Source organism: Chryseobacterium soli (genome assembly GCF_000737705.1).
GTDB classification, from domain to species: domain Bacteria; phylum Bacteroidota; class Bacteroidia; order Flavobacteriales; family Weeksellaceae; genus Chryseobacterium; species Chryseobacterium soli.
The window spans coordinates 1-230,686 of sequence record NZ_JPRH01000008.1; the positions used below are offsets into that span (position 1 = coordinate 1).

Genomic DNA, 230,686 nt, shown 5'->3' on the forward strand with positions numbered 1-230,686 from the left:
TATCATTCTATCTAAAGCCATTCAACGAGATTCAAGGAGAAAGCAGAGGACTAATGCGGCAGAAAAGTCTCAAACTTAGCACGATTCTTAGTTCACCTCTGTTTTCCTTTTAATAAATTTAGATTGTTTTTATCAATACAAAGTAAAGGCACGAATCCTTTCGTGTGGTTTTTAGCATTATAAATCAAACATCGAAAAAACATCCAAAGACTATCAAAGCCCCACCACAAAGCCTGTAGGCCCTTCCAAAGGGTCTGCAGGTACTTCCCTAACCCTCTGGAGGGTCTTCCCAACGGCCCAGACCCCCTTGAGGAACGGGCGACGCCCCCTTACCCAAGGGTGCAGAACCGGTTATGTAAGGGGGTGTAGGGGCTTCCGAACGGTCTGCGGACCGTTATCCAAGGGGTTGCAGCCCATTATCATACTCCCTGAAGGGGGTTATGAACGGGGTAAAGGGATATAGGATGTAATAACGTGATATAAAAACAATAGATATCAAACAAAAAAACAGGATCTTTCAAAAGAAACTCTTAAATTTTCCGTTTAATTCTTAAATTTGGCTCATGCGAAAGAATTTTTATCTCATCATTATATTATGTTCCCTTACCAGCTGTTATACCTATCAGGTAAAAAAGCCAGTGGATCCGGCGGTCAACAATAAGAATGCAGTTGCTGCTGCTCCTAATTCCATGAAAATGAAAGGCGCACCCGCTGAGTCCCAAAACATGAACGTACAACAGGCGCCTGCTCCGGTGAATATTCAGGAGAAACTTGCGCCTAATAAAAATGTTAAAATTAATGTTGATGGCAGATCCTATAAAGTCATAGTGGACCGATGGGAAAGCGACAGTCTGGTGGTTCACCCGGTTCATAATCCTAAAAAAATTCTGAAATTCCACAAGAACCAGATCAATGCCGAGAAAATTGCAGAAAAACGCTTTTCACAACCGATCGCTGATATTATTACGGTTACGGTGTATGCCGGAATTGGTGCTTTAATCTATTTTCTTGTTCGCTAATTTTTTTAAGCTTTTCCGATACACTAATTTAGGGAGACCTCCAGACCAAAGACCTGAATATGCAGTTCAAACAACTATAAAAACATCACCATGAAGCAAAATACCGCTAAAAAACCGGCCAAAACCTGCTACAACCATATTGGCGGGAAACTGGGAACCCTCCTTTTGGAAGAATTTGTAAACAAAGGATGGATTGCAAAAGAACAACCTGATGCCAAGCATTTTTATATTACTGATGAGGGCATAAAGGGCTTTACAACGCTTGGAATTGATCTTTCGCAGATACAATCAGAAGCGCTATAAAAGGAATTACCATAGTTAATAATAACAAAATCCCCACCTCATCGTGGGGATTATTTATTTCGAAAAGAACAGGTCTGCTTCAGCTTTTCTTCGCCTGATGAGGCCATTTAACGTTTTTCCGCCAGCGGTAATGTATTTGGTAGTGAACCAATTTCTGATCTCTGACTCACCTGCTTTTTTATTGATTAAAGAAAACAGCGTGTCGGATCCTCCCGTATTGTAAGTGTGCGATACCAGCGCATCAAACTGGTTTTGGGTAAGCGCAGCTTTTACTTTAGCGTTAACGATTTTTTCGTAAGTCGGTAAAACGGATGAAAATAGTTCTGCACCTTTTTCTTTGCTGATGGCAGGGTCATTCATCGTTACTTTCTTCCCGCCCGGATAATACGTGTTCCCATATCCAATGGTGGGAATTCCTGCAGAATCCAGGTAAGGTTTGCCACTGAAACCTTCGAATGAGATAATCAGCTGTATTCCTTTTTGTGATGTTTTCATTGCTTAAAATATTTATAGGTGAAAAAGAGGAGTATTAAAGTGATTCCCATGATGGTAATGAAAATCCAGGCTGCGACATCCAAACCATTCAGCTGTATTTTTTTTGTTTCTTCAGATATTTTTGAATCCACTTCTCTGATCGTTTCTTTTGAAGCCGTTTCCTGTGTTACGTCCTGAATGGTATGGGTAGATTGTTCTTTTTTACCTTCTGATTTTTGATGGTCAGCCTTGGCATAATGGTTACTGATGATGTATTCCGCAGTTCCCATGATGGAAATACTTTGAAGGGTATCGCTTCCCACCACATTATGGAAAACAAGGGGATTGGATGCATCAGATGTTCCTTTGATCAGCAGATCTCCGGACATTTCACTTTTCTTTTCCTCAAGTATGGCATCAGCAGATGTACTTTGGCCTGTTTTTAAGTTCTGTGCACTAAAAGAATCCGTTTTTACGTTTTCTGTTTCTGTTGTATTTTCTTTATAAGTGGTTGTAATTTTGTGTTTACTTCGGCAGCCCAAGAGGAGGCTGCTCCAAATGATCAGCAGCATAATTTTTACTTTCATGAGTTTTGTTTTTTTTAATTAAATGAATTTATTAAGTGGTGAAGCCGGGAGCTGGAAGACGGAAGTTATGAAGGCCATAAGGAACAGCTTCTCCCGACTTTTATCTTTTTAAGCACTAATTCCATTAAGTTGATGGATGCCTTCACGAATTATGAGAATACCAAACCTCTCTCCCAGCCTTTTCCCACTTCATTTTTTTGTCCCAAATTCAGGGTTGCGTTATTCGGAGGAAAGTTGAGTCGCTTATTGATATTCAATTTTTACATGAATATTTTATCTTCTTTCACGTACTCTTTTTTGATGCTTTCCAATAACAGGTCTATACTTACTTTGTAGCCGGGCTCTTTCAATGCAATTGCTTTTAAGCTTACATCCTGTATGATGTTCATGATATTGGAACCGGTGAGCTCGTACCGCTGGGCGATTTTATCCAGATCAATGTCTTCCAATTGTAATTGTTCGGGTAAATTTTGCTGCCAGATACGCAGACGCTCTTCATGCTTTGGATTGTTGAATTGTATGCAGCTATGAAAGCGTCGCGTAAAGGCTGTATCCATATTATTTTTAAAGTTGGACGCCAGAATAATAAGTCCGGAAAACGTTTCTATCCGCTGTAACAAATAAGAAACTTCCTGATTGGCGTATTTATCATGAGCGTCCCGTACACTGGTTCGTTTTCCGAAAATAGCATCTGCCTCATCAAAAAATAAGATCCAGTTTTTGTTTTCCGCTCTGTCAAATAATTTTGAGAGCTGCTTTTCGGTTTCTCCGATGTATTTCGAGACTAACATAGAAATATCGACTCTGAAAACGGGGCGTTGCGTGTATTTTCCCAAAAGGCTTGCAGCAAGGGTTTTTCCGGTTCCCGGTTCTCCATAAAACAACACGCGTAAGCCTGGCTTAAGTTTTTTCTGCATGTCCCAGTCTTCCATAAGAATCCGGCTGCTGTGATACCAGGATTCAATACTTTGCAGCTCATCCAGTGTGGTTTGAGGAAGGATCAAATCTGTCCATGACCGGCGGGTGTGCAGCTGTTCTGCCGGGAAATCATTGCTCATTTTCGGCAACACTTCCACTCCAAAAATGATTGCATTGAAAGCTTCCTGATGAATATTTATCTGGCTATTTATGGAGGTATGATCGAGAGCTGACCCTGAAAAAACAATGAGCTCTTCTTTCATCAACACCGAATTTGGACCGAAATACTCCAACACATTCAGCCGCTCCGAAATGCTGTCTCCTCCCAAAATATATTGAACGGCCTGAATAGTCGGGTAAAAGAGCCTACCACTGTCATTGGTTGAGCAGAAGTCAAACAGCACGCTGTGGGGAAACTCCAAATATATGCGTTTCAGCAATGATGGATCCAATCGTGGCAATAAAGCTATTAATAGAATAACAACTTCCTGATGGGTAAGCTCTTTCCCTGAAATATAATCTCCTAATTGAAAGTCTTCATGGTTATTAGTATTAAATTCAGGTGCACCTATAGTAAAATCTTCTGAAGAATTGTTGATACGCCATGTAATAACCTCTTCTAAGTGAGTAAATAATTTTTGTATCTGTTTTTGTTCCATTGGTTTTTTAGTCTTTTTTATTTTTTAAAATTCAAAATTTACTCTTCTTTATCTTCCTGAATACATTTTGCTCCGTTTTCCCGCATGCAGCAAGAATCCTTTTTTTGAAGTATGAAATTGCTGAAAACACCTGTTAATTCGTCACTAACAATAACCCTCAACCGAAAGTTGCTCCCATTGGAGAGTCTTACCGAAACTGCCGGAGCAGTTCCTTTTTAGAAAGTCTCTCACTTATTGGAATTCCTACTTTTTAAAGAAATCAATCTTACCTTTGAAAGAAAACAATAGATCTTATCCAGTATTTCAAGAGTAAAAGGCTTCCCATTAAAGGGTATCCTACTCGATTGAGGTTTTTTAGTGTTTGGGGTTTGGTTTTTAGGGGTGTATGGATGATCCGGTAAGCGGTTGAGGTTATGTTTTATTTGATTTGGTAATCGTATTTAACTGCTTTCCGAATGCAATTAGTATTGATGATTGAAAGTTCAAAATTCAGCTATTTTTTGTTCTTATAAAAGTTTTTCGGGCTTACCGTCCTGTAGTTGCAGTAACTCTTATTTTTCTAATCATAGACATAAATTTCAATAATTCCGAATTCCCCGCCCATGTCCACAGGGGCATACACTTCGCTGGGGCTATGAATATTCAGCTTTATGACGTTATCATCCAATCGTACGGCCATACAGTCTACCGGAGAGGATTTGCTAAACGGCATATTTATTTTGCTGTTAATCCAAACTTTGCCTTTGGGGAAAGCTTTATCTAATTTCCCAGTATAGAATCCAACATCATTACGTCCCCAGCTAATATCTCCAATCGTATTTTCCAATACCATAAATGCAGGATCAAAGGAATTTTCATCCGCCTGTAACAGGGCTCTGTAGATTTTATACTTAGGTTTTATTTTTTCATCAACCCATCTTTTCTGTACAAATGAGTGGTCTTCATAATTATCTCCGTAATATTCAGAGGAAACTATACCAGGGCCATAGGTAGGTGCTTTTACCTCAATTCTATCCGACCATTTGTTTAGGTTTACAGATTTTCCATTTACGCCTATATCCTGAGATAAAACAATTTGAGAGGGGTTAATCAGCAATTGGCTTTTATCTCCGCTTGAGGGATCTCCCGAAATAATCGTTGTATACCCGTCAGTAATAGATAGTGAAGCTGAACCACTTTTTATTGATGCTGATTCTTCCGTAGAAAACTCGATGATTCCTGTCACCGGTTTTCCTGATTTGGTTCCGGATAACGGGATATGTTCCTGCTTATCTTTCAGACCAAATGTTCCATCTGGTTTGGCTACTACATCTTTTGTAAATAAAGCATCTGCCACAGGAAGTCTGAGAACCTGCAAACTTGTATCAAACCTTAGCCAGCGGTCAGCAAAATTCCCTTCAATGAAATGAGTCTTATAATAATTATTGTCTTTTGCTAAAAAATTATTGATAATGAACTTATTACTCTGAAGGCCAATTAATTCCAGATTGGAACCGATAATGACATTGTTCTCCCCCCAAATTCCGTTAGAATGTCCTGAGGAGCCTGCTCCAATGACAATATTTGAAGACCAGAGACCTGAACCGCCCCGGCCCCAAAACTGACCGGCCTGATACCCTAAAAATGTATTGTTATTACCGGCAATAAAACATCCAGTCCATTTTCCAAGCATGGAGTTTCCTGTTCCGCCTTTAAGTCCGTACCCTGATGAAACCCCTATCAACGTGTTATCATTTCCTGTAGTAAGTCCTGTGGCAGACTCTAATCCCATTACCACATTAGCGGATCCTGCTGTAACATCTTTCCCTGCATAATGTCCTACAACCGTATTGGCCTGTCCTGAGGTTATCGATGGCAAACTGTTGTATCCTAAGGCTATATTATAAGTTCCCGTGTGAGCGGTATTCATATTTCCGAAGAAAAAAGAATAGGTAGATTTGTTTACCCCTAAAACTGCATTTTTACCGGGTAATCCTGATCCGGAAACATCTTCAGTAAAAGCAATGCTGTTGGGAGAATAATTATTTCTGTTAACTACTGTGGCAAGGGTTTCGTCCGGTAAAGGTTGTGTGGTGGTAACTCCGGATTGTCTGTTTATGTAAAATTTCCCATCTGATGAGGGTTTGTCGACTTTTGCATTCAGTGCTCCCTGCAAACCTTCTACCATTCCTATGGTAACGTTTGAAATTCCTGTAGGGAGATAGTTATATTTATTTGTCTTTTCACCTCCTTTGAACATGTAAAGAGTATAATTCTCTCCATTCACCGGAATAGCAATGAAATCGTTATCTTCAAAAACATAGGCAACCGAATGATCAGCAAACTCTGAAATTGTAGTTTCAACAGCTTCTATTAAATTCGTTATACCTAAAGCTTCAATTTTTTCTGCCAGAATTTTCTGATCATCATTCACAAAGTCGCCCAGCATCATATATTTTGAGTCACTCTGGATTTTGGTATAGACGCTCCCAATATGGTCTGTATTATCAACAGTTCCTATATTTTCAGGCAATTCTCCAACTCCTAACGCTGCTTTCCATGCCTGAACATTGTTACTGTCTAAGTTTGATGCATCTTTTTTAGCTAAATAATGAACATGAGCATCCGGACTTGAAATATGGGCTTCAAAACTCGTTTTGTCGGCTTTATTTTGCAGTTCACTTTCTAATCCCATCACTTTATTGGTAGGAATAGTCTCGTCTTTGTGCCAAAAAGAGGACCATGAAGCCTGAAACTGTTCCTGAGTAGGAGAATCACCGGTTTCGAAGTAGCTGTATATTGTATTTAATGGTATTGACATTTCGTTTATTGATTTTTATTTTTTTTTAGAATGATAGAATGCCTGAGCAGGCTTGTACATTTATATCTAATTTATAGATGTAAAGAATACATTTGCGGTATTGTTAAAGTTGTATTTCAGCAATACCAAACCGGTATTGAAGTAGCCGTACTATACTACCACCAAAGGATGTGGAGCCGGCTGTTTTGGTACTGTAATCCACAGTTTCATTGGTCATCCAATCGCAGAAATCGGCATATTGGTATGCGTAGAACAGGGGTTTTGTAACCTTACGTATATCTGCTGCTACTTTTCTTAAGGTATTCTTACCATATCTGTTTCCCTTATTTCAAAAGAGTGTACAGTTTTTTAAACTCCTTATGTCCAATTATTTCCAGGGTCTTGTGGTATTATATCTCCATAATCACATTCGATTCTTATGTTTCTGATCTTATTTATTACACCACCACCCCAACTATTCTGATTATTTTGTCCGGCATTCAGGTAACCTGTCATTAAAAGACCTTCATTATCTGTATCATACACTTTGCATACTATGGACTGCTCGGTTTTTCTAAGGTCTACATTGTAGTACAGATAGAGAAAATCCCCTATATCGTAATGATCGGTAACGGTATCTTCACTTCTGTATATATCCCCCCAGCTGCCTGCTTCTGCCCTATACTGGATAAGTACTCCCGTTTTATTAATAAACCTGATACTTGTGTTGACAATGTTTACTTTTCTTCCTAAATTTTGCTTTACAATTTGTATGGATAATCTTTTCCCTTCAAGTGTTCCCAATTCGAACCCATCAGGAATCGCAGGCAGATTATTTCCAAAAAATTTATTAATTGTAAAGTTCTGATTGATTTGATAAATCAAGCTATAGTATTCGTTTTCGCCTAATTCTTCTCCAGAGATTTTTTTTACTTTAATGGTGTAAGGTTCACTGCCTAAGAAGTACCGTTTTTCCATGCGATAAGAAGTATTCCCTATTGTGATCTCCTGATCTTCTTCATCACGGGAGCTTATCGCAATGGGGAATTGTAAGGTTCCCACCTGGCTGCTTGAGTAGTCAATGTATCCGTTGTCAAGAGATGCAAGGATATTGGCAAGGATTGCTGTTTCTTTATTGGTCATGACATCTTCTTTAAGTGTTAAAGAATCTATCAAATCTGAAAATTGACTTTGTGTAGGATATTTACCTTTTTCAAAATAAGTTTTTAACTGATCTCTTGTACTTAGTTTATTTTTTTCCATATTATTTACTATTTTTTACTGCTGATGCTTTTTTAATAGTCCCGGGTATCTTGTGAGACTGTCATTTGGAATTCTTTCATCTGGTCTCATTACCAAAAAGTGTAAGTTTTTAAGGTGCTGATTGCTGCTTAACTATTTTCTACTTAATCTTCGAAAGTTATATAGTCACACTCAATTCTTACGTTTCTGATTTTCAGTACCTGACCGCCAGTATAAACATCCTGATTGTTTTGCCCGGCATATAAGTAGCCTGTCGTTAAAAGATTACCATTATCTTCATCATAGACCCTGCATTCTATGGACTGAGCGATGTTGCCAAGGTCAGCTCTATAGAATATGGACAGATCATCCCACAGATCATAATGACTGGTGACCATATCTTCAGTGGTGTAGTCATCACTCCAGTTAATTGTAGACACCCTGTATTGAATAGATTCTTTAGTTTTATTGACAAGTTTAATACTTGTATTTATCACACTTATTTTTTGTCCGAATTCCTGTTTATTTATTTGCATCTGAAAGTTTTTAGCATCCCCCGCCAGCGTTCCAAATTTAAATCCGTCAGGAATCGCAGGCAGATTATTCCCGAACATTCTTGCAATAGGATATTGTGATGGTATATAGGAACTCATAACATAGTACTCGTTTTCTTCCAATCCTTCTGCTGAGAATTCTTTTGCCTGAATGGTATACGGCCTATTTCCAAAGAAGTATCTTTTTTCTTCCGGATAGTTGTCTCTTCTGCCCAATGTAATCACCTGATCTTCTCTGTCTTTTGAACTTATAACAATCGGGAATTCTTGATCTTTAATATTACCCGATAGATTATAGGAAATGAATCCGTTTTCAATAGATGCCAAATTATTGGCAAGAGCTACCATTTCGTCATTGGTCAGAATATCTGCTTTATGTCTTAGAGAATCTACCAAATCCGAAAATTGGCTTTGTGTGGGATATTTACCTTTTTCAAAATATGTTTTTAACTTCTCTCTTGTAGCTAATTTATTTTCTTCCATAGTACTTTATTATTCTTTACGACTTATATTCTTAGTATCATTAATTGCTTTTGGGAATTATGATGTAAAGCCAAAATTCCTCTTTTTATTGTTTCTGTAAAAGTTTTGTGATCTCTTTATTCTGTAGTTGCAGGAGCCTTTATTTTTTGAGAACAGGATGGTTAGCTCTTTTATTTCGAAGCCCAAAATTCATTCTTTTTTCATTCCTGTGAAAGTTTTTGGTATGCTCGGTTCTGTAGTTGCAGTAACCTTCATTTCAGAATGAGATGATTTTTCACTGAAAAGCAGCTTCTATAAGACAGCAAAAATGAAGTATCAAAATGAATTTGGTTTTTTATAACCGAATTGGGGTATCTGTAGCCTTAGTATATTCCAGGATGATATGAAGTGACCAGTCAGCCTTTTGACCATTGATTTGTACAAAATCTAATAAAGAATCAGCATGGTTAAAATTAACAGATAAAGTTTCAGCATTTGCTATATTATAACTGTGAGTACCAATTCTTGCTGTACCATTTATAAAAACATGTTCTATATTTAATGTTTCTAATTCTATTGATTTACCGGGTTCCGTTTCTGAAATATTATCTATGATTAAACTTCTGTAAATTGGCTTTTTATACTCACTATCAATCTGAAAATAATTACCTGTTAAAGTTTCATTACAATAAATATTAGAATTTGTTTTTTCCTCCAGCCCGAATGTTCCGTCCGGTTTAGCAACGATGCTTTTGGTAAACGTAGAATCAGCCTGTGGAAGTCTGTGAACTTTTAGTGAAGAGTCAAAGTCTAAAGTTCTTTCTACAAAATCTCCGCCTATAAGAGGAAGTGTGGTGTTATGGTTTAATACTGCTTCTGATGAATGGATAACTAATTTATTATTTGTTTCACCGCCTATGGGAGCATTTGCCCCAATGGTAACATTATTATGGCCTTTTAGATTATTCGGTAAATCTGTGGTGTAGCCTGATCTGAATCCTAAAAAAGTATTATAATTGTAGTCCTGGGTATGCAGAGTTCCACCATCCACAAATCCGGAATGGCTACCTAAGGCCGTGTTACCATACCCGCCTATAAAGTTACTCATCGCAACCCGACCGACAGCGGTATTATTAGTACCTGAAACAAAATAATACATACTGGCCTGGCCTACTACAACATTCCAATACCCTTCTTTCAAAGCATTCATTGAAGCAGATCCTACCACGGTATTTCTGATACCGGTCGTAAGTTTCCATAATGCATGATTTCCCAAGGCTACATTTTCACTTCCGGTAGTAATTTCCTGCAAAGCTCCGAAACCCAATGACTGATTATAAATTCCTGTATGATCCGGATTCATATTTCCAAACCACTGAGACCAGGTTTTTGGGTTGAACCTTAATTCAACTCTAGTAGAAGGCGTTGTTCCGCTTTGAAAAAATTTAATCCCTTGTTCAGGAATCTTATTATCTCTATTAACAACAGTTGCCAATGTTTCCTGTGACTCTATATTTTCTTCTTTATGCCAATAGGAATCTATAAAATCTGAAAATTGACTTTGGGTAGGATATTTTCCTGTTTCAAAATAGGTTTTCAACTCATCTTTTGTGGTTATTTCTTTTTTTTCCATACTACTTTACTATTTGTAACTGCTTATATTTTTAACGTAATTGATTTTTAAATCCTATTTTATTTTAAAGTCCAAAATTCATTATTTTTTCATTCTTATTAAAGTTTTTTACCCCCTATAGTCTGTAGTTGCAGTTAATTAGCATAGCTTAATGAAATGAATGATATCTATTTAATATGGGATAGTATACTCAGAACTTTATGCTTATAAAAAAGGTAAGGCTCGGATTATAAAATCCAAGCCTTACCCTTTTAACCTATATCCTCAATGGGATTATTTATTCTATATAGAACTGATAATTATTCTACTTTAAAGAAGAAGAAAGCCACCGCTGCCCATTCTTTTTTAATTCCGCTCGCATACCCAATAGTACCGTGACTGCTGTTTTCTACCGTTCCATTGTCTTTGATATACCCGATAGTGCCGTGACTGCTGTTTTCTACGGTACCGTCTTTTTTTACATACCCTACCGTGGAACTGCTTTTGTTTTCTATCGTACCATCGCTCTTGATATAACCAATAGTGCCATGGCTTTTATTTTCAATAGTTCCATCGTTTTTAATGTAGCCTACTGTTGCATGGCTCTTGTTTTCTATGGTACCATCACTCTTGATATACCCTACGGTACTGTGACTTCCAGATTCAATGGTTTGTGCACTTACAAGGGAAAGACTGAAGAGGAAGGAGCAAATGAATAGTGTTTTTTTCATGGGATAGATTTTTGATGGGTTATTGTTTTTGGTTTATTTATTTTTGCCAAAATATAGCGAGTTTTTTGGAAATAAAAAAGCGAAACTTCTAATAGAAATTTCGCTTTAAAAGCTTTTTAATTATTTATCTTTCGAATACTATTGTAAACAAAGATTATTCAAAAATATCTCTGGGGCCACGATATAACGTTGTAGGATAACGATAGTCTTTGTTATAATTAATCTTAACATTTTTTGGTGCTATAGCTTCAATCTTGTCAAGATCCTTAATACCACGTATGTATATCTGGCATTCTGAAACCAAATTATTAAAAAATGTAGTATCAAAATAGCTAACATCTCTACTAGGTTCCAACAATAAAAGCTCAAGATGTATAAGGCTGTCCAAATTCTCAACTTTATTTACTTGATTTTCATTAAGACTCAACCATTTTAAATTGGTTAAATTGTCTAATCCTTCTATTTTTGAAATTTGATTAAAATTTAAATCTAGAACTTCTAACCCAGTCATGTTTTCCAAGCCCTCAATCCGTTTTATACGACCTGTAGAGATGAAAAATTCTTTAAGATTTTTTAATGATTCCAATCCTTCAATTTTTTCTACAAAAGTTCCATCCAATTTAAGGCTTTCCAAATTTGGGAATTGCTCCAAATGTTCTATTTTTTCTATTTTAATTCCTTCTATATTCAATGAACTAATATTTTTATTTGCACTGACTTTTTTAATACTATCAATTTGACTATAAGATGCATCTAAGTGATACAAGGATGTTAGACCTTCTAAATTTTTCACCTCATAAAGACGGTCACTTCCACCAATCAGTAACATCTCCAAATTAGTAAGGTAACCAAGAAATGAAGTATCTTTAAGATTTGTACCTCTTAAATCCAGTTTTTTTAGATTTTTCAAATAGCTCAAATATCCCAATGTTGATCCATGTAAATTATTAAGACGTAAACTTAGTTTTTCTAATCGAGTAAATGATTTTAATGCCCTCAAGTTTTTGACATGGCAGCCTATGACAGCTAAATTAACTACACTTTCGGCTATGGGCAATAAGACATCAAGTTCTTTTAAATTGACTTGTCGTAAAAATAATGTTTTAACATTTCCATCTTCATCAACATCATAATAATTTTTTGCTTTGATGTGTTTATTAGAAAGGATGATTTGAGTATCAAACTCTTTTTCTATTTTTTTTATAAAATCTGTCATAATCTTATTTTCTTTTTCTACCTTTTGTAATTGAACCTCTTCCTTGTTGATATTTTATTAAATCTACAAATTTGTCTTCGTTCTCTGCTCCTTCAGGTTTATGTTTTATATCTGACATTAATTTCTCTTTTAAAATAAACATTGCAAATGAAAAACAATCTACAACCCCGTAAGAATATTCCAATACTTCCCAATCTTCTTTGTAACTAAGTAGCTTTGAGTCTGCAAAATCAACAATATTTGCAATATTTTTTGGATTAGCGTTTAGAATTATATAATTATTCACAAAATCTTTACCTATCATTCCTGCAGCTTCTACATTAACAATTCCATTATCCGGATACAATGCTCGTACCTCTACATCAGTACCAGTTCCTCTAAGATCAAACATTACTCCTTTTGGTAAGACTGCTCTAAAATGATGTGGATTGGTTTCTCTAATCATAGCTACTTGGTTGGATTTTAGCGGAATTTCTTCACCATCTTTTATTCTTAATACTGTGCTTTTCCCCCTTGGGTTAATCTCACCAAATATATAAACCCATTTTCCAGTTTTGTCTATTTTTTCTGTAACAATTTTTAATTCTTTTAGTTCATAAGTCTGTTTTATATTTTCTAAACGCTTCTCTCTCTCTTTTGAAGTTAAACTATCATCTTTTAACAGTTGTACACCTTCTCTTATCCCTTCATCTAAATCCCTTTTCTTTTCTTCAGTAGTACGAAGGTCTTCTCCCTTTTTCTCCTTCTTATCTTTCTTGTCGCCAATACCAATCTTCCCAAGCAATCCTTTAGCCTTACCTTTCACAAAGTTCCAGAACTTGACAATTGCATTTTTGATACGCTGACGTATCTTTTGGATTACGCCAACCACTTTGTCTGCCAATCCGCCAAGACCTGCTAATGATGCTAAAAAGCCAATCACTACAGGAATTGCTCTTCCTAATGCATTTTCTATCGCTTTCGCTACTGCCCCTACATTTCCGCTGGCAATAGCTTTGATACCTTCCGTAAAGGCTTTCACCAGTTCCATGATCTGGGCTGCCTTCTGAACAAAGAATTTCACCAAATCGATAATCATCATTGCCGCTTTTACAAACGCTCCTGCCGGAGTAAGTAAGCCCATGATAAATTTGATTCCTGCCTGTATCGCCTGCGTTTTGATGATATCGATAATGGTATCCATTACCGTAGCTTTAATATCAGCAAACTGTTCTTTTACATGTTCCCAAAGTCCGGCAAAACCTTCTTTCTGAACCATCTTCACCATCGCAAAACTTTCTTCAAGGGTCTTCATCGCAGGTTCTCCCAGTACGTTAGCTCCGATATCCCTGATGTCATTCCAGGTTAAACCAAGCATCTGTGAACTGATGGAGAAAATCCCTTTTAGTGAGAATATATCTTCCGGCATCGTGAAAGAAATATTTTTCATCGCTCCGGTCAGCCATCCGAAGAAACCTGTTTTAAGATGTGTCCAAATGTTGGTTCCGAAATTAGTAAATCCTTGCGAAACTCCAGCAATAAGATTAGATAAAAATCCAATCGGGTCTGCAACAATTGCCATTACCGCACTTGCTGCTCCGGAAAGTAACTCGGTAAGCGTTTTGCGGATCTCCTGTATTGTTTTCCAGACTCCTGCTGTTGCTTCTTCTAAAGATGATAAGAATCCACTATTCCGTTTTTTAATATCAACAATCAGTTCATCAACTTCCTTCAATGCGGTATTGTACTTAACGGTCAATGAGTCGATCAATGAAGATTCTTTATCACTGATAGAACTTTCAAGCTCTTTAAACTGTCCCTGAATAGCATCAATATCTCCTTTGATGGCTTTTCTGACATCGGCAGGAAGATTTTTAATAAAAGAAACTACTTTCTGACGTCCGGAAGTAATGGTGGCTTTCGCATTATTCAATCGTTTAGTTACAAGATCTGCAATTACCACAATAACACTCTCCATTGCTTTCGTGAAATTAACCCTTCCCTGCTTATAATATATATCTACTTCATCCGGTAATTTTCTGTTTACAGCATCTTTTATACGTTTACCATAGCCACGTACGTCATACCATTCCCCGTAACGTTTTGCTTTGTATGCTTCTAATTTTCGGGTTACTTCTTTTTCAAAAGCATCTTTGGCTTTTTTAGCTCCATCATCAAATAACTGGGTCACTTTAGTTTCCAGATCATTCAGCTCGCCATCTACAGATTTTTTCGTATCTGTATAAATCTGGTTCAACTGACTGACCACTTCCTGATGTTTACCTGTATTTTTCTCACCGGCTTTTTGTTGTTTACCGGTTACACCATCGAGCATTTCTTTTCTGCTGTGGTGCATTCCTTCCATCGTGCTGTTGGTTTTGCTTTGCGCTGCCTGCTTAGAAGCTTCCAGCTTTTTGCTTTCTGCAGTTTTAAATTCTTTAGGCGCATTTTCCGCATTTGCTTTGGCTGCTTTTTTAGCATTAAGGGCATTGATGAAATCAGGCTCGTTTGAGTTGGCCAGCTGCTCATCGGTGATATTATTTTTAGCAAATTGCTGTTCAACCGCTTTATAACTTTTAGTAATCGGTTCACTCAGCTCAGAATCACCTCGTTTAGGAGGCATTGCATCCGCAGCTTTTATATTGACTTTTGAACCTATTTTCGGATCAGGGAGTGCTGTTGCCATACGCTGTGCAATTTTAGCCTCATTCGGTTCCTGCTTAGCAACGGCTTCAATACCGCCTGTTACATTATTTTTGGATACCACCACATCTCCTTTAATAGATTTGTTGACTGCATCAATATTATTACGGCTTTCAAAATTATCAGCGTCTCTTTCGCTTACCGGTAATCTCACGCTGTTGATTCTAGTCATCAATTTAGCCTTGAAATCAGCAGCTTTGAAAGGACTTGCTTTTTGCTGATCTAGCTGCTCTACCTTCTGACCTCTTGCTTTGGATTTTCGTTCTCCGGCAGGGACAGCTGCCGCTGCATTGGCATGAGATTCGGCTTTTTCTTTAGTAGTATGGGTTCGCTTTGCTTTAGCCGTACTTTTAACCAGACCAACAATTTGATTAAATTGAGGATCACTATTCGCACTGGCTGGTGTAGTTCTCGCTCCGGCATCTTCCTGCTCACCGGGTAAAACAAATTCTGCACTCATATCAGATGCTACAACAGATTCCTGAATAGCCTGCCCTTCTACAGAAGCAACAGATTCTGCTATTTCCGGAGTTGCCGTTTCAGAATTATCTTTGCTACTCTGAGCCATAACAGCTTGTTCCTGCACGGTCTTAGGCACATAAGTTCCGGATTTAAGATCATGGTAGTCACGTACCTGATCAACATTCAAGGTGGTCATATACCCTTTCTCTACCTCTTTGGTCTCGGGATGATTAATATCTCCGGTTTGCGACAAACTCTCTTGAAGTTTGCCATACATGATTTCAGAGCCCTGCCCGTAAAGGGTTTGCGGACTATGAACGGCTGCAGTGGTATTATTAAGATTAAGCCGGTTGCTGTTTGGATTGGCTAATCCAGCATTAACGATAGAGTCTCCAGACTTTTGTGTACTGACAATTTCTACCTCGGATAGAGGTACCACCACCGACTCTTTCTGCCTTTGATTTTTGCTCTGGCCGTGGTTGGATTTGCTGTCTTTTTCTACAGGATTTGCTGTTTTCATTGACTTAGTTTTTTATTTGATATTGAGTTAGAAGGCATATAAAAACGCAATTGATACCATTGCGCCTTATATCCCTGTAGGATCTGGAAAATCAGATCGTGTATGGTGGATTTTTCAAGAATGTAAATAACCCAGAAGTGATGTCCGGTTTTGTGATGAGAAACAGGTAATACCGGTTCACTTCCAGGTTTTACTCTCTTGTTTTTTGAGTTTTCAGGGTTATAGGTTCAAAATTCACTCTTTTCCGGGAGAATTATCTGTTTTTTAAGTGATGGATTCTGTAGCTGCAGTAAAGAATTGTCCTTACTTGATTTTCTATTGAATCACATCATCTTTTTTCTCTTCTTCCGCATCAGGTTGTCTGTCTGTCTTAACGCCGTATCGATTTTCGATAAAAAGGTTCACTGCTTTATCAATCCAGTTCGGCAGATTGGTCGTGATCATTTTCAGGAATTTATCGTAGCCATACCCAAGTACAAACAATACTCCTGTTGAATACCATTTGTCGTGCAGTTCAGCCCTGTTCATTAAATAGCTCATTGTAAAGCCAACAATGACTACGATGGCTAAGGTGATAAAGTGTTCCCACGGCTGTTTTTTCTCTTTATTTTGTATTGAGACCAGCACCCTTAATAATCCGCCTGAAAATGCTATTGCAGTTCCGATCAAGAGTGCTTTTATACTATCAAAATTCATTATTTTTCTATCTATTATTTATTAAAATATTTCATCTTCCTACTACTTTTATATGTCTTATTATTCTTGATCAAGCATATACATGTCATCTAAAAACCTTTTGCTTTTCCGAATATTTTCGTTTTCATTTGCATAAGCCCACTCGTCAATAAGAGCATTGATGTCTTTTCCAGGTTTTTTCAGTTTTTCTTTATCTTTCTTCTTTTTTTTCTTATCCTTTTTTTTCATGGTTTCTAATTTTTTAATGAACATTGATTTTTTCAGTCTTTTGAAATTGATTTTCTAACAATCCAAGGTCAAAAACGGTTTCTTTTTTTCAGGTACATGCTTCACCTGAAACAATAGATCTAAAAAGTAAAAACCGTTTTTTACCTTAGTATTTTACCTACACATTTAAATTTTGGGAAAGACGCCAGGACAGCCCTTTAATTCATCTACTTATGAGATTGTATGGGACGGTGTAATACCTTTGAATCCTTTTCTCTTTTTAGAATATATAATTTCAAAATCTGCTTCATGGATCACTGTAAGCTCTAAAAAATCATTGTAATGAGGTTTAATACAATATCCATATCATGCAAGACTGAGCTTTGTTTTACTCCCTGCAAGCTAACTTTGAAGAATAATGTTATATATGGTCCTTTCGGACAAAAACAACATTTCTGTTAACTCGGTAACAATGACTTTCATCTGTTTGTTTTGATTACGTTTTACATACTCAATGACGAAATCTTTTCTTTTCTCTACTAATTCTTTACTGCGTTTCATGTTTTTTTGGTTAAAAGTTTTTGTTTTTTTTAAATTAGACAGGCTTTCATATTTCTTAAATTTTACCGTTTAATTGAGTCCATAAGAACCCTAAAAGGCATATTTCAAGCCTTTGAACGGATGTCTGATTACATTATTTAATGTTGGTTTTTTTAGAAGTCGATACCGGTATTTTTTCAATGGAAATAATACTCCAACTTCTTTATTTTAAATTTTGCTTTTTGTAAATAACTCTATTGATGCTTATAAGGAATTGATGTCTTATAATCAGGTGAATAACCGGAATTTACTTCTTGTATTTGTTGTAAAAGAGCGCAATATTCTATTTGTCTTCCTATGATCTTAAAAAAAGATTGAGCTTATCTCACAAGTTTTGTTCTGCTCTACAGGATGTATTAACAATTATACTGGCAGCTATAATTAATCGATGTCTTATATACTGAACAGTAGTGTCGGACTACATTTTTTGATGTGTTTTTTATTTCAAAAAAACAACGAGCTAAACGGTTGTTTTATTTTAAATCAATCAAAAATAAACGCAATTTTGTCATTATTGAAAACACACAAAACAAACAAAACTACCATTACAATAAAAAACATGCACTTTTATCACTTTATTTAAGGTTGTAAAAATCATTTTGTTCTAATTAGCGCTGAACAAAATAAAAAAAATAAAATACGACCATAAGATGCATTAAGTACAAAACATTTATTTAACTTTTTGATTACAAGGACTTACACAGCGTAAGCAAAGCTTTTAAATATTAAAATAACATTATATTATCAATATAATTTTGTATATTTGTGCGGTTCCGTTATAACAACGAAACAAATATACGAACATTGTTCGTTTTTCAAAATAAAAAATAAACTTTTTGCTTATTTTTTTTTAAAATAAACTATAAACATATCAAAATGACCTATTTAGAATTCAAAGAGATCAGAAAGAAACTAAACATGAAGCAGGCTGATATAGCAAAATCAATAGGAGTGGGTACCAGAGCTGTACAATATTGGGAAAAAGGCGAACGGAAAATACCGGAAACAACCGCTTATTTTGTCACCAACTTACTGTTAGACCAACAAAAGAAGCTCAATGAAGATAGTGCATCTCCTGTTGTTTTTTCAAATCTAACAATCATGAACGTTCCGCTTGCGAATCAATATGCACAAGCTGGCTACCTAAGCAGGTTTGCAGATGAAGAATACATTGAAAGCCTGCCCACAATCCCTTTTACTGATGATGTAGAGCACCGGGGCGAATACATGTGTTTTGAAGTAAAAGGAGACAGCATGGACAACGGATCGTACGAAAGCTATCTGGAAGGCGACATTATTTTATGCAGAAATATCAGACAGGATTATTGGATGAGTAAGCTGCATTATGATAAGTGGGATTTTGTAATCGTTCACAAAGAAAAAGGAATTCTGGTAAAGCGAATCATCAACCATGATGTTGAGAGAGGCATTATCACCCTCCATTCTCTGAATGAATATTATGAGGATTTCGAAATCCACCTGAAGGATGTTGCAAAGCTTTTCAATATCATCAGTACCAGACGTAAAAACAATAGAAGATAACTGAAAAAACTACTTGACTGAATAAAATCCTCAAAATTGAGGATTTTATTGATTCTTTTTAGATAACCTTAATGAGGATAATCAAATTAAACGAAGATGAATGGTTACGACACCAGTTGATGAATTTACATCATCAATTTCACCTTCGTTATAACTTGAGAATCTCACTGTTTGATTTCATATTGACTGAATCAACAGAGCAAAAACACATAAATTTTGATACTGTTGAAATTATGTTTTATAAATAAAAGACAACAGAACAAAAAACGATCTAGCTGTACCAATCAATTATCTATTGAATGTAATCTGTTCCCAACGCATAATTTACTTTTGAATCTACTATAAAAGCAAAAATTCTTTTTACATTAGTATTTGGTCCAATATCCTGCGAATTCAACGATAATGCGTCAATGGCTGAAGGATTCGGCGTATTTACAGTACCTGTCGTACCTGTCGTGCTGTAGGTGAACATATTCCCTGTTGTTTTACCCTGTGATCCGCTTTTTATGAGATCTGTTGAAAACTCTATCCGATCTCCAACTCTTGCTTCAAATGATTTCCATTGCTCTATCGGATTATTATACTCCGTATTGACATCTTTAGTATCCACAACGACCTGTCCATTCTTTTTAATTAAAAAGTCGACTACAGTATTGGAATTATACGACTCAGGCCTCTTAGCATGATTATAAAATATGGTCCTGATCTCACCGTTATTACAGTCTCCAATTTGAAATGAGCTTGTACTTGTAGCAAAAGCTCCGCCTACAGATAGCTTTACTGTCAAATCGTATTTTTCAGGAACTTGAATTTGCGGAAGAATTGTCAAACCATTGGGATCTATATTACCTAAATCAACTGGATTTCCTGATCCCTGGATTTCATAGGATGCAGTTGTAATTGCATTCGCACTTGTTACCGGTATGGAAGATGTATAATCTATCTCAAATGAAATCTCGCATTGTGCTGCTTCCATTATATTATTTTTTTATTGTTATTATTATTTTATGAATATAGGAGGGTGTTTTATTTCTTACAATGGTTAAAACACCCTTTTGCGTTATACATGATCTTTGACTGTAGATAAATCTCAATCTATTTTCATGTATGACCAGATACAAGATTATTATTTACCTGGATATATTTACTTTTACCGTTTTGGCATCAAATACACCAGTATCAGCATCAATAACCATAAATTGGAATTCATATGATCCCGTGTATAAACCTGTGACTTTTACAATTTCTTCATTACTTACATCAAGTACTAATGTCTTACCGTTATCACTATACGTCTGGAACCATGAATAGTCAAGATTTAAAGCTCCGCTACCCTTACCTTGTAATGTAAAAGACCCTTGAGATGCAGAAACATTTTTATCACCCTCTACTTCAGCTAGAACCGCACTAGGGATATCTTCGCAACAATTTCCTTTTGGGAATTTAATGCTATTTATAACAACCGTCGGAACGGATGGAGGATCATACCAGTTGCTTAACGAAATGGTCTGATTACAATCACCGTTACTTACCATCACCTTTATCACCGGAATATTTTTTGGATTCACGTTGTACAGTTTACAAATGACATTCCCATCAGAATCTGGATTTACTGGAGACTGATTACCATAATCTCCAAAATTCCAACTGTAATCATAATTCATGAAATCTTGTCCAATTTGTTGGGAAACCTTAAAGTGTATTACTGTTTCATTTGAACTACCACTTGGATAATCAACAGATTTAACAACTACAGTAACTGCCGGCTGCGTAATAACTTTAATACTGCAGTTGGTTGATTGCCCGTTTACCGTAAAATGAATAACCTGACCATGTAAACTCTTATCTACCTTTTTCGGATTAAAGAAATATTTTCCATTGAGCATTTCTACACCTCCGTTTAAACTTGTATTCACAACAGCTTTTACTTCTCCATCTGCAGGAGATACTTCAAAAGGAGTGAGAGCTGATTCAGAACAAATAACATCTTTTTCTTTTGGCAAACTTAATTGAACCTGAGCTTCATACCAATCACTGATAGCGATATCCTGAGAACATCCCCCGCCGTCTACCTGTACTCTTATCGTTGGGATTCTTGTTGGGATAAGATTGTGGAAAGTATAGCTCACAAATCCTCTTGCATTTGGTTTTAATGTAACCCAGCCTCCATTATCCCAGAAGTCCCAGCTGTAATTGTAATCTGTAAAGTTTTGCCCGCTAACAGTAAAGTTTACCGTTACCTCTCCAGAGTTACCGTCTGGATAAACAACAGAAGCAGCAACTATATTTACTTTCGGTTCCGAAATAACTTTGATACTGCAGTTGGTAGGTTTTCCGTTTACTGTAAAAGTAATTTCCTTATCATGTAAACTCTTATCTACCTTTTGCGGATTAAAGAAATATTTTCCATTGAACATTTCTACGCCTCCGTTTAAGACTGTATCAACAACAGCTTTTACTTCTCCATTTACAGGAATTACCGTAAAAGGTAGATGATCTGCTTCAGCACAAATAACAGTACCTGGCAAACTTAATTTAATATCAATTTTTGGGGTACAGCAGATGTATGGAAGCGAAAAATCTGCGATCACTCTGGCATCTCTTCCAATAGTTTCATACACCATGATAAAAGTACCTCCACGTTCTACTCCACGTTTATGTTCAAGCCCCGAATGTTCCGCTACATAGTCATTAAAATAAGCTTTAAACAAATCTTTATTATCTACCAATTCGCCTAAAGACAAAACCATCACATCAAATCCCAGCTGTTGTTTATCCTTAATCTCCTTTATTTGTTGAAAAGCTTCTTCGTAAAGCATTCCCTGGTGGCCCTCGATGTTATAAAATGAATTTTTATCTATATTAAAATGTAAAGGATCATCTGATATCTGCGTATTTGGTGAAAAGAAATCAATACCATATCCTAAATTATCTTGATAAGATCGATTGCCTGTTTTATCAAAATTCCATGTTTTCAATAGGTCTTTTGTACTCTGATAATAAAAAGGAATTGCTTTATTACTCAGCGGATTTAATTTTTGCGAAGGAATAATTTTAATTTTTGCCGCTTCTTCAAAACTGGTTGAATATCTAAAATTCTGTGTTTGTAGAACAAAACGGTTAACTAATACCTTGACTCTTTGTGCTGCTTTCTGATCATCTAAAACAGGCGAATTATAAAACTGATGTCTAAAAGAATCTAGCAGGATACCGGATGCTAATTTTCCAAGCATGATGTGTTTAGGAAAAGAACTCAAATCCGGAAAATCTTTGGTAAATGATTTAGGAAGGAGCTTTATAATTTCTGAATATGTCTCCATCAAATCTTTTACCACGTCATAAGCATACTGAAAACCAAATTGCTGATCCAGGCACTGCTGCAAAACATTTTTAAACATGGCATGGTTTACCCCCTGACCTCCAATTATTTCTGAGATTTTATTAATTTTCTCAAAAACAAACTCGCCATAATTATTTTTTTCTAAAGCAGTTATGTATAAGTCTTTTAAATCAGCAGAAGAAATTTTTTTTTCAACGCCATTGTTTACAATAAGATGGTCTACAATAACCCGCTCTTGCTTGTCAGGTCTCAATACATCCTCAATAAACAAGGGATGGGGCTGAATGAGATCTTTTATTTTTGGGGGAATTGTACCATCTACAGGATCAGGCATCGGTAAAAAATCATCGCCAAGAATATTAGCGATTCCTTTTGTTGTAGTAACTAATACTTTAAGGTTTCGAATTTGTTGAACTCCGTGATTATCACAATCTACTCCCTTGCAGGGCTTAACTTCTTTTTCATAATTCTCTAAATACAGCAATAAGTATTTCTCTTCTATATTTGAAAGATTACGAATGGGCTGAAAATCTGAATGGGCTTCCTGAGCTGTTGCCAATTCCCAAAGCTCGACCTGTTCTCCTCTGCCGTTGTTCTCATAAAATGCGGGATATCCTACTTTGAAATTATCATATGCTTTGAAATGTGTGTAATTTTTACTTTCTATGTTAATGGTTTTTAAATCACTTACATACAAATCTTTACTTACCTCGCTTGTCGTATTTAAGGTGAGCAAATCTCCGTCCGTTGTTAATGCTGCTCCCTGCGAAAGCTGTATACTGCTCAACAGTTTATTGGCATACGTAAGATTGGGCTTGAGGCCACATACGATACCTACTCCCTGCAGCATCACTCTGGACAAACGGTCCTGATCTTCAAAAAAATCCAAAAATTCGTTGAACTGAGTATGTTCTATATATTGGCCTTTACTGAATTTGCGATATTGAGTTGATATACTGCTCAGAGCAGATATACCACTTAATTGTTTATTCATTATTTTTAATTTTTTAATGATGTATTAAGATCTTTTAATAAACTTCATAGACAGCAGAACTATCTATGAAGCTATTATACTTATTCCTTAGCATTATCTTTTCTCTCCTGTACAAGGATTGATTTCTAAGAAATTGCCAATTGGATAACCGGAATAAATTGGCGTAGGATCATTGGCCAGGAACAACTGAGTATATGCTACACCAGTGTGGCAATAACCTCCTACCAATGCACATTCAAGGGAGAATGTTACAAAACCATCAGAAGCTCCTGCTGCTAATTGTACTGCTTCGTCTGTAGTGATAACAATTTCATTGTATCTGCTAAGTGAATTTGTACCCGGAAAGATATTGTGCCTATCCTGATCTCCGTTTGTATTACTTAAATGAACATTTCCTTTTCTCAGTCCCCTTGGATCTGGTGGCGGCGGGGTGGAACCTGTTATTAAATGTTGATTTCCTAACAAATTAAAACTGGCATCATTACATTCATGATAATCATCTATACCATGTCTGTACTGAATTACCACTCTCATTCCATCCAAACATACCACTGTCATTTGTCCGGTTATTGTTAACGGAGCGACAGCAAGGTTTATACTACAACCGTTTTTATTAGTTACGGTAAGCGTTGGATTAAAGGTATCTTCTTTGCCTGCAATAAGAGCATAGGTATGCTGAACAATTCCATTGCCCGGTAATGTGGTTAATGTCAATAGAGGCGTACCATCTCCAAAGTTGAATGTATAAGTAAGTCCAGTGTTGTTCCCTGTAACGCTAACATGGAAGTCAACAGTAGCATTTGGGTCTGATGTGTCTGCACCATAAGTAACAGCGCCTGTAACCACGGATGCAACGGGTTGTTCGTACACGATCAACTGTACATCCACAGGATCATCATTAACCGTGAAAGTAATTTTTTGTCCTAAATAAGTTGCATTAACCAAACTCGGATCGAAGAAGCTTTGACCTCCGGATTGTGTAATTGCAGGGATTTGAGTATTGTTTACAAATGCTTTTACTTCACCATTTACCGGAACGATTGTCATTGCAATTGGAGCATCTTTTTGACATAATGCAGTTGCCGGTAATATTAGGGATACAGGATCTTTTTTAGAACAACATAAGTATGGCAGTGAGAAATCAGCCAAAACCTGATTTTTTGTTTCTGAATCGTAAATCAAAACAAAGGTTCCACCCGGTTCTACACCGGCAACATGTTCCAAGCCAGATTTTCTCTCTAAAAATTCACTTAACAGTTCGCTTACCACATCACCTTTTTTAGGATCCTGTTTTACAACAGTAATACCGTCTGATGTAGTTTCTTTTGAGAATTCAGCCTGGTTTAATAATCTTAGCTTTTCATCTAATTTGGAGATGTTCAGTAACGTATTCTGAGAGTTTCCTTTCTGATTGCTGATATCGCTTGAAATTGTTACCAGCTGCTTTCTGAGATCATCTATTGATACTGTTTTTTCTTTAACCGGTACTTCAGCATCAGGTTTTTCGCCTTTTTGTAAAACGAGTGCAATGACATCAAAAGCCAATCCGTATTTTGTTTTCAGATCGTTGATATTTTGTAATGCGGTTTTGTACGGCAATCCCAAATGACCTTCAATTCTATAGAAGTCATTGTTATCAATGTTATAATTTAATGGATTCTGAACAAAGTCTTCTCCGGCCAAATTGGTTGTATGATAGCTTAAATTGTACGTTTCTCTATCGGTTTTTGTTTTTTCAAAGTTCCATTGGGCCAGTAATGGTTTATTTACATCATAATAATAAGGGATTGCTTTATCACCCAATCTTACATACATATTAGAAGGAGTAATTTTAATCGCTCCGACATACGATTGAAATCCATTGATTTTCTGTACGAAACGGTTGGCAAGCATGATCACTCTTTCGTAATTCTCATCTTCAGTGGTGGTTACAGGTGAATTATAAAAACCATGACGGAAACGGGTATGATCTCCTAATTCTAGTTTTGCTCCCACAGGACCTAACAGAAGGTGTTTAGGGAAAGAAGCGATGCCCGGGCAACATTCAGCATCAAGATGCAAAATCAATCCTTTTATTTCATTGTAGGTATCAATGAGGTCTTTTAGTAAATCGTACCGATACTGATAATCGTCTACACCTTGTCCTGTAAAGGACAATAAAGAATTCAATTTATCAAAAAGTGTTTGTCCGCCCAGGTTCATACTTACTTTAAAAGTATCTGCAATTGCATTAAAGCCATCACTTAATTCTGCAACAGCACTAATGGCAGTTTGAAATCTTTTTTTCAATTCCTGTGCTTCTGTGACTTCAGGGTCCAGAATTACCCTTTTGGCTTCTATTTTAGGTAAATGATCAAAGAGTTCTTCATATGCATTGTGAAGTTTATAAATGGTGTCTTTTGCATCACCTTTAGCCATAAGATCTGAAACAGCTTGTGAATCTGCTAAAAGTACTTTAAGATTAGACACTTGCTCTGCTCCGGTATTGTCACAATCAGCATCTTCACATGGTGACTCTTCATTAGAGTAACTTTCTAAATACAGAATTACAATTTTGTCATATACATTAGTGATTTCTTGTGTATGTTTGAAATCGGCAACATTGGCACCCTGGTTTTTCAATTGATCATACTCAGCCTGCGTAATCAACTCTAAAAGAGGAATCTGCTTACCTGCAATGCAAAAATGTTCATATCTGACTTTATCGGTATAATCTCTATAGTACTTATAACTATTACTATTAAAGTCTATTCCAACCTCTGACGGATTATTTCCTTGTTTACGCAGCGTTATTAAGTCTCCATCTGTGGTAACTCCCACACCTTGTGTAATTCCAATCGTATTAAAGTCCAGATCCAAATCTCCAGGCTTAGACTCTTTTTTTACCAAAGCAGGCTGGAAGATAAAATCTGAGTACGCTGATTTAAATCCACATACTACTCCTACACCACTCAAACGGGTTCTTGATAATCTGTCCTGATCTTCGAAATAGTCTATAAATTCATTTAATTGCCCTTCTGTTAACGCTTGATTTTCGTTGAACTTTCTATATTGGGTTGTTATATTATCTAATTTAGTATTCATTGTTTTTCAATTTTTATAAGTTTGATTGTCCTAATATGATTTTTCCGTCTAAGTCGTCATTATCATCCATTGCACAGTCCAGAAGTCTTCCCGGCCGGTAAATATTATTTAAATGGGTAAGAGCGGTTAATAAATCCGTAATGCTGTTTCCAAGATTAACGATATTATTTTTCGCTTTATCGGAAAGGTATTTTTTAAAGGCCACTTCAAATTCAGCCAAATCGTTTTGAGCGGTTTCTTTTTCGCTCAACCGATCTCCCACCCAGCAGATTTTTGCTAAAACATGGGCCGGAATTTCCTGTCTGATCACTGTTTCGGCATAGCGTCTGAAATCAGGATTCTGGAAACGGTACGCAAACCCCGGAAGCACGACGCTTACACGGTACGAGTAAGGATCAAAAACATCGGTTTCACAATCTTCTTCACAAGACGACATGAAGGCTTCCGAATATTTGATTGGAGCTATGGTAGGATTATCTTCTTCAAGGTCATACATTACTTTAAAAGTACCTTCTATAGACATGCATCCAATACCTCCCATGAGTTTATAATCTTTACTTGTAGGCTTCAGCAATAAATGCTCAACAAGGAAAATACCCTCTTCTGTAAAATCATATTTAAAATACTTTACAGTCTCTCTAATTCCTATGATCAGGCTGTCTATAGACGAATAAGGATTGGTTCTTTTATGGGTAGCCATTACATTTTGTTCTTCTGTATCATCTACAATGTCAAAATAATAATTGCCTCCTCCCGAAAGACGAATTTTTATATTTCCGATCAAGTCATTCTTAACCTGCCCTTTTGCTAATTCTTTCAATGCATTTTCAAGGTCTTCCTGATCAATCTGAATCGTCTGATAAATCGCTTCATTCAAATTTTTGGTTGCTGCGTATTCAATCTGGTAGGTATTGACAGACGATAAGATAATATTGCCGGTTGCATCTTTTATTTTCCAGGTGTAGCTTGGCTTATTATTATTTAATGTTTTAATAATTGAAACCGGAGACTGAGATAAATTTCTCTGAGAATAATTTTTAATCCCTAATAAACGGGCTATTCTTTTCTGTGCACCGGAAATATTATGGGTATTCCAAATATCCGCATCTGAAAATGAGGTGTAATTGTAGGCTAGACCACGGTCTTTACTCAATGATGTATATTCGTTTAAGAAGTTCTCTTTATTACTTAAAACAATTTCATCGGCAGATTTCCCATACAGGGATTTCATTAGGAAAGTATAGTCGCTAAAAGTTTCGGCAAAACGGGAAATCAAATGGTCCAACACTTCATTTCTGCGCTCCACACTGTTGTCCAGCTCTTCATACAGTGAGTCCGTAAGCTCATCATCAGAATCGGTAGTATAATCAGAAACCAATTCATCAAAGCCTTTGATATTTTTGAGAGCTTGTGTGAAAAAGGTTCTTTTTAAATGACTATTAACGCTTAATACTTCTTTTACTTTTTCAAGGTGTTTGAAATAACTGGCCAGGATCTGATCAAAAAACAATAGATATCCTTTTAATTGTTTTGCCAGGGCTTCTCTCTCCGGAGTTTGATTTCCTATAATCCCTGAGGTTCCCACTCCGTAGGTATCCGGAAATTCATTTAAAATAGTAGCATAGTTTGCGATATCGTATGAAGTTCCCTGCGGTAAAGTCAATTCTTTATTCTGTCTGGCATCTTCTCTCAATACTTCTTCTTCTCTTTTAAGAGTTGTCAGATACTCCTGCACTTTTTTGTCATTGATATTTAACGGAAGAGCACCTTTACTGTAGCTGAATGAACTCAGCTCGCACAGTTCCGGTTTTCTGCCTTTTTCAATGCAGATCAGCCAATCGTTTGTCTGCTTGATCACACTATCGCAGCCTGCAATAGAAATTTCATGAATTTCTTTAATACCATCAATTTTCATGACTTCACTGATGATATCGGAAAGGCGAACTTCTCTTCTTAACTGGCTATTGCTGAGTTCTTCAGTATCAATAAAACCATTGTCCAAGAGCGGTCCTTCAAAAATCTGATCTGTAGTCAGACCTTTATCGAGCATCTGTTTTAATGAATAGAAATGAACCTCCGGAGATAAGTAATTGTTAATTGTTTTTAATACTTTAGCATGCACCAGCTCTTCATCAGCTTTGTTTACAAGTCCAATACGGGCACATACAGCAACTTTCTGGGTTTCAATTTCTTTAATTTCAGCCAAATCTTCACAAAGACTTCTATTGGCGTGGTAGCGGTCTAATATTTGGGTGTTGACAGTAGATTTTCCGCATCCGTTACCTTCTTCATTAATGTCTTCTGCGTAATCAACATACAGGTTATATAGTCCTTTTACATTAAAGTTCTGTGTTTTTTCTCCCACAGGTTTAAAGTCTAGCTGCCCTGTTTTACAATCAACGTATAAGGTTTCATTGTTCGGAACCAGCCAACAGTTACGAATCGGTCTTTTATGACCTGATGCAAAGTTGATATCTATAAACAGTTTTCTATAGTCAAGCTCGGTTAAAGGTCTTGAAGGCAGAATCTCTGTAGCTTTCAAAAACTGGGTATGAATGTCTTTATCTGCATCTTTTGAGGCCAGAATGTCTTCCATATTCAGGTTCATTCTCATGCCAAGATCTGTGATGGCATAGCTTAAAACCTCCAGAGTGGTAATACCAGGATCGTGAGAGTTATAATCGGTCCAAAGTTTTCCTCCCAACTCTTCTATGTACTCAATACCTGTTTTGCGTAGAAAATGAAAATCGGTCTGATCCCCGGTTTCTATATTTTTTGATATACTAATGTGCTTATTTTCTGACATGGTTATGTTCTCTTCTTTTTATTATTAAATACATACTTGATCTGTAATAGTAACCTGGTGTTGCTTGGCAGATACCAAAATTGATTTCGGATCTACTTCGATTAAAGATTGCCTTTGTATAACATTATTCACCAATATGCTGATCTCATCAATGTAATCCACATAATACAGCTGCTCGAGGTAGTTAATAAGTTGATTAACGTTTAGTTTTATATTAAAATCAATATCCTTAGAGTCTGTAAAAGCCCACGGAGAGATGTATTTCTTAATATCTTCATCCAATTGCTTGAGGTAAAAGGTTTCATCGTACTGTTCGAAAAATTTGACTTTTGTTTCTACTTTCGCTTCTTTATAATTCGGATTAACCACCTGAGCGTTAACATGCATCGTATTTAATTGATTGACATAATTTTGAATTTTATTCAGGCTGGCTCTGCTTACTCTGGGCTGATAGATATCAAAAGCATTTTTATTTTTAATATTCGGCACTACCATAAGGGTTACATGCCCGGGAGCCATATATGAATTTTCAGAAGTATGATTTAAACATTTTACCTTAAAGACTTCCGGAAATTCCTGTAATACCAGATTTTCATAGTCCCATTGTGTAATGGCTCTGTGCTTATGTCTCAACCGTTCACTCACGCGTCTGTAAAACTCTGCATCTGATTCTTTATATTTCCCATCGAACGAATTATAAGGCTGGCTCACCGATTTTACCTGAGGAACTCTGGTAATAAGCTTGGTAATGGTTTTTGCCGCCAATCCGTTATTGAGATGAGAAAGATCATTATCCTGATTCTGGAATGTTGCCAAAACAGCCTGAGTGTATATTCCCTGAATTTTACATACTGCATCATAACTTCTCTTCGACTTCGCTCTGATCCAAACCAATCCGTCTGTAAATCGTGTATGGCTCGTATTGATATCTTTAGGAATTTTAAACTTCACAATTCCTGATTCCAGGAATCTTCTGGTCTCATTTTTCAGTAGTCCACCCGACAGATCAATCCATGTATTATTTGAAAGGATGTGCCATTCTATAAACTCTTTCTCCTGAAACGTTTCAACCAAAGGATTTTCACTGCCTTCCAGCATTTGGATCAATAATGAAACTGTTGTTTGTGGTGCCGCTTCCAGACCGATGTATAATTCACCTCCATTTTCGTGTACAGGTACAATAGTCTTCGCTTCCACTTCTTTTTCGTATTGTCCGAATGCATCTTCATGATACAGCTGTACTCCTTTACTTTTGGAAGCCTCCCCGCTGGCATCTCTGCTTAAGTATGAATATGCAGTTTCTTTCGCACTGTAATTCAATTCTATATCTTCAGCAAAAGGAATATAAGGTTCGTTTGGAATGAGTTTTCCACTTTCCGGTTTACTGGATAACGCCAGTGTGTACAGTTTAGGATATACATCCTGTAATGAGGATTGGTTTAATGTTAATCGGATCGCCTCACCCGTACCTGATTCATTACTTGTATTGTAGATAGAAAACTGGGTTATATAGCCCTCTTCTGCTTTTTTAAACACCTCAATATCATTAGCTTTGGCATACCATATTTCTTTTTCCAGCAATGCGGTATCTGCTTTAAAATAAGCATCAGAGCTTACAATTGATGAATTTTTCAATCCTTCAAAATCTGTTAAGCTGACGTTTTGATTAGGCTTAATGACATATCCGTTATATAAATCTTTTATAGAATCAGGCGTATTTTTCCAGTTGATGGTAATGTCTGCATTTTGCCATTTTTTGGAAAACATTTCAGGACATTTGATATAAAAATTAGATCCTTTAATGGGTTGTGCCGTGAATGGATAGTAAGGTTTTTCTGAGTTTAATGCACCATTATCATTTTCTATCTGAATCGATTTTACTCCTTTTACATCAACTGCTATTTCTATGTTTTTTATCAGTTTTTCTGAAAGAGCTTCGTAAATATCATAGTATTTTTCTCCTTCGATCATAAACCTTACTACAGGGAAATCGGTTTGGAATGTTTCTAGCAGTACTTCCTTATAATATTTTACAACTGCAGGAAAATCTTTGGTTAGCGTAAAAGAAAGTTCTAACCTTTCCTCTTCATTTCTAATACATTGTAAAACGATTCCTGATAACCATTCATTCTCCCCACTACAAAGCACTTTGATATTATTTTCAATATCTTTTTTTGAAATATTCTGTAATTTTTGAGTCGAATTTTTATTAAAATCTATTCTTAAAGTAACGGTTCGTTCCCCTTCTTTTAAATCAAATAATGATGATGCCACTGAAAAGCCCAGTTTAGCTCTTGGAAGTTCTTTGTAAACAGATTTTCCTGAAATGGTTTCGTCAGAGTTATATCCAAACGGCCACCAATAATTGCTGTCTTCCGGTAATTTATCCCCAACACCATCAGTGGAATTGGCTACCGGAGCCATTTTCAGCTCTCTTTTTTCGACATCGTTTAAAAAACTTTTAATCTCGACTACTTTTGCCTGATTGGCAATAAGTTCTTCTCCTGTTTTATAAATACGCTTTTTCCCATTACCGTCTTTATCGCCATCCAGCAATGTCCCGGTCGGAATTTTTTCCTGAATTGCTTTTTTTGCCAATTCAAAAATCACATAAACTTTGTCTGATTTGGCATCATTTTTCTCAATTTGGAGTATTTCATTATAATAAAAATCCAAATGCCTTTTCGTTAAATTATTGAAGGCTTTTTTTGAGAAATCCAGTAATTTTAAAAAGCAAACAAATAATGTTAAATGAGGGGTCAGGTTGCTGTCCTGTTCAAACTGGGACATAAGATCTGTAACCTGTTTTTTCATACTTTTATATTCAACGCTTTCTCTGCGCGGAACTGTACCGTTATCATCACCCAGGAAGAAGTTTCCCCATTTTTTTTGTGATGTTGTATTATCATCTTTGTCAAAATAGTTTACATGCCTAGCAAAATTATTTGCAAATAATAGCCAATCAAATAAATCGAAATCGTGTAATTCAAGATTGCCAGGATCTAATTCTGCTAAAAAGCGCTGCATTTGTGATTTTCCTTCACGATAATGTGAAAATGTATCTGTTTTTTTCATTTGTTTATATTTATCTTTCTATGGTCAGATGCAATACTTATGTAATGTTTGGTAGTATTCAAAATGGCTACAGACATCCCGTAATTCATTATATTTCAGTAGCTTCTCCTTTATAAAAAGGAAAAACAATATTGCTTCTTGTATTCGTATTTCTTACTTCGTAGTCAATTTGTATTAAAACTTCTCCCTGAAGTTCTTCCTGAGTATCAATTTCAATACTCAGAATGTTTATTCTGGGTTCATGATATAAAATAGCACGCTCAATGATCCCTTTCATTTGAGTGATCAGCGTTAAGTCCAGAGGTTTAAAGAGCATTTCCTGCAAATCACATCCGTAGTCAGGGAACATGATGCGTTCACCCGGGCGTGTTGACAATAAGATGATAAGACTGTTATTGATGTCTTCTACATCTGTGGTCATTGCCAGCTTTCCTTCAGTCTCATTAAACTCAGGCGGGAAACTCCAGCCTATTCCTAAAAAATCTGTATTTATTTTCATACGTTATTTTGTATTATATTTAGTTGTAACATTTTGCATCTGTAGCATAGAGTTATGGTTATTCTAATCGTTTTTGTTGTGGATATTTTGCATTTTTACTTTTAGTCGGACGATGTTTAAATAGTATTATCCGCCTATTAAAACAGTTGCTTCACCTGCGGTTATGATTCCGCCATGGGCTGTAGAATCTCCCATTCTTGCAGCTGGCTTCCCGCCTATTAAAACGCTTGAGGATCCTGATGCAATGGTATCTAACGGCCCGGTGCATACTGCTTTGTCTCCCACTCTTGCTGCAGGCTTTCCTCCAATAAGTACGGTAGGTTCTCCTGCCGGAATGATGGGACCTCCAACGTGTGGAACATTTCCCGTTACCATAGGACAGGTATGCATGTCTGTAATTCTTGCTGCCGGTTTCATGATTTAATTAATTTTAACTTGAGATCCTTTTACTACTGTTACCGCTCCTGATTTAAGTTCAGAACCCGAGCTGCCTTCTGCTTTGAATTGTGCAGATGCTTTCAAATCGATATTGGTTCCTTCAATTTTGACATCGCCTTTTGCCTTGATTTTGATGTCTTTCCCGCTTTCCATACTAATCCCATCTTTATTAAGTGTAAGGACATTAGAATGCTCATCTTCTATTTTAATGATGTCTGCATCTTCATCTAAAATCAATTTTTTGCCTTTTGGTGTTTCGAGGGTGTATGAAATTTTGTCGTCATTAAAAATCATTTTCATTTCGCTTCGGGTAACGAATCCTTTTTCGTTATTATCGTCAGAAGCTACAATCGGAGCCGGCTTTGCGCTGCTGTTTAACATTCCCAGTACGACTGCGTCATTGGGGTCGTCATTAATGAATCCGATGATGACTTCATCGCCGATTTCCGGTCTGAAAAATGATCCTCTGTTTTCTCCTGCATCAAGGGTGGCTATCCTTGCCCAAATTCCTTCTTCCTCGTTATTGATAATGGGAATTTGCACTAAAATTCTATCTTCTCCATCGGGGTCTGATTCTAACTGTGATACTACCCCGATGTGCAATCCGCTTATGGAAGGAATAATTCCTGAACCGGGCATTTCGCTTACATCATAGGTTTCTGAAAACCATGTTGGAGAAAGTCCGAATTGCGCATCAACCAGCCAATTTCCTTCGGCTATTTCGTGACGGACACCGGTAACATATATTTTCCCGTTGAATCGGTTTCCTACTCCTTGCAGCGTTAATGAAACTCCCGGTTTAACAGATGGAATTCCTTGGAATTTTACTCTTCCTCTTGTTTTCGCTAACTGTTGGAAAGTTGCTTTAGCGTCGCCCCATTCCTGTAGTTCACCCTGGGTGAGATTTCCGCCGTGCTTAAGCTGCAGGTCTTCAATTCCAAAAACATCTGCTAAATCGCCGGCTGAAAGGTTTCCATTGAGCTTAATTGCCGGATCCTGAGCTTCAACTTCTGTTAATTCCTGATCGGTATAACTCCATGTTTTAGCGGTAATTTTGTTGAATTGATCTCTGGCGTCTATCTCGCCGTCAAATTCATGTACCGATGATCCGTAAACAACAGTTTCTACAGTTTCACCACTAAAATCGGGCTTAGCAATTTTGATAGTTCCATCTTCAACAAAACACAGTTTACCGTTTGCTTGTGCTCTGGTTAGCATAAAATCCCAATCCGAAGCCCGGTACTGGACCAATTCTTTATGGGAGTTTGAAGTAGCTTCAACATCGGCAGTAAGTCCGTTATTGCCAATAAGCTCTTCCATGACATCGCTGTCTGTGCTTTCGTAGAAATATTTACTTTTTCTTCCTAACGTCATTTTTACAGCTTTATCTCTGCATTCTACGATCAGGTAAGAAGAACCGTTTCTGATTTTTATGTTATGCTTTATCACAACTCCTTTAAAAATGGTTTCTTCTTCAGAGTGGTATCCGGCAGTGATCTCAATTTCTTTCCCGGGGATCAGTAAGTCTTCATTACTTAATTTAAAGTCCTGTTCCGGTACACTTCCGTCTAAAATAACGATGCGGGCATAAGGAATTCTGTTGACTTCTTTTTCCACCACAATACTTTTCACACCGTACCTGCCCGGTAATTCTGTGCCTCCAGACATTACCTTATAGGTTATTAAATCTGGGTTTTTTGCCGTTTTTATGTATCCGCTATTATTCATGTTATGATGTTTTTTCTAGAGGTGGAAAGTATAGTTCCTGTCCGGGCATTAACTGTCTGAAATTGATTAGATTGTTTACTTTAGCAACTTCCAGATAGTATTTGGAATCTCCATAAATTCTTTCGGTCATTAAAGGCAGTGTATCTCCTGCTTGTGCCGTTCTTTTGTGGGTAAGATCCGGGGAAGTTGGTTTTACTTTCAGAGCTCCAAGTTCATTGGATACAGAACCATTAAATGTTGCTTTCCCTATAGCTCTTAACGGTTTGCCTTTATTATCAAACAGTTTATAATCTATTGTAAATTCAGAAAGCATTCCTCTATATTGAAATTCTCCCCAGGTAAGTTCTACATTATAAGGTTTATGAATAGATCCATTATAGTCACCGGTAGCTGAATAAAAATCCTTTAACTGCTTTGTTACAGCATTTTTTGTAAAAACATCCTTTTTTATTCCTACTTTTTCGGCAATCTTATTTACTAGTTTATTACCAGAATTTGCTTGTGTTACACCAGTACCATCAAATAAAAATTCCAACTTTAGTTCTGAAGGGAGAGTTCTAACATACTTTAAATTACTATCACTCACTCCCATCGCCGAATCCGGATTCAATTCATTTTTACGAGTGAAAGAATAACCTGTAGGATTAATTAAAATTGAAAAAGGCTCACCACCTTTACCGTTATAACTTGAGTCTTTATAACTGACTATTGTTAATTTTTCCATCATCTTTCTTTTTTACGTTGTCTTATATTTACTACTTGCTCTACACTTTCGCTAATGGCCCGCATGATTTTTGCTTCATCTACCGATGTGGTAGTAGTCGTTGCTGCTGCTTTTTCGTCCACATTTATTTTAATGTGAAGCTCTTTTATTTCTATTGGCATTTCGTTTGTTTTTAATCAATTATTAATATTCAAAACACTAATAACCAATGATTTAACATATTTATTTTTAAAAATCTAAGCACATAAAGAGTGTGTTCAGTCTTGCTATAGACCAATCTTTTGTTTTTTATCTGAAAAATTTTGCTGAATGTTATCTGAAAACTAACACACTTTCCCGTGCTTAGATTAGATTTAGAAATTACAAGCCTAAGCTTGCTAACGATGAAGGTATTGTGAAATATCTATATTTCAGTTCTATAGTTTCAATAGCAAGGCTGCTTTCTTCTGCATTGAATTCCGAAACTTCCCATTTTACAGGATATGCCCCAACTACATTCCATACCATTAAAGGTGCTGTAGATTGAAGTCCTCCTGAAAGCGTAATAAGCAGGTCTCTGGGTTCAAACTCGAAGTTCTCCATTGCATTTCTGCACCAGCTTATCAATCCGGAACTTACAATTAATCCGCGCTTAAGAACTAAATTAGTATATTTTGGTCTCAAAGGAAGCTGATGAAGAAATCTGTTTTCGCCTCCTTCGGCATATTCTTCAGTTACAATTTCTGTTGATAAACCAGAGATAGACTGAAATCTGGAATCAATACCCTCTGTTGTTGAAATCCCGTTAACAATAAAAGAGAAACTGGTTGGAGGATATAAAAGAGCCATGATTAGTTATTATTTTCAATAGTTAATCCTTCATGTGCAAGTTCTAAAGTTTCAATAGCAACCTCATTACCTTCAGCTTTCAGGTCTGTAGACTGTAATTTAAGCGGGAATGCATTTTTCACTTTCCAGGTTACTGCAGGAGCTCCTGTTTCGTCTAAAAGCGAAATCGTGATGGTTCTGCGCTCTACTGTATTTAACTGAATGGTTTGAAACCATGCAAAAAACTCATTATCAGACTTGAACATTCCTCTTTTCAACGTAATGTTACTGAAAGTTTTCATACCGGCCATCTTGATTTTACTAAAGTCCGGACTGGCACCATGTCTGTATTCAATTAAAGCAACTTCAGCATTTAAGCCACTCACTTCCTGAAAACCTACTTTCGTTCCGCCCCAATCTACTTCAAAGGCAAACTTTACTAATGGATATGTACTCATAATTATGTATATTTATTTGTTGTTTATTTATTTTATGATTCTTGTAATTTGTGTGAAAAACGCAATACAATAAATTCTGCCGGACGCACTGCCGCCATCCCAATCTCAATGTTCATTTTTCCTTCTAAAATATCCTGAGCAGACATTGTTTTATTCAAACCAACACTCACGTAATACGCTTCTTCCGGTTTGCTTCCCGCCAATGCACCGTCTTGCCATTGCTGATTAAGGAAATTCTCGATCATTGTCTGTACACGGATCCATGTATTAGCTGTATTGGGTTCAAAAACGAAACGCTCGGTAGCTTTCTTCACCGATTCTTCCACCATGTTGAAGAAACGACGTACAGATACATATTTCCATTCGTTACTGTTTCCATCCAGCGTTCTTGCTCCCCACACTAATGTTCCTTTTCCTGTAAAGGTTCTGATCGCGTTAATTGATTTTCCGGCTTCAGGATCGATGTTAAGAGCTTTCTGATCTTCATGAGAGATTTTCACTGTAGGGGCTACTACATAATTAAGTCCAACGTTAGCCGGTGCTTTCCATACTCCGGAAGTACTGTCTACTTTAGCATACACTCCAGCCATTGCTGATGATGGAACCAATACTACCCGTTTAGATTCAATTACTTTTTTAGCCTGGTTATACAAATCTGAATTGTTTAATTTTAAATCAGACAGATAGGTTGCATCTTCATCTCCTGCAGCAAATGATGCCTGAACAATAGTAACTTTTACCTGCTTTTCATCATAATTATAACTTAAAACTGTTTCTAATTTTGGATAGTAAGCCGCTCCATATTTTAGTCTTTCACCACTTGGTCCAGCTCCCACATTTCTTCTAAAATCAGCAATTGCGGTAGCATTGTCACCAACAACGTCCATGATCACAAATCTGTCTTTTAATAATTCTGCCTGATTTAAAGCAAATCCGTATATACCGTACACATCACTACCTAAAGCTTCAGCATCCGGGAAAACAATAAGGGTTGGTTCGTCCTCTTTTTCCAAAGTATCAAGACCTTTTTTCAACTCAGCAATATCTACTTGAAGGGGAAATCCAATTACCTTTTCTCCTACAGAAACGATATAACATGGGCCACCGCCGTTAGCAAAGTACATTTGCATAGCATAGTACATTTTGAAAGGACTTAGCACTACATCTGCTTCTACAGAACCATCATTAATGGTAATATTGAAAGCTTCAGACTTTGCTTTTCCGAAAACTGTTTCGTATTCCAACATAGAAGAGATTCTTGTCGGTTCATTTTTTGGGCCTTTATCTGAATATCCGATAAAAGCAGGAATAGCTGTTTCTACTTGCGCTACAGAAGGTGGGAATTTTGCAATTTCCTCTACGTAGACTCCTGGTGTTTTGTAATTCATTTTTTTAAAATTTTAAATTAATATTAGTTATTTTCAATAGTTAATCCTTCGTGTGCAAGTTCTAAAGTTTCAATAGCAACCTCATTACCTTCAGCTTTCAGATCTGTGGACTGTAATTTAAGCGGGAATGCATTTTTCACTTTCCAGGTCACTGCAGGAGCTCCTGTTTCATCTAAAAGCGAAATCGTAATGGTTCTGCGCTCTACTGTATTTAACTGAATGGTCTGGAACCAGGCAAAGAACTCATTATCAGACTTGAACATTCCTCTTTTCAACGTGATGTTACTGAAAGTTTTCATACCGGCCATCTTGATTTTGCTAAAGTCCGGACTTGCGCCATGTCTGTATTCAATTAAAGCAACTTCAGCATTTAAACCGCTCACTTCCTGAAAACCTACTTTTGTTCCGCCCCAATCTACTTCAAAGGCAAACTTTACTAATGGATATGTACTCATAATTTATTTATATTTAATTGTTATTTAGTTTAATTTATTTTATGATTCTTGTAATTTGTGTGAAAAACGCAATACAATAAATTCTGCCGGGCGCACCGCAGCCATCCCAATCTCAACGATCATTGTTCCCTCTAAAATATCCTGAGCAGACATTGTTTTATTCAGACCAATACTTACGTAATACGCTTCTTCCGGTTTGCTTCCGGCCAATGCACCTTCTTGCCATTGCTGATTAAGGAAATTTTCGATCATGGTCTGTACGCGGATCCATGTATTAGCTGTATTGGGTTCAAAAACGAAACGTTCGGTAGCTTTCTTCACGGATTCTTCCACCATGTTGAAGAAACGACGTACGGATACATATCTCCATTCGTTGCTGTTTCCGTCCAGGGTTCTTGCTCCCCAAACTAAGGTTCCTTTTCCTGTAAAAGTTCTGATGGCATTAATGGATTTTCCTGATGCCAGATCTACATTAAGCAAATCCTGCTCTTTAGTAGAAATTTTTACTGTGGGAGCATCTACGAAATTAAGACCTAAGTTCGCTGGTGATTTCCATACTCCGGAAGTACTGTCTACTTTAGCATACGCTCCTGCCATTGCTGATGAAGGTGCAAGAATAACCTGCTTGGCTTCAATTGCTTGCTTGGCCTGGTTGTATAACTCTGAATTTTTTGATTTTAAATCAGCTAAATTTCTGCTGTTATATACTCCTGTCACTACAACCTCAACATCTGTAAAATCATAGCTTAACACTGTTTTCAATTTCGGATAGTAAGCAGCACCGTACTGTAACCCTGTAGACACTACCTTGTTTCTAAAAGCCTCATCATCTCCAAGAACATCCATAATGACGAATCTGTCTTTTAATAATTCTGCCTGATCCAGCGCTGCGCCGTATAAAGAATATACTTTGCTAATAGCAACATCGTTACCTGCTCTGGCAATAACTTGAGATTTAACGGCAGCGGCATCTGTAGCAACAGTGGTAGCATTTTCAAAATTTGTCTCATAAATAAAAGCAGCAGATGAAACAGCAATCTTAATATCACCAACAGTAGCATATATAGGAGCCGCAGCAACTTTAGCAATATTTAAGACAGTTTGAGCAGCCTGAGCCATAGCCACCTCTTCAGAATTGTCTGGATCATTAACAACATACGTTTTTGCCTTAGCAACTACAGCATCCATAACATCCTTTACAGTAGTAGGAGCGGTAAGGTCAGCAGCATCTGCCACAGCTTGCGCCACAGTTTTTGCAGCTTCTGCTAGCTCCTTATTGGTTTCTGCAGCCTGAGCACCAGCTGTAGCAGCAGCAATATCAGTTTCAGCAGGAACTAAACCTTGAAGATCCGGGAAAACGATAAGAGTTGGTTCGTCTTCTTTTTTTAACAATTCAAGACCATATGATAAAGTTCCTTCTTCCGTAGCAGATCCTACTTTTACCTGACCAATATTATAATCTCCTACAGAAACAATATAACAAGGGCCGCCGCCATTGGCAAAATACATTTGCATAGCATAGTACATCTTAAAATCGTTTACCTTAGTTTGCATTGCCGTTGCAACACCTTCTTTGAAAGTAACAGCGAAGGTTTCGGGATTTGCTTTTCCAAAAAGTTGCTCGTACTCCAACATAGAAGTGATTCTCGTCGGTTTATTTGTCTGGCCTTCTGCAGTATATCCAATAAAAGCAGGAATAGCCGTTTCAACTTGCGCTACGGAAGGTGGAAATTTCGCCTCTTCCTCCACGTAAACTCCAGGGGTTTTGTAATTCATTTGTTAAAATTTTTAAGTTAATATTAAGTATTGTACGAAGTAAAACTTCGAATATTTATTCGTGATTGATTGTAATTTCTAGTATTCTTGTAATTTGTGCGAAAAGCTTAATACGATAAACTCCGCAGGACGTGCCACTGCTATTTTGACTGTTGCAGTCATCGTTTTTGTTTTTGTTTCATCCTCATCCGGACCTACTTCAACATGGTAAGCTTCTTTTGGTGTACTGCCCGCTAATGCCCCATCCATCCATTGCTGGTGGAGAAAATTTTCTATGGTAGCTTTTGCCTGTAACCATGTCGGACGTATATTGGGTTTATTAATGAATTTCCCGAGTGCTTCACTTATCGATTGTTTCATCATATTATAATAGCGACGTACATGCACATACTTCCATTCATTATCTTGCCCATTCTCTTTTTTATCTTTCCCATCCAGGGTTCTTGCGCCCCAGACCAAGGTTCCTTTTCCGGTAAAAGTTCGAATCGCATTGATTGATTTTCCTGCAGCATCTATGTTTAGAGTTGACTGTTCCTGATCGGAAACTTTTTCTGTCGGACCCACTACATAATTAAGGCTTACATTGGCCGGAGCTTTCCACACTCCTCTTGTACTGTCTACCCTACCGTATACTCCTGCTATTGCTGATGATGGTGGCAATACGACTGTTAACGAATGTATTTCATTTTTCACCTGATTATATAATGCTGAATTAGATGATTCTAAATTTTTAAGCGTTAGTCCGTCTGCATCTCCTTTTTCGTCTTTTACATTAAGAATTGCATCTTTCAATGCATCAAACTCGCCACTAAAAACAGGTGCATTTTCTTCTAGATCATCAGGGATCATAAAATTGTCTATTGTTCCATCATATATGGCCTCTAACACAGCTTTTGCCTCATTAATGACGCCTGTTAAACCAAGTTTTGTATCAGCAGCTTCATTAACTTCTTCCGCAATGGCAATAGCTTGACCTAATAAATCGGCAAGTACAAAAGCATTTGGTGATCCACCCGAGATTTCATTACTTGCCAGGCTTTTTAATTCATCTAAAGCAGCAATCTCACCGGCATAAAAAATAGCGCTATCCTGTCCTGCTTCTTGTAAACCAGTATGGGTTATAGGGGTCGTATTCTCATCAAAAGTATAATTCAAAATGGTCTTTAAGTGCGGAAAATACGCAGCGGCATAGCTGGTTGAATTTATTTCGTTTCTAAAGGAGTCAATAGTGGTAAGATTGTTGGATGTGGCTGTAGAATTTCCGTAATAGGTATCCAAGATCGCAAATCTATTTTTCGTCTCTACCTCTGCTTTAACAATTGCCTGCGTGTAAAGGGTATAAAAATCGGCTTCATCGGATAACGAGATCGCATCCGGAAGGATGATAAGGATGGGTTCGTTAATCTTTTCTACCATATCTAACCCCGTTTTCAGTGAATATAATTGTACTTCTCCTTCCAAAGGATACTTTCCTACAGAAATAATATAACATGGGCCGCCGCCATTCGCAAAATACATTTGAAGCGAATAATACATTAAAAACTGTACCGGAGGAACTTCCAGCGTTACGCCTTTGCCTTCTACATCTTTTAGCCGGATGCTTTCTTTTTTTGCTGCTCCAAACTTTTGTTCATATTCGAAAAGAGAGCTGATTTTTAACGGCTTATTATAGTCAGCAGGGATTTCCTCGGTATACCCAATAAATGTCGGTATAGCTGTTTCTATTAATGCAATTGAATAGGGAAGTTTTGTAATTTCTTCAACTGAAACACCCGGTGTTGTTAGATTTAACATGTTTTAAAAGTTTAAATAAGGTTATTAGTTTTTGTTTTTTATGGTTAATTAACTTTTATACTTTGTATATTAACATCATTAATTAATTCAATAGGGGTTGTCTGGTTAGCGGTAATTTTTATAACACTGATTTTATATAAGACAGAAGGCATTATCTTCCCCCCTAATAATCCCCAAATGTAACTGAGCTGATCAAAGGGAACAGAGTGCAATTCGATTCTGAACTTAAAATTGTCTTTCGGATCAGTGGCAGCATATTCCAATACATTGTTTGTTTGAAATATTTCAATAACTTTTGAGATGTTCAGGAGGGCTTTACTGTACACACTTCTATTAGCAGCTATCATTACGTACAGATTCAGGTAAGCCGGGGTACTCTCTTTATCATATCGCACCGGTTTATCATCTACTACTACCTGCTGGTATCTTGGCATATTTTTCAATGTTGATTCTTCCTCAGCACTTAAGAGGCTAATGATTACCTTGTCGTTAAGACGCTGGGTATCGTCATCATGTTTTGCAATGTCGCCAACAACAGCAATTTCGAGATCGTTAGGAAAATTTGAGTTATACAGCCCGTTTGGACCATTCAGCTTATCTTGTAAAATTGTCAGTACATTATTAATCATAATTTCTGTTCTTAATTATTATGGTGCAAACATACAATCAGACCTCCTCAAAAGACAAATATTTTGGGGGCACAAACCTGTCTTTGCAGTAAATAGGAATTTTCTATTTATAAAAAAAAACAAAAAAAACAATACGCAAAATATTATAAATCAATTACTTGAAAATCACTTTATAAAATAAAAATTTAGGTCTGAAGATTCCCTCTTCCCATTATGGTGAATTTGGGCTTGTGATTTAAGACTGATTTTGTGATTAAAAATCATTGTTTTCCCACAGACAATTGACCGTTAAATTGCCATTTTCATTGATTTTGATTTTTTTTCTTTACCCCGACAGGTATTGCAAATGATTGATCCGGTAATGAACTGCCGAAACATGAGTTTTAAAAAAATATTAAAATGATGCCTCATTTTCGTACTTAAAAACGTCACTTTCTGCACCAGAGAATTTCTGAAAATTGTAAACCTGCATGATCAGGGAATGATTTTGTCTTTTACTGCAAAGACTGAATAGAGCAGCCTTATAGTTAGCAAAATGACTTTTCTTCTTCTAATTTTGACCCCAATAATTTTAAAACTTTATTCACATGAATATTAAAAAACTTTTTGGCAAGCGCAATGAAATCATTGGCGGCCACTTCAATGAATTACGCTCAAAAATAGGCATGGCTAATCAAAACGAAGAACTTATTTTCTCTCTAAGGGAAGAAATTTGCAACGCATGCCCATTAAAAAACGGCAACAACTGTAACGCTATGAAATGGCTAAATCCTGAGACCCTGGAAGTTTCAGATGCTCCAAAAGAAGGATTTATCAGAGGGTGCGGTTGCAGATTAAGCGCAAAGCAAAGATCAACATTAAGCCTTTGTCCTGCAGGATTCTGGGGAGGAGAGTTCAATCAAAAATAGACTCCAATATTGTATAATTAAAATCGTATTTAATGTGAAGCAAGATCATATAATTCAGAAAGTTTTTGTTGAAATTACCATCAACAACAAAGAAAAGGCATTGAGCATACAAGAGGATATTAACAGTTTTTTGTCTACCGATGTTTTTCCTGCCATAGAAAAGCATATCAATGCTTTAGAATATAAACTGGCTGATCATACCTTACAAATTCCTCAGTTAGAATTGAATCTGGATGTAACAAACAGCTCATTAAATACTGAATTACAAGATAAAATTGCTCAACTCTTCAAAGAAGAACTGTCAGAAATTATTACCCCCATTCTCCATTCAATTCAAAAAACAGAAACTGAATCTGGCTCTGATGCCTATTTAATTGACAATCAGGAAAAGATGGTTCAGGCTTTTATCTATTTTTTAGAAAATGGATCTATGCCATGGTGGAATTCGGATAAAAAAAGCACTTGTTTAGAACCAACGGTATTTGACAGCCTGATTTTGGTCCGAAACTTCCAAAAAAGTATCATCCCTATCCTGCCCAAAAAAAATGTTCAGGAGCGGATAATCAATCAGCTTTCAAATGAGCAAATTGCACAATTATGTCTGGCGATTTTAAAAAATAAGGAATTTAAAATCAATGTAGAGGCTGATACCATACGCCTTATATCAAAACTGAATCATACTGACCGAATCACGGTATGGCGCCTGGTCCTCAATGTAGTATCAGAGTATTTGGGCCCATCAAATAGTAGTCTTCGGGAGTATCTTCTACAACAAATAGCAACCTTAGAAACAGCTGGTCTAACACAGACAAAAAACGGCAGTCAGAACTGGAAAACAGTAGTTAAGATATTCCCTTTTATTAAAGAAAATGAAATTTTTGAGCGCATCAAAGACAATGCAGCATATACTGATGAAAACACAGGAACTTCGATGGAAACAATTCATCAGGAACAGCCAACAGTCTACGAAGATGTAAGCCAGAACAATGGACAATATGTTCAAAATGCAGGGTTAATTCTGATACACCCATTCATCAAAACCTTTTTTGAAGACTGCGGTCTTCTGCATCCGAAAACTCAGCAACTTCTTGATCCTGAACTGTGTGCCCATATATTACATTATATTGCTACCGGAAAGACAAACGCTCCTGAACACGACATGGTTTTTGAAAAATTCTTATGTAATATTCCGGTGAATCAAACCATTAACAGGCATATTAAACTGTCGCGCAAGCATAAATCACAGGCTAAAAAAGTGATAGAAAGTGTACAGCACAACTGGCCTCCGATGAAAACATCATCTGTAGCATTATTGCAAAATGAGTTTTTCCAACGTTCGGGTAAATTAGTAGCCACCGATTATGATTACAACCTTACGATAGAACGAAAAACACAAGATATTTTACTTGACAGGCTTGCCTGGGGAATTGGCCTTATTAAACTCCCGTGGCAGGAAAAATTCATATTTGTAAACTGGTAATCAACTAACTGATAAAATATACTGAAGATATTGAGATAGAAATAATATTGTCTGAAATACTTCACTGCTAACGTCATATGGAACCATATGACGTTAGTTTTTTACCTATCAGTTATTCAATGAAAATTCAAAAACAGGTTGAGAGCCCTATTCTATTCACTCTTTTTACTCAAAATGATATATTTAAGCTTTGCAGAAGGCCTTTCAATAACAAAACGAAAGAATAATCCCCCTGCAATACATGCCACTAAGCACACACAAAGACTAATCCCGCCAGAAGTTTCAACATTAAAATAATGCAAGGTTCCCTGAACTATATGGATAATTCCTTTATGGGAAAGATAAACCGCATAAGACAGCCCAGCCAGCTGAGCCGTAACATAAGATTTCGATTTGAAAAGAAAGGAAGATCCGGAAACAGCCGACATCAGGATAATCCCGTAACTCAATGCAACACAGGTAAACCCGAAGACGGAAGCTTCCTGAGAAGCCTGGTCATTACAGACCCAGAATGAAATTCCCAACAGAACCACGCCTGCAATAAAAAGTGTATTTCCGTTGGTATGAACCATTTTTTGAAATTTTAATGAATACTGCATCAAAAAACTAATCATACCCCCTACTGCCAAACCATCTAAACGGGTATGAGTGGGATAATATATTTTCATATACCACACCTTCCAAAAATTATCGGTCTCCATCACAGGTACCACAGAAATATTCCAGGTTATATATCTGATCGTTAAAGAAAACAGGATCAGGAAAATGGTAAACAGAAAAGTATATCTGTACATTTTTGTTTGTATTCCCACCAAAAGGAGCAAGGGAAGAACAAGATAAAACTGCTCTTCTATGCATAAAGACCATGCGTGTGAAAATGTTCCGCGGTTAATGACATCCAGCCCATAATTCTGAGTAAAAGTGATGAATTTCCAAAAGGAAGATAAGGCTTCCCGTTCTCTGAAAAACGGAAAACTAAAGTACAGAAACAACGTAAACAGATACGGGGGAATGATCCTGAAAAAACGTTTGATGAAAAATGTTTTCAGACTGATCCTTTTACTCCTTTCTATTTCTTTAAACAGCTGTCCGGATATTAAAAATCCGCTCAGGACAAAGAATAAATCCACTCCGGTCCATCCGAATTTCCCCACCGTATCAATCCAGCCGGGATGCTTAAATGCACGGTAATGGTACATCAGCACTAATACAATAGCCAAAGCTCGTAAATGATCCAATCCGTAAAGTTTCACAGAAGAATAAGGGTTTGCAGACATGCTTTTTTCTGCAAATATTGTAAAACAGACTGTTCTTCTTTACGGATGATGACAGAAAACACTAATCATGATGCCAACAGTAATAACTGCTGTCTGAACTGCAATAACTGCTTTTCATCATTAATTTGTTTCATTGTATAAAAAAACGATGCACCATGGCTCAGGATTTTTTACTTTTGGGGGCTATGAAATTCGGGTCAGAAAATAATTTAAAACAGCATGTCTATTTTCAGCTGTTTTTTTGGACAGCACTATTTATATTCGGATCCGTAAGAAGTTACGGAGAATATTACGATGAAATATCCCCGGAAATCATCATCTATAACTTCTGTCACTGGATATTCCAGATTGCGGGAGCCAATTTCATTTATTATGTGCTTATCCGCCATTTTTTTGACCGGAAAAAATATGTTTTATTCTGCCTGTATCTTATCCTGTCTCTCTATTTCATTTCCGTGATCAACAGGATATTTATCGTTTATATTGCTGAACCTCTTTTCACTCATGAATTGAAAGACAGCTTTTTTGATATTTTCACCGATATCGGTTATCTGCTGTTTCATTATACATTTATGATCATTAGCGGCGCTTTTATTTTCATATCAGTGATGTTCGTTCTCCGCTATAAAGATGAAAAAGAAAATACTACGCAACTGCAGAAAGAAAAAGCAGAGTTGGAGTTAAAATCCCTGAAATCCCAGCTGAAACCGCACTTTCTGTTCAATACCCTTAATAATATTTATTCTCTTTCAGTAAGTAACTCGGAAAAAACTTCGGAATCCATCAGCCGGCTTTCGGATATTCTGGATTATATCTTATACAAAGGTCCTAAAAATGAAGTTCCGATAGCAGAGGAAGTTGCCGTCATTGATGATTACATTGCGCTGGAAAGCCTCCGGTACAGTGAAGGAAGGCTCAGGATTAACAAAGCAACAGCTTTACATCCTGCCGCTACCATTCCACCCTTGCTCTACCTCACCCTGGTTGAAAATGCTTTTAAACATGGGGTGGCAAAGACCACCATTGGCGCAGAAATAACCATCAATATTTCCTGTGATCATCAGTACTCTGTTTTCAGAATCGAAAATACCTGTGAAGAGGATGACCATACAAATTCAGAAGGAATCGGACTGAAAAATGTAGAAAGACAGCTGCTGCATCATTATAAAGAGGATTTTATCTTCAAAGCATCCAGGGAAAACAATATCTTTAAAGTTGAAATAAAAACACCCGCAACCTCATGATCCACTGTATTATTGTTGATGACGAACCCCTGGCGGCTTCATTGCTGGAAAAACATATTGCCCGGATCGACCATTTAAAACTGATCGGAAAAGCTGAAAATGCCCTTGAAGCGTATGGACTTTTGCAGACAAAATCTGTGGATCTCCTATTTTTGGATATACAAATGCCTCATTTAACGGGAATTGATTTTTTAAAATCACTTTCCCATAAACCGCCCACTATTTTCACGACGGCTTACCGTGATTTTGCCATAGAAGGTTTTGAACTGGAAGCTGTGGATTATCTCCTGAAACCCATTACTTTTGAACGATTCTTTACCTCGGTAGACCGGGTATTAAGAAACAGAAATAATACTCAGGAAGATTTTATCATCGTTAAAACGGAAGGAATGAACAGGAAGATCTTCATCCGGGAGATTGTGTATTTTGAAAGTCAAAGGAATGATATCAAAATAGTGCTGGCAAACAGTGAAAGTATGATGGCAAAAAGTACTATCACAGAGCTGGAATTCCTTTTATCAAGAAGAGGTTTTATAAGAATTCACCGTTCGTTTATGATTAATGCTCAATTCGTTACTGCTTTCAATAATAATGAAGTCATGTTAGGCACCTATCCTATTCCTGTGGGAAGAAGCTATAAAAGTGAATTTGATGCTTTCGTGGCAACAGTTTCTAAGGGTTCCATTAATCAATAACAAGAAAGAAATATCGATTTATATTACCGCCTCACTACGTTCCACTTTATAATATGCTAATTCACGATCTGTTCTCCGGAGATTGTCCAACCGCCTAAAACCAGCCTTTTCCAATACCTTTTGTGAACCTATATTATCCAGATCAGTTACGGCTACTACCTCATTTCCCCCGGTAGCAGAAAAGCAATATTTTACCAATGCACGGCTTACTTTCGTAGCAATACCTTTACCCCAATATTCTTTACCCAAAGTATACCCGATCTCCATCTGTCCGGGTATATCTGCAAAAGCCCTTACGAGACACATTCCAATAAAATCATTGGTTTCGGAATTGAATATCCCAAATCGGCCAAAGGGGCCCTTACTGTAATCCTCTAAAGCTATTTCAAACATTTCCATATACTGTTCAGGCGAACGGTATGGAAGGTATTTCGTTACTTCCGTATCTTCAAAAAGAGCACAAAACAAGTTCTGTTCCTCCGAGGAAAATTCACGGATGATAAAGCTTTGATCCTGATGTAGGTTACGCATATGCAAATTATAATGATGAAAAGATAAAATTACCAATTTATATTTTGCCAGCCACAATGCAGTCAGGACTTAATAAGATGGAAAATTTCAGGAGTAATAAGATATTGAAGATTCAGCTGCAGTTCAAGTTTTTTTGGGAAATAAAAAACTTTATTCCTTGTATATGAATACATTACAGATTAAAAAGTATAAATCTATCCGGAATAAATTTTAAAAACATTCGATACTTCCAAGTTTGCAAATCATGCAATATTATGATTTACAAACCATTGCACATACAATGATATGCATAATATCCAATGTCTATCGCTTATGGATATTAAAAAAAAGTATTACTTTTGCTTGAAAGAATAAAATTATTTAAAAAAATTTTATTAGTAATTTTAAAACACAAATTTATAAAACATTAAAATCCCTCCACATGAGAAAAATAATTCTACTCATTACATGCATGTTCGGTATTTCAGTTTTTTCGCAGATTAAAGTGCTGAAAAACGAAAGCTTGGTGGAAATTGGCAAAGATAATTCCGTAGGCCTATATAAAAAAGAAGATAAATATACCATCAACTATCAGGATCTGAACACCAGCAATCTGAATACCATCAGATCTTTCTCTTTCCAGAACCTTACCGGAGATGTTTCAGATTTATATAACTTAATTGTAGACGGCTTTATTACAACACCGGTTGAAAATGTTATTCTGGAGCTTCCTAATGACATTATCGAGCTTCATTACGAGAAAAACTACGGGCAGCCGACTGTTCAGTTTATTCAGTACATCAATAAAAACCGTAAATATGTTGGAAAATCACAGTTTTTAAACAGAAAACAGGTTGATAAGGTTTTCGGAAAAACCAATGGAAAATCTGCTATGTACGAGAAACCTGCTACCATGCACCAGATTAACGGAGCAAAATCCACTTCAAATCAGGGAGCTTCTGCTGCACCTGCTTCCAACAGCAGCAATAAAAATAAGAAATCAAGAAAATAATCCTATTATTTTTCAATATTACTAAACTCATTCATCCGAATGAGTTTTTTTATTTTTACTTTTGCAAAAAGACATTTTAAATTATGCCGCTTCAAATTATCAATCTGACCAAAAAATTTGGCGAACAAACTGCCCTTGACAATATCAACATTTCTATTGACCAAAATGAGATCATTGGTCTTCTCGGTCCGAACGGAGCAGGGAAATCCACTTTAATGAAATCTATCGTCGGAGCCTTAAAGATTGATCAGGGAGAAATAATTTTTAATGGAAAAAACATCACTGAACACGAGATCGAAAGCAAAAAAAACATTGGTTTCCTTCCCGAAAACAATCCTCTGTATCTGGAAATGTTCGTGAAAGAATATCTTCAGTTTGTGGCTAATATTCATAAAATATCTGAAGCCCGTGTAGATGAGGTTATTGAATTGGTAGGCATTACACCGGAAAAATCAAAAAAAATAGGACAGCTTTCCAAAGGATACAAACAGAGAGTCGGTTTGGCACAGGCGATCATTCATCAGCCGGATCTGTTGATTTTGGATGAACCGACAAACGGATTAGATCCTAATCAAATCATAGAAATCCGAAATGTGGTGAAAGAAATAGGCCAGCAGAAAACCGTGTTGCTTTCTACCCACATCATGCAAGAAGTTGAGGCACTTTGTTCAAGAGTGATTCTGATCCATAAAGGAAATATTCTTCAGGACTGCCCGATTGATGAGTTTAAAGGTAGATTCAACAGCCTGGAAGAGGCTTTTGCAAGTTATACTGCCGTTTCTTAAGATGTGAATTAAGTTTCTAAGGATCAGCAATAAAATTGAATCTGAATCTTGACTCACTGCAAATGGCGTTATATTTGATTAAAAGTAATTTCAACCAGTAACCGCTATAAAAATGATCAAAAAGATTCTATTAGGAGCCTTCTGTATGGCCCAGTTTTCTTTAGTATATGCTAACGAAAATCCAGTTGAAACAGTACATAACCATCCTTTAACCAGCTATTCCGGTAACTTTCAAAAAGTACCGAAAACAGTTATCATTAAAACGAAAAAATTTAAGGTAAGAATTGACAAACAGCCTAACGGCAAATATCTTTACCAATCCTGGGGCGCGAATTCAAAACTGACCTCAAAACCCAGCATGATCATCAGCAATGGCGAACTGATCCCTGATGGTACCGGAGGTAACTACTATTATGAATTTAAAAATAATGGATATACCTACCAGGTTTGGCGCAATTACATTACAAGTTCAGATCCTGTTCCACCGTATTCACTGATTGTGAATGACACCAACGGGAATGAAATCTCCAATGAACCCGCCAACGTAGTTAAAAATTAATAGTATTAAATCCTGCTTTGAAGCAGGATTTATTTTTTAAACCGATCCGGAGCCAAGGATGATTGATAAGAAATACTAGTCAGCCTTATCAAATTTTTGTAACTTCGATCGTAAATAGAATACCAAAATAAAATCTACGTTGGCACTTACTCTTATATCCAATTTAATCGATCTCGTTTCGAAAGAAACCTACCCCGTTCAAATAACCGTTACAGATGGTAAAATCACAGCTATAGAAAGAACATCCGAATCTCCGGACACGTATATCTTACCGGGTTTTATTGATGCTCATGTTCATATTGAAAGCAGTATGCTTGTTCCGTCGGAATTTGCACGTATTGCCGTACAGCACGGAACCATAGGAACGATATCGGATCCTCATGAAATCGCCAATGTATTGGGTATTCCGGGAGTGGAATTCATGATTGATAATGCCAGACAGGTTCCTTTTCATTTTTATTTCGGAGCACCTTCCTGTGTACCTGCCACTAATTTTGAAACTGCGGGAGCAAGGATCGATGCTGATGATATCGATACATTATTAAGCAGAAAAGAAATTATATACCTCGCAGAAATGATGAATTTTCCGGGAGTGATTTATAACGACGACGAAGTTCTGAAAAAGTTAGCTTCTGCAAAAAAACATCAAAAACCCATCGACGGCCATGCACCAGGTTTAATGGGAGAAGAAATGAAAACCTATTTTAATGCGGGAATCACAACCGACCACGAATGTTTCGGATATCAGGAAGCATTGGAAAAGCTTCAGCATGGAGTGAAAATAATGATCAGAGAAGGAAGTGCCGCTAAAAATTTTGAAACCCTAATTCCTTTACTAAAAGACTATCCGGAGCAAATTATGTTTTGCTGTGATGACAAGCATCCCGACAATTTACTTGAATCCCACATCAACGATCATGTAAAACGTGCACTAGCAAAAGGATATGACCTTTATGATGTATTACGGGCATCTTCCTATAATGTTATCAAGCATTATAATTTACCGATCGGATTATTACAAATCGGTGATAATGCAGATTTCATTGAAATTGATACGATACAGGATTTCAACATTTTAAAAACCTATATTAATGGCGAACTGGTGGCAGAGAAAGGGACTTCTTACATCACATCCGTTGAATCGCCAATTGTTAATAATTTTCATTGTAGTGTAAAACAGCCTTCTGATTTTAAGGTTAAAAGTGAAAGTGATACCATTCGGGTGATAGAAGCCCTGGACGGACAATTAATCAGCAACGAAATCGTAACAAGTTCATTAACCTTCAACGGGTATGCCGAATCCAATACGGAAGAAGATATCTTAAAAATTGCTGTGGTAAACCGGTACAATGATGCTCCCGTTGCCACTGCATTTATTAAAAATGTAGGGTTAAAAACCGGAGCAATAGCCTCCTGTGTTGCCCATGACTGCCATAATATAGTAGTAGTGGGTACCAACGATGAGGATATGTGTAAAGCGGTCAATGCTATTATTAAAGCTAAGGGAGGAATTTCATTAGCGACAGCAACCGAAGAATTGGTCCTTGAGCTGCCTATTGCCGGGATTATGACCAATCTTTCTGCAGAAGAAGCCGCTGCAGCATATATTACACTGGATAAACGGGCAAAAGAGCTGGGAAGTCAGTTAAAATCACCTTATATGACTTTATCTTTTATGGCGCTTTTAGTGATTCCTGAATTAAAGCTAAGTGATAAAGGCTTATTCAATGGGAGAAAATTTGAGTTTACAGAGGTTTTTATCTGATCGATTGTTTTTGTACTGCGCCGGAAATAATTAATAATCTATTTTTTTAATTCTGAATAAAAACAGCTTTCTGCAAAACTTTCTTTAGCGGCTTTGTATCCGATCATAAACATTTCTTCCATGCGGTCACTTCTTCTTTCAAAAGTTCCGTACGTAGCCAGCTGCTGAGAAGATATAAACCAGTCGCAGTAGTCAAATTTAATTTTTTCTATCCGGTAGGACAGCAAGTCATAAGATCGCGAAACAATGGCTTTAATGGTCTTTAAATCTTTAATGTCAATATTGTTGGGCGGCGATACAAAAACTCCGATTAACCTGTCGCATTCATCTCTGATAATGTCTGCCGGGAAATTGTTGAGTACACCTCCATCGCAGTACATTTCATCTCCAATAATGTAAGGAGTAGTAATCCCCGGGATAGAACATGATGCGATAATCGCGTCCACCACTTGAAAATTTTCGTCAAATATCTTCTGGGTTCCGGCTACCAGTTCTGTCGCAACAATTTTCACCTCTTTGTTCAGGTCCTTTAATTTCATGTCATGAAAAATAGGTTTCAGGTAATTCCTGAAAATAACCGAAGAAACAAGTCCGGGCTGATTGAAAGCGAAATGCTTCCAGTTAAAAAAATAGACTGAGTTAAAGAATTCCAGAATTTCTTCAGGGGTTTTTCCTATGGCGTACAGGCAGCCCACTATAGATCCTGCACTGCAGCAAGACAGAACATCTACATCGATGTCTTTTTCTATCAAGAATTTTAAAACTCCTGCATGAGCGATTCCTTTGGTTCCGCCACCTGATAAAACAAGCCCTACTTTGTCAAAATTCATAGACTAAAATTAAGAAAACAGAGTGAGAAAACGGAACTATTTCTCCCGAAATATGCTGATTTTAAAATTATTTTAATAATTAATAATATAAACAAAAAAAGCCCGGACAAAATCCGGGCTCTATGATAAGTATCTGGGATACGTTATTGTATAAAATTAAATGTGAATCACTTCACCATAAGCAGCAGCAGCAGCTTCCATAATTGCCTCAGAAACTGTTGGATGCGGGTGAATAGATTTGATAATTTCGTGACCTGTAGTTTCCAGTTTTCTGGCAACTACAGCTTCAGCAACCATATCCGTTACTCCTTCACCAATCATGTGGCAACCTAACCACTCACCATATTTAGCATCGAAGATTACTTTGATGAAACCGTCTGTATTTCCGTTTGCGGTAGCTTTTCCACTAGCAGAAAGAGGGAATTTACCAACTTTGATCTCATATCCTTTTTCTTTAGCCTGCTTTTCGGTAAGACCTACAGAAGCTACCTCAGGGTGACAGTATGTACATCCCGGGATATTGCCATAGTCGATTTTCTCAACGTGCATTCCTTTGATTTTCTCTACACAAGTGATCCCTTCAGCAGAAGCAACGTGAGCCAAAGCCTGAGTCGGGATAATATCTCCGATTGCATAGTAACCAGGAACAGAAGTTTCGTACCATTCGTTTACTAATACTCTTCCTTTATCTGTCTGGATTCCTACTTCTTCCAATCCGATGTTTTCGATATTGGCAGCGATACCCACAGCAGACAGTAAAATATCAGCTTCCAGCGTAATATTTCCATTAGCCGTTTTTACCGTAGCTTTTACGCCTTCTCCGCTTGTATCTACACTTTCTACAGAAGCATTGGTCATGATTTCAATTCCGGTCTTCTTTAAAGATTTTTCTAAGTGTTTAGAGATATCTTCATCTTCTACAGGAACGATGGTTGGCATAAATTCAACAACAGTTACTTTAGTTCCCATTGTGTTATAGAAATCAGCAAATTCTACCCCGATCGCTCCAGAACCTACAACGATCATAGATTTTGGCTGCTCAGCAAGGGATAATGCCTGTCTGTATCCGATTACTTTTTTACCATCCTGTGGCAAGTTCGGTAATTCTCTTGAACGTGCTCCGGTTGCAATAATGATGTGACCTCCGGCATATTCAGTTGTTTTACCTTCTTTATCAGTAACAGAAACTTTTTTATCTTTTAAAACTTTAGCAGTCCCTAGAATTACATCAATTTTATTCTTTTTCATTAAGAACTCAATCCCTTTGCTCATTTTACCGGCAACTCCACGGCTTCTTTGAATAACGTTCGGAAATTCGAAACTTCCTTCCACTTTATTCAAACCATAATCTTCCGCGTGATTGATATAATGAAAAACCTGAGCAGATTTCAACAAAGCTTTCGTTGGAATACAGCCCCAGTTAAGACAGATTCCTCCTAAATTTTCTTTCTCGATAATTGCGGTTTTAAAACCTAATTGTGCTGCTCTAATAGCTGTAACATATCCACCAGGACCACTTCCGATGACAATAATATCGTAGTTCATTAGCTTAAAAATTTTATGCGAATTTAAGGAAAAATATTGGATGTATAACGTTTCTGCTTCTTCATATTTCACGGATCGCCGTTCGCATTTTTTCACCTTTTACTTCGAATCATAGAAATTGTGCTAAAGTTTTTATTTTAATTAAACGAGTAATGGAACATATATTTAAAAATATGACAGATACCACATCTCACAATGAAGAGATTTATGTTAAAAAAACACAAAATAACCTATTGTATATTAATATTTTAGAATAAAATTAATAGTTTTGCAGAAATATCAGAATATGAAAACAAAAAATTATCTATCGATTATTTTATTTTGCAGCTTGTCTCTAAGTGCACAAGTTGGCATTAGAACAGTCACTCCCAACAGTACGCTGGATGTGAATGGCTCTCTGGGTGCTGATTATAAGGAAATCACCACTACTGCTTATACAGTAACCGCTACAGATCATTATTTAACTTATAACGGAGCGGCCAATACTGTAATTACCCTTCCTGTCATAGGAACCGGAACAACCAGTTTCAAAGGAAGGATTTATAAAATAAAAAACATTTCTGCCTCAAGCATCACCATCCAGGCATCGAGTGGCAATACGTTGAGGGTAGACAATACTCCGGTTGCTACATTCGTGGTTCCTACAGGAGCTTATGCAGAGGTAGTGAATAACAGCAATACAACAGGAGGAACATGGGATCTTTCTTTTTCTGCATTACCCAAGCCCGGAAACGTTGAAGTATATGGTACCCAATTATCTATCCCACCTCACGGAGGCGGATCTCCGGGAGTTACAGACTGGACCAATCACGCCAACACTGCATATGATACAGGAACAGGAACTGATGCCTGGTGGGTTATAAGTAAAGCATCAACGGCTTATGCTCATACAGCTTCTTATTCCAATACCAGCAGAATGACGATTGTATATGAATATCAGGGAACTCCTTTCAACATTACAAGTATGTATCCTATTTTAACGGCAGGGAACAATTCCAGTTTTCCTGATGTTTTCACCGCTTCTTTCGTAAGTCTTGCCAATAACGGAACTTCGGGAAAAACGAGACTTACAGTATCTGTAGCCCGTATTGATTTTATAGGTGCCAATGGAACCAACAACAGTAACTGGACGGGTATATTCATGCTGAACCTGCTATTAGCAAGAAAAGTTTTCTAAAAATATAAAACCTATATACCAAAATAAAAAGAGCAGGAATTTCCTGCTCTTTTGGATTAATCCAATATTATTAATTCAATTACATTTTTTTAAGTAATTTTTTCTGGCTTCGGTATTTCTGATTTAAAGCTCTCATCTGATCCTGCTTCATTTTTTTAGTTGCCAGCGGATGGTTCATAATCAATTTCTTTTCCTGATTATATCTTTTGTCCAGCTCACGCGATTTAGCATTAATTAATTCAGTTTTTGACGGGTGAGGCGGAACCGGAGGATGTTTCTGGCCATACACATTCATTGATAATCCTAATAACACGAGTGTTGATATAAAAAACTTTTTCATGACATTTACTTTTATTGAATGTAATAATCAATACATCATTATTATTAATTAAAATCATTCAGGTTCAGACTCAATATTACATATATCATACCAACCATAAAAAACAAGAATTTATTCAATTATCATATGCTTTTTAAAGAAAAATTTGCTATTGGATCATGTACTGATTATTCTTTTATCATTATGTTCTTCTTGGTTCTTACTTCAATATTGGAACCTTCAGCCAGCATTACGGAAATAGGTTTTTCAGCAATTAAAAATTCAAAATCATTTCCATACATAGCTTTAAAATCAATTTCAAGGGCATATTGTTCCCATTGCGGATGGCAGACTTCATATTCCGAAGTTCTGTTTCCTATTTTGGTAAAGCCGAAATAATGTTCGGTGATGAATTCAAATTCAGAATCAGCCTGCATGGGTAAGGCTTTATTTTCTGCTGTAATTTCTATATAATGCCAGTTTTTATCTTTCCATGAATATTTTACTCGTACTTCACCATCTTTTTCATGGATTTCATTTTTCATTGGCATCGTGATGTAGTTTTCTTTATAAAAAGTATTGGCCACAAAGCTCAATGCTGATTTAGGGACAATTTCTTTAATAAAAACAACGCCTCTTTTCCATCTGTCATTTTCCTTTTTCTTTACATAAAACCTGAGGTTTACTTCTTCAAAATTTCTATGAAAGGGCACTGAAACGCCTAATAATCTGGTATTTAAAAACATAAATCCTACCAGACTTACATAGCATTTTTCGTTATAAAAATCCAGTTCTGTCCCTTTTGGAAGATATTTGGCGAGTATCTTTGGATCAACTTCGTAGTTAATGATAGCCAGTTTACGCCATTCGGCTTTTAAAAAATTCATAAGGGAGATTTCATTATTTTAGAATCAGAACAGCTGATGAATAAAGACTGAAAAATAAGAACCGGTGAAAGAATCATCCAGGTGATGACCATCAATTCAAAGATATCTCTCAATCCATCAATAGAAATAGGATTAAAAACAACAAGAATGAAAAAACCTGTAACTACATAGGTGGAAAGAAACATATATACCTTTCTTGAATCGGTCTTCAGATATGTTTTGCTGAAAAATTTAATCACATTTAATGAGTACTGTACTGCAGCAATGAGAAAGAACTCGATGAGCAGAATAGTGATAATAAAATTTCCATCAGAAAATATTGTTGCAAAAAGTGTCAGGACAAATAATATAATCAATACTAGTTGAATTTTTGAATCATATTTTAGAATAGTTTTCATGATTATTAATTTTAAAGGTTTAGAAAGTCGCCTCTGGTTCTTTTATTCTGAAATCTGAAGGTAAAATACATCCAGATTTTAAACAGGAGTGTTTTCATTTTGTATTGGATTTACTTTATTGGAAGCATGTTTACGGCCTTTTAAGAAAAGCAGCAGGTTCAGAAGCATCATCACTCCAAGATAGATGGAAAAACCACCGATTTTCTTGCTTAAACTCACGACCAGTCTTTCCACTGTTTCAATCTGAAGGAATTCAATAATACAAAGTGCAAACCCTATATTTAAAAGATAAAAGCCTATTTTAAATAATGAATTGGTAGCCATTGCAATATCTTCTTTCTGATGAAAAATATCCATCATAAATGTTTTTGAGTTTTTAAATAGAAACTGTGAAACAAATACAGTAAGGGTAATCACAATTGGTAAATAGATCATGTACGCTGAGAAATTGTACGTCTGGGTTAAAATAGTTGTCATCATTGTAATTTTATTTTATTGTTAATTTTTTTCTTACAACATAAAGCATCATAATATTGGTAAAATGCAGAACACACAGGAGTAAAACAATGTATCCAATGCGGACAGATACAACTGCGATCAATTCTTCCATACTTCTAATGGTCTCCCAGAAACTAAGGTTTACTGCAATGTAACCCAGGTTCAGTAAATAATAACATCCTAAAAGAATTCTGTTGATGGTTAAACAAAAATCTTTATCACCAATCAGATATTCTAAATATACTTTTCCTGAATTAAAGCATCTTCTGCCCACATCAACGGTAATGTAAAAACTGATGCTAAGAAAAATACTGTATGAAATGATATTAAATATCTTATAAATATTATATTTTCAGTAATTTTTGAAAGTTTATCTGAAATAAAAAAGGAGCAACTCCTCTTCTATTTTAACAGGTTGGTGATCTTACCTACCAGCCAGTGATCATCGCTTTTAATCGCCAGATCCATAATATTATTGATTTTTCCGGTTACCGAGCTGAAATCTTCCATAAGTTTTATGAACTCTTTGGCATCTTCGGAATCATTATCTTCGATATTTTTAAGCTCTTCTAGAAAAGAAATAACCGGTTCTATTTCTCTTTTTCTGCGTTCTTTTGTAATCTGTTTAAAAAGATACCAGACATCTTTTTCAGCGATAAAATATTCCTTGCGGTCTCCTTTTACAAATTCTTTTTTTACAATTCCCCAATCGATCAGGGCCCGTAAATTCATGTTGGCGTTTCCTCTTGAAACTTCCAGCTGCTCCATCACATCATCCGTAGACAAAGGTTTACCTGAAGCCAAAAGCAACGCATGAACCTGTGCCATGGTTCTGTTGATCCCCCAATTGGTAGCAAACGTTCCCCAGGTTTGAATGTACTTTTCTTTAGCCTCTTCCAGTTTCATTTTGTCTGTCTTTTAAATTGTATTACAAATGTAATTATATTTTTTGAATTTTCAATAATATTTGAAAGTTTATTTTAATTGAACTTCTCCTCTAAATAGTATTTATAGAAATTTTGGATGTTGGGTTGCTTACTTTGACCATTTTATTATGCAATAGTATTGATACATTATAGTATTCTTATCAATATGATTACCCAATTTAAAGAAGAGAGAATTATCTACTTATCTCACTCTGCTTCGAAAGTATGAGAGTCACTGCTGAAGATGGGCGCAGCGATATTCTTATCTATGCCAATCTTATTTTGACATTGTTAATTTAGTTTATATATATTGTATTTTCGGTGATAATTTACCAGAATCACTCTCTATTTTTTGAATAATATGAAGCAACCTGGAAGCTGCAATAATTCCCATCTGATAACCATCATTAATCTCATATTCATAAGATTCATCAAGATATTTCGGAAGCTTTCCTTCACTGATGGCCACTACTTTGATATTGGTGTTATTGAGATTTCTTTTGATAAGAGAGCTGTGGAGCCCGGTCAGTGTTTCATCACTCATGGCAAAAAACCCGTCAAAACTCTCCTGTTCCAAAATAATTTCAAGCTGTTCTTTCACAATTTCCGGAGATTCACAAAATATTGTCTTGTATTGAATTTCAGGGGAAGTATTTATCTTTTTTAAGAAAGATATTTTCCTTGTCTGGGTAATTTCAAGGCTCTCATCTCCAAAAATGGCCAGTATTTTTTTACAACCCTGCTGAATAAGCTTTTCTGCAGACAATTCAGCATTTTTTTCATTGTCAAAGACCACAGAATCATAAATATCCTGCGGAATGATCTTATCAAAAATAACTACGGGAATTTCCATTTCATCAATTTTCTGAAAATGCTTAAAATCCTTGGTTTCCTTCGTTAGAGAAATAAGAATCCCGTCCACTCTAGAATTGATACAGGTCTGGATATTTTCCTGTTCCATTTCATAGGAATCATCAGAGGATAAAATAAAAAAATGATATCCTTCTTTATTCAGTACAGAAGAAATCCCTTTAATAATAGAAGGTATAAAAAACATGGATATATCCGGAACAATCAACCCGATTACTTTAGAGGATTTTTTTCTGAAGTTAATCGCAAAATCATTCGGAACATAATTAAAGGTCTCTGCGGCCTCTCTTACCTTCAGTTTTACAGCACTGCTGATATCGGGATGATCTTTTAAAGCTCGTGAAACCGTTGAAGTACTTATTTGAAGCATTTCAGCAAGGTCTTTTATGGTTGTTCGTTTCATTTTGAGAGGTGAGGTAAATTATTGGGAGAAATTATGAATATTTCTTCTTTATTTTTTTGTTAAAGAAAGTTAAATAAAATACATTAAAAAGTTAACAAAACGTTAAAATAAAAATAACTTACTAACCGCAACCGTTTGCACAATCGTTTGCCATTCACATTATATTAACACGCTGTTTAAAATCCTTTTTTGATAGGGTAAAAAAAATACTTTTAACCCATAAACAAAAACTCATAAAAATTATGGAATCAAATGTACTTAAAAAACTGCTGATTTTCGGGACAATGAATGTTGCCGCATTCATGTTCTCTCAAAATACCACCACCGATTCTACTTCTGTCAAGGACAAAATGATTGATGAAGTAGTCATTACAGGTAACTCTAACCCAAAAGCTTCTATTAAAACGAGTACATCTATTTCAACCTTAAAGCCTGCAGATATCATCAATGCAGCACCAAGGAGTACCGCTGAAATTTTCAGAACCATTCCTGGCATACGCGCAGAATCTTCCGGCGGAGAAGGTAATTCTAATATTACGGTAAGAGGAGTTCCTGTGTCTGCAGGGGGATCAAGATACTTACTAATACAGGAAGACGGGCTTCCGGTGATGCAATTCGGAGACATTGCTTTTGGCACACAAGATCAGTTTACCAGATTTGATTCTTTTGTTTCGAGAATTGAAGCATTAAGAGGAGGCTCTGCATCTGTTTTTGCGTCCAACTCACCGGCAGGGATCATCAATTTCATTACCAAAACCGGAGAAAAGCAAGGGGGAAGTATTACCCAGCAGGTAGGTCTTAATTATAAAAACTTCAGAACTGATGTGGATTATGGAACTCCCCTGGGAAATAATTATTTCATAGGAGTGGGCGGCTTTTACAGAGGAGGAGACGGGCCAAGAAAAACAGGGTATATCTCTAATAACGGAGGGCAGTTCCGACTTTCTCTGCTCAAAAAATTTGACAAAGGAAGCATCAGAATTTATGGTAAATACCTGGATGACCGTACTGCAGCCTACATGCCAATGCCGCTAGCTGTCTCCGGCACAGATGCCAGCCCTGACTACTCTTCTCTGAGCAATTATAATATTTTGACCGGTGCCCTACAGTCTTCGAATTTTAAAAATGATATAACCATCGGCGGAAACGGACAAGTCTTGAAAAGTGACATTCGGGATGGTATGCATTCGGTTTCTAAAGCAGTGGGTCTAGAATTCAATTATGATTTAGGTTCCGGATGGAAACTGGATGAAAAAGCCAGATATTCCGCCAATGACGGACAGTTTTTAGCTCCATTTCCAGCTTCAGTCGGAAGTAAAGCAGAGATTCTGGAATCCGTTGCAGGATATGGAAGTGCAGTATATGCGGGAACGAATACCCCGGTAGACGGTAATGCAAAATATATGAAAACGGTATTGTTCAATACCAAACTGAATAACCTGAATAATTTTTTCAGCGACCTGAATATCTCTAAAAAATGGGATAAAATAAAACTGAATGCCGGAGTCTATAACAGCAGTCAGAAGATCAATCTTTCCTGGAACTGGAATACCTATCTTATGGAAGTTTCTGACAACAACGCCAGATTGGTAGATGTGATCAGCACTACAGGAACGAAAATTACAGATAACGGACTGCTTCATTATGGGGTTCCGGATTGGGGTGGCGTGAACAGGAATTACGATACCAAATATTCAGTTATTGCTCCTCACGCTCAGGTAGAAATCAATGTTATTCAAAACCTTACCTTGGATTTAGGAGCAAGGTATGATTTCGGAAAAGTATCCGGAAGTTTTGCCGGGACTCAAAATACCATGCGTACTATAGATGTCAATCAAAACGGAACGATTGAAACTCCTGAACAGTCAGTAGCTGTAGTGGACGGAACAGTTCCTGTAGATTACCGGTACGGGATTTTTGGATATTCTTTTGGAGCCAATTATACCATCAACTCTCATAATGCATTTTTTGCAAGAGTCAGCCAGGGAGGAAGTGCTTCTGCGGACAGGATTTTGTTTGCAGGATACAACTACACAAACAGTGATGATCCTGCTCTGGATGCTGTAAAAGTAAACAAAGTCAACCAGGTTGAGGGTGGGTACAAATTAAGATCAGCGAATTATTTTCTTAATACCACTCTTTTCTATGCTAAAACCATTGAAGCCAACTATGAAGCCACTACCCAAAGGAGAACCGAAAACAGATACCAGTCAATGGGAGTAGAATTTGACGGGTATTACAAAATCAACAAATACTTTGATATCAAAGCCGGTCTTACCTATACTCATGCTGAAATTAAAGATGCTATTGATAAAACCATCGTAGGAAATACACCTAGAAGAACGCCAAAATTCATGTACTCTATCAACCCGAATGTGAATATTGACAAATTGAGCCTTGGATTCTTTGTGGTAGGTTCTACAAAAGCATACACTCAGGACGTTAACAAACTGGTGATGCCAGGCTATGCTTTAGTGAATCCATACATTACCTACAGACTGTTGAAAAATCTGACACTGAACGTCAACGCCAATAATATTTTTAATGCATTGGCCATTACAGAAGCAGAAGAAGGTTCTATGGTGGGAACTAACGGAATTATCAGAGCCAGAACTTTACCGGGAAGAACTTTCGCCGCAAGTGTAAAATTCGATTTTTAAATAAGTAATTTCATTATTAAAAAGATCTTACTCACGAGAATTTGATCTTTCATAAAAATTAATGGAGATACTCCACTTTACAAAAATGATATGTTGAAACAACAAGCCTTAGAAGTTATATACCAATCGATCTCTGAACAGGGGATTTTAGCATCATCCGAAAAGCGGGACAATTATGCCAGAGTTTGGTCCAGAGACTCTATGATGACCGGAATTACAGGCATACTGATTCAAAACCAAACCATTATAGATGGTTTAGAAAAATCTATTCTTACCCTGGCGCAACATCAGGCAGAAAACGGACAGATTCCGTCCAATGTTTACGGTGATAAAGCGAGTTATGGAACGCTCGTAGGAAGAACAGATGCTACGATATGGTGGATTATTGCAGCTTGTGAATATATTGAGCATTGTAAAAATAATCTTTTAAAAGACACAATACAGCATAACATTTACAATGCTCTCTCCTGTCTCAAAACCTGGGAGTTTAACCAAAGAGGACTTTTATACAGCCCATTGGGAGGGAACTGGGCAGATGAATACGTCACTTCCGGATATGTTCTTTATGATAACGTCCTCCGATACTGGGCACTGAAGAATACCGCAAAAGTGTATGATGACTCTGATCTGGCCATGCAGGCTGCTGCAACAAAGAAACTCATCGAAAACAATTTCAGAAAAAACAGTTCTCTTGAAACAAAATACCATGAGACTGCTTATCAAAAGGCATCTAAAAAGCCTTATTTATGGGCTTCTCTTAATGCAAACGGATATGATGAACGTTTCGACCTTGCCGGAAATGCCCTCGCAGTTCTTCTGGGTTTTGATTTTAATATGGAAGCTTTTACTCATTTTTTAGAACAGCTAAATTCAGAGTTTAAGCACTGGATGCTTCCTGTTTTTTATCCCATTATCTTTCCACAGGATCCGGATTGGAAGTTATTGGAAAACAACTACAGTTATCAATTTAAAAATGAACCGTACCATTTCCATAACGGCGGATCGTGGCCTATTTATCTCGGCTGGCTTTGTCTGGGTTTAAAAAAGAGAGGATTCGATGAAATTCCCCTTAAAATTTTAAACCAATACGAAAACCTTCTGAAAGAAAAAGGGGCAAGCTTTAAAGAATATTATTCGACGAATCAATTGCAGCCTTTGGGAACTGACAAATTATGTTTTTCAGCATCAGGATACTTATTGATGACGATTTAAAATATTGTATCAACCCCTTATTATCAAAATATCATAGAGAATTAAATCACTGACTAAAAGAAAATAAAAATGATTGGAGATGTCATAGAGCTGCAGGAAAAGCATTTGCATACGGCGGAAAATATTTATAAGACGATAGAACAAAAGCTAAGTTTAGATGCTGATCATAAATGGGCGGTTGGAATTTGTGGTGAGAGCGGAAGCGGAAAATCAGTTACGGCTTTTGCACTGCAGAAAGTGATGGAGCAAAATGGAGTCAGCAGTATGGTGCTTCAGATGGATGATTACTTTACCCTTCCTCCCAAAAAAAATCATGAAAACCGCCAGAAGAGTCTGGATAATGTGGGAATTCACGAAGTTCAGCTCAATAGTATTCTCGAAAACCTGAAACAATTTAAAGCCGGAAAAAAAAGTATTGAAAAACCTTTGGTTGATTATCAGGCGAATTCTATTTCTAAAGAAACTGTAAAGACAGATAATATTCAGGTACTGATCATAGAAGGTACGTATATACTGGATATTGATGATTTTGACTTCAGTATCTTTATTGACCGTAATTATAAAGACACCTATGAAAATAGAATGAAAAGAAACCGTGATGAACAAAGTGATTTCATAGAAAAGGTACTTGATATTGAACATCAGATTATCAGCAACTTCAAGGATAAGGCGAACTTAATCCTTGACAAAAACTATCAAATTACAATGCCGTAAACCATGACAAAAAAAATAATACCCAAACTTAGTTTTTGGCAGATTTGGAATATGAATGTAGGTTTTTTCGGCATTCAATATAGTTTCGGGCTTCAGCAGACTGCGGTAAATCCACTGTATTCTTTTTTGGGTGCGCACGCCGAGCAGTTACCTATTCTTAATCTGGCAGGACCTGTTACCGGATTGCTTATTCAGCCTCTGATCGGGGCTATCAGTGATAAGACATGGAGCCCAAAATGGGGACGCAGAAAACCGTTCTTCTTACTGGGAGCTGTATTTTGCAGTCTGGCACTGTTCATTTTTCCTTTCAGTTCTACGATATGGATGGCCGTCGGATTGCTGTGGATTTTGGACGCAGCCAACAATACAGCAATGGAACCATACAGAGCTTTTATCGGGGACAAACTTCCTGAGGAACAGCAGACATACGGTTTTCAGATGCAGAGTCTTTTTGTAGGAGCCGGAATTACACTGGCAAACTTATCATTATTTGTATTTCAGAAGTATTTGGGAGGCACTTCCGAATCGGGAGGAATTCCGAAATGGGTGTATTATTCCTTCTTTCTGGGATCTTTCTGCTCCATCGCTTCAGTAGTATGGTCCGTCTATAAAACCCCGGAAATTCCGCCTACTGATGAAGAGCTTGCGCAGCTTAAAGCTGAACGGGAAAACAGCACCCTGCTCACTCCATTCACTGATATTTTTACAGCCATTGTGAATATGCCCAAAATACTTTGGCAGCTGGCTTTGGTGTATCTTTTTCAATGGTACGCACTATTCTGCTACTGGCAGTTTGTAACGCCTATGATCAAACAGACGCTTTACGGAATTTCAGAAAATGATGAAGAAAAGGCAGCTCATATCCTGGAGCTGTCAAAAAATGGATCAGCGATTCTGAACAGTGATCTGTCGTGGGCTAAAAACATTGTTCATCTGGCAGAAACAGCCGTGGGACAGACAGGTCTTATGAATGGTTTCTACAATTTTATCACCATGATTTCAGCGCTTATCCTGATTCCTTTTGCTGTAAAATTTTCTTCAAAAAAAGTATATTCTTTTTGCCTTTTTGCAACCGGATTATCATTATTGGTATTACCTTTTATCAAAAGTGAAATTTTAATATTATTACCCATGGTTCTGTTTGGAATAGGATGGGCATCTATGATGGGACTTCCCTATTCTATGGTATCTCCTTCTATCCCTTCGGAGAAAAGAGGTGTTTACATGGGCGTTATCAATATGATGATTGTCGTTCCGATGCTGATACAGACCATTTCGTTCGGTTTTATCTATAAAAACATTCTTCATAACAATCCTTCTTATGCTATTCTTACAGCAGGGATACTATTTCTACTGGCAGCTATATCCGTAATGTACATAAAGATGAAAAAATAGCTGGGTATTATATACTTCACTGGTACAAACAAAAGTAATGGCCGATTAGAATTATTTAATTCAGTGTTGTCATTCTATTGAGCCTTTGAAGTATATAATTCCTATCCTCATTAAGAACTAAAATCTTTTATCACTTAGGATAATAATCTTTTTATCAATTCATAATACTATTGAAAAACTTTACTTAATAATCAATTTTTGCAGCTACTCCCTGATTCCAGAATTTGGCTTCCGGCATATAATACAGGTACACATTACTTGATTTCCCGGTATATTCTCCTGAAAATTCCACCTTAAGATCCAAATTGATCACTTTCTTTTCGTTGGCATCCATATGTTCCCAGTACAGAACCAGATAATTATCAAAGATCTCATAATAAGAAATTTCTTTTTTGTTGGGTTATTTTTGAATCGTTTTGTAGCTCTCTACCAGTCGGATAAATTCTGAACGGTAGCCTTCTTCATCTTTGCTTTTCCCTTGCTTGGCAAGATTTTCAATTTCAGAAAGATCTTTTTTCTTAATCAGATGAGAGTCTCTTGCCACCAGGCCGAACCAGGCTACGGAAGAAGCAAATTTAAAATCAGGACTGGCACCGTAGATCTTCGCATTCGAATTGGTAACCGTCTGACTGATTTCCCTGCTACTGTCTCCATCCGGTTTTTTATACCGGAATTTTATCGTTGCCAGTTCACCTGCAAAATTTTCAGAGCTTTCGGAGCGGCTATACTTCAGGTCACTTTCTTTAGGGAGAAATTCTGACTTTACCTGTACAGGAATCACTTCGTATAAGGCGGTAACAGTATGTCCGCTTCCCAATTCTCCGGCATCGATGGTATCATTGGCGAAATCTTCATTTTTCAACCTTCTGTTTTCGTAACCGATCAGACGGTAAGACTGTACATATTTGGGATTAAATTCAATCTGGATCTTAACATCTTTTGCAATTGCGTACATGCTTCCTGCGAATTCTTTTCCTAAAAATTTATTAGCTTCCTGCAGGTTATCAATGTATGCATAATTTCCGTTTCCTTTATCTGCAATCGTTTCCAGCATATTATCTTTATAATTTCCCATTCCAAATCCCAGACAGGTAAGGAAAACACCAGATTTTCTTTTTTCTTCAATCAATGTCTGCATATCGGAAGTAGACGATGCACCGACATTAAAATCTCCATCAGTAGCGATAATGATACGGTTATTTCCGTTTTTTACAAAATTTTCCTGTGCGAGTTTATAAGCCAGCTCAATTCCCTCACCTCCGGCTGTACTTCCTCCGGCCTGTAAATGATCCAATGCTTGAATTATTTTCTCTTTTTCTTTAGCAGAAGTCGGAGCCAGTACCATTCCGGCACTTCCGGCATACACTACAATGCCTACTTTATCCTGAGGTCTCAACTGATCCAGCAATACTTTAAAAGAGGACTTCAGCAGTGGAAGCTTATTCTGTTCATTCATAGAACCCGATACATCGATAAGAAATACAAGATTCGAAGCCGGTAGTTGATTTGTTGGAACATTTTTCCCCTGTAATCCTATTTTCAGCAACTTGTGATCCGGATTCCACGGTGCTTCATTGTATTCTGTATTGATTGAAAACGGCTGATCATTTTTAGGCTGTGGATAGTCATATGTAAAATAATTGACCATTTCTTCAATTCGTACTGCATTTTTATCCACCGTCTGTCCATTATTGATCATTCTTCTGACATTGGAATAAGAAGCGTTATCGACATCAATCGAAAAAGTAGACAAGGGTTGATTTTTAGTCAGTTCAAAAGGGTTTTCCACAAAGGTATCGTAACTTTCATTAGTGACCACAGGAATGTCTTGCTGTACTTGTTTATTTTCTTCCTGGAGTTGTTTCATCCTCATTTTTTCTTTTTTTGAAAGCCTTTTCGTTTTCACTACCACTACTCCATTAGCTCCCTGAGTTCCAAATAATGAGGTGGCATCAGCACCTTTTAATATCTGTACATTTTTTATTTTTTTTGGATCCAAACTGCTGAAATAAGTACGGTCAACCACTTCACCATTCACAATAAATAATGGATTATCAGTATTATTTAATGTACTCATTCCTCTAACTGAAATTTCACCCTCATTCAGATATCCACGATTAATATTATCAAAGGTGGTTGCAATCTGGTCAGATTTTTGTCTTCTGCTTCCCTCCTGAGCAATCTGCACCCCTGCAACTCTACCCTGAAGTGCATTAGAAACTGAGTTTTGCTGCATAATACTCTCTGACCGGACTGTAGTAACACTTCCTGTAACCTTTTGCACACTTTTTTTCAGCCCGTATCCAGTCATGACTACTTCTTCAATATTCGTTGTACGCTCATTTGAAACTTCCGGATAATTAGAAACCAGATGAGGTATTTCATTGTAAAGCGAGGCAACAACAGGCGGCTGCATCATTTCTACCGGCGGTATATCATAAGCTATAATCGACTGGTTGGGTTTCTTTTGAACACTAGTTTCTTTTCTGATTTCAGAAGCGACGGTACTATCAATTTTCTGAATCGTATTTTTAGACTGATCTCCTGCTCTGTTGTTTACAATAAGAGGTTTTTCCGGTGCTGTATTTTCTTTTTTATCTAAAAAGTAAAAAGCTCCCAACCCAATGATCAAACTGGTTGCAATTCCGTATGGAATCCAGGCCGGGATGATTCGTTTCTGATCTTCTTTTTTATCCAGTCTTTCTTCAACAGTTCTCCAAACTTTTTCAAAAGCAGGAAAAGTCTCTGGTTCTTCTAACATTTTAGAAGCTTCATTGAATTTTTTATCGATGTCGTGATTATTTTCCATTGTCTTAAAAGTTTAAATGTTTTGATTGCCCAAGAGTTCCTGTAATTTTTTCCTTGCAAAATTGAGCTGGGATTTTGAAGTTCCTTCACTGATGGAAAGCATTGAAGCTATTTCTTTATGAGGATATCCCTCAATGGCAAAAAGATTGAAAATAGCTCTGCAGCCTTCTGGAAGGAAGCTCAGCAGGCTCAGCATATCTTTTTCGAAAGAGATATTCTCCGCAGAAGCATCTGAAGAACCCGAAAATTCGTCATCTAAAGAAATATGCAGTGCCTTACTGCTTCTTAATTTCTGCAAGCATTCATTCACTGCAATTTTTCTGGCCCACCCCTCAAAAATATCAGGATTCTGCAGCTGGCTGATCTTTGTGAAGATTTTGTAGAAGGTATCGGCTAATACTTCTTCAATATCTTCATCATTTTTCAAGTAGCGTCTGCATACCGAATACAGCCTGCCGGCCATCTTCTCGTAGATTTTCCGCTGCGCATTCCGGTTATTACGCTGGCACTCTAATAATAATTCTCTTTCCATAGTCAGGCTTTATATCTGTATAGATGCATAAACTTTCGGTTGGGTTGGAAACATGGTCTGTTTTTTTTCAATAAAAAAATTAGGTAAGCCAATGGATGAAGAAGCTCCCTATCTTTTTTTAATTCAAATTTAACTTTTACCTTTGTAACTTATCTTTAATAGTACCGACTATTCATATAATAATCTTTTTATAGTAATGAAAAATAACAAATTTGCATCATTACTTTTTGTTTTGTCTGCAGGAAGTATGATGTTTGCACAGGATGACTTAATCAATAAGTTAAAAAACAATCAATCACAAAATGCCAATTTTAAGTTTGAAACCTTAAAAGATGTTGGCGCCACTTCAGTAAAAAACCAAGGTTCATCAGGAACTTGCTGGAGTTATTCTGGAAATTCATTCCTTGAATCTGAAATGCAACGTATGGGTAAAAAGCCTGTAGATTTGGCTGAAATCTTTACCGCAAGGAATTCTTATCACGATAAAGCAAAATTATATGTTCTTAACGGCGGAGCAATCAGCTGGGGTGATGGAGGAGAATTACATGATGTAATTAATATGTACAAAAAGTACGGTGCTGTGCCTCAGGAGGCGTATACAGGATTAACACACGGACAGACTACCAATAACTTCAAAGAAATGCAGGGGAAAATAAAGCCTGTTCTTGACAGTTTGGTAGCAGCTTCTTCAAAAGGAAAACTTTCTGACGACTGGATGTCTTCTGTAGATGCTATTTTAGATGAATATTTAGGAAAAGTTCCTGCTAACTTTACGTACGGAGGAAAATCTTATACTCCTATAACTTTCGCTAAGGAAGTAGTAGGTATTAATCCTGAAGATTATGTAGAATTGTCTTCTTATAAAGATTATGCATATTATCAAAAATTTGTAGTTCCGATTCCTGATAACTGGAGCCATGATTCTGACTGGAATGTTCCAATGAAAGATCTTACTGCTATTATTGATAATGCAGTAGCGAAAGGATATTCTGTAGGTTGGGCAACGGACGTATCTGAGCCTTATTTCTCTTATAAAAATGGAGTTGCCTATGTTCCGGATGTAGATTTGGACCAGATCAATGCTGATAATAAAAAAGATCTGTTTACGGAGCCTAAAAAAGACAAAACGATCACTGAGGATATGCGTCAGAAAGCTCTTAACAACTTTTCTACAACGGATGATCACGGTATGCACATCGTAGGATTGGCAAAAGATCAGTCTGGAAAAGAATATTATATGGTGAAAAATTCCTGGGGAGTAACCAACGATTTTGAAGGATATATTTATGTAACAAGACCGTATGTTGAGTATAAATCAACGGCAATTCTTTTTCATAAAAATGCCATTCCAAAAAACATTTTAAAACAATTAAAACCAACTCAAAATATTGGTTTATAAGACATCACTATTGTCATTCATCTGACAATTTTAGATATTTAAATCTGTTAATAAACCGTTCTCATTTTTTGGGAACGGTTTTATTTTTTAGACTCTAAGCGATTAAAACTAAAAACCGGCTTCAGAAATTCTGAAGCCGGTTTTGTTTAAAAAGATAAACAGGTAGAAAATTTAATATAAATAAGTGAATTGCCAATTGGATTACTGCACTGATATCATCAGCAAAGTACATTCACAACTCATGCTTGCTTTTTAGTAAAGAACGCCTAAACTTTCCGCAGAAAAGTTTAAAAGCTCATCGGTATTTCCTTCTTTTACTTTTTTTACCCATTCAGGGTCCTGTAAAAGTGCTCTTCCGACAGCGACCAAGTCAAAATCACCTCTTTCAAGTCTTCTGATTAATTCTGACAAATCTGCTTTTTCAGTTCCCTGACCGGCAAATGCACCCATAAAGTCACCTTCAAGACCTACAGATCCTACTGTTATAGTGGGTTGTCCGGTAATTTTTTTAGCCCAGCCTGCAAAATTCAGATCAGAACCTTCGAATTCAGGTTCCCAGAAACGACGTTGTGAACAGTGGAAAATATCTACTCCGGCTTCTTTCAAAGGGAGTAACCATTCTTCCATTTCAGCAGGTGTGGATGCCAGTCTGGATTTGTAATCCTGTTGTTTCCATTGGGAAAGACGGATGATAATGGTGAAATCTTCACCCACTGCTGCTCTGATCGCTTTCACAATATCAACAGCAAATTTGCTTCTCTCTTTCAGTGTCTTACCACCGTATTCATCGGTTCTGGTATTGGTGACTTCCCAGAAAAACTGGTCAATCAAATATCCATGCGCTCCGTGGATTTCCAGCACATCAAATCCTAAATCTTTAGCAGATTTCGCAGATGCTGCAAACTGAGCAATGGTATCCTGAATATCTTCCAATGTCATCGTTGAAGCTTTCTCCATATCCACTAACGGATAATCTGCGGATGATCTTGTATCACCTACATGCCAGATCTGAGGCCCCATTTTACCGCCATTGGCATGAACCGCATCAATCACGTTTTTCCAGCCCTGTAATGCTTCTGTACCGTAGAAATCAGGGATATTCTGCATGTTTTTGGATCCTGGACGGTTGATCACTGTTCCTTCGGAAAGAATCAATCCTACATCAGAAGCTGCTCTTCTTGCGTAATAATCTACGATTTGCTGAGTGGGTACTCCGTTATCAGATTGAGCCCTTGTCATCGGAGCCATTACCACTCTATTTTTAAGTTGAAGATTTTTATAACTAAATGGACTAAATAATGCGTCTGTATTCATTTTTGCAATTATTTTATTTAACATTTTTAAATTGTTACACAAAGTAACTAATAATAGTTCGCATTTGTATCTTTTAAAGAAAAAAAAGTGGTAACTTCGCAGTAACTTACATTAGTAACTTAGAAGTAACGCATATGGTAAAGAATGAACTGATGAAATACAGCTGCCCTTTAGGCAAAGCAATGTCAGCCTTAGGAAGCAAATGGAAGCCTATTATTGTACTGGTGATCAAAGACCGTAAACTTCGGTTCGGAGAGCTTGCTGTACGCATTAATGTGATTTCCAGAAAAGTTCTGACCGACCAGTTAAGAGAAATGCAAACCGACGGACTGATCATCAGAGAAGAATTTAAAGAACTTCCCCCAAGGGTTGAATATTCTTTGACAGAGAAAGGACTGGCATTGTTGCCGATTTTGTATTTGCTGGAGGAATGGGAAGCAAAATTTGCTACTGAAGATTTTAATGGCCAGAAAAGTTGTTCTTTATCCAGCAAAGAAACTAAAAAGGAGATCGTATAAGAATTTATTTTTCAAATCTACTTTTTATAATCTATACAATCAATATTCTAAATAAAAAAACCGCTTCCCAAAGAAAGCGGTTTCGTTTTATCTAAAATCCCCATTAAAATATCGCAGGATATTTCTGAGGGTTTGTTTCGTTAAATAGTGCGTAGATCTTTTCAACCATATCGTCTGCAGACGGTTTGCTGAAATAATCACCATCACTTGCATATGCAGGTCTGTGATCATTCGCTGCAATCGTTAACGGATCTGAATCCAGGTATCTGAATGCTTTCTGCTTTTCCAGGATCTGCTGTAAGATAAATGCTGAGGTACCTCCTTCTACATCTTCGTCGATCACTACCAAACGGTTTGTCTTCTTAACGCTTTCTGCAATTTCGTGAGATAAATCGAAAGGAATCAGAGACTGAACATCAATAACTTCTGCATTGATTCCTAATTTCGCCAGTTCTTCTGCTGCTTCCATTACGATTCTCCAGGTTGAACCATAGGTAACCAGTGTTACGTCCTTCCCTTCTTTAGTTACTTCAATTTTTCCTACAGGAACTGTAAATTCTCCTAAGTTATCCGGCTGTTTTTCTTTTAATCTGTATCCGTTCAGACACTCAACAATTACGGCGGGATCATCACTCTTCAACATCGTGTTATAGAATCCGGCTGCTTTAGTCAGGTTTCTCGGTACCAACACCAAAATTCCTTTTGAAAGGTTCAGAATTCCTGCCATTGGAGAGCCTGAATGCCATACTCCTTCTAATCTGTGTCCTCTTGTTCTGATGATCACCGGAGCCTTTTGGCCTCCTTTGGTTCTGTATTGTACGGTTGCCAGATCATCGCTCATTCCCTGTAAACAGTAAAGGATGTAATCCAGATATTGGATTTCAGCGATAGGTCTTAGTCCTCTCATCGCCATACCAATTCCCTGTCCCAGGATCGTAGCTTCCCGAATTCCGGTATCTGCGACACGAATATCACCGTATTTTTCCTGCATTCCTTCCAATCCCTGGTTGACGTCACCGATATTTCCGGCATCTTCACCAAAGACTAAGGTTTGAGGATATTTTTCAAAAATTTTATCAAAATTATTTCTTACCACGACTCTTCCGTCCACGTCTTCAGAGCTGTCTGAATATACCGGTTTGATCTCCTGTACATTTTCAGCTTTCCATTGAGACTGAGAATATAAATGGGAAGAATAGTTGTCTTTTTCTATTTCGAAAACCTCATTGTATTTCTGCATCAATTGGTTTCTTTCTGCAGAATTAGTTCCTCTTGTAGCCAGTAAAGCTTTTCTTACCAAATGGAAAGCATCTTTTTTAGCTTTGGAAACTAATTTATTGAAATGAGCGATATAATTTTCAATCTCAGCATTTTGTCCTTTAAGGTTTTCCACTAAAGGCAATACGGACTGAATAAGATCTGTAATGGTTTTCTGGTAACTTTCCCAAGCCTTTTTCTGACCGGCTTTTACCATTTTTTTGGCTTCCTCATCAATAGCATCCAGTTCTTCTGTTGCTGCAATGATTTCTTCTTTTCCTTCAATTTCAATGGAATAGTTTAAAATCCACTCTCTGAATTTCACAATTCCGTCAAAATCCGTTTCCCAGGCAAGACGTTCTTCATTTTTATATCTCTCATGAGATCCTGAAGTAGAATGTCCCTGAGGCTGTGTAACTTCAATTACGTGAACCACTACCGGAACACTTTCTGTTCTTGCAAAATGTTCAGCTTTGGCATACGCATCCAGTAATGCCGGGTAATCCCATGCTTTTACCTGAATGATCTCACATCCCTGGTTTTCGCCTTCTTTTCTCTGGAAACCGCTTAACATTTCAGAAATGTCCGCTTTTGCTCTCTGATTTTTAGTAGGAACCGAAATTCCATAGCCATCATCCCAAATAGAAACAATCATAGGAACCTGAAGAGCACATGCGGCATTCAGGGTTTCCCAGAAATGACCTTCTGCAGTAGAAGCATCTCCAATGGTACCGAAAGCGATTTCATTTCCGTTTTTCGAAAATTTTTCAGATCCTTCAAATTGTACTGATTTATATATTTTGGAAGCCTGAGCCAATCCCAGCAATCTTGGCATCTGCCCTGCTGTAGGAGAAATATCAGAAGATATGTTTTTCTGTGCCGTTAAATCTTTCCAACTTCCGTCTTCGTTTAAACTTCTTGTTGCAAAGTGTCCGTTCATCTGTCTTCCGGCTGATGCAGGTTCTCTTTCTACGCTGGTATCAGCATATAGCTGAGCGAAGAAACTTTCAACCGTTAAGGCGTTGATTGCTAATGAAAACGTCTGATCTCTGTAGTATCCTGAACGGAAGTCTCCATTTCTGAACACTTTCGCCATAGCAAGCTGTGGAAGCTCTTTTCCATCCCCGAAAATTCCGAATTTAGCTTTTCCTGTAAGTACTTCTCTTCTTCCTAAATAAGACATTTCACGAGAAATTCTCCCTAACTTATAGTCTTCAAGTATTTGATTTTTAAAATCTTGAAAGGAAATCTGCTGTGTTTCAATATAGGTTGTCTGCATAGCCAAATGTAAAAGTTTTTTTATTCTTCAAGTATTTTGCTAATATACAATTTTTAAATTAATTTTAATTTTTAATAATCTTTTTTAAAAATTTGATAATAAGAAAAATTGTGTTTTACTTTGGTAAAAATATATGTTATGGATAAGAAATCACCTCATATCTTAAACGCTTCCAGCAATCTATTAGGGTTTTCGCTGTTGATCATAACTTCTTTAAAGATCAGTAAAATGAGCCAGGCTACCTATCTGGACGAATTTGCCGCTATTGCATGTATTTTTTTTGCGTGCAGCTGTTTTTTCTCATTTTTATCAATAAGGACCTCAAATACAAAGCAGGAAACCAAATTTGAGACTATTGCGGATTATTTATTTTTAACCGCCTTATTTTGTATAGTTTTAGCCGTTATTATTGTAACACTGAAACTATTTTAGTTTAAAATTTTCTTTCAATTACATAATCCAGCATACTATGTAACGATTTTTTCGGTTCAGAATCAGGAAATTCGTTGAGGATATTTTTTGCTTTCTGTTGAAAATCTTTCATCACACCAATCGCATATTCCAAACCACCGGAATCTTTCACGAAAGTAATAAGCTCTTTTACTCTTTTTTGGTCGTTGTTATATCGTTTTATCGTAGTAAGATAATATTTTCTGTCAGCTTCACTGGCGATCTTTAATGTGTGAATCAAAGGCAGTGTCATTTTCTGTTCTTTAATATCAATTCCAACCGGTTTGCCAATCACATTGGAACTTAAGTAATCAAAAAGGTCATCTTTGATCTGAAAAGCCATTCCGGTGTAGGTTCCAAAATCCTGCATTTTTTTGGCCAATACTTCATCCGCATTGTTAGATAATACTCCGATTTCACAGCACGCAGCAATTAAAGTTGCTGTTTTCTGGCGGATAATTTCATAATACACATCTTCTGTAATGTCCAGTTTTCTGGCTTTTTCCAATTGAAGAAGCTCGCCTTCAGACATTTCACGGATGGTTCTTGAAATTACGCCAAGAAGGTCGTAATCTTTATGATCAGTAGAAAGAAGTACAGATTTTGATAATAAGTAATCTCCTACCAGTACCGCAATTTTATTCTTCCATAACGCATTAATAGAGAAAAAATTACGTCTTTTAAAACTTTCATCCACCACATCATCATGAACCAGCGTCGCCGTGTGGATCAATTCGATCATTGATGCTCCGCGGTAGGTTTTTTCGTTCACGTCACCTATTAATTTTGCACAAAGAAATACAAACATAGGACGCATCTGTTTTCCTTTCGTAGTAACGATAAAACGAGTAACTTTATCTAATAAAGCGACTTTACTCTGCATCGATTCATAAAACTTCTGCTCGAAAAGTTTCATTTCTTCATTGATCGGTTGCTTGATTTCTTCTACAATGTTAGCCAAAATTCTAAATGATAGATAAATAGTTAATTAATTTAACAAAGATAATTTTTTTCGGGCAATTTTAGGTTGTTTTTCAATCTTTGAATCTTTCTTTTGGAATAAAATACAGACTGGGCTTTGCACTTCCCAGCGGAGATTTGAATTTTTCCCCGGAAATATAGATTCCTGATTCATCTACTGCAATTCCTTCGATTTGCCCAATAGCCAAAGCCGTTCCCAGGTAATAATGCTTAGGTTTTTCTTTAAAAAAGATACCTGGTTCCTTTTCTTTGAAAACATCCAAAAATACTTCTGTTTTCTTGGTGTATCCCACCAGATACAGCTTACCGTCAAAATAGGCAGCGTCTGTAACAAGATAATTGGTTGTATAGGATTCTACCTTCTCCGCTTTCTGATTTTCAGTAATTTCAGGGTCTATAATGTAGTGGGTTACTTTTTTTGACACCCATTCTTTAGAAAAAATATGAAGTTTTTTATTCGTGTAGACCATTGCCTCGGCATCCAGATCCATACGGTAATATCTGGAACTAAAATCATTCTGATCGGGATAATAAAACGGCAGGGTCTGAACCGGACCGTTATTTTGAACAGGAACTTTAAAAATTTTCAAGTGCTTTCTGCTTCCGTCATTATTCCCAAAATCACCGATATAAAAATAAGTTCCGTCATTGGTTAATGCTTCCCAGTCTGTATTCTGTGCCTCTATTTTCAGCACATTAATAATCTCGCCTGAAGTTTTATTGATCTCAAAAAGTTCGGGAGCGTTTCCACTGTCGTTGAAGGTGTATAAATTTCCGTTCAGGATATTAAGCCCGGAAGATTCATGCATTCTATCATTAAGATAATTAATCCGGTACTTTTTTATTTTCAGAAAATCGGCCTGCTGAGAAAATGCAGTTTGAGAAATAATCACGGCAACCACCAGAAATAATTTTTTCATACGGTAAAAATAAAGCTTTATTTTTAAATAGTAAAGGCGGAAAGGATCATTAACAACTCATTATTTAACAATGAATCGACACTTTTATAAATATGTGTGGCTGAAAAAACCCTATCTTTTGTCTAATATCTATTCAATATGAAAAATTTTAAGCTGACTTTTCTCGTTTTCGGATATTTGCTTTCTTTTCGAAATATTCTTGCTGGTATTGTCTTACCGTCTTCCCGGTACCATCATGTCTCCAGCCAGGAGAATTGAACAGATAATTGATCCTGTCGGAAAATTTCAGGCCCGGCTGCTTCATATCTTTCCAGATTTTCCTCCATTCATATAGAAGTACCGTGTCTGGTCTGTTGTCCGGCATTTTGGGGTATATTCCGTATTTTATAGGAACATTGGGATCTTCCTTTTCAAAGGTTCCGAACATTTTATCCCAGATAATCAGGCACATTCCCATATTTCTGTCGAGATATTTGATATTGCATGCGTGATGTACTCTATGATGGGAAGGAGTGACTAAAATATATTCTAAAATCCCCATACTTTTCACAGTTTGGGTATGAACCCAGGTTCCATACACTTGTCCGATGGCGTACACCACCATAATATGCCAGGGATTAAATCCTAAAAACGCTAAAGGTGAGAAATATAAATACCGGTACAAAGGTTGTAACACCGGACTTCTGAAGCCTGTCGTCAGGTTGAAATATTCGGAATTGTGATGGGTAATATGTACTGCCCAAAACGCCCGTGAATGATGATCTACATAATGAAGAACATAATAGGCAAAGTCTGTAATGATAAAACAGATCAGCCAATATCCCACTGTAAAATCCCAGGTAAAAAGGCGGTGGTTGTAAAAGAAAAACATAACGCCCATGGCAAAGACCTTCATGATAAGGTCTAGTCCAAAGTTCATCAATGCAAGATAAACACTGGTGGCAACGTCTTTTCCATTGTATAGTTTAGCCTCTGAAACGTGGCTATAGATCATTTCAGCTAAAATAACGGTAGCATGAAGAGGAATTGACCATGCATAAACATTCTCTAACCCGTCCTCGCCCATAAAGTAATCCATCATTACTTATTAGTTTTTGTAAAGGTAAGGCTTTAAGGAATCTTTAAGAAAATATCCTGCTGTTTTTAATGAAATTTTAATCGGCTGTTTTGTTGGCCAGCTGTCCGCAGGCAGCATCAATGTCTCCCCCACGGCTTTTTCTGATCATCACGGTAACTCCTGCATTTTCAAGCTGACGAACATAATTCTCCTCCGCCTGTTTGTTGCATTTGTCATATTTTCCGTCTCCAATCGGATTGTATTGGATAAGATTCACTTTGGAAGGAACCTGCTTACAATATCTGATGAGTGCTTTAATATCCTCGTCTCCGTCATTAATGCCTTTCCAGACACAATATTCGAAAGTAATCACAGAATTGGTTTTCTTGTACCAATACTGAAGGGCCTCCATAATATCAGTTAATGGGAATTTATCAGAAAACGGCATGATTTCATTCCGTTTTACTTCTATGGCAGAGTGCAGTGATAATGCTAATTTCACCCGCAGATCGTCGTCTGCAAGCATTTTGATCATTTTCGGAATTCCGGATGTAGAAACGGTAATTCTTCTGGGTGACATGCCCAGACCTTCAGGCTGAGTAATCTTCCTGATGGATTCCACTACATTTTTGTAGTTCATCATTGGTTCTCCCATTCCCATAAAAACAATATTGGAAAGAGGTCTTTCAAAGTACATTTTACTTTGGCTGTCAATAAGAGCCACCTGATCTACGATTTCGGCAACTTCAAGATTTCGCATTCTTTTCAGTCGTGCGGTTGCGCAGAATTCGCAGTTTAATGAACATCCTACCTGTGAAGAAACGCAGGCTGTAGTTCTTGTTTCTGTTGGAATAAGAACAGATTCCACCATCAGTCCGTCGTGAAGCTTCACTCCGTTTTTGATCGTTCCGTCTGAACTTCTCTGAAGCAGATCTACAGAAACAGGGTTAATCGTATATTCTTCGGAAATTCTTTCACGAAGCGATTTTGAAAGATTCGTCATTTCCTCAATCGAATGGAGATTTTTACTCCACAGCCAGTCATAGACCTGTTTCGCACGAAACGGCTTTTCTCCCAGGGTCAGAAAATAGTCTTTAAGCTGGTCTAATGATAAAGTACGGATATCCTTCATTTTGTTGTAAAATGTATCATGTAAAATGTATAGAGTAACGCTTGCATGTATCTCTACATTTTACTCTGTACATTTTACATTAATACAATAATTTTTATAAAATTAACATTGCGTCACCGTAAGAATAGAATTTATACTTTTCTTTTACGGCTTCTTCATAAGCATGCATTACGAATTCTCTTCCTGCAAATGCAGCAATCATCATCAATAATGTAGATTTAGGAGTGTGGAAATTGGTAATCATTGAGTTCGCAACTCCAAAGTCGTGAGGCGGATAAATAAATTTATTCGTCCATCCGTTGAATGCAGAAATCTTTTTGTTTGAAGAAACAGAAGTTTCCAATGCTCTCATCGTAGTTGTACCTACTGCACAAACTCTTCTGTGCTCGTCTACTGCTTTATTGATGATATCAGCATTTTTCTCATCGATGATGATTTCCTCTGATTCCATTTTGTGCTTAGAAAGATCTTCCACTTCGATCGGGTTGAATGTTCCCAATCCTACGTGAAGGGTAACTTCAGCAAAATCAATTCCTTTGATCTCTAATCTCTTCATCAAATGTTTTGAGAAGTGAAGTCCTGCTGTAGGTGCTGCTACGGCGCCTTCTATTTTAGCATAGATGGTTTGGTATCTTTCAGCATCTTCAGGTTCAACAGCTCTTTTGATGTATTTTGGAAGCGGAGTTTCTCCCAATTCTTTTAATTTGGATCTGAATTCTTCATAAGAACCGTCGAATAAAAATCTTAGGGTTCTTCCTCTTGAAGTCGTATTGTCGATCACTTCAGCTACCAAAGATTCATCTTCAGTAAAGAATAATTTATTTCCAATTCTGATTTTTCTTGCCGGATCCACAAGAACGTCCCAAACACGGGTTTCTTTATCAAGCTCTCTTAAAAGGAAAACTTCGATTTTAGCGCCTGTTTTTTCTTTGTTTCCATACAAACGTGCAGGAAAAACTTTAGTATTGTTGAAAATGAATAGATCTTTCTCATCGAAATAATCAACAACATCTTTAAACAGTTTGTGCTCAATGGTTTCAGTTTTTCTGTCCAGAACCATTAATCTAGCTTCATCTCTGTGTTCTGATGGGTGTTCTGCCAATAGTTCCTCAGGAAGGTCGAAATTAAAATCGGATGTCTTCATTTTTTTAAATTACGGTTTAAAAATTATTAAAATTACAAGTGTAATTTTCGGAATGCAAATATACGACATTGAATACCCCTTTGTCAAGCTTTATTTAACAAAGATGTCAAATCAATTAATTTTTTAATTATTTTATATCCAAAAAGTAGTACTTTCACTGGGCAAAATGGCTATAATAATTTAAAAACGTCTCCATGAAAAATATATTGGCAGGTCTGTTATTATTAATGATCAATACCGCTCATTCTCAGCTCCAAAAAGCGGAGGAAGTCATTAACTCCAGTGTGAAAAATGACAACTTCAACGGCTCGGTATTACTGGCTAAAGACGGTCATATTGAACTACTGACCTACAAAGGGTTAGCCAATAGGCCTTATGCTATTCCTTATTCTGAGGAGACCCGGTTTCATATTTTTTCGCTTACGAAAACTTTTACAGCCGTACTGATCATGCAATTGTATGAAAAAGGGAAAATAAATCTGGATGCGCCCTTTTCGACCTATTATCCTGAATATAAAGGTGAGGCCGGAAAAAAGGCTACGATTAGGAATTTGCTCACTTACAGCAGCGGAAGGATGCATAAAGACATCAGCTCACCAGAACTTATTCATCAGGCTTATGATAATACAATCTGGAATTTGGATGATTTTATCACCACCTTCTTATCTGAAAAGTTAATCGATAAACCGGGGACGAAATTCAGTTACAATAACGGAGATTATATCATTTTAGGCAAAATTATTGAAAAAATATATGGCAAACCCTTTGAGGAAGTCCTGAAGGAACAAATTCTGACTCCTTTGAATATGCACAACACCGGATTTTTACATCATGATGACATCATCAAAAATTTGGATGAAGGTTATACCGCAAGTGATACTGATGCTTTTGCCCTTCATATGCCGACCAATACATATATTGATAATCTTTACTCAGCCGGAGCTATGTATTCCACACCTAAGGATCTTCTGGCTTTTGATCAGGCGATATTCAACCATACTTTGTTTAAGAAAGCAACCTTAGATACCATGCTTACGTCCTATAAAGAACTGGGAGATACGGCATTCAGTTTTTGGGTGTATCCTAAAAAATTCGGTTCTGTGAATACGGTATTTGCCGAACGCCAGGGAGAAGGATACGGACACAGTGCTAACTGGGTGCATCTGGTGGATAAACATATTTCACTGTTTATTTTGTCGAACACGAAAGATATTAAGTATCTGAATAAGATGCGGGAAAAGATACTTACAGCTTACTATGGGCAGTAATCTGTTCACTTAATAAACTCCAGGATCTTTTTCCATTCTTCATATTTCTTTTCAAACGGAATGGTATGAAGCGGACTTGTTGACGGCAATAGCATAACAGGAAGTTTATAATTTTTTCCTAAGATTTTCTGCAGGTTTTTATAGGATTTCCCTCCATTACAGAAGATAGCTTTCACGTTGGGATAGTTTTCTAGAAGCTCTGCAATCTGATTGGCTTCTTCATTTCTGATCTCGGAATCCAGGCTCCCCCTTCGCTCACAGGAATCGATAACGTCCCAAACGGCAATATAATTCCTTTTCAGAGTATTGATTCTTTCTGCATAATCTTCCGTGAATTTTTCATTGAATAATTCGAATATAATTTTCCAGAATTTATTTTGCGGATGAGCATAATACTGCTGCTTTTCCAAAGATTTTACTCCCGGAATAGATCCCAGAATGACAATTTGAGACTGTTCATCAATAAGAGGTGGAAATGAGGAAATTCTGTTTTGCATTGTTCAAATATATTGATTTTGGGTTTGATCAAAATATGAGTTATATTTTAAATGAGTTAAAACCCATTTTTATTGAATATCAAAAAATATGACATACAAAAAGCGGGCTAAAGCCCGCTTTCATTGATTATCTCTCACATCATTATCATCAAATAATGATTGTTTTTTACTTCTTACAACGTTTCTTTCAACCAGTCAAAGAATTCTCTCTGCCAAACTAAACCGTTCTGCGGATGAAGAACCCAGTGGTTTTCGTTAGGGAAATATACTAATTTAGATTTTAAACCTCTCATTTTTGCAGCCTGGAAAGCTTCCTGTCCCTGCTCATACGGTACACGGAAGTCGATGCCTCCCTGAACGATCATAATGGGTTTATTCCATTTGTCAACAAAGTTGCTTGGGTTGAATTCCGTATATGCTTTTGGAAGCGGTTTTTCCCATGGAGAACCTAAATCCCAGTTGGCAAACCAAAGTTCTTCCGTCGTTAAATACCAGGATTTCATATCGAATAATCCATCGTGTGCGATGAATGTTTTGAATCGGTTATCATGAATCCCAGCTAGCATAAAAACACTGTATCCTCCATAACTGGCTCCAACTGCTGCTACTCTATCACCATCTACATAAGGCAAAGTTTTAGCATAATCTGTTGCTGCAAGATAGTCTTTCATCGGTTGTCCACCCCAGTCTCTGGAGATTTCTTCATTCCATTGAGTACCCCAGCCCGGCATTCCGCGACGGTTAGGTGCTACCACGATATATCCGTTGGCTGCCATAAGTGCAAAGTTCCATCTTACACTGAAAAACTGCGTCAAAGCAGACTGTGGGCCACCCTGGCAGTACACCAAAGTAGGATATTTTTTGTTCGGATCAAAGTTCGGTGGATAGTGGAACCAAACTCCCATTTCTTTACCGTCCGTTGTTTTTACCATTTTAAGCTCAGATTTACCTTGTGCTAATTTGGAATAAACATCTTTGTTAGGTTCTGTAACCTGCTTCATTTCTCCGTTCTTAAGATTAACAGAGAATATATCTGTAGCATGGTTAACATCGGTTCTTCCTACCAGTAATGAGCTTTTGTTATCTGCAAAGATCTCGTTGACATCAAAGTCTCCTTTTGTGATCTGCTGTACTTTAGAAGATTTGGAATCTAAAGAGAAAAGCTGTTTAGTTCCTTTGAAAGCAGCTGTAAAATAAATCGTTTTGGAATCTCCGCCCCAGAAAACATCTCCGGAAATGCTTTCGTCCCAGCCTTTTGTAAGGTTTTCAGTCTTTCCGGACTTCCAATCCATGATTTTTACATCATTTTTATCGGCCTCATATCCGTCTCTTGCCATACTCTGCCAAGCCAAAGATTTCCCATCCGGGCTGAATTTTGGATTAACGTCATAACCTTTGTTGGATTCTGTCAGGTTTTTAACCGTTCCAGACGCCAGGTCGTAGGCAAAAATATCAGTGTTTGTGCTTGTAGAATATTCTTTACCGCTTTTAGGTTTGGTAACGTATAAAAGTTGTGTTGAATCGGGTGACCAGATAAAATCTTCTGTTCCCCCGAAAGGTCTCTGTGGAGAATCCCATGTTTTACCCTCTAGCAAATCTTTTGCTCCGTCTACTTTATCTGAAGCATTCACCACAAATACATGGTTGTATTTACCTTCGTTATAATAATCCCAGTGTCTGTGGTTAAGATCGGTATATACCTGCGCAGTCGTTTTCGGAGTGTCGGCATATTTGTCTTTCCCCATTAGCTTTTCAACCAGAACCTGCTTGCTGAACGCAATTTTCTTTCCGTCCGGAGAAATGACAATATTGTCGGCTTCTCCAATGGTATAAAATTCAGTCCATGTTTTTCCATTGTCTTTTGAAAGATAGATGTTATCTCCTTCCTGAGCATAAATTCCGTTTTTGTCCCATTGAATAAGGGCTTTTTTACCGAAATCTATTTTGACAGACTGGTTATTAAGGACATTGAGAAAATAATTCTCATTTTTTGTTTTTTCTGTTTTTAAATCGACCTGCCCAACTTTATAAATAAGTGAGGACTGATCCGGCGAAACTGCCTGTACGCCTACTTTTTTCAAAGTCCAAAGAATCTCAGGCGTCATTAATTGTTGTGCATTCATTAAAAGCGGAGCTGCCAAAGCCAGCAGACTGTACTTAAGTTTCATAAATTCCTATTTAATTCAAAGATTGCCAAAGTTAATATTTAAAATAAAAAGGAACGATATAATTAACATTTAGTTTACCGGAATCCAAAAGATTTTATTTTGAATCCCTGAATGTATAATCTGGTTTTTAAACACTTTAGGTATTATTAAGTTATATACATCCTTTACAAGTAGGCCATATAAGTTTTTTAAAATCTACAATTTAATTAAAGTTGGTTATCTATTTTAATTAAAAGTATGAAGTATATTCATAAAAAAATCCGCCAATATAGCATTGACGGATTATTATGTGTGATCATTTTATTTGTTAATCTCCATCTGAGAATAAAGAATTGGCGAGAGAAGTAAATATTGACAGCAGTACACTGAAGATCAATGCCCACCAGAAACCATCTACTACCATACTGTCGATGAAGTAATCAGCGATCAGGATAATGACTGCATTAATCACCAAAGCGAATAATCCTAACGTAATAATCGTAAGTGGTAATCCTAAAAGGCCTAAAACAGGCTTTACAATCAGGTTTAAAACTCCCAGGACAATCGCGAAGATAATCGCTGTTGAAAATCCTTCAAAATGTACTCCGGGCAAAATTTTCGTTAAAAGATACGCAACTATTGCGGTTACGAACAATCGGATAATTAAGTTCATATTATTATTTTTTAATGTTTATAGGGGCTACTGAGCAAAAGGTATTCCATTCAGGATAAATAAACAGCTTATAACAACTCTAATATAAGGATTTTTTGAACCTGAATCGTAAAACTGCAACTATATATTTTTGGTTGTTAAAAACTTAAAAAATCCTGAAACAATCTTTATGATGTGTTGGGATTCAGAGAAATTTCTCGCTTTTTGCCATTTTGCAGCACGACAAAGCTTCTTGCTGTCTTTCCTATTTGATCTTCATCATCGTAACCAAAGAAGTCGCAACGTGGCTTTCTGCACTGCTGTTTTCATTAACAACATAAATTTCGGTTCTGATTACGCTGATCTTCGAACCGCCTTTCACAACGTACGATTTCGAAATCAAAGCATCTCCCATGGCTGGGCGCAGGTAATTAACTTTCAACTCTACGGTGACTACATAACAGTCCTGTTCGTAATGACTTACCGCAGCATATCCTGAGGAAACGTCCACCAATGAAGCAATCATAGCACCATTGAACATTCCTGCTTTTCGGGTCATCATTTCCATTTTGGGAATCTTGATGGACACAAAATCAGTTTCTACTTCCAGCAGCTCTGCGCTGTAGAATTTCAGGGTTTCTGAACGGTTGAAGCTGTCGGTGATGAGTTGTTTTTTTTCTGGCGTCATTTTTTATTTACTGTACATTTAATTGAGTACAAATTACATAAATATTTTTCAATGTCGTAACCATTAAGTAAGCTGAACCTGGAAATCATCTGACAATAATAAAACACCTTCTGTCAAGCCGTCAGCATGGGTGCTGAATCCTTTTAATTTTGAAGTTTTACTCTTTAAAATAAGGTCTAACAATTGTTTTTCAGAAAGTTTTTTACCAAAGATCTCAAAGGATATTTTAAATCCGCAGTTTTTGAAATCGGAACATCCTACTGCCGTTTTGCCTTTAATCAGGTTATTTTCTTTACATTTCGGGCACTTGGTTTCTTCCCAGGATTGAAGTTCCTTTTTGGGAGTAGGTTCTCTTTTTTTCTTTTCCACTACTTTTTCTTCCTCCTGTAGCATAATCACTTTTCCTTTTCCATCGACCACTTTCTTAGTGAGTTCTGTTACCATCTGAATCAATTCTTCTTTAAACTGATTGGCTTCATATTCACCGCTTTCAATTTTACGAAGTTTTAATTCCCATTCTCCTGTTAATTCAGGGCTCTTCAACAATTCGTCTTCAATGGTATCGATCAGTTGAATCCCGGTTTGCGTGGCAATCAGGTTTTTTCTTTTCTTTTCGATGTATTGGCGTTTGAAAAGGGTTTCAATGATGTTCGCACGGGTTGAAGGTCTTCCAATCCCGTTATTTTTCAGCATTTCGCGAAGTTCTTCATCGTCTACCTGTTTTCCGGCAGTTTCCATCGCCCGCAGAAGGGTTGCTTCCGTATATGGTTTCGGTGGCGTAGTTTTTCCTTGGTGGATCATCGGATCATGAGGACCTGTTTCACCAGCAGTAAATTCAGGAATGGTCTGTTCTTCTTCTTTGTCTTTATCTTTTTCGGAAGGTTCCTTGGCATCTTTTGCATACACCGCTCTCCATCCCGGTTCGAGAATCTGTCTTCCGCTGGTTTTGAAAGGGATGGTTCCTACTTTTCCCTCCACCAGTGTATTTGAAATTTTACATTCCGGATAGAAAACGGAAATAAAACGTTTCGCTACCAGATCATAGATCAGTTTTTCTTCCCGGCTTAAATTCTGTGAAGGTGGAACTTCTGTCGGAATAATCGCATGGTGATCGGTTACTTTCGCATCATCAAAAACAGTTTTCGATTTGGGAATCGGCTGCTCCAGCAAGGGAGCAATTAAGTCCTGGTAGAAATGCATTTTTCTCAGAATGCCATCAATTTTCGGATAAAGGCTTTCTGATAAATAAGTGGTATCCACACGCGGATAGGTAACATGCTTTTTCTCGTACAGACTCTGGATATATTTCAGGGTACTGTCTGCAGAATACCCGTATTTTTTATTGGCTTCCACCTGAAGTCCGGTCAGGTCAAAAAGTCTTGGATTTTTCTCTTTTCCTTCTTTAATTTCAAAGGAAACAATCTCAAAAGGATTTACTTTAAGATATTCCAGCCCTTTTTCTGCGCGGTCTAAGGTTTTTAAACGGTCGATGGCTGCATTGAAAATAACGTCCCGGTATTTGGTCTTCAGTTCCCAATATTCTTCGGTGGTAAAGGCATCAATCTCTTTCTGACGCTGAACCAGCATTGCTAACGTCGGAGTTTGCACTCTTCCGATAGAAAGAACGACTTTATTCCCGCCAAATTTTTTGGTAAAAAGCCGGGTCGCATTAATCCCCAATAACCAGTCTCCTATTGCTCTTGCATTTCCTGCAAGATAGAGATTCTTGTAATCTTCGGCCGGTTTTAAGTTTTCAAAACCTTCTTTAATCGCTTCTTCGGTAAGGGAAGAAATCCATAACCGCTGAATGGGTTTGTTGCATTTTGCTTTCTGCAATACCCAACGCTGAATGAGTTCTCCCTCCTGCCCGGCATCCCCGCAATTGATCACCTCATCACATTCTTCCACCAATCTTTCAATGACTTTAAACTGATTTTCAACGCCTTTGTTCGGAATTAATTTGATTCCGAAATTATTGGGAATAATGGGCAGTAAAAATAAGTTCCAGGATTTGAACTGAGGCCCGTAATCATGGGGTTCTTTCAGTGTACAAAGGTGTCCGAACGTCCAAGTCACACAATAGCCGTTTCCTTCCATATAGCCCTGTTTAGGCGTAGTTGCGCCCAATACTTTGGCGATATCTCTGGCAACACTGGGTTTTTCGGCAATACAAAGCTTCATGAATAATCGGATTATAGAAAGGGTTGCAAAAATCGGGATTTTTTTTGGATTTTGCTAATTTAATTGGGGAGTTGATCTCTAATAAGTTGTAGGTACCAGCATCCCAAACCTCCCAACAATATTAATGATTATGAGCTGACAAACATTACTTTTTCTGCACCGTTTATTATATTCAGATCCAGCCTTTCAATAAGAAAATTTACATCCTCAGCAAACTTCTCATTCAGATAACCCTCTTCAATATTATGTCCATACGCTATCTTTTTATAGAAGTCAGGTTGTTTTTTCAATGCATTCTTCAATTGTACCAGATTAGATTTTAAAACCTCCAGATCAATATATTCTTCATAAAAATTCCAGAAATCCAATATTTTCAGGTCAACATGTAAGACTCTTTCTATTTGACACAATAATCTGTCATCATCTTCCGGACTCTCACCGGTCATAACCAGATTTAAACCGTCTCTTCCGTCAAAATGGTATTGATCTCCCAATTCCAGATATTGCCATAAAGGCTCCTCTTTATCAAATACAAAACTTATTTCAAGTCCTAATCCCATATCATTTTCTTGAAAAGTAAATATAACACAAATCCCCCTTTATAAAAAGAGGGCTCGATCAACAATAGTAACGAAATTAAGTTCATTATTTCTTTTTTACTTCTGCAATGGCTTCTGAAATCCCGCCGCCTGCAGTCTCAAAGAAAGATGGGCCTGCCAGCAGATATACTTTTTCTAATTTCTTTGTATTGGAAAGGTTATGTTCTCTTAGGTAAATTTCGAAACGGCTGGCCAATACAATTCCTTTTACTACATTTCCGGCTACCAAAGCGGTGGGAGAATCAATTCCGGCGTCTTTCAGATCGCTGGCAAAGGCAAAATTGGTTACACCCAGTCTCATCGCTTCACGAGCGGCCACTTCACCTACAGAAGCCATGAGTTCAGGAGTGAATGCATTGCGGTCGCCCAATCCGATTAACAATAGTTTTTTTGCTGACATGGAGCCCGCAGGTGGCGTAATCAAAATGGTTTCTAATGAATGTCCCTTAAATTGTCCTGACTGTCTGATTTTGGTGAGTTCACCTTTCAAAGCTTCATCCAAATGGACCAATCCGTTCAGATTGGCGGGTAAAGCCTGAGGGCTGTGGATGTCGTTTTCAGTATATTCAAAAACACAGGCTACCTGAAGCTGGGCATCTGCGGAAGAAGGTCCCTGTACCAGCCCGATCATTGAAATTCCGTTTACCGAGCCCCAGTTTTTGGATGTTCCGATAGCAGTGAGTACCAGAGAAGCTTTTGTAGTGGTTGTTTGGGCAAAAGTAAAGCTTGAAAATACTAATCCTGCGATAAGCAATGATTTGTTTACTGTATTTTTTAGGGTATTTTTCATGGTATTTTGTTTAGATTTTTTGTTTTTTTAATGAAAAGACGCAAAGGTTTTATCTGCTTTGTATTTTTAAGGCGCCAGGCGTTTCACTTCAGCAAGAAATTAAAGACGGTAAATTTTCTATCCTGAAATTCTCCAATTGATTACATCGTCATCGGAACTTCCATCAATAGAATTTCAGTTCCATCCGTTGTTGATTTTATATTCAAATCGGCAATATCCCAGACTCCAAAACCGTCTCTTTCTTCGACTTTCTGCCCCTCAATCTCCGCATTTCCTTTGATGATAAAGGCATAGATTCCGTTTCCTTTTTTCTTTACCTGATACTGTGTTTGAAAACCCTTTTCAAAAGTTCCTAAGTGAAACCAGGCATCCTGATGAATACAAACTCCTTCATCATCTGCATTGGGAGATACAATCTGCTGAAATATATTCTGTCTTTGGGCTTTATCCAACGTAATCTGGTCATATCTTGGGGGCACATTTCTTTTTTTAGGATAGACCCATATCTGAAGGAATTTTACAACACTATCACTGTTTTTATTATATTCACTGTGCATAATTCCCGTTCCGGCACTCATCACCTGGATATCCCCACTTTTAATCACTGCGGCATTTCCCATGCTGTCTTTATGCTCCAGGTCGCCTTCTAAAGGAATACTGATGATTTCCATATTATCGTGCGGATGGGTTCCAAATCCTCTTCCTCCTTCTACCTGATCATCATTTAAAACTCTCAATACTCCGAAGTGCATTCTTTCGGGATTGTGGTAGTTGGCAAAGCTAAACGTATGATTGCTCACCAGCCATCCGTGGTCGGCTTTTCCTCTTGAATCCGCTTTGTGAATCACGGAATTATCTTTAATTTTAGAATCAGGATTGGGTAAATGATTATATCCGATCGGTTCTAACGGCTCGATTTCATCAATTTCATTTTTCATGGTATTTCCCAGTGAAGCTGATGCTACAAACATTCCTGTTCCTAATAATCCTTTCTTTAAAAAATCTTTTCTGTCCATATCGTTAGTGATTATTTGATTTTGATAATACAAATGTAGGGCGATGAAAAATCCTGTACATTTAACTAGTTTAATAAATTGCTTGAATGTGAAAAAATTTCATCTCGCTGATCTTGTAAATTTTGAAACATCTTTTAGTGGTTACAAGTTTTGATTAATAATTGTACTCTCGCGGATTTTGCGGATTGAGCAGATTTTTTCTTTGGTGGAAAGAATGGTGAAGATAATTGAAACTGATTTAAAGTATTGTTGAGGGTATTTTGTATCAAATAATATGACCATCAGACGCCTGTTTCTCGCACTTTGTTTTCCGGGCGAATGCGGCGGGTGTCATTCCGGTATAGCGTTTGAATTCCCGGCTTAGGTGGGATTGGTCCGTATACCCCAGTTCATGGGCTAAACCGGCAAGATTGGAATCCGGGTACAGCCATAAATGATTTCGGACCTGTTCAAAACGCATCAAAGCAGATACATCTTTCACGGTGTAGCCTGAAGATTGCTTAAATTTCCTTTCCAGTGTACGAATCGTCGCGTGAGCTGATGCGGCAACCTCACTTACCGGCAACGTTCCGTTAGCGGCTCTCATGGCAGCTCCTGCTTTGAACAGCATGGTGTTAACGCCTACCTGAGACCGTAAACTGATAAAGTATGCTGTGACCAAAGCAATGGCTTCTTGTATTTGCCCGGCCTGGATCAAGTGGGGCAATTGGAATTGCAGATCGGTAACCGGATGCTCCAATAAGTGCAGCCCGTCTTTACCGGATGGCAGCCCAAGCAAATCAAAAACCGTCCATGGAAAGCATCTGATGCCAATAATTTCTAAGGTATCTTTAGTATTGAAAACTGCTGGTTGATTGAGGAGCCCCATAATAAATGGTGACGGCAGCGGGCGGAGGGTTCCATCATAAGATATGCTTAACGTACTCCCAAAATGAAAAATAATTTCAGCATAGCCATCGGGTACTACTTCAAAATCAGACTGTACTTCTCCAAAGTGCTTTCTGTTATACCAAAAGCACTTTACGGTATCCTGAAGTTCAACAGGCGCATCAAATTCCTTATGTTCCATTTTGAAGATTTGAAATTTTCAGAATTAAATTATAACCAGCCTAATTGCCTACTGATTTCGCTGAAAATCAACAGCAATTTATACATTATATGATCAATATCAAAACAGAAAAAACCAATCACTATTTAATGATGAGTTCGAAGCCTTTTCATAGAAATTTTGTAAAATAGTAATGGTAGCACTTATTTACTGGCCAGCCGTTTCCTGATAGTGCTTACAAACTCTTTTGAAACTCCTAAATAAGAGGCAATATAATACTGCGCTACTCTTTGAGGAATCGTAGGATATACTTTGATGAATTCTAAATACCGGTCTGATGCACTTTTTGAAATGGTATTGACCAACCGGTTCTGAAGGGTAACCAGATTTCTCTGTACCAGCATCCTGAAAACGCGTTCAAATTTCGGAATTTCCTGAAGGAGTTTTTCTTTTGTCTGCGGATTCAGCATGAATATCTCAGAATCTTCAATGGTTTCAATATATAAATGAGAAGCTTTCTGATCCTGAAACGATGCAATATCACTGATCCACCAGTCTTCAATTGCAAATAATATAGTCACTTCAAAACCATTATCATCAAGGTAATACACTCTTACACAACCTTTGTGGATATATCCTTCAAACTGGCAGATCTCTCCTTCCCTCAATAAAACCGTTTTCTTGGGAAAAGTCTGGCAGGACAGCAGATCGGTGAAAAATTTTTCTTCTTCACTGCTGAGGTCAATAAAACGGGTGACATTCTTGATGATATTTTCAAACATAGGACAAATTTATGGCTGCAAATTAGGAAAAAGACTGTAAACTTCGTTCTTCAACAGTCCACTTCCACCACCATAATGGTCGATTACTTTAATTTCCTTGCCTGAATTTTCGCAAAATACTTTAATCTCCTTTTCAAATTCTTCTTCCAAACCGGAACTCAAGAGGACAATATCTACCTGATTTTCTTCAATATACTGATAACATAAGGCTTCATCATTTTGAATTTCCGCCTGCCAGCCTTCATTATTCTCTATAATCCGTTGTAAGGTTTCCAGAATTTCCTGATTTTTCCCGATGACCAGGAATTGTAGTTTTTTCATTGGGTTGATGGTTTTTTGGTTGATAGTGTTTAGTGAATTTTTCACTTTTCCAAAGCAGCTAAAGTACTTAGATATCAGACACTAAACTCTCAAATCATATATCTGATGTCTGGTATCTGATATCTTTACTCTTAATTTACAAAAACGATTGAGTTCGCCAGCTCGATTTCTTCCTGATTGATAGAATGTCCAAAGTTGGCGTATACTTTTTCAGTCACTTCCGCATTCATTTCCCGCAAAATATTAGCTGTTGCATATACTCTTTCAACGGGAACATGAAAATCGGGATCGCTGGTTCCTATAAAAATGGGGGTCTGTGCAAAATCACCTTTATAATTCCCGCGGTTAATTTTATCGCCGATCAAGCCTCCGATAATTACGGCAGCACCTCCATACCGCTGTGCATTTCTTGCTAAAAATTCCAGGGTAAGACACGCTCCCTGAGAAAACCCGAAAAAGTATATATTTTCTGCTTTTATCCCTGCATCCAACACAGTTTTTACAGTTTCCTGAATGTTTTCTATAGCGGAAGACAGCCAGGGTTCATTTTGCTCTGTCGGTACAATGAACGAATAGGGATACCAGGTTCCGTTCGTAGCCTGAGGAGCCAACAATGCATAATCATCTACGTTCAAATGCCGGGATAAACTTAAAATATCCTGCGCACTTCCCCCTCGCCCGTGAATCATAATCAATGCTTTCTGCGCCTGATTTAATGGTTTTCCTGAGGTTTTTATATCTAAAATATGATTCATTTTTATGTATATTTTTCTGTTGGATAATTAATGACCGGAAGAACATCAATCAAATGTGCTCTTTTTTCTTCAAACTGATCTGGAAGCATCAGGTCTTCACCTAAGAATGCCAGCTCTTCATCAACATCGAATCCGGGGCCCGAAGTGGCGATTTCAAATAAAACACCTCCGGGTTCTTTAAAATAAACCGATGTAAAATATTTACGGTCTTTCACTTCTGTATGCTGTAACCCGTAGGCATTAAGTTTTTCAATCATTTCCAGCTGTGACTGGGCATCAGGCGTTGCAAAGGCAACATGATGAACGGTTCCTCTACCGGCAAGACCTTTCAACGTTCCCGGGGCAGCCAATAGATCTACATATTTCCCGGGAAGATCTTCTGTTCCTAATCTTATCCGGTTTGAAGTCTCTTTAATCAGCTTATGATCCATCTGTGTCGTCAAAAGCGCCGCCGTTCTTTCATAAGATTCCAGCCAGATCTCTACGTGATGAATCCCTTTAATGGCATATTCTCCTGGAATATTTCCATTGTTATACCCTTTTCTGGAATCTTTATCATTAAAAACCAGTTCCAAACCAAGCCCGTCAAAATCTTCAAGGTAAATGAATACTTCCCCCGAAAACCTTTCCTGAGGCTGTTTATAAGGAATATTAAACCTGTCGAGACGCTCCAGCCAGTAATCCAATCCACTTAAAGCAGTTGAAAAAGCGGTAGTATTCAGCATTCCTTTGCCATGTCTTCCGTTAACCAGACCTTTCCCGTACGGAAATGTGGTCATAATGGTTCCCGGAGTTCCGAATTCATCTCCAAAATAGAAATGATACACATCCGAATACTCAAAATTGACCGTTTTTTTAACGAGACGAAGTCCCAAAATACCGGTATAAAAATCTATATTGTCCTGTGAATCGCCCGTAACAGCGGTAACGTGGTGAAGTCCTGTAATAAGTGGCATAATTGGTTGTTGGTTAATGGTTGACAGTGTTTAGTGTTTAGTGTTTAGTGTTTGGTTTTTAGATCTTGGCTCTAGTCTTTTATCAAGTGATTGTCTGATGTCTGAAATCTAGCATCTTTGTTCTTTAATCTTCCTTAAACCAAACATCATTATATTCTTCCGGATGACGCTTGAATTGTGCATGAACATATGGACAAAGCGGTACAATTTTCAAGTCATTTTCCCTGGCGTGGGAAACCAGTCTTTCCAGTAATATTTTCGCAAAACCTTTCCCTTCATATTCGGGATTAACTTCGGTGTGATAAACGGTCAGTTTTTTTCCGATGATGGAAATATCCATTTTGCCTGCTTTGATATCGTCTGAGAAAAGCTGGATTTCTCCTTTTCTGCCTTCCATTATGATTTCTGTTCTTTCCATTTTTTTATTAGTTGTTGGTTAGTTGATAGTTATTGGTGTTTAGTTTTTAGATCTTAACTCTTTGTTCTTTATTCTTGACTCTCTAGTCCTTATTAAGATTAATAGTCTGATGTCTGGTGTCTGAAATCCAGCATCTTGAATCTCGGTTCCTGAATCTAAAAACGAAGATAAAACCTTTGCTACACCTGAATAATATCCTATGATAACTTCGGTAAAACCTCTTCTATTTTCGCTCTCAATCCTTCGTGCTGTTTAGGTAATCTTAAATGGGTTCCTAATTCCTCTAGCGGTTCATCTACCGTAAATCCAGGATTATCAGTGGCAATTTCGAACAAAACACCTCCCGGCTCTCTGAAATACAGTGAATAGAAATAATCCCGGTCTATTTTTGGCGTAATGCTCAATCCGGCAGCCATTACTTTTTCACGGTATTCCATTAAAATCTGATCATTTTCTACACGAAAAGCAATATGGTGATTCGTTCCAGCTGCATTTCTTCCAACAGGAATCGCATTATTTTCAATAATATCTATGAAGTTGGCAGTATCGATCGTATCGGTAGCAAAACGATATCTTTCTCCTTCTTGCTTCTGCAGATCATATCCTAAAATATCAGTCAGGACTTTGATCGTAGGATCAGCTTTTTTCAAGGTAAGCGTTACATTGTGAAATCCTTTTAGAGCATTTTCGCTTTTAATATCTTCTGTAGTCCATACTTTACGGTGATCTTCAGTCGTAGGTTCAATAAACTGCAATTGTAATCCGTCAGGATCTTTAAAAGAGATCATTTTTTCACCAAAAACTTCGCCTTCTTCTGCAGAAACGTTATGTTTTTGTAAATGATTTTTCCAAAATCCTAAGCTTCCTTTCGGAACTGAATAACCGATATGAGTAGCCAATCCACTTCCATTGGTTCCCTTCCCAATTCCTTCCCATGGAAAGAAAGTAAGGATCGTTCCCGGAGTTCCATATTCATTTCCAAAGTAGAAATGGTAGGTTCCCGGATCATCAAAATTGACCGTTTTTTTTACTAAGCGCAGGCCTAAAACCTGAGTATAAAAGTCAAAATTTCTTTTTGCATTATCAGCAATTGCCGTGATATGGTGCAGTCCTAATATTCTGTTTTGCATGTTGTTTTATTTTGATGCTAAATTACAACGGCTACAGATCCTGCACATTTAACTAGTTTAATAAATCAACAAAACATTTATTTTTATTGGAATTTATCCTTTTACAACATCAAACTCTTTTACATTATACACTTAAAAGGATTCCCTATGAGCTTCAATGGAAACTGTTCTTGTCTTTTCATCGATGTAGACCCTATAGTTTATTTTATTTTTAACAAAATATATTCTCCATTGGTTTTCTTCAAAATCCTTATCAATATCCAGTTTCAAATTCATCTTTAACAAACATTCTGCAACATCATCTGTAGCTGCGTGGCCAGCCTTAGGGATGATCAATAATTGCTTATTTTCATAGGAGACAGATCTTTCTTCATAATAATTCACGTCCGGAAGTTTAGGGATTTGGCGGTCTAAATCCATTAGATAGATTTTCATTACCTGAATTAATACATCACGAAAAGAAATTGCATATTCAAATTTTTCAGTTTCTATATCTTTCCCGTTTCTTCTATGTCTCTTTTCTATCGGAAGCCGGAAATTAGAATGTATTTTAGGAACCAATTCGGAGAATAATTTTTCAGAAGATATAAGATATCCGGAAGAGTCATAGATATTCCTTTCTGTAATTTCACCTTTAAGCCCCATATAATCGGCGAGATAGACTTTATTTTCAGCATAGGTTTTATTTTTCTTGCCTGGGGAATAGTTTATACAATAGGTCGAAATATCATGGCTTTGTTTTGAACTTATTTCAACACAACCTTTGTTAGGTTTTGAGATGCTATACTCAGCAGTATCTATCGTTTTTAAGGAATTGAGTCGATTGATATTCAATATATTATTTTCTGATAATTTTGTCCCTTTCTGCGATTGACAGGAAATAAGAACTGCGTATAGAAAAAATATGGAAGGGAATATTTTATTCATGAAAATCATTTTAACTGCGGATTATTTTTAAGGGGCTTCTTCAATTGAAAATACCTGATTCTGTATAGCTTTGTGCAGCTTCTAATATAAGTTTATTTTAGGAAAAATTTGAAGGTGAAAGATTTTAACCCCATTTAAACATTGTTAGTTTCACGATAATAACACTGTGATTATCTTAGTATTAATCATAATCATACAAAAAAATAGTAAGTTTAAAAAGTTAATAATCAACCCATTAATCATTAAGTAAAAAAATATTTTACACAAAGTCTACTTTTTTAGTAGACTAATAAAAATATATGTCTTATATTTGCAACCGTATTCAGGAAATAAAGTAATGAAAACAGCATTGAAAAATAATTCAGCAAAAAAACACACCATCGCCATCATGATGATGGACTGCTGTATGCCTGTATTTCATGACTTCTTCTGTGGTTGACCTTACTTTTATATGACATATTTTTAAAGGCCTTACCACGTTGTAGGGCCTTTTTTATTTCAATGAACAACATTAAAAACATAGCAATGACTCACTCTAAGAATAGCTGGCTGATTCCCGTCGCATTCACCAATATTTATGTAATCTGGGGGATTACATTTTTAGCCATTTCTTTCGGATTAAAGGGATTTCCTCCTTTTATACTTTCCGGATTCAGATTTTTAGCAGCAGGGATACTAATGTTGGGATACCTTACCGCAAAGGGAGAAAAAGCCAATTCAATCGTTAACTGGCGAAAAAACGGCATCACGGGAATCCTGATTCTTACCGGAGGAACCGGACTTGTCGCTTGGGGAGAACAGTACATTACAGCTTCTGAAGCAGCGATTACCATTGCTACAGGGCCGTTTTGGTTCATTGCAATTGATAAGAAAAACTGGAAATATTATTTTTCAGATAAGTTCATTCCCATAGGTCTTGTCATAGGTTTTATCGGATTGATTTTATTTCTGAAAGGAAGTGTGAACGCGAATGTCCATCATTCAGGGATAAGCAGTTCTCTTAGAATTACCGCATTTATTGTTTTGGCAATAAGCTCTGTGGTCTGGGTATTGGGTTCTTTATATTCCAAGAAAAACCCTGCCGGCCACTCTACTTTTATGAATATTGCCCAACAGCTGATCATTGCCGGAATCGCTTCTTTTATCATTGCTTTTTTCAGAAAAGAATGGGATCATTTTTCGGTTACCGCAATTCCATTATCCGCATGGCTGGGATTATTATTCCTGATTTTCTTCGGTTCTATTATCGCTTATCTTTCTTACATATGGCTGTTGTCGGTAAAACCGGCGGCTTTAGTAAGTACCCATACCTATATTAATCCAATTGTAACAGTCATTGCTGGCTGGATTATTGCTAATCAAACGATCAACGGAAATCAGCTGTATGGCTTATCCGTCATATTAACAGGAGTTCTTCTTACGAATATTACCAAATATTTCAAGCTTTCAAAACGGTCGAAAGTAAAAATCAGAAAAGTAATAAGATATCTTAATAAGACTCACAGACCTTATCAACCTATATAAAGTACAAATAATTATCTATAATGATAGAAATAAAGAACATTTCCAAAACATTTCATCAAAAAAAACAGTCTTTTAAAGCTCTGGACGACGTAAGTCTACAGGTTGAGCAGGGAGACATTGTGGGCATCATCGGTTTTTCGGGAGCCGGAAAAAGCACCCTGATCCGCACGGTGAATTTATTGGAAAAGCCAGATGAAGGACAGATCATTATCAACAATAAAGATTTCACAACATTAACCTCCAAACAGCTGGCGAAAGAGCGTAAAAAAATAGGAATGATCTTTCAGCACTTTAATCTGCTCTCTTCCAGAACCGTTTTTGATAATATTGCCCTTCCTCTGGAACTGGATCATATTCCTTCCACGGAAATCAAGAAAAAGGTTAATGAACTTCTGAACATTGTAGGACTTGAAGATAAAGCCAACGAATATCCTAAAAGTCTTTCAGGAGGGCAAAAGCAAAGGGTTGCCATTGCAAGAGCGCTGGCCAATGATCCTTATCTTCTGCTTTGTGATGAAGCCACCAGTGCGCTGGATCCGGCAACGACGCAGTCAATCTTACAGCTGCTCAGGGATATTAATCAGAGATTAGGAATTACCATTTTACTGATTACTCACGAAATGGATGTTATCAAGGCCATCTGCAAGCACGTAGCCGTCATAGACAAAGGAAAACTACTCACCAAAGGAACACTCAGTGAGATCATTTCGGACCGGGAAAATCCGATTATCAAACAATTTATAAACTCAGGCATCATGACTATACCTCAGGAATTCAACAAAAAATTACAGAAAGAGCCTCACGAGGGGTTATTTCCATTGATCGAAATCGAACTTAACGAACATATCAGCGTTGAAAAACTGCTTTCAAAGATCTATGACGAATACAAAATTCCTTATAAATTATTAAAAGCTGATGTAGAATATCTTGGAGACTCCAATTTCGGAAAATTGCTTTTGCAGCTGCAGGGGGAAACCGAAGACAATCAAAAAGCGATCTATTATTTCAACCAGAATAACATTCAAAATACAGTAAAAGGATATGCTTAGTGATTCAGTAATTTCTCTCTTATCAAAGGGAGTTTGGGAAACCGTTTATATGACTTTTGTTTCAGGATTTTTCGGATTTGTATTGGGGCTTCCTGTCGGCATTCTTTTATTTTTAACGAGAAAAGGACAACTGCTGGAAAATATCGTTTATCATAGGATTGCCTCTATTTTGGTTAATATTTTTCGGTCTATTCCATTTATTATATTAATTGTCTGGATGATCCCCTTTACAAGAAGCTTAGTGGGAACATCAATTGGTGTCAACGCCGCTTTGGTTCCCTTAAGTATCGGAGCAGCTCCTTTTATCGCCAGACTGGTAGAAAACAGCCTTCTTGAAGTTCCGCAAGGTTTGATTGAAACGGCAAGAGCTTTAGGCGCTTCACCATTTCAGATCATCAGAAAAGTACTGCTTCCTGAAGCCCTTCCATCATTGATTAATAACGCAAGCATTACCCTTATCACTCTTGTCGGCTATTCTGCAATGGGCGGAGCGGTAGGTGCCGGCGGATTGGGCCAGATCGGATATCAGTATGGCTATATCGGATATGATGTAGTGATCATGAATCTGGTACTGGGCCTACTGGTAGTATTGGTCTTTGTGATCCAGTTTGCAGGTGATAGATTGGCAAAGCGTTTTGATCACCGATAATAGCTTTGTTAAAGGAATATTGATCGTCTCGAAGTTTTTAAAGTATCGCAAAGGCGGAAAGTTTTCTTTAGGATACGAGTGTTTTTAAGACGCAAGAATTGTATCTGCGATACAATTAATAAAAAATGATAGGTTAAAACTCCTGAAAATCTTTGATTTTCTTGCGCTTTATAATCTGGATCGAGATTATAAAACCTTGCGATCTTGGCGTTTAAAACAAAAGACTCAAGCCATACATCGATAATAAAACATAAAGAAATAAGGCTGGTACCGCACCACCACATAACAAATAATTGTAATTAAAAATAAATAATATATAATGAAAAGAATAAAGATTCTTAGTGTACTGGCTGCCGGATTACTGGCTTTCAATGCGTGTAATTCAACAAAAAAAGATGATCCTAATTATATTAAAGTAGGAATCACCTCCGGACCGGAACAGGAAATTGCAGAAACCGCTAAAAAAGTGGCAAAGGAAAAATACAATCTTGAAGTGGAACTTGTTTCATTCAATGATTATGTGGTTCCGAATGAAGCTTTAAATAACGGAGATATTGATGCCAATGCATTTCAGCACAAACTATATCTTGAGGAACAGTCTAAACAGAGAGGTTATAAACTGGCTGCGGTAGGAAATACTTTTCTATATCCGATTGTAGCGTACTCCAAAAAAATTAAAAACATCAGCGAACTTCAAAACGGAAGCACAGTAGTGATTCCAAACGATCCTACCAACGGAGGACGCTCCCTTCTTTTATTACAGAAAAACGGATTGCTGAAGCTGAAAGATAATGTAGGACTTCTTCCCAAAGTCACCGATATTGTGGAAAACCCCAAACAGCTGAAAATTGTAGAGATCGAAGCACCTCAGCTTCCAAGAGTTTTGGATGACAAGGAAGTGGTTATTGCGATTATCAATAATAATTTTGCAGCACAGGCCGGACTGGATGCCAATCAATTCGGGATTTTTAAAGAAGATAAAAACTCTCCGTATGTCAATCTGATTGTTGCCAGAGAAGATAATAAAAATGCAGAAAAAGTTAAAAACTTTGTCAAAGCCTATCAGTCTGATGAGGTGTTGAAAAAAGCCGAAGAAGTTTTCAAAGGCGGTGCCGTAAAAGGCTGGTAATTCTATTATGAATAGTATTGGGTACATTATAAACGATCTTATATCTGCTATAGTGTACCCTTTTTTTATTTTTCTGTTTCCGTGACTACCCCAAAGTCTTTTTAATCAATCAAAAAACACATCCCTAATTAAAACTTACAAATAAAGTAACAATAGCTTCCTTCTTCTAAATAAAAGCTGCAATTCTTCCGGTAAAAACTTGGTTAGAAATAACCATTTGTTGATAAATATTATTTTCTCAATATGAGATAATAATATTTTTGCTTATTTTTGTTACGAATCAATAAAAAGGTTTTTTATGTTAAAGAAAACTGCCATTGTAAGTTTATTCACTCTTATTTCCGTTTCTTATATGGCTCAAAATAGTACCAGTCTACCCGTTTATTTAGATGAATCTAAACCTGTAGAACAGCGTGTTCAGGATGCCCTTTCCAGAATGACGCTGGAAGAAAAAGTAGCAATGCTTCACGCTCAGTCAAAATTCAGTTCTCCTGGAGTTCCGAGATTGGGAATTCCTGAATTCTGGACTACTGACGGCCCTCACGGAGTTCGCCCGGAAGTAATGTGGGACGAATGGAACCAGGCAGGTTGGACGAATGACTCTATTATTGCTTATCCCGCATTGACGGCATTATCTGCCACATGGAACAAAAAGATGTCCTGGAACTACGGAAAAGCGTTAGGTGAAGAAGCCCGATACCGAAAAAAAGACATCCTTTTAGGTCCTGGAGTTAATATCTACAGAACACCCCTGAACGGAAGAAACTTTGAATATATGGGCGAAGATCCTTATCTGACCTCAAAAATGGTTGTTCCCTACATCAAAGGAGTACAGTCGAATGGTGTTGCAACTTCTGTAAAGCATTTTGCACTCAACAACCAAGAAATGTTCCGTCATACAAGCAATGTAACGATTGATGACAGAACGTTATATGAAATTTACCTTCCACCTTTCAAAGCAGCAGTTACGGAAGGAGATTCATGGACGATTATGGGAGCGTACGATATGTACAAAAATCAGTATGCAAGCCAGAATCAATATCTGTTGAACGATATTTTAAAAGGAGAATGGAAATACAAAGGCGTTGTTGTTTCAGACTGGGGTGCTGTAAATAATACGGAACAAGCCATCCACAACGGATTGGATCTTGAATTCGGAAGCTGGACCAACGGACTTTCTGCCGGAACCAAAAACGCTTACGATAATTATTATTTAGCAAAACCGTATTTGGATTTAATTAAATCCGGAAAAGTAGGAACCAAGGAACTTGATGATAAAGTAACAAGACTGCTGAATTTAGCCTATAAAACAACGATGAACCGAAATAAGCCTTTCGGGAATATTGCTTCTGACGAACATCAGGCGGTCGCCAAAGAAATCGGTGAAGAGGCGATTGTTTTATTGAAAAACCAGGGGAATGTGCTTCCTATTAATCTTGCTACCACCAAGAAAATTGCTGTTATCGGAGAAAATGCCATCAAAATCATGACGGTCGGCGGTGGATCTTCTTCTTTAAAAGTAAAATATGAAACCCTTCCGTTAGATGGAATTAAAGCCAGATTCGGAAAGCAGGCCGATGTGCAGTATGCAAGAGGATATGTAGGAGATATCGGCGGTGAATACAATGGCGTGAAATCCGGTCAGGATTTAAAAGATACCCGTTCTGAAGCTGAATTATTGAATGAAGCGGTAGAACTGGCTAAAAAATCAGATGTTGTAGTTTTCGTAGGTGGATTAAACAAAGCGGACTTCCAGGATAGCGAAGGTAACGACAGAAAAAGTTATGGACTTCCTTACAATCAGGATAACGTAATTGCTGCATTGGCTAAAGCCAATAAAAATCTTGCCGTAGTTCTTGTGTCCGGAAATGCCGTGGCGATGCCATGGATCAAAGAAGTACCTTCTGTTCTTCAGTCCTGGTACCTGGGTTCTGAGGCTGGAAACTCTATTGCTTCTGTACTGGCCGGAGATGCCAACCCATCTGGAAAACTTCCTTTTACGTTCCCTGTAAAGCTTGAAGATAATTCAGCACATCAATTGGGTGAATATCCTGGGAATAAAGAAGAATTTGCAGCAGGAAAAGGAAAAGACCAGCAGCATCCGATCAATATTACTTATAACGAAGGAATTTTTGTAGGTTACCGTTGGCATGATACCAAAAAGATCAAACCACTTTTTAGTTTCGGACATGGATTGAGTTACACCACTTTTGAATTCGGAAAAGCAAAAGCGGATAAAACGGTTATTGCTCCGGAGGATACCATTACATTCTCTGTTACCGTTAAAAACACAGGAAAAAAAGCAGGTGCCGAAGTAGCACAGCTGTATATCAGCGACCTGAAATCTTCCGTTCCACGTCCTGCAAAGGAACTGAAGGGTTTTGAAAAAGTATTTTTGAATCCGGGAGAACAGAAGGAAGTCACTTTCACCATCGACAAAACAGCCTTAAGCTATTTTGACGCTGATAAACACGACTGGGTTGCAGAACCGGGTGATTTTGAAGCACAGATCGGAAATTCTTCGGATGCGATTAAAACAAAAATAAAGTTTACTTTGAAATAATTTAAAATTTAGAATCATTACAGCAAAAGAGCACAACGAATTGTGCTCTTTTGTTATTTCTACTACGCAATGGTTATGATTATTCGATTGTGGAAACTTCTACATATCCCTTTCTCTTTTATTCGATACACCAAAATTGGATTTGCGCAGAATCCCTAAACCTTACAGGTTTAAAATGAAAACAAAAATAATATAGAATATTTTCAAAATTTGATAGTATCAAATGATATTATTATCAAGAATATCTTGTCAACCTTTCCTGGTCATAAAAAAAATACCCGAATTTCTTCGGGCACCGCATAGCAATTGACAAGGAAAAAATTAAATATGCTGTTCTACTTTTTCAAAATAATGGATCACTCCTACTTCCGGAATGGAGCGTGTATCAGCCATACATTCATTTTCATAATTTCTGCTGTTCTCTAAAAATGAATGACTGAACAATACATAGGAGGGCTGCTCGGCAAATTCATTTTTAAGGAGCTGATGCGCTTCTACGATAGTTTTACCGTATAACTTTTTAAAGCGTCCAATCGTATATTGTGAGAATTTTCCGTAATGAACAATAAATTTCAACGAAAGATCAATAGTCGTGCTTAAGATCTCATTGAGTTCTTTGATTTTAAGGGTAAAGGCATCCTGCATCTTACACAGCATGTTAGAAATATTCCGGTAGGACGGATTTTTTTCGTACCGGTAAAATAAGATCGCATCTCCTTCGATTTCTGAGATCTCAAAATACTGGTTATTCATATCGATAAGTGTGGAAAGGAGCTGTCTGACAATATATTCTCCTGTATATAGTTTTGTATTGAATACAAATTCGGTAAATCCATTAAGATCCGGAATAAGTATGATACCCTCTTGTATATTTGCATTCATAGTATATGTTTTAAAAACCTGCTGTATCTATAGACGCAACAGGTTTTATTTTACTTTATTGCCAACCGCCTCCTACCGAGCGGTAAAGAGCGGTTATTGCGTTTAGGCGTTGGGCTTTCAGTGAAGCTAGATCCAATTCAGCCTGCAGCTTATTGGTCTGTGCAATGATCACTTCCACATAGGTCGCTGCATTATATTTAAATAAAATATCTGCTTTCTTCACAGCTTCACCCGATTTCACGGCCAATCCTTCAGCAATTTTCTGCTGCTCTTCAAGCTTCTGAATCTGCACCAGCGCATCGGAAACCTCACCTACCGCTTTCAACACAGACTGCTTAAAATTAATCTCCGCCTGATCTGCCAGTACTTTCGATTGCTCATACTGGGTTTTCAGCTGTTTTCCATTCAAAATAGGCTGCGCAATCGTTCCGGCGATCATTCCAAACAGAGAACCGGGAACACTGAACCATTTACTGGCCTGAAAAGCATTCAATCCGCCTTGTCCGGTAATATTCAGTGACGGATACATGCTCATTTTAGCCACATGAATAGCCGCTGCACTTTTTCTCACTTCCAGTTCGGCACTTTTCACATCCGGTCTGTAGCTCAATAATTCTGAAGGAACTCCCGCTGCAACCGCAGCAGGTGATTCAACATGGTTCAGTCCTGCCTTTCTTTCAATCACGTCAGGCATCGAACCTGTCAAAAGACTCAAAGCATTTTCCTGTACCGCAATGGAACTTTCAATTGCCGGAATGGTTTTTAAAATCTGGTCTTTTACAATTTCCTGCTGCTGTACGGCTAAGGCAGTTGTCAATCCCACTTCCTGCTGTTTTGTTAAAAACTTTAATGTACTTTCAGCGTAGATAAGGTTGGATTTCGTGATTTCCAGCTGGGTATCCAGCATCAGCAGGTTATAATATCCCTGTACTACTGAAGCTACCAGTCCGGTTTTTACGGCTTTCGCAGCTTCCTGGGTTTTAAGATATTCCACTAATGCCTGTTCTTTACGACCTTTAATTTTACCCCAAATATCAGCTTCCCAGGAAATATTCACAGCACTGCTGTAATCTTCGGTATACTTTTTTCCCATAAATTGACCGGCCATCATCCCGTTCATACTGTTGTCTGAAGGGCGGCTAAGGCTGGCATTTCCAATCGTAGCGCTTATGGTTGGAACATTTGCCCACTTGCTTTGGTTGTAGGCTAAAGAAGCGTATTCGATTTGTTTTAAAGCCACCAAAAGATCATTATTCTGAAGAACAGCTTTATCAATCAATGCGACCAGTACCGGATCTTTAAAAAAATCTTTGTAGCTGATCTCGGCAATATTCTCTTCCTGTTCTCCTGCCTTGACGGTGTCACTTCTAAAAGCTTCCGGCATTTTCACCTCCGGACGCCCATATTTCTGGACCTTACAGGAAACTGCAGCTCCTGAAATTAATGTTATATATGCTATATTTTTAATTGAATTCATTGTTAAAAATCATTTGAATTAATACTCCCAATCGGCTTCTGTAACAACTTTCCCGTTAATTTTTTCATGCAGTGCCTGGAATACGACAAAAAGAACCGGAACGATGAAAATTCCTAAAACAGTTCCGAAAAGCATTCCTGAAATAGCAGCATATCCGATCGAAAGATTCCCCATTGCTGAAGGTCCCACCACAAATATCAAAGGAATCAGTCCGGTAATAAATGCCAGGGAAGTCATCAGAATAGGACGTAGACGCGCTTTTGCCCCTTCTACCGCAGAAGCGATAAGACTTTTTCCTGCCCTGCGACGCTGGATCGCAAATTCCACGATAAGAATACCGTTCTTGGCCAATAGCCCGATCAACATGACCAACGCAATCTGCACATAAATATTATTGGACAGATCTGCCAGCGTAATCCCGACAAACACCCCTGACAAACCAACCGGAATTGCGATAAGTACGGCAAACGGAAGAACATAACTTTCATACTGCGCTGATAAAAGGAAAAATACAAACACGATACACAATCCGAAAATCATCACCGACTGTGAACTGGAGCCTGCTTCTTCCCTACTCATCCCTTTATAATCATAGGTATATCCCGGAGGAAGCACCTGCTTGCTGACTTCTTCAATCGCTGCCATCGCCTGTCCCGTACTAAATCCCGGTGCCGGCATCACGGTAAGGTTGGAAGAGTTAAACAGGTTGAAACGGTCTACCACCTCTGCTCCTGTCACTTGTTTCAGGGTAACCAGCGTGTTTACCGGAACCATTTCATTGGCATTGTTTTTAACGAAAATTCCGTTCAGTGATTCTTTATCCTGTCTTGATTCCGGGGTAGCCTGCACCAATACTCTGTAATATTTCCCGAATCTGTTGAAATCTGAAGACTGGATACTTCCGTAATATCCCTGCATTACGCCGAGCACATCGGAAACATTCACTCCCAGCTGTGCTGCTTTTACCTCATCTACAAGAACTTCAAACTGAGGATAGGTTACATCAAACGTAGTAAATGCTACGGCTACTTCAGGACGCTGCATCAAAGCACCCATCATTCCATATGAGATATTTCCCAAATTCTGAAGCTCGCCGTTGGTACGGTCCTGCAGAACAAGTTCCATACCGCTGGTATTTCCAAAGCCGTCTACCGTTGGTGTATTGATCACGAGGAAATTCGCCCTTTTATCCTGAGAGAGCATTCCCTGGGTTTGCCCGATGATATCATTGATATTATTAACCTTCCCTCTTTCACCGCCTTTTTTTAATTTAACGAAAATAGATGCTGCAGAAGAAGACATCGATCCACTGAAAAGGTTCAGTCCATCCACCGAAATTACTTTATCGACTGCAGGATTTTTAAGCAGAAGATCTTCCGTATCTGAAACAACTTTTGAGGTTCTGTCTTTTGAAGCTCCGGGAGCAAGATTAGCGGTCACAATGATGAAACTTTGGTCTTCGTCAGGAATAAATCCTTTTGGAGTGGTCATAGACATCCAGACAAACAATCCTCCGAAAGCTACAATCAATACCAATGCGACCCATTTTCTTTTCAACAGAAACAATACTGCTTTTCCGTAACGGAAGGTCAGTTTATTAAAGCTTGCATTAAAGCCCGCAAAGAAACGGTCTTTGAAATTCATATTCTCTTGGGAACCTCCGTGATGCTGCTGTTTCAGGAATAAGGCACATAAAGCCGGGCTCAATGTTAAGGCATTCACAGCAGAAATAACAATCGCAATGGCTAATGTCAGTGCAAACTGCTGGTAGAAAAGTCCTGTTGAACCACTCATAAATGCTACCGGAACGAATACCGCAGACATAATCAGGGTAATGGAAACAATCGCTCCTGTGATTTCGCTCATTGCCGACATCGTAGCCGCTCTTGCATTCAGCTTTTTATGTTCCATTTTAGCATGAACCGCTTCTACCACAACAATGGCGTCATCTACCACAATACCAATCGCCAGCACTAAGGCGAAAAGCGTCAGAATATTGATCGAGAATCCGAATACATTCATAAAGAAGAATGTACCTACAATAGACACCGGAACTGCAATAGCCGGAATCAGGGTAGAACGGAAATCCTGAAGGAAAATATAGACAACAATAAACACTAAGATAAAGGCCTCAATCAGGGTATGAATTACCTGCTCTATGGACTGATCCAGCGCTTCTTTGGTCGCATACGGAATTTCATAAGCCATTCCTTCCGGAAAAGATTTTTCAAGTTCTTTCATTCTTTCCTGAAGCGCGATCTGAACTTCATTTGCATTGGATCCCGCCATCTGGAACATCGCCATCGTTACAGAAGCTTTTTTGTTAAAATTCGAAGAAACGGTATAACTGTACGCTCCAAACTCTACTTTTGCAACATCTTTTAATTTCAATACGGAACCGTCACTTAAGGCTTTTATCGTAATATTTTCATATTGCTGCGGCTCTGTAAATTTCCCTTTATAGCGAAGAACATACTCCATGGATTCTTTACTTCTTTCCCCGAAACGGCCGGGTGCTGCTTCCAGGTTCTGGGACTGGATCGCACGCGACACATCTGAAGGTGTCAGGTTATAAGAAGTCAGTTTATTCGGGTCCAGCCATACGCGCATTGAGTAATCTTTATTCCCGTAGACCATGGCATCTCCCACTCCTTTTACTCTTTTCAGTTCAGGAACGATATTGATTTTAGCATAGTTTTCCAGGAAAAGATCATCCATAGTACCGTCTTTACTGGTCAGTGAGATCATAGCGATCATACTGTTCTGTCTCTTCAGGGTTGTAATTCCCGCCTGTACTACTTCCGCAGGAAGCTGGTTGGTTACCTGTGCGACTCTGTTCTGTACGTTGATAGCGGCCTGATCGGGATCTGTTCCCAATTTAAAAATCACTGTAATACTCAATGTCCCATCATTACTTGCCGTTGAGGTAATGTAGTCCATATTTTCTACTCCATTGATGGCATTTTCCAGAGGTGGCGCCACTGATCTGGCGATCGTTTCTGCATTGGCTCCGGGGTAAGCAGCCGTTACCATCACGGTAGGCGGCGCAATATCCGGAAATTTGGTAATCGGCAGATTGAGCATACCGACAATTCCGAGAATGACCAACAGTACTGAAATAACTGTTGCCAATACCGGCCTTTTTATAATTTTCTTTAGCATAATTTTTTCTTAATTCTTACGATTTTTTGGGTTGGCCATTTTTCTTCTGCGCTACAACAGGAGTTCCCGGCTGTAGTCTGTCGAAACCGGTAACGATATACTGATCTCCAGCCTTAAGCCCTTTTGATACAATAAAATGGTCGCCCGCTTTTCCGCTTACCTCGATAGGAAGCTGGGCAGCTTTTCCTTCCTTGATGGTGAATACAAAGGTTTTATCCTGAATAATTCGGGTAGAAGCGATAGGAAGAAGGATCACATTGCTGTACAACTGGTCCAGTACGATCTTCCCGGTATTTCCGCTTCTTAACAGGTTGTTGGGATTGTTGAACTTTGCTCTGAGCGTAATGGAACCTGTGGTTTTATTGAACTGTCCTTCAACGGCATCAATTTTCCCTGTTTCCGCATATTTTTCACCTCCTGAAAGTAATAAAGAAACGGCTGGTGTATTTTTTATAATTTCTTCAATACTGCTTCCTTTATACTGTTTTTGAAAATTGTTAAAATCATTTTCACTCAGGCTGAAATAAGTATACACCTGATGAATATCCGACAACATCGTAATAGCATCCTGATTTCCCGGCGTCAGTAAACTTCCCAAACGGTAGTTGAACCTTCCGATGTATCCGCTTACCGGAGCTTTAATAGTAGAAAAATTAAGATTAATTTTTGCCGACTCAATAGAAGATAGCGACTGGCTTACGGCACCTCTTGCCGCATTATAGGCTGCTTCAGCCTCCTTCACCTGGATATCCGAAACCATTTTATTTTTGAAAAGTTCTTTTTTGCGGTCTACATCGATTTTAGAGGTGGAAAGATTAGCCTGTGCTGAAATTAAGGCAGCCTGAGCACTTTTAAGCTGCTCCCGGAAGATCTGATCTTCAATTTTAAACAATGGCTGCCCGGCTCTCACGTAATCGCCTTCATCTACAAAAATTTTCGATAAATATCCGGTGACCTGAGGTCTGATTTCTACGTTGGAAACTCCTTCAACAGAAGCGGCATATTCCCTGGAAACAGAGGCGTCTCCCTGCTGTACGGTTTCTACCGGAAGTTCCGGTGCCTGCTGCTGATAAGACTGGTTTTGATTATTTTTCCTGCATCCCACCAATACGATAAGCGCGAGGAAAAGTATCGGTGATTTTTGAATAAAAAATCTCTGCATAACAATATTCCTTTAAATTTTACGGGGCAAAATTCGCCCTAAAAAAATTCAAGAGAAATATTCAAAAAACTCCTTATTTTGTCAAAAAGACTCCTTATTTTTTAAAATATGAGAAATATCATATTTTAGCTTTATCAGAATATAGAGATCATTGTATTTCATCATCCACATGAAGATACTGATTATAATTTAGCAAAAAGACAACTTAGCCAATCTCATAATTCTTATCATTAATAAAGGTCATCTTTTTTATACATCAACGGTGATTTTCCGGTGTGTTTTTTAAAGAACTTGCTAAAGGATGCCTGATCTGGAAATTTAAGCTGTGCTGCAGCCTCTCCCACATTGGTAGTTGAGTTTTTAAGCAGCAGTCTTGCTTCTACCGCCAGCACCTGATGAATAATATCCCGTGGAGATTTATACATCGTCTTATTGATCACTTTTGTAAGGTATTTCCGGCTGATACACAGCTTGTCTGCATAAAACTGAACGTTATGCTGTTCTTTAAAATGCTCACGGACCAAGATGAAAAAACTGGTGGTAATTTCATCTTCACGGTAGGTTACCTGATGAGGTTTTTCTATTTTTTTAAAGTAATTGTCAATCTCATAAATAACCAGCGAAAAGTGATGCCAGATCATTTCATTGAAATAATAATCATCCCTTTCGGTATTGTTCAGGGTCTTTAATTCGTCAAGATGAAAACTAAGCTTTCTGAAGATATCAGGGTCTTTCCTGATGATATGAGTAGGATCCGAAGAAAGACTTTTCAGGACATCATTGGATTTATAATTAAAACCTGCATCGGAAATAAAATCCACCGAAAAGAAGATATATTTTGCGACATAATCATCCGAAATACGCTCTACCCAAAACGTTTCCGCAATCGGACAGAAGACCACATCTCCTTTTTCCACATCATAGCCTTTTTCGTCAAGTCTGAACCGGATATTGCCTTCCTCAACCAAAAATATGCAGAAATAATCGGATCGATAGGGAACATTCAGCTTTACTGCATAATTCGCTTTATCGATGGTCATCACCACGAATTCTTTTATTCTTAAATCAAATTCTACCTGCTCCAGCAATTCTTCAAAGGTAAATACTGAGATAAATTCTGAGGGGACTTGTTTCGTTTTTTTGGACATTGCTAGGTATTGGATGCGAAAATAATGAATAAAACACCTTGAATCTTAATGTTTCCATTGAAAGCATAAATCATTCTTTTTGATTGCGTGTGTGAAATTGTAAGCAAAATCAGTACATGGTCTGCAATTATCTAAATTCAGATTGGGATCACTTATCTTATTTCAACAATCAATTCCTTTTCATAGCCATTGTATTTTTCATCAATATAGCCATGAGGATTACAAATCACTTCAGTGTCGCCAATGGTATACCTGCAAGGGGTATGAATATGCCCATGAATCCAGTACAATGGCTGATATTCCCGGATCATGTCTTCAAGATTGGAAGCATAGGCAGCCGTAAGCGGATCTTCTTTATAATGTTCCGGAACCGATTGAATACTGGGCGCATGATGGGTAATAACGATATTTTTAAGTTCTGCTGAGTTTTCAAGGCTTTCTTTTAACCATATTTTAGAGAACTGATGGATCTTAAAAGTATCGATGGTCCTCATTTTTGAATAGGAAGGATCGCGTCTGATCATTTTGTAATCATTCATTTTAGGTTGACAGAGCATTCCGTATTCCAGAGGATTTCCAAAAATTGAAAAATCTGTCCATAGAGTTGCTCCATGAAACCGTATTCCGTCAATATCTACGAAATCGTTTTCAAGTACAAAGATTTTTGACTCTTTTGCTGCTTCTTTTATTTTGTGTAATGTTTTCGGATAGGAACCTTTATAATATTCATGATTTCCCAACACATAGAGCACCGGTTTATGGGGAATTTTATTTTTGATCCATTCAATTCCTTTCGTTCCCAGATTCACATCACCAGCCAATACAACAACATCTGCATGATCAAAAGAAAGCTCGGTACTTCCAAACTCCTGATGCAGATCGCTGATGATTTGTATTTTCATGATGCAAAAATAAAAAGAACCGGCTTATTTTAACCGGTTCTTCTTTATTTATTTTATTTCAAAGCTATCTTTAGGAAACTGCCATTTCAGCTTTTTTACTTTTTAAACTCTTCATGATAAAGTAAAACAATAGGCCGATTGCTGACAGCGCATAGCCGATAAGAATGATCAGACTAAGACCGCTTACGGCATATTCTGACGGAAATATCTGGCTCATCAAGGTCATGAAAGACAATCCTATTCCTGCTCCCAGAAAATAGCTGGTAGAACTTAAACTTGAAGCCACTCCGTAGTCTGAAGGATCCACATCCTGGATTCCCATTACTGAAAGTGCTGTAAAACAAAAGGTCATCCCTATTCCTGAAATACAGGCCGCTCCCAACAACACTACTGTAAGTGGATGGCCAATATATACGGAAATTAGTAAAAACAAAGCTCCGGCAAGCATAAACATCCATCCTAAAATTCCCATTTGTGATGAATTGAACCTCTTGGAAACATGAGGCAGGATAAATTTCGCCACCAACGCAGAGACAATACTGAATGGAACCAGCATTAAGCCCGCCGAAGCAGCACTGTGGTCCATATCTTTCTGCAACATCAGGGAAATCAGGAACAAAAATCCAATAAAAAATGCCCCTAATGCAATGAAAGCCATATTTGAAATCCTTAACGACCGGTGTTTGAATACCTGTAGATCGATCAAAGGGTTATCTACGGATCGTAAACGGTAGAAAACTGCTAATAAAAAGACTACTGAAAGAACCAGTGATCCAATAATCAGAAATGGCTGTTCCTGGATATGAATCAGTTCATGAGCACCATATGTTAAACTTAAAAGTCCTAACACAAGCAGCAGCCCGGATATAATATCTGTCTTTTGTGTTTCACTATTTTTCTCATCTGCAGGCAGATACTTGTAAGCACATACAAGGGTTATCAGAAGAATAGGAACATTGATGAGAAATACCCAATGCCAGCTGAGATAGGTACTGATAATCCCACCAATAGACAATCCGCTTCCTGAACCAATAGCCGCAAAGGAACTGAAAATTCCTATCGCGCGGTTACGCTCCTGTTCAGCTTTGAATGTATTGGTTACAATCGATAAAGCCGAGGGCATGATGAATGCCGCTCCCAATCCCTGCAAAGCACGGAAGATTGCTAACACCTCAAAATTATGTGATAATCCGGCTCCTAAGGAAGTCAGCATAAAAATAAGTCCCCCTATAAGAAATACTTTTTTTCGGCCGATCTGGTCTGAAAGCTTCCCGCCAATGATTAAAAAACCTCCAAAAAATAGTACATACAACGTTTGCAGCCACTGTACAGTTTCTGCCCCAATATTGAACTGCTTCTGAATAGCAGGAATGGTAAGGTTAATAATAGCAATATCCAACGCCTCTACAAAAGTTCCAACTGATGCAATTATTAAGATTAAATTCTTCCGTGCTTCCATATGATTCAAATTTCCTGCAAAATTAACAATAACAGAACGTATGTGAAAATTATATACTAAATTTGGAACAAATATGAATATTAGTGAATTAATAAAGAACAATTACACTATTAGCACTAGTTAATCATCTAAAAACAGAACAAATGGCATCAGAAAATTACACTCCGGACGAGAAAGACCTTTCTATTTTACGATTATTACAGAAAGATGCAAAGCTTAGTGTGCGGGATATCTCGGCAAGAATCAACCTAAGCCCTACTCCAACGCATGAACGTATAAAACGTATGGAAAAGCTTGGAATCATTAAGGAATACACCGCCGTAGTAGACCGTAAGAAAGTGAATAAAGGTATGATGGTGATCTGTATGATCGCCCTGAACGTTCACAACAAAAAAACAGCCGGAAAGTTTATAGAAGAGGTAGGAAAACTGAAAGAGGTGGTAGAATTCTATAACATCAGTGGTGATTTTGATTTTATGCTGAAAATACTGGCTCCGAATATGGATGAATTCCATGAATTCTTTATCAATAAGCTTTCTGAAATTGAAGGTATCGGGCAGACCAAAAGCATCTTCGTGATGAACAGTATTAAAGAAAGTGGGCAGATTCTTTAAATGGCCAATCATTTCAGATAATGTAAACTCATTTACACTTTTATTTTAAACACTTTAGTTTTTAAACACTTTAGTTTTTTTTAAGTTTAAATGATGGTGTGCAGAGAAGTTTATATAAGATAAAAAATCAAAGATTCATCTGTGTAAATCCGTCTAATTGTGGTTCTAAAATCTTAAACCACAAAGCCACAAAAGTTTTTAAATACTTTAGTTTTTTTTAAGTTTAAATAATGATGTATAGTAAGTTCACATAAGCTGAAAAATCAAAGATTCATCTGTGCAAATCCGTCTAATCTGTGGTTCTAAAATCTTAAACCACAAAGTCACAAAAGTTTTTGAACACTTTAATTTTTAAGTTAGATGATGGTGTATAGTAAGTTCATATAAGATAAAAAGTCAAAGATTCATCTGTGCAAATCCGTCTAATCTGTGGTTCTAAAATCTTAAATCACAAAGCCACAAAAGTTTTTAAATACTTTAGTTTTTTTAAGTTTAAATAATGATGTATAGTAAGTTCACATAAGTTGAAATTAAAAATTCATATTTGCAAATCTGTGGTTCTATAAATTAAGTCATACTACTATAGGTAGGAAAACAATCCTTATTTATTAGTTTCATAAATAAATACAATAGATATTTAGCATAATGCAATCTTTCTCTTTTATCACTGACCTTTTTGTAAATAGATTGTTGTTTTAAATCTCTTCATTGTGATAACAACTGTTTTTGTTTTGTTATATTTCCTATTTTAGTGAAAACTAATTTCATTCTAATAACCATCAAAACAAAAACTTATGAGAACACAATTATCTCCCATGAAAACTAGTATAGTAGCAGCTATGGTATTTTTAACCGGAATTATCAATGCCCAGCAATGGGATGTAAACGGAAACCCGGGAATCAACAACACAAATTATGTAGGTACAATCGATGGAAATGCTCTTTATTTAAGAGTAAACGGAGCTTCTGCCAATCCCAACCAGGCCCTTCTGAACGAAGCCGGCTCTTTTATCGTTGAAACTACCAATAACACCAACATTTCCAAAGCAAAAGGGAGCATCATCAATGGAATTTCCAATATCCTTGGCGGGCAGGCCGCGAGTTCACTGGTCAGTGGCTGGGAAAATGACCTCACCAATGCTGGAGGAGCCAATATTGTTGCCGGACAGGCCAATACCATCCTGAATGGAGCCAGCAAATCTGTAGCCTTAGGCTGGAAAAATACTATCAGAAATGCGAATCAATTTGCACTGGGCGTTGGAATTGACCTGGGTGATTTCTATTCCGGAGGATTTGGAATTGATCTTGCCGCCACCGGAAACCGTTCTTTTGTCATTGGATCCGGAACAGGAGGTGCAAAATTAACGAACACGATTCCGTTATCTATTATGCTGGGCTTGTCTGCCACCTCAACGATGCTGATCAAAGATCAGAGCGTTGGAATCCGTACCACCAGCCCTACGGCTAATTTCCACACGGTAGGAACGGTACGTTTACAGGGGCTTCCCACAGGAACAGGCCGTGGATTAGTGGTAGACACCAACGGAAACGTTATGGTTTCCAGTACGCCGCTAAGCAGATCTGCCAATAATGATGAAATGGTCCTGCAACTTGAAGACCGCATTAAAACCCTTGAAAACACCGTAGAAGAGCTGAAACAATTGCTATTGAACAGAAGTGGTTCATCAACAATAACGTCATCATCTGATGTTCCGTCCCTATCTCAAAATGTACCCAATCCCACAAAAACTGAAACGAGCATCCGCTATTATCTTCCCAAAGAGGTAAAAGCTGCCTCCATTGAAGTGTACAGCATATCCGGACAGCTGGTTAAATCCCTTCCCTTACGTGAGAAGGGCAATAGTGCAGTTACTCTTTCAAGCTCAGATCTGCAATCAGGCACCTATATTTATAAAATGACCGCCAACGGAAAAACAATTGATTCTAAAAAAATGGTAATCAGAGATTAAATCTTGATATATATTTTCATTGATACGGCTGAAGGAGGAATCTTTCAGCCGTTTTTTATTAATATGACTATTATAGTCCCAAGCTAAATTCTCGGTTTTTCAAAAGTTATTTTTAACCATTTTTTTAGCCTGAAAAATTCTTTTAATTCTGAGGTAGTTTCTCTCATTTAATCATTTCAAATTCAATTATATTATTAAAAACATTTATCATTCTTTTGTCTTGAAACAAAAGAATCAAAAGTTCAAGACTGGGAAGCTTCCGCTAAAAATAAATGCTGTTCTCTAAAAATTCTAAAACTTGCGCGAATGCAATGTGTGTTCTTCGGTTCCATAATGTTGTCGCGCTTCAAACACTAGAATTTTCTTAACGTTCACAGCATTCATTTTCTTAACGCTCCAGCTTCCTAGGTCGCTTTGGGAAGTATTAAATATTTCAGTAATTATTAAATTTATCAATTTTATCGAAGATAAAATCCTTGCGTCTTAATTGCATCCGAATCAGAAAAAGATTGCGTCTTTGCGTTTAAAACATTTAACGATTACAAACTCAACTCAGTCTTGAAAATCACCACCGCATTTCCTTTAATTTTAATCTCTTTCGGGATATTATTTTCACTGGTTACACTGACGTTGATCGTTCCAAGGCGGTTTATTTTTTCGCCCTGTTTGGCATTAAATTCAACATAATTATCCTCAAAGCTGACAACCCTATTCTGAACCAGATAGCCTCCCAAAGGACCGTTCGCATTACCCGTTACAGGATCTTCAGTGATGCCTATTGCTGGTGCAAACATTCTTCCATACGTAAGCGTTTCTTCTTCGCCTGAATCTAACGTAAAGACAAAATAGCCGTTGCAGCTGATACGTTCGCTCAATAGAGCTAATTCCATTTGATTCGGACTTAGTTTATTAAGTTTTTTCCTGCTCCTGATTCCAATCATTACTTTTGAATGTCCTGTTGACGCGATTTGGATGGGACATCTTTCATCCAGATCAGTACGCTCCAGCCCCAGCGCTTTAAGCAATATCTGGCTCGTTTCGGTATCAAAAGCCGGGCTAAGGTCAAATTTCCCCTGCGTCATGATAATCTGATAATCGCCGTCTTGTTGTATGATTTCTATGGGAAGAATCCCGATTTTGGTTTTAATTCTGAACACACAGGAATCCATTTTGGATTCTAACGCTTTTGCATAGACAGCAGCAATGGTAGCATGTCCGCAGATCGGAACTTCCGTTGTCGGAGTAAAATAACGGACTTCCGCATCGTATCCTTCTTCCGTGGGATGGAATAAAAAGGCTGTTTCCGAGTTGTTCAGCTCTCTTGCAATCAACTGCATTTCATCCGGAGATAATCCGTCTGCATTGATGACCACTCCCGCAGGATTTCCTTTGAATTTTTCTTTCGTAAAGGAATCGATCTGATATACTGTTCTCGTCTTCATGCTGTTTTGGTTTGTTTTAAAATAGAGCGTTCTACACTCTTTTATGTTAATAGAGCCCTTTGTAACTGCCTCCATCCAGCGGAATACTGGCTCCGGTGAGATAAGCGGCGAAATCAGAAGCTAAAAAGGCAGCCAGATAGCCGTATTCTTCGGGTTTTCCTAAACGTTTTACCGGAATATCCTCCACCTGCTTTTCTTCAATTTCAGCGATACTTTTTTGGGACTGCTCAGCTCTGTGGGCATTCAGGCTTTTGATTCTGGCAGTATCGAACAATCCGGTCAGAATAGAATTCACGGTGATACCATAAGATCCTACTTCAACGGAAAGACTTTTGTTAAAACTCAGCCAGGCTGTTCTCATCGTATTTGACAGGACAAGATTCAGGTTCGGTTCTTTTACAGTCATTGATGAAACATTGATAATCCGGCCAAAACGGTTTTGCTTCATGCTTTCAATGGCTTTTAACGTGATAAAACAATTGGTTTCAAACAAAAGACGGTACGCTTCATTAAAATCTTCCAGCGTTTTTTGATCAATGGTTCCTGCTTTCGGTCCATTGGTATTATTCACCAGAATATCAACGGTATGGTGTTTAAAATATTCGGTGACTTTTAATTTACAATCCTCGAATTCATAAAAATCTACCACCAGATACTGATGCTGCTGACCGGAAGATGTTGAAAGCTCCGAAAGCACTTCTTTCAGTTTCTCTTCATTGCGTGCCATTAAAGTAACGGATGCACCACATGACGCCATCTGCATAGCAATAGCTTTCCCAAGTCCCTGGGTACTTCCACCAATCAATGCTTTTTTATGGGATAAATCGATATTCATACGTTTATTCTTTGGTTTTGAAATGGGCGATTCCTGAAATTTCTACAGAAGCATTGGCAGGCAGATCCAACACAGCAATACAGGTTCTGGTAGGATATTTATGTTCAAAATAACTGCTGTAACGTTCGTTAAGGGCTGCATAATTCTTCATATCTTTCAGATAAATGGTAGTACTTACCAAATCTTCCAGAGTCAATCCATGGGTTTGCAGCTGTGTTTTAAGATTCTCCATAACCTGCTTCACTTCAGCATCAAAATTTTCATTGGCTAGTGTTGAAGTTTCAGGGTTGACACCGACCTGGCCTGAAATAAATAACAGGTTATCAACTTGTAGAGATGGGGTGAAAGGCAATGCATTTTTCATTTTCTGTTGGGCATTAATTAAAAGGTTAATGAATAATAAAGGTACGAGAATAATCGTTTTCTTCATGTTTAATTCTCCAATGCATTTCCAAAAAAATCAATGATAGCAACAGATATGTATTGTAAAAACTAGTTAGTTATCACACTGATTTTTGATTTTCATTGGATAGATACAAAAATATATACTTCCTTTTTTTAAATACAGATACAGGTTTATTATTTTATATGGATACAGATCATACTTTACCGTCTTGAATACATTTTTATGAACCACAACATTTAGGACAAATCCCGCTGATCACAAAATTATAGGTATGCGCCACAAAATGGTCGGAAAGTGAAATCTTGGGAACTACATTTTCCAGACAGATTACCGACAGGCATTTTTCACAGTTGAAATGGACGTGGTCATGCGAATGGCTTTCTTCTTTGCATTGACTGCATTTTGCATAGTTAACCACTCCATTTACATTGACAATTTTATGGATTTTGCCTTCTTCTTCCAGACGGTCCAAAATTCTGTAGATCGTCACCCTGTTACAAAGATCCCCTACTTTTTCCTGAATGGTATAATGAGACAACGCTGTTTCTGAGGCATTGATCAGGTTCAATATCTCAGTTTTTGCCTGGGTATTTCTAACTTGTTTCATTTTTTAATGCAACAGAGTTGCTTTATTAGGGTTTTTATTTCTACTTTTGCAACAAAGTTACAATAAGAAATTTAAATCTTCTATTTTATGAAATCAAAAATTCTTGACGCAGTAGGAATTTCAGCTGCTGTTTTATGCCTTATTCATTGTATTGTATTCCCGCTGTTGCTAATTATTCCATTGGGTATTTCGCACAATCTTTATATCGACTTAGCTTTCCTTCTTATTGGTGCTGTTGTAGTCTACAGCGTTACCAAAACGATAAAAAACCGCAAACTACAGTTTCTATTCTGGACTTCTTTATTGCTTATTTCAGTTTCTGTATTGGCAGATCTTATATTTGAAGTTCATATCCCTTTAATTTATCTGGGAGCAGCCGGACTGATTACTGGCCACGTGATTAATTTTAAAAATCACAAACATTAATTTATACTTTGGCTTGAAAATCCAATGTACATACTATAGAAAAAAGGCGGACTGATGTCCGCCTTATTACAAAATTTGAGTATACAATAATCATTTATTTTGAATCTGATATCCAGGCAATATTCTCATTCCTGAATAGTGTTTTAGAGATGAAATTTTAAAGAAGGTTTCATTACATTGACATTGATCTGTACCGATAAAAAAAGACACCTGCCAGGCAGATGTCTTCTTTATTTTTTAACCGTGATGGTCTTATTTCTGATTGGCTTTCACATCAATACCGATCTCGATATCTTTGCTGATCATCCATTCTGCAGGATCAGACTCTGTTGTTCCGAATTTGATTCCCCAGTCAGTACGGTTTACTGTAAATTTAGCCAGTAAAGAAACTTTCTTGTCTGCCGTATCTACTTTAGCCGGGAAAGTTACGTTAAGCGTTTTTCCTTGTAACGTAAGGTTTCCGCTTACGGTTTTATTAGCCCCCGCAACAGCTCCTTCAGCTCCTGCTGCAAGATCTGAAACTTTAGTGATTTTGAATTCTGCTGTTGGATTTTTTTCAACATTGAAGAAATCGGCGCTTTTCAAATGGGTTTCCAGCTCAGTATACTTTTTGTCTTTTTCTGTAACAGAAGCAGGATCTACTTTAATTGATTTCATATCAATTACGAATTCTCCGGAACTCAACTGACCGTCAGCCAATGATAATTCCCCGGAACTAATCGCAAGGGTTCCCCAACGAGGAGCAAAACCTCCTTTATGAAAGGCTTTCCAATTTACGGTTGATGTAGCTGCGTCTACAGCAAATACATCTCCTTTTTTCTCTGCAACCTTTTGTTCTGTAGCTGTAGAAGCTGTCTTAGATTTGTCTCCACACGATGTCAGGAATAAACCTGCAGCTGCCAGAGCGATAACACTGATTTTTCTCATTATTATTATTTTATTGTTAATGACTGATAAGATCCAGATCTTAATTTTCATTTGGATGTCCAAATATACAACGTTTAAAAGAATTGAAAATTGATGTAGGTCAATAAAGTATCCCCTTCTGACTCTTTTCGTTACAACACCTGCACATTCTTTCCATTTTTAACAAGATCACATTATTTAACAAATAATACAATAGCAACGGTTATTTTTAATGAAAATAATATTCTAATTTGGTCTCATAATTGCAACGGATACAGAATTACGCTACAATTAATCACTAAATTATACCATTATGGAAACTAAAACGAAAGCTAAGAAAGTAACAGTTAAAAAAACGGCAACTCCGAAAGCAACAACATCAAAAACGGCTGCTTCAAAAGCGCCGGCAAAGGCCACTTCAAAAGCACCATCAAAGACGCAGGCAAAAATTCCTGCTAAAAAAAATGCGGCTAAAGAATTAAAAGATTTGTTTGAAGATTCCTTAAAAGACATTTATTGGGCTGAAAAAGCGCTTACGAAAGCTCTTCCGAAAATGTATAAAAATGCAACAGATAAAAAATTACAGTCTGCTATTGAGCTTCACCTAGCGGAAACTCATGTGCATGTAAAAAGATTGGAGGAATGTTTTGCTTCAATGGGCAAAAAACCACAAGCTAAAAAATGTGATGCCATGCAGGGATTACTGGATGAAGGAAAAAGCATCATGGAAGAGACAGAACCGGGACCTGTAAGAGATTCTGGAATCATAGCTGCTGCTCAGAAAGTGGAACATTATGAGATCGCTACTTATGGTACATTGGCAGCCTTTGCTAAAATCCTTAAAGAAAAAACCTGCCTTAAAAACCTTTTAGCAACTTTACATGAAGAGAAAGTATGCGATCAACTATTAACAAAAGTAGCGGATATCACCCTTAACAGCAAAGCTCTTAAGAAATAAAATTACGTATTCTACATACAAAATTCTCCTCTTCACCGGGGAGAATTTTTTCATAATAACCACTCACCCAAATATTTGCCCTATGAAATATAGTGAAGCCGTTCAGCATAAAAAAGAAGCCCTTGAAAAAGCAGATGAATCCGTATTAAAAAGTTACCATCTTATTATAAGCCCTGCAAATACCGACGAAAGCCAAAAGTACATTAAAGCATTCCTGAAAGATCCGGAAGCATTTAATGATGCAAGCTGCAAAGAATTTTGCACCGATGACGAGTATGAAGTTGTGAGTTTCAGAAAAGATGAAGAGGAAAAATAAAAATATTCATCCTGTTATCAGGGTGAATATTTACAATATCTAATTGATCCGGATACTTTTATTCTACCGGAAAATTTCCTGAGACTTCATTTTATTAATCAGAGGATTGGCGTACATCGACAGGAAATAATCTTTGGAAACAGCATCATTGGGATCAATACGCATTTCAAGCCTTCTTACAAACAGCTGTTTTTCTTTTTCCGTATAATGTGCAGCATATGTATCCGTATGATGAAGCAAATCGTAAGCAATATATTTCGTAGGCCAAAGTTTATAGTTCTGTATGATAGAATCATCGATGATCTTCGCGATTGCCTGCAACTGCTTATTCTTATTTTCGAATTGTTCAGCAATCGTATCGAGTTCCGTATCAATTACGTTCCCGGCATGCAGATGAATCCTTTTCTTTTGTCCCAGTACACCACTCAGCATGGTCGTAAAATCCTCATTCTCCCCTTTTATATATTCCTCATCTCTGTGCTTCGCCAGAAGCTGCGGCATTTTTAAGGAATCCGTAGGGTCATATTCATAGGAAATGGATATCGGAACGATCTTCAATGTTTTAAAATAATCCGTCAGTGCCAGATCACCGGCCGCCATAGCAAGCATTTTTAACACTCCCTGCTGGGTAGCATCATTTCCGTCTTTAGTCCGTCCTTCACGCTGTGCAATCCATACAGAACGTTTTTTGTCGTGTAAAAGCTCTTTTATGTATTCAGACATGATCTGAGAACTTTGCAGCTGTTCACGGATCGGCAGTCCTCTCTGAACTAAAAAGTTACGGTTCAGCTTTGCCAATACATGTAAAAATGTTTTCTGAACAAGATTATCCCCGATTGCAGAAGAAGTCATGATAAATCCTCCTTCCAGCAACACCAGGTTGAGCAGAGAGGTATCTAAAACAATATCCCTGTGATTGGAGATAAAAAGGTAGGGCGTATTTTTATCCAGCTGATCAAATCCCGAAGTCGTTAATCCTTCAGAACTCTTTTCAAGAATCTGGCGGACGGTATGGGCTATGAAATTGTGTTGAAAATCGCTTACAGAGTGTATATTTTTAAACTGTTTCCTCCAAACCTGTTTATCAACATCAGGAAAAGTAAAATTCATCAGTGCTTTCATCATAGGATCACGGGCTACACCACGTAATGCTTCATTCACTTCATGATCATAAAAAGGCCTGATTTCATCGAACTTCGACATGTAATTATTTAAAAATTAAAACTATTTTGCAAAAGAACAAAAATTTATTGAGGGTACACTACAATGTTTGTTAAAGTATACCATTTGTAGACATAGCAACTATGTGCTACATACCATTGCATGTTCCTGAAATGCAAAAACCGTGTCATTTTTCTTTAAAAGACCATATTTTCGAAAAAATATTCTATTGAAAATCCATTTTATTGGAATTTCCCTTTAAAATGAGATAGAGACATTAGGGAATGAAATGAAAAACCAGAGCTTTTCGACTCTGGTTTCTTTAGAACTGAAAGCGTATTCTTTTTTTGAGCAGAATAGTAGCGTACAAAATAGCACCTTAATTACGATTTCCGCTTTTAGCCTGCCGTACATTCTGAGTGTCCTTCAGATTTAGTCTGTATACCAGTGTCAGACGATATCGGGCAGCATTAGGAATACTCGTCTGGCTGATTGCATAATCAGCTCCCCGGGTTGTGCTTTTTAGTTTTCGCAGGTCAAAAAGGTTGCTTACATCAAAAGAAACGGTTGCTTTGTCCTTTAAAAAAGTCTTACTGCATCCGAAATCAATACTATGCAGTGCATCAGCACGGGTTTGGGCCGTAGCGTTGGCCCCTCTGAAATTATAAAGCATCTGGAAAGCGAGCTTATCCTTCAGTTTCAGTTGGGTACTTAAACGGGCAGTAAGGGTATTGCCGGAATAATCAAAGCTTTGGTTTTGATAGCTCCCCTGTTCGGCATAGTGAAATACATTAAGCTCGGTATTTACCTGCAGCCATTTGACAGGATTATAGAGTACCGAAAGTTCAAAACCCTGACGTGTTTCCTTATGGATATTGACCGGCATGGTAATAAAGAGACCCGCTGCATCCTGAAAAGTGAAATCTTCGATAACTCCAGCGTTATGCTGATAATAGAAAGACGGATTTAAAGTAAGGGTTTTCCAGTTTTTAAGAAAAGCCACTTCAAATACATGGGCATATGATGGATTAAGATCCGGATTACCTACATACCGGGTAGTCAGATCCGTCAGCTCGTTGAACGGATAAATCATTCCCAGGCTTGGCCTGTTGATCCGTTTGCTGTAACTGCCCTGTAAAGTTCCGTTTTCTTTGAACCGGTAACTGATGTTTACGGTTGGGAACAGACGGCTATAATTTTTTTCATTGGTATAGCTTCCAGCACGGTCTTCAATTCCGATATGGGTCAGTTCGCTGCGCAGGCCGGCCTGGTAACTAAAATGACCCTTCTTACCGGAAAACTGCACATAAGCGCTTCCAATCAGTTCTTTATAGAGCAAATGATTGTCAATCTGGTCTATAACTTCCCACCCTTCGGTATTCTGCTGCTCTGCAATAAAATCACTGTTTACCCTGCGGTCTTCCATTTTCAAACCGAATTCCAGCGTAGAGAGGCTGTCCAGCGGCTGTACCATATCCGCTTTCATCATCAGGTCCTTGCTGCTGCCAACAGATCCCGTTCTTATCATTGGTAAAGTGCTGGCTAGAGGTAAAATCCTGCCTGTAGAGAGATTCCATTCCTTGTCACTATCCCAAAAATCATACTGCATGTCTACTGTAAACTTCTTATCCGGCCTTTTGAATTTCCTGGTATAATTAAATTCAATCTGATTATAGCTCCGTTTTTCCCATGATTCTCCATTACGGCTGAGACTGCTGTCAATAGCGCCGGACTTTCCCGAATACAGATAATTCAACCGGGTCTTGTCATGGTCATGGGTGGAGTTTCGCATAAAAGCTGCGGTAATTGAATTCCGGTCATTGATCTGAAAATCTGCTCCCACATATAATAACTGGGCATTATCATGACGGTTTTCATCCTGTCGCTGGTCCAGATAAACCGGTGTACCTGAAAGCCCGGTAGACTGCTGCATCGTGTATAGCCCCACATAATCCGATAACCGGAGGCCATAGGTAGCAAAGAGGTTAATTTTATTTGATTTATAATTCAGGCTGGGACTTATCCGTGATTCATTGGGCGTTCCGCCCACCAGACGCAGCTGTCCGCTAAATCCTCCTTTCTTATTCTTTTTAAGGATGATATTAATGATTCCTGCTGAACCGGCTGCATCAAATCTGGAGGAAGGATTCGTAATGACTTCAACGCGTTCCACCTGATCGGCGGGAACCTGCTCCAATGCATTTCCCTGCGTCAATCCGGTACGGCGACCGTCGATCAATACCAGCACATTGCTGTTACCGCGCAGACTGATGGCGCCGCCCGGACTTACACTCACCGAAGGAACAATATTAAGCAGATTCGTGACTGCTCCCGACTGTGAAAGCACATCCTTCCCCACTTCAAAAACCTTTTTATCAATTTTCAGACTCACGGATGAACGTTGGGAAGTTAAAGATACTTCCTGCAATAATTTTGTATCGGGTTCAAGAATGAGAGTTCCAACATTGACCATGGCATCAGGCTGTATCTGTATAGGCTGGCTGATGGTTTGAAAACCCATAAGGTGATAAGTGATCGTATACTTCCCTGCCGGAATGCTTTCCAGCCGGAACACTCCCTTGTTATCGGAAATACCGGCAGCAACCATTTTATCCGCACTTTCTGTAAGTGTTACTGTCACATAAGGCACAGGAGTGGCCGGTTTTTCATGAAGAATACCGGTGATTTGCCCTTTCTGAGCAAAGGAATAGTTTGCCGTGATGAAGAGCAGAAATATAAGGACTATTTGTTTCATGGTGTAAAAATAAATCACGAACCGAATCCTCTCCTGTAAAAACATTTGAACAGCTCTACCGCCTTTCAAACGGCTGTCAGATTATCCAAATTACCTTGTATATTTACGTCATGCATCATATCCTGTTTCTATTTGTGTTTCTCTCTTTACTGACTACGCCTGTTATCCGTAATGAAGACCCGTTACCTGTTTATAAAACCGGTGATAATGCAGCCTGGGCCGCCAAAAACTATAATGATAAAGACTGGTCACCAAGCAGAGGAAATACCTCAGACAGGATATTCTGGTCGCGAACCCATCTCGACCTTCGCCCGGTAGAAAATGACCTGCCGCCATTAGGACTGCAAATTGAATCCTTCGGTGCATTTGAGGTGTATTGGGATGGTGTCCTGATCGGCAGAAATGGACAGCTTCCGAAAAACGGCAACCCGGAAATCCCGGGAACTGAAAGCACTTATTACAGAATTCCGGATCATCTGATTTCACCCGGCCTTCATACGGTTGCGATGCGCAGCTCACAAAGCTTATTTCCTGATATGCAGCGAAGCATCGGATTTACGATAGATCATTATCCAAGATTAATAACCAGACCGCTGATCACCATGGCCTACATGAATCTGATGGCCGGAGCTTTCCTCATTGCATCTATCTATTATTTTTTCCTGTATCTGAACAGCAAACGCAGGCAGCGGGATATCCTCATCTTCGCTACGATATGTTTTCTTTTTTTTGCTTTACTGATCATGGAATATCTGAAGTTTCATGTGGTAATTCCCTATTCTCAGTTTTTCATACGGCTGGAGGTGATCGGCTGGCTTACCTTTGCGAATGCCCTTCTGGTTCCCTGGTATTTCATCATTCAGTTTAATTTTAAGAAAGGGAAATGGCTAATGGCTGCACTCCTGATGACGCTCCTTTTGTTTTATGAATTCAATTTCGGACATTATGACCTTACGGCACGGCTCTACAGTCTTGCGATGCTGGTAGCTTCTCTTATTGTGGTTGTGAATGGTATCTTTCAAAAGGAGAAAGGCGGCTTTATTGTTCTGGCAGGTCTTTTAATCAGCGCTTTGGTAAACCGGTTTATGGTCTATGATTATGGTCTGTTCATCAGTTTTACCATTATCGTACTGTGCATGCTGTATCTGCACTCGATCCGTACGAGTATCATTGAGGCTGAGCATCAGAATGCCGTTTTGCTTTCCTCAAGACTGCAGCTCGAACTGCTTAAAAAGAATATACAACCTCATTTTTTAAGGAATACCCTGACCTCGATGATGGATTGGGTAGAGGAATCGCCGAAGGAAGGCGCCCGTTTTATACAGGCATTGGCAGCCGAATTTGATATTATGAATGAGATCTCAGAGCAGACCCTGATTCCCATCTCAAAGGAGCTGGAACTCTGCAGGCAGCATGTAGCTGTGATGGGCTTCCGGAAGGAAATCAATTATCTTTGGGAAGAAAACGGAATCGATCAAACACAGCTGATACCTCCAGCAATTATTCACACCTTGCTGGAAAACGGCATTACCCATAGTGAACCTCTGGCAGGCAATACAGTTACATTTGTGCTGTCTTATTCTTTATCAAAAGAGTTTCATGAATATGTGTTTGAAACCATCGCCATGAACCGGCAGATCATAACAGACAGGGCTGGTGGCAATGGATTTAAATATATCAAAGCACGTCTGACCGAGAGTTATGGGCAAAACTGGAGATTCCATTCGGGCTCTACAGAAAAGGGATGGAAATCAACAATTCAAATTATACGATAATGAATATACTGATTATAGAAGACGAAGCCAGAATTGCCCGCCGTCTTCAGCGCATGACCGCAGAATTTTTCGCTGATAAAGCTGTAGATATTACAGTCTGCGATTCGCTGCAAAAGGGGCTTGATCAAATTACCAGCCAGCCCCCGGATGTATTGCTGTTAGACCTTAATCTTAATGGTGACAATGGATTTGAGGTATTGGAACAGATGGTAGCTTCTTCTTTTCATACCATTATTGTGTCAGCGAACACGGATAAGGCGATTAATGCTTTTGCCTACGGAGTTCTTGATTTTGTTCCCAAGCCTTTCGATCAGGACAGACTTTTCAAAGCTTTGACCAGGTTTGTGAGCCCTGCACAAAAACCCGACGAAGGTATTAAATACCTGGCGGTAAAAAGAGCCGGACAGGTACGCCTGATCAATATTGCTGAGATCCTGTACATCAAGGGAGCGGGAATCTATACGGAGCTGCATCTGAACAATGGACAGCAGGAACTTCATGATAAATCCCTTGAACTTTTACAGCAGCTGCTTCCCAATCAGTTTGAACGTATTCATAAATCATATCTGGTCAGTTTCCAGCAGATAGAAAAGATACTCGTCAATCCGGGTACCCGATACAGCGCACTGCTTAAAACAGGGGATCTGCTTCCGGTAGGCCGTTCCAAATATAAGGAACTGAAAAACAAAACCATTTGATCTAAAATTACTTTACTTTTTCCAAAAGATACAATTTAGCCCCTGAAAATGCCAGTTTAGGCATCAGGTTTCCTTCCAGCACCATGGTCTTATTATTGACATCAATCACTGAAATATAATTGTTGGAATTATATTCTATATAGTTTTCCTTTTCTTTGGTAACAGGATTTTTTCCGAATTCCATAGAGTATTTTACCCAATCTTCTTTTTCAGAACTGCAGTGTACGGGTTTGAATTTGGATTTTTTAGCTTTGAAAATGATCTGATCAAAACCTTCCGTACAGTCCGAAGTAAATGAACTTTCAGGATTCTGGTCATTGGTAAAGTCTTCAAAAGAGCCTTTGTACGCGCCCACTACTTTCCAGGTCCCGTCCACACGGTCTTCATCTATTTTTCCCTTGGCTTTGCTTACCGCCCAGCTGATTCCGTTCACCGTTCCTTTTACCGCTTTATAACTTACGTTGACGGCACCTTTAACTACTTTGGCAGCGGTGGAAACCACGCAAGAGTGTAATACAAAAACCGCTGAGGCAAGGAATATTATTTTTTTCATGTTGTGAATTTTATCGATACGAATATAAGGTTTTTGAAAGTGACAATAAAATTTCAAAAAGCACCCCTTAAAAGGCTCAGGAATAGCTGTAGGCTATTCCAAAGGGTCTCCCGGTATTTGCATAAGCCTCTCCAGGCTTTTCTAAAGAGCCTTTCACTACTTACTGAAGTATCTTTACCCCCTTGGGTAAGGGGTAAAGACGGTTGTAAAACGGTCTCCGGAGTCTTGTAAAGCGCATGCAGACACTTATATAAATACATACAGGCTCTTCCAGTATCCCTGAAGGGACTATAGAAGAGTCTAAAGGTATATTTATAAAAAAAGCACGTTTTCACGTGCTTTTTTTATTCAATTATTTTTTCAGTATTATTTCTATTTACTGTCAGTATCTGTAGATTGAGGAGGGACATCGGTTGGTTGAGTCGCTGCTACAAAAAACTGCTTCATATCTTCATAGATCACATTGGTACCGGGTACATTCTCCCCGGAAAGAAATTTTATATTCCGGTAAAAGCTGATCGAATTATGGTAGTTATCATGATCCAGCAATACTTTGGTATCACCAAGTTGTTCTACGATGGAGTCAAGGAGCTGAAGCCTCTGCTCGATCTGTTCCCTGGCGGCATAATCCCTGTCGAACTCAGGTTTATCAAGAAAACCGGGAACGTGCTGGGGATACTGTTCCATATAGATTTTGGCCTTGTTCACAAAGAGTTTGTTCTGCTCGGCAATCCTTCCATATTGCTGCCTCAGATCTGGGGTGAGGTTGATGGTTTTTCCCGCAAGGGCGGCTTGGATGTCCTGAATTGCCTTATCAATGGTTTCCAGTTCTGCGTTTGTAAAGCTTACGCTGATTAAATTGTCTAGTGCCATGATTTGTGTATTTGATGTTTAACTACATCAAATATAGGAAGTATAAAGCATTTAAAAATAAACAGTTATAAGTTTTCAGAGACTCATTCATCAAATAATAAAAACTGAATAATGGGGTTTTATTATTGTGCTTTTTTAATGAAAAAATTCATGAAATCCAGAGAAGAAAATGAAACCTGGGAAAGAATAGCTTCCTGATATCTATGTAACCTACGTTGGGGGTTAAGAAAATTAATGTTATGCGGCTGGAAGAGAGAAGCTACCGTTCCTGGAAAACTTACATTGATGTAGTCTGTCCTAGCTTCAATAAAAAATACAGCCTCATCGAAGCTGTATTCTGTATGGTATGATCTGATTTTCCAGAAGAAAAAGACAGATTATTTTTTAGATTTAAGGGTTTTTACTTCCTGTTTCAGGGATTCTATCTGTTCTTTCAGTATTTTAATATAATCCTGTAGGTTATCCATTACCTGATTGGGAACGTTGTAGTAATTATAGTTTATACCAACAGCATGATCTGTAAAGTTATCATTATTCTGTACTACTGATGCCGTTTTTTCTTCTTTAATCTGTTCTACCGGAACATCCAATGCTTTCGCCAGTTTTTCCCATTCGTCCTCAAATATTCTTACTTCCCCATTTTCTTTACGGCTATAGTTGGATACGTCGGTAGCAATAATTTTGGACATATAGTCCTGTGTATAACCTCTCTGTTTTCTTAGATTTTTTAGCTTTTCCATAGTGGTCTTTTTTTGTGCTTTGTACAAATATAGAGAAAATTGGTGATTGAGATTTTATTTTTTCTTTACCTCGTTCTTCAATTTTAAAATTTCTTTCAATAGATCTTTAGCATCTCCATCCGTAGGAAGCTGGGGAATTAATTCTCCTTTGAAAGCTTTGTGTAGAATTGCCTGTGGAAGACTGCCTATTTTTTCTTTTAAAGCATTGTATCGTTTTTCTATGATGTCTGCTTTGGCAAATAAGCTTTCTACTCGATTGACTATTTCTTGTTGAACTTTGAGATTTGGCAGATAAATTCTATAATCTTTCAATAATGAAAACTCGACACTTTCTACTGTGGTTCCACTCTTCATACAAGTCATCCTAATATCCTTTTCCAATCCTTTTAGAGCATACAGTAAAAACTTATAATTAACTTTATCATTAGGAATCAAAACTTTTAAATCCTGATTAACAGTTGTTTCAATAGAGTTAGATGAAATTGGTAGTATTCGCCGTAAGATTCCACTTCTAGTAACAATCAAAATAGAATTTTTTGGAATTAGTATTGCCGAAGAGTTTTGAACAGCTGAGTTTGTTATTTTATCAATTGAATTAGAAAGAAATAAATCCTTCATATCTTTGGGCGTAGTCCATAGTACTGTTCCATTTTCCCAAAAGGAACTATTGGCTTTACTTGGGGTTCCACCTCCTTTCCATATACCTAAATCATTTAGTTTTGTATATTCAGAGTTTGCAAAAGGGATTAGTTCCCCTGTAACTGCTTTTGTCAAAACCTGCTGACGAAAATCTTTAAGTAATTGAGGGATACGTTCCAAAGCTTTTTTCATTGCTTCGTGCTGTACAAATAAAGTATCTAGCTTTGCTACGATACGTTCTTGTTCTGGCAGTGGAGGACAAGGAACATTTAATAATTTTAGAATAGAAAAATGTCTACTATAACCAAAATCAGGAACTTTTAAAGTTATTAGATAATAGTAATAAAATTTTATATTAAAATTCTCATTAGGCTTTAATATTTTTGTTCCATCAGCACCAACTGCAAATTCAAAATCTATGAATTTTATATTTCTGGTATGGTCTCCAAAGATAATAACAGGTAATTCTTCCTTATATAGTAATTCATTATTATCAATATATCCTGATATTAAGTTATTACCTTGGTCAATTACAGGATAAATTCCTTTCTCAAAATAATCTTTAGATTTTAATTTATGAGTAATTGTTGTTTTTTGTAATGTATTCTCAAATTCGTAAGTAACCCAGTTTGAAAATAATATGGGTTGAATTTTATATTTATCGATATCTCCTTTACTTGCCATTAACTTAATTCTTTAATCAAGTTTTCCAACTCAGTTTGTATAAGTAAAAGTTCTTTTAAAGCATCTTTAGCAATATCTAATGGATCCCCTATATCAGATGATTTAGTCAAACTTTCATCTGCAATCAATCCTAAGTCCAAAGAATCATTTTTCTTTGCAATTTCTTCACGGGAAATGCATTGCCAACGCTCGTCTTTTATTTGCTTTCTTTTTTCTTCATCTATTGCACCTTCATATTGTTTTACTACATTTTCTGTAGTTAATCCTCCAGTGTATGCTTTGATAAAATCATCAAAAGTCTTTTCTGTAAAAGGTGTTCTTTTTCCAAAGTTGGGCATATTGGTTCTCATATCATAAAACCATACATTTTTTGTATTGGCTTCCTCTTTTTTCCCTCTTGTAAAGAAAAGAACATTGGTTTTTACCCCTGCTGCATAGAAAATACCTGTTGGTAAACGTAGAATAGTATGCAGATTACATTTCTCCATTAGATCTTTTCGGATGCGTTGCCCGTCACCATCTTCAAACAGAACATTATCTGGTAAAACTACCGCAGCACGCCCCGTTCCATCTGTAATAAGGCTTCTGTAGATATGCTGTAAGAAATTAAGCTGTTTGTTGCTTGAGATATATTTTAAATCTGTTCTGGTAGGTTTTTCTCCTCCTTTTTTCGTACCAAAAGGTGGGTTTGCTAGTACGCCATTAAAGCCTTTTAGGTTTTCACCCAAGTTTGTTAAAGTATCTCCTAAAATGATTTCACTTTCCATTCCATGTAATCGCGAATTCATTAGAGCTAAACGATGTGCATCGCCAACAAGCTCTACACCTGAAAATGCTTTTCTATATTGAAATTCACGTTTATCACTATCTAAATGAAAATAATTATCTGTTTTTTCTTTTAAATAATGATCCGCAGAAATCATAAAACCAAAGGTTCCACAGGCAGGGTCATTCCATTTTTCACCTAATTTTGGAGCCATTAGTTTTACCATTACATTAATTAATGGACGTGGAGTAAAGTACTGGCCTGCACCGCTTTTCTTTTCACCTGCATTTTTCTCCAATAAACTTTCATAGATATCTCCCATTACATCACGGTCAGATTCTTCATACCAATCAAGCTTATCAATAGCCTGAACCAAAGTATTGAAGTTTACAGGCTTAGTAAGAGTAGTAGAAGCATTGGTGTAGATGTCTATGATAGATGGACTGTCTGTTTTGCTACTTACATTAGCCAAAAAATCACGGTATAATCTAAAAGCCTCTACACTATCTGTTTCCTCCACAAATTTATTCCATCTGTATTCTTCAGGAATTTGATCTGAAAATCCTTTTACCTCAGATAATTTAAGAAAAAGGATAAAAGTAAGTTCGTTAAGATATTGGTGGTACGTTACGCCGTCATCGCGCAACACATTACATAAATTCCAAAGTTTATTGGCTATTTCCTGTGCGCTCATTTTACATTTCTATGCTGAATACAGTTCACTATTCAGCTCTGTTATCAATTCTTCTAATTCGTTGTTAAATATCTTATTTAGTCTCGTAAAACCACCTTCATCTACAAAAGGTCTTAAGTCTAAGTCCTGTTTTGTAAGAATGGTTTCTGCCATCAACTGTTTTTCAAAACGGTCTATCCATCTTAATTGCACAGCAGTCCACTGATGTTTTGATTTTAACTTTCTAATGGCCTTCTGAACACGCTCCTGAGGGGTTATGAGGTCAATTCCCATAGAAAGTGTTCTGATGTAAGCTATGATATCGGCCGCAATATCCACATTTTTTGTGGATTTCCAAGCTGTATTTAGAGAAGTTTCATTAAAACCTTTTTCATCTAAAAGTAACTTCAATTCTTTTAAGGATTTACGATCCAGCTCCTGTGGTTTGTTGCAAATAATGTTGATGGCTGCAATGGTATTGCCATTTTCCTGAAGGAATTTTTTAAATCCTTCAATATAGTCTTCCGGCTTATCTGCATTTCCATATCCACGAGTAACTTCCATTATAGCGTCTTCGTGTGTGGAAACAAACTGAGAATATTTTTTATAAACCTTTGTATCAAGATAATTCCAAAGTGAACTTAATTGCTCTACTGTATTTTTTATTTCAGAGCTGGTTGTATTCTTCAAAGATTGTATCAATCCTTCAATGGTATTTCCATCTGTATGGTAAGAAATATGCTCTTTTTGTTCAGCCGTTAGGTTTCTTGACTTTCGTTGCAATTTTGCAATGATTTGTTCAACCTGTTTATATAAACGCTGCTCATCAGAAATCCTCTCAGTTTCTTCTACCAGTTGTTGAAATGTATAAGAAGGATTTCCTACAGTTTGTATCTGGGTGTAATCTTTTAATGCTTCATATAAACGAACGGCATCAAATATTTTAAAAGATTCTTTTCCTATTTCAGGGCAAAGACGTGTTGCTCTTCCCAGCATTTGTTCATACAATATACGGGAACGTACACGACGCATAAATACAACATTGCATATCGAAGGAACATCAATTCCGGTAGTTAGTAAGTCTACTGTGACAACAATATTCGGATATCTTTCGTTCTTAAAATCTCTGGTTAGCTGTGCATTGTCATAAACGCTACCCGTAATTTTCTGTATTGCTTTTTCGTGAACATCAACCCCAATTTTTTCAAATTCCTCGCCAAGCATATTAATGATAGTATCTGCATGGCTATCTCTGGCAGCAAATATGATAGTTTTTTCGTTACCTTCGGGGTCCAGACTTTTAACAAGTTCCTGAACTACAACCCTATTGAAGTTATCATTAAGAACTTGTTTATTGAAATGCTCTACATCAAATTTCAATTCATCTTCCAGTTCATCTAAATCTGTTATTTCTCCAGTTTCAGCATCATATACCTGTGGTTTCTCTCCTCTTTCCCATGTAATGCCTTCGGTATTAAGGAGAGTTGCAATATTAAATGGAGGTTCATGATCTACTAAATTACCATCTATTACAGCATTACGATAGGAATAATTATAAACAGATTCTCCGAAAATTTCTGTTGTATGAAGGGCTGGCGTTGCAGTCATTCCAATTTTAAAGGCATCGAAATAATCAAGAACTTTACGGTACTGTGCTACATAGTCATCTTCATTTCGGATTCCAAAATCATCTTCATTCATTTCTTTATCCAACTGGTAACCACGGTGTGCCTCATCAACAATAATGCAATCATAAGTGTCTACAGTCAATGGTTCCCCTTCATTATAGAAGAGTCTTTTTACCATACTCTGAACAGTAGCAAAATGAAGGCGTGATTCAGAGTCCGGAATAGTTGTTCCAAGATCATCAAATTGATAAATTCCTCCAAACGACTGTTGAGCTTCAACTTTATTTTCTTTAATACTATCCCGTGCCTGGGTTGCCAGAAGCTTTCTGTCCGTTAAAAATAGAATTCGTTTAAACCTGTTGGCTTTTATCAGCCTATATATTAGACCATTAATGGTTCTTGTTTTTCCTGTTCCGGTAGCCATAACAAGTAAAGCTCTTTTATCAAAAGGAGATTCAATCAGTTTATTTTCAACAGATCGAATGGCTTCTATCTGATAGTCACGAAGATTTAAACCACTTGGAGAGGTTAGATATTCATAGCCGCTTTCTAAAAGTTTTTCGTTTGCTTCCTCAGAATCTCTATTGTATAATTCTTTTAAACCTTCCGGTGAATACCAACCTTTTAATGCATACGGACGATTAGTAGATTTTCTTATATCCTGGAACCAAATTCCACTTTTGGTTTTCAGTTGTTCCAAATATTTTTTCCCGTTTGTAGAATATAAGAACGGAACTTTGTAGGTATCCCATTGACCTAGTAAAACAATTTCATCTTGTGGATGTATATTTTCTGAGTATATCTTAGACTGTCGAAGATTGGTAGAAATATCAGTATTATATTTCTTAGCCTCAACTAAACCATATAGTTCAGTACCAATAAATAAAGCATAGTCTGCATATTTTGTTCCACATGGCCATTCTGCAATTGCCTTATTTTTTCCTTTTTCGGGTAATGTTTTTTTATTCTTGTAATTAATATTTTCTGTGTCACAATCCCAACCGGCAGCTCTCAACTGAACGTCTATAAGTTGGATTCTTGTATCGTATTCGTTTAGATTAATTTTATCTGCATAAAATTGAGCTTTTTCCCGTCTTTTCTTTCTATCACTTTCAGAAGCATTCAATGCCTGGATTTTCAATTCATAGTTTTTTAACTGAATTGTCAATTCATCTACTTTGTCTGTTAAAGAAGATATTTCTAACTCTGATTTATTAGGAGGCAATTCATAAGATAAGCCTTCAATGATATCATTGTCATACGTTTCAAAAAACCATTTTCCCAGAGTAAATATTTTCTTCAGAATAAATAATGCTTCAGCGGATGTATTGGAGCCACTATGAGAGGCTTTATTTCCAGATTTTCTAACTGTATGGAAGATATCAGCTATTGTATCGGGTAAAATCTCATGTTGATTTAGAAATTGTATAGCATCATGTTGGTTTAAAAGTGAGATATCTTCTGATTCAAAACCAGCAATTAAGCTAGTCAGTTTTTCACAAAATAATCTAGATTTTGATATCGAAGAACTGGCATCTATATAATATAAATTTTCGGCTAATCTTGCACAATTAAAAAGTTCAGGATAAATATCCTGAAGGAAATAAAATTTCGAATCCATCAGTATTATAAACTAAATTTAAAGATAATAAAAAAGAACCCCACTATCTTTATTTTCGAGTATAAAAAATTTATGAAAAGTATTTTGGTTGTTTTTAGTTCACTTTACTAATAGATATTTCTAAAACAATGTTTTTTTTAATCCGTAACCACAACTTCGTTACTCCTCCACATCCACCTCCTCAACCTCCACACCGGCAGATACACAAAAATAACAGAAAGGATTCCCGCCAGTATCCCAACCAGCACCGCCATGGCAGTGGCGTCCAGTTTATAGTATTTTGATAAACTGAATTGTGCGATCATCAATACACATAAGACCAATAATCCTGTAATGACGCCGTGTACAATACTCAGTTTGGTCATTAGTTTCTTTTTATTGAGCTGGTTATCTACGGTAAATTCAATGGCTCCCTGTTCGGAAGCAATGATCACCCTGTTTATAATATCGATGGTAAGGACTACCGGCAGGAATATAGCCATAGGAAGGGTCAGCCGGGCCAGATTTTGGGTTCCTGAAAAAAAATGAGTATATCCTAATTCCTGAAAGCTGGCATACGCAATAATGAAATTGAAAAACACATTCGGAAGGACATAATAAATCGTACGCTTGATTAAAAAGCGTTTCAGGGTGGTTTTCTTGAGGAGCTTAGGTGGCGCAGGCTTGAATTTTAATTTCATAAAGATGAGGTCAGAAGTTCAGTGGCTTTATTTTTAATTTTCATGGCTTCTTCTTTCGGAAGAAAATGCTCGTTGGACATAAAAGTAAAATCCATCTGTTGGTTGTAGGTCGTGGTCACCAGCGTATTCGAATTCAGCCATGGAAATGCAACGGTTGGACTGATAATGGTTTCCAGTGTAAAATGTTTATAATCATTGGGAATATCAATTCTCCCCATATTGGATAATGTGATATCATGCCCGCCATTACTGGATTTCAGCATCTTGATCATACGGTCCACGAGCGGGTGCATCTGCTCACCCATCCATAGAAGTTTTCTCGCTTCAATCTTATTTATTTTCTGAAGAAGTTCCTTTTTGAGCTCCCGGGCATTGTCCATGACATCCAGGCTGCCTTTTTTTAATGGAAGTTCAACGGTAGGAGCAAAAGCAAACAGGTGATCTTTTTTAATCTCCGGAATAAAGTGGCGCACATCCACAGGGCTGATCACTTTTCCTTTCGCCTGCTTCCCCTGTATCTCTTTAAAAGCCTGCATGTAGGCTGCACACAGCAAAGCATGCACGGAAATTCCCTGAGCTTTGCATTTTTCAGTGATTTGAGTTGTCATTTGAGAGTCTTCTTTCCAGTGGATGACATAGTTTTTCCCCAGATTTCTTACTTTACTTTTTCGCTGCATTATAAAAAATAACCGGGCCATCAGCAGGTAAAGACCGGCTTTCCGTTTCTCTTTTTTCATATTGAAATCCTGAGGGAGAAAATCATCGACCGAACTGAAAACCGGATAGGGACTCATCTCAAAAGAGGGATTATCCAAAAGACCAAGAAGTTCCCGCATCAGGGTGACCAGGGAAGTTCCGTCACAGATACAGTGCGGCATTACCCAAAGGAGTTCTGAAGCATCCTGTCCTTTTACCCAAACCAATTGGGCAAGCGGTTTTTTCTCATCTTTAAACAGCCGGAACCATTCCTTTTCAGACTCATCTAACCAGTCCTTATCCGTTTTCCGTTCAACAATACGGAGCGGAATCAGATCGATCTCCTGTTCTTCTGTAAAAAAAGGATACTTTTCACTGTGCATATCAATCCTGGTTCTCAGCAAAGGATGTTTCTGCTGGATTTTCTTCAAAGCAGCCTTAACATTCTCCTCGGGGATCTCCCCTTTAATTTTTGCGGTAAATATGCAATTGACCGGTGTTTCGGGATCAACATACATGATCCTTTCCACCATCATTAATTTTCTTCTGATCATAATACGGATATAGGATCTAATTGTTCTTTTACAGTCTGAATTACCTCATCACGAATTGCTAACGCTTCAGAATATGGTAAATAGCCCTCACTTCCTACGAAAGAAAAATCCATTTCACCATTGAATGTTGAAGTTACCATCGTTGTGGTATTTCCCAAAGGACCGATTACAGAAGGGCTGAAAATGGTTTCCAGGGTAAATTCTTTGTATTGATGGGGAATCTCAATACGTCCCAGATTGGAAAACATACAGTCGTTGGAAGATTTCCCATGTTTAAGGAGTTTGGTGAAATTTTTCAGGGCATCATGGGCAGACTCCATCACCATCATGGTAATGTAGGGATTAAGCTTAGAGGTTTTCCGTTCTACAGATTCCTGCGTCATCCATAAATTGTCTGAAAAACTCATTTTATCATCGGATGAAACTACAATCATCAATCCGAAAGCGAAAATATGATCCTTTTTGATCTGTGGAGCAAAACGTCTGATATCTACCGGACATGAAACCTTATTGAAAGCTGACGCACCTCTCACTTTTTTAAATGCCTGAAGCAATACTACACTCAGGAAAGTATTAACGGTAACTTCCTGGGATTTGCAGTAGGAAATCAATTCCTTACTTATTTCTTTATCAAATTTCCAGTGAATCAGGTAGTCGTTCTGACGCTCCACTGCTTTTTTGCCGACAGGAATACATTTAATAGCCGTTGCCGCTACCCTGCCGATCACTTTCGCTTTCAGCTTTTGGCTTCGGCTCGTTAGAATGGCTTCCGGAACGACATCATGAATTCCCAGGATAGGGTTTTCCACTCCAATTTCTGCTGACGGATGATCCAGTATGGTTAAAAATTCATAGAGGAAAGCCACCGCAGAACCTCCGTCGCATAAACAGTGATGAAAGGAAAAAAGCATATCCGAAACCTCCTCCCCTTTGATCCATATGAACCGAAGCAGGGGCTGCTCGCCATACCTAAATAAAGTCTGCCACTCTTTTCTGGATTCTTCCTGCCAGTCGTCCTCTCCTTTCCGGGGAACGATCCGTATGGGAATCGGCAGGTGATTTTCCAACACTTCAAACCAGGGTATGTTATTTTCGTCATGGTGGATGAGTGCTCTCAACCACGGATGTTTGTCCTGAAGCCGGCTCAGAGCATACTGAATATCTTCTTCCTTAAAAGTGCCCCGCAAACGAAACGGAATCACCGCATTAAAAGGTTCTGTTCCGTCTCCTAAAAGCATACGCTCTCCAAATAACAATTTTCTTCTCATAGGCTTATCCTAAAACTAATGATGGTTGTTCCTGTTGTACAAAACCTTCCAGCAGCTCTACCGCCAGGTCGTTACCGCCTGCATTGAGTAAGCTGGACTGAACTTCTTTCGCTGCGTTTCTGTAGGCCGGGTTTTCCAGCAATTCAAAAACAGTTTCACGAAGGGCTTCCACCCGTAATCGTTTGTATCGAATGCTGATTCCGCACCCTGCTTTTTCAATTAATTTGGCGATGTGAAAATGATCGTAGGCAATTGGGGTAATGAGCATCGGTAATCCATTGGTGAACGTATCATTAACGGTATTGAACCCACCGTGGCAGATCACCATATCCATAAGCGGCATCAGGGCAGATTGAGGCACAAAACCGCTTACAATAAAATTAGATGGCCATTCATCAAAGATTTCCGGCGGAGTGGCTGCGATAACCGTTACGGGCTGATCTGCAAAGGCTGCAATCACCTTTTCAAAAAAGGCTTTCCGGATATCCACCAGTAAAGTACCCAGTGACACAAATATTTTAGGGGTCGTGGAAGATTCCAGTTTCTCCCAGTCAAAAGGAGCGGGATTCGGACGTCCTTTCACCGGACCTACAAATCTCATATGCTCCGGAACGGTTTCAAAATCCGCAAACGTCTGTGACGTAAATACCAGATTCAATTGATTGGAATGGATAAAAATGCCTTCATCCTCAATTCCTACTTCTTTTTGAAGGTCTTTGATCAGATTTTGCTGCCATTCGAATATTTTGGGTGCGCTGTTCGCCGTATCGCCCATTACATCGGGAGGCACAGGTGTAGTCGTCACACATGGAATCTTGTGCTTGTGAGCAAATAACGCGCCTCCGAAAGAGATACAGTCATTCACGAGAACATCAGGTTTCCACGTATCAGCAAGACGTTCTAATCCGGGCATCATCATTTTGGCAAAGGGAACATAGGTTTCCTCCAATGCCAGCTTCATAACTTCAGGGCCGGAACATGCCGGTCCGTCATCCTGCCTCTTTAAAATACTCTGAATATCCTCCTGAAACGGGATAAGATCTTCTTCAGGATAAAAATAGCTTCCTCCTTCCGGAATATGTTTAGGGTCCAATGGGGTAATTCCAAACCATTTTACTTCATGGCCACGGGCGATCAGACTGGCGCCAACACTCAAGGTTGGGCTAATATGTCCAAAAAACGGTGGGATCACAAATAAAAATTTAGATCCGGTTTTTATCTTTTCTGAAACAGAAAGTAATGCTTTTTCTAACAGATCAGCAGCGGTTGGAGTACCTCCCGCCTCAACGAAAGATTCACGAACTTTTTCTGCCGCTTCTTTATATTCCGGTTGGTATAAAATCTTCTGAACCGCTTCGTTCAAATGATGGGATTTAAACCGGTTAAAATTAAGACGTTCTCCTGCTCCGGTACGCACCACACGTCCAGCTACATGGGACTGATCATACGCAATCGGGATCACCACCAACGGAAGACCGTTGGAAAGGGCTTCAGATACGGTATTGTGACCCCCATGACAAACCACTCCATCAAGATGAGGTAACAGATCCAGCTGCGGAACCTGCTGATACACCATAAAGTTTTCCGGCCACCGGTCAAACAGCTGGGGATCAGAAACCAGTACAACGGTTACCTCTTCATCTTTAAACGCATCAATTACTTTCTGGAAAAAAGCTTTTTTATGATCATGATCGAAGGTTGTTCCGATGCTTACCAGGATCTTTTTGTTGGCAGCATTTTTCAACCGGTCCCAATCAAATTGACAGGAGATCCGGCGCTCCATAAGAACAGGACCCGTGAACTGATAATTGGCAGGCAGATCCATTTCGCCAAAGAAATATTTCGAGGTTAAAACAAGAGTCAGCAGATCAGAAGATGCCAGTGAACGGTTTTCGGTTACCCCAAGTTCTTTCTGCAGTTCAATGATCTTATTCACTTCCCATTCATGCACTTTAGGCAGCTCATCCATCATTTTAATGGCAGCCGGAGCGGTAACGGAGGTGCTGTAGGGAAGGTTCAGTTTTTTAGCAGCAATAGCGGAGGCAAATAACTGATGATCGCCAATCACCATATCGGGTTGATATTGTTTCAGCAGGGTAACGATTCCATTGTAGCAATGTCTGTTTAAGGGAATCAGGACATCATCGTACAGAAACTTGATGCTGTCGATACCGTAGACTATTTTTTTAGAAATGATATCGAGATAGTTCTCGCTTTCTTTTTTTTCTTCGTCGGTTTGGTCGTATTGGATGAGCAACAGTTCTCCACCGACAGGAAGTTTCGTGCTTAAATTTTTATCAAGACTGATCCAGGCCACTTCATGCCCTCTTTGCAGTAATGCTGCGCCGATGCTTAAGGTTGGATTGACATGGCCTGTCAATGGGGGAACAACAAATACAAATTTAGCCATGATTTTGTGTTAAGGGGTTAGATAATGATTGAGATAAAAAATGAACGATGGTTTCTGCAATCCGAACAGGTTCCTGTATCGGGACGTTATGATCTCCTGGAATCAGTTCCAGTTCAGATTCGGTGATCTGTGTTTTCAGCCATTCACCTGTAGGTCTACAATTGGATTCAGCTCCATACAGCAGCAGTGTGGGAATATGCAGTCCTGAGAAATTGGCTTCACTCAGAAAATGTTTTTCCCTGATCATATCTGCCTTGATACTGGTCTTTTCAAACAGGAACTCATACATGCGGTGGTTTTTCTCCATCTGCCTTTTGCCCATCTGCACCTTAGTGGTGTCTGTAAAATTGGCGACATAATGCTCGAGAAACTCTTTGCTGTATTCATCGATGATATTTCTTGCTTTTTCGTCCTGAGGATCCGGGGCTTCTATGACCACCAGCTGACTCACGAGGTCCGGCGCTTTCAATGCAGTTTTCAAAGCGATCAATCCTCCGAAACTGTATCCGGCCAGATGTACTTTTTTGAGGTTTAAAACATCCATCAAAGCCAGGAGATCGGACGACATGCTTTCCAGATCATAGCCATCTATAAAACGCTCACTCATGCCATGGCTTTTCAGATCGTACATCACGACATGAAAATGTTTCGCCAGCATCGGGGCAATATTGAAATAATATATGGACAGGTTGCTGAACATCCCGTGGATAAGCACCACCGCCTGTTCAGCCCCCTTATTGAGTTCCTGAATATGAACCTGTTTATGATTAACCGTGATTATTGGCATTCGTAGATATAATTAATAATCATACTCAGGTCAAGGTCGATCAACTGATCTAAATCCATAGAAGACAGCCATCCCGTAAAGTCAATCTGATCGCCGAAATGCGCTTTAATTTTCTCAGAAAAAGAAACAATTTCTATACTGTCCATTTCCAGATCTTTCGTGAATGAACTTTCCGGAGTGATGTCCATTTCCTCTACAAATTCAGCGCCTATCACTTCAGTAATAAAACCTTTTAAAAGAGTGAACAATTCCTCGTGATTCAATTGTAATGTGTGGTTTATAGTGTCCATCCGATAATATAATTTTTATGTTTAATAGTTTTTATTTCAGTTTGGTTGATCCATAAGTGATCTCCCGCAATATGGGTGATTTCAAAGGCTTTTGGATTTCCTTTCAGTCCGGTTCCGAGAAACTTTCCGTAGGCTTCTTTGGCTACCCAGAATTTGGTGGTCCATTCCGCCTGATCTTTTTCTTTTAATAAGGTTAATTCATGATCGGTAAATACCAGGTCATAAAATCCGGAGCTGCGTTCTTCCATGATCTCCATGTCGATTCCCACCGGACCGCCCTGACGCGCAATACCTACCGCATCCTTTTCTTTATGCGCTAAAGAAATGTGGATATCCTCTGTTACATCACCTATCAGATAAGGTTTTCCGACTTCATCCTTCGCTATTTCAAAAGTGATCGGAAAGCAAGGATGATTTTTCTGTTCGCGGAGAAGGTTTCGAACGGCATCTTTCACCGCTACACGGCTCACCATCCATTCTTTCCGCTTGTTGGGAAACAACTGCTGGTGATATTGTTTTTCCGTCTGGTTGAAATATCTTTTGAGAATAAAATCCCACGACGCCACCCTAGTATACGCCTGATGAAAGAAAAATACTTCAGGAGCAATTTCTTCCGAAAGACGGTTATGCAAAGGCGACATGGAAACATTCCACAGCGGCTCGTCAATTTCCAATCGGCGGTTTTGCCAGCCTGTAATCGCGCACCATACTTTTCCGTCTCTTTTCAGGATGATATCTGCAATGGCAAATTCTTCATTAAGCTCGGTAAGGATGCAGGTACATTCAAAAAGTCCGTCCTGATCTTCCATCTCACCAAAGAATTCTATATCTCTGATTTTTACCGGGAAAGCAATACGGTCTTTAGTTAATGTAAGCTGTAACCACAATCCGAATAACTGTCCGGCATTATCCAGCAATGAGCCTTTCCCTCCGTTTCCTTTGATTTTTCCTACAATCCCTTTTGTTCCTACTGCTGAAACTTCTGTAATTCCCTGATACAGTTCTCCATGGAACATATGTTTATCATAGATCTCTTCAGATGTTCTTTCAATTGGCAGAAGATCTCCGATTGACAGGTTAAAGGAAGGAACAGCCGGTGCAGATGAAGCCAACAGGACTTCTGCATTCGCAAAGTTTTCAATATCCACATAGGCGTGATTCGGTGAACGCCATTCTCCTTTGACTGTTTTTTCAAAAGGTTTGGCGACATTCATCCATTGAAACACACTTACATTCATAATTTTATGAACTCTTGTCCCCTGAATTTCTGCCTGTGCGATTTCTGCTAACTGCTCAAAAATCATCGTCATCGGAATTACGGGTTCCATATCAGCTACTTCATGCCATCCTTTGGGTTGTCTTAATAAACTGTGATCGATGAGGTAAGGATGACTTTCTAAAGTAACCTGTAAAAATTTCGAGAAATTCTTACTTGCCGGTACTTTAGGTATCACGGGTTTTGCCACTTTAATTTCAGATCGGTTCTGAAACAGCGTCAGCACTTCTTCCTGCATCCTGATCATATCGGAAATATTGTCCTGGAACGCCTTAACAAGCGGATGTCTGGTTTTAGCTACCGTTGCTGAAACCATATTTTGTCTTGGCATCTCAAAAGACTGGGCCAGGTTTTGAATTTCTTTAAAATTACGGATGATCGGTGAACCTAATTGTAATTTGATTCCCTTTCCTGTTGATTTTTTTGATTGATTTTGTATTTCTAAAAAGTCCAATGCCACTGTTTTACCTTCCACGAATAACGCAGCTACCACACGCTGCAGTTGAGCCAGTGCAGATCGTGTGGCTACGCTGGAAGCAATGGTACTGAATGCTTTTCCTTTTAAGGTATCATCGATAAATCCGATCAATCCTCCGGTACCAATCTGGATAAAGAATCTTGCTCCCTCATCGTACAGTTTATCCGTCAGTTCACGGAAGCGGACCGGCTGAACCAAATGTTCGGCGCTCAGTTTTCTGATGGCGTCCTGATCGGCAGGATAAGGCTCTAAAGTCGTTGCAGACCATAATGGGATCTTCGTCTCTTGAAACTGTGCTTTTTCCATTCCTGCTAAGATTACATCCAGTTTATCAGCAATAAAAGGTGAATGAAAACCGGATTGAAACGGCAGAATCTGATGGAAGATCTGTTTTGATTTTAACAGCGGAACCAATTCATCCAAAGCTGCATTACTTCCGCAAAGGATCACCTGATTAGGACAGTTGTCATTGGAAATATAAAGATTGGAAATGGTATCGATAAAAGGCTTGACCGCATCGATCCCCGCTCCGATCGCGATGAATCTGGAATCTTTTAATTCAAAGGTTTCCGGATTCAAAACATCGATCAAAGCTTTTACGGAATTGACTTCTGCCAGTTCGGAGGAATATCCAGCGAGCCATTCTCCCAGGCTGTGCCCGGCATTCATATCGGGAATAATTCCCAGTTTTTTCAGGGCGTTGTCAAGAATACTGCATTTGTTGAAAATTCCCAGTGCATCGGTTAGTAAACCTTCCCCTTCTGTTTGGATAGGTTCGGTCAATCCGAAATAACGGCTGATACTGTCCACTTCCCCTTTCGCAAGACCATCCAGCCCTGGAAATACGAAGGCTATTTTGCCTCCATCTTTCAGTAAAGGAGTGTTGGTGTACCAGATATCCTGTTTATTGCGCCAAGGATTGTCTTTAGCAACAATCTTGATGGCTTTTTCTATTCTTTCAGGGGTCGGGTCGAATAAAGCAATCCGGTAATTCCCTTCACCTATTTTGTTTTCTTTATTTTTTAAAGCTGAAAGTAATTCTTCATGAGTGGGTCTTGCAAATACCAAAACACGGTCTTTTTTCGGCATATCATAGCCCTCAAGAACAACGTGTGCATTGATCCCTCCAAATCCGAAGGCATTAACTGCCGCTACTTTCGGCAAGCCTGTTTTTGACCAGCTTTTCGTTTCCTGTACCGGAGCAAAACGGGTCTGTTCCATATCTGCAATTGGATTTTCACAATATAAGGTAGGCGGTAACGTATCATGATGAAGCGCCAGACAGGTCTTGATTAAACCTGCGATTCCGGCAGCCGGCATGGCATGTCCGATATTGGATTTAACGGATCCGATTCCTGCAGCCTGGGTTCCTTCTTCTTTAGTAAAAAACTGAGCCAAGGTCTGAAGTTCTGTTTTGTCTCCAAGCGGTGTTCCTGTCCCATGGGCTTCCAAATAACCGATTTGTTTTTCATCCATATCTGCATTGGCCCAGGCCTGTTGTAAAGCTTTAAGCTGACCTTTAACGGACGGGCTCATCACGCTGGTTCCGTTACCATCACTGCTTACGCCAACGCCTTTGATCACAGCATAGATTTTATCCTGATCACGGACTGCATCTTCCAATCGTTTTAAAACAACGAAACCACAGCCTTCACCAATTAAAAGTCCATCTGCATCGCTACTGAACGGTTTGATCCGCTGCTGGTGTGACAGAGCTCCCAACTGGGCAAAAATACTCCAGAAAGCAGCATTTTGTCCGGTATGAACTCCACCTGCGATCACCATATCACAACGGCCACGGTTCAATTCCTGAACGGCATGATCTACGGCAATTAAAGCACTGGCACAAGCCGCATCAACTGTAAAGGCAGCACCTCCCAGATTGAAACGGTTGGCAACCAAAGAGGCAACCAAATTGGGAATTAATCCCATCGCTGTATCGGCTGCAAAGCGTCCTTTCCGTTCCTGGAAAGCATGTTTTACCTTTTCGATGTCTGCTGTAGATACCTGAGGTAACAATTCCTGCAATAACGAAGAAATCTGTTCTCCAGTACGCACAATTTCGATAGCGCGGGTTGCTCCGGGACCGGTATAGTTTCCTTTACCAATGATGATTCCTGTTTTTTCAAGGGATATTCCTTTTTGAAAAACACCGGCATCTTCCAGTGCTTTTTGTACCAGATCAAGGGTTAACAAATGATCCGGTTCTGTACCTTCAACGGCTAAGGGTAAGATCCCAAAAGCAGTTGGATCAAATTCATAATCAGAGATAAATCCACCGCGTTGACAGTAAAATCTGTCGACAGGACTGGTAGCATCACTGAAGTGTACAGGATCAATCCTATCCGCCGGAGCCGATTGGGTAGAATCTACTTTATTGACAATATTCTGCCAAAAAGTGTTGGCATCCTGTGCCCCGGGAAAGACACAGGATAAGCCAATGACAGCAACATCTGTTTTTTTCATAGTTATCGTATACAGAGGGTTACCAGTTGCTTCCTGACATGATCAATACCTGACTTTCGGTTCCGTATTTGATCTCATTAAGAAAAATTTCTTTCCCCTGGTCCAATGGAATTAAAGAGATTCCACGACGTTCATATTCTGTTTCCAGCGTTGACGAAACCATTCCGGCTCCTTTCCACGGTCCCCAGTTGATGGAAATGACTTTTCCTTTTAATTTTTTGTTTAGCGCTTTCGCATAATCATCCAGTACGGAATTGGCGGCAGCGTAATCGGTCTGGCCTTTGTTTCCGTATACTGAAGCGATGCTTGAAAATAACACTACAAACTGACAGTCGGCACGAAGCTGTTCTGCCAATACACGAAGCGGTTTTACTTTGGTATCAAAAACACGTTCAAATGAACTGGAAGTCTTCTGTCTGAAGAGTTTATCTTCTAAAAGACCTGCCCCATGGATCACTCCGTCTAAACGGCTGTATTTTTCGTAAATATTTTTGATTAAATCGGATAATCCTTCCTCATCACAAAGATCCAAGGATTGGTATACCACCTTATTTCCCAATTGTTCCATATCTCTGATGGTACGAAGAATCTGGTTGTTTTTGAAAATTCTCACCGTTTCTTTTTCTATTTCAGCAGGAGAAGTGAATGTTCCGGTTTTAATAAGATAGCTTCTTATTTCTTCCTTGGTTTTCATGACTTCCACTTCCTTGAGATCCTCCAGTACATCTCTCGGATCTGCTGATCTTCCCACAAGAATATAGGTGCAGGGATAGGCTCCGGACATATGTTTTACCAGTTCAGCAGTGATTCCCTGTCCGCCTCCAAGCACTAAGACTACAGATTCCTGATCCAGTTGGATATGTGCTTCTTCAAGGCTCGTTGACAAGGGAGAAGGGATGATATCTATTTTATGTCTTTGATCGTGTTTGTAAACGACTTCGGAAGGTTTATCAGTCGATAATATTTCTTTTAACGTGATTTCCGTAATCTGATCAACTTCCTGTGGTGTACTTAAACTGATCAGCCTGCAAGAAGTTTGTTCAAATTCTCTCGCTAAACTTTTGAAAAGTCCAGGATAGCCTTTGTAATGACGTAAAAGACGGGTATCCGTCAGTTCCTGAATATGTGCCGGAATGTCTGAAATCAGATATACCCATTTGGCTTTGTCGAGATCCAGTTTCTTAATCTGATCTACGTGATCAATGATGCTGTGTTTTACCGTTGAGGAGAACAGATCCAGAATAATCAGTCCGTCGAAATCTTTAAGATCTCTTTCCGTATCTACTAATTCTGCGATGGCGCCATATTTTTCAAGAGTGTTTTTAATCGCCATCGTCTGCGGACTATTGTCCTGAGTGATCGCAAAACGTTTTCCCTTTATGATTTCTGTATTCTGCTCTGTAGAAACATCAGTGGGAGTCAAACCAAAACGAAGACGTGACAATCCATTTTGTACAGGTTCAGTATTAGTGTTTCCACTCATTTCGCTGATCCATGAGGCCAGTCCTTTTAATGTTTTAATGGCAGCCAGTTTTTCCATAAGGTCGTCTGCCTGGTCCATATCTTCTCCAAAACCAATTTTGGTTTTAAGGTCTCCGATAATTTCCATACGCTTAATGGAATCAATACTTAAATCTGCTTCCAGATCGAGATCCAATCCAAGCATTTCCTTCGGATAACCCGTTTTTTCACTGACAATATCCAAGATGATATTTTGAAGTTCTTCCAAAGAGAATGCAGATTTGCTTTCTACTTCTGATGCGGGTGTTACTGCAGATCCATTTTTTTCAGGAGCAGATGTTTGTGTTCCTGTAAATTCTGTCAGCCAGGAAACCAAACCATTTAAAGTTTTGATCGAGGCTAATTTTTCCATGATCGTATCTTCATTGGCATGATCTGATGTAAGCGCTCCCAGCTCACTGCGAAGCGTTCCAATGATTTCTACCCTTTTGATAGAGTCGATACTCAAATCTGCTTCCAGATCCATTTCCATCCCCAGCATTTCATGAGGATATCCGGTTTTATCGCTGACTACCTGTAGTAATAAGGTTTTAATATCTTTTACAGGAGCCTGTTTTACCGGAATTATGGCTGGTTTCTCAACATTCACCGACTGTGCGGGAATCGTCACCAAGCGGTCATTAACAGGTGCCGGTACTGACGCAGCATAAGCCGGTACATGGGTAATCTGAGGATTCTGTCCCAGGAAGGAAAGCATCACATCACGCTGTGCCTGGATCAGCTGATTCATGGTATTTAAATATTCATGCAGCATCCGTTCAGCGGCAGGCTGATGTTCGGCTACAGGAGTTTGATGGGTATTAGTGAAATTGTTCATGGCAATAGGTTTTAGTATCGGTAACGCACCATTGGCGGGCAAGTTACCTGTAGTTGGATGTGCCATCTGTCCGTTCACACGCCAGATGGCTGGATTTTTCTTATACAGTTCAGGCTGGTCAATCTGGATCAGTCGGGCATTACGGCCATCGAAAAGTTTTTCAATGTTAAAGTTTCGGCCTGTTCCCAGATATTGTGCCAGCATGGAAAGAAGGTGGCTCAGTTTATTATGGTTGCTGTCTTCTACATACAGGATCAGCTGATCTTTCTCCAAGCAGGATTTAGTCAGTCCGGAAAGTACTTTTCCAGGTCCTACTTCAATGAATATTCTGGCCCCGTCCTCATACATCGCCTGAATTTCCTCTACAAATCTCACGGGTTGTACCAGATGATCTGTCAGTCTTTCTTTAATTTCTGAAGGGTCTGTCGGATAGGTTTCAGCCGTCGTATTCGACCAAACCGGAATCTGCATTTCTTTGAAAGGAACCTCTTTTAAGACCTCATCATATAAGCCTTTAGATTTGGCCAATAACGGACTATGGAATGCACAGGCAACTTCTAATTTCTTGGCAGAAATACGTTCCTGTTTAAGGATTTCCATTAATTTATTGATCGCCGGTGTGCTTCCCGCTACCACACATTGGGTTGGAGCGTTATAATTAACAGGATAGCATCCTTCAGTCTGGCCCAATATCAGCTGTAACTGTTCTCTTGTTGCACTTACTGCAATCATGGTACCCGGATCACCGCCTTCTACTGAATCTAAAATGGCGTGAGCTCTTTGAATACTCAAATCAACCAGTTTTTCTTCTTCAAAAACGCCGGCAAAACATAAAGCAGGTAATTCGCCATAGCTGTGTCCTGCCACCATATCCGGAACGATGTCTAGTGATTGAAGGAATTTAGCCAAAGCAAGATCTACCATTCCCAAAATGGGTTGTGCCAGACGGGTATCTTTAATGGTTTCTTTTTGTTGTTTTAAAGTAGCTTCATTAAAAGTAGTGGAAGGAAAAACTACTTTTTCCAGTTCAGGATATCCATCGATCAGATTTCGCATCGCCGGAAAAGCGACGAACAGATCACGGGCCATGTTGATTCTCTGACTGCCTTGTCCAGGGAAAAGGAAAGCTACCTTACCGTCACGTTTATTCACCGTAAATGTATCTTTGCTTTCAATGCCTGATAATGCCAGTTCGATGTTCATCATCAAATGTTCAGTAGTATCAGCGACAATGCTTAGCTGAATTGGTTTTTCTGAACCGACCGCTAAACTGTAGGCCATATCTTTTAAAGGAATATCACCATTGATCTCTAATAAAGACTTGATCTGAGCCAATTTGATTTTAGCTTCGTCATAGGTCTCACCACGGAATACAAATAATTCTGACGGCCACGACTGCAATACTGCAGAATCGTCTTCCTTGGGATGGTTAGCAATAACCGTATGGAAATTGGTTCCACCGAATCCAAAAGCACTGATTCCGGCATAACGGCTTTTCTCGCTCCACAATCCACTTTCTGCATAAAAAGCAAAAGGACTGGTTTCAGCGTTATAATAAGCATTGGGCTGCTGTAAATGAAGCGTTGGAGGTTTCACCCCGTGGTAGACTGCCAGAGAAGCTTTAATCAGTCCTGCTAATCCGGCTGCACATTTGGTGTGTCCGATCTGTGTTTTTACAGAACCTAAATGCGTTTGTCCCGGTATGGCTCCTGAACGGCTGAATAAATTAGTCAAAGCGCTCAGTTCTGTTTTATCTCCTACCACAGTTCCGGTTCCGTGTGCTTCCACTAGACCAACTGATGCAGGACTAATCCCTGCTTGGGAATACGCACGTTCTAAAGCGCGTACCTGTCCTATTTTTCTAGGTGCTGTAAGACCTAACGCTTTTCCGTCACTGGATCCTCCTACTCCTTTGATGACAGAATAAATACGATCTCCATCACGAACGGCATCTTCATATCTTTTTAAGACAAGAATAGCAACGCCTTCACCAAGGGCAATTCCGTCGGCTTCCCCATCAAATGTTGCACATCTTCCTTTTCTGGAAAGTGCATGCGTACTGGAGAACATAAGGTAATCATTGATACCGTTATGTAAATCTGCTCCCCCGGCAAGAACCATATCGGATTTTCCTAATATCAGTTCCTGACAAGCCAGATCAATAGCTGCTAAAGAAGAAGCACACGCCGCATCTACGGTGAAATTTCTTCCCCCAAGATCCAGACGGTTCGTAATCCTACCTGCGATCACATTTGCCAAAATACCAGGGAATGAATCTTCCGTCGTATGTGGAAATGCCTGTTTCACTTCTTCATGAAGTTCTCCGAAAACCTGTTTATAATACCCTCTGAAACTATAACTGTTGGCCAGATCATTGCCGCCTTCAGCTCCGATAATTACAGAAATATTTTCTCTATTAATATGTTTTTCACCATAACCGGCATCTTCCATCGCACGCTTAGCTACCAATAACGTCAATAACTGTGTTGGCTCAATAGCCGCAAGAGATTGTGGAGGAATTCCGAAGGCCAAAGGATCGAAATCAATTTTTGGAATGAATCCACCCCATTTAGAGTGCGATACATCCGGTCCGTCTGAATCCGGGTGGTAATACAGTTCTTTATTCCAGCGTTCATCAGGCACTTCTGTAACACTGTCTCTCCCCAGGATGATGTTTCTCCAATATTCTTCGAGGTTTTTTGCTTCCGGGAAAATACATTCCATCCCAACAATAGCCACATCCAGCGGTTTTTCTGTTGATTCTGGCTCTTCCGGCAAAGCTGCCTGTTCAATATATTGATAATTGCCGATACTTACATTCTGATGAAGGGCTGCAACGGAGATCACGCGGTTTTGCATGGTAGCGACCTGTCCGATCATATACATTCCAAGATCCAGCTGTTCGCTTGTCGGAATATTAATCAACTGATCTCCTTGACGTTCTACCCCTTTAGCCGCAATACGAAGACGGCCTACGTTTAATTTTTCAAGCTTTTCCCAAACTTCTTTTTTATCCATTCCAGCTGCCAGAAGTTTTGCCTTCTCTTTACTGAAATGCTGAGCAAAAGCTGTATTCAAACAACGCGTCTCGTGTCCGGGTGCCGTCTCTAATAAAACCGTGTCTTTAGCCTGCATAGCTTGTTCCTGAAATTCCTGCTGAATTGCTCCGGTTTGTACAGCTTCTTCAGTATAGAGATAAGCAGTTCCTATTAAAACCCCTACCTTTACACCTCTGGCTGCTAACGGAGCTGCCATGACAGAAACGAAAGCTGTTGAAAATGCATCATGGATTCCACCCGCAAAAAATACACTGATCTTTTCCGGATGATCTTCTTTTAAGATTCTTTCAATCTGTTTCTCCCAAAGGACCATGCTTGAAAGCGGGCCTACATGACCGCCACACTCACGTCCTTCAAAAATGAAGTTAGTAGCACCTTCTTTCAGGAAAATATCTAACAGCGCAGGGGAAGGAACATGCAGAAAGGTTGTAATTCCTGCTTTTTCAAATATTTTTGCCTGTGCCGGTCTTCCCCCGGCAATAAGGACTACAGGAGGCCTGGCCTCTAATATATAAGATGTCTGTTCTTCTCTCAGCTCCTGAGGGGCAAATCCAAGGATTCCTACTCCCCATGCTTTTTCGCCTGCCAGTTTTTTAGTGTCCATCACCAAGGCTTTCGCAGCCTCTCCTTTAAGTAAGGATAAAGCGACAAAGGGCAAAGCTCCTGCTTCTGCAACCGCATTAGCAAATGACGGAACATCACTGACACGGGTCATTGGTCCTTGTGCAATAGGGTAACGAAGTCCCAGCTGTTTGGCCATGATATTGTCCTGATCGATTACCTGAAGGGCTTTTGCCTGCTTCAGATGACCATACATGGCTTCCTTGAAACCAAAAATCAGTTTTTTAAGAGTTTTGAAATCTTCGTACAGGTCTATTGCCAACGAAATATCCTGCCCCATTGGAATATAGCTCTTTGCAGGATCAAGATCGGTAAAATATTGTGTAAGTTCTTCTGAGCTGACATCTTCCGGCAACACAGGTGAGTTAGGCCTTACCAATACACGATGATTGGCTATAATTTTTGTTTCGGTTCCATTCAGTTTTGAGCACAGATCTTTTATATCTTGGGGAACAGAACTTTCCGGGAACATGGCAAGCTGACTATCCAATACAATTCCGGTTGCACCTAATGTTTTTGCCGCCGCCGCCGTATGGAGCCCTATTCCTCCCTGTACCCATACAGGTATGGTGTTGATTTCTTTGATAATACGCTGAAACAAGACAAAAGTTGATTCATAGCCTACCAGGCCTCCTGCCTCATTTCCTTTTATAATGATACCCTCAGCACCTGATTGCTCAGCCTGCCTGGCTTCTTCCAAACTGCTTACCTGATATATAACAGGCAGCTCTGAGGCGTTATTCATTGTAATACCTGACGGAAGGATAGCAAACCTTACTTTTTTTGGAATTTGAAGCGACAAACATTTGTCGTTGGGAAAGCAAATACCATAAGAAGGAATATCCATCTGGTCAAGTTGATTCAATGCTTCCTGAGCGATGGTTACATCACCTCCTAAGCTTAAAATGGGAAATGCACCTGCCTGGTGCAATTTAGGGATAAGATTAACATCCGGCTTTTCGAAAGGTGTTAATCCAATAATGGTTAAGTTTTTCATTGCATTTATGGTATTGAAATATGACTGAAAATTTTATAACAAAACGTTCAACCTCCCGGTATCTAACGCGATTATTTTGTTATGACGGAATAAAAATAATAATTTTATATTACATATTCAATCATAAATAAAATTTAATAACAATTTTTTAATAATAATTTATTATAAATTCAAATATCATTAAAATAAGTTATTATACTTTTGTTCTCAGAAACAAGACGATACAATACGTGCAATCACATTTATAAAGGTTTATACTTACAAAATGTAAGCAAATATAGAATAAAAAAATATAATATTTCAAAAATAAGAGAATTAATTTCTCAATATTACAAAAAAATAATATGCCGATAAGGGTGCATGGAACCTACAAAAATGACACAGGCCCATCGGATGAAAAAAAGACCAATCGGACTGAATTGTTTTATTTTACTGTTATAAAAGTGATGAAATTTTTAGTAAAAACAACTTCGACAAACAATAAAACAAAAGCAACATCAAAACGGACCTATTTGTTTCTCAAACAGTTATTCATTTTATGGGATAAAATAAAAAAGCAAACACAATCCGGATTGAATACCCTGCATTTTATATCCTTTCAAAAAAAAGCAATTAATTTTAAACTTTAAATAGCTTTCACTGATTGAACAATTTTCCAGTCACTCATACTTGATATTTATGAATAACAGATGAAGCAAATACTATCTTTTTGTAAATAATCAGTAGGGGAAAAATTACATCCGTCTGTTTTGATGAAAACATATTCCACCAAAAAGCCCTGCAAAAAAAAACAATTGCAAGGCTTTTTATATTTAATAGTTGTAAAGTTTCCGAAAAGGTTACTTAATAATCGTTTTTAAGAATATTTTTAAAACAAGCTCAGATTATATTGCTTGACAAGGTCTAAAATCATATGATATCCGGCTAAAGAGTTTCCATGCTGATCCAAAGAGGGACTGAAAACACCGATCCCCATTCTTCCGGGCACACTCACTGTAATTCCGCCTCCAACACCGGATTTACTTGGCAATCCAACGGTTCGGGCATATTCTCCACTGAATTCATACATTCCGGCAACCAACATTTGCGATTGCACTAATTTTGCCATTTCTGCATTTTTATAGGTCGCGTCTCCATCAAACCGAACACAATGATTGGCAAAGAAATATCCTATTTTAGCCAAATCTTCAGCGGTAAGCTCAATAGAACATTGTCTGAAATAATTATCGAGCTGATCTTCATTCCCTGAAATGAGTCCATTATTTTTCATCAGGTAAAACATTCCCCGGTTCCGGTGGCCTGTAGATTTTTCGGATTCATAAACGGTTTTACTATAATCAATTGTCTTATTTTTGGTAATAAACCGAACCATATCCAATATTTTCAGAAATGGCTTTTCACCGTCTCCCGAAATTAAAGAAGTGGTAAGAATTGCTCCCGCATTCATCATCGGGTTAAGCGGCTTACCGGTTGTTTCAAGATTGGAAAAGTAATTGAAAGGTTTATCGGATCCGAAATACCCCATTTTATCAAAAACATTGGCTTCTCCTTTTTCGCTCACCGCAATCATCAATGCAATAATCTTCGAAATACTCTGCATAGTAAATTTTTGATGAACATCACCGGCATTAAAAATCTTTCCATCTTTCCCTACTACTGAAAAAGCGATTGCTTTGGCATCCATTTTTCCCAGTTCAGGAATATAATCAGCTACTTTACCCTGTGTATAATACGTTCTGTCCTTTTCCAGAATAGTGCTTAAGGTTTTTTCTGAAAGGGTTGATATATCAGCGGTCTGCTGGGCATATACCACTGTATGTAAAGAAAGGGAAGCTGCAGTACATATTGCTTTTGCAGAAAATGAGAAAATGTTTTTGTTCATAAAGCGTATTTTCGAATAAAATATTTTGATAAACCCCGAAAAACAAAGATAAAGTATTTCATCTTCTGACACCAATTCTGTCAAAAATAACACCTAGAATATTTTATCATTTTTTGACTTACATTCAGTTGGCACAATTCTTCCTTGATCACCTCTAAAAAATACAATGAATATGCTAAAAATTATTGGAGTAACTTTTCTTATGGGACTATTTATAGTTTCTTGTGCTCCCATAGTACAACAGTCTAATGGCAACCATGGCCTTCCACCAGGACAGGTTAAAAAAATGACAGGTGCAAAATCAGCAAGAGACTACGCACCGGGACATAATAAATAACAACTTATAGCTTTCAGATCAGAAAGCTATTTTTACAATTAATTCTCTCCATCCGCCAGACCACTTCTTTAGATCTCATTAATTCACAATTCATTTTTCATTTTAATATTGAAACTCACTCAAAAAGTGATTTCTTTTACCACCTTAGCTAAGCCAATACTATTGCATGAATTAGTTTTAGTCACAAAATATTGGGTTTAAACTTACTTCAATATGATTAGGTATTTTTACTCAACCCGATAATTGGTCATTTGTACTCTAAAACAGCTGCAGCCTTCTTTGTTACTTTGACATACGAATTAAGCGTTACCGAGGGTTTATCCCAAAATAACTTATTCGGTTCAAAAAAACTAACTAACCAAATACATTCAACATGGAAACAGCAAATGTAAATGCAAATTCAACCGGCCATCTACAATTGGGCGGAGGAGCTCAATTCTGGGTTTATCTTTCACCTCAGAACAATACCGCCAAAATGATTTCAACGTGGCGTGTAACATTTTCACAGGGGAACTGGAGTGATTCAATTTCCAGCGATGCTCCGACGAAACAAATTCAGACTCCTAATCTTTCGGGAATCTTTGATATTAAAGTAGAACTGTTAAGCGGTTCAACAGGTACATGGCGACAAATCCCTCCTCAACAGGGAAGTCATAATGAAATAGGATGTAATTCCAACTGCGCTTCTATGGTAGGTATTGTTGCCGACAGCATCAATCCAGCTCCAGGTGCCGTTAATGCACACTTCTGGACAACTTGGGATGCTATGTGTAAAGCATAATTGATCGGAGAAGAAAATCTGCTCAAAAAGCTTATCATACATCAAAGATAAAAAACAAGACATACACTCAAGCCATCTCATATCTTTCTATGAGGTGGCTTTTATGTTGACAGGCTACAAGTGAAGATTAACCATGCAGGCTGATAGAAAAAATTTATTTCTTTTCAGGCGGATATTCAATTCCTTCTTCTTTAATCAGCTCAAAACCATATTTCATGATTGTTTCAATGATTGGAATCGCTTTTTCCCCTTTTTCGGTTAAGCTGTATTCCACTTTAGGAGGCACCACAGCATACACTACCCTTTTGATCATTCCTTTAGTCTCCAATTCTCTCAGCTGGCTGGTCAGCATCTTATCCGTTATATGGGGAATATCTTTTTTGAGTTCGCTAAACCGCTGAACGTTACCCTGAAGACGCCATAGAATAGGCATCTTCCAGGTTCCACCAATATGATTCAATGCAAATTCTATCGGCGTGTAATAGAGCTTTTTATCGTGAAAAAATTCAGGCATAGTATTGTTTTAAATGATGCATACTTTCCTAATTGATAGTATAGAACTTCAATGTAAGTATATACTTTCAGGATCGTTTATTCTGCAAATTTGCAAAATAAATTAAATAGAGCATCATGAAAATTAATACAATATTATTTGTACTGGCATTGGGTATTTTTGGAATTACAACAACAGAATTCGGCGTAATAGGAATTTTACCTGAAATAGCTTCTGTGTTTGCCATTAGTATCGACAAGGCCGGCTGGCTGCTGAGCTCCTTCGCTATCATTGTAGCTGTTTTCGGTCCTTTTTCCGTCATGGCGTTATCCTCTTTCAACAGGAAAAAAGTACTGGCTTTTTCTCTGCTTGTTTTTGCGATATGCAACATACTGTCTGCCCTGGCAACCACCTTCAGTTTTTTATTAATTGTAAGAATGATCCCTGCATTTTTTCACCCTGTGTATTGGTCGATCGCGCTGACCGTTGCCGTTGAAAATACAGAACCTAATCAATCATCGAAAGCTGTAAGTACCCTATTTTCCGGATTAACGCTTACAACGGTTTTTGGTATTCCTTTGGCAACCTTGTTAGTGGATGTACTTAACTGGCAATTTTCATTTTTAGTGCTGGCCATAATCAATATTGTTTCATTTATAGGATTACTGATATACTTACCATCTATAAATACACCACACATTAAAGCAAAGCATTCACCGATATCCATATTGCGGAAACCCGTTTTATGGATACATATTATATTGGTGTTTTTTATGATTACTGCAATGTATTCAACATATGCTTATATGGCAGATTTTCTAAAATCAGTCACCAACATGAACGGAAAGGAAATCAGCTGTATGCTTTTCCTGTTTGGAATAACGGGCGTTATAGGCAACCGTCTTGCAGGAAAATACATGAGCAGGCATCCTTACCAAACCACCCTGGTATTTATTATTACTTTGATTGGGGTTCACCTATTGCTTTTTGCTTTTGGAAGCTATTTTGTACCCATGATAGTCATTGTTGGAATTTGGGGACTGGTACACACCGGAGGTTTTCTGATCAGCAATGTGAATATTGCATCATCTGTAACCGGTGCCCAGGAATTTGTCAACAGTATTTTTACGTCCTGCGGAAATGCTGCTGTGACCGCCGGATCAATTGCAGGTGGCTACTGGATCGTCCATTTTGGGATTCAGAAGGTAATTTGGCTAAGTATTTTGTTTTTGCTTCTTTCTTTATTTGTGGTTTTCATTAAAAAGGTTTTCTACTCACAGCAGCAGTAGAATGGTTATGAAACTAGCGGTAAAGAGAAGTACAGAATTGATAGCTATAAATATGAGCACCTCGTTAATTCTGTTCGAACCTACTATCAGGAAATAATATGAATAAAAATATGGATTTGATAATTGGACTTTAAAAAATATTAAAATGTAATTACCTGTAGTAGGCCAAATGAACAGACTTGAGGATAAAAAAAAAGGAGGCTTCTGCCTCCCTTTTAATGTATCGGATAACCAAGGACCAATTGTACTTCTTTATATAATTTGTGTTTTTTTAATAAGCTCTTAACAAGCTTTCAAGAAGTCGGTTAAAGGTCATCCAGCTACTCTATAAAGATTTCATCACTTACGTTTTTAGCTATATAAATTCGTGTTTTTCTTATTTTTCTTACTGCAAAGTAACAACATTGGAAAACAAGATTATCTATAAAACGCATCGATATATGTCGATTGAAACATCGATATTTATCGATAAATAATTATACCCTTATAAACAGAGTGCAAAAGTCTATATCGTATGGTGAGTTTTGATGAGATCAATCAACTCAACCAGGTTTTCTATTTTTAATTTATCAAAGATATTTTTTTTGATCGTACTTACCGTATTTTGCTTTATATCAAGCTTATTGGCGATTTCCAGGTTTCCATAGCCCTCTGCATAAAGTTCCGCAATCTGCAGTTCTCTTTTGGTTAAGTAACTCAATGGATTGATCACATTGGGATCGTGAGCAAACTGCACCAATAAATTCTGAGAAACGGCAGAAATATACTCCCCTTTATTGACAATGCTTGCAATAGCCTTTCGAATCTCCTCTTCTTCACTCAACTTACTCAGGTATCCGTTGGCACCGCCTTTAATAAATTTAAGGGCATGCAGCTCTTCTTCCAGACCGGTGAATATTAAAATTTTGATATCGGGATTTACACTTCTGATTTGTGATAAAAAGTTCAGGCTATTTCCCTCAGGAAAATGGGCATCAATAATGGCTATTTCTATTCCTTTTGATTTTACGATCTCTACAATCTGCTGTAAAGATGAGGTTTGATAAATGACCGCATTTGGAACAATCTCATCGATGATGATTCCAATTCCCTGCCTTACAATACTGTGATCGTCGGCTAAAAGAAATATTATTTCTTTATCTTCAATTGGTAATTCCATTATTTATTATTGATATTTAAGTTGATTCTGAATGTTACTTTTGTCCCCTGACCTAATTTACTTGATACCGATATCTCACCATTAAAAAGTTCTACAATTTCTTTACATAAATTCAAACCTAATCCAGCTCCTACATTATCGATTTCATCAGACACCATTCCCTGATAATACGGTTCAAAAATTTTGCCAACATCAGAATCCGATATTCCCACACCTGTATCTGCTACGATTGTGGTTAGAGAAATTGTATTTTTATTGACAGATTCAGTAGTAAGGGTAACATCAATCTGGCCGTTTTCCGTAAACTTATTGGCATTTCCCAGAATATTCATCAACAGCTGGTTCACTTTTATATTGTCTGAAAAAACTACCATACCGGCTGGTATATGATTATTTACCACAAATTTATTATCTCTGGTTTCTATATAAGGAGTGATGGCCGTAACAATACTATCAATCTCATCTTTAAGATTAAAGGTTGTGCTGATCAGTTTTTTTCCAGCTTCCTGATTCTTTGTGTATTCAAGGATCTGGTTAGACTGTATCAGCAAGGTACTGTTTGTGAACTTCATCGATTTAAGATAATCTTTTACCTTTTCATCTTTTGTTGTTCTGTTGATTTTATCAATAAAAATATTAATAATTTTCAGAGGAGACCTTAATTCATGGCTCAGCATTCCAAGGATTCTGTTTTTGAAATTAAGGTTATTCTTAATCTCCTTGTTTGCTGCGTTCAGCTTCAGCTCATATATAAACGCGATTCTTGTAAAATACATAATCAGAATGGACACAATGAACATTAAGCTCATTAATCCAAGCACCAGGTAGGTCCTGATTTTATTATTAATAGAATTTTGTTTGCTGTATTCTTTTTCTAATTCTGATTTAAAGTCTTTAATTGCATTTTCGTAGACATTAATCAATCCGTTGCTGTACACGAGTAATTTATTGAAATTACTATAATACTGCATGTTTTCACGCTGCTTTTTAACAGTAGATGTCCGGATCTTTTTTACAGCATCCGTATAGTGCTTATCCATAGATTCTATAGCATTATTCATCTCCGTTTTCAACTTTGAGAGATCCGCTGCCTTTTTATTGGATAAGGTAATTACGGTGCTTTCTTTCTGTACATCCACTTTATTAGATATAGCGTCCTTCAAACGCCCCATCAGACCTTTCTTCTTGATCGTATCAGAATACGTCTGAGTTTGAATCTCTAAATCCTCAAAATCATTCTTGTATTTTTCCAGTTCATATTCTTTATCCTGGATTTTGGCTGGGGGATTTTGAGAAAATTGATACGCCGAATCAAGTAATGTTTTCAGTCTTTCAGCCTTCAGGGTATCTTTTTTCTGTAATACTAATTTACTTTTCAGCTTTGGAGTTACATTTTCAAATTCCCCTATTTTGTCAAAATTCCCTTTCAGTTTTCTAAGAGACTGGAAGTATAATTTGAGATCTTTATCATCCTGGCTGATCATATATTTCTGAAGGTAGTTCTGGGCATCAATGAAATTTTTTCTAGAATCATCCGTTAATCCGCCCAATGCCCTGCTTTCTTCCAGCTGATTCTTAATAAAGTTCAATTTTTTTCCATTAATAAACTCGTTATAAAAAAATATGGCTATAATTACCTGTATCAATAAAATACACACGATCAAGGAATAGTGAACGATTTTCCTCAATTTAAAATTTAATAATTTATATTTCATATCTATTTATCAGCTAAATTAATTTTCTGATTACTGAAGTCTTTTGGTTACTAGTCTAAATGATATTCTTTATCGCCAAAAACTTAATAATCGGTGATAATCATTCATTTGCAAAGTTAAAGTAATTTTTGTCTATTTCAGAATAGTAAAATATTTGATAAAATTTAAGGAAATTGATTAAATAATTCACCTATAAATCCTTTTTTTTACACGGTATTGATTAAAACACAGTTTCTGGAAATAATTTTCAAAAAACGGGCTTCATAAATGGCTGAAAAACTAATGATAAAAGCATATTAATTACTAAATCGGCGTTATTAATATTGATTCTAGTTTTCTAATTTTATGTTTTTCAACGAGAAAAATGATATGAAAATTATTTAAAATAGCCTTTTGCTTTGTGATAAAACTTAAAAATTTCATATCGCCATCATTAGTATTTTCTATTTTTCATACAGTGATCCCGATCTAATATTTTCATAACTTGTATCTTTTAAACAAAGGAAAGAAATACAGATTGCTTATAAGGCTTACAGGTAACAATGACTATAATAAAAAACATAGAATCAACATTATCATAGTATTAGCACAAGCAAGAGTATAAATAGCTGCCGCATCTTATGACGAATAAAGATTTAAATTTTCAAAAAGGTTTTACATTCAGTAAACATGTTCCGGAAGAAACATCACCTTTTGACCGGGTCTTCGATGTTTTCAAAGACCTGCTTACCCATACTTCCGGGGATATTGAAGAAGCTTTTGAGTGGCTCGATATGCTGGATAAAGAATATGATATCTTCAATGATGAATATTCCCTCGAGGATTTTGAAGAAGATCTGAAAAAACGGGGATATATCAAACAAGAGGATGACCCTAAAGATGGTAATTCCGGTACGGGTAAAGGCAAAAATGTATTGACAGCCAAACTGGAAGCTGCTTTGCGTGAATACGCCCTTGATCAGATATTCGGAAAACTGAAAAAAAGCGGAATTGGAAATCACCGAACCACGAAAACAGGAGTGGGGGATGAGCGCGATGGTGAAAACCGTTCCTTCCAATATGGAGACGACCTCTCCACCGTGAATATGACTGAAAGCTTAAAAAATGCACAGATCAATAACGGAATTTCAGATTTACGGCTGACAGAAGATGATCTTATTGTAGAAGAAACCAAACATAAAGCACAGATGAGTACCGTGCTGATGATTGATATCAGCCATTCTATGGTTTTATATGGTGAAGATCGTATTACACCGGCTAAAAAAGTGGCGATGGCTCTCGTGGAACTCATCAACCGGAAATACCCCAAAGATTCCATTGATATTATTGTGTTTGGAAATGAAGCCTGGCCCATTAAAATCAAAGATCTTCCCTATCTGAAAGTAGGTCCTTACCATACCAATACAGTTGCCGGCCTAGAACTGGCGATGGATATTCTCCGCCGAAAAAGAAATACCAACAAGCAGATTTTTATGATTACCGACGGAAAGCCAAGCTGTATCCAGCTGCCAACCGGAGAATTTTATATGAACAGCAACGGATTGGATGAAATGATCATTTCCCAGTGCCTTAATAAAGCCGCACAAGCCAGAAAACTGAAAATCCCCATCACCACCTTTATGATTGCCCAGGATCCTTATCTGCGGAAATTTGTAGAAGCCTTTACCGCGCAAAATAAAGGAAAAGCTTTTTTAACTGGGCTTTCAGGTTTGGGTCAAATGATTTTTGAAGATTACGAAAAAAACAGAATAAAGAGAATTTAATTAGACGGTTAGATTTGAGATATCAGATGTCAAACTTACAGTCAGGTTGTTACAATTACAATTCTCATTACATAATTATTATTACTTAAAAGAAAAATGAAAAACGATAGTACATTCAAAGAATTAAAGAATTCAGGGTATATTGATAAAACGATTAGTGAAGAAATTCAAGCAAACTTAATTGCGAAAATTAAAGCTAAAGAACCCGTATTTGAAGGACTTTGGGGTTATGAAGATTCTGTGGTGCCACAATTGAAAAAAGCGATTTTGGCGGGCCATCACATTAATTTATTAGGATTGCGTGGACAGGCAAAAACCAGGATTGCCAGAAGTATGGTCAACCTTCTTGATGAATATATGCCGATTGTGAAGGGATCTGAAATTAATGACAGTCCATTCAGTCCGATCTCAAAATACGCCAGAGATCTTATTGCGGAGTACGGTGATGAAACCCCAATTTCATGGGTACACCGCTCTCAGCGTTTCTTTGAAAAACTGGCAACACCGGATGTAAATGTTGCCGACTTAATTGGAGATATAGATCCCATTAAAGCAGCCACTTTAAAGCTTCCTTATTCTGATGAACGTGTTTTGCATTACGGAATGATTCCGCGTGCCAACCGTTCCATATTCGTATTGAATGAACTTCCGGATTTACAGGCAAGAATTCAGGTTTCTTTATTTAATATTTTACAGGAAGGTGATATTCAGATTCGTGGATTTCAGTTAAGAATGCCTCTTGATATCCAGTTTGTCTTTACGGCCAATCCGGAAGATTATACCAACAGAGGAAGTATCGTAACTCCTCTGAAAGACAGAATCGGATCACAGATTTTCACCCATTATCCTAAAACGATTGCCCTGGCCCGTCAGATTACCGAACAGGAAGCCCTGATTTCGGCGGAAGATAAATCACAGATCCAAATTCCTGATCTGGCAAAAGACCTGTTAGAGGAAGTGGCTTTTGCAGCGCGTGACAGCGAATATGTGGATGCAAAAAGTGGGGTGAGTGCCCGACTGACTATCAGCGCTATGGAAAATTTAGTGGCTGCAGCCAAATTACGTCTGATTGAATCAGATACTGAAAAAACTACCGTCCGTTTGCTTGATTTCATGTCGATTATTCCATCTATCACAGGAAAAATTGAATTGGTGTATGAAGGCGAACAGGAAGGAGCGGATTATGTAGCGAAAATATTAATCGATAAAGCGGTAATGGTACAGTTTGAAACACTGTTTCCACGCATTTCCAAACTGGAAAAAGAGGGTATAAAAACACCGTATACCGACCTGATCAAATGGTTTAATAAAAACCACCTTGAACTCAATTATACGGATACCGATGAAGAATTTTACGCGAAACTTAACAGTATAACTCCATTGGTAACCGCTGTAGAAGAAAATGCTTCAGGATTAAGCAAGGAAGATCAGAATTTCTGTAAAGAACTGGTGCTTTGGGCTTTAACGATCAGTAAAAAATTAGATAAATCTGAAAATCAAATGGCGTTTACGTTTGATTCTGCGGATATGAGTCAGTTTTTGAGGAATTGAAGCTAGAAGCTAGAAGCTAGAAGCTAGAAGCTAGAAGCTAGAAGCTAGAAGCTAGAAGCTAGAAGCTAGAAGCAAAATTACAACTAGAATTAAGAAATATAAATCCCCCGAATAATTGGGGGATTTTATTTGTATAGAATGTACTATTTTGTGTGAGAAGATATTCGGAGCGTATCTATTTTAATATCGTGTCATACATTTGGTTCAGCAGATCTTGTCTCATTTTTGAATTCCTCTGGTTGAGAAGAATGATGATGCCCCACTTTTTAGCTCTGTTGTAACATATAATAGAAGACTGCCCCATAGAATCACCTGATTTTAAATAGATCGTATTTTTTTCATCCGTCATGATATTAGTCCCCAATCCCATTTCTCTTTTTTCATCTTTATAGTATATTTTTTCTGTGATTATGGCCGCTTTTCCGATGGTCGTTTCATTGTTTAAAACCTCTTTTAAAAACGTAACCATATCAGAAGCATTGGACTTTACCAATCCGGCAGACGCTGTAATATTCCATTTGAAGAATTCCTGGATACCTCCATTCGGATTGTGGCCCACCGTTCTGTTTTTTACAATAAAATCTTTGGTTAATGTATTCGTGATCTGTAAAGGCTCTATGAGTTTAGTTCTAATAATTTCATCATAGCTCTTTCCATATATTTTTTCCAGTATTTGCCCAAGCAAAGTATATCCAATCGTGGAATAGCGGTATTTTCCATAATCCTTCAGCTCAGTACAGCTATTGATGATGGAAGCCAATGTTTTTTCAGTAACACTGTTGATTGGCTGCTGTGGATCTATTTCGATTAACTTTCCAAAATCTATATCGGGTAGCCCTGATTGGTGAGAGGCCAGATCTGAAATTTTAATTTTGTTTTTAAGATTTGGGTGTAAAACATAGGCTTTAGGAAGAAAACCATCTATATAATCATCTGTTTTTATTTTATGCTCCATAACTGCCTGGGCAATTAAATTTGAGGTTAAAATTTTAGTGATCGAAGCAATTTCAAATACGGAATTTTTATTGATCTTAATTTGACTTTCTGCATTCAAATTACCATACGCCGTATAGTATTCTTCATTATTGTTGATAAAACCGACGCTGATGCCTACGTCAGGATTTTTACGATAATTATCCTGTATGATTGAATCGATCTTTTGGGAAATGTTCTGTCCAAAAGAAAAGCTGCTTATTAATAACAGTACGGCTAAAAGTTGTAATGAAGTTTTCATGATATCGAATTGTATGGTTAAACATTATTTCGATACAAAGATGTGGGAGAAATTACAATCAGGCGACCGAGTAAAAGTAATCGGTCTCATTTGTTGAGAAAAATAAGTACGAATCTTTAAAAAAGGACGTACGAATAATTACAAATTGCTGTTTTACAAATTTTTACGATAAAAAGTAGGTGTATTTCCTGTGTGCTTTTTAAAAGCAGTATTGAAAGAAGATTTTGAATTGAAACCCACTTCATACAGGATTTCAAGAATAGTGACCTTAGTTTTTGTTCCATCTTTTAAAATATCCATCGCTTCTTCTACACGATACGTATTCACAAAATCGTAAAAATGCTGCCCTACTCTATGATTAATCAAAACCGACAGCTCCCGGGTAGGAATCCCGATAGCATCAGAAATATCCTGGATGGTTAGAGAAGGATTAAGAAACGGCTTTTCTTCCATCATATACTTCTTCAATTTTGTTAAATCTTCACTAAACTCATGATCGCTTACCGTTTGTGGCTCATTCTTTTTTTCTTCTAAAACAATATCGGATACCAATTGTAACCTTGAATCTATATTTCTAAATAAACCGGGATTGTTTAGGGCTTTGTATAAATACCAGCAAATAATAAACAGCTCAAAAACCAGGATCCCAATTTTTATCCATTCAGAAATGTAGGGATACTCAGAAAATTTAAAAATGTTTTTTAAAATGACAATCAAATAGAGAATTGTAAGCACACTCGTAAATTGAAACAACCAATGATAAGAATTGATACTGATGCCTGCATAATTTTCCAGATACAGCTTTTTCGCCTTTCTTAACAGGATGAAAACAGCAATAAAATAGGTCACGATCTGAATATGAAAAAGAATATGATTGAATTGCAGTTCTATCCTGCTTTGACGGTGTTCAATAAAATTAATTTTAGATGCAAGATCTACCATATAAAAATGAGGCAGTAAAACCAGATTGACCGCTAAAAATGGAAGCAGATGAAGCAGATGCTTGGGTTTAAGTTTAAAATCGGAATAACAAACCGACAATACATAAAGATAAAAAGCAGGAATCTGCAGGAAAGCCAGGCTATTTCTCAACATACCCGGATTGGAAGGAACATCAGCCACCAGGCTTATTAAAGGATCACTGATGTCTATTGCCGTGATGATAAGAAAAAAAGCAAAAAGACGATTGCTGGTCTTATGCTCTGTCTTTACTGTCACCAGAAAAAATGCAAGAAAAAAGGAAATGAACAGTGAGATTACAGTGACAATACTTAATACATTCATCTTATTTATTCTTAATTCTTTTTGTTCATCATTGATTCCACGTTCCGGATAGTCACAGGATCTTGATATTCCAAACTGAATCTTACAAATATAGAAATTAGATGGAAACTGCCTTCATTTTTCTAAGGAAAAAACACTGGCTATGCCCATTACTACACCATTGGGTAGTACATTGATAAGATATACTCATAAAAAAGAGCGACTAAAAGCCACTCTTGGTTTGTATAAAGTATTGATCTTTTTTAATTCGCAGCCGGATCTATAAGCTGAGTGGTAAGATATATCGATTTTAGAAGATTTTTACCGTCAAAAAGCAAGATTGTATAATATTTTCCCTTTTTAAACGTAAATTTTGTTCCTCCCGGAAACTCAGTACCGTCGCCAAGCTTTTCTGCGCTGGAAGCATATTTAGTGAATTTAGCCGCGCTTTCCTGAAGAGTTGTTTTGTTCATCACCAGGCCAAAAGGCAGGCCTTCAACGATCACAGACTCATCTTCCGGAATATCAAAAGACATTTCGGTAATGGTATTATTTTTTCCCAGGCTGGAGTAAAGCTCCAATCCTGTTGGAGTGATCCATTTGGCATATTTTTCTTCATTGGCATCTTCATAAAAAATCGTTTTTGTTTTTAAAGCAGACGCTATTTTATCAGGGGTCTGAGGAAAAACAAATTCGGAATCTTTGTTGAGTAAAGAGTGTAAACCTGCCGTTTTTTGTGAAAAAGCAGCTAAGCTTATAAGTTGAAAAAAGACAGTTAAAATTAAAGTTAATGGTTTCATCTGCATAAAGAATGTTTATTAATTTTTTAATGAATTTGGAGCTTAAAGATATTAAAATTAATTAAATCCATAAAAAAAACAGAATATGAAATACACTTCAATAGATCCTAAAATCACAGCCTAGCAAAGGCTTCGGAGCTGGATCATAGAATTTTCATCAGGATAAACTTTATTTTGTAAATTGCTGCTGGATCATTTCATAGCGGCATCTCGCGGAAAAAGCGAAAATGATTTCCATGTATTACAAAAACCAACATTAACAATCTCAATATGAAAAAATTCATTCTTACTTTTATGGTAACTGCATTTTCTTTGCTGGCAGTAGCCCACGCACAAACGAATCGTCTGGCAAAAACAACCTGGGAACTTGAAAAGAGAAATGCTGACGGCAGTATCGTTTTCAAAAAAGCGAAACCCATTAAATTTCCCGATGAACAGGGCAAATTCAATTTTCTTCAATTTGAAGCAGACAAAAACTACCACACCGGAAATTCATGCTTTCACATGATGGGAACGTACAATATTTACTCAGATGGCCAGGTACAAATAAGTGAAGGTATAGCTGATATGACCAGTGGTTGTGATGAACCGAAAGCTTTGTCCGGGACCTATGATTTCAAAATAGATAAAGGTATTCTTACCCTGGTTCCTGCAAAAAATTAAAGCATTAAACTTTCTAAGCAAACTATTTATCTCATTAATAAAAAAAAGCAACTGATTATTTATTACAATCAGCTGCTTTTTTTATGATTTCCCTTTGCTATACTTCTTAATTTCTAAGTCCAATTCCTGCATTTTTATGATGGGAAGAACCCATTCCGTGAAAGGTGTTGTAGGTATAATAAAGGTCTCTGAAATAAATATCCGTATCCACTTCGTGTTTCTCAATGAATTCGTTTGTACTTTCTGTTTTCTCTGTCTTTTTCAATTCGTACATATATACTTTTTTTTCTACTCTGGCTTTCTTTTCACAATGACAGTATAGATGATCGTTTTCCTTATGCTCGTCAAGGCTAAGGGTACGTACTTCTAGATTTTCAAAGTTCTTATGGCGGTCAAATGTATGATGATCCAATGTAAACCAAGGTTCTCCGTGATATAAAAAATGATCTATAATATCCGGGTGATTATTGTTTTTTTTGTCAGCAGTTGTAGATGAATAGTATCCTTTGCATTTTGTACAAAATGCTATTTTAATTTGTATCGACATAATATTATGATTTGCAGTGTAGCTTTATTATATCAGAAGTTGTGCCATACATTTCAATTTAAAAATCAATTCCACAGACAATGGGTTATGCACTGATTAACAGTAAAAAATATTTATCACCTATTAAAAATAATCAATCATACATTCAGTTTATATACTATTTTTCATGTAAACTTTTATCGGTACATAGAAACTTTTCAAATTCACATCTCTTGCAATATTTTTTTAATGAGAAATCTTAAACCTAAAAATTAGTTTGAATTAAAACTAATTTTAGCTATATTTGTTAGAGTAAGTGATACCGATATTTTCAGGTATACAACTCATGATTCGACACTTTTATCATTAATAGTATGCCTTCAAAACAAAATAATATATCAGAATTAGCCTTTGAATTGGGACTTGCAATGGGTGAAATGAAAAGCCGCTTGCGTCAGAAAATTCAGTCCAGAATTAATGAATATGATCCGGATCTTTCTTTTGAGCTTATAGAAATACTCGGTCTCCTTTGGCGAAATGACGGGATAAACCAACAGGAAATAAGCAATACAATAAGTAAAGACAAATCCAGTATTACGTATCTGATCAACAGCCTGGTGAAAAAAGGGCTGGTTGAGCGGCTGGAAAATAAAAATGATAGAAGACATAAACAGATTTTCCTGAGTATAAAAGGAAGAGAAATTGTAGAAACCGTTTATCCATGGGCATTGGAATTGTACAAAAAAGCAGCTGATCATATTCCCGAAGATGAGATAAGGAAAGCGCTTTTATTAGTAAAAAAAATGACCACCAATCTTGAATAACCGTATTTTAAATTAATTAATATGAGAACAATACTTGTACCGGTTGATTTTACATCAACAACAGAGAATGCAGTAAGACTTGCTGCTGAATGGGCAAATCAATTTGAATATACCCATATTATTCTTTTAAAAACGTCCAAGGAATCTGAATTCGATTATCTGCATATAGCAGAAGGCCACGCATTTGTTAACGAAGAAAATGTCAACAGCTTATTGGAAAAAACCTCATCGCTATTGAACACATTAAGCAATATCATCCTGGAAAAGTCACCTAATCTGAAAGTTTCAACCGCAGTAAGTGAATGGACTCTTACCAAAAGTATCCACGACCTGCTAAAAGATCATCCTTCGGTAGAACTGATCGTTTTAGGAAGTGATGACCAGTCTTCTGCAAGTGACAGCTTTGTTTCGGAAAATATCATCAGTATTGCCAGAACCAGCCCGGTCAAAACCTTAATTGTCCCTAATGGATATCGTTATAGTACCATCAAAAACATTCTTATTCCCTGCGATGTAAACGGGATCAAGAAGTTAGACAGACTTTTTCATCACAAGTCTGTTATTCAGCAGCAGGATGTTCACCTTATGTTTTTAAATATTCACACAACAGAAAAAAATGAAGGTAATGAGGACAAAAAGAAAGAACTGCAGGAATATATTCATGAGTATTTAACTGAAATCCCAAGCAGCATTCATTATTCTCATGATGAGAATATCATCAACGGAATTCTGAATTTTGCCTCTTTGAATGATACGGACCTGATTATTGCTCTTCCTGGAAGACATAGTTTCCTGTATTATATGGCAAGCAGAAGTATTTCTGAGGGAATTTATCAAAATGTCAATCAGCCTGTTTTGATATTAAAATAATGTTCCGTCATCAAAGAGAGACTATTATTCTGCTTACCGCTGAAATGAGATTATTCTTTTTTTAATCTGTTGAACCATTTTACATAAGATGTTACAGCATTCTGAATAAAATCCTTTTCCGAACTTTCATTAAAATCACCCTGATCATTAAAAAGCTTGGATGCATTCGGAATATACACTTCAGGTTGCTGCATAGTCGGCATATTGAGAAAAACAAGACACTGACGTAAATGATGATTGGCACCAAATGCGGAAAGATTCCCTGGCGAATTGCTGAATACCGCAGCCGGTTTATCATTCCATACACTTTTTCCGGCAGGTCTTGAGCCAATATCAATTGCATTCTTCAGTACTGCAGGAATAGATCTGTTATGCTCAGGTGTGATGAAAATAATCCCTTCCATCTCCTTTATTTTTTTCCTAAACTCAGTGTAAGAATCCGGTACGCTGTTATGATCATCAAAGTCCTGATTATATACCGGCAGATCATCCAATGCAATCACTTCAAATGTAAAGCCGGTTGGCTGCATTTTCAGAATTGCATTGGCTATTTTTTTAGAAAATGAGTCTTTTCTCAGACTTCCTGCTATAATGCCAATTGTATTTTCCATATTATCTCATAATTAGCTAAAATTATTTCAAGAATTACGCCAATACAAGATTATATTTCTGATTAGCAATTCTTTCTGTTAAGAATATCATTCATTTCATCCTCAAATTCAATTAAAATGGGTCTAGATATTTGAACACTCTACTCAGGTTATTATATCTTTCAGTGAAGCGTTAATTTTCCTATCTTTAACATTACGATAAATCAAAATGTTGTCGGTACAAGAGCCATGTCGAAAAAACCAAAAGATTCAAAGATCATAATTTTCTTCAAAAAATTAGGACCAGGCTTAATAACCGGTGCCAGTGATGATGATCCGTCAGGCATTGCTACTTATTCTCAAGCCGGAGCGCAATTTGGACTTTCCACTTTATGGACTGCCCTGCTTACTTTTCCACTGATGGCCGCCATACAAGGTATGTGTGCAAGGATAGGTCTGGTAACGGCGCAGGGATTAACTGTAACGCTTAAGCAACATTACTCCAAGCCTATTCTTTATGGTATGCTTCTTTTCAGTTTTCCGGCCATCACTTTAAATATCGGTGCTGATATCCAGGGTATGGGCGCCGTAGCACATATGATTTACCCTCAGGTACCGGTCGCTGTATTCTGTGTTATAATAACTGCTTTACTGCTTTTTATCATTATCAGGTTTTCTTATCAGAAAATTGCAATGATTTTAAAATGGTTATGTCTCAGCCTGCTTCTTTATATCATCGTGCCGTTTATGGTGGGTCAGGACTGGCTGATGGTGGCAAAAAAAACCTTTATCCCAACCATAAAGTTTGATAAGGAATTCCTATCCATTATCGTTGCTATTCTTGGGACCACTATTTCACCGTATCTGTTTTTCTGGCAGACTACAATGGAAGCAGAGGATCAGGTGCATAGAGGGGTCGTATTGGTAGATAAAAAGATTTTAAGTGACATGAAAACGGATGTAAACCTCGGGATGCTATTATCCAATCTGGTGATGTTTTTTATGATTCTTACCACGGGTACGGTACTTTTCAATGGCGGAATACATCAGATAGATACTGTAGATCAGGCGGCCAAGGCCCTGGAACCGTTAGCTGGGAAACTTACTTATATCATTTTTGCTACGGGTGTTTTGGGAACTGGTTTGCTTGCCATTCCTGTTTTGGCCGGATCGCAATCTTATATGCTGGCAGAAACGTTTGGATGGGATGCAGGACTTGATAAAAAATTTGCGCAGGCTAAACCATTTTACGGCTCTATAATCGTTTCACTGCTTGTAGGATTGTCTCTTGACTTTTTCGAGGTCAGCCCGATCAAGGCACTGCTGTACACGGCAATAGTGTATGGTTTAACGGCTCCGGTAATGATTGCTGTTATCATGCATATCGGTAACAACAAAAAAATAATGAAAGAGCATACCAACTCACGGCTATCCAATATTCTTGGCGCAATTACGCTAGTTATTATGACTGCGGCGGCTGTAGGTCTAATCTATTTTATGGTGTAAAAAAGTGTTTCTCAAAAATCAGGTTCGTTACATTGGATTGTGTTATACAATCAAATATATTTCAAAACCTTATTTCCTGATAGAGTGAAAAAAAATTATTAGGATCAAAGTGTTAAAAAAAGAATAAATTATCGTTCAATAATATTTTTTTTGAACATTTAATTGGCATAAACGGCCTTATTTTGATAGACATTGATGCCTGAAATTTTCTTATCGGGGATATTATAGATGATCTCCACTGAAAAACAAGAAACAGTATACAGCACATATTTAAGGTTGTGAACAATGGTTTCATTCATCCTATTCCCCTGATTCATAACAAGATCACATTGCGCCTGATTCGGTAGGTTTTTGAAATCGTAATAAGAAATATTCATAGTTGTGATGTTAGGGTTAGTTTTTTTTTCTGCTAAAACCTATACAATTTCTTTACCAATTTAAAGTTGAATATTTTATTTTGATGTTTTTAAGCTTCTGCATAAATTTGTGCAAATTAAATTTCATGAACTATACACTTGAACTCAACACCCAGAACCCTGACTCAAACATTGTTTTTAATACAATCATGTTTGATTCGTTCAAGGTTAATATAGTTGAAAGATACATTGGACGTATAAATTCCAGTCAAAATTTGCGTGATGTTCTGTTTAAAGTACGAACATTGGATGATCAGATCATTAATAGAAGGGACGGTAATGTAAGGGTAAAGATTAAAGGTGATCATTTTGAAACCTATCAGGAATTATCAAGGATACTCAATTCTTATGATTATAAAAATAAACTCATCAACAGAAAAGATGCAGAGCAGGATTATATTCATTTTATTTTGAGCTTAGTGATTTCCAATTATCAGCTTTAATTACAATATCAGCGCCCTGAAAATGATGAAACGAAACGCTTTCTTTGTCGGGAAAGAATTCGGATTTCGGCGCAGGCATTACGTTTGATAATGCCTTATTTCGAAATGAATGATGCTTTTAGTTATATGCTATGAACTACTAAACAAGGTCAAACCTCTGATGCTATAAAGCATCAGAGGTTTTCTATTCCCACATCCGAATCAAGTTTCCGGCAATAAAAAAGCCCGTACATAATCCTGTACAAGCTAAGTTTCTAAAATATTATTATTCTTTTCTTTGAAATTCAAACTAAAGATTTCATGGTCACTTGTACTGAAATCCTTTGATTAATTGCCGCCCGTCCAATGCACCATATCGTAAGGATAATAAGGATTGTCTTTAAAACTGCTGTCATCAAGACCCATTACCTTTACTAAAGCCGCTAATTCCCAGGCCCAATAGCCGGAATAGAATTCCGTTTTATGACTTTCATAAGCTGCCTGAAGGTTTTCTCTGGTATAGAAATGGTTTTCTAAAGTATCTTTTACAATCGCTTCTGCTTCCTGCTTTGAGGTTGATTTTAATATTGCCGATAATTTCTGAATATATATTTCATTGGGAAACTGCAGCGTATCTGATATAGGATGTGGGTGATATTTTAAATGCACCAAACCGTCTAAAACAAAATCTTCATAGCCTTCTTCAACATAGCGCTCTGATATTTTTTTAAACTCTGCCCGATCAATATTTAATAAAATCCCTATGGCTAATATTTTTGAACTGTGCGTATATAAGCCATTTAAGAGAGTCTGCTTATTAATAGCCAGGAGATAAAACTTTAAATTGGTTAAATAAAAATTTTGCCAGTTTTCATTTATTGGCTGCCCCATCGAATACCAGTAGGATACATAGGTATATATATCTGAAGAAATATTATTGCCAAAATTTTTCAATGCTACCAGGTTGTTTTCCTGAATATATTGGTCTCTTAATTTGTATGCAACGCTTTCCCGATTCTTAATAATCTTATTTAATGTTTTATAAAAAAATATGCTATCCTTATTTCCATCTCTGCTTTTTAATCTTTTCACCTCATCTGGAACCTCTTCTTCCCTATTTTCCTTTTCTGATTGCGGTTGTTTTTTTGAACCAAATAAATTATTAAATATTCCCATGATATTATATTTTTTTCTAATATAAAGTTTTTAATTAAAATAAAAAATCCATTACTTTCGCGCCTACTCCACTCCCTATCACTCCTCCAATAATTCCTCCTACTACACCACCAACAATGACGCCCACAGGACCACCGACAACTCCTATGGCTGCTCCCAATTCTGCTCCGGCCCAGGCTCCCGCTGCTCCCCCTATGGCAGAACCTGTTGCCTGCTGGGTTTTATTTCCAAATTCCCCTTCTTCCGCATACGCACTTCCTATGCTGTAAGCATCCATGACTATGCCTACCACAATGGCTCCTTTTCCCACCACTTTCCCCACTTTGGCAACATTATCTGCATTCGCCACCAAAAACTTGTTGGCTGCCGCTATATTTTTCTGACTCTGAATACTTTCAGACACTGAATTAATAAGATTAGCCGCTTTGCTGTTGCCTGCCACAACATTAGCAGGTGGAAGCTCTATTCTGTTTCCCACATTCCCATTGGCATCTACTTCGTAATGCGTAATGCTTCCTGTATTTCCATCTACTTTAGTCGCAATTTTAGTTACTCCATCACCACCATTATTCATTTTATTCAATACTCTTATTGCATCTTCGGCAGGCATGGCATTTTCAACTCTGGACATGCCGTTTGCGGTTGGCTGGGTAAGATACGGATCAGACATTTGTGTTGGCAGCCCGGTTGCAGGATTTGCAGGATTCATTCTGGGTGGTATATTTCCTGCATTGTTGGCCATAGACGTTTTCACTTCGCCTAAAATATCGATATTGGCTTTGGGGTCATAAGCAGGCAAATCTAATCCCTGATGTCCATTTCCTAAGACTGATGGTATCTGCTGAGTGGGGGGCATTTTATATCCTAACCGTTTTAAATCTTGAGCCACTGCAATCTCGCCCCAGTTTCCCAGCTGTGTCGTATTGGTCAAACCACTCGTAGGATTTGCCCGGAGATCTGCCGCAAAAGTACCAAATGTATTTCCGAGACTTGAATATCCGTTAAATAATCCATATCCCGCCCCTGCTAATGAATTCCCGATTAACGCACTGGCAGGCACATTGAAATCTATTTTTATTTTTCCTGTTTGTTTACACAGTAAATGAGCATCTTCAAATACAAGCTTAAAACCATTCACCTTTACTCCCTCATTACATTTATCCCAATAAATAGGGTTATAGGTACAAGGACCACCGGTTATTGAACAAGTGCCGAAAGGTTTTATATTTTCACCGGGTATTGTGTCTGCTTCGCTTACCAGTTTCTCACCATATATGCTGCTATTGTTGTCGTGTGTTACAGCAATTTGAGTAGGGATTTGCCCTTTGTCACAACTTAACCATGCATTATTAGGTATGTATTTTTTTGCCATGATAATTATTGTCTAAAACGTTCATCATTACTATGCTTTTTGGTCTTTAAGAAAATTATCTTGTGAGTAAATCAAAAAGTTATTTTCCTTTAACCCACAGTGATTTCCTTGTTCGTATATTGGCCTAATTCCTTTTTTTCTTCTTCAGAAAGTCTTTTAATTTGGTGAGCTGAACTGATGGAATACCAATTAGAAACTGCAGTTTGTAAAAACATTTCTGCTTCGTTGAGCCAGCCGTCTTCCGCAAATCCATAGCTTTCCTCCATATCCACCTCAAGACTTGCATCAATATTATACACATTCGTAAGGTCTTTTAACATCCGTGCAAACGTTTTTCTGTCAAACTTTTCCATATCCAGAACGGCTGTATTTTTTATGACCACCGGAGATCCTTTCTCTGTTTCTTTCTCAGTTACAGTGTGTACGTTGAGAGGCAGATCTACTTTCCCAAAATATTGTGTCAGATTCAGGGGCTTATCTTCTTCCGTTGGGTGTATTCTGTACCAATCCTGAAAAAAGAAACGCCAGGTACTGTATCCTACAAATGTTTTTAAAAACTGTTCTTTATTTCCCAATACTTTCGATGTCTCTTCCGCCATCACCTGCAGTACCTCTTTATGATCGATGTATTTAGGACTGATTTCATCCAGAACCCCTCCTTCCCATTTCTGGGATAGCTTTTCAAAATGAGCTATATCTTTACAATTTCCCTTGATATCGGTGATGATCACCAGATCAGACTGTAATTCTTCCATATCGGCAGCCCAGGTATGGATCATTGCAGAGCCTTCCATCTCCTGATGATGAAGTTTGTATCTGAATACTAAACTAGATTCCGTTGTTTCTATTAAAGATAATTCTACTAGTTTTTTCTGAACAAATTCAGACAGTTTACTGCCAACAGCAGTTCTGTTTACACTGGTTATAAAAAAAAGCTGAGACTTTCCTTTTTCCGGGATACGAATCTGATTCATACGATTTAAGATTGATTAATTTCTACTTCACCTCCGGTTACAAATGTTGTCGTTCCGCCTCCTATTTTGGTATCTGTTGAGCCACTGAACGAAGCATCAGCAGATGTACTTTTGATCGTTACAGGCCCTGCAGTTGCCGTGGATTCTATTTTACCTTCTCCCACAGAGGTTACAATCCCATCTTTTGAAATAGTAATACTGTTGCCTCCCACCTTAAACGTGATGCTTGTTTTTCCATCGAGTATGATATTTCCGGATGCATCCATATGAAGAAGAGATTGTGGAGGTGAGTCTTTTTTCCCTCCTACCCCGGTGGTATGGGTGCTCCCTGCACTAATACTATGGGCAGCATTGGCCACTGTTGCAGCATTTCCTGAGCCGTCAAACTTCATATTAGCACCGCCTTTATCCGTTAAAAATACAGATCCGGCTCCATCGTCCAGCTCCAGCTTATTTCCGCTTCGGCTGCTTAAACTTTTAACATTATTGTTTTGGCCGCCACCGCCGCCAACACCTCCATGAAACATGCCTCCCATTACAAAAGGACGGTCCGGATGCTGATGAACAAAATTCACCACAACCTGATCCCCTACTTCCGGAATAGCCATAAAACCACGGTTTTTAGTTACTTTATCACTTCCTCCTGCATCAGGAGTCATTACCCGGATAAATTCTGTAGTATCCGGTCCGTTCTGCCAGTCAAACTGAACCCGCACACGGCCCTGATTCAAAGGATCCATATTGGAAATTACTTTTGCAAACTGCGCTTCGGCTTTGGGAAAATGAAATTCAGGACGGGGAATATATCCGGTATCTGATGCAATAGCTTCAAAATTTCCCGTATAATGACCTCTGCCATCCACTTCGTGGCTGACTTCAGTGATCATCAGTTTGGTAAAGTAAGAGGTTTGATTGGTGTCCAGTTTACGCATTTCAACATCAGCGGTACAGCCCGGATATAAAAAGGGAACAGTAGTGCTTCCTGAGGTGATAAAGACATCTACAGCTTTGCTTCCTGAAGCTCCTTTCTGAGAAGCATCAATATCCATAATGGAAGAAGCTTTAATAGGGGCCACTCTTAAAGATGGAGTGGTAAATGTTTTTTCTGAAATTTCATATGCTCTTTTGGCAATATCAGAGATATGATTGACCTTCGAGCTTGATGTGGTTAGTTTTTCGTTTTTACTGCTGTTATAGCCATAGAAAGTGGGATTTACATGCTGGGCTTTCATTTTGATCTTAACATCATTGACACTGCTTCCATAGGTAAGTTTAACGGACTGTTCCGATGGCGGAAGTTTTCCGAAGTGAAGTACCTCACCATCATAGAAGAACTGTTCACCATAAGCTTCGGCCATTCTTGCCAGATAATTATAATGCGTTTCTTCGTATTGTGAACTGTAGGATACATTTCCATGTCTGGAATCTACTCTGAAATCAAACTTATTCTGTCCTAAACCCTCCCGGATCACCTGATCAGCAATGCTGTTTAAGCTAATTTCCTGTGCTCCTCCGAAACTTTGAATATGGGGTGCTGCATCTAAAAGAACCGTCGGACTGTAACCGGTAAGAATAATATTTCCCAGACTTCCTTTTTCCTGGCTGAAACCGACTTCCGTGATGACGCCTACAAAGTTTCTTTCCGGACTTTCTTCAACATCTTTATATTTAAAAATTACGGTAATTCTTTTTCCTAAAAAATTCTGAGCTTCCTCGAGATTATGATTTTCAGGATTTCCTAAAGTGTCATGAGCAAGTGTGAGACTGAAACTGTGATGTTTTACAGCACTCTGATTAAGAGTGAAATGTTTAAAATACCTGATGATCTTGCCATCCACAACGATCTCAAGTTTCACCACCCTGTTGATTCCTAAAATCTGGCTTGTGGGAATAGATGTTGCATTATGAATTTTCGAAGTAGGCTGATTGGTCCATAATTTATCATCTGTTGTCAGGGAATTGTTGCCCTGTATGTTTTGGTTCATGAACATCACTGAAGGATTCTGAATCACTCCCGGGTATTCCTGAAACTGACTTATCTTCTGATCAGCAGCTACAATTTTCTCCCCTGCTATACCGGTTTCTTTTGCTACAGCTGTTTCTTTTAAATTCTTTACAGGCACAGACGTTTTTAAGTCTTTTGAGGCCTGCTTCTTTGAAGATTTTTTATCCTGAAACATAAGATTTTTTAATATTTGTGAATTTGGTTTTTCTTTTAATTGAGTAAGATGATACTCAAAATTTTCACTTATAGAAAAATGAAAATCTGTTGTGCTCTCATTGTTTACATATAAAAACAATTGATACAACACATGAAATACAAACAGCCGCCTATAAATGAAACGCCAAAACAGAACAGTATACTGATAAGCTTACTGTTCCGTATAAAATTTCATTATCAGAAATACATTAGCCCTTAGGCCAGATTCCATCATAAGCGGAATTGCCATAGTTGATATTTTCTGCACTCACCACAAAACTGATGAGCATAGAATTTTCATCTACCGCATCAAAATCAACTTCATGCTGAATAACATACCCATTTTCCCAGGTTAAAGTAATCAGTGTTCCTTCTTCATGGGACTTATTGAAGGTTATCTCTCCGCTTGTAGGTTTATATTTACCGTTCAGTAAGCTTTCCAGAATGTCAGATTTTTCCGTAGCTTCTACCGTCAGTTTAATCAGTGCATTGGATGGATCTGATGCAACACGTCCTGAAACATCTGTAGATCTTGATACACTGTAATTAAGTTTAAGAAGTTTCTGACCATCACTTCCATTGAATTTTAAAATTCCTCTTGAGTTTGCTGCCATGATTCGTAAATTTTAATTGTTATTAATATGATTTGTGATTGATTGTTTACCAAAATTATAAGCTTCTGATTTATCAACAAAACATTTATATTGATTTTTCGATTTTTGTAGTAGTTCTACGATATTGGATTTAAAAACCAATACAATTAATTGTAATTCAAATAATTAAATTACCAATTCTTACCTCATCATTTACCCTGCATCATAGGAAAACAGCTCATTTAATACCCTATTTCCAGATTTGGGCTGATGGTAAAAATGATCATTATAATAGATTGATGAATAGAGAAATATAATTATGGTAAGAAATTTGAAATATTTTTATTAAGCATTCTTTTTGAAATGAAAACAGTCAATTCATTAAAAACATCAATGTTAATAAATTTCGTTAAAATTTAAAAATTGATTAAAATTAGGCATGGTTGTTGTAAAATATCATGAACACTAATTAAAATTTTATTATGAACAACGAAAAAACAGTATCAGTATTAAATGATTTACTGAACATTACGAATGACAGGATTGAAGGATTTTCAAAAGTGGAAGACAAAGTATGGGATACCCATTCTGCGTTAAAAAACGATTATGATCAGATGGTTTCCCAATCTCAGGTGATGAAAACAGATTTAATCCAGTTGATCAATCAAAAAGGAGGACAGGCCGATAACACAACCAGCACGGCTGGAGCCCTTCACAGAGCATGGATTGATGTAAAAAATGCATTTGCAGGTGATAAGGATGAATCTACTTTAGAAAATGTAGTTTTTGGAGAAAAAGGTGCAATTGATGCCTACCAGGATGCTTTGGACAGCGGAGATCTTTGTCCGGAAAGTGCCAGACTGGTTTCAGACCAGCTGCATCATTTAAAATCTTCTTACAGCAAATTTGAAAATTTAGAAGCAAGAAACTAAAAACAATAGTTTGACAATGAATAAAAGAGAGTTTTTTAGCTCTCTTTTTTACCATCCAAAAATTGATACTTCACAACTACAAAATATCGAATATGGAAAATATTGACAGTATTGCCCTGATTGGCGGCGGGCCGGCAGCTTTATTTGTTGTAAAGCATCTTCTTTCGGAAAAAGCTTATCCCAACACTCTTTATATATTTGAAAAAACCAGCAGACTGGGAGCGGGAATGCCATACAGCAGTTATGGAGCCGGATTTGAACATGTAGCGAATGTTTCAGCCAATGAACTCCCGGAATTGCCGGAACATTTTTCGTCTTATATCCACAGACATCATTTCAAAGATTATCCTGAATTTATCGTTAATGGAACCATTAATGAATATCAGGTCGTACCCCGCTTACTTCTGGGAAATTATCTTGAAGAACAGTTTAATATTTTACTCCGGGAAATCAGAAAAGCCGGAGTTTCTGTAAAAGTGTGTACTGAAACGATGGTAACGGATATTTCTAAAAAGCACGACCAGCACTTTACAATTATCACTCACGACGGCAATACTTATAAGGCTTCAAAAACAATTGTATGTACCGGACACCAATGGCCTAAAATCTATGAGGAACGTGCCAAAGGCTGGTATGATTCACCTTACCCGCCTTCAAAATTCACGGCAGCTACCAATTATCCGGTAGCGGTTCGGGGAACATCTCTTACCGCAGTGGATGCCGTAAAAACATTGGCGCGTCTGAACGGAACATTCGTAGAAAAGGACAACCAGCTGCAATTTGATCTGCATGATACAAGCCGTAATTTTTCACTTACTCTTTTTTCTAAGAGAAGTTTTTTACCCGCATTGCGGTTTCATTCAGAGGGAAGTCCGTATTCTGAAGGATGGATTATGTCTTCTGATGAGATTTATGAATATAAAAACAGTCATAATGGTTTTGTGGATTTAGATTATGTATTTGATCTGAACTTCAAGCAGCCTCTGAAGAAAAAGAATGAAAAATTTTATCAGGAAATAAAGGATCTCAGCATTGAGCAGTTTGTTGAAAAAATGCTACAAATCAGGGAAGAACTGGACAGCTTCGAACTTTTCAAGGCTGAATATTACGAAGCTGAAAAATCAATCGAAAGGCATCAGACTATCGCCTGGAAAGAGACTTTATCTGCATTTAGCTATGCGGTAAATTACCCGGCCAAGCATTTTTCGGCGGAAGATATGATGAGGTTGCACAAAACACTGCTTCCCCTTATTTCGGTTATTATTTCGTCTCTTCCCCAGTCCTCCTATAAAGAACTTATTGCACTTTATAATGCCGGACTTATCCAGCTTGTAAGCGTAGATGATGAGAGCCATATCGAGCCTCATACAGAAGAAGGTGCGATCTATCATTATACTGATCCTACAGGAACTAAAAAGTCGGAACACTACAGGTTATATATTGATGCTATCGGCCAGCAGCCGGTTCAGTTTAATGATGTCCCGTTTGACAGTCTTAAAAACGACGGATATATCAGCTCAGGATATCTGAAATTCAGGGATATTGAAAAGGGACAGTCTTTATTTCAGCAAAATGATCAGCACATTCTTAAAATAGAACCCAATCATTATTATTTAAGGGTAGACGGATTGAATATCAATGATCATTTTCAAGCGGTGGATTATTACGGAAAAGCCGATGAGGACTTATTTATTATGGCCGTTCCACTCATCGCCGGTCTTAATCCTGATTATTCCGGACTGGATTTTTGCGATACCGCAGGAAAAAGAGTGGCAGAAACACTCAACAGAAAAATAGTATAAACCACTTAATATAAACAGTATCAGAACGAATATCTCTTCACAGATCATTTGTTTTGTACATAAAAATTATTGTCATGAAAAATACGGTAAAAATAGCATTAGGCTTATTGGCAGGCGGATCTTTGATCTTTTTAGGATTAAAAAGAAAGAACAGGAAAATAAAAACATTTACGGCTCCTGACGGAAATACCTATCAGGAAAATCAAACCTACAGAACATTTGATAATCAACTGTATAAAAATGGAAAGAAGATTCATTTTTCCACCCCTGAATCGGAACAGAAATCGTATTCATCATCCCATCAATATAATGAAAACAATGATCCTGTTTCTAAAAAGTATCAGACTGTAAATAAAGAGGTTAATTATCACCAGAAAGGAATCAGACATCATTGAATACTTCCATTTTACGCTTATTAAGAAACAAAATTCAGTATTTTCTTTTTAAAGTTAATACTGAATTTTTGCGTTATTTATTTTGACGAGTGCCTGTTTTTCCATTTTCTTTAGGGTTCTTATCACCGTTTCTACCCGCAAACCCGTTAACGCTGCCAATTGATTCCGCGTATAGGGAACTTCAAAGCTGTATGGAGTGTCATAATCAAAATACGATTTTAAATAATCAAGAAGCATTTTCAGTTTAACAGCCGGATCTCTGATAGAAAGTAAGGAGGAAATGATATACCTGAAATGTAACCGGTCTGCAGTATACTGATTGATTCTAAAATGAAATTCAGGATCTGAAGACAATAATTTTAAAAATGCATTTTTTTCGAGTCTGATAATTTCACATTCAGTGACTGCCATGGCATTAATGGCATATGAATGATTTGTAAATAAATAACTTTCTCCTATACAATGCCCGTCAAACGGGAATCCATAGACGAATTCTTTTCCATTTTCAAGGAAGTTATTGAGCTTTACCGTACCGTAGATAATTTGAAAATAAAATTTAGAGGAGGTTCCCTCATGAAAGATAAATTCATCAGGCTGGTATTTTTCTGCCTTTGCTCCATAAGAAAATAGTATATCCTCTGAAATGATCATTTTTGTGGTTATTAACAGGATAAAATTAATCAATACAGATGGACAGCACAATACCACACGTACCACATAACAAGCGATTTAAGCCCAATAATAGTGGATTTTTTAACTTAATAACTCAAATTGGGCCAAACCGACCCTGAATTGACCAAAAAAGATGATCAAAAAAGGATGAACATCTATCCGGTTTTTAGATCATTTATTTCTTTATTTATTCCTGAATCCTCTTTTCTGTTGTACTTGAAAAATTTTAGTTCATACCTGTATTTTTAGTGCTCCAAGGAATCAATCAGGAAGAATATTCCATTTCATAACAGTTATCTTATCAATAGTTTTAAAGAACTCTACCGGCCCATTTTACAGTCATTTTGTTTTTAGCAATAATTTATTAAATTTACGACCGGTACAAACTAACGTAAACTCTATTATAACAATAGATTATAAACTAAAACTAACCATGAAATACATTGTCATTTTCTCATTGTTCATGACTTCTATTCTCTCTGCTCAAACCACAAAACTTTCTGATCAGGATTTATATACTTTGGGTAAAACGTGGGGACTTATTAAATACTATCATCCTGCGGTTTCTCAGGGAAAAATTGATTGGGATGCTGTTTTACTGAAAACTTTTGATAACCAATCCAAAGCAGATCCTAACGATATTATTATGCAGTGGCTCAGCATTGCAGATCAAAGCAAATTTGAGGAGATGCCTAAAAAAGCTAATGAATGTGACAGCATTACCGTTCGCAATTTTGACCCATCATGGATTGGAACATTGAAGAAAATTCACCAGGAAAATAAAACCCGATTACTCAATCTGGTAAACCAGCCTAAAAATGTAGGTTCATTTTATTCTAATCCTGTTGAGAACAGTATCCGTTTTAGCAGCACGAATGAGAAGGTGTATCCCAATTTTTCTGTGCAGACAAAACTTTTAGAACTGTTCAGAATATGGAATGCCATCGAATATTTTTATCCTTACAAATATCTGCTCGATCATAAATGGGACGATGTATTGAAAAAATATATTCCGGTTTTCAAAAACATAAAGAATGAACAGGAATATAAGGCTGCTGTTATGCAATTGTCTGCTGAGTTTGAAGACACTCATACTGAATTTAAAAATACCTATCAATATGATGTTTTCGGAAAATTGTCAGCACCATTTATCTTTCAGATCGTAGATAAAACATTGGTGGTTACAGGAGTTAAAGATGAGGCCAAAATGAAAAAATCCGGGTTGGAGATAGGTGATCTTATTACCGAAATTAACGGGAAGCCTATTCTTAAAATAATTGCTGAACAGTCAAAGTATTTTTCAGTTTCCAACGAATCTGTCAGACGGCGTGAAGCATACAATTATCTGTTTAGCGGAAATAGTCCCGCTGTAGAAATAACAGGTACTAAAAATAACGGAAAAGCTTTTAAAACTACCATAGAAAGAATGCCGCGTACCTTCACCAACGAATGGGATAGAGATGGAATTCCCAATTATCATCTGATGTACAAAGGCAAAACGTATGAATATCTGATTTGGAATGAGAAAGAAAGCCGTCTTACTCCGGTCTTCCGGTTGGATGATAAGGTATATTTTGAATTTTCGTCATTGAAAGCAGGTGAAATTCCCGCTCTTATAGAGGCTCATAAAAATACCAAAGGAATGGTTTTCGATCTTCGAAGTTATAATAATAATGCTTCTTTACTCAAAGTTTTTGATTATTTATTTATGAAGCCACAGCATTTCGGTATAAAGACTCAGGCTGATTTCAGCCAGCCCGGGAAATTCTGCTTCGTGGATAATATCATAGATAAAGGTTATAAATATGCAGGCAAGGAAAATCCTAATGCTTATAAAGGACAGGTGATTGTTCTCATCAATGAATATACCCAAAGCGCTGCAGAATTGTGGGCCATGATTTTCAAGAAAGTTCCCGGTGTTATATTTGTGGGAAGCCAGACAGCAGGAGCTGACGGAAACAAAACCTTCATCAAACTGACAGACGGAAATGAACTTGTGTTTTCCGGACTTGGTATTTATTATCCTGATGGAACAGAAACCCAGCGTATTGGAATAAAACCGGATGTCATCGTACGTCCGAATGTTGAAAGTATACGAAGTAAAAATGATCTTTTGCTACTAAAAGCTTTTGAATTGATTGATGCAAAGAAATAAATGAAAACAGAGGCTACACAACAATTTATTTTTCATATCAATTATCTTTGCAAAAATAACCTTGAAATAAAATCTTTATATATGAAGAGGAACCTATTATTCTTTTTTATCATATCCTTTAGTACTTTATTGTCCGCACAGGAATTATTAACAAAATCAACTTTTGATAACATAGAATATGTGGAAGATATTGAATGGTCTTCCGATGATATTTATTGTGCCGGATTTAGTTTTAAAACAGCAATCAATGATGGTAATTCTTCAGATGCTTATCTGGTAAATTATGACACAACATTAAAACCCAAATGGTCTCTTAAAATAAGCGACAAGCACTCTAATAAAATCAATTCTATCATAAGATATAAAGATAAAATATATGCTTTGGTTACTCAGGGTAAGATTTCTCCTCAGACCGAAGATGTTTTCATCAGTTTATTTACCATAAATTTAGAAGGTGTTATAGAAAACAAAATCAATATTGGCCGTGCTTTTTCAAGTCCGTCAAATATAGTGATCAACGGATCGAATTTAATCTTTGGATACAAAGTACCTGATGGCATTACCTATTCAGCTGATTCTAAATCTGAAATAATAAATTACAATCTTGCTACAAAAAAATTGGTGAGACACAAAAGCAGTCAGTATCAGGCCACACCCAAAAAGATACTCGCTGAAAAATCTGATATTTTTCTGTTTGGAAACTATATACATCCCAATCAGCCCAATATCATGGCTTACAGAAATGGTAAATATTCCGAGATTTCTTTAAAATCGAGTAAAACAGAGTATTTCCTTGACAGTTACATCAATAAAAATATAGTAACTGTTGTATGTGCCTTTCCTGGTGTTTATGGAGATATGAAGAAATATTTAAAATTTTATTATATCAATCTAAATAACAATACTATTAATTCCAAATCTATTCCTTATGAAAAACTGGGTTGGAGTGATCAGCATTTTGACACATATTCAACAGGATCTTCATCATGGCTCATTATTGAAAACCATCAAACAAAAGCATTACAATATGTATTGATTGATAACACAGGAAAAATAAGCAAGACTTTAAATTTTGACAGAGATAACGGCAACGGATCCTGGGAAAGATATATAATAAAAGAAGGAATGTTATTAAATGCTAATTCCAGTGGTATTAAAATATATAAAATCGATTAAGAACAGGATTAAAACTTCATCTTCTATTGAAAAACGAAAGAAATATAACAGCTAAACCACTGCAAATGCAGTGGTTTAGTTTTGTCAGCTCAAAATCAAATTTAATCTTAGCGTAATCTTCTCACCTATTCCTTATTTTTGCAAAGAATTAAGGACTTAATTGTTGATTCTTAGCTATGCACAAAAAATTTTCTGACCACAGCCAAATCGAAGTAGTTTCTTCCTTTTCTGAACTTGCAGACACTCCTTTTCAGGGGGCTATGAACGCCATGTGTTGGCACAGAAATTTAGTGGGAGATTTTCACGAAATTGTCTCTAAACTTCAATTAAAAGAAAACATTACAGAAGTTTCTATAGAGGATATTTTAGCGCTGCAACTATCCGAAAAAGGGCATATGGCAAGAGAAATTATTTTAAATGATTTCCAGTTATTAACTGATTTCGGAGCACTGCCTTCTCTCAACTTACTTAAGAACTATGAGCGGGATGATGAGTTCGACTTTATTTCCACAGATGTGTATTCTTATCATGTAGATCGTTCGCCTATTGGTACCGATACTTTTTTATGTACCTATTATGGTGTAGCAAGTGACATTTTACCCAATGACCAGGCTATACAGAAAATCCTGATTCCGGAAATCCGGGAAAAACTTAAAGAATTACATAACGGTCCGGAAACGGAATTTAAAGCTTTCCTGCAAGACAATTTTTTCGACCTGCATTATCAGCCTACCCCGGATGCAGAACCTATCAATTTAGAACCGGGACATCTTTGGCGTCTGGCTGTAGATCATCCGTCACAACAGGTCTTACCTTGTGTGCACAGAGCTCCTGTTGAGAATGATGGTGAATATCGGCTGCTTCTCATCTGTTAAATAATGACTTGAGATTTACTGCCTCCTCCATAAATTTATCAAAAGTATATTAGCCTAAAAACATTCAAATTTTAATCGAAAAGCGGTAAATAAATAACAACCAAACTCCCCTTTCCTATTGAAGTATCAAAATCTATGGTTCCGTTTAGAAATTCAATTTTCGAAATCATGTTTTGGATCCCAATTCCGTTTTGATCATTAATTGCTGCTTTATCAAAGCCAATTCCGTTATCTTCAATCATAATATGTAGACCTTCAGGATCTTTTATCAGTTCAATCTTAAGTTTACTTGCATTGGCATGCTTAATTACATTGGTGACTATTTCCTGAATAGCCCTATAGACTATGAGTTCAACAGACTCATTGAATCTTGCTTCTAAGCCATGAATATATAAACTCACCTCCAGTTTATTGTTATCAACACTATTAACAAATTCTTTTAAAGCATTTGGCAGGCCTGCTTTTATTAATGAATTCGGCATCATTTGATGACTTATTGTGCGGAGATCATCGTAAACCGTTCTAAGCTGATGTAGAATGTTTTTGTTTTTAACATGAAGTTCCTGAGGATCAATTTCCTGAATATCATTAAGCACACTTACATTTAATATGGCAGCGGAAATACCGGCACCCCCACCGTCATGAAGATGTTCTGCGATCCTTCTTCTTTCCAGTTCTTCAGCTTTAATAACTTCTGCAATATTGATCTCCTGCTGCTTCCTTATTTCTTCGTCCAGCTTAGATTTGGCTTTAAGCTTTCTGCGGTTTAGCAGTATTATAGTAATGATAATTATAAAAACAAGCAGTATGCCGGCAATAATGAGCAATAAACTTTGTATGGTGTTCTTTTGCTTAAGGCTATGAATATCCCTAACGGACTGATCGTGCTCATATTTATTCTTTAAATTTTGAATGCGGTCTAAATTTGCCTTATTATTAACAATCGAGTTATATTGATCCGACAGACTGAACATTTCATAAGCTTTATCATTCATATTGTGCCGATGATAGATGCTTGCAAGAGAAAGATAAATATTTTTTCTGTTAACATCGTCTGATTCTTCTGTATATTCCAAAGCCTTCCGGCCGTTCTTTTCAGCTAGTTCTACATTATCCGTAGATGAATAAAAAATGCATTTAGCGAGATAAATTTCTTTTTTATTAAGTACTTCAGGGTCATTTTCTAATTTCGAGCAGGCATCAATGTTTTTTGCAGCATTTTTAAAATCATTTTTAAGACAATAATAAACAGCAAGCCGGCAATAAGCTACCACAAGGTTAGATTTATTTTTACTTTTTATTGAAAAGGACATTGCTTTATTATAATTGTAGATAATACTGTCTGGATTACTACCCGAGTTTTCCAGCACCGCGGCATAGCCAAGATAATACTGCCCGATTTCGAGATAAGAATTAGTCTGTAATATGTTTTCCTTATATATGCTGTAATATTTCTTAGCACTGTCATAGTCCTCAATTATCCTATAATTCTGTGCTAAAACCAGAATTGTGAAATAGTATTTCTTTTGATCTTCTTTTTCGTAAAATTTTGCGGCAAGCAGGCAGTATTTAATGCTGTTATAATACTCTTTTAAATTACTATAGATTATTCCAAGATTAAGCTGGGCTAGTGCTGTTCCTTCCTTGTTGTTTGCTTCCTTGAAAAGTTCAATAGATTTAAAATATTCTTTTTCAGCTTTTTTATATTCACCCTGCTTGCTATAGCGCCCTGCAAAATTTATAAAACAACGTCCTTGAAGTGCCTTATTTTTTGTTTTTTCAGCGATTGCGTAAGCCTTGTTTGTATAGTAGAGAATGCTGTCATTATTTTTTACTTCATTCGTACTGGTATTTATAAAAATCTTTGCTTTCTCAATCAACCTTTCAGCTTCCTTATTTTGAGCTTCTTTTTCATTTGTTCTGCATGAGGTTATTAGAAGTAGAAGACATAATAATGATATATTTTGCCCTATGATCCTTGTATGTGAAAATATAACAGTTAAAGATTTAAAGAACTCTCTTTTAATGAATAACATACAACACATGTAAATATTTTGTGCTAAAATAACTATTATTGCAGTACCATTTCATAATAGTTCATTTTAATAAAACAATTTCACAAATGAAGATTCTTTTAATTGATGATCATGCTATTATCAATGACGGCCTGACAGCATTGCTGGAAATGAAGCCTGATTTTAAGGTCACAGCACAATTAAATAACGGTCCTGAAGCTCTTGAGTATTTAGAAAAAAATCAGGTTGATCTTATTATAAGTGATTATAATATGAGGGGCATACATGGCAGTGATCTTATTCTCGGGATAAAAAAATTACAGCCTTCTGTAAAAATTATCATCCTGAGTATGCATGATGAAGCTGAAATTATTAGAGAAGTTATGAATGCCGGAGCTGATGCGTATGTACTAAAAAAATATGCAAAAGAAGAATTATTTACAGCGATAGAAAAAGTTAGCAATAATGACACCCATTTTAGCAGCGATATAAGCAAAATCCTTTTAACAGTAATCGACCAGCAGGAAAATAAAGCTAATCAGTTTACGACAAGAGAGCTTGAAGTGCTGCGGTTATTAGTAAAAGAACACACCAATAAAGAAATTGCACAGCTCCTTTTTATAAGTGAACGCACCGTAGAAGCTCATCGTAAAAGTATGATGATTAAAACCAAAACATCCAATGCATTTGGGTTGTTACAGTATGTATACTCCAATAAAATTCTTAAATAGCTTTTCAGTAAGCTTTAAGGCTGTACCTGATATTTTCCTGTAGATTAATTGAATTACAACACTTTTCACGATTGATCCTCCACTCCTTAATATATGTAATTAAGGGTTTTCCACAATATAAAATCAGGGGTTTCCCCGAATACTGTGGCTTTTTGATAAGCCCTTACTTTGCAGCAATAAATATACATTAAGATGAAAAAGCAAATACTTATTGCCGCATTATTATTTAGTTCTTATATTTTTAAGGCACAGGTTGGGATCAATACAACGACTCCAAACCTGAGTTCCGATCTTACTCTAGGGTCTTCAGATAAAGGATTACTCTTAAACAGGGTTTCTTTAGTGTCTACAAGTTCCTCCATTCCCCTTTCTGCGCATGTAGCCGGAATGACGGTCTATAATAATGCTACGGCAGGAGATGTGACTCCAGGGATATACTATAATGACGGAACAAAGTGGATTAAAACTTCTGCCGGTACAGCAGCAACTCCATGGAACATACAGGGCAGTACAAATCCGGCAGCATCCAATACACAAGCTATTTATCAAAACAAAAATGTTGCAGTTGGTGATTTTACAGGAACCGTATCCACTAAGCAGTTTGAAGTAGCCGGTGACATTAAAACATCCATAACAAATGGTACGATCACCCATGCTTTGGAAACAAACAGACTCATTGGATTAACAGGGGCAGGAGTAAAACCATGGAATTTATTATCTGCTGCCGGCCCCAATGAAACCTCGTTTACTGGAGTAAGTCAAAGCGAAGCTATTGTTGGTATTGGAAATAATGATGGCAGTTTTTCTACTCTTATTGCTCAAAAAGACAACATAAGAACAGTGGTTGGAAATTTTAATACTGCTTATTCTCAAATTGCTTCCAACTCAAGTGGTATTTCATTATCCGCTTTTTCTAATGGTGCGCTCAGTAATAATGCCGCTGTCAATGTAAATGCAGTCGAGGGAGTAAAATATACTTACCAGACCAGCACCGGTACAGCTGAAGGCAGCTACATATTCCCTCGTGTCAATGGTACTCCGGGTCAGGTACTGACTACGGACGGTAATGCAGCCACAGCTGTATTAGCCTGGAAAGATCCGGCAACAGGTACAGAACCCTGGAATATACAAGGCAGTACAACTCCGGCAACATCCAATACACAGGCTATCTATCAAAACAAAAATGTTGCGGTTGGTAATTTTACCGGCAACACATCTACCAAACAGTTTGAAGTAGCCGGTGATCTGAAGGCAAGCATTACAAATGGGACAACCATTTCTACGATGGAAACCAACAATCCGTCTTTAGGTAACCTGTCTTCAGTTTCAGACAATGTTGATCCTACTGCCGCTGCTGCAACAGGTTCATTTCTGGTTCAAAAAATTGATAATACTAGTTGGGGAACTAAAACACCGTTGGTAACATCCGGTTTGTCTGCAGTGCCGTCCCGTCTGGATCTCTTTAATGGAAACCAAGCTGCTGGAAATTTCTCTACTGCTACATTCAGTCAAAACTTTGTAACAATCAGAACCCGTAATACTACAGATGGTTTTTTTGGAGCAGCAGGTGTAAATGATAAAGATGTTTTTTTAGAATCTGATAATTTAACCAATAATCAAAAGGCGGCTGTTAATGTAAACTCAGCTGAAGGTGTAAAATATACTTACCAGACCAGCACCGGCGCAGCTGAAGGAAGCTATATATTACCTCGTGTGAATGGTAACCCGGGTCAGGTACTGACTACAGATGGTAATGCAGCAACAGCTGTATTGGCCTGGAAAGATCCGGCAGCAATAACAAACATTGTAAAAGTAACAGCCGACTATACTACTTCAGCCTCAGATCATACGATTTTAGCCAATGCAGCCAATGGAGGATTTACATTAACCTTACCCAATGCCGCTGCTAATAAAGGGAGAATACTAATTATCCGTAAAACCGATGAAACAAACAACGTCCTTACTTTCAGTCAGAATATCAAATTTACTGAAAACACAGATATTACTTCCGTGAATTCTATTTCTACCACCATGATCCAAAGTGACGGCACTAATTGGTATCAGATAAATTAAACAATTTCCCACATTTCTGTTCTGTAAAATTATATAAACAATTGTGAAAGAATTGATGAAAATTGATAATACAAAAAAAATAAAAATGACTTCTACCATAATTAGCATGGGCCTGTTTCTGTGTATTTTGAGTGCTCTGTTTTCGTACTTATTTCAGGAACTTATTCCTGCCGGAACTATAATATTGACTGTGTTGTCCTTGGTTATTTTTATTCTTTTACTAGTATTATTTAATTTAAAATGTTTCATCTATGAATTTTCAGGTGAAGTAATAACAATAAAAATCTTTCATCCTTATAAAAAAGCACATATCTATCCATGTATGGAATTTCCCAAAGACAACTTGAAAGATTACAGTATCAATAAATCTATATATGGACATCAGCTTAAATTATATTTAAAATCAGAAAGAAGAAAGGAAATCCGGGTGAAATGTAAATTTAGTATTGACAGAGACCAGCTTATCAATTTAAGCAATTCTCTTCGTGGAATAAAAAATCAATCTATAAATGAGTGGATTAAACTTTAAAAATATTCATGTTGGTTTTTTCCTTGAGCAGCGGGTCAACGAATCTCAGATAGAAATAACAAGGATCTGTAAATTTTTAGACTGTGATGAAAGAGATGTAAAAAGGATGTTTCAGTCTAAAAATCTGGATTGTGACTTGTTGTTACAATGGAGCAAACTGCTCAAATACGATTTCTTTAGACTGTACAGCCAGCATTTAATCTTATATTCTCCACAGTCTGCAAAGGATTTTGATATTTCATCAAAAAAAACAAACCTTCCGCAATTCCGTAAAAACATATATACAAAAGAGATTATAGAATTTATGCTGGAGCTAATCAGTAACGGAAATAAAACAAAACAGCAGATCATAGAAGAATATAATATCCCCAAAACAACGCTGTATAAATGGATCAATAAATATCAAAAAATATGAAGCAACCTGATTATAAGAGAATTTATTCGGACATTTTGAATATAAAACACTCAGAAAAGTTATCTTCCTGCCAGCCTATTTTGAACAAACAAATATTATCATCAACGGATGTAATAAGACTTAATAAAATTATTTTTGGTACGAAAGAAAATCTGCATAACCAAAGGCATAAATCTTATAACAGAACAGCCATTTTTGAAATACTTGCTTATCAAAACACACACAAATGTAACAATAGCCAACTGGCAAAACAATTTAACTTAAGCAGAAATACCATTGCAAAATGGAAAAAAGTATTTTTGATCTGAAATGATCATATAAATATTAGATGTAAATATCAAGAGCAGGAAAAACCTGCTCTTGATTATTTTTACCTCAAATGATTGAATTTGTTTCACTGTTACCAAGGTGTTTCACCTTTTTCGTTGAAAAATTTTCCTGTCGCGCCGTCTTTGCCAAGCGTTGCATATTTTACGATAACACTTGCACCTTGCTCAACTGTTCTTGTTCCCTGATGATTATTAAAGTCGGTAGCAGTAAACCCGGGACAGACGCAATTTACTTTGAAGTTTGTGTCCTTGAGTTCAACCGCTAACATTACAGTGTATGCATTCAAAGCCGTTTTTGACGGACCATAAGCAGCTGGTTTGAATTGCGCAAATGTCCAACTCGGATCGCTGTGATTTGTTAATGAAGACAACTCGGTGGTTACGTTTACAATTCGTGGTTGATCTGCCTTTTTTAATAGGTCCATGAATTCTTGTGTCGTTTGAATTGCTCCAAAAAAATTAGTCTCAAATACAAGCCGCAACGTGTTGTAAGAAACTTTTGTCGCTGGTTGTGGAAAACCGCCACTAATACCTGCGTTGTTAATTAAGACATCCAGCTTTTTAGCTTTCACTTCCAATTCCTGTCTTGCCGATTGGATAGAATTAATGTCCGTTACATCTAGTTCGATGCAGTCCACATTGGTATAACCTAGTGATTTTAGTTTCCCGATGGCTTCAAGTCCTTTAACGTTATCCCGACTTCCGATGTAAACGAAATATCCAAGTTCTGCCATTTGTTTAGCGGTTTCAAAACCGATTCCTTTGTTTGCTCCTGTTATGAATGCTGATTTACGCTCTTCTTTATTATTGTTTTCTTCTGCGTTTGTGATTACTTCGTAATTCATTTTTTTCTGTATTTTAAGAGCTGTAAAAGTCGGCAGGATATATTTGATACGGCAGGACTAATCACTTTAATGGCCTGACAAATCCTGAATATCTGTTAAATATGTACTGATACTTTTTCCTGTGCTTTTTTTGAAGAGCCTTGAAAAATAGTCCGGGTCATTAAAACCAAGCTCGTAAGCCAATTCTTTGATTGTTGTTTTGGAATAATGCAGTTTTCTTTGTGCTTCCAATATCAGCCGGTTTGTGATAAATTCTTTTGGCGAAACCCCTGAAAATTCTTTTACAATGTTGTAAAGATGGTTGGTCGTTACAGAAAGATTATCGGCAATTGTATTGATAGAATATTGCTCGGTCAAATGAGCTTCAACTGCAATTCTAAACTCAATGTATTTTTGAATTTTGTTTGGTTCAGCTTTTCCTTTTACAGCATTTTTAAAATATGCATTATTCAGTTCGGTTAAAAGCGCATTAAGATGAGCCAAAATAATTTCAGCATCTTTTTGGTCATCATCTGAATTTAAAATTTGGTTGAGAATTTCAAAAAGTATTTTTACTCTTTGTCTTGCATCATTTTCAAATGAAATAATTTGCGAATTTAATGGATTGATTAAAAAAGAAAATTGTTTCGGAAGTAAAGACAAGCAGTTTTCGTCAAAACTCATTTTGAAACATTCAATGTCATCTTTCTTCTGTGCAGGTACAGAATGAATTTGATTAGGCAAAACAAAAAACAATTGCCCATTTGTAATTGTCAGATCGTTTAAATCAGCCTTATGTGTCAGTGAACCATTTTCCATGAAAACAAAAAAATAATTAGCTTTTCTGTGAGGTTGAATAAGCATTTGCATAACTTCTTCAGACAAATTATTATTTGAATTAGAACTCACTCTAATCGCAATCTTATCGTGCTGTTTTATGTCGTTAAGAAGTCCTTTTGTGTTTTGCATTTTGTGTCTTCAAAGTTTATAAGTGTTACTTCCATAATCACTACTGACAATTAGGTACAGTTGAGTGGGGATTATGTTAGTGGAAATCCACTATTGTACGTTTGACTATTTCCTTTACAAAAGATTACTTATACTGTCCATCATCAATTTCAGTTTAGCGAAGCCAAATTTATCGTTATTTCCAAAGGGAAGCAATTCAAAAGAATAGACTGCATCACCCTCATAAAAATTTCCAAAATAAATTTCCATCTCATCTTTTGTAAATGTAAAACTTTCTGTCCAACTTGTTATTTCTATTCTTGACTTATAATCAGGCTTTATTATCCTATCAATAATTTCTGAAAATTCTTCAAATGTCTTCAGACATTCTCTAAATACAAATACAGTGCGGGCATTCCAATTTTCTACTTCGTATTTCATATACTTTAAAATATAAAACTTTGTCAACTTACTGATAAGCTACAAAAAAGATTTTATCTGTTCTCGATCCAGTCTACCAGCAATTTGCGTTCTGCAAAAAGCCATTTGTCATTTTGCTTTACGAAAATATCATGGTAACGAATGGCAGCGATCATCAGCTTTTGCTTATCATCTTCCATGGTTAGATGGTGTGCCATACAATAAGTTATACCTGTAGCTTTATCCCCGGTGAGTTTCACCGTACTCTGTCCGTTAAAATGCATGGTAGATTTGTAAGTATTCAGATTATCAAATACGGGTAACAAATCTTTATTGTTAGTAATCACCTGACTTGGTGTTTCCGACTTCGGATCATAATATACCTCAAAATTAGTGTCTTCTGTAAATAATGCCATTTGTCCTGTTGCATCACGGGAGTCGGCACAATAGGCATAACGGTCTATTAATTCACGAATCGCCAATCGGTCTTCCGCTTCCTGAATTTTTTGTTCGTAGTTCATTTTTTTATTTATTGATTGTTAAACTTTCAGTTGGGGTAACGCCATACTTCTGTTTGAATGAAGTATAAAAATGCGGCAGGTTCTCAAATCCTAAATCCAGATAGATATCTGAAGGTTTTTTATTTTTCTGATGGATAAGATAATAGGCTTCTTCAAGGCGTTTTTCTTTGAGCCATTTTGCAGGGGGAACCTGAAATGATTTTGAAAAATCTCTTTTAAATCCGGCAAGGCTTCTGCCTGTGAGTTTGGCGAAATTTTCAATCGGTGCATTATATTGAAAATTTTTCAGCATAAACTCTTTAAGATTGATTTTATGCGGTTCATTAAAATCAAATAAAAAATTCTGAAGTTCCGGATGTATGTGCAGTAAGAGTTCTATAGCTTCTGTCACTTTGGAAAAAACCATTTTTTTACTACTTCCATCAGGCTGTTCAAGATAAGGAATTAATGATTGAAAATAGCTTTTCAAATAAGGATCAGGTTTCAAAACGAGATTGTATTTTCCTGAATACGGCTTATCGCAGATGATATTATTGACGGCTGCAAATTTTTTCAGATCTTCTGATTTTAAAATAACGGAAACCGCTTTATATTCATTGTCTGATGCAGGCATTTTTAAACTTTTTGCAAACTGATTTCTATGGGCCAGAAGCAGCTGGTTTTTCTTTAAAACAAAAGTTCCCTGCTGATGAAAAATATGTGTTTCTCCCGATACCTGATAAGCTAAAATATGCTCCGGAATAAACTGTTCATAGCCCCATTGGTCTTCTGAACTACAGGAATATACAAAAAAATCATCGACCTCGGGTGTCATTATTTTCATAGAGTCGCAGTTTTTAAAAGTTGTCTGTGGTAAGCAGCGTTTCGCGCTGCGGTATTGCTGTCTATCAGCATCAGTACAGTCATTAATGCAATGGCAGTACTGCCAATAGCTCTCCAAATGGGAATATCTACAAACATAATCAGCAATGCTGCTGCAATGATAATAAGTGGAAGAACTTTAAAGACTATGGTAAAATCATTTTGGGATTTTGCGGTACGATCTGTTTCCGTTTGAATAAATGCCTTTGCGTTGGCTGTATAATCTTCTTTAAACTGTGTAATTCTTGGTTTGTTGGTGAAATATAAACCTGCTGAAACAACAGTAATTAATATTCCCGCCACCAATACCGGCCATATAAAAGCTTTAGCCACAACCGTTTTGCCTAATTGCCAAAAACCTATCGCTGCTACCAAAAACAGCATGCCTATCAGTAAAGTTATTTTGGCAGAAAATACTTCTGCTTTTGCCCAATCAATACTTAATTTTAAAATATCCATGTTAATAATTTGTATTACAAAGATGGCTCATTTCTAAGAAAATTTATTTCCTGTAAAGCTCAAAATTAACTTGCTGTACGGCTCGTTGCAACACCATAAATAAGATTTTCATACTATCAATGATTAAGAAGTTTACAAAATCTACATCTGAACTATTAGCTCATTGATCGCTTATTGACGATAATATTCTGAAATTTTACGGTTATTAAAAAAACACAGACAGATATCAGTCATACTTTGACACTTGTTAATTTCCTTTTTGACACACCGATAATAAGTTACAATTTTAAGTAGTTAAAAACATATCCTACAATTATTAATGATACAATTCAATTGCTTATTACTTAATTCTTGTAAATAAAATCGAATTGTCCATCATATTTATCAACAGAATCAACAATTTAAAATAATATTACAATGAAAAAAATTTTCTTACTACTGTATTTAATGCTTATTTGTCCTAATCAACTAAGCGCACAGTTTGGAGGGGGAAACCCATTAACTTACGACATTACCTTTATCAGGGATGATGATTATAATTCTGCTGATCAACCCTATGTCAGTGCGAATCTTACATTAAGTGTAAAGATCGGGACTACTGAAATATCGAAGACTTATCTTCCTATTCATACACCTAGCAATCCCGGATCAACCCCGCAGAATTACACATTCCCGGTTACTGTTGGAACCCAGCCCATTAGGTATGCTAAAGTAACTTTCACACAGCCCTCCAACTTATATAGTGGGTATTATCCTCTTCCCACCACCATTGGAGATCATGTAATGCTCTCAGATCCGTGTCTGATAGATTATGACTGGCAGTATGGATATGGAGTGGGTATTACCTGCACTGGTGTGAACAAATACAGAATCACTCCTACTAAGTTTACTTGTAATCTCTGTATTCGTCCTGTTCAAGGTTGCGGGTCAATTGCAAAAAATACCACCCTGCAACAACAAGTATCTTTAGCTCCAAATCCAACCATGGGCTTCAGTGAACTTCACTATACAGCCACTGAAAAAGAAACAGTTTCAATCAGTGTGAGTGATTTTAATGGTAAAATAATTACTGCTTATACAATAGATCTTAGAGAAGGGCTAAACAAACTGCCAATCGATCTCCAAAGCTCTTTAGGAGGAACCTATATTGTTCATTGGAAATCCAGTAACGGAAGCAGCGGAAGTTTAAAAATGATCAAAAATTAATTGAATTTACAACCCTATAAAGCTCCTGCCAAAAACAGGAGCTTTATATATTTTATTAATTATCAGATAATTGATTCTTAAATCCGCACTAATTACAGAAATATTATAATTAAAAAAAACGACTTCAATAATAGAAGTCGCTTTTTTTAATTTTTCAGAAAAATTATTTTTTTATATCTGCTTTTACATCTTTATAACCATCTGAAACTGCGTCTGCACCTTTTACAGCGGTATTTTTAACATCTTTTGCACCTTTGGTTGCAGTTTTGCCAACCCATTTGGTGCCTTTTTTAACCCCTTTTTTGGTTGCTTTTGCCCCTTTCTGAGTTTTATCTCCAACCCATTCTGCACCATCTTTTACTCCTTTTCCTGTTGCTTTTGCTCCTTTTTCAATAGCATTGCCAACATTTTTAGCTTCTTGCTTCACCGTTTCCTGGGCATTAATGGCTACTGCAAATAAACCAAAAGCCAATAAGGTGAATAATTTCTTTTTCATATTTTTATTTTTTTTAAGTTAACTCGGTACATATAGCATAAAACAAGCCAAATGTATATGAATAGTTTTGCACTTTTACTCCGCCTGACCAAAACCCTTTGCTAGCTGTAGTTTTATATGTATCGGAAAGCTTCATATTATAAAAGGGATCACTTTTGATGAAAATATACACGCAGTTAGCCATTTATTTTTTTCTGCTGATTACCTTAAGATAAACCTCCAGAGTTTTTTGGTTATTGAAACCAGTGCCCGGATGGCTCCGGTAAATGTTTTGTACTGATATTCATCTTGTCTCTGAAATAGCGAAGCCCTCCACTAGCGAGAACATTTCCTGTACTTATAAAAATTCATTATAAATATTCATTCAATATTAATCAGGGTTTATTTACACTGAAGTAATTCCTGAAGCTTTGCCGTTAAGCACCATATGATCTACCAGATCATTGATCTTTGCAGAATTCTATTATTTTGATTTAAATAATTAATTTTTATTTATATATTTTATATAAATCCTTATCACAAAAAAAATAAAAATTAAAAAACTGCTTGTTTTTAATAAATTATATGTACATTTGTAAAATAATCAGGCTCCTGCCGACGCTTCCTCTGAAATTTTTGAATTTACAACTCTCTATCAGTCTTCGCTTTTTCAGCCGCTAATTTTTGTCATCAATTTAACAGGTGCAGTACCTTTTTTCAGCTTGAATATTTCAAGATTCTAAAAATACCCCATCATTTCTTGCTCACAAATCGATTTTATTACCGTGTTGACGTAATCATCAATACTGTGATGGCAATAGCCAAATAATTTATCCGTAAATACAACAATTTTATAATAGAATACAATGCAACAAGGAACAGTAAAATTCTTTAACGATACCAAAGGATTTGGTTTTATTTCACCTTCAAACGGTGGTCAGGATGTTTTCGTACATACTTCAGGTTTAGTAGATACTATTCGTGAGAACGATGTCGTAACATTCGATGTACAAAATGGGAATAAAGGCCTTAACGCCGTTAATGTACGCATAGCGTAAATTAAAAAATCTGTTTTGAGATGATCATGACAGGTATGGCAACAGCCAATACACAATTTATTCAATCAATACAATAATTTTATAATACAATACAATGCAACAAGGAACAGTAAAATTCTTTAACGATGCCAAAGGATTTGGTTTTATTACCCCTTCAAATGGTGGTCAGGACGTTTTCGTACATAATTCAGGTTTAGTAGATACTATCCGTGAGAACGATGTCGTAACATTCGATGTACAAAACGGGAACAAAGGCCTTAACGCCATTAACGTTAAAATAGCATAAAGTAAGAAGGAGGTGTAAAAGCTTCTTCCTCAATATACTAATTAGCAGAGAACATGTAGTTCTCTGCTATTTTTTTGCAATAACGAATACTACAGCCTCTTTATATTTTTTAATTTATTGTGTTTTTTCTAATTATTTGCCCGATACAGTATCTATAGAAGTCTTTATTGATGATGGTTTACACAATATGAGGTGTACAAAAGTGGTACACGACTAAGATGCTGCAACATCTTTTTTTCTACTTTTCCGCACGAATCTCGTCACATTAAACACTTGTAAACCAATATTTTACAATATTTTACAATATTTTACGATAAATTTAAAAACACATTTGTACTACTTTAGTACAACTCTAACCTTATAAATTGCTGTAGATTAGACAATTAACAATTCCCGCCTACAACGGTGACAATTGATATATTTCGCCTGTACATCTTAATTTTCATATATTTTAAAGAACGAAATAATTTACAGTTCTAACAAGAATAGCTCAAATTTTATATTAAAATGTTTTAATCAATTTCGTTATTAATTCTCTGTTTGTTTTACTAACTCCAAAATCTTTTGATAGATTTGACCATTTACTAATTGCAGAAGCTGTTTGCTGAATAACATTCTCTATAAATTCTTTTGATAGTTTGGCTTCACTTCCTAACTTAGTCAAATGTTTGAAGGTTATATTTCTCCCTTCTCCCATTACCATAGTACTTTGTTCTCCACCTGGTCCAGATGAGAATGTAAGGTCGTAAGCGGGCGATAATTTCCATTCACCAAATTCATTCATCAAAAACGAAAAATTCTTACCATGGTCGTCTCTATTATGCGCCATAACATTGAAAACTGCTAACCGAAACATTTTTTCTACCTCTCGAATATCTTTGGTTAAAAAACCCGTCAATGATAATAAATCTTCATAATCAAGAGACGGAAATCTAAAATTACTGTGAACAAGTCCACTCACTGTATGCATATGAAGACGCTTATTTTCTTCTCTATCAAAACGTTTAACGGCAAAATAGCCATTCCCTTTCCGGGACGGAAACAAATGGACTTCAGGCATTTTAATTCCAGCATCTACAGCCATTAAGGCGTAAACGTATTCTATTGCGCCCGCATCTTTGCCATCTAACGAATTTGGAAATTTCACCATCCAAGGTTCAAAACCATCGGCTAACAAATTCGCTCCGTAGGAAATATTTTTTCTTTCTGCATCAACGCCAATCAATGCTTTTGGCCGTGCTCCAGCAGAAGATCCGTTCAAAGCCAAAAGTTCTGCAATCACTTCTTCCGAATCACCTTGCAAAACGTTTTCTGTTTGAGTTGCCAACACATCCAAATCAATCATTTCATTACTACTATCTGGACTTTGATCCGGTTCATAAATCAATGCGCCCATACCATGCAATCCAACATACGCTAAACGATCAAGTGGAGAAATATCTGATGGAGAAATTCCTTCCGACCGAAGCATACGGTCAAAAAGCAATCTTCCCCAACCGTCAGGTAAACTATCATTGAAAACACCAGCCAAACCTTCAAATGGATCTCTTGGAAGCTCTATCACGCCTCGTTGCAAAAGAAGTCTTATAGGTGAAATCTCTAAATTGCTTTGAAGAAATTCTTCATCATATTGAAAATAGATGATACCATCACGAAGAGCCAAACGTCCAACTGGTTGGATTCGAGAACCGAAATTCAGTCCTACTTTTATTTCTTTGATAGATATTTTCATTTTCTGCTTCCTCGTTTTTTAATGGGTTTTTCCTCTGATTTTAGTACATCATCAATAGATTTAAAACTCTGCTCCTTCGGTTTTAACACATCAACCATTTCTTCTAATCCACCAACAACTGAAAGCAATTTTAAAAATGAATCCAAAGAAATCAAGCCTTTTTGCTCAAATTTTCTCAGAGTTGGTAAAGGAACACCTGATCTTTCAGCCAAACCTTCCTGTGTTAGATTCATTTGCAATCGTCTTTCCCTGATATTATCAATCAGCTTTTTTTGAACTTTGGAAAAAGAAATAAATAACATAATGGTAGTATTTAATGTTATAATATATCGATAAATAATATTATTGTATTACAAATATACTAAATTTGTTTTTCCAACTGACGTATCGTTCAATTATTTCTTCTGTTCGGCATTACAATTCTGTTTTATTTTGACTATCAACACTTAATATAGTTTATTGAATCCAATTCAATTATGCATACAGCGTATGCACATTCTCAAATGTTTTATAAAAACTGGCGATACAAGTAATTTGATCTTTTCAACAAACCACTTCCAAACTCAAGTTGTAGTTGTTCTGAAAGATATCTGATAAAAACATACCTTAGTCTGATTGGTGTTTACCGCTTTGGGTACGACACATTCATCGATAAAAACAAAAATTTCACCCTGTGTTTGTACAAGATGTTTTGTAATTCTTTAATGAATGCGTCAAAATTCGTTTCCGTTTTATTACCAAATTTGTGAATAAGTGAACAAACCAATCTTGGTCTTGATGAAGTTAAAAACTGTATTAACTCCTTTCCTGATCTTGTTTTGACGAGATCAGTTTCGCCAAAATCTATTTTTTGTAGTTTTCTATGTCATCAAAAAAGACTTCCTCAAATTCAGGGAAAATCTTTATATATTCTGAGGCGATTTTTTTCATTGTTTTTCTATTTTCTTAAAATTAAAATTTCATCTTCTTTTGTGAATTTTATATGCTCTATTGCATAAGGTTTGGGTTCTTTTTTTCTTTTGTTGCATAACGCTCCCACGTACGAAAATGTGTTGCAGTAAAAAATAATTTCACCATCTGCATTAAAGCCATATCTGTCTTCAATTTGTTCATCGCAACCCATATAGCAATCTGCATGGAAATAAAGGCGAAAGGTATAATCGTCGTTTATTTGCAGAAATTGCCCAAACTGATTTTCCAGATTTTCTTTGTCGTTTGATAAGGGTTTTAAATCGGCTTTTGTAAATGTTTTCAAATCCAATATTTCATCGCTTTTCCATTTTCCTATAATTTCTGGATGTTGGTAATTTTTGTAAGCAAAAGCATCATAAGTACGAAACATAAAAAACCTGCTTTACTATACATTGCTATTGATTCATAGTATTTTTGTCCTTCTTTTTGGCGGGAAAATAATATGTAATGATAGCTTCCGTGATCCAAACTTTTTAAAACATTAACGTGATCATTTTTCCAATCATAGCAACCTTTCACACCGGCTATCAAGATCTCTTCATCAGTATTTTGTTTTCCGATTGCCACCCAAATTCCGTTTCCGAACGTCATACTCTTTTCGGATGCAGAGATGAAGTCTTCGATAATTTTTTGCCTGTCTTTGTCCAATTGTTGCATAATTCTTCCTGTTCCGCATTCCACGGTTTTCTTATGCTGCCGTTTTGTGCAAAGCAAAATATGGGGGAAAACATAAGGAGATAATGTATTATTTTTTTCATGATTTAAAATTATTTTTTCCAGAAAAGCTTATTATAACAAAAACCAAAAAGCATAAGCAAAACAGGAGAAAACACCAATATAAAACACTGGAAAAATCCTCCTTCCCATGAATAAAATATATTAGCTTCAATCATAAACAATAAAATCCCTCCCAAAATATATCCGAAAGATTTTGTATCGGTTATTTTCAGTTGTTTTTTACGCGCTTCTTTACGTGCACGAATACAATGGTACAGGAAAATAAAAAAAGAAAATCCAAACAATACCATTACGATAATTAAGAAATACATGAGTTTTTCAAGACCAGCTCCTTCCACAATTACTTATTTTTAATCTTTTCATATACAAAAACTTTATAGAAGCCATCTTTAGATTTAAAACTATAGGTACCCCATCCTTTGTAAGGAAAGGCATCATCAAACTGTTTGGTTTTGTAAAATCTGCCTGTAAATGTTGCTGGTTTTCCATTGTCCAATTGCTCATTTACATCTTTTGGAAAATCCCAGATGGTTATGTTTTGAGTATCTAAAAAGAAGCAATAGTCAACCAAATCATCCTGATTTTTATGCTTCTGGTAATCTTTTGCAAGGATAAAGTTTGGACGGTCTGTCGTAGCCCATTGTATATAATTCACAACAATGGTTTCAGAGGTTTTGCTTATTAGTTTGCAATTTTTAAAGCGTTTATTTTCAGGTAGATAGTATTTATTTTTGGCTTCATCGTAACCAAAATGCTTAATAAACAGTTTCGGATCTGGATCATAAAGAGGAGTCCTTATTCTTACAGTTGTATCAAGAAAGTATACACGATTTTTATCCACAGCATAGCAAGTTCCTTCCAGTTCTTTGTAAGTAGAGATATCTATAACGGAAGAATAAGTAAGCATAACGGACTTTCCGGGCTCTTCTACAGAAAGTTGGTCGGTATAAAAGCTATGGTGTTTTTTATCCTCAGGATCATAATACACTATTTTTTCTACAATTGTTTTTTTGTTTTGGAAATCACTTTCATAAAGATTATATTTCAGATGCGTTAGTTTTCCCCAGTTTCTGGATGATGTGTCTATCGGGTTTTCTTTGGTGCCTTTATTACAACTTATCATTAAAAAAAGACCAATTAAATACAAAATTTTCAAGCGTTTCATTTTTTTATTTTTTTCAAAGTTAAAACCCCGTTTTCTTTTTTAAATATAAAAGGCCCTGAAGTAAAAGATTTGCCTTCTTTCTTTTTACCTAAATACTGAATATCATAACAGTAGAAGTTGATGCCTTTTTCATCAAAATAATATCTTCCTTTGATTCTTTCATAAGCAGGGCAATCGCCTTTGTCGTACATTTCAAAAGAGTAATCTTCTTTTATTTCCAAAAAATATCCGTAGTCATAATCATTTACAAGAGGTTTTAAAATCAAGGTTTCATTCTTTTTTCGTGAAAATGCTTCACTCATTATCCATTTTCCCAGAACTTCGGGATTGTAGTAATTTTTGTAGTAAAAAGGATCAAAGTCTCCCCGAAAGCTGAAAATGACTTTGTCATAAAGTGCCATCCTAAGATCAGCTTTTTGTCCTTCTTTTTGGGTAGAAAACAGGATATAATGATAATCTCCGTGATCCATACTTTTTAAAATTTGTATATTTTCATGTGGTGAAGAACTGTCTTTAAAACCTGCTTTTAAAATATCTTCATCGGTATTTTGTTTTCCTATTGTCATCCAAATTCCGTTACCAAACATCATATTTTTTTTGGAGGCAGCAATAAAATCTTCGATGGTTTTTTTGTATTGTTCTTGCTGCATTTGTATAATTCTTCCTGTACCACATTCTACAGGTTTTTTGTTAATATCCTCATTCGTTGCTTTTTCCATTGGAATAACAAAGTAGCCACCAGAAGCACCTGAGATATAAAATGGTGTTGCTAAAAAATAGTGTGTTGCTAGTAAATCTTCTTTTGAAGGCGTTATTTTGGTAGTGTGGCTCAACAAGTCCCTCAATACGTCAATATTTTCTACATCTTTTTCTGTAAGATTGTTTTGCATTAAAAGTACTCCTTCTCCAAGTTTTATAACAGGGCAATCTGATTTTAGTAATTCTTTTTGAAAACTACTTTCTTCGGCATCTGCAAAGCGTAGTTCGTTTTGTTTTAATATTATTTGTAGTACCTTGTTTGCATCTTCTGTGCTATGCATCTTTGTAAATATTTGATCTTGCTGTGTATTTTTAATTATTTCGTTGTACAGGGCAACCGTATTGCTGTCCGACAAATAATTGAGGTGCAACGTGAGTATTGCTTCTTTTTCATCCGACAAGCAATGCGAAATGCTATCTTGCGTTTGGGCGTAACTATTTGAAAATATTGCAAATAGCATAAATGCAAGATGTGTTTTTTTCATTGTTTTTTTTAATAATTATTCATTTTATGATAGGAAACGTAAGTCTTATTTCTTTGCTTTTTTAGTTGATTCTAGAGAAAGAAGCACTTAAAAAGGGGGGCTTCATCTTTGGTTGTTTAGTTCTTATAACTCAAATTCATATTTCCAAAGTTTAATTTGGCATCATAACTCCCAAAAACACTTCCCCAATGGTAATTTTTGCTTTTCATTTGCGTTTTCTTGGGATTGCTGAATTGCTTTAACAGTTTTATTTCTTTCCAAACAGATAATTCTAAAATTTGCTTTCCGTTTTTGAATTGTATAAAAACCATACTCAACTTTCCGAAATTAAAGTGGAAAGAAAGTTGGTAAAAATTACCCACAATTTCTTTGTTAAAAAAAGCAAGATTTTGTATGCCCATTTCTAAATTTTCAAAAAATTGATCAAAAGTTTCTTCCATTTCCCGGATGTCTTCCAATGTGGTTTTTGCAGATATATAGTACTGATTACCAAAGTGTAATTCGCCGTTTTCGGTATTGATGAGATTTTGCATTGTATTTTTAATTTTCAAATCACTTGTCTTTAAAAACAAATTTCTCCAAAAAAACTGTCGGGAAAATAATAAGTAAACTAATCAAAAGCGAAAATGGTGGTGTTAGTAACGTCTTCCAATAACTTTGTTTTAAGATAAGAACATCTTTGTTATTCTGTTTACGATAGAGTTTATAACAAACTAAAGGAACAGCATAATATCGATTGTCGCGGCTTATCGTATCCTGTATAGGAAAAGAATTTTCTCCCAAAAATTTTCCATCTTTAGAGTAATAGTAAGTTAACCGGTCAGAAAATTCTGATGGGTGTGCAATAGCCAGCTCATCGTTTTGGGTAAGGTATAATTTCTCTTCTCCTTTGTATCCTTTTACCGGGAAACTGGTGATAAATTTCCCAAAGGTATCATACACATTTACCGCACTATAAAAACGTCCATATATATATATGTTTTTGCTGTCGGCAACAAAAGACCGAGCATCAGAAAGTACAAATTCTTCTCCTTTTTTAAAAAAATGAGGAACAAGAAACCAGCTTATTGCCCCGTAAATAAATAATACGATAGCAAAGAAATGTATAATTTTTTTCATTCGATTTTATTATTGAATGTTATTTTTTCAAAACAATTTTATTATTGCCAATACGGAAGTAAACTTCCGGTTTTTTCATCTAACAGAAATATTTTTGCACAATCTTTATCTGTATAAATAGTCTTCAGTGTGCTTATTTGTCCACGATACAGATAGTTGTAATCTATTTTCATATAGGGTTCATTTTTTATGAATTCATCGGAAATGGCTATCATCAAATTTCCGACAGATTCGTCGGCTTTTTCAGCTTCTTCTATTGAAGATAAAAAATCGTTGTCTGTAGAGGTCGCCAAAAAGTATAATGCAACATCATCAATTTGTTGCAGGTCTTCTTTGGAAATATCTTCTTTTATTTGGTTGTCGATTTCAATTTTTTCAGGATGCTTTTGTTTATAGACAGTTAGTTTGCCGTTTTTTATTTTTTCGGCATTCAGAAGCACTTCCGATTGGTAGGAATCTTCTCCATCAGGAGGAATTATAGTGTCCTTTTTCCATCGTATGCGAATTAAATCTCCTCTTTTGAAAGGGATTTTATCGGCTTCGTATGGGAATTTATCACCTACAAAAAAACTGAGGATTTTTTTATCTTTTTCTACAAAAACAATTGGAAAATCTCCGGGCGTGTTGATGCACAAAAAAGTTACAAGGTCTTCGTAGATTTTGTCTGTGTTATTTTTTGTAGTGGAAAGCAGTTCGCGTTTTGTACTCTTGTTTGGTTTAGCCATTTTTTCAGCCCCAACAGTGGTTGCAGGCTTTTGTTTACACGAAATAATCACTAATAAAAGGAGTATAAAAGATAGTTTTGGGTATTTCATTTTATATTGATGTTAAAAAAAAGGTATTTATATATCACACATATTCTATTTATAATTTTATATTTAAAAAAATCTAAAAACCATAGGTAATAAATCGTTCTTTGTAAACGCCGTTTTCAATTTTCCATATTACTTCATAACCTCCTGCTCCATCACCGTTTGAAGATTGAATGTACAGTGAGCTTGTTTTTACATCGTAATTTACTCCGGAATAGTCCAGATTGGGTTCGTATAAATTTTGTAAGGCAGATGCAGGAAGAACTATAGATTTACCATCAATTTTTATCTCTATCGATTGATATTCTGTTTTAGGCATTCCGCCATCATTTCCCCAGTATTTTTTGCCATCGATTGATTTTAAAATATTTTCCGAGATGTACGTGAGCCTGTGTTTTGTTTCATCAAAGGTTTTTTGGGTAATAGAAATTTTGATATTGCCTTTACCAAATCTGGCACTATTTTGATTTTTCAAAAGTAGCGGGATTTTTGAAAAATCAGTAATGAAAACATATCTGTCTTTGTAGATATAGCCATTTAGTTTGGTGTCCTTATAATCAATACTTGTCCAGTTGCTTTCCGGAGCTTCAAAACAATAAATGAGCTGTCCGTTTTGCAGTTTGCTAATAATTTTGCTGTCTTTTTTGCCATTTTCTCTTACGTTTGTATAGCCGTCTTTGTCAGCAATCACGGCAAATTGCCCAAAAGTAAAGCCAGAAAAAAGGGCAAGAATAGTAGATATAAATTTATTTTTCATTTTACATTTGTTTTGATGGTGGTTATTTATAATTATTATGATGGAGTATTAATTTTCTCTTACTCCTTATTTTTTTGTTGCCACATAAATTGATATCCGCTCTGTGTTTCTTTGTAATTAAAATTTCGTTTTATCTTAAATAGAATGTTTGGGTTTGAAAATAATATGATTCCGTAAAACAGTATTGTCAATATAGCGAGTCCATATAATCCAAATTTCAGATATTTTTTCACCTTTATTGGTTTCAAATAGTTGTCCGTCAATAGTATTACAGTGAAACAGATAATGGAGTAAATAAAAAAATCAAAAACCAGTTCTGTTACAAATATCTGTAAGGAAAATGAAGTAAACCAACCACCGCAGATAAATGGCAAAGGAAAACCATATATAAAATCAGAAGGTCCGTCTTCAATATATACATAATGCCATTTTGTAATTGTACCAAAGAGAATTATTGTTATTGGCAGAACAAATGTCAATATGAGTTTCCTATTTTTTTTCATTTTAATCTATTAAAACATTTATAAATCAGAATCATTTTTTTCTAATTTTTCATTCAATAATTTCAATAATGTGTTGTGATATAAAAATGATGAAAAAACAAATCCTACTTCTAACACTTCCTCTTGTATTTTTTTTCCTGCCATGATAGAGATAAAAAAGGAAGAAATAATTTCAGATTTTAACAAAAAACAAGAAACATTTATCAATTATTGTAATTATGTGATAGGATTGCACTATCTATATAATTGGCATTTTTTTCGTACCCCGAATCAATCTTGCGTTTCAAAATGGTATCATATTTTAGTCCTTCAAACAATTCATTGAAACAATCTTTTAAAGGTTTTTCCTTTCGTTCGCGAGTCATATAATCCAAATAAACAATTCTGGAATAAGCAGTTTGTCTTTTTAAATGTTTTTTCAGGATGACCTCGTCAAAATTTTTTCCTCTCAAAGCAACAAGTACGTTTCCATTGTTTGCGATCCCGATTAAAAATATAAGCTCTTCCTTATCTCCTTTTTGAGGATGAGAATAATAAATCGGAATTGTTTTATGCGCTTTTTTCGCTTTTTTGAATATTTCCATCATTTTTTCTTTTGGAAGTTCAATTGTGTCCGAATACACCGCTTTTTCTCTATACGAGACATAGCGGACAAATAGTTTTTCCGGAAGAAGCTGTGCTTCATCATCATTTCTGGAGGGTGAAGATTGTTGTCCCCAATCTGAATTAAAATTTTCCATATCATCGGACATTACATAATAAGAAGTATTATCAGGAAACAAAAATTCGACACTTTGTAAATATGCAGGATGATATTTCGGTGCAAAAACACTTGTTTCATAATAAAAACGCTCCCATTTTTTATAATGTATAACTTTAAAGGCAGTTGCAACCAGCAATGCTGAAATTACAAATACATATATCGTATTAAGAGTATTGAGTTTCATGTTTTTTAATGATTAAATCCTTTTCCGAAAGCTTCCAAAAATTTCAGGCCTCCAAAAATGAGTATGGATATGATTAATGATAAAAAGAACAACACCTTGGCTATTGTGTAACGTTTACCTTTATAATAAAAAGCATAACTTCCCAATACAACCGTAACGCTTGCGGACAGATAAAAAACATTGTATAACATATGATTTTCATCATTATAAGTGCAGTTGAGGAATAGATTAACTATTGCTATAATGATGATCATCAGCAATACCGAGAGTCTGCTGTTTTTTCGGTTTTGCATTTCTGTTTTTGATACTTTTATCATCAGTTCTATTTTTTTTGTATTAATTCAAAATTTCATCAAACCAAGATTCTAATTTAACCTTATCGTTCTGGTTTATGTCTTTGTTTGTAATACCTTTTTTTGTGAGTTTTGAAAAAAAAGGAAGCAGAAGCATTTGTGTTTTTTCATCACCTGCATTTTTTGCATTTATATATTCTTTGCAAAGATTAAAAAACAAGGCTGCAAATCTTTCCACATTTTCATTTTCAAAAGAGGGCAAATCCGGAATCTGTAATTTTTTTTTGTTTTCGACAGCAAAAGGAAACATACTCATTTTATATAATAGGCTCATTATTTGTCTTTTTTAATAATTATATAATTCTATCAACCAACCCGCTATTTTTGATGTATCTTTTCCGTCCAGTTTCATCTGTATTTTTACTCCTTCTGATGAAATTTTCGAAACATGAGATCGTAAAGATTTTATGGATTCTTCATCATTATTATAGACGGCAACAGCCAGCTCTTTATACAGTACCAAATATTTTTTCATATATTTTTCTGCCATGTTATTTTCTAAATCCGGCGGATTCGGTATTGCTTCTAGATCAATACTTTGGTGGTGAACAAGCATTAAAAAAGGAAGTTCAAACATTTTTTTCATTGTCTTTTTTAAATTATCTATTAATTTTTTAAAACAGTTTTTTCGCCACGTTACGATTTGAAAACGATTGAAATTTCTAAATTGTGAAGTTTCTTTTTTCAAAAATTTAATATATCTTGGATTTTTCTAGCCTGTTTTGGTGCTGTAATAATAATTTTCGTCTTCACCGTACAACCACCCATCTCCAGAACCTTGGTTCATTTTTGTAGCCCGAAATTTTAATAATGAACTTTCATCGGGAATAATGTAGTTACGGTCTGTTGTTTTCCTCCACAAATTTTCAAAGAGAAAAATGGTTTTGCCCAATCAAAAGATAATTCCCCAAATAATAAAGCTTAAGAATAGAAGTTTTTTCATTATCGCTTTTATATTTTTTCATTCAATTTTTTATATACTAAAAAATATAAAATGCAGAAATAGATACTTCCACAAACCAAAATAGGAAAAAATGAAATCCACAAAGTAGAAATCCATTCTTCTGTAGTGGTAAAAGTACTCCAGGAAGCTTCTCTTTCTATAAAAGTTATATTGTTAATCCACAACCAAAGGCCAATTAATATGACCATATTTAGTATTAATTGGATTGGCTTTTTCATTTTCAGCCAATTACTAATCAATAAAAACAATCCAATGATAATGATTGTTATAGCGCTCAACCAAAATAAATCTAACTCCAGAATGCAATCTAAACAAGAACTGGAAGGTTGATTGTCATAAGGTTTCATCGCCCAATAACTTTCCACAAATGTGAGTACTCCTGTTATCATTAGCTGCAATAGTAAAGTAAATGCGTTGATTCGTTTCTTCATTATTTGGTAAATAAAAAAAATTATAAAAAAAACTCATTGATAGTGAAAGACTTAGTGCTACACTTTGTGTTTCAGTCATAGTTTTTATCTTTTAAAATATTAGAAAATTCAATTTTTCTAACTATTACAAGAGGAATACATTTATTATTAAAAATTTAGGAGTTGTTTTAAAGTTAATTTTGTTCCAAAACATCACTAATCAGAAAAGATTTTCCGGAAGGAATCACTTTTATATCTCGATTGTAATTGAATTTGTTTTCCGTATCAGAGATGATTACGCTAAATATCAGCTGTTCTTTTTCCGTGGTTTTATAATCGCATTTGGTTACTTTTATCAAACCCCAATCTTGCGCTCCAACTAGAAATCCGGAATCGTAGCCTACATATTGGCAATCGAAATCGTTTTCCCATTTTTTCTGAAATTGTTGCAAGGTCAGACTTCCATCCGTATCTAAATCAATGTTTATGGCATCAGATTTATATTCTTCATATTTTTTGGTGAAAATAGTTGGCGTATTTCCGTCTGCTTCTTCATTGGTATTTTCCTGCAAACCATTTTGCTTATTGAGGTAATTTTCGATAGAATAAATAAGCCATTTTTTTGCTTTTGCAATTTCATCGTCTTTTTTCAGAGTAGTTGTCTTGGTTTTTACAGAATCTTGCTTAGATAGCACATTTTCATTGGTTGATTTCTGTACCACACTATTTTTTGTTCTTTTTTCTACTTTATTACAAGAAAAAATGAAGAACAGAGTCACTAAAAATGGGGTTAATTTTTTCATGTATTTATTATTCTTTGTTCTATTTGATTCCAGCCATCTCTTCGAATCCAGTAAAATAACGCATTCCAAAACTTATAGTTTAATCTATAAAATCGATTTTCTCTTTTTTGATAATGCTTTATGCATTCTGATAATAACCAGTCTTCATCAAAATCAGTCCAAGCTCCAGAAATATTTAATAAGTTTGGCTGAAGAAGTGGAAAAACCTTCATCAAATCAATTTGTTTTATATCTTTTATATGAAGTCCGGATTTTTGAAAAATGATTGCCATATGGTCAAAATCTTTACATGTCAATTCATTGTCTAAATAGAACTTAGACAATGCTATCCAAATTGGTTTTCGGTTTTCTAATTCCGTACTATTCATTTTTTATTTATAATAGGAAATGTCATCCTTATTTCTTTACTTTTTATTGTGGATTCTATGGTAATGCTGTCTTTGATAATTTTTACCGATAAAAAAGCAATAATGAGTGAAGTGATGCTATTTTGGAAGGTTTTCATTTTTCTCTTATTCCGCAGTAATTAGCCATTCTTTAGCAATACGTTTTGTTCTTTCCGCATTTTATTTAATAATGCATCCAGATAAGTCTGTATTTTTTTTGGTAATGTTTTTATAGAATCGTCTTTTTTAAACGTTCGGCAGTCGTCCAAACTGCATTCTACCGCCCGAATTCCATATTTTATGCCTTTGTAGATCGTGAAAATTTTTACTCGAGAAATTTCGCCATCATTACTTTTAGAACCATAAACAATAATGGGATCTATTTTCCCGTCTCCGTCAATGTCTTTGAAAGAAGAATACTTACTCCAAAACCAAATGCTGGTTTCTGGAAATTCTACATCATTCGTTGAAATAATTTCGTCTTTTATACTCCATTTTTCTACAAAACCGCCGTGATCGTTTAACATGGCTATCGCCATAATTTTGTTATTCAAGCTGTCTGATTTTATAATTTTTGTTTGGTTTTCACACAACAAAACATTGTAAATACCATCCTTATCTTTGTATTCATAAGCTTTATAAATAGGATACGGAATGTTTTCAAACTCGTTACTCAAATTCTGGGTTTCGGTTTTTGATAAAACCCTGCTTGTAGTTTGTGAAAAAATGATAGTTGAAGTAAGGAAAAATGCAATAAATAATGTTACTTTTTTCATTGATTAAAATTCTTTATTTGGCCTTTCTTGATGACCGATTTTGCAATAAAAAATAAAAGGATAATAACAGGATAATAAATAACTGATAATTCAGTATCTAAAAGCTGTAATAAACTTAATTCATCTTCATAATACAGATTTAATTCGCCAAAATTTTTCATATAATACTCCTGAAGTGAAAGATAATCTATGTAGAAATATATAAGGGGTAAAATAATTAATATTGAAAATACAATCATTACTATTCTATATTTTGTGATTTTTCTGTTCATATCTTGTTTCAACTACATGTTGTACATTTTATTATTAGTCAATATTTTATAATATGTCTTCGACTTCGCTCAGACTGACAATGCTCCAAAACGCTCTATTAAAGGAATATAACACTCCACAAAAAAGTATTCTGTGTTTATTATCTTTCTGTAGTTCTTTCCAAAGATTTTGCCGTATCGGAAATTTTCACAGTAAGCGTTTTTAAGTAATACGTTTCTACTGGCATTTGTCCTATGTAAGAAAAAACACGTTCTCCAATCGGATCTTTCCCGATGGATTTAAAAACAGGATATAACTGCACAATAACTTCATTGGTATTTTCAGTGGTTTCTACTTCCATATTCTCCAACAATCTTCCACCAGTACTGATAGAACTGTAATTACCGGAAACTGTATAAGTTCCGGATGCATCAATATCCATATTTTTTATAACCAAACCTTCTATTTTACCCTTTTGCAGGGTATTTGCTTTATTACAGGCAATGAACAAGAAAAAAATTGTAAGAGAAAAAATTATTTTCATTTTGGGCTTTTAAATTTCATACTATTTTTTAATCTAAATTATTCAGATAATCGTCTAATTTTTTACGATCCGACTGATCTAATTTTTCCCGGATGGTAAACAAATACAATACTTCCTGCCTTATTTCGTCTATCGTTCCTTTTACATATACCAAACTATTTTCGCCTTGGGTGAGGTACATATCGCAAACTTGTCCTGCATAATTTTTTAAATGTTTTGCAACTTCCTGATTGCCAAATTTTGGTAAATCGTCTTTTATCCGGAAACAATATTTGGGTAAAGCATTTTTTTGATTTCCCGAAATATCTTCATCCATCGCCAAATTGCTTTCTGAAGAATTTTCTTTTTTGTAGGTGGACTCGTATTTTGGCAGGTCGTTTTCAGCGGTTGATACTTCATTTGTTGCATCTTCTGCTGATTTTGCAGCATCTGCAACGGTACTTCTTGCCGCTTCTGATGCAGCTTTTGTTGCTTCTGCTATACCTTTATCTGCATTATATTTTTCTTCTGCCAATTTTAGAGAATCCCGAAATTTTGTTTCTTTTTGTATCTCTTTTTTCCTGTCAAAATATACGGTTTGTGCTATTTTTTCAGATTTTATAAGCATTGTATATTCTGTGTCATAGTCTTTTTCATCTCCAATTTTCACCACCAACCCCTTTGGGAAAATGTTTTTAGAATTGGCATTTACCCCATAGTAATTGGTCATTATGAAAAGTAAATTGCTGTTATTGGTTGTGTTTCCGTCATCAATACAAACTTTTAATGTGGAATGAGAATCATCAGGATTTTCAACGCTATCGGCATCAGTAAAATTTCGATTTCTATATTTTAACGAATATTGGGTGCAATTATATTCGCCTACTTTCTCTTTAACATTTAGGTTGGTAACCTCGTAATTGGGTTTGGTTTCTTTATCAATATCAAAACTCATTTCGTATTGTGGGTTATAAGTTAAGCGGTTATTTATCCCAAAACTTACCCAAGAAAATCCCGAATCATCATAAAAAAAGGATTGTGAAGAGTTGTAAGAGTCTGCAAATCTTGGATTTGTAATAAGAAGTCCTTCGCTGTTATTCGCAAAAACCTCTAAAGCGAGGATGAACTGCTTATTGTCATTGTATTTTTTTGTAATACTTTGGTACGTAAATTTGTTGGCAAAATCTATTTTTTTTTCTTGTGCGAAAATGGTTGAAGCAAATAGTATTGCTAGAAATAATGTGACTCTTTTTTTCATTTAGATAAGTGTTATTTTTATTTAATATTTTGATTATGCATACATTACAGGTATATTTTCAATCGCCTTCTTCGGTAAAATGAACACTCACTTCTGTGCAAAAATTATCAACAAGTGTAAATTCCAAAGTAGTCCAAGCATCTCTATCTTCTAAGGAAATTGCACTTATTTTGGTAGAATTTTTATTGGTTTTATAATCCCATTTTTGATCCACCGAAAAATTGGGATAATCTAAATAAGCATTCAATATTTCTTTTCGTGTACTTCCAACCCCCATCCCGTTTTTGGTGCGAAATTTTGGGCTTTTTGTAGCCAGAGCTGAAATTTGCAAAACATTCGGTTCGGTTTCACTCACGTAGTTTTCCGTAATTTCTACTTCTATTTCTTCTCCGGAATATTTTACCATATTCTTTTTTCGATTTTCTTGGGAATGATCGGTTAACTGCAAAGATGTTTTAGCTATTTTTTCGGCTTCCTCTTTTGTCATTTTTATTTTGTAGGATCCGATTCTTAAAGTAGTGAGATTAGGGTTTTCTTGGGCAAAAGAAAATCCAAAACTAAATATAAATAGTAGTGCAAAAAGAGATTTTTCCATTTTTCAAAAGTGTTTTTATAATAAAAATAGGGTGCAAATGTATATGAAATCCGTTTCAAACAGATCAAAAAAGCATCTACAAAGTATCTACACGTTTTTGTTTTTTTTCAAAAAAACACCTAAACAAATGATAAACAAACAATTAAATATTTAAGCAAAATAATTACCTTTATAGAATTGTTTTTCATTTATGCAGTTACGGTATTTTATTTTTTTATTGATTTTTTCAACTTCATTATTTTCTCAACAAAAAAAATGGGAAACGCTTCAAGTACAAATTGCCCAGGAAAAAGATTGGGGCAAAAAAGCCATTCTAACAGCAGATTTGGCAGCGGATTTTCGTTTTATTGATATTAAGAAAAGCTATCAATTGGCAAATGAAGCCATAGAAATGAGCGAAAATTCAAAAAATATGGAAAGCCAAATAAAAACCCATATTTTCTGTACCAAAGTTTTCAAAAAAGCAGACAGTATTTCGCAAATGATTAACTCTGGTAATGAAGCGCTGAAATTGTCTCAAAAACTCAATAATAAAATTTTACTTGGTCTTTCTTGGCACAACAAAGGTTTTGTAGAAATGAATTTGTATGAATCGGATCTGGCAATGCAATATTTTTTTAAATCGCTGGAATTGCTGGAATCTTCTAAAGAATATGTTACCATTTCTAAAAATTATTACTACATCTACGGACTTTATGCCGAAAAAGGAGAATTAGACAAGGAAATAAAATATGCCAATTCCTGCATTGAATTTGCCGAAAAAAGTATGGATCCGGAAACGTTGTGTTTGGCTTATCAAGCAATTGGAACGGTTTTCTCGGATCAATATGAAAAAACTTCAAAGCCGGAAATGTGGCAAAAATCGGTAAAAGCGTTTGAAAAATCTTTGGCGATTTTTAATGAAAATTCGGAGCAAATTGTGTCTCAAAATCAATTCGGAATTGTGTCTTTGAATTTGGCAAATCTTTATATAAGCCAAGAAAGACCACTTCAAAAAGACAAAATTCTTTTCTATACGAAATCTGCTATCGAAAATGCAAAGAAAAATAATGATATTATTATTCAGGTAAATGCATTGCAGATTTTGAGTGATTTGGCAAAAAAAGAAAAAAACGACTCTAAAGCTGAAAAACATCTATTACAAGCGAAAGACTTGGTGGAAAAAAATACCTTCAAAGACGAATACCTTAATTCTTCAGTGTATTATTCGTTAGCCAATTTTTATGAAGAAAAAAAGAAACCGAATGAAGCACTTTTTTTCTATAAAAAATACATTGATTATTTTTCTAAACTAAATGATCATCGCAAAAAAAGTAATATCAGGATTTTAGAAGCCAAATTCCAAACCCAGAAAAAAGAAGAGCAACTGCAACTTCTAACCCAAAAAAACAGATTACAAGAATCCCTAATTTACTTGTATTTAGCAATGGCTATTTTGGCTATTTTGGGAAGTGTGTTTTTGTATCGTTCTAATAAATTTAAATTAAAATTTGAAAAACAAAAATCCATTGTCTTGGAAACTCAAAAAGAAGAGGCCGAGCTTTTGACAAAATTAAAAGAAGAAGAAAATGCAAGAATAGAAGCCGAAAACAGATTAATTGTAACGCAAAAAGAGCAAATGCAAAAGCAATTATTAGCGGGTGCATTGCAAATAGAACACAAAAATGAGTTGCTACAAAGTCTGAAAGAAAAATTTAATCAAGAAAAATTTACTGACAAAGCTCAACTTAAACTGCACCAAATTCTACAATCGGAAATGCAAATTGACAATAATCTGGATCAGGTGAAAAATGATTTACAAGATATAAATCCGGAATTTTTTAAAAAGCTAAACGAAAAATCGGGTCAAAAACTCACCACTTTGGATTTAAAATATTGTGCCGCCATTCATTCAAATCTGAATACCAAACAAATTGCAATGCTCTTTTCTGTAGAACCAGAAAGTGTACGAATGAGCAAATACCGTATAAAACAGAAGTTAAATTTAGGGAAAAATGATGATTTGGAAGATTATCTGAAAACAATTAGGTAACACAATTATTTGTAAAGTATCAATAGATCCGCTACAAAAATGACTTAAATTTATAGTGTAAAGTTTAAAACCTTTATCCATGAATAAACAGCAACAGCAAGTCAAAGCTCTCAAAGTTTGGCTTAAAATCTACTTAGAATCGGAGATCTGTAACAAAAACGGCTTTATACTGTGGAATTGCATTTACAGCTATTGATGACTGCACAAGAATAAAAATTATTAATGTCTACTCTTGTAAAAAGCAGAAAGTATTATCCATTTTTTAGGTGAAGTTTTGAATACATTCTATTTGCCGATACAGAAAGTGTACTACTTGCTGTTTATGCAACTTTACAATAAAGTAGTATCACGATTAGTAAACACTAATTGCAATACTACTTAGAATACAAAAAAAAAGAAATTTGGTTATTCTTCAATTACTTTCACAGTATCTTTGGTAAAGGCGTTATTATTTACCAAATTAACCAAAGTTGTTTTAAAGTTTCGCAATTCTCTATCTTCAAGCAACTGCTGTTGCTCAGTTTTCCCAATATGCCCTTTTCTCATATACATTTCAATTGCTTTATCTATTCCACCAATTGTTGTTGGCATATCAAATAAAATTAAAGTCTTACCATTGTTTTCTTCATCAAATTGAATATAAATCGGATAGGCTCTTCCGTTAGAATCAATTTTTGTTTCTTCCAATTTCTTCTTTTTGAAATATATTTTTGCTCTTTTTTTAATGTCCGCATCAAGATCTTTTGGTATAACAATATTGAATTGAAAATCATCATATATTTTACCATTAATATTTATTTCATCTAATCCATGCAATGAATCACATACCATAGAAACAAAATTCTCAAAATACCCAATAGCTAAAACAGTTGATGGCAATAATCCTAATTCGCCTAAAGTAATTTTACTTCTTATAAGTTTGATAATATTGTTAATCTCTTTATTTAAGTCATAATTAGATTCAAAAGGTTCTATTTTTTCAAATCTTGGAATTGTTATTCCAAGTAAATCAGAAGGTAATTTCGCACCTTTTTCTTGTAATGCGAAAGCTCTGTTGGTACCAAGCCTACCTAAGAACAAACCAAACTCAAAGACAACATTATCCCTAACTGTTTCAAATATATCGTCTCTGGAGGTTGTAAAATCATCCTTTGTAGCTATCATGATACCGAAATCAAACAAACTAGCCTCATTTAACAATGTTTCTAAAGTATTTTTGTTATTTTCGAAAATATTATCTGTCCAAACATAAGGTTCAAATCCAGCTTCACAAAGCTTTTTCTTAGTATAGTTAGCTACTTCTAAGCCCTCTTTTGACGATCCTATAAAAATTCTTGTTTTCATTATATTGCGTTTTTAAAATTAGAATAAATTTCATTTAGTAGTTCATTCAACTCCTTATTCAGCTGAATAACCTCACTGTATTTTTTTATTAAAAAATTACCACTATTATCATAAAATAATTTTTCAGAGCCATCAATACTTGTTAATGATGCCATATATCCGATGTCATCACAAACTTTTTGTAATTGTTCTTGAATCACAAAGAGTAAACCTATATAATGTATTGAACTATATTTATAAGTTTCAATATTATAGCAGATAATATTAATTCCAAAAGATTTTAATTCATTGTATTCATAATCTGAATCATACATGAAATTTTTCAAAAATCTTATCATCTTTTTAAGACGTCCGTTTGTGTTTGCACTTTTCTCATTAATACAATCTATTGTATAAAACGGATGATCTGTTTTACCAGTTCCAATGTTTTTTTCATATATTTTAATTCCTCTGTATTTTTTCTCCCGAAAATTCTTAATGGAAAAAACATCATCCTCATAACATGCAATAACAGCCTCAACTGGTTTTTTCAAATTTTTATTAAAAATTCTTACACATTTAGTCTTAGTAATATCACAATCATCGTAATTAGCTTGTAAAGTTTTTTCTGTTTTAAGCCTATTATCTAATAGAACCTCATTTGAATTTCCAATAAATGAAGGCGTATTAATCAAGCCTTGCACAACATTTTTTTGTGATGGAGTTAATATAAAACCATCCATCAAACTTTCCAGATCGGTTCTTGGGGGAACTTTATAAAACTTATCTGAAATAACTAATAAATCAATATCACTATTAGCTTTGATATGTGTATTTGTCATTACAGATCCTTGAAATTCATAAATAACATCCTCTAAACTTCTGCTAAGATGAGTTTTGACATTATTTCCAGCCTGAATAATATCACTTGTAAATTTATCATCTACGGCTGACATTGCACTTCTTACATACACGTCAGGGGTATTAATATATGATAATTTAGTTGAATCCATATCTTTTAAAGATTCGTATAAATAACTACTTTCTGGGTTATATCGATTTTTTAAATTTTCTAATTTTTTCGAAAAATTTTCTGGCATTGTTCTATTTTTTAACATTAATATTAATAAAAAGTGCTTTTGTGTAAAGGATAAGCACTAACCTTTTATTTAACAAAATTTACTTCTTCTTTTCTCTTTGACTTAATGCACTTCCAGCAACAGATTTTGCAGCTTTTGAAGATGTGGAGTTTCTTAGAATTTTAGAAGCTTTTTTTGCTACAGATTTACTTGTAACTTTTCTGCTCATTGCTTATAAATTTGGATATATCTTCCTTTACTACTGTAAAGAAGATTAACAGCGAAGTTATGGTCGTGCTAAGTAAGCAAAGGAATTGTAGGAGTATCTAAACAACATTTAAATAGTATTTAAATGATATTTAAATAAAAAGTAGTACTTTTGCAAAACAAAGCAGGATATCCAGCAAAACTTCAAATGCCAGATTATCTCTTTGGTCTAAATAAAGAAGTCCCGCAACCCTGAGAAAGTTTTGGACTTCTTTTTTAATATTTTTATTTTTCTATTACTCTCTGTATCATTTTAAATATTTTGTCTTCTTTAATATCAAAAACATCAAATATTATTGTGTTTTTAGTTCTATAATCTATACCTAAATCATTTAATAAAGATTTTGCAGCAACATAGTAATATTCACCTGCTTTAGCAATACTAAATGATTCACTGTCATTTTCTTTACACATAACTATAAAAAGTTCTTCAGCTTCATTTACTCCAAATTTGCAGAATCTGTTGTCTTCTATATTTAACAATTCAGCAGCTCCTCTTGAAAATCCCAATTTACCTGTTTTGTGAACCGTAATTTTAGCAATTGAAGTATTTTCTTTAGGTTTTAAGAATTTCAACTCCATAATCGTATGTATTTAATGCAAATATAATTCTTTGTACTTTACCATCCAAATGCATTGATTTTTAAATTAATTTTTTTATCCACAATAATCACTTTGTTATTAATAATTTCACGCTCATTTGTGCGCTTATTTGTGTATTATATTTCATAAATATCACAAAAAACTGAATTACAGCTAATTAAAATAAAAACTATTTGTGAGCTTAAAAAACAAAAGTCTTCTATTTCAAAAGAAGACTTTTTCAATAATTATAGCAAAATATCGGTACTATTCTTATATGATTAAATAAATAATTTTCTTTCTATTGACAGTTGTGTTCAAATTTATATTGCGAGTTATTTCCTTAATTATTTTGGTTGCAATTAGTAAACATCATTTGTTAGTTGTCCCGTTCATTCTCCATAGTTTTGTTTATTGGTTTTTAAGAAGATTTTACAATTGATTTTTCTTTGCCAGAAGTCTAATACTGATTTTAGTTTTGAAAGTGGAGAACATCGGTTTATGAATTAACTACTTACTTAATCTCATATCTTCATACTTTGATCGTTCAGTTTTCAAAGATACCAACCAATCCAAATACATTTCTTCGGGCATATTGCGATAACCTATTTTATGAATGTGTGTGTATTCTTTATTCATTAAATCAAATAGTTCTTTAGCCTTTGGATTGCTTAATGTAGCTTGAATATCTTTTGTATTCTGCTCTTTCATCATTTTTTGAAACTGCTTTGTGTGAGTTTCAGCCTGTAACAATAAGGCATTAGCTAAATAAGGATGTATTTGTATTGCTCTTTCTGCACATTTCAAAGCAAAACTTCCGTCATTATTAGGGAAACTCCTGTTATAAGCAGTAGCTAAATCTATCAATAGCAATGAAAGACTTTCTTCATTGTTTAGGGCTTTCATAAATACGCCATTTTTAATGGCATCTAAATGAACGAATCCAGAAGCCGACAACCACGCATCAATCGGGAAAACACCACTGGTAAGCTCTGTATTATACCAACCGAGTGATTTAATGTTATGTTTAATATAAACATGATTTGGAGCAAGTGCTAAATTAGCATCAACTCCTAATTCTTCTGCTAAAATCTTATAAAGATATGGCATTGAATTACAGTTACCTTTTTGGGTATCTAATAATTTTGACACAAAAAGATTAGACAGCTCTTTATGCCCAAAAACACCCTCAAAATCATAAGTAAAAGGTTTATATCTCAACGTATCTTGACCAACAATTACAGGGGTCGCCTGACATAATACTGTATAAATAGCAGCATATTTATTTACTTTGGTTTCGTCCTTTTCAGAATAACTAAGTTTTCTATTATTTAATAAAAGATTACAAAAATGTTTTAGAAACTTAATTTTGTTATTTAACTGTATTGTATCATATTTGCCCTGATAATAAGCGTTTTCTACGCTATAAACACCTTCTTTAAAACTATACTGTTGTTTATCAGTAAGCATATTATCTAATGTTTGATACGCATCAGAATAAAATTTATTTTCCTGCGCCTTAAACAGAAAAAAAGAATTTAGAAGCAGTGTTATTAATAAAATATTTCTCAATTTGTTATTTCATTAGCGGGTTTAAAATTGTACAAATTTCCTCCTCCTTTTGTACACTGAATAAATATTTTTTTAGGGATACTATCTCTCAAACTGATTTTTGTTGTTTGGTTACAAAAATAATTATCATAACTAAATACCAAACTTTGATTTTCAATTTTCAAAGGAATTGCCCAATAATCTGCTAAATAATAGATTCCTATAAGTTGATTTTTGTTATCGTAAATATAAACACTTCCATTCCCTCTTTTAGACTCTTCTAAAAGCCCAAAAAGATTTTGAGAATTTATAATTTTAAGAGTATCCTTTTTTGAATTAATTATATTACCTATATATTTTATATGTATTTCATCTATTTCCTTACCTATAATACTAAAATGATATTCTTGATTTATTTTATTTTCACTTAAAACAAGTTTTCTACTCTTTTCATAAAAATCATCATCAGGTTTTTTAGCGCTTTTAGATGAAGGAGTACAACTGAAAATTAATAACAATAATGTAAGACTTATATATTTTTTATAATATTTCATAATTAATAATCGTTTGGTGTTGGTTTTTTAGAATTTTGCTGCATAGTCTGCACACCTTGCTTATAACCAGGAGTTCCCGCAGTACTATTATATGCTCCAACCGCATTAAGCCATCCTTTAAATGTAAAGGTAGATTTTCCTGTTTTAGAATCATAGGTTATACCATCTTTAAATCCTTTTGTTCCTAAAATTCTTGTTCCCGCAAATAAGGAATTTGTAACACTCGCTCCTTCTCCAAATTTTAATCCGTACTTTGATTTCATTTCTCCACCCTGCCAATCTGCTTTTACATTAGTCTGCATAATATCCGTAGTTCCAGTAGTTCCAGCATTTGACTCTTGCACTGTCATTGCTTTGACTAAGGTTGGATCTAAGTCTGGTATACCCTTCAATGCTTCTTTAGGAATAGGATTACCACCTTCGGTAACTAAATCTAACGCTCCTGAATTTTTAGCCTGATTAAAATAACCAGTTCTTGCAGCAATTTGATAATCGTTCGCCTGATATTCAGAACCTGAAACATTTTCTCCTCCTTTACTTTGGATTATATTCGGCATTGGTACTTCTTTCCATCCAGCAGAATTTCTTTGGGGGTAATCACTCGCATTTGCAGTTGCCTGAATGTAAGTTTTAAACTGCGTATTACTTTTAATTCTATGCACTTCTTGACCATTATTATTAATATAAACAATATCAAGGGGAGCCATTCCGTCAGGATCAATATTTCTCAAAGGATTATTCTTAGCATAATTATAAGGCGACCAGCTTGGAAATTCCTCACTCAACGGGTCTGGAGACATCCAGCGTCCATGGGTATCACCAATAGGCTGTGCATCGGGATCGGATAAATCGACTTCCCTTACCTCGATTATATTTGCTCTTTTTGTATTGTATCTTACAGAACCAATTACTACAATACTGTCCGTATCGTGAAATTCCAAATATTTACCTCTGGATAGTGTGGCGATCTTTGGATAAACTCCATATTTAGCAAAAGGATTTCCAACTGCAATATTCTTTCTACGTCTTTCTGCTTCCTGCGGTGTCAAAGAATCCTTGGTTTTCAACACTTCATCCATGTACGGACGACTTCTTTCTTCCTTTGTCAATTTAACAGGATTTACCCATCTCTTTTCGGTCTTTGGCTTTGTCGGTATCTTTTTCTTAATTTGTGCCTGTGTAAAGCCTGTTACTATGGCAAAAACAATCAGTAATATTTTTTTCATAATCATTTGTTTTTATGACTGTTAAAGTTATTTATTTTTCTTTATAATTTATTTGGATCAATAGGGAAATATTTAGGCTGTTGTTCCTGTTTTTTCTTTTCCTGTGACTTTCTCACAGCTTCTAGTTGTTGCTTATCTTTCTGCTTTTGAAGTTGGTACAAATATATTTTCTGTGCCAGTGCTTCACTTTCCTGTTTGTTCTTTTCGGTTTTTAAACTCGCTAACCATGATTCATAAGCATAGGAAGGCATTTCAGCATAGCCAAGCTGATCTACTTTATCAAATTGTTCATTGAGTTGTTTAAGTAATTCATTTGCTTTTGGAAAATATCCAGCTCTTTGCAAATCTCTTTTGTCATCGGGGTTAATTCCCAATCGTTTCAATGCAGATCGTAATCTTGTCTGGCTGACATTTGCTTTTTCCATATTGGGAGCAATTCCGTTAGGATAGAGTTCTAATGCTTTGTTTATGACTTTATCTACGAATTCATCATATCCAAACTTACTTTCATATCCTCTCGCTAAATCAAAATAAGCCATTCCCAAAAGTTCCCTTTTAGTAAGGTTTTCCAAATAGATTTTATTCTGCAAAGCTTCTGATTTGATGTAGCCTGATTCCAGTAATGAATTATCAGCAGTAAACATTCCGCTTGTTAATTCAATGTTTTGTAATTTTCCCTCATCATCAACAAAACGAATATAGGAATGATTTGGGGCTAATGACAAATAAGCTTCTGTTCCCATTGCTTCCGCCAAAATAAGATAATACAACGGCATAGAATGACATTGTCCTGATCCTGTTTTAAGAAGTTTTGAAACAAACATTTTAGAATAGTCCTTTTCTCCCATATAGTCTTTAAAATCATATTCAAAGGCTTTATGAGTTGTTCCTCCTAACTTCATATCTTTAGAAAAATATTCAAATAGCATCAGGTTTTTAGAAACATTACTTTCTGTGTCCTGTTTCCGTTCTTTCATTTTCTGTAAGAGTTGTTTTGCAGTTTTCTGTACTGTTGATTTAAATTTGGTTACATCCTGTTTGTTATGATAAAAGGCATTCTCAACTGTAAAATTAGCATCTGCTAATGAGTAATTCTCTGAATCCATTGTAGAAAGTTTGTTAAAAGCATCATAATATGCTCCTGTTCCTGCTTTTCCTGATAGTGTGGGTAAATCAAAAGACATCTTTCTGCCATTTTCTACCCAATCACGGAATTGCATTTCCTGAACCTCTGCCATATCCAGATCTATCTCACGCATAAAAGCATCATTCCTTGAATTTGCTTGTGCTTCATATGTGTTATGTTGTTGAACAGGATTTGAGGGATTTTTATAAGTGCTGGGCATAGATGGTGTATAATTCCTTTGAGAACTTCTACCATTCATTGGACTGCCATAATTCTGATTAGAATAATTCCCTAAACTACTTTGAGTAGGAGCCTGCATGGTAGGTAAGTTTGGAATTTGTCCAAAACCTAATATACCTATACACAACAAGGGGAAAACTTGTAGTTTTTTCATCATAAATATTAAATTTTCGTGTTTTTGGTAGTTACTGTAATTTTACGATTTTTCTCTAAAATATATGTTACATAATTGTAACCATTTTTTTCAAATCTAATACATCAAAACGTCAAAATATGACGTATTATATTTTAAAAGAAAATTATTTATCATTTTTAAGGTTTTTCAAAAATTAGTTTATTATTAACGAAATTTAATTTTCCCTCGGTGTATATGGAGGGGTTACATGGTAAATCATCATCTGTAAAATCTATTTTATAAACGAAAATTTTTCCGTTTGCGATTTCTTTTAATTCAAACTGATAATCTGGTTCATA

203 protein-coding genes (1 of these 203 cut by a window edge) are annotated in these 230,686 nt (G+C 36.6%); 56 read left to right on the top strand and 147 right to left on the bottom strand.

Annotation, left to right across the window (positions count from 1 at the left end):
- The first annotated feature begins 563 nt into the window (after positions 1-563).
- On the top strand, positions 564-1,019 hold the full coding sequence (locus IW15_RS16355; RefSeq protein ID WP_034713596.1) for a hypothetical protein: 456 nt from the start codon (positions 564-566) through the stop codon (positions 1,017-1,019).
- Positions 1,020-1,109: 90 nt separating this feature from the next.
- Positions 1,110-1,322: a hypothetical protein gene (locus tag IW15_RS16360; RefSeq protein WP_034713598.1), complete on the top strand. Its 213-nt coding sequence runs from the start codon at positions 1,110-1,112 to the stop codon at positions 1,320-1,322.
- Positions 1,323-1,376: 54 nt separating this feature from the next.
- On the opposite strand, the gene IW15_RS16365 is transcribed toward IW15_RS16360, so the two are convergent.
- The 12 genes from IW15_RS16365 to IW15_RS22865 all read right to left on the bottom strand — a co-directional run bounded on the left by IW15_RS16365 (position 1,377) and on the right by IW15_RS22865 (position 17,144).
- Positions 1,377-1,817, bottom strand: a complete 441-nt coding sequence (locus IW15_RS16365; protein ID WP_034713603.1) for a lysozyme — start codon at positions 1,815-1,817, stop codon at positions 1,377-1,379.
- Complete coding sequence (locus IW15_RS16370; protein WP_034713605.1) at positions 1,814-2,383, bottom strand: hypothetical protein; 570 nt, start codon at positions 2,381-2,383, stop codon at positions 1,814-1,816. The genes IW15_RS16365 and IW15_RS16370 overlap by 4 nt, the downstream gene beginning before the upstream one ends.
- A 260-nt stretch (positions 2,384-2,643) precedes the next feature.
- Positions 2,644-3,960, bottom strand: a complete 1,317-nt coding sequence (locus IW15_RS16375) for an ATP-binding protein (protein ID WP_051882119.1) — start codon at positions 3,958-3,960, stop codon at positions 2,644-2,646.
- Between the two features lie 559 nt (positions 3,961-4,519).
- Positions 4,520-6,760, bottom strand: coding sequence for a hypothetical protein (locus IW15_RS16380; protein WP_034713607.1), 2,241 nt, complete (start codon positions 6,758-6,760; stop codon positions 4,520-4,522).
- A 357-nt stretch (positions 6,761-7,117) separates the two neighbouring features.
- Complete coding sequence (locus IW15_RS16385) at positions 7,118-8,002, bottom strand: hypothetical protein (RefSeq protein WP_034713609.1); 885 nt, start codon at positions 8,000-8,002, stop codon at positions 7,118-7,120.
- A gap of 143 nt (positions 8,003-8,145) precedes the next feature.
- A complete protein-coding gene (locus tag IW15_RS16390; RefSeq protein WP_034713611.1) occupies positions 8,146-9,018 on the bottom strand; it encodes a hypothetical protein in 873 nt (290 codons plus the stop codon).
- Positions 9,019-9,352: 334 nt separating this feature from the next.
- Positions 9,353-10,630, bottom strand: coding sequence for a hypothetical protein (locus tag IW15_RS16395; protein ID WP_034713618.1), 1,278 nt, complete (start codon positions 10,628-10,630; stop codon positions 9,353-9,355).
- A 299-nt stretch (positions 10,631-10,929) separates the two neighbouring features.
- Positions 10,930-11,340, bottom strand: a complete 411-nt coding sequence (locus tag IW15_RS16400; protein ID WP_034713620.1) for a 5-fold beta-flower protein — start codon at positions 11,338-11,340, stop codon at positions 10,930-10,932.
- Between the two features lie 154 nt (positions 11,341-11,494).
- A complete protein-coding gene (locus IW15_RS16405; RefSeq protein ID WP_034713624.1) occupies positions 11,495-12,556 on the bottom strand; it encodes a leucine-rich repeat domain-containing protein in 1,062 nt (353 codons plus the stop codon).
- Between the two features lie 4 nt (positions 12,557-12,560).
- Complete coding sequence (locus tag IW15_RS16410) at positions 12,561-16,220, bottom strand: phage tail protein (RefSeq protein ID WP_034713626.1); 3,660 nt, start codon at positions 16,218-16,220, stop codon at positions 12,561-12,563.
- Positions 16,221-16,535: 315 nt separating this feature from the next.
- Positions 16,536-16,916 (bottom strand): hypothetical protein, encoded by a 381-nt coding sequence (locus IW15_RS16415; protein ID WP_034713628.1) that lies wholly within the window; start codon positions 16,914-16,916, stop codon positions 16,536-16,538.
- Between the two features lie 60 nt (positions 16,917-16,976).
- A complete protein-coding gene (locus tag IW15_RS22865) occupies positions 16,977-17,144 on the bottom strand; it encodes a hypothetical protein (RefSeq protein ID WP_165585213.1) in 168 nt (55 codons plus the stop codon).
- A gap of 1,455 nt (positions 17,145-18,599) precedes the next feature.
- Here IW15_RS22865 and IW15_RS22125 point away from each other — a divergent pair.
- On the top strand, positions 18,600-19,265 hold the full coding sequence (locus IW15_RS22125; RefSeq protein ID WP_051882121.1) for a S24 family peptidase: 666 nt from the start codon (positions 18,600-18,602) through the stop codon (positions 19,263-19,265).
- Positions 19,266-19,557: 292 nt separating this feature from the next.
- Here IW15_RS22125 and IW15_RS16435 read toward each other — a convergent pair whose 3' ends face one another.
- From IW15_RS16435 to IW15_RS16510, 17 genes are all read right to left on the bottom strand, one after another.
- A complete protein-coding gene (locus IW15_RS16435; RefSeq protein WP_034713632.1) occupies positions 19,558-20,241 on the bottom strand; it encodes a hypothetical protein in 684 nt (227 codons plus the stop codon).
- Between the two features lie 154 nt (positions 20,242-20,395).
- Positions 20,396-23,599, bottom strand: a complete 3,204-nt coding sequence (locus IW15_RS16440; RefSeq protein ID WP_034713633.1) for a hypothetical protein — start codon at positions 23,597-23,599, stop codon at positions 20,396-20,398.
- Between the two features lie 93 nt (positions 23,600-23,692).
- A complete protein-coding gene (locus tag IW15_RS16445; protein ID WP_034713637.1) occupies positions 23,693-26,683 on the bottom strand; it encodes a PKD domain-containing protein in 2,991 nt (996 codons plus the stop codon).
- Positions 26,684-26,696: 13 nt separating this feature from the next.
- Complete coding sequence (locus IW15_RS16450) at positions 26,697-29,489, bottom strand: hypothetical protein (RefSeq protein WP_034713639.1); 2,793 nt, start codon at positions 29,487-29,489, stop codon at positions 26,697-26,699.
- Positions 29,490-29,513: 24 nt separating this feature from the next.
- Positions 29,514-32,564, bottom strand: a complete 3,051-nt coding sequence (locus IW15_RS16455) for a baseplate J/gp47 family protein (RefSeq protein WP_051882123.1) — start codon at positions 32,562-32,564, stop codon at positions 29,514-29,516.
- An 88-nt stretch (positions 32,565-32,652) separates the two neighbouring features.
- Positions 32,653-33,063, bottom strand: coding sequence for a GPW/gp25 family protein (locus tag IW15_RS16460; protein WP_034713642.1), 411 nt, complete (start codon positions 33,061-33,063; stop codon positions 32,653-32,655).
- Between the two features lie 126 nt (positions 33,064-33,189).
- Positions 33,190-33,480 (bottom strand): PAAR domain-containing protein, encoded by a 291-nt coding sequence (locus IW15_RS16465; RefSeq protein ID WP_034713645.1) that lies wholly within the window; start codon positions 33,478-33,480, stop codon positions 33,190-33,192.
- Positions 33,481-33,483: 3 nt separating this feature from the next.
- Positions 33,484-35,229 carry a type VI secretion system tip protein VgrG gene (gene vgrG, locus IW15_RS16470; RefSeq protein ID WP_034713647.1) on the bottom strand — a complete coding sequence of 582 codons (1,746 nt, stop codon included), beginning with the start codon at positions 35,227-35,229 and terminating at the stop codon, positions 33,484-33,486.
- Position 35,230: 1 nt separating this feature from the next.
- Complete coding sequence (locus IW15_RS16475) at positions 35,231-35,953, bottom strand: CIS tube protein (protein ID WP_131368583.1); 723 nt, start codon at positions 35,951-35,953, stop codon at positions 35,231-35,233.
- A complete protein-coding gene (locus tag IW15_RS22870; RefSeq protein WP_165585214.1) occupies positions 35,953-36,114 on the bottom strand; it encodes a DUF5908 family protein in 162 nt (53 codons plus the stop codon). The genes IW15_RS16475 and IW15_RS22870 overlap by 1 nt, the downstream gene beginning before the upstream one ends.
- Positions 36,115-36,313: 199 nt before the next feature.
- Positions 36,314-36,781 (bottom strand): phage tail protein, encoded by a 468-nt coding sequence (locus tag IW15_RS16480; protein WP_034713650.1) that lies wholly within the window; start codon positions 36,779-36,781, stop codon positions 36,314-36,316.
- Between the two features lie 2 nt (positions 36,782-36,783).
- Positions 36,784-37,218 carry a phage tail protein gene (locus IW15_RS16485; RefSeq protein WP_034713652.1) on the bottom strand — a complete coding sequence of 145 codons (435 nt, stop codon included), beginning with the start codon at positions 37,216-37,218 and terminating at the stop codon, positions 36,784-36,786.
- A gap of 32 nt (positions 37,219-37,250) precedes the next feature.
- Positions 37,251-38,606 (bottom strand): phage tail sheath family protein, encoded by a 1,356-nt coding sequence (locus IW15_RS16490; RefSeq protein ID WP_034713653.1) that lies wholly within the window; start codon positions 38,604-38,606, stop codon positions 37,251-37,253.
- 23 nt (positions 38,607-38,629) lie between these two features.
- A complete protein-coding gene (locus tag IW15_RS16495) occupies positions 38,630-39,061 on the bottom strand; it encodes a phage tail protein (protein ID WP_034713655.1) in 432 nt (143 codons plus the stop codon).
- Positions 39,062-39,100: 39 nt separating this feature from the next.
- The gene (locus IW15_RS16500; protein ID WP_034713657.1) at positions 39,101-40,837 is read right to left on the bottom strand and encodes a phage tail sheath family protein; all 1,737 of its coding nucleotides are present in this window, start codon (positions 40,835-40,837) and stop codon (positions 39,101-39,103) included.
- 78 nt (positions 40,838-40,915) lie between these two features.
- Positions 40,916-42,631 carry a phage tail sheath family protein gene (locus IW15_RS16505; protein ID WP_034713659.1) on the bottom strand — a complete coding sequence of 572 codons (1,716 nt, stop codon included), beginning with the start codon at positions 42,629-42,631 and terminating at the stop codon, positions 40,916-40,918.
- A gap of 44 nt (positions 42,632-42,675) precedes the next feature.
- Positions 42,676-43,260 carry a DUF4255 domain-containing protein gene (locus IW15_RS16510; RefSeq protein WP_034713661.1) on the bottom strand — a complete coding sequence of 195 codons (585 nt, stop codon included), beginning with the start codon at positions 43,258-43,260 and terminating at the stop codon, positions 42,676-42,678.
- Positions 43,261-43,847: 587 nt separating this feature from the next.
- Between IW15_RS16510 and IW15_RS16515 the strand changes: the two genes are divergently transcribed.
- Together IW15_RS16515 and IW15_RS16520 are read left to right on the top strand one after the other, a co-directional pair.
- On the top strand, positions 43,848-44,168 hold the full coding sequence (locus IW15_RS16515) for a hypothetical protein (RefSeq protein ID WP_034713663.1): 321 nt from the start codon (positions 43,848-43,850) through the stop codon (positions 44,166-44,168).
- 34 nt (positions 44,169-44,202) lie between these two features.
- A complete protein-coding gene (locus IW15_RS16520; RefSeq protein WP_034713665.1) occupies positions 44,203-45,648 on the top strand; it encodes a contractile injection system tape measure protein in 1,446 nt (481 codons plus the stop codon).
- 152 nt (positions 45,649-45,800) lie between these two features.
- Here the strand turns inward: IW15_RS16520 and IW15_RS16525 are convergent, their stop codons facing one another.
- Entirely contained in the window at positions 45,801-46,925 is a 1,125-nt protein-coding gene (locus tag IW15_RS16525; RefSeq protein WP_034713668.1) for an acyltransferase family protein, read from the bottom strand.
- 155 nt (positions 46,926-47,080) lie between these two features.
- Here IW15_RS16525 and IW15_RS16530 point away from each other — a divergent pair, with 155 nt between their 5' ends.
- Both IW15_RS16530 and IW15_RS16535 read left to right on the top strand, forming a co-directional pair.
- On the top strand, positions 47,081-48,169 hold the full coding sequence (locus IW15_RS16530) for a sensor histidine kinase (protein WP_051882125.1): 1,089 nt from the start codon (positions 47,081-47,083) through the stop codon (positions 48,167-48,169).
- Entirely contained in the window at positions 48,166-48,864 is a 699-nt protein-coding gene (locus IW15_RS16535; protein ID WP_034713670.1) for a LytR/AlgR family response regulator transcription factor, read from the top strand. Before IW15_RS16530 ends, IW15_RS16535 begins: the two co-directional genes overlap by 4 nt.
- Positions 48,865-48,882: 18 nt before the next feature.
- Here the strand turns inward: IW15_RS16535 and IW15_RS16540 are convergent, their stop codons facing one another.
- The gene (locus tag IW15_RS16540) at positions 48,883-49,395 is read right to left on the bottom strand and encodes a GNAT family N-acetyltransferase (protein ID WP_034713673.1); all 513 of its coding nucleotides are present in this window, start codon (positions 49,393-49,395) and stop codon (positions 48,883-48,885) included.
- 421 nt (positions 49,396-49,816) lie between these two features.
- Between IW15_RS16540 and IW15_RS16545 the strand changes: the two genes are divergently transcribed.
- The 4 genes from IW15_RS16545 to ade all read left to right on the top strand — a co-directional run bounded on the left by IW15_RS16545 (position 49,817) and on the right by ade (position 53,495).
- Positions 49,817-50,386 carry a hypothetical protein gene (locus IW15_RS16545; RefSeq protein ID WP_034713675.1) on the top strand — a complete coding sequence of 190 codons (570 nt, stop codon included), beginning with the start codon at positions 49,817-49,819 and terminating at the stop codon, positions 50,384-50,386.
- An 83-nt stretch (positions 50,387-50,469) separates the two neighbouring features.
- Positions 50,470-51,171 (top strand): ABC transporter ATP-binding protein, encoded by a 702-nt coding sequence (locus tag IW15_RS16550; RefSeq protein ID WP_034713678.1) that lies wholly within the window; start codon positions 50,470-50,472, stop codon positions 51,169-51,171.
- Positions 51,172-51,283: 112 nt separating this feature from the next.
- Positions 51,284-51,730, top strand: coding sequence for a hypothetical protein (locus IW15_RS16555; RefSeq protein WP_051882127.1), 447 nt, complete (start codon positions 51,284-51,286; stop codon positions 51,728-51,730).
- 139 nt (positions 51,731-51,869) lie between these two features.
- A complete protein-coding gene (ade, locus tag IW15_RS16560) occupies positions 51,870-53,495 on the top strand; it encodes an adenine deaminase (protein WP_034713680.1) in 1,626 nt (541 codons plus the stop codon).
- 38 nt (positions 53,496-53,533) lie between these two features.
- Here ade and IW15_RS16565 read toward each other — a convergent pair whose 3' ends face one another.
- Positions 53,534-54,325 carry a patatin-like phospholipase family protein gene (locus IW15_RS16565; RefSeq protein WP_034713682.1) on the bottom strand — a complete coding sequence of 264 codons (792 nt, stop codon included), beginning with the start codon at positions 54,323-54,325 and terminating at the stop codon, positions 53,534-53,536.
- Positions 54,326-54,481: 156 nt separating this feature from the next.
- Complete coding sequence (gene lpdA / locus IW15_RS16570; RefSeq protein ID WP_034713684.1) at positions 54,482-55,870, bottom strand: dihydrolipoyl dehydrogenase; 1,389 nt, start codon at positions 55,868-55,870, stop codon at positions 54,482-54,484.
- A gap of 286 nt (positions 55,871-56,156) precedes the next feature.
- On the opposite strand from lpdA, the gene IW15_RS16575 reads away from it, so the two are divergent.
- Positions 56,157-57,047: a hypothetical protein gene (locus tag IW15_RS16575; protein ID WP_034713687.1), complete on the top strand. Its 891-nt coding sequence runs from the start codon at positions 56,157-56,159 to the stop codon at positions 57,045-57,047.
- A 79-nt stretch (positions 57,048-57,126) separates the two neighbouring features.
- Here the strand turns inward: IW15_RS16575 and IW15_RS16580 are convergent, their stop codons facing one another.
- From IW15_RS16580 to IW15_RS22130, 6 genes are all read right to left on the bottom strand, one after another.
- On the bottom strand, positions 57,127-57,387 hold the full coding sequence (locus IW15_RS16580; protein WP_034713689.1) for a hypothetical protein: 261 nt from the start codon (positions 57,385-57,387) through the stop codon (positions 57,127-57,129).
- 167 nt (positions 57,388-57,554) lie between these two features.
- Positions 57,555-58,253 carry a YqjF family protein gene (locus IW15_RS16585; RefSeq protein WP_034713691.1) on the bottom strand — a complete coding sequence of 233 codons (699 nt, stop codon included), beginning with the start codon at positions 58,251-58,253 and terminating at the stop codon, positions 57,555-57,557.
- Positions 58,250-58,651, bottom strand: a complete 402-nt coding sequence (locus tag IW15_RS16590) for a hypothetical protein (RefSeq protein ID WP_034713693.1) — start codon at positions 58,649-58,651, stop codon at positions 58,250-58,252. The genes IW15_RS16585 and IW15_RS16590 overlap by 4 nt, the downstream gene beginning before the upstream one ends.
- Positions 58,652-58,729: 78 nt before the next feature.
- Positions 58,730-59,131: a hypothetical protein gene (locus tag IW15_RS16595; RefSeq protein ID WP_051882129.1), complete on the bottom strand. Its 402-nt coding sequence runs from the start codon at positions 59,129-59,131 to the stop codon at positions 58,730-58,732.
- A 420-nt stretch (positions 59,132-59,551) separates the two neighbouring features.
- Positions 59,552-60,055, bottom strand: coding sequence for a GbsR/MarR family transcriptional regulator (locus IW15_RS16605; protein WP_034713698.1), 504 nt, complete (start codon positions 60,053-60,055; stop codon positions 59,552-59,554).
- 321 nt (positions 60,056-60,376) lie between these two features.
- Positions 60,377-61,348, bottom strand: coding sequence for a LacI family DNA-binding transcriptional regulator (locus tag IW15_RS22130; RefSeq protein ID WP_051882131.1), 972 nt, complete (start codon positions 61,346-61,348; stop codon positions 60,377-60,379).
- A gap of 242 nt (positions 61,349-61,590) precedes the next feature.
- On the opposite strand from IW15_RS22130, the gene IW15_RS16615 reads away from it, so the two are divergent.
- The 4 genes from IW15_RS16615 (at position 61,591) to IW15_RS16630 (ending at position 67,329) form a co-directional block, all read left to right on the top strand.
- Positions 61,591-64,008 (top strand): TonB-dependent receptor, encoded by a 2,418-nt coding sequence (locus tag IW15_RS16615; protein WP_051882132.1) that lies wholly within the window; start codon positions 61,591-61,593, stop codon positions 64,006-64,008.
- A gap of 90 nt (positions 64,009-64,098) precedes the next feature.
- The gene (locus IW15_RS16620; RefSeq protein WP_034713699.1) at positions 64,099-65,220 is read left to right on the top strand and encodes a glycoside hydrolase 100 family protein; all 1,122 of its coding nucleotides are present in this window, start codon (positions 64,099-64,101) and stop codon (positions 65,218-65,220) included.
- Positions 65,221-65,289: 69 nt separating this feature from the next.
- Positions 65,290-65,934: a uridine kinase family protein gene (locus IW15_RS16625; protein WP_034713701.1), complete on the top strand. Its 645-nt coding sequence runs from the start codon at positions 65,290-65,292 to the stop codon at positions 65,932-65,934.
- 3 nt (positions 65,935-65,937) lie between these two features.
- Positions 65,938-67,329, top strand: coding sequence for an MFS transporter (locus IW15_RS16630; RefSeq protein ID WP_034713703.1), 1,392 nt, complete (start codon positions 65,938-65,940; stop codon positions 67,327-67,329).
- A 184-nt stretch (positions 67,330-67,513) separates the two neighbouring features.
- Here the strand turns inward: IW15_RS16630 and IW15_RS22875 are convergent, their stop codons facing one another.
- The 3 genes from IW15_RS22875 to IW15_RS16640 form a co-directional block, all read right to left on the bottom strand.
- Positions 67,514-67,663 (bottom strand): hypothetical protein, encoded by a 150-nt coding sequence (locus IW15_RS22875; protein WP_165585215.1) that lies wholly within the window; start codon positions 67,661-67,663, stop codon positions 67,514-67,516.
- 66 nt (positions 67,664-67,729) lie between these two features.
- On the bottom strand, positions 67,730-70,138 hold the full coding sequence (locus IW15_RS16635; protein WP_034713705.1) for a vWA domain-containing protein: 2,409 nt from the start codon (positions 70,136-70,138) through the stop codon (positions 67,730-67,732).
- 12 nt (positions 70,139-70,150) lie between these two features.
- Positions 70,151-70,669: an RNA polymerase sigma factor gene (locus IW15_RS16640; RefSeq protein ID WP_034713706.1), complete on the bottom strand. Its 519-nt coding sequence runs from the start codon at positions 70,667-70,669 to the stop codon at positions 70,151-70,153.
- A 196-nt stretch (positions 70,670-70,865) separates the two neighbouring features.
- On the opposite strand from IW15_RS16640, the gene IW15_RS16645 reads away from it, so the two are divergent.
- On the top strand, positions 70,866-72,068 hold the full coding sequence (locus tag IW15_RS16645) for a C1 family peptidase (RefSeq protein ID WP_034713709.1): 1,203 nt from the start codon (positions 70,866-70,868) through the stop codon (positions 72,066-72,068).
- 252 nt (positions 72,069-72,320) lie between these two features.
- On the opposite strand, the gene IW15_RS16650 is transcribed toward IW15_RS16645, so the two are convergent.
- Positions 72,321-73,382, bottom strand: coding sequence for an NADH:flavin oxidoreductase (locus IW15_RS16650; protein WP_034714077.1), 1,062 nt, complete (start codon positions 73,380-73,382; stop codon positions 72,321-72,323).
- Positions 73,383-73,534: 152 nt separating this feature from the next.
- Between IW15_RS16650 and IW15_RS16655 the strand changes: the two genes are divergently transcribed.
- Positions 73,535-73,900: a winged helix-turn-helix transcriptional regulator gene (locus IW15_RS16655; RefSeq protein ID WP_228384389.1), complete on the top strand. Its 366-nt coding sequence runs from the start codon at positions 73,535-73,537 to the stop codon at positions 73,898-73,900.
- A 103-nt stretch (positions 73,901-74,003) separates the two neighbouring features.
- Here the strand turns inward: IW15_RS16655 and IW15_RS16660 are convergent, their stop codons facing one another.
- Positions 74,004-76,436 (bottom strand): alpha-ketoacid dehydrogenase subunit alpha/beta, encoded by a 2,433-nt coding sequence (locus tag IW15_RS16660; protein WP_034713713.1) that lies wholly within the window; start codon positions 76,434-76,436, stop codon positions 74,004-74,006.
- 138 nt (positions 76,437-76,574) lie between these two features.
- On the opposite strand from IW15_RS16660, the gene IW15_RS16665 reads away from it, so the two are divergent.
- Positions 76,575-76,868: a hypothetical protein gene (locus tag IW15_RS16665; RefSeq protein ID WP_034713714.1), complete on the top strand. Its 294-nt coding sequence runs from the start codon at positions 76,575-76,577 to the stop codon at positions 76,866-76,868.
- Position 76,869: 1 nt separating this feature from the next.
- On the opposite strand, the gene IW15_RS16670 is transcribed toward IW15_RS16665, so the two are convergent.
- The 5 genes from IW15_RS16670 to queA form a co-directional block, all read right to left on the bottom strand.
- Positions 76,870-77,847, bottom strand: a complete 978-nt coding sequence (locus IW15_RS16670; protein WP_034713717.1) for a polyprenyl synthetase family protein — start codon at positions 77,845-77,847, stop codon at positions 76,870-76,872.
- Between the two features lie 73 nt (positions 77,848-77,920).
- The gene (locus IW15_RS16675) at positions 77,921-78,787 is read right to left on the bottom strand and encodes a hypothetical protein (protein WP_034713719.1); all 867 of its coding nucleotides are present in this window, start codon (positions 78,785-78,787) and stop codon (positions 77,921-77,923) included.
- Positions 78,788-78,935: 148 nt separating this feature from the next.
- Positions 78,936-79,868, bottom strand: coding sequence for a sterol desaturase family protein (locus IW15_RS16680; protein WP_034713721.1), 933 nt, complete (start codon positions 79,866-79,868; stop codon positions 78,936-78,938).
- Positions 79,869-79,941: 73 nt separating this feature from the next.
- Positions 79,942-80,976 carry a 23S rRNA (adenine(2503)-C(2))-methyltransferase RlmN gene (gene rlmN / locus IW15_RS16685; RefSeq protein WP_034713723.1) on the bottom strand — a complete coding sequence of 345 codons (1,035 nt, stop codon included), beginning with the start codon at positions 80,974-80,976 and terminating at the stop codon, positions 79,942-79,944.
- A 94-nt stretch (positions 80,977-81,070) separates the two neighbouring features.
- Positions 81,071-82,120 (bottom strand): tRNA preQ1(34) S-adenosylmethionine ribosyltransferase-isomerase QueA, encoded by a 1,050-nt coding sequence (gene queA / locus IW15_RS16690; protein WP_034713725.1) that lies wholly within the window; start codon positions 82,118-82,120, stop codon positions 81,071-81,073.
- 194 nt (positions 82,121-82,314) lie between these two features.
- Between queA and IW15_RS16695 the strand changes: the two genes are divergently transcribed.
- Positions 82,315-83,388 (top strand): serine hydrolase domain-containing protein, encoded by a 1,074-nt coding sequence (locus IW15_RS16695; protein WP_185097428.1) that lies wholly within the window; start codon positions 82,315-82,317, stop codon positions 83,386-83,388.
- Between the two features lie 5 nt (positions 83,389-83,393).
- Here the strand turns inward: IW15_RS16695 and IW15_RS16700 are convergent, their stop codons facing one another.
- The 16 genes from IW15_RS16700 to IW15_RS16775 all read right to left on the bottom strand — a co-directional run bounded on the left by IW15_RS16700 (position 83,394) and on the right by IW15_RS16775 (position 98,295).
- Positions 83,394-83,885: a DNA-deoxyinosine glycosylase gene (locus IW15_RS16700; protein WP_034713727.1), complete on the bottom strand. Its 492-nt coding sequence runs from the start codon at positions 83,883-83,885 to the stop codon at positions 83,394-83,396.
- Between the two features lie 173 nt (positions 83,886-84,058).
- Positions 84,059-86,053 (bottom strand): S9 family peptidase, encoded by a 1,995-nt coding sequence (locus IW15_RS16705; RefSeq protein ID WP_034713728.1) that lies wholly within the window; start codon positions 86,051-86,053, stop codon positions 84,059-84,061.
- 307 nt (positions 86,054-86,360) lie between these two features.
- Complete coding sequence (locus IW15_RS16710; RefSeq protein ID WP_034713730.1) at positions 86,361-86,705, bottom strand: phage holin family protein; 345 nt, start codon at positions 86,703-86,705, stop codon at positions 86,361-86,363.
- A 244-nt stretch (positions 86,706-86,949) separates the two neighbouring features.
- Positions 86,950-87,372, bottom strand: a complete 423-nt coding sequence (locus tag IW15_RS16715; protein ID WP_034713732.1) for a PaaI family thioesterase — start codon at positions 87,370-87,372, stop codon at positions 86,950-86,952.
- 63 nt (positions 87,373-87,435) lie between these two features.
- Positions 87,436-89,553, bottom strand: a complete 2,118-nt coding sequence (locus tag IW15_RS16720; protein ID WP_034713734.1) for a type IA DNA topoisomerase — start codon at positions 89,551-89,553, stop codon at positions 87,436-87,438.
- A gap of 128 nt (positions 89,554-89,681) precedes the next feature.
- The gene (locus IW15_RS16725) at positions 89,682-90,113 is read right to left on the bottom strand and encodes a hypothetical protein (RefSeq protein WP_034713736.1); all 432 of its coding nucleotides are present in this window, start codon (positions 90,111-90,113) and stop codon (positions 89,682-89,684) included.
- A gap of 85 nt (positions 90,114-90,198) precedes the next feature.
- Positions 90,199-90,942: a M17 family peptidase N-terminal domain-containing protein gene (locus IW15_RS16730; RefSeq protein WP_034713737.1), complete on the bottom strand. Its 744-nt coding sequence runs from the start codon at positions 90,940-90,942 to the stop codon at positions 90,199-90,201.
- Positions 90,943-91,082: 140 nt separating this feature from the next.
- The gene (locus tag IW15_RS16735) at positions 91,083-91,958 is read right to left on the bottom strand and encodes a pirin family protein (protein WP_034713739.1); all 876 of its coding nucleotides are present in this window, start codon (positions 91,956-91,958) and stop codon (positions 91,083-91,085) included.
- Positions 91,959-92,223: 265 nt separating this feature from the next.
- Entirely contained in the window at positions 92,224-93,027 is an 804-nt protein-coding gene (locus IW15_RS16740) for a helix-turn-helix domain-containing protein (protein ID WP_034713741.1), read from the bottom strand.
- 182 nt (positions 93,028-93,209) lie between these two features.
- Positions 93,210-93,788: a Crp/Fnr family transcriptional regulator gene (locus IW15_RS16745; RefSeq protein WP_034713742.1), complete on the bottom strand. Its 579-nt coding sequence runs from the start codon at positions 93,786-93,788 to the stop codon at positions 93,210-93,212.
- 9 nt (positions 93,789-93,797) lie between these two features.
- The gene (locus IW15_RS16750) at positions 93,798-94,109 is read right to left on the bottom strand and encodes a hypothetical protein (RefSeq protein WP_034714082.1); all 312 of its coding nucleotides are present in this window, start codon (positions 94,107-94,109) and stop codon (positions 93,798-93,800) included.
- 131 nt (positions 94,110-94,240) lie between these two features.
- On the bottom strand, positions 94,241-94,864 hold the full coding sequence (locus IW15_RS16755) for an alpha/beta hydrolase (RefSeq protein WP_034713744.1): 624 nt from the start codon (positions 94,862-94,864) through the stop codon (positions 94,241-94,243).
- 2 nt (positions 94,865-94,866) lie between these two features.
- A complete protein-coding gene (locus IW15_RS16760) occupies positions 94,867-95,820 on the bottom strand; it encodes a ring-cleaving dioxygenase (RefSeq protein ID WP_034713745.1) in 954 nt (317 codons plus the stop codon).
- 124 nt (positions 95,821-95,944) lie between these two features.
- Positions 95,945-96,238, bottom strand: coding sequence for a GNAT family N-acetyltransferase (locus IW15_RS16765; protein WP_034713747.1), 294 nt, complete (start codon positions 96,236-96,238; stop codon positions 95,945-95,947).
- 197 nt (positions 96,239-96,435) lie between these two features.
- Positions 96,436-97,368, bottom strand: coding sequence for a ring-cleaving dioxygenase (locus IW15_RS16770; RefSeq protein ID WP_034713749.1), 933 nt, complete (start codon positions 97,366-97,368; stop codon positions 96,436-96,438).
- A gap of 132 nt (positions 97,369-97,500) precedes the next feature.
- Positions 97,501-98,295: a hypothetical protein gene (locus tag IW15_RS16775; protein ID WP_131368584.1), complete on the bottom strand. Its 795-nt coding sequence runs from the start codon at positions 98,293-98,295 to the stop codon at positions 97,501-97,503.
- Between the two features lie 525 nt (positions 98,296-98,820).
- Between IW15_RS16775 and IW15_RS16780 the strand changes: the two genes are divergently transcribed.
- The 5 genes from IW15_RS16780 (at position 98,821) to IW15_RS16800 (ending at position 105,209) form a co-directional block, all read left to right on the top strand.
- Positions 98,821-99,819: an EamA family transporter gene (locus IW15_RS16780; protein ID WP_165585216.1), complete on the top strand. Its 999-nt coding sequence runs from the start codon at positions 98,821-98,823 to the stop codon at positions 99,817-99,819.
- Between the two features lie 20 nt (positions 99,820-99,839).
- A complete protein-coding gene (locus IW15_RS16785) occupies positions 99,840-100,868 on the top strand; it encodes a methionine ABC transporter ATP-binding protein (protein ID WP_034713752.1) in 1,029 nt (342 codons plus the stop codon).
- Entirely contained in the window at positions 100,861-101,517 is a 657-nt protein-coding gene (gene metI, locus IW15_RS16790; protein ID WP_034713754.1) for a methionine ABC transporter permease MetI, read from the top strand. Before IW15_RS16785 ends, metI begins: the two co-directional genes overlap by 8 nt.
- Positions 101,518-101,836: 319 nt before the next feature.
- Entirely contained in the window at positions 101,837-102,646 is an 810-nt protein-coding gene (gene metQ, locus IW15_RS16795) for a methionine ABC transporter substrate-binding lipoprotein MetQ (protein WP_034713756.1), read from the top strand.
- A gap of 352 nt (positions 102,647-102,998) precedes the next feature.
- Entirely contained in the window at positions 102,999-105,209 is a 2,211-nt protein-coding gene (locus IW15_RS16800) for a glycoside hydrolase family 3 C-terminal domain-containing protein (protein ID WP_394331250.1), read from the top strand.
- Between the two features lie 321 nt (positions 105,210-105,530).
- Here the strand turns inward: IW15_RS16800 and IW15_RS16805 are convergent, their stop codons facing one another.
- The 7 genes from IW15_RS16805 to IW15_RS16835 all read right to left on the bottom strand — a co-directional run bounded on the left by IW15_RS16805 (position 105,531) and on the right by IW15_RS16835 (position 115,401).
- Positions 105,531-106,091 carry a DUF2652 domain-containing protein gene (locus IW15_RS16805; protein ID WP_034713759.1) on the bottom strand — a complete coding sequence of 187 codons (561 nt, stop codon included), beginning with the start codon at positions 106,089-106,091 and terminating at the stop codon, positions 105,531-105,533.
- A gap of 55 nt (positions 106,092-106,146) precedes the next feature.
- Positions 106,147-107,568, bottom strand: coding sequence for an efflux transporter outer membrane subunit (locus IW15_RS16810; protein ID WP_051882137.1), 1,422 nt, complete (start codon positions 107,566-107,568; stop codon positions 106,147-106,149).
- An 18-nt stretch (positions 107,569-107,586) separates the two neighbouring features.
- Positions 107,587-110,730, bottom strand: coding sequence for an efflux RND transporter permease subunit (locus IW15_RS16815; RefSeq protein ID WP_034713761.1), 3,144 nt, complete (start codon positions 110,728-110,730; stop codon positions 107,587-107,589).
- 16 nt (positions 110,731-110,746) lie between these two features.
- The gene (locus IW15_RS16820) at positions 110,747-111,892 is read right to left on the bottom strand and encodes an efflux RND transporter periplasmic adaptor subunit (RefSeq protein ID WP_034713763.1); all 1,146 of its coding nucleotides are present in this window, start codon (positions 111,890-111,892) and stop codon (positions 110,747-110,749) included.
- A 230-nt stretch (positions 111,893-112,122) separates the two neighbouring features.
- The gene (locus IW15_RS16825) at positions 112,123-113,040 is read right to left on the bottom strand and encodes a helix-turn-helix domain-containing protein (protein WP_034713764.1); all 918 of its coding nucleotides are present in this window, start codon (positions 113,038-113,040) and stop codon (positions 112,123-112,125) included.
- 152 nt (positions 113,041-113,192) lie between these two features.
- Complete coding sequence (locus IW15_RS16830) at positions 113,193-113,942, bottom strand: metallophosphoesterase (RefSeq protein ID WP_034713765.1); 750 nt, start codon at positions 113,940-113,942, stop codon at positions 113,193-113,195.
- Between the two features lie 70 nt (positions 113,943-114,012).
- A complete protein-coding gene (locus tag IW15_RS16835) occupies positions 114,013-115,401 on the bottom strand; it encodes an MFS transporter (protein ID WP_034713767.1) in 1,389 nt (462 codons plus the stop codon).
- A 143-nt stretch (positions 115,402-115,544) separates the two neighbouring features.
- On the opposite strand from IW15_RS16835, the gene IW15_RS16840 reads away from it, so the two are divergent.
- Both IW15_RS16840 and IW15_RS16845 read left to right on the top strand, forming a co-directional pair.
- Positions 115,545-116,015, top strand: coding sequence for an Lrp/AsnC family transcriptional regulator (locus IW15_RS16840; protein ID WP_034713769.1), 471 nt, complete (start codon positions 115,545-115,547; stop codon positions 116,013-116,015).
- Positions 116,016-116,830: 815 nt separating this feature from the next.
- Positions 116,831-117,985 carry a T9SS type A sorting domain-containing protein gene (locus tag IW15_RS16845; RefSeq protein ID WP_165585217.1) on the top strand — a complete coding sequence of 385 codons (1,155 nt, stop codon included), beginning with the start codon at positions 116,831-116,833 and terminating at the stop codon, positions 117,983-117,985.
- A gap of 539 nt (positions 117,986-118,524) precedes the next feature.
- Here IW15_RS16845 and IW15_RS16850 read toward each other — a convergent pair.
- The 4 genes from IW15_RS16850 to IW15_RS16865 all read right to left on the bottom strand — a co-directional run bounded on the left by IW15_RS16850 (position 118,525) and on the right by IW15_RS16865 (position 121,275).
- Positions 118,525-119,427, bottom strand: a complete 903-nt coding sequence (locus IW15_RS16850) for a PhzF family isomerase (protein WP_034713772.1) — start codon at positions 119,425-119,427, stop codon at positions 118,525-118,527.
- 46 nt (positions 119,428-119,473) lie between these two features.
- Positions 119,474-120,262: an SDR family oxidoreductase gene (locus IW15_RS16855; protein WP_034713774.1), complete on the bottom strand. Its 789-nt coding sequence runs from the start codon at positions 120,260-120,262 to the stop codon at positions 119,474-119,476.
- Positions 120,263-120,266: 4 nt separating this feature from the next.
- Positions 120,267-120,692: a RidA family protein gene (locus IW15_RS16860; protein ID WP_051882141.1), complete on the bottom strand. Its 426-nt coding sequence runs from the start codon at positions 120,690-120,692 to the stop codon at positions 120,267-120,269.
- A gap of 196 nt (positions 120,693-120,888) precedes the next feature.
- Positions 120,889-121,275, bottom strand: coding sequence for a Fur family transcriptional regulator (locus IW15_RS16865; RefSeq protein ID WP_034713775.1), 387 nt, complete (start codon positions 121,273-121,275; stop codon positions 120,889-120,891).
- An 87-nt stretch (positions 121,276-121,362) separates the two neighbouring features.
- Between IW15_RS16865 and IW15_RS16870 the strand changes: the two genes are divergently transcribed.
- Positions 121,363-121,701, top strand: coding sequence for a MerC domain-containing protein (locus IW15_RS16870; protein WP_034713776.1), 339 nt, complete (start codon positions 121,363-121,365; stop codon positions 121,699-121,701).
- Between the two features lie 252 nt (positions 121,702-121,953).
- Here the strand turns inward: IW15_RS16870 and IW15_RS16875 are convergent, their stop codons facing one another.
- Positions 121,954-122,628 (bottom strand): YceI family protein, encoded by a 675-nt coding sequence (locus IW15_RS16875; protein ID WP_034714093.1) that lies wholly within the window; start codon positions 122,626-122,628, stop codon positions 121,954-121,956.
- 292 nt (positions 122,629-122,920) lie between these two features.
- Between IW15_RS16875 and IW15_RS16880 the strand changes: the two genes are divergently transcribed.
- Positions 122,921-123,565 (top strand): YciE/YciF ferroxidase family protein, encoded by a 645-nt coding sequence (locus tag IW15_RS16880; RefSeq protein ID WP_034713777.1) that lies wholly within the window; start codon positions 122,921-122,923, stop codon positions 123,563-123,565.
- Between the two features lie 82 nt (positions 123,566-123,647).
- Positions 123,648-123,881, top strand: a complete 234-nt coding sequence (locus IW15_RS16885; RefSeq protein WP_034713778.1) for a hypothetical protein — start codon at positions 123,648-123,650, stop codon at positions 123,879-123,881.
- A gap of 63 nt (positions 123,882-123,944) precedes the next feature.
- Here IW15_RS16885 and IW15_RS16890 read toward each other — a convergent pair whose 3' ends face one another.
- A complete protein-coding gene (locus IW15_RS16890; protein WP_034713779.1) occupies positions 123,945-125,084 on the bottom strand; it encodes a 1-acyl-sn-glycerol-3-phosphate acyltransferase in 1,140 nt (379 codons plus the stop codon).
- Positions 125,085-125,421: 337 nt separating this feature from the next.
- Entirely contained in the window at positions 125,422-127,797 is a 2,376-nt protein-coding gene (locus IW15_RS16895) for a TonB-dependent receptor domain-containing protein (RefSeq protein ID WP_034713781.1), read from the bottom strand.
- A 110-nt stretch (positions 127,798-127,907) separates the two neighbouring features.
- Here IW15_RS16895 and IW15_RS16900 point away from each other — a divergent pair, with 110 nt between their 5' ends.
- Positions 127,908-129,572 carry a histidine kinase gene (locus tag IW15_RS16900; RefSeq protein WP_228384390.1) on the top strand — a complete coding sequence of 555 codons (1,665 nt, stop codon included), beginning with the start codon at positions 127,908-127,910 and terminating at the stop codon, positions 129,570-129,572.
- Positions 129,572-130,270, top strand: a complete 699-nt coding sequence (locus tag IW15_RS16905) for a LytR/AlgR family response regulator transcription factor (RefSeq protein WP_034714095.1) — start codon at positions 129,572-129,574, stop codon at positions 130,268-130,270. The genes IW15_RS16900 and IW15_RS16905 overlap by 1 nt, the downstream gene beginning before the upstream one ends.
- Before the next feature lie 7 nt (positions 130,271-130,277).
- Here IW15_RS16905 and IW15_RS16910 read toward each other — a convergent pair whose 3' ends face one another.
- The 15 genes from IW15_RS16910 to glsA form a co-directional block, all read right to left on the bottom strand.
- A complete protein-coding gene (locus tag IW15_RS16910; RefSeq protein WP_034713784.1) occupies positions 130,278-130,823 on the bottom strand; it encodes a hypothetical protein in 546 nt (181 codons plus the stop codon).
- A gap of 372 nt (positions 130,824-131,195) precedes the next feature.
- Positions 131,196-131,696: a hypothetical protein gene (locus tag IW15_RS16915; RefSeq protein ID WP_034713786.1), complete on the bottom strand. Its 501-nt coding sequence runs from the start codon at positions 131,694-131,696 to the stop codon at positions 131,196-131,198.
- Positions 131,697-132,073: 377 nt separating this feature from the next.
- Positions 132,074-132,436 (bottom strand): helix-turn-helix domain-containing protein, encoded by a 363-nt coding sequence (locus IW15_RS16920; RefSeq protein ID WP_034713788.1) that lies wholly within the window; start codon positions 132,434-132,436, stop codon positions 132,074-132,076.
- A 54-nt stretch (positions 132,437-132,490) separates the two neighbouring features.
- Entirely contained in the window at positions 132,491-133,759 is a 1,269-nt protein-coding gene (locus IW15_RS22135; protein ID WP_051882151.1) for a restriction endonuclease subunit S, read from the bottom strand.
- Entirely contained in the window at positions 133,759-135,219 is a 1,461-nt protein-coding gene (locus IW15_RS16930) for a class I SAM-dependent DNA methyltransferase (RefSeq protein ID WP_034713789.1), read from the bottom strand. The genes IW15_RS22135 and IW15_RS16930 overlap by 1 nt, the downstream gene beginning before the upstream one ends.
- A gap of 9 nt (positions 135,220-135,228) precedes the next feature.
- Positions 135,229-138,447, bottom strand: coding sequence for a type I restriction-modification system endonuclease (hsdR, locus tag IW15_RS16935; protein ID WP_034713791.1), 3,219 nt, complete (start codon positions 138,445-138,447; stop codon positions 135,229-135,231).
- Between the two features lie 137 nt (positions 138,448-138,584).
- The gene (locus IW15_RS16940; RefSeq protein ID WP_034713793.1) at positions 138,585-139,127 is read right to left on the bottom strand and encodes a hypothetical protein; all 543 of its coding nucleotides are present in this window, start codon (positions 139,125-139,127) and stop codon (positions 138,585-138,587) included.
- A complete protein-coding gene (locus IW15_RS16945; RefSeq protein WP_034713795.1) occupies positions 139,124-140,377 on the bottom strand; it encodes a condensation domain-containing protein in 1,254 nt (417 codons plus the stop codon). The genes IW15_RS16940 and IW15_RS16945 overlap by 4 nt, the downstream gene beginning before the upstream one ends.
- Positions 140,374-141,645 (bottom strand): condensation domain-containing protein, encoded by a 1,272-nt coding sequence (locus IW15_RS16950; protein ID WP_034713796.1) that lies wholly within the window; start codon positions 141,643-141,645, stop codon positions 140,374-140,376. Before IW15_RS16950 ends, IW15_RS16945 begins: the two co-directional genes overlap by 4 nt.
- Positions 141,646-141,649: 4 nt before the next feature.
- The gene (locus IW15_RS16955; RefSeq protein ID WP_034713798.1) at positions 141,650-144,055 is read right to left on the bottom strand and encodes a glycosyltransferase; all 2,406 of its coding nucleotides are present in this window, start codon (positions 144,053-144,055) and stop codon (positions 141,650-141,652) included.
- A complete protein-coding gene (locus tag IW15_RS16960) occupies positions 144,048-144,842 on the bottom strand; it encodes an alpha/beta fold hydrolase (RefSeq protein WP_034713800.1) in 795 nt (264 codons plus the stop codon). The genes IW15_RS16955 and IW15_RS16960 overlap by 8 nt, the downstream gene beginning before the upstream one ends.
- Positions 144,833-145,132, bottom strand: a complete 300-nt coding sequence (locus IW15_RS16965; RefSeq protein WP_034713802.1) for an acyl carrier protein — start codon at positions 145,130-145,132, stop codon at positions 144,833-144,835. Before IW15_RS16965 ends, IW15_RS16960 begins: the two co-directional genes overlap by 10 nt.
- On the bottom strand, positions 145,120-149,352 hold the full coding sequence (locus IW15_RS16970) for a type I polyketide synthase (RefSeq protein ID WP_034713804.1): 4,233 nt from the start codon (positions 149,350-149,352) through the stop codon (positions 145,120-145,122). Before IW15_RS16970 ends, IW15_RS16965 begins: the two co-directional genes overlap by 13 nt.
- A gap of 19 nt (positions 149,353-149,371) precedes the next feature.
- Positions 149,372-156,367 carry a type I polyketide synthase gene (locus tag IW15_RS16975; protein WP_034713805.1) on the bottom strand — a complete coding sequence of 2,332 codons (6,996 nt, stop codon included), beginning with the start codon at positions 156,365-156,367 and terminating at the stop codon, positions 149,372-149,374.
- 868 nt (positions 156,368-157,235) lie between these two features.
- Entirely contained in the window at positions 157,236-158,249 is a 1,014-nt protein-coding gene (glsA, locus tag IW15_RS16985) for a glutaminase A (RefSeq protein ID WP_034713809.1), read from the bottom strand.
- 202 nt (positions 158,250-158,451) lie between these two features.
- On the opposite strand from glsA, the gene IW15_RS23130 reads away from it, so the two are divergent.
- Positions 158,452-158,586 carry a hypothetical protein gene (locus IW15_RS23130; RefSeq protein WP_262483677.1) on the top strand — a complete coding sequence of 45 codons (135 nt, stop codon included), beginning with the start codon at positions 158,452-158,454 and terminating at the stop codon, positions 158,584-158,586.
- Positions 158,587-158,959: 373 nt separating this feature from the next.
- Positions 158,960-159,367, top strand: coding sequence for a hypothetical protein (locus IW15_RS16990; RefSeq protein WP_034713810.1), 408 nt, complete (start codon positions 158,960-158,962; stop codon positions 159,365-159,367).
- A gap of 154 nt (positions 159,368-159,521) precedes the next feature.
- Here the strand turns inward: IW15_RS16990 and IW15_RS16995 are convergent, their stop codons facing one another.
- On the bottom strand, positions 159,522-159,881 hold the full coding sequence (locus IW15_RS16995) for a winged helix-turn-helix transcriptional regulator (RefSeq protein WP_034713811.1): 360 nt from the start codon (positions 159,879-159,881) through the stop codon (positions 159,522-159,524).
- 116 nt (positions 159,882-159,997) lie between these two features.
- Between IW15_RS16995 and IW15_RS17000 the strand changes: the two genes are divergently transcribed.
- Entirely contained in the window at positions 159,998-161,149 is a 1,152-nt protein-coding gene (locus IW15_RS17000) for an MFS transporter (protein WP_051882153.1), read from the top strand.
- Between the two features lie 505 nt (positions 161,150-161,654).
- Here the strand turns inward: IW15_RS17000 and IW15_RS17005 are convergent.
- Together IW15_RS17005 and IW15_RS17010 are read right to left on the bottom strand one after the other, a co-directional pair.
- Positions 161,655-162,308, bottom strand: a complete 654-nt coding sequence (locus IW15_RS17005; RefSeq protein ID WP_034713815.1) for a response regulator transcription factor — start codon at positions 162,306-162,308, stop codon at positions 161,655-161,657.
- Positions 162,308-163,897, bottom strand: a complete 1,590-nt coding sequence (locus IW15_RS17010; protein WP_228384391.1) for a sensor histidine kinase — start codon at positions 163,895-163,897, stop codon at positions 162,308-162,310. Before IW15_RS17010 ends, IW15_RS17005 begins: the two co-directional genes overlap by 1 nt.
- 746 nt (positions 163,898-164,643) lie before the next feature.
- Between IW15_RS17010 and IW15_RS17015 the strand changes: the two genes are divergently transcribed.
- Both IW15_RS17015 and IW15_RS17020 read left to right on the top strand, forming a co-directional pair.
- Positions 164,644-165,786: a vWA domain-containing protein gene (locus tag IW15_RS17015; RefSeq protein ID WP_034713818.1), complete on the top strand. Its 1,143-nt coding sequence runs from the start codon at positions 164,644-164,646 to the stop codon at positions 165,784-165,786.
- Positions 165,787-165,882: 96 nt separating this feature from the next.
- The gene (locus tag IW15_RS17020; protein ID WP_034713820.1) at positions 165,883-167,337 is read left to right on the top strand and encodes a sigma 54-interacting transcriptional regulator; all 1,455 of its coding nucleotides are present in this window, start codon (positions 165,883-165,885) and stop codon (positions 167,335-167,337) included.
- A 175-nt stretch (positions 167,338-167,512) separates the two neighbouring features.
- Here the strand turns inward: IW15_RS17020 and IW15_RS17025 are convergent, their stop codons facing one another.
- The 3 genes from IW15_RS17025 to IW15_RS17035 form a co-directional block, all read right to left on the bottom strand.
- Entirely contained in the window at positions 167,513-168,571 is a 1,059-nt protein-coding gene (locus IW15_RS17025) for a serine hydrolase domain-containing protein (RefSeq protein ID WP_034713821.1), read from the bottom strand.
- A gap of 153 nt (positions 168,572-168,724) precedes the next feature.
- Positions 168,725-169,855, bottom strand: a complete 1,131-nt coding sequence (locus IW15_RS17030; protein WP_228384392.1) for a helix-turn-helix domain-containing protein — start codon at positions 169,853-169,855, stop codon at positions 168,725-168,727.
- Between the two features lie 242 nt (positions 169,856-170,097).
- Positions 170,098-170,634, bottom strand: a complete 537-nt coding sequence (locus IW15_RS17035) for a hypothetical protein (protein WP_034713825.1) — start codon at positions 170,632-170,634, stop codon at positions 170,098-170,100.
- Positions 170,635-170,904: 270 nt separating this feature from the next.
- Here IW15_RS17035 and IW15_RS17040 point away from each other — a divergent pair, with 270 nt between their 5' ends.
- The gene (locus IW15_RS17040) at positions 170,905-171,297 is read left to right on the top strand and encodes an META domain-containing protein (protein WP_034714098.1); all 393 of its coding nucleotides are present in this window, start codon (positions 170,905-170,907) and stop codon (positions 171,295-171,297) included.
- 106 nt (positions 171,298-171,403) lie between these two features.
- Here IW15_RS17040 and IW15_RS17045 read toward each other — a convergent pair whose 3' ends face one another.
- Entirely contained in the window at positions 171,404-171,844 is a 441-nt protein-coding gene (locus IW15_RS17045; protein WP_034713827.1) for a hypothetical protein, read from the bottom strand.
- A 353-nt stretch (positions 171,845-172,197) separates the two neighbouring features.
- On the opposite strand from IW15_RS17045, the gene IW15_RS17050 reads away from it, so the two are divergent.
- Together IW15_RS17050 and IW15_RS17055 are read left to right on the top strand one after the other, a co-directional pair.
- Positions 172,198-172,647: a MarR family winged helix-turn-helix transcriptional regulator gene (locus IW15_RS17050; protein ID WP_034713829.1), complete on the top strand. Its 450-nt coding sequence runs from the start codon at positions 172,198-172,200 to the stop codon at positions 172,645-172,647.
- Positions 172,648-172,668: 21 nt separating this feature from the next.
- Positions 172,669-173,517, top strand: a complete 849-nt coding sequence (locus IW15_RS17055) for a universal stress protein (RefSeq protein WP_034713830.1) — start codon at positions 172,669-172,671, stop codon at positions 173,515-173,517.
- Positions 173,518-173,567: 50 nt separating this feature from the next.
- On the opposite strand, the gene IW15_RS17060 is transcribed toward IW15_RS17055, so the two are convergent.
- A complete protein-coding gene (locus IW15_RS17060) occupies positions 173,568-174,128 on the bottom strand; it encodes an NADPH-dependent FMN reductase (RefSeq protein WP_034713832.1) in 561 nt (186 codons plus the stop codon).
- Between the two features lie 228 nt (positions 174,129-174,356).
- Here IW15_RS17060 and IW15_RS17065 point away from each other — a divergent pair, with 228 nt between their 5' ends.
- Positions 174,357-175,613: an NRAMP family divalent metal transporter gene (locus IW15_RS17065; RefSeq protein WP_051882155.1), complete on the top strand. Its 1,257-nt coding sequence runs from the start codon at positions 174,357-174,359 to the stop codon at positions 175,611-175,613.
- A 158-nt stretch (positions 175,614-175,771) separates the two neighbouring features.
- Here IW15_RS17065 and IW15_RS17070 read toward each other — a convergent pair whose 3' ends face one another.
- A complete protein-coding gene (locus IW15_RS17070; protein WP_034713834.1) occupies positions 175,772-175,990 on the bottom strand; it encodes a hypothetical protein in 219 nt (72 codons plus the stop codon).
- A 125-nt stretch (positions 175,991-176,115) separates the two neighbouring features.
- On the opposite strand from IW15_RS17070, the gene IW15_RS17075 reads away from it, so the two are divergent.
- Positions 176,116-176,472: a hypothetical protein gene (locus IW15_RS17075; protein WP_034713835.1), complete on the top strand. Its 357-nt coding sequence runs from the start codon at positions 176,116-176,118 to the stop codon at positions 176,470-176,472.
- A gap of 327 nt (positions 176,473-176,799) precedes the next feature.
- Here the strand turns inward: IW15_RS17075 and IW15_RS17080 are convergent, their stop codons facing one another.
- The 5 genes from IW15_RS17080 to tssD all read right to left on the bottom strand — a co-directional run bounded on the left by IW15_RS17080 (position 176,800) and on the right by tssD (position 182,787).
- Complete coding sequence (locus tag IW15_RS17080; protein WP_034713837.1) at positions 176,800-177,627, bottom strand: PoNe immunity protein domain-containing protein; 828 nt, start codon at positions 177,625-177,627, stop codon at positions 176,800-176,802.
- Between the two features lie 34 nt (positions 177,628-177,661).
- Entirely contained in the window at positions 177,662-178,999 is a 1,338-nt protein-coding gene (locus tag IW15_RS17085; protein WP_034713838.1) for a PAAR-like protein, read from the bottom strand.
- Positions 179,000-179,088: 89 nt separating this feature from the next.
- Entirely contained in the window at positions 179,089-179,973 is an 885-nt protein-coding gene (locus IW15_RS17090; protein ID WP_034713840.1) for a hypothetical protein, read from the bottom strand.
- Between the two features lie 5 nt (positions 179,974-179,978).
- Positions 179,979-182,153 carry a type VI secretion system Vgr family protein gene (locus IW15_RS17095; RefSeq protein WP_034714103.1) on the bottom strand — a complete coding sequence of 725 codons (2,175 nt, stop codon included), beginning with the start codon at positions 182,151-182,153 and terminating at the stop codon, positions 179,979-179,981.
- A gap of 229 nt (positions 182,154-182,382) precedes the next feature.
- Positions 182,383-182,787 (bottom strand): type VI secretion system tube protein TssD, encoded by a 405-nt coding sequence (gene tssD, locus IW15_RS17100; RefSeq protein ID WP_034713842.1) that lies wholly within the window; start codon positions 182,785-182,787, stop codon positions 182,383-182,385.
- Positions 182,788-183,248: 461 nt separating this feature from the next.
- Between tssD and IW15_RS17105 the strand changes: the two genes are divergently transcribed.
- The 3 genes from IW15_RS17105 to IW15_RS17115 all read left to right on the top strand — a co-directional run bounded on the left by IW15_RS17105 (position 183,249) and on the right by IW15_RS17115 (position 185,895).
- Positions 183,249-183,698: a PA2169 family four-helix-bundle protein gene (locus IW15_RS17105; protein ID WP_051882157.1), complete on the top strand. Its 450-nt coding sequence runs from the start codon at positions 183,249-183,251 to the stop codon at positions 183,696-183,698.
- Between the two features lie 92 nt (positions 183,699-183,790).
- Positions 183,791-185,500 carry an FAD/NAD(P)-binding protein gene (locus IW15_RS17110; RefSeq protein ID WP_034713843.1) on the top strand — a complete coding sequence of 570 codons (1,710 nt, stop codon included), beginning with the start codon at positions 183,791-183,793 and terminating at the stop codon, positions 185,498-185,500.
- Positions 185,501-185,574: 74 nt separating this feature from the next.
- The gene (locus tag IW15_RS17115; RefSeq protein WP_034713845.1) at positions 185,575-185,895 is read left to right on the top strand and encodes a hypothetical protein; all 321 of its coding nucleotides are present in this window, start codon (positions 185,575-185,577) and stop codon (positions 185,893-185,895) included.
- Positions 185,896-185,949: 54 nt separating this feature from the next.
- Here IW15_RS17115 and IW15_RS17120 read toward each other — a convergent pair whose 3' ends face one another.
- The gene (locus IW15_RS17120) at positions 185,950-186,546 is read right to left on the bottom strand and encodes a Crp/Fnr family transcriptional regulator (protein WP_051882160.1); all 597 of its coding nucleotides are present in this window, start codon (positions 186,544-186,546) and stop codon (positions 185,950-185,952) included.
- Between the two features lie 454 nt (positions 186,547-187,000).
- Here IW15_RS17120 and IW15_RS17125 point away from each other — a divergent pair, with 454 nt between their 5' ends.
- The 3 genes from IW15_RS17125 (at position 187,001) to IW15_RS17135 (ending at position 190,773) form a co-directional block, all read left to right on the top strand.
- The gene (locus tag IW15_RS17125) at positions 187,001-188,722 is read left to right on the top strand and encodes a S41 family peptidase (protein WP_084681464.1); all 1,722 of its coding nucleotides are present in this window, start codon (positions 187,001-187,003) and stop codon (positions 188,720-188,722) included.
- An 81-nt stretch (positions 188,723-188,803) separates the two neighbouring features.
- Positions 188,804-189,898: a hypothetical protein gene (locus tag IW15_RS17130; RefSeq protein WP_131368585.1), complete on the top strand. Its 1,095-nt coding sequence runs from the start codon at positions 188,804-188,806 to the stop codon at positions 189,896-189,898.
- Between the two features lie 176 nt (positions 189,899-190,074).
- Positions 190,075-190,773, top strand: a complete 699-nt coding sequence (locus IW15_RS17135; protein WP_034713849.1) for a hypothetical protein — start codon at positions 190,075-190,077, stop codon at positions 190,771-190,773.
- Positions 190,774-190,844: 71 nt separating this feature from the next.
- On the opposite strand, the gene IW15_RS17140 is transcribed toward IW15_RS17135, so the two are convergent.
- The gene (locus IW15_RS17140; RefSeq protein WP_034713851.1) at positions 190,845-192,809 is read right to left on the bottom strand and encodes a tetratricopeptide repeat-containing sensor histidine kinase; all 1,965 of its coding nucleotides are present in this window, start codon (positions 192,807-192,809) and stop codon (positions 190,845-190,847) included.
- An 86-nt stretch (positions 192,810-192,895) separates the two neighbouring features.
- Between IW15_RS17140 and IW15_RS17145 the strand changes: the two genes are divergently transcribed.
- From IW15_RS17145 to IW15_RS17165, 4 genes are all read left to right on the top strand, one after another.
- Complete coding sequence (locus IW15_RS17145) at positions 192,896-193,519, top strand: response regulator transcription factor (protein ID WP_034713853.1); 624 nt, start codon at positions 192,896-192,898, stop codon at positions 193,517-193,519.
- A gap of 192 nt (positions 193,520-193,711) precedes the next feature.
- Positions 193,712-195,592, top strand: a complete 1,881-nt coding sequence (locus IW15_RS22950) for a hypothetical protein (protein ID WP_051882161.1) — start codon at positions 193,712-193,714, stop codon at positions 195,590-195,592.
- 509 nt (positions 195,593-196,101) lie between these two features.
- Positions 196,102-196,536, top strand: a complete 435-nt coding sequence (locus IW15_RS17160; RefSeq protein WP_034713856.1) for a helix-turn-helix domain-containing protein — start codon at positions 196,102-196,104, stop codon at positions 196,534-196,536.
- Entirely contained in the window at positions 196,533-196,844 is a 312-nt protein-coding gene (locus tag IW15_RS17165; protein ID WP_034713857.1) for a hypothetical protein, read from the top strand. The genes IW15_RS17160 and IW15_RS17165 overlap by 4 nt, the downstream gene beginning before the upstream one ends.
- Before the next feature lie 92 nt (positions 196,845-196,936).
- Here the strand turns inward: IW15_RS17165 and IW15_RS17170 are convergent, their stop codons facing one another.
- From IW15_RS17170 to IW15_RS17195, 6 genes are all read right to left on the bottom strand, one after another.
- Complete coding sequence (locus tag IW15_RS17170; protein ID WP_051882163.1) at positions 196,937-197,710, bottom strand: SDR family oxidoreductase; 774 nt, start codon at positions 197,708-197,710, stop codon at positions 196,937-196,939.
- A gap of 66 nt (positions 197,711-197,776) precedes the next feature.
- Positions 197,777-198,658 carry an AraC family transcriptional regulator gene (locus tag IW15_RS17175; RefSeq protein WP_034713858.1) on the bottom strand — a complete coding sequence of 294 codons (882 nt, stop codon included), beginning with the start codon at positions 198,656-198,658 and terminating at the stop codon, positions 197,777-197,779.
- Positions 198,659-198,772: 114 nt separating this feature from the next.
- Positions 198,773-199,078, bottom strand: a complete 306-nt coding sequence (locus tag IW15_RS17180; protein WP_034713859.1) for a hypothetical protein — start codon at positions 199,076-199,078, stop codon at positions 198,773-198,775.
- Between the two features lie 53 nt (positions 199,079-199,131).
- The gene (locus IW15_RS17185) at positions 199,132-199,578 is read right to left on the bottom strand and encodes a nuclear transport factor 2 family protein (RefSeq protein WP_051882165.1); all 447 of its coding nucleotides are present in this window, start codon (positions 199,576-199,578) and stop codon (positions 199,132-199,134) included.
- A gap of 4 nt (positions 199,579-199,582) precedes the next feature.
- Positions 199,583-200,401: a helix-turn-helix domain-containing protein gene (locus IW15_RS17190; RefSeq protein WP_034713861.1), complete on the bottom strand. Its 819-nt coding sequence runs from the start codon at positions 200,399-200,401 to the stop codon at positions 199,583-199,585.
- Complete coding sequence (locus IW15_RS17195; RefSeq protein WP_034713864.1) at positions 200,398-200,898, bottom strand: hypothetical protein; 501 nt, start codon at positions 200,896-200,898, stop codon at positions 200,398-200,400. The genes IW15_RS17190 and IW15_RS17195 overlap by 4 nt, the downstream gene beginning before the upstream one ends.
- Before the next feature lie 417 nt (positions 200,899-201,315).
- Between IW15_RS17195 and IW15_RS17200 the strand changes: the two genes are divergently transcribed.
- Positions 201,316-202,104 (top strand): T9SS type A sorting domain-containing protein, encoded by a 789-nt coding sequence (locus IW15_RS17200; RefSeq protein WP_084681468.1) that lies wholly within the window; start codon positions 201,316-201,318, stop codon positions 202,102-202,104.
- A gap of 163 nt (positions 202,105-202,267) precedes the next feature.
- On the opposite strand, the gene IW15_RS17205 is transcribed toward IW15_RS17200, so the two are convergent.
- A complete protein-coding gene (locus IW15_RS17205) occupies positions 202,268-202,600 on the bottom strand; it encodes a hypothetical protein (RefSeq protein ID WP_051882166.1) in 333 nt (110 codons plus the stop codon).
- An 845-nt stretch (positions 202,601-203,445) separates the two neighbouring features.
- Here IW15_RS17205 and IW15_RS17210 point away from each other — a divergent pair.
- The gene (locus IW15_RS17210) at positions 203,446-203,637 is read left to right on the top strand and encodes a cold-shock protein (protein ID WP_034713867.1); all 192 of its coding nucleotides are present in this window, start codon (positions 203,446-203,448) and stop codon (positions 203,635-203,637) included.
- Positions 203,638-203,731: 94 nt separating this feature from the next.
- A complete protein-coding gene (locus IW15_RS17215; protein ID WP_034713869.1) occupies positions 203,732-203,923 on the top strand; it encodes a cold-shock protein in 192 nt (63 codons plus the stop codon).
- 502 nt (positions 203,924-204,425) lie between these two features.
- Here IW15_RS17215 and IW15_RS17220 read toward each other — a convergent pair.
- From IW15_RS17220 to IW15_RS17335, 21 genes are all read right to left on the bottom strand, one after another.
- Positions 204,426-205,655 carry a type II toxin-antitoxin system HipA family toxin gene (locus IW15_RS17220; RefSeq protein ID WP_034713871.1) on the bottom strand — a complete coding sequence of 410 codons (1,230 nt, stop codon included), beginning with the start codon at positions 205,653-205,655 and terminating at the stop codon, positions 204,426-204,428.
- On the bottom strand, positions 205,652-205,957 hold the full coding sequence (locus IW15_RS17225) for a helix-turn-helix domain-containing protein (protein WP_034713873.1): 306 nt from the start codon (positions 205,955-205,957) through the stop codon (positions 205,652-205,654). Before IW15_RS17225 ends, IW15_RS17220 begins: the two co-directional genes overlap by 4 nt.
- A 635-nt stretch (positions 205,958-206,592) precedes the next feature.
- On the bottom strand, positions 206,593-206,997 hold the full coding sequence (locus IW15_RS17230) for a hypothetical protein (RefSeq protein WP_034713875.1): 405 nt from the start codon (positions 206,995-206,997) through the stop codon (positions 206,593-206,595).
- Positions 206,940-207,308 carry a hypothetical protein gene (locus IW15_RS17235; RefSeq protein WP_034713877.1) on the bottom strand — a complete coding sequence of 123 codons (369 nt, stop codon included), beginning with the start codon at positions 207,306-207,308 and terminating at the stop codon, positions 206,940-206,942. Before IW15_RS17235 ends, IW15_RS17230 begins: the two co-directional genes overlap by 58 nt.
- Before the next feature lie 397 nt (positions 207,309-207,705).
- Positions 207,706-208,530 carry a hypothetical protein gene (locus tag IW15_RS17245; RefSeq protein WP_034713882.1) on the bottom strand — a complete coding sequence of 275 codons (825 nt, stop codon included), beginning with the start codon at positions 208,528-208,530 and terminating at the stop codon, positions 207,706-207,708.
- Entirely contained in the window at positions 208,527-209,774 is a 1,248-nt protein-coding gene (locus IW15_RS17250) for a hypothetical protein (RefSeq protein WP_131368587.1), read from the bottom strand. Before IW15_RS17250 ends, IW15_RS17245 begins: the two co-directional genes overlap by 4 nt.
- A gap of 116 nt (positions 209,775-209,890) precedes the next feature.
- The gene (locus IW15_RS17255; protein ID WP_131368588.1) at positions 209,891-210,307 is read right to left on the bottom strand and encodes a hypothetical protein; all 417 of its coding nucleotides are present in this window, start codon (positions 210,305-210,307) and stop codon (positions 209,891-209,893) included.
- A 19-nt stretch (positions 210,308-210,326) separates the two neighbouring features.
- A complete protein-coding gene (locus IW15_RS17260) occupies positions 210,327-210,893 on the bottom strand; it encodes a hypothetical protein (RefSeq protein ID WP_034713888.1) in 567 nt (188 codons plus the stop codon).
- 41 nt (positions 210,894-210,934) lie between these two features.
- Entirely contained in the window at positions 210,935-211,618 is a 684-nt protein-coding gene (locus tag IW15_RS17265) for a hypothetical protein (protein ID WP_131368589.1), read from the bottom strand.
- Positions 211,619-211,781: 163 nt separating this feature from the next.
- Positions 211,782-212,462 (bottom strand): hypothetical protein, encoded by a 681-nt coding sequence (locus IW15_RS17270; protein WP_034713892.1) that lies wholly within the window; start codon positions 212,460-212,462, stop codon positions 211,782-211,784.
- Between the two features lie 706 nt (positions 212,463-213,168).
- The gene (locus IW15_RS17280) at positions 213,169-213,912 is read right to left on the bottom strand and encodes a DUF2931 family protein (protein ID WP_034713895.1); all 744 of its coding nucleotides are present in this window, start codon (positions 213,910-213,912) and stop codon (positions 213,169-213,171) included.
- A 5-nt stretch (positions 213,913-213,917) separates the two neighbouring features.
- On the bottom strand, positions 213,918-214,229 hold the full coding sequence (locus tag IW15_RS17285) for a hypothetical protein (protein WP_034713897.1): 312 nt from the start codon (positions 214,227-214,229) through the stop codon (positions 213,918-213,920).
- Between the two features lie 19 nt (positions 214,230-214,248).
- Positions 214,249-214,521: a hypothetical protein gene (locus IW15_RS17290; RefSeq protein ID WP_165585218.1), complete on the bottom strand. Its 273-nt coding sequence runs from the start codon at positions 214,519-214,521 to the stop codon at positions 214,249-214,251.
- Between the two features lie 30 nt (positions 214,522-214,551).
- Entirely contained in the window at positions 214,552-214,851 is a 300-nt protein-coding gene (locus IW15_RS17295) for a hypothetical protein (RefSeq protein ID WP_034713900.1), read from the bottom strand.
- A gap of 365 nt (positions 214,852-215,216) precedes the next feature.
- Entirely contained in the window at positions 215,217-215,660 is a 444-nt protein-coding gene (locus IW15_RS17300) for a hypothetical protein (RefSeq protein WP_034713902.1), read from the bottom strand.
- Positions 215,661-215,833: 173 nt separating this feature from the next.
- Complete coding sequence (locus tag IW15_RS17305) at positions 215,834-216,442, bottom strand: hypothetical protein (protein ID WP_034713904.1); 609 nt, start codon at positions 216,440-216,442, stop codon at positions 215,834-215,836.
- Positions 216,439-216,810, bottom strand: a complete 372-nt coding sequence (locus tag IW15_RS17310) for a DUF7079 family protein (protein ID WP_034713906.1) — start codon at positions 216,808-216,810, stop codon at positions 216,439-216,441. Before IW15_RS17310 ends, IW15_RS17305 begins: the two co-directional genes overlap by 4 nt.
- A 158-nt stretch (positions 216,811-216,968) precedes the next feature.
- Positions 216,969-217,604: a M949_RS01915 family surface polysaccharide biosynthesis protein gene (locus tag IW15_RS17315; protein ID WP_034713908.1), complete on the bottom strand. Its 636-nt coding sequence runs from the start codon at positions 217,602-217,604 to the stop codon at positions 216,969-216,971.
- A 412-nt stretch (positions 217,605-218,016) separates the two neighbouring features.
- Entirely contained in the window at positions 218,017-218,400 is a 384-nt protein-coding gene (locus tag IW15_RS17325; protein WP_034713913.1) for a hypothetical protein, read from the bottom strand.
- 28 nt (positions 218,401-218,428) lie between these two features.
- Positions 218,429-219,637: a hypothetical protein gene (locus IW15_RS17330; protein WP_034713915.1), complete on the bottom strand. Its 1,209-nt coding sequence runs from the start codon at positions 219,635-219,637 to the stop codon at positions 218,429-218,431.
- Between the two features lie 58 nt (positions 219,638-219,695).
- Complete coding sequence (locus IW15_RS17335; RefSeq protein WP_034713917.1) at positions 219,696-220,232, bottom strand: hypothetical protein; 537 nt, start codon at positions 220,230-220,232, stop codon at positions 219,696-219,698.
- 190 nt (positions 220,233-220,422) lie between these two features.
- On the opposite strand from IW15_RS17335, the gene IW15_RS17340 reads away from it, so the two are divergent.
- The gene (locus IW15_RS17340) at positions 220,423-222,264 is read left to right on the top strand and encodes a glycoside hydrolase family protein (protein WP_034713919.1); all 1,842 of its coding nucleotides are present in this window, start codon (positions 220,423-220,425) and stop codon (positions 222,262-222,264) included.
- Positions 222,265-222,669: 405 nt separating this feature from the next.
- Here IW15_RS17340 and cap12 read toward each other — a convergent pair whose 3' ends face one another.
- The 9 genes from cap12 to IW15_RS17380 form a co-directional block, all read right to left on the bottom strand.
- Positions 222,670-223,608 carry a CBASS system CD-NTase-associated NAD(+) hydrolase Cap12 gene (gene cap12, locus IW15_RS17345; RefSeq protein ID WP_034713921.1) on the bottom strand — a complete coding sequence of 313 codons (939 nt, stop codon included), beginning with the start codon at positions 223,606-223,608 and terminating at the stop codon, positions 222,670-222,672.
- Entirely contained in the window at positions 223,608-224,687 is a 1,080-nt protein-coding gene (locus IW15_RS17350; protein WP_034713924.1) for a hypothetical protein, read from the bottom strand. The genes cap12 and IW15_RS17350 overlap by 1 nt, the downstream gene beginning before the upstream one ends.
- Positions 224,688-224,766: 79 nt before the next feature.
- The gene (locus tag IW15_RS23135) at positions 224,767-224,895 is read right to left on the bottom strand and encodes a hypothetical protein (protein WP_262483678.1); all 129 of its coding nucleotides are present in this window, start codon (positions 224,893-224,895) and stop codon (positions 224,767-224,769) included.
- Between the two features lie 263 nt (positions 224,896-225,158).
- A complete protein-coding gene (locus IW15_RS17355) occupies positions 225,159-225,515 on the bottom strand; it encodes a hypothetical protein (protein ID WP_034713927.1) in 357 nt (118 codons plus the stop codon).
- A 510-nt stretch (positions 225,516-226,025) separates the two neighbouring features.
- The gene (locus IW15_RS17360) at positions 226,026-227,087 is read right to left on the bottom strand and encodes a hypothetical protein (protein ID WP_051882168.1); all 1,062 of its coding nucleotides are present in this window, start codon (positions 227,085-227,087) and stop codon (positions 226,026-226,028) included.
- The gene (locus IW15_RS17365; protein ID WP_034713929.1) at positions 227,084-227,620 is read right to left on the bottom strand and encodes a hypothetical protein; all 537 of its coding nucleotides are present in this window, start codon (positions 227,618-227,620) and stop codon (positions 227,084-227,086) included. The genes IW15_RS17360 and IW15_RS17365 overlap by 4 nt, the downstream gene beginning before the upstream one ends.
- Positions 227,621-227,622: 2 nt before the next feature.
- Positions 227,623-228,846: an RHS repeat-associated core domain-containing protein gene (locus tag IW15_RS22525; protein ID WP_051882169.1), complete on the bottom strand. Its 1,224-nt coding sequence runs from the start codon at positions 228,844-228,846 to the stop codon at positions 227,623-227,625.
- A gap of 41 nt (positions 228,847-228,887) precedes the next feature.
- Positions 228,888-230,369: a hypothetical protein gene (locus IW15_RS17375; RefSeq protein WP_131368590.1), complete on the bottom strand. Its 1,482-nt coding sequence runs from the start codon at positions 230,367-230,369 to the stop codon at positions 228,888-228,890.
- A 155-nt stretch (positions 230,370-230,524) separates the two neighbouring features.
- On the bottom strand, positions 230,525-230,686 hold the end of the coding sequence (locus IW15_RS17380) for a hypothetical protein (RefSeq protein ID WP_034713932.1). The gene runs 654 nt beyond the window's last position; only the last 162 of its 816 coding nucleotides appear in the window; its start codon lies beyond the right edge, outside the window; the stop codon is at positions 230,525-230,527.

Bases quoted from the DNA above. Each gene is read 5' to 3' on its own strand.
- IW15_RS17230 (WP_034713875.1), bottom strand. From the start codon at position 206,997: ATGTTTCGTACTTATGATGCTTTTGCTTACAAAAATTACCAACATCCA.
- IW15_RS16365 (WP_034713603.1), bottom strand. From the start codon at position 1,817: ATGAAAACATCACAAAAAGGAATACAGCTGATTATCTCATTCGAAGGT.
- IW15_RS16495 (WP_034713655.1), bottom strand. From the start codon at position 39,061: ATGAGTACATATCCATTAGTAAAGTTTGCCTTTGAAGTAGATTGGGGC.
- IW15_RS16875 (WP_034714093.1), bottom strand. From the start codon at position 122,628: ATGAGAAAAATCAGTGTTATCGCTCTGGCAGCTGCAGGTTTATTCCTG.
- IW15_RS16870 (WP_034713776.1), top strand. From the start codon at position 121,363: ATGAAATCAAAAATTCTTGACGCAGTAGGAATTTCAGCTGCTGTTTTA.
- IW15_RS16955 (WP_034713798.1), bottom strand. From the start codon at position 144,055: ATGGCTAAATTTGTATTTGTTGTTCCCCCATTGACAGGCCATGTCAAT.
- IW15_RS17375 (WP_131368590.1), bottom strand. From the start codon at position 230,369: ATGATGAAAAAACTACAAGTTTTCCCCTTGTTGTGTATAGGTATATTA.
- IW15_RS16580 (WP_034713689.1), bottom strand. From the start codon at position 57,387: ATGAAAAAGTTTTTTATATCAACACTCGTGTTATTAGGATTATCAATG.
- IW15_RS16720 (WP_034713734.1), bottom strand. From the start codon at position 89,553: ATGAAGCTTTGTATTGCCGAAAAACCCAGTGTTGCCAGAGATATCGCC.
- IW15_RS16825 (WP_034713764.1), bottom strand. From the start codon at position 113,040: ATGTCCAAAAAAACGAAACAAGTCCCCTCAGAATTTATCTCAGTATTT.
- IW15_RS16740 (WP_034713741.1), bottom strand. From the start codon at position 93,027: ATGGAACATAAGGAATTTGATGCGCCTGTTGAACTTCAGGATACCGTA.
- IW15_RS16530 (WP_051882125.1), top strand. From the start codon at position 47,081: ATGGCTCAGGATTTTTTACTTTTGGGGGCTATGAAATTCGGGTCAGAA.
- IW15_RS16830 (WP_034713765.1), bottom strand. From the start codon at position 113,942: ATGAAAATACAAATCATCAGCGATCTGCATCAGGAGTTTGGAAGTACC.
- IW15_RS16785 (WP_034713752.1), top strand. From the start codon at position 99,840: ATGATAGAAATAAAGAACATTTCCAAAACATTTCATCAAAAAAAACAG.
- IW15_RS16760 (WP_034713745.1), bottom strand. From the start codon at position 95,820: ATGCCACTTATTACAGGACTTCACCACGTTACCGCTGTTACGGGCGAT.
- IW15_RS17095 (WP_034714103.1), bottom strand. From the start codon at position 182,153: ATGTTTCAGGATAAAAAATCTTCAAAGAAGCAGGCCTCAAAAGACTTA.
- IW15_RS17350 (WP_034713924.1), bottom strand. From the start codon at position 224,687: ATGCCAGAAAATTTTTCGAAAAAATTAGAAAATTTAAAAAATCGATAT.
- IW15_RS17135 (WP_034713849.1), top strand. From the start codon at position 190,075: ATGCACAAAAAATTTTCTGACCACAGCCAAATCGAAGTAGTTTCTTCC.
- IW15_RS16490 (WP_034713653.1), bottom strand. From the start codon at position 38,606: ATGAATTACAAAACACCAGGAGTCTACGTAGAGGAAATTGCAAAATTC.
- IW15_RS16800 (WP_394331250.1), top strand. From the start codon at position 102,999: ATGGCTCAAAATAGTACCAGTCTACCCGTTTATTTAGATGAATCTAAA.
- IW15_RS17045 (WP_034713827.1), bottom strand. From the start codon at position 171,844: ATGTCGATACAAATTAAAATAGCATTTTGTACAAAATGCAAAGGATAC.
- IW15_RS17050 (WP_034713829.1), top strand. From the start codon at position 172,198: ATGCCTTCAAAACAAAATAATATATCAGAATTAGCCTTTGAATTGGGA.
- IW15_RS16415 (WP_034713628.1), bottom strand. From the start codon at position 16,916: ATGAATTTTGATAGTATAAAAGCACTCTTGATCGGAACTGCAATAGCA.
- metQ (WP_034713756.1), top strand. From the start codon at position 101,837: ATGAAAAGAATAAAGATTCTTAGTGTACTGGCTGCCGGATTACTGGCT.
- IW15_RS16770 (WP_034713749.1), bottom strand. From the start codon at position 97,368: ATGCAAAACAGAATATTAGGACTGCACCATATCACGGCAATTGCTGAT.
- IW15_RS16900 (WP_228384390.1), top strand. From the start codon at position 127,908: ATGCATCATATCCTGTTTCTATTTGTGTTTCTCTCTTTACTGACTACG.
- IW15_RS17140 (WP_034713851.1), bottom strand. From the start codon at position 192,809: ATGTTATTCATTAAAAGAGAGTTCTTTAAATCTTTAACTGTTATATTT.
- IW15_RS16455 (WP_051882123.1), bottom strand. From the start codon at position 32,564: ATGAAAAAAACAGATACATTTTCACATTATCGTGAAGGAAAATCACAA.
- IW15_RS22525 (WP_051882169.1), bottom strand. From the start codon at position 228,846: ATGAAAAAAATATTACTGATTGTTTTTGCCATAGTAACAGGCTTTACA.
- IW15_RS16820 (WP_034713763.1), bottom strand. From the start codon at position 111,892: ATGCAGAGATTTTTTATTCAAAAATCACCGATACTTTTCCTCGCGCTT.
- IW15_RS16915 (WP_034713786.1), bottom strand. From the start codon at position 131,696: ATGGCACTAGACAATTTAATCAGCGTAAGCTTTACAAACGCAGAACTG.
- IW15_RS17340 (WP_034713919.1), top strand. From the start codon at position 220,423: ATGCAGTTACGGTATTTTATTTTTTTATTGATTTTTTCAACTTCATTA.
- IW15_RS16940 (WP_034713793.1), bottom strand. From the start codon at position 139,127: ATGAAATTAAAATTCAAGCCTGCGCCACCTAAGCTCCTCAAGAAAACC.
- IW15_RS17285 (WP_034713897.1), bottom strand. From the start codon at position 214,229: ATGATAAAAGTATCAAAAACAGAAATGCAAAACCGAAAAAACAGCAGA.
- IW15_RS17175 (WP_034713858.1), bottom strand. From the start codon at position 198,658: ATGCAAAACACAAAAGGACTTCTTAACGACATAAAACAGCACGATAAG.
- IW15_RS16555 (WP_051882127.1), top strand. From the start codon at position 51,284: ATGATCAAAAAGATTCTATTAGGAGCCTTCTGTATGGCCCAGTTTTCT.
- IW15_RS16745 (WP_034713742.1), bottom strand. From the start codon at position 93,788: ATGTTTGAAAATATCATCAAGAATGTCACCCGTTTTATTGACCTCAGC.
- metI (WP_034713754.1), top strand. From the start codon at position 100,861: ATGCTTAGTGATTCAGTAATTTCTCTCTTATCAAAGGGAGTTTGGGAA.
- IW15_RS17205 (WP_051882166.1), bottom strand. From the start codon at position 202,600: ATGAAAAAGAAATTATTCACCTTATTGGCTTTTGGTTTATTTGCAGTA.
- IW15_RS16665 (WP_034713714.1), top strand. From the start codon at position 76,575: ATGGATAAGAAATCACCTCATATCTTAAACGCTTCCAGCAATCTATTA.
- IW15_RS17035 (WP_034713825.1), bottom strand. From the start codon at position 170,634: ATGAAACCATTAACTTTAATTTTAACTGTCTTTTTTCAACTTATAAGC.
- IW15_RS17190 (WP_034713861.1), bottom strand. From the start codon at position 200,401: ATGAAAATAATGACACCCGAGGTCGATGATTTTTTTGTATATTCCTGT.
- IW15_RS22135 (WP_051882151.1), bottom strand. From the start codon at position 133,759: ATGGCAAGTAAAGGAGATATCGATAAATATAAAATTCAACCCATATTA.
- IW15_RS17210 (WP_034713867.1), top strand. From the start codon at position 203,446: ATGCAACAAGGAACAGTAAAATTCTTTAACGATACCAAAGGATTTGGT.
- IW15_RS17145 (WP_034713853.1), top strand. From the start codon at position 192,896: ATGAAGATTCTTTTAATTGATGATCATGCTATTATCAATGACGGCCTG.
- IW15_RS17315 (WP_034713908.1), bottom strand. From the start codon at position 217,604: ATGAAAAAAGTAACATTATTTATTGCATTTTTCCTTACTTCAACTATC.
- glsA (WP_034713809.1), bottom strand. From the start codon at position 158,249: ATGAACAAAAACATTTTCTCATTTTCTGCAAAAGCAATATGTACTGCA.
- IW15_RS16480 (WP_034713650.1), bottom strand. From the start codon at position 36,781: ATGGCTCTTTTATATCCTCCAACCAGTTTCTCTTTTATTGTTAACGGG.
- IW15_RS17305 (WP_034713904.1), bottom strand. From the start codon at position 216,442: ATGAAAAAATTAACCCCATTTTTAGTGACTCTGTTCTTCATTTTTTCT.
- IW15_RS17215 (WP_034713869.1), top strand. From the start codon at position 203,732: ATGCAACAAGGAACAGTAAAATTCTTTAACGATGCCAAAGGATTTGGT.
- IW15_RS17020 (WP_034713820.1), top strand. From the start codon at position 165,883: ATGAAAAACGATAGTACATTCAAAGAATTAAAGAATTCAGGGTATATT.
- IW15_RS16750 (WP_034714082.1), bottom strand. From the start codon at position 94,109: ATGAAAAAACTACAATTCCTGGTCATCGGGAAAAATCAGGAAATTCTG.
- IW15_RS22875 (WP_165585215.1), bottom strand. From the start codon at position 67,663: ATGGATGCCAACGAAAAGAAAGTGATCAATTTGGATCTTAAGGTGGAA.
- IW15_RS16920 (WP_034713788.1), bottom strand. From the start codon at position 132,436: ATGGAAAAGCTAAAAAATCTAAGAAAACAGAGAGGTTATACACAGGAC.
- IW15_RS17040 (WP_034714098.1), top strand. From the start codon at position 170,905: ATGAAAAAATTCATTCTTACTTTTATGGTAACTGCATTTTCTTTGCTG.
- IW15_RS16850 (WP_034713772.1), bottom strand. From the start codon at position 119,427: ATGAAGACGAGAACAGTATATCAGATCGATTCCTTTACGAAAGAAAAA.
- IW15_RS16650 (WP_034714077.1), bottom strand. From the start codon at position 73,382: ATGAATACAGACGCATTATTTAGTCCATTTAGTTATAAAAATCTTCAA.
- IW15_RS16890 (WP_034713779.1), bottom strand. From the start codon at position 125,084: ATGTCGAAGTTCGATGAAATCAGGCCTTTTTATGATCATGAAGTGAAT.
- IW15_RS17265 (WP_131368589.1), bottom strand. From the start codon at position 211,618: ATGGCTAAACCAAACAAGAGTACAAAACGCGAACTGCTTTCCACTACA.
- IW15_RS16765 (WP_034713747.1), bottom strand. From the start codon at position 96,238: ATGGAAAGAACAGAAATCATAATGGAAGGCAGAAAAGGAGAAATCCAG.
- IW15_RS16970 (WP_034713804.1), bottom strand. From the start codon at position 149,352: ATGAAAAAAACAGATGTTGCTGTCATTGGCTTATCCTGTGTCTTTCCC.
- IW15_RS16625 (WP_034713701.1), top strand. From the start codon at position 65,290: ATGATTGGAGATGTCATAGAGCTGCAGGAAAAGCATTTGCATACGGCG.
- IW15_RS16730 (WP_034713737.1), bottom strand. From the start codon at position 90,942: ATGAAAAATACCCTAAAAAATACAGTAAACAAATCATTGCTTATCGCA.
- IW15_RS16485 (WP_034713652.1), bottom strand. From the start codon at position 37,218: ATGAGTACATATCCATTAGTAAAGTTTGCCTTTGAAGTAGATTGGGGC.
- IW15_RS17085 (WP_034713838.1), bottom strand. From the start codon at position 178,999: ATGGCAAAAAAATACATACCTAATAATGCATGGTTAAGTTGTGACAAA.
- IW15_RS16405 (WP_034713624.1), bottom strand. From the start codon at position 12,556: ATGACAGATTTTATAAAAAAAATAGAAAAAGAGTTTGATACTCAAATC.
- IW15_RS16675 (WP_034713719.1), bottom strand. From the start codon at position 78,787: ATGAAAAAATTATTTCTGGTGGTTGCCGTGATTATTTCTCAAACTGCA.
- IW15_RS17365 (WP_034713929.1), bottom strand. From the start codon at position 227,620: ATGAAATATTATAAAAAATATATAAGTCTTACATTATTGTTATTAATT.
- IW15_RS16885 (WP_034713778.1), top strand. From the start codon at position 123,648: ATGAAATATAGTGAAGCCGTTCAGCATAAAAAAGAAGCCCTTGAAAAA.
- IW15_RS16565 (WP_034713682.1), bottom strand. From the start codon at position 54,325: ATGAATTTTGACAAAGTAGGGCTTGTTTTATCAGGTGGCGGAACCAAA.
- IW15_RS17130 (WP_131368585.1), top strand. From the start codon at position 188,804: ATGAAGAGGAACCTATTATTCTTTTTTATCATATCCTTTAGTACTTTA.
- IW15_RS17225 (WP_034713873.1), bottom strand. From the start codon at position 205,957: ATGTTATTTATTTCTTTTTCCAAAGTTCAAAAAAAGCTGATTGATAAT.
- IW15_RS17160 (WP_034713856.1), top strand. From the start codon at position 196,102: ATGAGTGGATTAAACTTTAAAAATATTCATGTTGGTTTTTTCCTTGAG.
- rlmN (WP_034713723.1), bottom strand. From the start codon at position 80,976: ATGAAGGATATCCGTACTTTATCATTAGACCAGCTTAAAGACTATTTT.
- IW15_RS16435 (WP_034713632.1), bottom strand. From the start codon at position 20,241: ATGGAAGCAGCACAATGCGAGATTTCATTTGAGATAGATTATACATCT.
- IW15_RS16445 (WP_034713637.1), bottom strand. From the start codon at position 26,683: ATGAATACTAAATTAGATAATATAACAACCCAATATAGAAAGTTCAAC.
- IW15_RS16390 (WP_034713611.1), bottom strand. From the start codon at position 9,018: ATGGAAGAAAATAAATTAGCTACAAGAGAGAAGTTAAAAACATATTTT.
- IW15_RS17115 (WP_034713845.1), top strand. From the start codon at position 185,575: ATGAAAAATACGGTAAAAATAGCATTAGGCTTATTGGCAGGCGGATCT.
- IW15_RS17075 (WP_034713835.1), top strand. From the start codon at position 176,116: ATGAACTATACACTTGAACTCAACACCCAGAACCCTGACTCAAACATT.
- IW15_RS16620 (WP_034713699.1), top strand. From the start codon at position 64,099: ATGTTGAAACAACAAGCCTTAGAAGTTATATACCAATCGATCTCTGAA.
- IW15_RS17070 (WP_034713834.1), bottom strand. From the start codon at position 175,990: ATGAATATTTCTTATTACGATTTCAAAAACCTACCGAATCAGGCGCAA.
- IW15_RS16860 (WP_051882141.1), bottom strand. From the start codon at position 120,692: ATGAAGAAAACGATTATTCTCGTACCTTTATTATTCATTAACCTTTTA.
- IW15_RS16400 (WP_034713620.1), bottom strand. From the start codon at position 11,340: ATGAAAAAAACACTATTCATTTGCTCCTTCCTCTTCAGTCTTTCCCTT.
- IW15_RS16715 (WP_034713732.1), bottom strand. From the start codon at position 87,372: ATGACGCCAGAAAAAAAACAACTCATCACCGACAGCTTCAACCGTTCA.
- IW15_RS17090 (WP_034713840.1), bottom strand. From the start codon at position 179,973: ATGAATCAGATTCGTATCCCGGAAAAAGGAAAGTCTCAGCTTTTTTTT.
- IW15_RS16695 (WP_185097428.1), top strand. From the start codon at position 82,315: ATGAAAAATATATTGGCAGGTCTGTTATTATTAATGATCAATACCGCT.
- IW15_RS16905 (WP_034714095.1), top strand. From the start codon at position 129,572: ATGAATATACTGATTATAGAAGACGAAGCCAGAATTGCCCGCCGTCTT.
- IW15_RS16615 (WP_051882132.1), top strand. From the start codon at position 61,591: ATGGAATCAAATGTACTTAAAAAACTGCTGATTTTCGGGACAATGAAT.
- IW15_RS17165 (WP_034713857.1), top strand. From the start codon at position 196,533: ATGAAGCAACCTGATTATAAGAGAATTTATTCGGACATTTTGAATATA.
- IW15_RS17310 (WP_034713906.1), bottom strand. From the start codon at position 216,810: ATGAATAGTACGGAATTAGAAAACCGAAAACCAATTTGGATAGCATTG.
- IW15_RS16895 (WP_034713781.1), bottom strand. From the start codon at position 127,797: ATGAAACAAATAGTCCTTATATTTCTGCTCTTCATCACGGCAAACTAT.
- IW15_RS16505 (WP_034713659.1), bottom strand. From the start codon at position 42,631: ATGTTAAATCTAACAACACCGGGTGTTTCAGTTGAAGAAATTACAAAA.
- IW15_RS16810 (WP_051882137.1), bottom strand. From the start codon at position 107,568: ATGAATTCAATTAAAAATATAGCATATATAACATTAATTTCAGGAGCT.
- IW15_RS17080 (WP_034713837.1), bottom strand. From the start codon at position 177,627: ATGGGAATATTTAATAATTTATTTGGTTCAAAAAAACAACCGCAATCA.
- lpdA (WP_034713684.1), bottom strand. From the start codon at position 55,870: ATGAACTACGATATTATTGTCATCGGAAGTGGTCCTGGTGGATATGTT.
- IW15_RS16370 (WP_034713605.1), bottom strand. From the start codon at position 2,383: ATGAAAGTAAAAATTATGCTGCTGATCATTTGGAGCAGCCTCCTCTTG.
- IW15_RS16780 (WP_165585216.1), top strand. From the start codon at position 98,821: ATGACTCACTCTAAGAATAGCTGGCTGATTCCCGTCGCATTCACCAAT.
- IW15_RS16630 (WP_034713703.1), top strand. From the start codon at position 65,938: ATGACAAAAAAAATAATACCCAAACTTAGTTTTTGGCAGATTTGGAAT.
- IW15_RS17200 (WP_084681468.1), top strand. From the start codon at position 201,316: ATGAAAAAAATTTTCTTACTACTGTATTTAATGCTTATTTGTCCTAAT.
- IW15_RS17120 (WP_051882160.1), bottom strand. From the start codon at position 186,546: ATGATCATTTCAGAGGATATACTATTTTCTTATGGAGCAAAGGCAGAA.
- IW15_RS16585 (WP_034713691.1), bottom strand. From the start codon at position 58,253: ATGAATTTTTTAAAAGCCGAATGGCGTAAACTGGCTATCATTAACTAC.
- IW15_RS16410 (WP_034713626.1), bottom strand. From the start codon at position 16,220: ATGAAAACAGCAAATCCTGTAGAAAAAGACAGCAAATCCAACCACGGC.
- IW15_RS16635 (WP_034713705.1), bottom strand. From the start codon at position 70,138: ATGGAAAATAATCACGACATCGATAAAAAATTCAATGAAGCTTCTAAA.
- IW15_RS16700 (WP_034713727.1), bottom strand. From the start codon at position 83,885: ATGCAAAACAGAATTTCCTCATTTCCACCTCTTATTGATGAACAGTCT.
- IW15_RS16835 (WP_034713767.1), bottom strand. From the start codon at position 115,401: ATGGAAGCACGGAAGAATTTAATCTTAATAATTGCATCAGTTGGAACT.
- IW15_RS16380 (WP_034713607.1), bottom strand. From the start codon at position 6,760: ATGTCAATACCATTAAATACAATATACAGCTACTTCGAAACCGGTGAT.
- IW15_RS22125 (WP_051882121.1), top strand. From the start codon at position 18,600: ATGACCTATTTAGAATTCAAAGAGATCAGAAAGAAACTAAACATGAAG.
- IW15_RS17300 (WP_034713902.1), bottom strand. From the start codon at position 215,660: ATGAAGAAACGAATCAACGCATTTACTTTACTATTGCAGCTAATGATA.
- IW15_RS16590 (WP_034713693.1), bottom strand. From the start codon at position 58,651: ATGAAAACTATTCTAAAATATGATTCAAAAATTCAACTAGTATTGATT.
- IW15_RS16535 (WP_034713670.1), top strand. From the start codon at position 48,166: ATGATCCACTGTATTATTGTTGATGACGAACCCCTGGCGGCTTCATTG.
- IW15_RS16710 (WP_034713730.1), bottom strand. From the start codon at position 86,705: ATGAACTTAATTATCCGATTGTTCGTAACCGCAATAGTTGCGTATCTT.
- IW15_RS17280 (WP_034713895.1), bottom strand. From the start codon at position 213,912: ATGAAACTCAATACTCTTAATACGATATATGTATTTGTAATTTCAGCA.
- IW15_RS16385 (WP_034713609.1), bottom strand. From the start codon at position 8,002: ATGGAAAAAAATAAACTAAGTACAAGAGATCAGTTAAAAACTTATTTT.
- IW15_RS17185 (WP_051882165.1), bottom strand. From the start codon at position 199,578: ATGAACTACGAACAAAAAATTCAGGAAGCGGAAGACCGATTGGCGATT.
- IW15_RS16440 (WP_034713633.1), bottom strand. From the start codon at position 23,599: ATGAATAAACAATTAAGTGGTATATCTGCTCTGAGCAGTATATCAACT.
- IW15_RS16465 (WP_034713645.1), bottom strand. From the start codon at position 33,480: ATGAAACCGGCAGCAAGAATTACAGACATGCATACCTGTCCTATGGTA.
- IW15_RS16990 (WP_034713810.1), top strand. From the start codon at position 158,960: ATGGAAACAGCAAATGTAAATGCAAATTCAACCGGCCATCTACAATTG.
- IW15_RS17255 (WP_131368588.1), bottom strand. From the start codon at position 210,307: ATGCAAAATCTCATCAATACCGAAAACGGCGAATTACACTTTGGTAAT.
- IW15_RS17105 (WP_051882157.1), top strand. From the start codon at position 183,249: ATGAACAACGAAAAAACAGTATCAGTATTAAATGATTTACTGAACATT.
- IW15_RS16525 (WP_034713668.1), bottom strand. From the start codon at position 46,925: ATGTCTGCAAACCCTTATTCTTCTGTGAAACTTTACGGATTGGATCAT.
- IW15_RS16360 (WP_034713598.1), top strand. From the start codon at position 1,110: ATGAAGCAAAATACCGCTAAAAAACCGGCCAAAACCTGCTACAACCAT.
- IW15_RS16540 (WP_034713673.1), bottom strand. From the start codon at position 49,395: ATGCGTAACCTACATCAGGATCAAAGCTTTATCATCCGTGAATTTTCC.
- IW15_RS23130 (WP_262483677.1), top strand. From the start codon at position 158,452: ATGGGACTATTTATAGTTTCTTGTGCTCCCATAGTACAACAGTCTAAT.
- IW15_RS16545 (WP_034713675.1), top strand. From the start codon at position 49,817: ATGAGAAAAATAATTCTACTCATTACATGCATGTTCGGTATTTCAGTT.
- IW15_RS16910 (WP_034713784.1), bottom strand. From the start codon at position 130,823: ATGAAAAAAATAATATTCCTTGCCTCAGCGGTTTTTGTATTACACTCT.
- IW15_RS22870 (WP_165585214.1), bottom strand. From the start codon at position 36,114: ATGCCAATAGAAATAAAAGAGCTTCACATTAAAATAAATGTGGACGAA.
- IW15_RS17005 (WP_034713815.1), bottom strand. From the start codon at position 162,308: ATGGAATTACCAATTGAAGATAAAGAAATAATATTTCTTTTAGCCGAC.
- tssD (WP_034713842.1), bottom strand. From the start codon at position 182,787: ATGGCAGCAAACTCAAGAGGAATTTTAAAATTCAATGGAAGTGATGGT.
- IW15_RS17110 (WP_034713843.1), top strand. From the start codon at position 183,791: ATGGAAAATATTGACAGTATTGCCCTGATTGGCGGCGGGCCGGCAGCT.
- IW15_RS16705 (WP_034713728.1), bottom strand. From the start codon at position 86,053: ATGAAACTTAAGTACAGTCTGCTGGCTTTGGCAGCTCCGCTTTTAATG.
- IW15_RS17245 (WP_034713882.1), bottom strand. From the start codon at position 208,530: ATGAAACGCTTGAAAATTTTGTATTTAATTGGTCTTTTTTTAATGATA.
- IW15_RS16450 (WP_034713639.1), bottom strand. From the start codon at position 29,489: ATGTCAGAAAATAAGCACATTAGTATATCAAAAAATATAGAAACCGGG.
- IW15_RS16725 (WP_034713736.1), bottom strand. From the start codon at position 90,113: ATGGGATTAGGACTTGAAATAAGTTTTGTATTTGATAAAGAGGAGCCT.
- IW15_RS16945 (WP_034713795.1), bottom strand. From the start codon at position 140,377: ATGATCAGAAGAAAATTAATGATGGTGGAAAGGATCATGTATGTTGAT.
- IW15_RS17355 (WP_034713927.1), bottom strand. From the start codon at position 225,515: ATGGAGTTGAAATTCTTAAAACCTAAAGAAAATACTTCAATTGCTAAA.
- IW15_RS17295 (WP_034713900.1), bottom strand. From the start codon at position 214,851: ATGAAAAAAATGTTTGAACTTCCTTTTTTAATGCTTGTTCACCACCAA.
- IW15_RS16395 (WP_034713618.1), bottom strand. From the start codon at position 10,630: ATGGAAAAAAAAGAAATAACCACAAAAGATGAGTTGAAAACCTATTTT.
- IW15_RS16550 (WP_034713678.1), top strand. From the start codon at position 50,470: ATGCCGCTTCAAATTATCAATCTGACCAAAAAATTTGGCGAACAAACT.
- IW15_RS17000 (WP_051882153.1), top strand. From the start codon at position 159,998: ATGAAAATTAATACAATATTATTTGTACTGGCATTGGGTATTTTTGGA.
- IW15_RS22950 (WP_051882161.1), top strand. From the start codon at position 193,712: ATGAAAAAGCAAATACTTATTGCCGCATTATTATTTAGTTCTTATATT.
- IW15_RS16840 (WP_034713769.1), top strand. From the start codon at position 115,545: ATGGCATCAGAAAATTACACTCCGGACGAGAAAGACCTTTCTATTTTA.
- IW15_RS16680 (WP_034713721.1), bottom strand. From the start codon at position 79,868: ATGATGGATTACTTTATGGGCGAGGACGGGTTAGAGAATGTTTATGCA.
- IW15_RS17335 (WP_034713917.1), bottom strand. From the start codon at position 220,232: ATGGAAAAATCTCTTTTTGCACTACTATTTATATTTAGTTTTGGATTT.
- hsdR (WP_034713791.1), bottom strand. From the start codon at position 138,447: ATGGATTCGAAATTTTATTTCCTTCAGGATATTTATCCTGAACTTTTT.
- cap12 (WP_034713921.1), bottom strand. From the start codon at position 223,608: ATGAAAACAAGAATTTTTATAGGATCGTCAAAAGAGGGCTTAGAAGTA.
- IW15_RS17330 (WP_034713915.1), bottom strand. From the start codon at position 219,637: ATGAAAAAAAGAGTCACATTATTTCTAGCAATACTATTTGCTTCAACC.
- queA (WP_034713725.1), bottom strand. From the start codon at position 82,120: ATGAAGACATCCGATTTTAATTTCGACCTTCCTGAGGAACTATTGGCA.
- IW15_RS16475 (WP_131368583.1), bottom strand. From the start codon at position 35,953: ATGGAAAAATTAACAATAGTCAGTTATAAAGACTCAAGTTATAACGGT.
- IW15_RS17125 (WP_084681464.1), top strand. From the start codon at position 187,001: ATGAAATACATTGTCATTTTCTCATTGTTCATGACTTCTATTCTCTCT.
- IW15_RS16880 (WP_034713777.1), top strand. From the start codon at position 122,921: ATGGAAACTAAAACGAAAGCTAAGAAAGTAACAGTTAAAAAAACGGCA.
- IW15_RS16995 (WP_034713811.1), bottom strand. From the start codon at position 159,881: ATGCCTGAATTTTTTCACGATAAAAAGCTCTATTACACGCCGATAGAA.
- IW15_RS17270 (WP_034713892.1), bottom strand. From the start codon at position 212,462: ATGAAAAATAAATTTATATCTACTATTCTTGCCCTTTTTTCTGGCTTT.
- IW15_RS16755 (WP_034713744.1), bottom strand. From the start codon at position 94,864: ATGAATCATATTTTAGATATAAAAACCTCAGGAAAACCATTAAATCAG.
- IW15_RS16845 (WP_165585217.1), top strand. From the start codon at position 116,831: ATGAAAACTAGTATAGTAGCAGCTATGGTATTTTTAACCGGAATTATC.
- IW15_RS17260 (WP_034713888.1), bottom strand. From the start codon at position 210,893: ATGAAAAAAATTATACATTTCTTTGCTATCGTATTATTTATTTACGGG.
- IW15_RS16355 (WP_034713596.1), top strand. From the start codon at position 564: ATGCGAAAGAATTTTTATCTCATCATTATATTATGTTCCCTTACCAGC.
- IW15_RS22130 (WP_051882131.1), bottom strand. From the start codon at position 61,348: ATGAAACGAACAACCATAAAAGACCTTGCTGAAATGCTTCAAATAAGT.
- IW15_RS16950 (WP_034713796.1), bottom strand. From the start codon at position 141,645: ATGAGAAGAAAATTGTTATTTGGAGAGCGTATGCTTTTAGGAGACGGA.
- IW15_RS16735 (WP_034713739.1), bottom strand. From the start codon at position 91,958: ATGGACAGAAAAGATTTTTTAAAGAAAGGATTATTAGGAACAGGAATG.
- IW15_RS16605 (WP_034713698.1), bottom strand. From the start codon at position 60,055: ATGAAACTGGAAGAGGCTAAAGAAAAGTACATTCAAACCTGGGGAACG.
- vgrG (WP_034713647.1), bottom strand. From the start codon at position 35,229: ATGAATAATAGCGGATACATAAAAACGGCAAAAAACCCAGATTTAATA.
- IW15_RS17170 (WP_051882163.1), bottom strand. From the start codon at position 197,710: ATGAATTACGAAGTAATCACAAACGCAGAAGAAAACAATAATAAAGAA.
- IW15_RS16960 (WP_034713800.1), bottom strand. From the start codon at position 144,842: ATGCCAATAATCACGGTTAATCATAAACAGGTTCATATTCAGGAACTC.
- IW15_RS16375 (WP_051882119.1), bottom strand. From the start codon at position 3,960: ATGGAACAAAAACAGATACAAAAATTATTTACTCACTTAGAAGAGGTT.
- IW15_RS23135 (WP_262483678.1), bottom strand. From the start codon at position 224,895: ATGAGCAGAAAAGTTACAAGTAAATCTGTAGCAAAAAAAGCTTCTAAA.
- IW15_RS22865 (WP_165585213.1), bottom strand. From the start codon at position 17,144: ATGAAAAAAAAGGATAAGAAAAAAAAGAAGAAAGATAAAGAAAAACTG.
- IW15_RS16660 (WP_034713713.1), bottom strand. From the start codon at position 76,436: ATGCAGACAACCTATATTGAAACACAGCAGATTTCCTTTCAAGATTTT.
- IW15_RS17290 (WP_165585218.1), bottom strand. From the start codon at position 214,521: ATGAGTATGTTTCCTTTTGCTGTCGAAAACAAAAAAAAATTACAGATT.
- IW15_RS16865 (WP_034713775.1), bottom strand. From the start codon at position 121,275: ATGAAACAAGTTAGAAATACCCAGGCAAAAACTGAGATATTGAACCTG.
- IW15_RS16575 (WP_034713687.1), top strand. From the start codon at position 56,157: ATGAAAACAAAAAATTATCTATCGATTATTTTATTTTGCAGCTTGTCT.
- IW15_RS16510 (WP_034713661.1), bottom strand. From the start codon at position 43,260: ATGATTAATAATGTACTGACAATTTTACAAGATAAGCTGAATGGTCCA.
- IW15_RS16775 (WP_131368584.1), bottom strand. From the start codon at position 98,295: ATGAATAAAATATTCCCTTCCATATTTTTTCTATACGCAGTTCTTATT.
- IW15_RS17065 (WP_051882155.1), top strand. From the start codon at position 174,357: ATGTCGAAAAAACCAAAAGATTCAAAGATCATAATTTTCTTCAAAAAA.
- IW15_RS17060 (WP_034713832.1), bottom strand. From the start codon at position 174,128: ATGGAAAATACAATTGGCATTATAGCAGGAAGTCTGAGAAAAGACTCA.
- IW15_RS16500 (WP_034713657.1), bottom strand. From the start codon at position 40,837: ATGAATTACAAAACCCCTGGAGTTTACGTGGAGGAAGAGGCGAAATTT.
- IW15_RS16815 (WP_034713761.1), bottom strand. From the start codon at position 110,730: ATGCTAAAGAAAATTATAAAAAGGCCGGTATTGGCAACAGTTATTTCA.
- IW15_RS16930 (WP_034713789.1), bottom strand. From the start codon at position 135,219: ATGAGCGCACAGGAAATAGCCAATAAACTTTGGAATTTATGTAATGTG.
- IW15_RS17025 (WP_034713821.1), bottom strand. From the start codon at position 168,571: ATGAAAACTTCATTACAACTTTTAGCCGTACTGTTATTAATAAGCAGC.
- IW15_RS16965 (WP_034713802.1), bottom strand. From the start codon at position 145,132: ATGGACACTATAAACCACACATTACAATTGAATCACGAGGAATTGTTC.
- IW15_RS17250 (WP_131368587.1), bottom strand. From the start codon at position 209,774: ATGAAAAAAACACATCTTGCATTTATGCTATTTGCAATATTTTCAAAT.
- IW15_RS16805 (WP_034713759.1), bottom strand. From the start codon at position 106,091: ATGAATGCAAATATACAAGAGGGTATCATACTTATTCCGGATCTTAAT.
- IW15_RS16975 (WP_034713805.1), bottom strand. From the start codon at position 156,367: ATGAAAAACTTAACCATTATTGGATTAACACCTTTCGAAAAGCCGGAT.
- IW15_RS17220 (WP_034713871.1), bottom strand. From the start codon at position 205,655: ATGAAAATATCTATCAAAGAAATAAAAGTAGGACTGAATTTCGGTTCT.
- IW15_RS16640 (WP_034713706.1), bottom strand. From the start codon at position 70,669: ATGGAAAGAGAATTATTATTAGAGTGCCAGCGTAATAACCGGAATGCG.
- IW15_RS17055 (WP_034713830.1), top strand. From the start codon at position 172,669: ATGAGAACAATACTTGTACCGGTTGATTTTACATCAACAACAGAGAAT.
- IW15_RS17195 (WP_034713864.1), bottom strand. From the start codon at position 200,898: ATGGATATTTTAAAATTAAGTATTGATTGGGCAAAAGCAGAAGTATTT.
- IW15_RS16645 (WP_034713709.1), top strand. From the start codon at position 70,866: ATGAAAAATAACAAATTTGCATCATTACTTTTTGTTTTGTCTGCAGGA.
- IW15_RS16855 (WP_034713774.1), bottom strand. From the start codon at position 120,262: ATGAATATCGATTTATCCCATAAAAAAGCATTGATTGGTGGAAGTACC.
- IW15_RS16655 (WP_228384389.1), top strand. From the start codon at position 73,535: ATGAAATACAGCTGCCCTTTAGGCAAAGCAATGTCAGCCTTAGGAAGC.
- IW15_RS17180 (WP_034713859.1), bottom strand. From the start codon at position 199,078: ATGAAATACGAAGTAGAAAATTGGAATGCCCGCACTGTATTTGTATTT.
- IW15_RS16515 (WP_034713663.1), top strand. From the start codon at position 43,848: ATGAATATTAAAAAACTTTTTGGCAAGCGCAATGAAATCATTGGCGGC.
- IW15_RS16595 (WP_051882129.1), bottom strand. From the start codon at position 59,131: ATGATGACAACTATTTTAACCCAGACGTACAATTTCTCAGCGTACATG.
- IW15_RS17030 (WP_228384392.1), bottom strand. From the start codon at position 169,855: ATGAATGTATTAAGTATTGTCACTGTAATCTCACTGTTCATTTCCTTT.
- IW15_RS16460 (WP_034713642.1), bottom strand. From the start codon at position 33,063: ATGAAAATAAATACAGATTTTTTAGGAATAGGCTGGAGTTTCCCGCCT.
- IW15_RS17015 (WP_034713818.1), top strand. From the start codon at position 164,644: ATGACGAATAAAGATTTAAATTTTCAAAAAGGTTTTACATTCAGTAAA.
- IW15_RS17325 (WP_034713913.1), bottom strand. From the start codon at position 218,400: ATGAAAATAATTTTTTCTCTTACAATTTTTTTCTTGTTCATTGCCTGT.